Annotated in this window: 210 protein-coding genes, 1 tRNA gene, 1 other RNA gene, 5 pseudogenes and 1 riboswitch; of the genes and pseudogenes, 103 read left to right on the forward strand and 114 right to left on the reverse strand. The window is 72.4% G+C overall.

The annotated features are described in order from the left end of the window. Positions 1–58 precede the first annotated feature (58 nt). Positions 59–1,246, forward strand: coding sequence for a globin domain-containing protein (locus OHB56_RS12385; RefSeq protein WP_406353219.1), 1,188 nt, complete (start codon positions 59–61; stop codon positions 1,244–1,246). A gap of 76 nt (positions 1,247–1,322) precedes the next feature. Here OHB56_RS12385 and OHB56_RS12390 read toward each other — a convergent pair whose 3' ends face one another. Further along, a complete protein-coding gene (locus tag OHB56_RS12390; RefSeq protein WP_406353221.1) occupies positions 1,323–1,784 on the reverse strand; it encodes an RrF2 family transcriptional regulator in 462 nt (153 codons plus the stop codon). Between the two features lie 165 nt (positions 1,785–1,949). On the opposite strand from OHB56_RS12390, the gene OHB56_RS12395 reads away from it, so the two are divergent. Continuing rightward, positions 1,950–3,704 (forward strand): NAD+ synthase, encoded by a 1,755-nt coding sequence (locus tag OHB56_RS12395; protein WP_406353223.1) that lies wholly within the window; start codon positions 1,950–1,952, stop codon positions 3,702–3,704. Positions 3,705–3,773: 69 nt separating this feature from the next. On the opposite strand, the gene OHB56_RS12400 is transcribed toward OHB56_RS12395, so the two are convergent. The 3 genes from OHB56_RS12400 to OHB56_RS12410 form a co-directional block, all read right to left on the reverse strand. Further along, the gene (locus OHB56_RS12400) at positions 3,774–4,829 is read right to left on the reverse strand and encodes an endonuclease/exonuclease/phosphatase family protein (RefSeq protein ID WP_326752313.1); all 1,056 of its coding nucleotides are present in this window, start codon (positions 4,827–4,829) and stop codon (positions 3,774–3,776) included. 194 nt (positions 4,830–5,023) lie between these two features. After that, on the reverse strand, positions 5,024–5,698 hold the full coding sequence (locus OHB56_RS12405) for a TetR/AcrR family transcriptional regulator (RefSeq protein WP_406353226.1): 675 nt from the start codon (positions 5,696–5,698) through the stop codon (positions 5,024–5,026). Between the two features lie 78 nt (positions 5,699–5,776). After that, complete coding sequence (locus tag OHB56_RS12410) at positions 5,777–7,405, reverse strand: DHA2 family efflux MFS transporter permease subunit (protein ID WP_406353228.1); 1,629 nt, start codon at positions 7,403–7,405, stop codon at positions 5,777–5,779. A gap of 191 nt (positions 7,406–7,596) precedes the next feature. On the opposite strand from OHB56_RS12410, the gene panB reads away from it, so the two are divergent. From panB to OHB56_RS12425, 3 genes are all read left to right on the forward strand, one after another. Next, the gene (panB, locus tag OHB56_RS12415; RefSeq protein WP_326752316.1) at positions 7,597–8,472 is read left to right on the forward strand and encodes a 3-methyl-2-oxobutanoate hydroxymethyltransferase; all 876 of its coding nucleotides are present in this window, start codon (positions 7,597–7,599) and stop codon (positions 8,470–8,472) included. Between the two features lie 307 nt (positions 8,473–8,779). Next, positions 8,780–9,805 (forward strand): ATP-binding cassette domain-containing protein, encoded by a 1,026-nt coding sequence (locus tag OHB56_RS12420; RefSeq protein WP_406353231.1) that lies wholly within the window; start codon positions 8,780–8,782, stop codon positions 9,803–9,805. Next, positions 9,802–10,725, forward strand: a complete 924-nt coding sequence (locus OHB56_RS12425; RefSeq protein WP_406353233.1) for an ABC transporter permease — start codon at positions 9,802–9,804, stop codon at positions 10,723–10,725. Before OHB56_RS12420 ends, OHB56_RS12425 begins: the two co-directional genes overlap by 4 nt. A 38-nt stretch (positions 10,726–10,763) precedes the next feature. Here the strand turns inward: OHB56_RS12425 and OHB56_RS12430 are convergent, their stop codons facing one another. Then, entirely contained in the window at positions 10,764–14,201 is a 3,438-nt protein-coding gene (locus OHB56_RS12430; protein WP_406353235.1) for an AfsR/SARP family transcriptional regulator, read from the reverse strand. Positions 14,202–14,485: 284 nt separating this feature from the next. On the opposite strand from OHB56_RS12430, the gene OHB56_RS12435 reads away from it, so the two are divergent. Continuing rightward, entirely contained in the window at positions 14,486–15,286 is an 801-nt protein-coding gene (locus OHB56_RS12435) for a site-2 protease family protein (RefSeq protein WP_406353237.1), read from the forward strand. 67 nt (positions 15,287–15,353) lie between these two features. Here OHB56_RS12435 and OHB56_RS12440 read toward each other — a convergent pair whose 3' ends face one another. Then, positions 15,354–15,632 (reverse strand): hypothetical protein, encoded by a 279-nt coding sequence (locus OHB56_RS12440; RefSeq protein WP_326752321.1) that lies wholly within the window; start codon positions 15,630–15,632, stop codon positions 15,354–15,356. 4 nt (positions 15,633–15,636) lie between these two features. Further along, complete coding sequence (gene npdG, locus OHB56_RS12445; protein ID WP_055591834.1) at positions 15,637–16,371, reverse strand: NADPH-dependent F420 reductase; 735 nt, start codon at positions 16,369–16,371, stop codon at positions 15,637–15,639. A gap of 148 nt (positions 16,372–16,519) precedes the next feature. Here npdG and OHB56_RS12450 point away from each other — a divergent pair, with 148 nt between their 5' ends. Continuing rightward, complete coding sequence (locus tag OHB56_RS12450) at positions 16,520–17,122, forward strand: hypothetical protein (RefSeq protein WP_055591835.1); 603 nt, start codon at positions 16,520–16,522, stop codon at positions 17,120–17,122. A 30-nt stretch (positions 17,123–17,152) separates the two neighbouring features. On the opposite strand, the gene OHB56_RS12455 is transcribed toward OHB56_RS12450, so the two are convergent. Next, complete coding sequence (locus OHB56_RS12455) at positions 17,153–17,395, reverse strand: hypothetical protein (RefSeq protein ID WP_406353240.1); 243 nt, start codon at positions 17,393–17,395, stop codon at positions 17,153–17,155. Between the two features lie 60 nt (positions 17,396–17,455). On the opposite strand from OHB56_RS12455, the gene map reads away from it, so the two are divergent. Together map and OHB56_RS12465 are read left to right on the forward strand one after the other, a co-directional pair. After that, on the forward strand, positions 17,456–18,313 hold the full coding sequence (gene map, locus OHB56_RS12460; RefSeq protein ID WP_326752324.1) for a type I methionyl aminopeptidase: 858 nt from the start codon (positions 17,456–17,458) through the stop codon (positions 18,311–18,313). A gap of 147 nt (positions 18,314–18,460) precedes the next feature. Beyond that, positions 18,461–19,108: a biliverdin-producing heme oxygenase gene (locus OHB56_RS12465; protein WP_326752325.1), complete on the forward strand. Its 648-nt coding sequence runs from the start codon at positions 18,461–18,463 to the stop codon at positions 19,106–19,108. 11 nt (positions 19,109–19,119) lie between these two features. Here OHB56_RS12465 and OHB56_RS12470 read toward each other — a convergent pair whose 3' ends face one another. Continuing rightward, entirely contained in the window at positions 19,120–19,440 is a 321-nt protein-coding gene (locus tag OHB56_RS12470) for an alcohol dehydrogenase catalytic domain-containing protein (protein ID WP_406353242.1), read from the reverse strand. 530 nt (positions 19,441–19,970) lie between these two features. Between OHB56_RS12470 and OHB56_RS12475 the strand changes: the two genes are divergently transcribed. The 6 genes from OHB56_RS12475 to OHB56_RS12500 are packed head-to-tail and all read left to right on the forward strand — an operon-like array spanning position 19,971 to position 28,043. Further along, entirely contained in the window at positions 19,971–20,555 is a 585-nt protein-coding gene (locus OHB56_RS12475) for a hypothetical protein (RefSeq protein ID WP_406359027.1), read from the forward strand. A 30-nt stretch (positions 20,556–20,585) separates the two neighbouring features. Next, the gene (gene pabB, locus OHB56_RS12480) at positions 20,586–22,892 is read left to right on the forward strand and encodes an aminodeoxychorismate synthase component I (protein ID WP_406353244.1); all 2,307 of its coding nucleotides are present in this window, start codon (positions 20,586–20,588) and stop codon (positions 22,890–22,892) included. Next, on the forward strand, positions 22,889–24,412 hold the full coding sequence (locus OHB56_RS12485) for a benzoate-CoA ligase family protein (RefSeq protein WP_406353246.1): 1,524 nt from the start codon (positions 22,889–22,891) through the stop codon (positions 24,410–24,412). Before pabB ends, OHB56_RS12485 begins: the two co-directional genes overlap by 4 nt. 46 nt (positions 24,413–24,458) lie before the next feature. Beyond that, a complete protein-coding gene (locus OHB56_RS12490; protein ID WP_406353248.1) occupies positions 24,459–26,027 on the forward strand; it encodes a class I adenylate-forming enzyme family protein in 1,569 nt (522 codons plus the stop codon). Then, positions 26,024–27,235: an FAD-dependent monooxygenase gene (locus tag OHB56_RS12495; protein WP_406353250.1), complete on the forward strand. Its 1,212-nt coding sequence runs from the start codon at positions 26,024–26,026 to the stop codon at positions 27,233–27,235. The genes OHB56_RS12490 and OHB56_RS12495 overlap by 4 nt, the downstream gene beginning before the upstream one ends. Positions 27,236–27,248: 13 nt before the next feature. Then, on the forward strand, positions 27,249–28,043 hold the full coding sequence (locus OHB56_RS12500; protein ID WP_406353252.1) for an aminotransferase class IV: 795 nt from the start codon (positions 27,249–27,251) through the stop codon (positions 28,041–28,043). Positions 28,044–28,131: 88 nt separating this feature from the next. Here the strand turns inward: OHB56_RS12500 and OHB56_RS12505 are convergent, their stop codons facing one another. Together OHB56_RS12505 and OHB56_RS12510 are read right to left on the reverse strand one after the other, a co-directional pair. Then, positions 28,132–28,617, reverse strand: a complete 486-nt coding sequence (locus OHB56_RS12505; protein ID WP_326752331.1) for a carboxymuconolactone decarboxylase family protein — start codon at positions 28,615–28,617, stop codon at positions 28,132–28,134. Between the two features lie 365 nt (positions 28,618–28,982). Beyond that, on the reverse strand, positions 28,983–30,125 hold the full coding sequence (locus tag OHB56_RS12510) for an ROK family transcriptional regulator (protein ID WP_406353254.1): 1,143 nt from the start codon (positions 30,123–30,125) through the stop codon (positions 28,983–28,985). A gap of 91 nt (positions 30,126–30,216) precedes the next feature. On the opposite strand from OHB56_RS12510, the gene OHB56_RS12515 reads away from it, so the two are divergent. Next, entirely contained in the window at positions 30,217–31,515 is a 1,299-nt protein-coding gene (locus tag OHB56_RS12515) for a DUF1479 domain-containing protein (protein ID WP_406353256.1), read from the forward strand. A 573-nt stretch (positions 31,516–32,088) separates the two neighbouring features. After that, positions 32,089–33,513, forward strand: coding sequence for a sugar porter family MFS transporter (locus OHB56_RS12520; RefSeq protein ID WP_406353258.1), 1,425 nt, complete (start codon positions 32,089–32,091; stop codon positions 33,511–33,513). A gap of 163 nt (positions 33,514–33,676) precedes the next feature. On the opposite strand, the gene OHB56_RS12525 is transcribed toward OHB56_RS12520, so the two are convergent. Genes OHB56_RS12525 through OHB56_RS12535 form a run of 3 tightly spaced genes read right to left on the reverse strand, consistent with a single transcriptional unit; the run spans position 33,677 to position 36,109 of the window. Then, positions 33,677–34,264 (reverse strand): DUF4276 family protein, encoded by a 588-nt coding sequence (locus tag OHB56_RS12525; RefSeq protein ID WP_406353260.1) that lies wholly within the window; start codon positions 34,262–34,264, stop codon positions 33,677–33,679. Next, positions 34,254–35,441 (reverse strand): AAA family ATPase, encoded by a 1,188-nt coding sequence (locus OHB56_RS12530; RefSeq protein ID WP_406353262.1) that lies wholly within the window; start codon positions 35,439–35,441, stop codon positions 34,254–34,256. The genes OHB56_RS12525 and OHB56_RS12530 overlap by 11 nt, the downstream gene beginning before the upstream one ends. A 44-nt stretch (positions 35,442–35,485) precedes the next feature. Further along, entirely contained in the window at positions 35,486–36,109 is a 624-nt protein-coding gene (locus OHB56_RS12535) for an ATP-binding protein (protein WP_406353264.1), read from the reverse strand. A gap of 189 nt (positions 36,110–36,298) precedes the next feature. Between OHB56_RS12535 and OHB56_RS12540 the strand changes: the two genes are divergently transcribed. The 3 genes from OHB56_RS12540 to OHB56_RS12550 are packed head-to-tail and all read left to right on the forward strand — an operon-like array spanning position 36,299 to position 37,612. Then, on the forward strand, positions 36,299–37,183 hold the full coding sequence (locus OHB56_RS12540; RefSeq protein WP_406353266.1) for a helix-turn-helix domain-containing protein: 885 nt from the start codon (positions 36,299–36,301) through the stop codon (positions 37,181–37,183). Further along, entirely contained in the window at positions 37,180–37,383 is a 204-nt protein-coding gene (locus OHB56_RS12545) for a DUF397 domain-containing protein (RefSeq protein ID WP_055591846.1), read from the forward strand. Before OHB56_RS12540 ends, OHB56_RS12545 begins: the two co-directional genes overlap by 4 nt. Positions 37,384–37,414: 31 nt before the next feature. Further along, complete coding sequence (locus OHB56_RS12550) at positions 37,415–37,612, forward strand: DUF397 domain-containing protein (RefSeq protein ID WP_055591856.1); 198 nt, start codon at positions 37,415–37,417, stop codon at positions 37,610–37,612. Positions 37,613–37,614: 2 nt separating this feature from the next. Here OHB56_RS12550 and OHB56_RS12555 read toward each other — a convergent pair whose 3' ends face one another. Next, positions 37,615–38,259, reverse strand: a complete 645-nt coding sequence (locus OHB56_RS12555) for a PhzF family phenazine biosynthesis protein (RefSeq protein WP_406353269.1) — start codon at positions 38,257–38,259, stop codon at positions 37,615–37,617. Between the two features lie 164 nt (positions 38,260–38,423). On the opposite strand from OHB56_RS12555, the gene OHB56_RS12560 reads away from it, so the two are divergent. Beyond that, positions 38,424–39,176 (forward strand): SCO4225 family membrane protein, encoded by a 753-nt coding sequence (locus tag OHB56_RS12560; RefSeq protein WP_406353271.1) that lies wholly within the window; start codon positions 38,424–38,426, stop codon positions 39,174–39,176. A 112-nt stretch (positions 39,177–39,288) separates the two neighbouring features. Next, positions 39,289–39,750 (forward strand): hypothetical protein, encoded by a 462-nt coding sequence (locus tag OHB56_RS12565; RefSeq protein ID WP_406353273.1) that lies wholly within the window; start codon positions 39,289–39,291, stop codon positions 39,748–39,750. 29 nt (positions 39,751–39,779) lie between these two features. Here the strand turns inward: OHB56_RS12565 and OHB56_RS12570 are convergent, their stop codons facing one another. Beyond that, complete coding sequence (locus OHB56_RS12570; protein WP_406353275.1) at positions 39,780–40,259, reverse strand: DNA-binding protein; 480 nt, start codon at positions 40,257–40,259, stop codon at positions 39,780–39,782. Between the two features lie 347 nt (positions 40,260–40,606). Between OHB56_RS12570 and OHB56_RS12575 the strand changes: the two genes are divergently transcribed. Next, positions 40,607–42,370, forward strand: a complete 1,764-nt coding sequence (locus tag OHB56_RS12575) for a hypothetical protein (RefSeq protein WP_406359029.1) — start codon at positions 40,607–40,609, stop codon at positions 42,368–42,370. A 796-nt stretch (positions 42,371–43,166) separates the two neighbouring features. On the opposite strand, the gene OHB56_RS12580 is transcribed toward OHB56_RS12575, so the two are convergent. Continuing rightward, positions 43,167–43,472, reverse strand: coding sequence for a hypothetical protein (locus OHB56_RS12580; protein ID WP_406353277.1), 306 nt, complete (start codon positions 43,470–43,472; stop codon positions 43,167–43,169). Positions 43,473–43,775: 303 nt separating this feature from the next. On the opposite strand from OHB56_RS12580, the gene OHB56_RS12585 reads away from it, so the two are divergent. After that, a complete protein-coding gene (locus OHB56_RS12585) occupies positions 43,776–44,945 on the forward strand; it encodes a serine hydrolase domain-containing protein (RefSeq protein ID WP_406353279.1) in 1,170 nt (389 codons plus the stop codon). A gap of 112 nt (positions 44,946–45,057) precedes the next feature. On the opposite strand, the gene OHB56_RS12590 is transcribed toward OHB56_RS12585, so the two are convergent. After that, complete coding sequence (locus OHB56_RS12590; protein WP_406353281.1) at positions 45,058–46,644, reverse strand: HtaA domain-containing protein; 1,587 nt, start codon at positions 46,642–46,644, stop codon at positions 45,058–45,060. 49 nt (positions 46,645–46,693) lie between these two features. Beyond that, positions 46,694–48,166 (reverse strand): HtaA domain-containing protein, encoded by a 1,473-nt coding sequence (locus OHB56_RS12595; protein WP_406353283.1) that lies wholly within the window; start codon positions 48,164–48,166, stop codon positions 46,694–46,696. Positions 48,167–48,275: 109 nt separating this feature from the next. Here OHB56_RS12595 and OHB56_RS12600 point away from each other — a divergent pair, with 109 nt between their 5' ends. From OHB56_RS12600 to OHB56_RS12620, 5 genes and pseudogenes are all read left to right on the forward strand, one after another. Beyond that, on the forward strand, positions 48,276–49,337 hold the full coding sequence (locus OHB56_RS12600; protein WP_406353285.1) for a hemin ABC transporter substrate-binding protein: 1,062 nt from the start codon (positions 48,276–48,278) through the stop codon (positions 49,335–49,337). 92 nt (positions 49,338–49,429) lie between these two features. Next, positions 49,430–50,473 carry a FecCD family ABC transporter permease gene (locus OHB56_RS12605; RefSeq protein ID WP_406353287.1) on the forward strand — a complete coding sequence of 348 codons (1,044 nt, stop codon included), beginning with the start codon at positions 49,430–49,432 and terminating at the stop codon, positions 50,471–50,473. Next, on the forward strand, positions 50,470–51,291 hold the full coding sequence (locus OHB56_RS12610) for a heme ABC transporter ATP-binding protein (RefSeq protein ID WP_326752353.1): 822 nt from the start codon (positions 50,470–50,472) through the stop codon (positions 51,289–51,291). Before OHB56_RS12605 ends, OHB56_RS12610 begins: the two co-directional genes overlap by 4 nt. A 168-nt stretch (positions 51,292–51,459) precedes the next feature. Further along, positions 51,460–51,591: pseudogene (locus OHB56_RS12615) on the forward strand (iron transporter); the annotation flags it as partial. After that, positions 51,557–52,579, forward strand: coding sequence for a hypothetical protein (locus tag OHB56_RS12620; RefSeq protein ID WP_406353289.1), 1,023 nt, complete (start codon positions 51,557–51,559; stop codon positions 52,577–52,579). The pseudogene OHB56_RS12615 and the gene OHB56_RS12620, both read left to right, overlap by 35 nt. A gap of 100 nt (positions 52,580–52,679) precedes the next feature. On the opposite strand, the gene OHB56_RS12625 is transcribed toward OHB56_RS12620, so the two are convergent. Further along, positions 52,680–53,417, reverse strand: a complete 738-nt coding sequence (locus OHB56_RS12625) for a bifunctional DNA primase/polymerase (protein ID WP_326752355.1) — start codon at positions 53,415–53,417, stop codon at positions 52,680–52,682. 182 nt (positions 53,418–53,599) lie between these two features. Continuing rightward, positions 53,600–54,262, reverse strand: coding sequence for a TetR/AcrR family transcriptional regulator (locus tag OHB56_RS12630; protein ID WP_406353292.1), 663 nt, complete (start codon positions 54,260–54,262; stop codon positions 53,600–53,602). 175 nt (positions 54,263–54,437) lie between these two features. Between OHB56_RS12630 and OHB56_RS12635 the strand changes: the two genes are divergently transcribed. After that, positions 54,438–54,665 carry a DUF6243 family protein gene (locus tag OHB56_RS12635; protein WP_406359031.1) on the forward strand — a complete coding sequence of 76 codons (228 nt, stop codon included), beginning with the start codon at positions 54,438–54,440 and terminating at the stop codon, positions 54,663–54,665. On the opposite strand, the gene OHB56_RS12640 is transcribed toward OHB56_RS12635, so the two are convergent. The 3 genes from OHB56_RS12640 to OHB56_RS12650 form a co-directional block, all read right to left on the reverse strand. Then, entirely contained in the window at positions 54,662–55,690 is a 1,029-nt protein-coding gene (locus tag OHB56_RS12640) for a small ribosomal subunit Rsm22 family protein (RefSeq protein WP_326752358.1), read from the reverse strand. The two genes, OHB56_RS12635 and OHB56_RS12640, sit on opposite strands and share 4 nt — an antisense overlap. A gap of 97 nt (positions 55,691–55,787) precedes the next feature. After that, entirely contained in the window at positions 55,788–56,906 is a 1,119-nt protein-coding gene (locus tag OHB56_RS12645; protein WP_326756972.1) for a serine hydrolase domain-containing protein, read from the reverse strand. Between the two features lie 11 nt (positions 56,907–56,917). Next, the gene (locus OHB56_RS12650; protein WP_406359033.1) at positions 56,918–58,405 is read right to left on the reverse strand and encodes a multidrug effflux MFS transporter; all 1,488 of its coding nucleotides are present in this window, start codon (positions 58,403–58,405) and stop codon (positions 56,918–56,920) included. A gap of 211 nt (positions 58,406–58,616) precedes the next feature. Here OHB56_RS12650 and OHB56_RS12655 point away from each other — a divergent pair, with 211 nt between their 5' ends. Beyond that, the gene (locus tag OHB56_RS12655; protein ID WP_326752359.1) at positions 58,617–59,642 is read left to right on the forward strand and encodes a Gfo/Idh/MocA family oxidoreductase; all 1,026 of its coding nucleotides are present in this window, start codon (positions 58,617–58,619) and stop codon (positions 59,640–59,642) included. Between the two features lie 305 nt (positions 59,643–59,947). On the opposite strand, the gene OHB56_RS12660 is transcribed toward OHB56_RS12655, so the two are convergent. Next, the gene (locus OHB56_RS12660; protein ID WP_326752360.1) at positions 59,948–60,271 is read right to left on the reverse strand and encodes a nuclear transport factor 2 family protein; all 324 of its coding nucleotides are present in this window, start codon (positions 60,269–60,271) and stop codon (positions 59,948–59,950) included. Between the two features lie 127 nt (positions 60,272–60,398). On the opposite strand from OHB56_RS12660, the gene OHB56_RS12665 reads away from it, so the two are divergent. Continuing rightward, entirely contained in the window at positions 60,399–60,941 is a 543-nt protein-coding gene (locus OHB56_RS12665) for a DoxX family protein (protein WP_055630204.1), read from the forward strand. Between the two features lie 131 nt (positions 60,942–61,072). Next, the gene (locus OHB56_RS12670) at positions 61,073–61,534 is read left to right on the forward strand and encodes a MazG-like family protein (RefSeq protein WP_406359035.1); all 462 of its coding nucleotides are present in this window, start codon (positions 61,073–61,075) and stop codon (positions 61,532–61,534) included. Here OHB56_RS12670 and OHB56_RS12675 read toward each other — a convergent pair. The 3 genes and pseudogenes from OHB56_RS12675 to OHB56_RS12685 all read right to left on the reverse strand — a co-directional run. Further along, positions 61,501–61,736, reverse strand: a pseudogene (locus tag OHB56_RS12675) (LuxR C-terminal-related transcriptional regulator); the annotation flags it as partial. The gene OHB56_RS12670 and the pseudogene OHB56_RS12675 sit on opposite strands and share 34 nt — an antisense overlap. A gap of 41 nt (positions 61,737–61,777) precedes the next feature. Further along, positions 61,778–63,316, reverse strand: coding sequence for a peptide MFS transporter (locus OHB56_RS12680; protein ID WP_406353294.1), 1,539 nt, complete (start codon positions 63,314–63,316; stop codon positions 61,778–61,780). A 463-nt stretch (positions 63,317–63,779) separates the two neighbouring features. Further along, positions 63,780–66,014, reverse strand: a complete 2,235-nt coding sequence (locus OHB56_RS12685) for an MMPL family transporter (protein WP_406353296.1) — start codon at positions 66,012–66,014, stop codon at positions 63,780–63,782. A gap of 205 nt (positions 66,015–66,219) precedes the next feature. On the opposite strand from OHB56_RS12685, the gene OHB56_RS12690 reads away from it, so the two are divergent. Then, positions 66,220–68,142, forward strand: coding sequence for an AarF/UbiB family protein (locus OHB56_RS12690; RefSeq protein ID WP_326752364.1), 1,923 nt, complete (start codon positions 66,220–66,222; stop codon positions 68,140–68,142). A gap of 342 nt (positions 68,143–68,484) precedes the next feature. Here OHB56_RS12690 and cydC read toward each other — a convergent pair whose 3' ends face one another. From cydC to asnB, 8 genes are all read right to left on the reverse strand, one after another. Beyond that, positions 68,485–70,275 (reverse strand): thiol reductant ABC exporter subunit CydC, encoded by a 1,791-nt coding sequence (gene cydC, locus OHB56_RS12695; protein WP_406353298.1) that lies wholly within the window; start codon positions 70,273–70,275, stop codon positions 68,485–68,487. Next, entirely contained in the window at positions 70,272–71,948 is a 1,677-nt protein-coding gene (cydD, locus tag OHB56_RS12700) for a thiol reductant ABC exporter subunit CydD (RefSeq protein WP_406353300.1), read from the reverse strand. Before cydD ends, cydC begins: the two co-directional genes overlap by 4 nt. A 323-nt stretch (positions 71,949–72,271) precedes the next feature. Continuing rightward, the gene (locus OHB56_RS12705) at positions 72,272–73,282 is read right to left on the reverse strand and encodes a cytochrome d ubiquinol oxidase subunit II (RefSeq protein ID WP_406353302.1); all 1,011 of its coding nucleotides are present in this window, start codon (positions 73,280–73,282) and stop codon (positions 72,272–72,274) included. A gap of 37 nt (positions 73,283–73,319) precedes the next feature. Further along, complete coding sequence (locus OHB56_RS12710) at positions 73,320–74,636, reverse strand: cytochrome ubiquinol oxidase subunit I (RefSeq protein ID WP_326752367.1); 1,317 nt, start codon at positions 74,634–74,636, stop codon at positions 73,320–73,322. Between the two features lie 354 nt (positions 74,637–74,990). Continuing rightward, on the reverse strand, positions 74,991–75,959 hold the full coding sequence (sbnA, locus tag OHB56_RS12715) for a 2,3-diaminopropionate biosynthesis protein SbnA (protein ID WP_055597312.1): 969 nt from the start codon (positions 75,957–75,959) through the stop codon (positions 74,991–74,993). Next, complete coding sequence (locus tag OHB56_RS12720) at positions 75,956–76,744, reverse strand: GNAT family N-acetyltransferase (RefSeq protein ID WP_079035238.1); 789 nt, start codon at positions 76,742–76,744, stop codon at positions 75,956–75,958. The genes sbnA and OHB56_RS12720 overlap by 4 nt, the downstream gene beginning before the upstream one ends. A gap of 23 nt (positions 76,745–76,767) precedes the next feature. Beyond that, on the reverse strand, positions 76,768–77,709 hold the full coding sequence (locus OHB56_RS12725) for a DUF6410 domain-containing protein (protein ID WP_406353304.1): 942 nt from the start codon (positions 77,707–77,709) through the stop codon (positions 76,768–76,770). Then, positions 77,706–79,562 (reverse strand): asparagine synthase (glutamine-hydrolyzing), encoded by a 1,857-nt coding sequence (gene asnB / locus OHB56_RS12730; RefSeq protein ID WP_406353306.1) that lies wholly within the window; start codon positions 79,560–79,562, stop codon positions 77,706–77,708. The genes OHB56_RS12725 and asnB overlap by 4 nt, the downstream gene beginning before the upstream one ends. 152 nt (positions 79,563–79,714) lie before the next feature. On the opposite strand from asnB, the gene OHB56_RS12735 reads away from it, so the two are divergent. Next, entirely contained in the window at positions 79,715–81,508 is a 1,794-nt protein-coding gene (locus tag OHB56_RS12735; protein ID WP_406353308.1) for an FAD-dependent oxidoreductase, read from the forward strand. 85 nt (positions 81,509–81,593) lie between these two features. Here the strand turns inward: OHB56_RS12735 and OHB56_RS12740 are convergent, their stop codons facing one another. The 3 genes from OHB56_RS12740 to OHB56_RS12750 are packed head-to-tail and all read right to left on the reverse strand — an operon-like array spanning position 81,594 to position 86,261. After that, positions 81,594–83,159 carry a multicopper oxidase domain-containing protein gene (locus tag OHB56_RS12740; protein WP_326752370.1) on the reverse strand — a complete coding sequence of 522 codons (1,566 nt, stop codon included), beginning with the start codon at positions 83,157–83,159 and terminating at the stop codon, positions 81,594–81,596. A 7-nt stretch (positions 83,160–83,166) separates the two neighbouring features. Continuing rightward, on the reverse strand, positions 83,167–84,429 hold the full coding sequence (locus tag OHB56_RS12745) for a M24 family metallopeptidase (RefSeq protein ID WP_406353311.1): 1,263 nt from the start codon (positions 84,427–84,429) through the stop codon (positions 83,167–83,169). Then, positions 84,426–86,261 carry an asparagine synthetase B family protein gene (locus tag OHB56_RS12750; RefSeq protein WP_406353313.1) on the reverse strand — a complete coding sequence of 612 codons (1,836 nt, stop codon included), beginning with the start codon at positions 86,259–86,261 and terminating at the stop codon, positions 84,426–84,428. Before OHB56_RS12750 ends, OHB56_RS12745 begins: the two co-directional genes overlap by 4 nt. Before the next feature lie 222 nt (positions 86,262–86,483). Between OHB56_RS12750 and OHB56_RS12755 the strand changes: the two genes are divergently transcribed. Beyond that, the gene (locus tag OHB56_RS12755; protein ID WP_406353315.1) at positions 86,484–88,019 is read left to right on the forward strand and encodes an MFS transporter; all 1,536 of its coding nucleotides are present in this window, start codon (positions 86,484–86,486) and stop codon (positions 88,017–88,019) included. 169 nt (positions 88,020–88,188) lie between these two features. Here OHB56_RS12755 and OHB56_RS12760 read toward each other — a convergent pair whose 3' ends face one another. From OHB56_RS12760 to OHB56_RS12820, 13 genes and pseudogenes are all read right to left on the reverse strand, one after another. Further along, entirely contained in the window at positions 88,189–88,503 is a 315-nt protein-coding gene (locus tag OHB56_RS12760) for an antibiotic biosynthesis monooxygenase family protein (protein ID WP_326752374.1), read from the reverse strand. Further along, the gene (locus OHB56_RS12765) at positions 88,500–89,084 is read right to left on the reverse strand and encodes a hypothetical protein (RefSeq protein ID WP_326756976.1); all 585 of its coding nucleotides are present in this window, start codon (positions 89,082–89,084) and stop codon (positions 88,500–88,502) included. Before OHB56_RS12765 ends, OHB56_RS12760 begins: the two co-directional genes overlap by 4 nt. Positions 89,085–89,099: 15 nt before the next feature. Further along, positions 89,100–90,203: pseudogene (locus tag OHB56_RS12770) on the reverse strand (FAD-dependent oxidoreductase); the annotation flags it as partial. Between the two features lies 1 nt (position 90,204). Continuing rightward, positions 90,205–91,080 carry an NAD(P)-dependent oxidoreductase gene (locus tag OHB56_RS12775; protein WP_326752375.1) on the reverse strand — a complete coding sequence of 292 codons (876 nt, stop codon included), beginning with the start codon at positions 91,078–91,080 and terminating at the stop codon, positions 90,205–90,207. 109 nt (positions 91,081–91,189) lie between these two features. After that, on the reverse strand, positions 91,190–91,540 hold the full coding sequence (locus tag OHB56_RS12780; protein WP_360042023.1) for an antibiotic biosynthesis monooxygenase family protein: 351 nt from the start codon (positions 91,538–91,540) through the stop codon (positions 91,190–91,192). Next, entirely contained in the window at positions 91,530–91,850 is a 321-nt protein-coding gene (locus tag OHB56_RS12785; protein WP_326752377.1) for an antibiotic biosynthesis monooxygenase family protein, read from the reverse strand. The genes OHB56_RS12780 and OHB56_RS12785 overlap by 11 nt, the downstream gene beginning before the upstream one ends. Further along, complete coding sequence (locus OHB56_RS12790) at positions 91,850–92,605, reverse strand: SDR family NAD(P)-dependent oxidoreductase (RefSeq protein WP_406353318.1); 756 nt, start codon at positions 92,603–92,605, stop codon at positions 91,850–91,852. Before OHB56_RS12790 ends, OHB56_RS12785 begins: the two co-directional genes overlap by 1 nt. Before the next feature lie 78 nt (positions 92,606–92,683). Beyond that, the gene (locus OHB56_RS12795; RefSeq protein WP_326752379.1) at positions 92,684–93,139 is read right to left on the reverse strand and encodes a DUF1772 domain-containing protein; all 456 of its coding nucleotides are present in this window, start codon (positions 93,137–93,139) and stop codon (positions 92,684–92,686) included. Between the two features lie 10 nt (positions 93,140–93,149). After that, entirely contained in the window at positions 93,150–93,614 is a 465-nt protein-coding gene (locus tag OHB56_RS12800) for an SRPBCC family protein (protein ID WP_055631024.1), read from the reverse strand. 75 nt (positions 93,615–93,689) lie between these two features. Then, complete coding sequence (locus OHB56_RS12805) at positions 93,690–94,910, reverse strand: ketosynthase chain-length factor (protein WP_406353320.1); 1,221 nt, start codon at positions 94,908–94,910, stop codon at positions 93,690–93,692. 2 nt (positions 94,911–94,912) lie between these two features. Further along, positions 94,913–96,199, reverse strand: a complete 1,287-nt coding sequence (locus OHB56_RS12810; RefSeq protein WP_406353322.1) for a beta-ketoacyl-[acyl-carrier-protein] synthase family protein — start codon at positions 96,197–96,199, stop codon at positions 94,913–94,915. Continuing rightward, entirely contained in the window at positions 96,196–96,633 is a 438-nt protein-coding gene (locus OHB56_RS12815; protein WP_055593197.1) for a cupin domain-containing protein, read from the reverse strand. The genes OHB56_RS12810 and OHB56_RS12815 overlap by 4 nt, the downstream gene beginning before the upstream one ends. After that, positions 96,630–96,965, reverse strand: coding sequence for a TcmI family type II polyketide cyclase (locus OHB56_RS12820; RefSeq protein WP_055631027.1), 336 nt, complete (start codon positions 96,963–96,965; stop codon positions 96,630–96,632). Before OHB56_RS12820 ends, OHB56_RS12815 begins: the two co-directional genes overlap by 4 nt. Positions 96,966–97,163: 198 nt before the next feature. Between OHB56_RS12820 and OHB56_RS12825 the strand changes: the two genes are divergently transcribed. Beyond that, on the forward strand, positions 97,164–97,544 hold the full coding sequence (locus OHB56_RS12825; protein ID WP_326752382.1) for a SchA/CurD-like domain-containing protein: 381 nt from the start codon (positions 97,164–97,166) through the stop codon (positions 97,542–97,544). Between the two features lie 488 nt (positions 97,545–98,032). On the opposite strand, the gene OHB56_RS12830 is transcribed toward OHB56_RS12825, so the two are convergent. The 9 genes from OHB56_RS12830 to OHB56_RS12870 form a co-directional block, all read right to left on the reverse strand. Further along, positions 98,033–98,485, reverse strand: coding sequence for a DUF1772 domain-containing protein (locus tag OHB56_RS12830; RefSeq protein WP_326752383.1), 453 nt, complete (start codon positions 98,483–98,485; stop codon positions 98,033–98,035). Then, positions 98,482–98,871: a SchA/CurD-like domain-containing protein gene (locus tag OHB56_RS12835; RefSeq protein ID WP_326752384.1), complete on the reverse strand. Its 390-nt coding sequence runs from the start codon at positions 98,869–98,871 to the stop codon at positions 98,482–98,484. Before OHB56_RS12835 ends, OHB56_RS12830 begins: the two co-directional genes overlap by 4 nt. Next, entirely contained in the window at positions 98,871–99,614 is a 744-nt protein-coding gene (locus tag OHB56_RS12840) for an SDR family oxidoreductase (protein ID WP_326752385.1), read from the reverse strand. The genes OHB56_RS12835 and OHB56_RS12840 overlap by 1 nt, the downstream gene beginning before the upstream one ends. Continuing rightward, the gene (locus OHB56_RS12845) at positions 99,611–99,880 is read right to left on the reverse strand and encodes an acyl carrier protein (protein WP_079034700.1); all 270 of its coding nucleotides are present in this window, start codon (positions 99,878–99,880) and stop codon (positions 99,611–99,613) included. Before OHB56_RS12845 ends, OHB56_RS12840 begins: the two co-directional genes overlap by 4 nt. A 27-nt stretch (positions 99,881–99,907) precedes the next feature. Then, the gene (locus tag OHB56_RS12850) at positions 99,908–100,816 is read right to left on the reverse strand and encodes a BTAD domain-containing putative transcriptional regulator (protein WP_406353325.1); all 909 of its coding nucleotides are present in this window, start codon (positions 100,814–100,816) and stop codon (positions 99,908–99,910) included. Between the two features lie 37 nt (positions 100,817–100,853). Further along, the gene (locus OHB56_RS12855; protein WP_406353327.1) at positions 100,854–101,729 is read right to left on the reverse strand and encodes a thioesterase II family protein; all 876 of its coding nucleotides are present in this window, start codon (positions 101,727–101,729) and stop codon (positions 100,854–100,856) included. A 76-nt stretch (positions 101,730–101,805) separates the two neighbouring features. Further along, entirely contained in the window at positions 101,806–102,606 is an 801-nt protein-coding gene (locus OHB56_RS12860) for a 4'-phosphopantetheinyl transferase superfamily protein (RefSeq protein ID WP_326756977.1), read from the reverse strand. A gap of 130 nt (positions 102,607–102,736) precedes the next feature. After that, positions 102,737–104,506, reverse strand: a complete 1,770-nt coding sequence (locus tag OHB56_RS12865; protein WP_406353329.1) for an acyl-CoA dehydrogenase family protein — start codon at positions 104,504–104,506, stop codon at positions 102,737–102,739. 55 nt (positions 104,507–104,561) lie between these two features. Beyond that, positions 104,562–104,801 carry a hypothetical protein gene (locus OHB56_RS12870; RefSeq protein WP_326752389.1) on the reverse strand — a complete coding sequence of 80 codons (240 nt, stop codon included), beginning with the start codon at positions 104,799–104,801 and terminating at the stop codon, positions 104,562–104,564. 172 nt (positions 104,802–104,973) lie between these two features. Here OHB56_RS12870 and OHB56_RS12875 point away from each other — a divergent pair, with 172 nt between their 5' ends. The 4 genes from OHB56_RS12875 (at position 104,974) to OHB56_RS12890 (ending at position 109,487) form a co-directional block, all read left to right on the forward strand. Beyond that, on the forward strand, positions 104,974–105,612 hold the full coding sequence (locus tag OHB56_RS12875; protein WP_326752391.1) for an antibiotic biosynthesis monooxygenase: 639 nt from the start codon (positions 104,974–104,976) through the stop codon (positions 105,610–105,612). Between the two features lie 313 nt (positions 105,613–105,925). Then, the gene (locus OHB56_RS12880; protein WP_406353330.1) at positions 105,926–106,171 is read left to right on the forward strand and encodes an acyl-CoA carboxylase epsilon subunit; all 246 of its coding nucleotides are present in this window, start codon (positions 105,926–105,928) and stop codon (positions 106,169–106,171) included. Between the two features lie 235 nt (positions 106,172–106,406). Continuing rightward, positions 106,407–108,140, forward strand: a complete 1,734-nt coding sequence (locus OHB56_RS12885) for a fatty acyl-AMP ligase (RefSeq protein WP_406353332.1) — start codon at positions 106,407–106,409, stop codon at positions 108,138–108,140. A 111-nt stretch (positions 108,141–108,251) separates the two neighbouring features. Beyond that, positions 108,252–109,487 (forward strand): acyltransferase domain-containing protein, encoded by a 1,236-nt coding sequence (locus OHB56_RS12890; protein ID WP_406353334.1) that lies wholly within the window; start codon positions 108,252–108,254, stop codon positions 109,485–109,487. 17 nt (positions 109,488–109,504) lie between these two features. On the opposite strand, the gene OHB56_RS12895 is transcribed toward OHB56_RS12890, so the two are convergent. The 5 genes from OHB56_RS12895 to OHB56_RS12915 all read right to left on the reverse strand — a co-directional run bounded on the left by OHB56_RS12895 (position 109,505) and on the right by OHB56_RS12915 (position 114,541). Beyond that, positions 109,505–109,672 (reverse strand): hypothetical protein, encoded by a 168-nt coding sequence (locus OHB56_RS12895; RefSeq protein WP_167353877.1) that lies wholly within the window; start codon positions 109,670–109,672, stop codon positions 109,505–109,507. Between the two features lie 93 nt (positions 109,673–109,765). After that, positions 109,766–110,374: a response regulator transcription factor gene (locus tag OHB56_RS12900; RefSeq protein ID WP_326752395.1), complete on the reverse strand. Its 609-nt coding sequence runs from the start codon at positions 110,372–110,374 to the stop codon at positions 109,766–109,768. A 32-nt stretch (positions 110,375–110,406) separates the two neighbouring features. Continuing rightward, positions 110,407–111,765 (reverse strand): sensor histidine kinase, encoded by a 1,359-nt coding sequence (locus OHB56_RS12905; RefSeq protein WP_406353336.1) that lies wholly within the window; start codon positions 111,763–111,765, stop codon positions 110,407–110,409. A 95-nt stretch (positions 111,766–111,860) separates the two neighbouring features. Further along, positions 111,861–114,308 carry a TOMM precursor leader peptide-binding protein gene (locus OHB56_RS12910; protein ID WP_406353338.1) on the reverse strand — a complete coding sequence of 816 codons (2,448 nt, stop codon included), beginning with the start codon at positions 114,306–114,308 and terminating at the stop codon, positions 111,861–111,863. Then, complete coding sequence (locus OHB56_RS12915; protein WP_406353339.1) at positions 114,305–114,541, reverse strand: hypothetical protein; 237 nt, start codon at positions 114,539–114,541, stop codon at positions 114,305–114,307. Before OHB56_RS12915 ends, OHB56_RS12910 begins: the two co-directional genes overlap by 4 nt. Positions 114,542–114,841: 300 nt before the next feature. Between OHB56_RS12915 and OHB56_RS12920 the strand changes: the two genes are divergently transcribed. The 3 genes from OHB56_RS12920 (at position 114,842) to OHB56_RS12930 (ending at position 118,790) form a co-directional block, all read left to right on the forward strand. Beyond that, complete coding sequence (locus OHB56_RS12920) at positions 114,842–115,633, forward strand: AfsR/SARP family transcriptional regulator (protein ID WP_326752400.1); 792 nt, start codon at positions 114,842–114,844, stop codon at positions 115,631–115,633. A 97-nt stretch (positions 115,634–115,730) separates the two neighbouring features. Further along, a complete protein-coding gene (locus tag OHB56_RS12925; RefSeq protein WP_406353341.1) occupies positions 115,731–117,320 on the forward strand; it encodes an acyl-CoA carboxylase subunit beta in 1,590 nt (529 codons plus the stop codon). Positions 117,321–117,836: 516 nt separating this feature from the next. Beyond that, entirely contained in the window at positions 117,837–118,790 is a 954-nt protein-coding gene (locus tag OHB56_RS12930) for a nitroreductase/quinone reductase family protein (protein ID WP_326752402.1), read from the forward strand. A 650-nt stretch (positions 118,791–119,440) separates the two neighbouring features. Here the strand turns inward: OHB56_RS12930 and OHB56_RS12935 are convergent. Beyond that, positions 119,441–120,172 carry a hypothetical protein gene (locus OHB56_RS12935; protein ID WP_055597623.1) on the reverse strand — a complete coding sequence of 244 codons (732 nt, stop codon included), beginning with the start codon at positions 120,170–120,172 and terminating at the stop codon, positions 119,441–119,443. A gap of 137 nt (positions 120,173–120,309) precedes the next feature. Here OHB56_RS12935 and OHB56_RS12940 point away from each other — a divergent pair, with 137 nt between their 5' ends. From OHB56_RS12940 to OHB56_RS12950, 3 genes are all read left to right on the forward strand, one after another. Continuing rightward, complete coding sequence (locus OHB56_RS12940; RefSeq protein ID WP_406353342.1) at positions 120,310–120,477, forward strand: DUF397 domain-containing protein; 168 nt, start codon at positions 120,310–120,312, stop codon at positions 120,475–120,477. 295 nt (positions 120,478–120,772) lie between these two features. After that, complete coding sequence (locus OHB56_RS12945; RefSeq protein WP_326752403.1) at positions 120,773–121,135, forward strand: DUF1304 domain-containing protein; 363 nt, start codon at positions 120,773–120,775, stop codon at positions 121,133–121,135. Then, the gene (locus OHB56_RS12950; RefSeq protein WP_326752404.1) at positions 121,132–121,698 is read left to right on the forward strand and encodes a TetR/AcrR family transcriptional regulator; all 567 of its coding nucleotides are present in this window, start codon (positions 121,132–121,134) and stop codon (positions 121,696–121,698) included. Before OHB56_RS12945 ends, OHB56_RS12950 begins: the two co-directional genes overlap by 4 nt. A gap of 229 nt (positions 121,699–121,927) precedes the next feature. Here the strand turns inward: OHB56_RS12950 and OHB56_RS12955 are convergent, their stop codons facing one another. The 3 genes from OHB56_RS12955 to OHB56_RS12965 form a co-directional block, all read right to left on the reverse strand. Next, a complete protein-coding gene (locus OHB56_RS12955) occupies positions 121,928–123,202 on the reverse strand; it encodes a serine/threonine-protein kinase (RefSeq protein WP_406353345.1) in 1,275 nt (424 codons plus the stop codon). A gap of 390 nt (positions 123,203–123,592) precedes the next feature. Continuing rightward, positions 123,593–123,826 carry a hypothetical protein gene (locus OHB56_RS12960; RefSeq protein WP_406353347.1) on the reverse strand — a complete coding sequence of 78 codons (234 nt, stop codon included), beginning with the start codon at positions 123,824–123,826 and terminating at the stop codon, positions 123,593–123,595. A gap of 55 nt (positions 123,827–123,881) precedes the next feature. After that, positions 123,882–124,277, reverse strand: a complete 396-nt coding sequence (locus tag OHB56_RS12965) for a cupin domain-containing protein (RefSeq protein WP_351122558.1) — start codon at positions 124,275–124,277, stop codon at positions 123,882–123,884. Between the two features lie 52 nt (positions 124,278–124,329). Between OHB56_RS12965 and OHB56_RS12970 the strand changes: the two genes are divergently transcribed. Continuing rightward, positions 124,330–125,322, forward strand: a complete 993-nt coding sequence (locus OHB56_RS12970) for a helix-turn-helix domain-containing protein (RefSeq protein ID WP_406353348.1) — start codon at positions 124,330–124,332, stop codon at positions 125,320–125,322. A gap of 172 nt (positions 125,323–125,494) precedes the next feature. On the opposite strand, the gene OHB56_RS12975 is transcribed toward OHB56_RS12970, so the two are convergent. The 6 genes and pseudogenes from OHB56_RS12975 to OHB56_RS13000 form a co-directional block, all read right to left on the reverse strand. Next, positions 125,495–126,151, reverse strand: coding sequence for an HD family hydrolase (locus OHB56_RS12975; protein ID WP_406353350.1), 657 nt, complete (start codon positions 126,149–126,151; stop codon positions 125,495–125,497). 4 nt (positions 126,152–126,155) lie between these two features. Beyond that, positions 126,156–126,482 (reverse strand): hypothetical protein, encoded by a 327-nt coding sequence (locus tag OHB56_RS12980; protein ID WP_406353352.1) that lies wholly within the window; start codon positions 126,480–126,482, stop codon positions 126,156–126,158. 77 nt (positions 126,483–126,559) lie between these two features. Then, positions 126,560–126,961, reverse strand: an RNA gene (rnpB, locus tag OHB56_RS12985) — RNase P RNA component class A. Positions 126,962–127,028: 67 nt separating this feature from the next. Further along, positions 127,029–127,856, reverse strand: a pseudogene (locus OHB56_RS12990) (DMT family transporter); the annotation flags it as partial. 19 nt (positions 127,857–127,875) lie between these two features. Continuing rightward, the gene (locus tag OHB56_RS12995; RefSeq protein ID WP_406353354.1) at positions 127,876–128,709 is read right to left on the reverse strand and encodes an AraC family transcriptional regulator; all 834 of its coding nucleotides are present in this window, start codon (positions 128,707–128,709) and stop codon (positions 127,876–127,878) included. Between the two features lie 36 nt (positions 128,710–128,745). Further along, entirely contained in the window at positions 128,746–129,324 is a 579-nt protein-coding gene (locus tag OHB56_RS13000; protein WP_350850233.1) for a Uma2 family endonuclease, read from the reverse strand. A gap of 163 nt (positions 129,325–129,487) precedes the next feature. On the opposite strand from OHB56_RS13000, the pseudogene OHB56_RS13005 reads away from it, so the two are divergent. The 10 genes and pseudogenes from OHB56_RS13005 to pqqE form a co-directional block, all read left to right on the forward strand. After that, positions 129,488–129,679, forward strand: a pseudogene (locus tag OHB56_RS13005) (MerR family transcriptional regulator); the annotation flags it as partial. A 419-nt stretch (positions 129,680–130,098) separates the two neighbouring features. Next, positions 130,099–131,493: a LytTR family transcriptional regulator DNA-binding domain-containing protein gene (locus OHB56_RS13010; protein ID WP_406353356.1), complete on the forward strand. Its 1,395-nt coding sequence runs from the start codon at positions 130,099–130,101 to the stop codon at positions 131,491–131,493. 117 nt (positions 131,494–131,610) lie between these two features. Then, positions 131,611–133,755 (forward strand): catalase/peroxidase HPI, encoded by a 2,145-nt coding sequence (gene katG, locus OHB56_RS13015; RefSeq protein ID WP_406359037.1) that lies wholly within the window; start codon positions 131,611–131,613, stop codon positions 133,753–133,755. Between the two features lie 517 nt (positions 133,756–134,272). Continuing rightward, the gene (locus OHB56_RS13020; protein WP_055596505.1) at positions 134,273–134,734 is read left to right on the forward strand and encodes an MSMEG_3727 family PQQ-associated protein; all 462 of its coding nucleotides are present in this window, start codon (positions 134,273–134,275) and stop codon (positions 134,732–134,734) included. 14 nt (positions 134,735–134,748) lie between these two features. Next, complete coding sequence (locus tag OHB56_RS13025; protein WP_406353358.1) at positions 134,749–136,449, forward strand: PQQ-dependent dehydrogenase, methanol/ethanol family; 1,701 nt, start codon at positions 134,749–134,751, stop codon at positions 136,447–136,449. 47 nt (positions 136,450–136,496) lie between these two features. Continuing rightward, positions 136,497–136,595 carry a pyrroloquinoline quinone precursor peptide PqqA gene (pqqA, locus tag OHB56_RS13030; protein ID WP_109382866.1) on the forward strand — a complete coding sequence of 33 codons (99 nt, stop codon included), beginning with the start codon at positions 136,497–136,499 and terminating at the stop codon, positions 136,593–136,595. Between the two features lie 105 nt (positions 136,596–136,700). Next, positions 136,701–137,588, forward strand: coding sequence for a pyrroloquinoline quinone biosynthesis protein PqqB (gene pqqB / locus OHB56_RS13035; RefSeq protein ID WP_326752428.1), 888 nt, complete (start codon positions 136,701–136,703; stop codon positions 137,586–137,588). Positions 137,589–137,592: 4 nt separating this feature from the next. Then, on the forward strand, positions 137,593–138,291 hold the full coding sequence (pqqC, locus tag OHB56_RS13040; RefSeq protein WP_326752429.1) for a pyrroloquinoline-quinone synthase PqqC: 699 nt from the start codon (positions 137,593–137,595) through the stop codon (positions 138,289–138,291). A gap of 5 nt (positions 138,292–138,296) precedes the next feature. Next, positions 138,297–138,626, forward strand: coding sequence for a pyrroloquinoline quinone biosynthesis peptide chaperone PqqD (pqqD, locus tag OHB56_RS13045; protein ID WP_326752430.1), 330 nt, complete (start codon positions 138,297–138,299; stop codon positions 138,624–138,626). Next, a complete protein-coding gene (pqqE, locus tag OHB56_RS13050; RefSeq protein WP_406353361.1) occupies positions 138,619–139,800 on the forward strand; it encodes a pyrroloquinoline quinone biosynthesis protein PqqE in 1,182 nt (393 codons plus the stop codon). The genes pqqD and pqqE overlap by 8 nt, the downstream gene beginning before the upstream one ends. Here the strand turns inward: pqqE and OHB56_RS13055 are convergent. Continuing rightward, complete coding sequence (locus OHB56_RS13055) at positions 139,797–140,336, reverse strand: manganese efflux pump (protein WP_351122633.1); 540 nt, start codon at positions 140,334–140,336, stop codon at positions 139,797–139,799. The two genes, pqqE and OHB56_RS13055, sit on opposite strands and share 4 nt — an antisense overlap. Positions 140,337–140,977: 641 nt before the next feature. Here OHB56_RS13055 and OHB56_RS13060 point away from each other — a divergent pair. Further along, complete coding sequence (locus OHB56_RS13060; RefSeq protein WP_406353363.1) at positions 140,978–141,280, forward strand: hypothetical protein; 303 nt, start codon at positions 140,978–140,980, stop codon at positions 141,278–141,280. Here OHB56_RS13060 and OHB56_RS13065 read toward each other — a convergent pair. Both OHB56_RS13065 and OHB56_RS13070 read right to left on the reverse strand, forming a co-directional pair. After that, positions 141,238–141,786 carry a hypothetical protein gene (locus tag OHB56_RS13065; RefSeq protein WP_406353365.1) on the reverse strand — a complete coding sequence of 183 codons (549 nt, stop codon included), beginning with the start codon at positions 141,784–141,786 and terminating at the stop codon, positions 141,238–141,240. The genes OHB56_RS13060 and OHB56_RS13065 overlap by 43 nt on opposite strands. A gap of 217 nt (positions 141,787–142,003) precedes the next feature. Next, entirely contained in the window at positions 142,004–142,300 is a 297-nt protein-coding gene (locus tag OHB56_RS13070; RefSeq protein ID WP_055598076.1) for an antibiotic biosynthesis monooxygenase, read from the reverse strand. A 212-nt stretch (positions 142,301–142,512) separates the two neighbouring features. Here OHB56_RS13070 and OHB56_RS13075 point away from each other — a divergent pair, with 212 nt between their 5' ends. Beyond that, the gene (locus OHB56_RS13075) at positions 142,513–143,652 is read left to right on the forward strand and encodes a site-2 protease family protein (protein WP_406353367.1); all 1,140 of its coding nucleotides are present in this window, start codon (positions 142,513–142,515) and stop codon (positions 143,650–143,652) included. Positions 143,653–143,779: 127 nt separating this feature from the next. Next, positions 143,780–144,622 (forward strand): hypothetical protein, encoded by an 843-nt coding sequence (locus OHB56_RS13080; protein WP_326752435.1) that lies wholly within the window; start codon positions 143,780–143,782, stop codon positions 144,620–144,622. 136 nt (positions 144,623–144,758) lie between these two features. Here OHB56_RS13080 and OHB56_RS13085 read toward each other — a convergent pair whose 3' ends face one another. After that, complete coding sequence (locus tag OHB56_RS13085; protein ID WP_406353369.1) at positions 144,759–145,232, reverse strand: hypothetical protein; 474 nt, start codon at positions 145,230–145,232, stop codon at positions 144,759–144,761. A 188-nt stretch (positions 145,233–145,420) separates the two neighbouring features. Between OHB56_RS13085 and OHB56_RS13090 the strand changes: the two genes are divergently transcribed. From OHB56_RS13090 to eda, 4 genes are all read left to right on the forward strand, one after another. Continuing rightward, complete coding sequence (locus OHB56_RS13090; RefSeq protein WP_406353370.1) at positions 145,421–146,179, forward strand: MerR family transcriptional regulator; 759 nt, start codon at positions 145,421–145,423, stop codon at positions 146,177–146,179. Continuing rightward, a complete protein-coding gene (locus OHB56_RS13095; RefSeq protein ID WP_406353372.1) occupies positions 146,176–146,775 on the forward strand; it encodes a hypothetical protein in 600 nt (199 codons plus the stop codon). The genes OHB56_RS13090 and OHB56_RS13095 overlap by 4 nt, the downstream gene beginning before the upstream one ends. Before the next feature lie 62 nt (positions 146,776–146,837). Continuing rightward, positions 146,838–147,620, forward strand: a complete 783-nt coding sequence (yaaA, locus tag OHB56_RS13100; RefSeq protein WP_406359039.1) for a peroxide stress protein YaaA — start codon at positions 146,838–146,840, stop codon at positions 147,618–147,620. A gap of 79 nt (positions 147,621–147,699) precedes the next feature. Further along, positions 147,700–148,398 carry a bifunctional 4-hydroxy-2-oxoglutarate aldolase/2-dehydro-3-deoxy-phosphogluconate aldolase gene (gene eda / locus OHB56_RS13105; protein ID WP_326752439.1) on the forward strand — a complete coding sequence of 233 codons (699 nt, stop codon included), beginning with the start codon at positions 147,700–147,702 and terminating at the stop codon, positions 148,396–148,398. On the opposite strand, the gene OHB56_RS13110 is transcribed toward eda, so the two are convergent. The 3 genes from OHB56_RS13110 to OHB56_RS13120 are packed head-to-tail and all read right to left on the reverse strand — an operon-like array spanning position 148,373 to position 151,315. After that, a complete protein-coding gene (locus tag OHB56_RS13110) occupies positions 148,373–149,668 on the reverse strand; it encodes a bifunctional RNase H/acid phosphatase (protein ID WP_406353373.1) in 1,296 nt (431 codons plus the stop codon). The two genes, eda and OHB56_RS13110, sit on opposite strands and share 26 nt — an antisense overlap. Before the next feature lie 40 nt (positions 149,669–149,708). Next, entirely contained in the window at positions 149,709–150,452 is a 744-nt protein-coding gene (locus tag OHB56_RS13115; RefSeq protein ID WP_326756982.1) for a C4-type zinc ribbon domain-containing protein, read from the reverse strand. Further along, positions 150,449–151,315 carry a Nif3-like dinuclear metal center hexameric protein gene (locus OHB56_RS13120; protein WP_326752441.1) on the reverse strand — a complete coding sequence of 289 codons (867 nt, stop codon included), beginning with the start codon at positions 151,313–151,315 and terminating at the stop codon, positions 150,449–150,451. Before OHB56_RS13120 ends, OHB56_RS13115 begins: the two co-directional genes overlap by 4 nt. A 195-nt stretch (positions 151,316–151,510) precedes the next feature. On the opposite strand from OHB56_RS13120, the gene OHB56_RS13125 reads away from it, so the two are divergent. The 3 genes from OHB56_RS13125 (at position 151,511) to OHB56_RS13135 (ending at position 155,151) form a co-directional block, all read left to right on the forward strand. Then, entirely contained in the window at positions 151,511–152,782 is a 1,272-nt protein-coding gene (locus OHB56_RS13125; protein WP_406353375.1) for a hypothetical protein, read from the forward strand. Between the two features lie 154 nt (positions 152,783–152,936). Beyond that, positions 152,937–153,512 (forward strand): IS607 family transposase, encoded by a 576-nt coding sequence (locus OHB56_RS13130; protein WP_326752443.1) that lies wholly within the window; start codon positions 152,937–152,939, stop codon positions 153,510–153,512. Next, a complete protein-coding gene (locus OHB56_RS13135; protein ID WP_406353377.1) occupies positions 153,505–155,151 on the forward strand; it encodes an IS200/IS605 family accessory protein TnpB-related protein in 1,647 nt (548 codons plus the stop codon). Before OHB56_RS13130 ends, OHB56_RS13135 begins: the two co-directional genes overlap by 8 nt. A gap of 359 nt (positions 155,152–155,510) precedes the next feature. Here OHB56_RS13135 and OHB56_RS13140 read toward each other — a convergent pair whose 3' ends face one another. After that, positions 155,511–156,392 (reverse strand): MaoC/PaaZ C-terminal domain-containing protein, encoded by an 882-nt coding sequence (locus tag OHB56_RS13140; RefSeq protein ID WP_406353379.1) that lies wholly within the window; start codon positions 156,390–156,392, stop codon positions 155,511–155,513. Positions 156,393–156,486: 94 nt separating this feature from the next. Here OHB56_RS13140 and OHB56_RS13145 point away from each other — a divergent pair, with 94 nt between their 5' ends. After that, positions 156,487–157,041: a response regulator gene (locus OHB56_RS13145; protein WP_406359042.1), complete on the forward strand. Its 555-nt coding sequence runs from the start codon at positions 156,487–156,489 to the stop codon at positions 157,039–157,041. Here the strand turns inward: OHB56_RS13145 and OHB56_RS13150 are convergent. Both OHB56_RS13150 and OHB56_RS13155 read right to left on the reverse strand, forming a co-directional pair. Beyond that, positions 156,985–157,728, reverse strand: coding sequence for a class I SAM-dependent methyltransferase (locus OHB56_RS13150; protein WP_406353381.1), 744 nt, complete (start codon positions 157,726–157,728; stop codon positions 156,985–156,987). The two genes, OHB56_RS13145 and OHB56_RS13150, sit on opposite strands and share 57 nt — an antisense overlap. Before the next feature lie 262 nt (positions 157,729–157,990). Next, positions 157,991–159,430, reverse strand: coding sequence for an MFS transporter (locus tag OHB56_RS13155; protein WP_406353383.1), 1,440 nt, complete (start codon positions 159,428–159,430; stop codon positions 157,991–157,993). Positions 159,431–159,725: 295 nt separating this feature from the next. Here OHB56_RS13155 and OHB56_RS13160 point away from each other — a divergent pair, with 295 nt between their 5' ends. The 5 genes from OHB56_RS13160 (at position 159,726) to OHB56_RS13180 (ending at position 164,651) form a co-directional block, all read left to right on the forward strand. Further along, positions 159,726–161,234, forward strand: coding sequence for an MFS transporter (locus OHB56_RS13160; protein WP_326752448.1), 1,509 nt, complete (start codon positions 159,726–159,728; stop codon positions 161,232–161,234). 200 nt (positions 161,235–161,434) lie between these two features. Beyond that, a complete protein-coding gene (locus tag OHB56_RS13165) occupies positions 161,435–162,115 on the forward strand; it encodes a class I SAM-dependent methyltransferase (protein WP_326752449.1) in 681 nt (226 codons plus the stop codon). Positions 162,116–162,192: 77 nt separating this feature from the next. Then, positions 162,193–163,200, forward strand: a complete 1,008-nt coding sequence (locus OHB56_RS13170; RefSeq protein ID WP_326752450.1) for an N-acetylmuramoyl-L-alanine amidase — start codon at positions 162,193–162,195, stop codon at positions 163,198–163,200. Positions 163,201–163,355: 155 nt separating this feature from the next. Further along, on the forward strand, positions 163,356–164,180 hold the full coding sequence (locus OHB56_RS13175) for a hypothetical protein (protein WP_326752451.1): 825 nt from the start codon (positions 163,356–163,358) through the stop codon (positions 164,178–164,180). A 177-nt stretch (positions 164,181–164,357) separates the two neighbouring features. Then, positions 164,358–164,651, forward strand: a complete 294-nt coding sequence (locus OHB56_RS13180; protein ID WP_326752452.1) for a hypothetical protein — start codon at positions 164,358–164,360, stop codon at positions 164,649–164,651. A 297-nt stretch (positions 164,652–164,948) separates the two neighbouring features. Here the strand turns inward: OHB56_RS13180 and OHB56_RS13185 are convergent, their stop codons facing one another. From OHB56_RS13185 to OHB56_RS13195, 3 genes are read right to left on the reverse strand one after another with little or no spacing between them, the layout of a single operon-like run. Beyond that, positions 164,949–166,025 (reverse strand): prenyltransferase, encoded by a 1,077-nt coding sequence (locus OHB56_RS13185; RefSeq protein WP_406353387.1) that lies wholly within the window; start codon positions 166,023–166,025, stop codon positions 164,949–164,951. Next, positions 166,022–166,828 (reverse strand): methyltransferase domain-containing protein, encoded by an 807-nt coding sequence (locus OHB56_RS13190; RefSeq protein ID WP_406353388.1) that lies wholly within the window; start codon positions 166,826–166,828, stop codon positions 166,022–166,024. Before OHB56_RS13190 ends, OHB56_RS13185 begins: the two co-directional genes overlap by 4 nt. Next, entirely contained in the window at positions 166,822–168,252 is a 1,431-nt protein-coding gene (locus OHB56_RS13195) for a glycosyltransferase family 4 protein (RefSeq protein ID WP_406353389.1), read from the reverse strand. Before OHB56_RS13195 ends, OHB56_RS13190 begins: the two co-directional genes overlap by 7 nt. 207 nt (positions 168,253–168,459) lie before the next feature. Between OHB56_RS13195 and OHB56_RS13200 the strand changes: the two genes are divergently transcribed. The 8 genes from OHB56_RS13200 (at position 168,460) to OHB56_RS13235 (ending at position 177,825) form a co-directional block, all read left to right on the forward strand. Then, positions 168,460–169,170, forward strand: coding sequence for a TetR family transcriptional regulator (locus OHB56_RS13200; protein WP_406353390.1), 711 nt, complete (start codon positions 168,460–168,462; stop codon positions 169,168–169,170). Between the two features lie 265 nt (positions 169,171–169,435). Then, positions 169,436–170,824: an endo-1,4-beta-xylanase gene (locus tag OHB56_RS13205; protein ID WP_406353392.1), complete on the forward strand. Its 1,389-nt coding sequence runs from the start codon at positions 169,436–169,438 to the stop codon at positions 170,822–170,824. Between the two features lie 236 nt (positions 170,825–171,060). Further along, positions 171,061–171,133, forward strand: a riboswitch (cobalamin riboswitch). Positions 171,134–171,263: 130 nt separating this feature from the next. Further along, on the forward strand, positions 171,264–172,517 hold the full coding sequence (locus OHB56_RS13210) for a prenyltransferase/squalene oxidase repeat-containing protein (protein ID WP_406353393.1): 1,254 nt from the start codon (positions 171,264–171,266) through the stop codon (positions 172,515–172,517). Next, positions 172,514–173,263: an SCO2322 family protein gene (locus tag OHB56_RS13215; RefSeq protein WP_406353395.1), complete on the forward strand. Its 750-nt coding sequence runs from the start codon at positions 172,514–172,516 to the stop codon at positions 173,261–173,263. The genes OHB56_RS13210 and OHB56_RS13215 overlap by 4 nt, the downstream gene beginning before the upstream one ends. Beyond that, positions 173,256–174,401 carry an energy-coupling factor transporter transmembrane component T gene (locus OHB56_RS13220; protein ID WP_406353396.1) on the forward strand — a complete coding sequence of 382 codons (1,146 nt, stop codon included), beginning with the start codon at positions 173,256–173,258 and terminating at the stop codon, positions 174,399–174,401. The genes OHB56_RS13215 and OHB56_RS13220 overlap by 8 nt, the downstream gene beginning before the upstream one ends. After that, positions 174,398–176,176: an ABC transporter ATP-binding protein gene (locus OHB56_RS13225; RefSeq protein WP_406353398.1), complete on the forward strand. Its 1,779-nt coding sequence runs from the start codon at positions 174,398–174,400 to the stop codon at positions 176,174–176,176. The genes OHB56_RS13220 and OHB56_RS13225 overlap by 4 nt, the downstream gene beginning before the upstream one ends. Continuing rightward, positions 176,173–177,045: an ECF transporter S component gene (locus OHB56_RS13230; protein ID WP_406353400.1), complete on the forward strand. Its 873-nt coding sequence runs from the start codon at positions 176,173–176,175 to the stop codon at positions 177,043–177,045. The genes OHB56_RS13225 and OHB56_RS13230 overlap by 4 nt, the downstream gene beginning before the upstream one ends. 363 nt (positions 177,046–177,408) lie before the next feature. Beyond that, positions 177,409–177,825, forward strand: a complete 417-nt coding sequence (locus OHB56_RS13235) for a transglycosylase SLT domain-containing protein (protein ID WP_406353402.1) — start codon at positions 177,409–177,411, stop codon at positions 177,823–177,825. Positions 177,826–178,002: 177 nt separating this feature from the next. Here OHB56_RS13235 and OHB56_RS13240 read toward each other — a convergent pair whose 3' ends face one another. After that, positions 178,003–180,075, reverse strand: coding sequence for a bifunctional glycosyltransferase 87/phosphatase PAP2 family protein (locus OHB56_RS13240; protein ID WP_406353404.1), 2,073 nt, complete (start codon positions 180,073–180,075; stop codon positions 178,003–178,005). Positions 180,076–180,431: 356 nt separating this feature from the next. Here OHB56_RS13240 and OHB56_RS13245 point away from each other — a divergent pair, with 356 nt between their 5' ends. After that, positions 180,432–181,103 (forward strand): O-methyltransferase, encoded by a 672-nt coding sequence (locus OHB56_RS13245; RefSeq protein WP_326752467.1) that lies wholly within the window; start codon positions 180,432–180,434, stop codon positions 181,101–181,103. Between the two features lie 33 nt (positions 181,104–181,136). Here the strand turns inward: OHB56_RS13245 and OHB56_RS13250 are convergent, their stop codons facing one another. Further along, positions 181,137–181,529 (reverse strand): FHA domain-containing protein, encoded by a 393-nt coding sequence (locus OHB56_RS13250; protein WP_406353406.1) that lies wholly within the window; start codon positions 181,527–181,529, stop codon positions 181,137–181,139. 149 nt (positions 181,530–181,678) lie between these two features. On the opposite strand from OHB56_RS13250, the gene OHB56_RS13255 reads away from it, so the two are divergent. Next, the gene (locus tag OHB56_RS13255) at positions 181,679–182,110 is read left to right on the forward strand and encodes a DUF1992 domain-containing protein (protein WP_326752469.1); all 432 of its coding nucleotides are present in this window, start codon (positions 181,679–181,681) and stop codon (positions 182,108–182,110) included. 24 nt (positions 182,111–182,134) lie between these two features. On the opposite strand, the gene OHB56_RS13260 is transcribed toward OHB56_RS13255, so the two are convergent. Both OHB56_RS13260 and OHB56_RS13265 read right to left on the reverse strand, forming a co-directional pair. Beyond that, positions 182,135–182,761, reverse strand: coding sequence for a hypothetical protein (locus tag OHB56_RS13260; protein WP_406353408.1), 627 nt, complete (start codon positions 182,759–182,761; stop codon positions 182,135–182,137). A gap of 5 nt (positions 182,762–182,766) precedes the next feature. Next, positions 182,767–183,441 carry a hypothetical protein gene (locus OHB56_RS13265; protein ID WP_326752471.1) on the reverse strand — a complete coding sequence of 225 codons (675 nt, stop codon included), beginning with the start codon at positions 183,439–183,441 and terminating at the stop codon, positions 182,767–182,769. A gap of 124 nt (positions 183,442–183,565) precedes the next feature. Here OHB56_RS13265 and OHB56_RS13270 point away from each other — a divergent pair, with 124 nt between their 5' ends. After that, the gene (locus OHB56_RS13270; protein WP_406353410.1) at positions 183,566–184,057 is read left to right on the forward strand and encodes a GNAT family N-acetyltransferase; all 492 of its coding nucleotides are present in this window, start codon (positions 183,566–183,568) and stop codon (positions 184,055–184,057) included. A 14-nt stretch (positions 184,058–184,071) separates the two neighbouring features. Here OHB56_RS13270 and OHB56_RS13275 read toward each other — a convergent pair whose 3' ends face one another. Beyond that, on the reverse strand, positions 184,072–186,234 hold the full coding sequence (locus OHB56_RS13275; protein ID WP_406353412.1) for a DHA2 family efflux MFS transporter permease subunit: 2,163 nt from the start codon (positions 186,232–186,234) through the stop codon (positions 184,072–184,074). 159 nt (positions 186,235–186,393) lie between these two features. Between OHB56_RS13275 and OHB56_RS13280 the strand changes: the two genes are divergently transcribed. Continuing rightward, on the forward strand, positions 186,394–187,845 hold the full coding sequence (locus OHB56_RS13280) for a peptidoglycan-binding protein (protein ID WP_406353414.1): 1,452 nt from the start codon (positions 186,394–186,396) through the stop codon (positions 187,843–187,845). Between the two features lie 46 nt (positions 187,846–187,891). Here the strand turns inward: OHB56_RS13280 and OHB56_RS13285 are convergent, their stop codons facing one another. Further along, positions 187,892–188,569, reverse strand: coding sequence for an HAD-IA family hydrolase (locus tag OHB56_RS13285; protein WP_406353416.1), 678 nt, complete (start codon positions 188,567–188,569; stop codon positions 187,892–187,894). A 265-nt stretch (positions 188,570–188,834) separates the two neighbouring features. Then, complete coding sequence (locus OHB56_RS13290) at positions 188,835–189,416, reverse strand: TMEM165/GDT1 family protein (RefSeq protein WP_326752476.1); 582 nt, start codon at positions 189,414–189,416, stop codon at positions 188,835–188,837. A gap of 538 nt (positions 189,417–189,954) precedes the next feature. On the opposite strand from OHB56_RS13290, the gene OHB56_RS13295 reads away from it, so the two are divergent. The 3 genes from OHB56_RS13295 (at position 189,955) to OHB56_RS13305 (ending at position 193,201) form a co-directional block, all read left to right on the forward strand. Continuing rightward, positions 189,955–190,599: an HNH endonuclease family protein gene (locus tag OHB56_RS13295; RefSeq protein ID WP_326752477.1), complete on the forward strand. Its 645-nt coding sequence runs from the start codon at positions 189,955–189,957 to the stop codon at positions 190,597–190,599. Positions 190,600–190,688: 89 nt separating this feature from the next. Beyond that, the gene (locus OHB56_RS13300; protein WP_406353419.1) at positions 190,689–192,425 is read left to right on the forward strand and encodes an alkaline phosphatase D family protein; all 1,737 of its coding nucleotides are present in this window, start codon (positions 190,689–190,691) and stop codon (positions 192,423–192,425) included. A gap of 173 nt (positions 192,426–192,598) precedes the next feature. Beyond that, positions 192,599–193,201 carry a VTT domain-containing protein gene (locus OHB56_RS13305; protein WP_326752479.1) on the forward strand — a complete coding sequence of 201 codons (603 nt, stop codon included), beginning with the start codon at positions 192,599–192,601 and terminating at the stop codon, positions 193,199–193,201. Positions 193,202–193,247: 46 nt separating this feature from the next. Here the strand turns inward: OHB56_RS13305 and OHB56_RS13310 are convergent, their stop codons facing one another. Beyond that, on the reverse strand, positions 193,248–193,544 hold the full coding sequence (locus OHB56_RS13310; protein WP_406353421.1) for a DUF2277 domain-containing protein: 297 nt from the start codon (positions 193,542–193,544) through the stop codon (positions 193,248–193,250). 139 nt (positions 193,545–193,683) lie between these two features. Here OHB56_RS13310 and OHB56_RS13315 point away from each other — a divergent pair, with 139 nt between their 5' ends. After that, positions 193,684–194,040 (forward strand): hypothetical protein, encoded by a 357-nt coding sequence (locus OHB56_RS13315; RefSeq protein ID WP_326752481.1) that lies wholly within the window; start codon positions 193,684–193,686, stop codon positions 194,038–194,040. A gap of 97 nt (positions 194,041–194,137) precedes the next feature. Here OHB56_RS13315 and OHB56_RS13320 read toward each other — a convergent pair. Continuing rightward, a tRNA-Val gene (locus tag OHB56_RS13320) sits at positions 194,138–194,209 on the reverse strand. A 274-nt stretch (positions 194,210–194,483) separates the two neighbouring features. On the opposite strand from OHB56_RS13320, the gene OHB56_RS13325 reads away from it, so the two are divergent. The 4 genes from OHB56_RS13325 (at position 194,484) to OHB56_RS13340 (ending at position 198,092) form a co-directional block, all read left to right on the forward strand. Continuing rightward, the gene (locus OHB56_RS13325; protein ID WP_326752482.1) at positions 194,484–195,320 is read left to right on the forward strand and encodes a DUF4097 family beta strand repeat-containing protein; all 837 of its coding nucleotides are present in this window, start codon (positions 194,484–194,486) and stop codon (positions 195,318–195,320) included. A gap of 75 nt (positions 195,321–195,395) precedes the next feature. Then, complete coding sequence (locus OHB56_RS13330; protein ID WP_406353423.1) at positions 195,396–196,847, forward strand: hypothetical protein; 1,452 nt, start codon at positions 195,396–195,398, stop codon at positions 196,845–196,847. A 162-nt stretch (positions 196,848–197,009) separates the two neighbouring features. Then, a complete protein-coding gene (locus tag OHB56_RS13335; protein WP_406353425.1) occupies positions 197,010–197,231 on the forward strand; it encodes a zinc ribbon domain-containing protein in 222 nt (73 codons plus the stop codon). A 99-nt stretch (positions 197,232–197,330) separates the two neighbouring features. Further along, the gene (locus OHB56_RS13340; protein WP_326752484.1) at positions 197,331–198,092 is read left to right on the forward strand and encodes a DedA family protein; all 762 of its coding nucleotides are present in this window, start codon (positions 197,331–197,333) and stop codon (positions 198,090–198,092) included. A gap of 70 nt (positions 198,093–198,162) precedes the next feature. Here the strand turns inward: OHB56_RS13340 and OHB56_RS13345 are convergent, their stop codons facing one another. Genes OHB56_RS13345 through OHB56_RS13355 form a run of 3 tightly spaced genes read right to left on the reverse strand, consistent with a single transcriptional unit; the run spans position 198,163 to position 202,815 of the window. Continuing rightward, positions 198,163–198,975, reverse strand: a complete 813-nt coding sequence (locus tag OHB56_RS13345) for an HAD family hydrolase (protein WP_326752485.1) — start codon at positions 198,973–198,975, stop codon at positions 198,163–198,165. Beyond that, positions 198,975–201,617 carry a phosphoribosyltransferase gene (locus OHB56_RS13350; protein WP_406353428.1) on the reverse strand — a complete coding sequence of 881 codons (2,643 nt, stop codon included), beginning with the start codon at positions 201,615–201,617 and terminating at the stop codon, positions 198,975–198,977. The genes OHB56_RS13345 and OHB56_RS13350 overlap by 1 nt, the downstream gene beginning before the upstream one ends. 31 nt (positions 201,618–201,648) lie before the next feature. Next, complete coding sequence (locus OHB56_RS13355; RefSeq protein ID WP_326752487.1) at positions 201,649–202,815, reverse strand: HpcH/HpaI aldolase/citrate lyase family protein; 1,167 nt, start codon at positions 202,813–202,815, stop codon at positions 201,649–201,651. A 219-nt stretch (positions 202,816–203,034) separates the two neighbouring features. Here OHB56_RS13355 and OHB56_RS13360 point away from each other — a divergent pair, with 219 nt between their 5' ends. Beyond that, positions 203,035–203,967, forward strand: coding sequence for a TerD family protein (locus OHB56_RS13360; protein ID WP_406353430.1), 933 nt, complete (start codon positions 203,035–203,037; stop codon positions 203,965–203,967). A gap of 19 nt (positions 203,968–203,986) precedes the next feature. Here the strand turns inward: OHB56_RS13360 and OHB56_RS13365 are convergent, their stop codons facing one another. The 6 genes from OHB56_RS13365 to OHB56_RS13390 form a co-directional block, all read right to left on the reverse strand. Next, a complete protein-coding gene (locus tag OHB56_RS13365; RefSeq protein WP_326752489.1) occupies positions 203,987–204,724 on the reverse strand; it encodes a Tellurium resistance in 738 nt (245 codons plus the stop codon). Between the two features lie 207 nt (positions 204,725–204,931). Further along, positions 204,932–206,071 (reverse strand): DUF475 domain-containing protein, encoded by a 1,140-nt coding sequence (locus tag OHB56_RS13370; protein ID WP_326752490.1) that lies wholly within the window; start codon positions 206,069–206,071, stop codon positions 204,932–204,934. Between the two features lie 75 nt (positions 206,072–206,146). Next, the gene (locus tag OHB56_RS13375; protein ID WP_055595443.1) at positions 206,147–206,722 is read right to left on the reverse strand and encodes a TerD family protein; all 576 of its coding nucleotides are present in this window, start codon (positions 206,720–206,722) and stop codon (positions 206,147–206,149) included. A 323-nt stretch (positions 206,723–207,045) separates the two neighbouring features. Then, positions 207,046–207,621, reverse strand: a complete 576-nt coding sequence (locus OHB56_RS13380; RefSeq protein ID WP_326752491.1) for a TerD family protein — start codon at positions 207,619–207,621, stop codon at positions 207,046–207,048. A 133-nt stretch (positions 207,622–207,754) separates the two neighbouring features. After that, positions 207,755–208,213 carry a peroxiredoxin gene (locus OHB56_RS13385; RefSeq protein ID WP_326752492.1) on the reverse strand — a complete coding sequence of 153 codons (459 nt, stop codon included), beginning with the start codon at positions 208,211–208,213 and terminating at the stop codon, positions 207,755–207,757. Positions 208,214–208,372: 159 nt separating this feature from the next. Then, positions 208,373–208,810 carry a DUF3052 domain-containing protein gene (locus tag OHB56_RS13390; RefSeq protein WP_326752493.1) on the reverse strand — a complete coding sequence of 146 codons (438 nt, stop codon included), beginning with the start codon at positions 208,808–208,810 and terminating at the stop codon, positions 208,373–208,375. Positions 208,811–209,219: 409 nt separating this feature from the next. Between OHB56_RS13390 and aceE the strand changes: the two genes are divergently transcribed. After that, positions 209,220–211,967, forward strand: coding sequence for a pyruvate dehydrogenase (acetyl-transferring), homodimeric type (gene aceE, locus OHB56_RS13395; RefSeq protein ID WP_326752494.1), 2,748 nt, complete (start codon positions 209,220–209,222; stop codon positions 211,965–211,967). Positions 211,968–212,112: 145 nt separating this feature from the next. Here the strand turns inward: aceE and OHB56_RS13400 are convergent, their stop codons facing one another. Then, on the reverse strand, positions 212,113–212,421 hold the full coding sequence (locus tag OHB56_RS13400) for a small hydrophobic protein (protein WP_326752495.1): 309 nt from the start codon (positions 212,419–212,421) through the stop codon (positions 212,113–212,115). Between the two features lie 256 nt (positions 212,422–212,677). Further along, complete coding sequence (locus tag OHB56_RS13405) at positions 212,678–214,300, reverse strand: MFS transporter (RefSeq protein WP_326752496.1); 1,623 nt, start codon at positions 214,298–214,300, stop codon at positions 212,678–212,680. Positions 214,301–214,484: 184 nt separating this feature from the next. Here OHB56_RS13405 and OHB56_RS13410 point away from each other — a divergent pair, with 184 nt between their 5' ends. The 3 genes from OHB56_RS13410 to OHB56_RS13420 all read left to right on the forward strand — a co-directional run bounded on the left by OHB56_RS13410 (position 214,485) and on the right by OHB56_RS13420 (position 217,379). Next, positions 214,485–215,159 (forward strand): TetR family transcriptional regulator, encoded by a 675-nt coding sequence (locus tag OHB56_RS13410; protein WP_326752497.1) that lies wholly within the window; start codon positions 214,485–214,487, stop codon positions 215,157–215,159. Between the two features lie 86 nt (positions 215,160–215,245). Beyond that, a complete protein-coding gene (locus OHB56_RS13415) occupies positions 215,246–216,463 on the forward strand; it encodes an alpha/beta hydrolase (RefSeq protein WP_406353435.1) in 1,218 nt (405 codons plus the stop codon). Between the two features lie 67 nt (positions 216,464–216,530). Then, positions 216,531–217,379 carry a DUF4429 domain-containing protein gene (locus OHB56_RS13420; RefSeq protein WP_406353437.1) on the forward strand — a complete coding sequence of 283 codons (849 nt, stop codon included), beginning with the start codon at positions 216,531–216,533 and terminating at the stop codon, positions 217,377–217,379. A 202-nt stretch (positions 217,380–217,581) separates the two neighbouring features. Here OHB56_RS13420 and OHB56_RS13425 read toward each other — a convergent pair whose 3' ends face one another. Continuing rightward, positions 217,582–218,058, reverse strand: a complete 477-nt coding sequence (locus tag OHB56_RS13425) for a MerR family transcriptional regulator (RefSeq protein ID WP_055630157.1) — start codon at positions 218,056–218,058, stop codon at positions 217,582–217,584. Positions 218,059–218,155: 97 nt separating this feature from the next. Here OHB56_RS13425 and OHB56_RS13430 point away from each other — a divergent pair, with 97 nt between their 5' ends. Both OHB56_RS13430 and OHB56_RS13435 read left to right on the forward strand, forming a co-directional pair. Continuing rightward, on the forward strand, positions 218,156–218,629 hold the full coding sequence (locus OHB56_RS13430; protein ID WP_326752500.1) for a GNAT family N-acetyltransferase: 474 nt from the start codon (positions 218,156–218,158) through the stop codon (positions 218,627–218,629). A gap of 18 nt (positions 218,630–218,647) precedes the next feature. Continuing rightward, positions 218,648–219,475, forward strand: a complete 828-nt coding sequence (locus OHB56_RS13435; protein ID WP_326752501.1) for a serine hydrolase domain-containing protein — start codon at positions 218,648–218,650, stop codon at positions 219,473–219,475. Here OHB56_RS13435 and OHB56_RS13440 read toward each other — a convergent pair. Beyond that, entirely contained in the window at positions 219,441–219,884 is a 444-nt protein-coding gene (locus OHB56_RS13440; protein ID WP_326752502.1) for an ATP-binding protein, read from the reverse strand. The genes OHB56_RS13435 and OHB56_RS13440 overlap by 35 nt on opposite strands. 87 nt (positions 219,885–219,971) lie before the next feature. On the opposite strand from OHB56_RS13440, the gene OHB56_RS13445 reads away from it, so the two are divergent. Together OHB56_RS13445 and OHB56_RS13450 are read left to right on the forward strand one after the other, a co-directional pair. Then, positions 219,972–220,811, forward strand: a complete 840-nt coding sequence (locus OHB56_RS13445; RefSeq protein WP_326752503.1) for a helix-turn-helix transcriptional regulator — start codon at positions 219,972–219,974, stop codon at positions 220,809–220,811. Further along, positions 220,780–221,049 (forward strand): DUF397 domain-containing protein, encoded by a 270-nt coding sequence (locus tag OHB56_RS13450; protein WP_326752504.1) that lies wholly within the window; start codon positions 220,780–220,782, stop codon positions 221,047–221,049. Before OHB56_RS13445 ends, OHB56_RS13450 begins: the two co-directional genes overlap by 32 nt. A gap of 84 nt (positions 221,050–221,133) precedes the next feature. Here the strand turns inward: OHB56_RS13450 and OHB56_RS13455 are convergent, their stop codons facing one another. The 3 genes from OHB56_RS13455 to OHB56_RS13465 form a co-directional block, all read right to left on the reverse strand. After that, entirely contained in the window at positions 221,134–221,664 is a 531-nt protein-coding gene (locus tag OHB56_RS13455) for a hypothetical protein (protein WP_406353441.1), read from the reverse strand. A gap of 442 nt (positions 221,665–222,106) precedes the next feature. Continuing rightward, positions 222,107–222,946, reverse strand: a complete 840-nt coding sequence (locus tag OHB56_RS13460) for a nucleotidyl transferase AbiEii/AbiGii toxin family protein (RefSeq protein WP_326752506.1) — start codon at positions 222,944–222,946, stop codon at positions 222,107–222,109. Positions 222,947–223,069: 123 nt separating this feature from the next. After that, positions 223,070–224,224: a type IV toxin-antitoxin system AbiEi family antitoxin domain-containing protein gene (locus tag OHB56_RS13465; protein ID WP_326752507.1), complete on the reverse strand. Its 1,155-nt coding sequence runs from the start codon at positions 224,222–224,224 to the stop codon at positions 223,070–223,072. Positions 224,225–224,294 lie beyond the last annotated feature (70 nt).

A 224,294-nucleotide genomic window follows, 5' to 3' on the forward strand; every position in this document is an offset into this window, starting at 1 on the left:
GCAAGTTTTAATGGGTGGTGCAGACAGTCGAGTAGGCAGTCGAGAACGAGGAGACCCGATGCTGTCCGAGCAGTCCGCCGCCACCGTCCGCGCCACACTTCCCGCCGTCGGCGGGGCCCTCGGCGAGATAACCGAGCGCTTCTACGCCGGGATGTTCGAGGCCCGTCCCGAACTGCTGCGCGACCTGTTCAACCGCGGCAACCAGGCCGCCGGCACCCAGCGCGAGGCCCTCGCCGGGTCCATCGCGGCCTTCGCCACGCACCTGCTGGCGCACCCCGACACCCGGCCCGACGCGATGCTGGGGCGCATCGCCCACAAGCACGCCTCGCTCGGCATCACCCCCGACCAGTACGCGATCGTCCACGAGCATCTGTTCGCCGCGATCGCGGAGGTCCTGGGCGAGGCCGTCACGCCCGAGGTCGCGGCCGCCTGGGAGGAGGTCTACTGGCTGATGGCGAACGCCCTCGTCGCCATCGAGAAGCGGCTCTACGAGGAGCAGGGCGGGCCCGGCTGGCGGGAGTGGGAGGTCGTCGAGCGGGTCACCGAGACCGCCGACGTCGTCTCCTTCCGGCTGCGTCCCGCCGACGGGGGGCCGGTACGGGACTTCCGCCCGGGCCAGTACGTCTCCGTCCGCGTCGCTCTGGACGACGGCGCCCGGCAGATCCGCCAGTACAGCCTCTCCGGCGCGCCCGGCCCCGACGAGCGGCAGTTCAGCGTCAAGCGCGTGCACGACGGCGGAACACCCGAGGGCGAGGTCTCCGGCCACCTGCACGCGCGTGTGCGGGCCGGCGACGTCCTGGAGCTGTCCGAGGCGTACGGCGACCTCGTCCTCGACGCCGCACCCGGCACTCCCCTGCTGCTCGCCTCCGCGGGCATCGGCGTGACCCCGATGACCGCGATGCTGGCCCATCTCGCCGGCCACGGCCACGACGCCCCCGTCACCGTCGTGCACGGCGACCGCTCCCCCGCCGACCACGCCCTGCGCGGGGACCACGAGGCCTACGCGGCGAAGCTGCCGGACGCAGCGGTGCACCTCTTCTACGAGCAGGACGCCCCGGCCGGCGCCTCCACCGGCTACGTCGACCTCACCGGTATACCGGTCGCGGCGGGCACGCGCGCGTACCTGTGCGGTCCGCTGCCGTTCATGCGCAGGGTGCGGGAGCAGCTGCTCGGCAAGGGCGTCGCGCCGGCCGACATCCACTACGAGGTGTTCGGCCCGGACCTCTGGCTGGCCAAGCAGGGCTGAACGGGCCCCGTACGGCCGTGCGCCACGACTGCGGCGCACGCCAGGACTGCGGCGCACGCCACGGCTGCGGCGTGCGCTACGGCTGCGGCGTGCGGGAGATCTCCAGCAGCAGCGGGCCCGTCGGGCCCGTGGCGATGTCCGCCACGGTGAGCGGGTCCAGCGAGGCGAAGAACGCCTCCTGGGCCTGCCGCAGTGCGCCGCGCAGCAGGCAGGCGGAGCGGAGCGGGCAGGGCGTGCCCGTTCCGGACGCGGACGCGCCGTCGCAGTCGACGACGTCGCCCTCGCCCTCGAAGGCGCGGACGAGGGCGCCCACCGAGGCCGTACGGCCCTGTTCCGTGAGGGCGAGGCCGCCGCCGCGGCCGCGTCGGGCCGTGAGCAGCTCCATGTGCTGGAGTTCGGCGACGACCTTCGCGGCATGGGTGTACGGCACGCCCATGCCCTCCGCGACATCACGCGTCGTCGGGTCGGTCTTCTCTCCGGCCACGGCCAGGCGCATCAGGACCCGCAGGGCCAGGTCGGTGGAGCGCAGCAGCCTCATACCGGGCAGCGTAGGTAATACGCATCTCGCGTTCAAATTTCCGGGACACGGCGATCCGGAGCCCGCCCCAGCACGCCCGAGCCCGCGCAAGCCGGCCCGAGCCCGCGCAAGCCGGCCCGAGCCCGCCGACCCCATAGCGTCGAATTGACGATTACACTGGGCCGCGTGCCTCAACTTCGTCTCGCTCTGAATCAGATCGACTCGCGGGTCGGCGACCTCGCCGGCAACGCCGACACGATCGTCCGCCGGACCCGGCACTGCGCCGAGCAGGGGGCCCACCTCGTGGCGTTCCCGGAGATGGCGCTCACCGGGTACCCCGTCGAGGACCTCGCCCTGAGGTCGTCCTTCGTGGAGGCCTCCCGCGAGGCCCTGCGGTCCCTCGCGGCGCGGCTCGCAGAGGAGGGCTTCGGGGAACTGCCCGTGCTCGTCGGCTACCTCGACCGCAGCGCCGCCGCCCAGCCGAAGTACGGCCAGCCCGCCGGCGCGCCGCGCAATGCCGCGGCCGTGCTGTACGGCGGCGAGGTCGTGCTGGGCTTCGCCAAGCACCATCTGCCGAACTACGGCGTCTTCGACGAGTTCCGGTACTTCGTGCCCGGCGAGACGCTGCCCGTCCTGCGGCTGCACGGCGTGGACGTCGCCCTCGCCATCTGCGAGGACCTGTGGCAGGACGGCGGCCGGGTCCCGGCCGCGCGGTCCGCGAAGGCCGGGCTGCTGCTCTCCGTCAACGCCTCGCCGTACGAGCGGGAGAAGGACGACACCCGGCTCGAACTGGTCCGCAGGCGCGCCCGGGAGGCCGGCTGCACGACCGCGTACCTGGCGATGACCGGCGGACAGGACGAGTTGGTCTTCGACGGGGACTCCATCGTCGTCGACCGTGACGGTGAGGTCGTGGCGCGCGCACCGCAGTTCACCGAGGAGTGCGTGGTGCTCGACCTCGACCTCCCGGCGGCCGCCGCGGACGCTCCCCCGGCCTGCGAGGTGGTCGACGACGGGCTGCGGATCGACCGCGTCGTCCTGTCCGAGGAGCCGCTGCCCGTGTACGCCCCGCAGTGGCCCGGGACCCGCGCGCAGCCCCTCGACGACGACGAGGAGGTGTACTCGGCGCTGGTCGTGGGACTGCGGGCGTACGTCGAGAAGAACGGGTTCGAGTCGGTGCTGATCGGCCTGTCCGGCGGGATCGACTCGGCGCTCGTCGCCGCGATCGCCTGCGACGCGGTGGGCGCGGAGAACGTCCACGGCGTGGCCATGCCGTCGAAGTACTCCTCGGACCACTCCAGGGGCGACGCGGCGGAGCTGGCGCGGCGGACCGGGCTGAACTTCCGGACCGTCTCCATCGAGTCGATGTTCGACGCCTACATGGGGGCGTTGAAGCTGTCCGGGCTCGCGGAGGAGAACCTGCAGTCCCGGCTGCGCGGGACGATGCTCATGGCGATCTCCAACCAGGAGGGCCACATCGTCCTGGCTCCGGGCAACAAGTCGGAGCTGGCGGTCGGCTACTCGACGCTGTACGGGGACTCGGTGGGGGCGTACGGGCCCATCAAGGACGTCTACAAGACGTCGGTGTTCCGGCTCGCCCGATGGCGCAACCGCTCGGCGGCGGCGCGGGGCGAGACCCCGCCCATCCCCGAGAACTCGATCACTAAGCCGCCGAGCGCGGAGCTGCGGCCGGGCCAGGTCGACACGGACTCGCTGCCGGACTATCCCGTCCTCGACGCGATCCTCGAGCTGTACGTGGACCGGGACCGGGGCGCGGACGAGATCGTCGCCGCCGGGTTCGACGCGGAACTGGTGAAGAAGACGCTGCGGATGGTCGACCGGGCCGAGTACAAGCGGCGGCAGTACCCGCCGGGGACGAAGATCTCCCCGAAGGGCTTCGGCAAGGACCGCCGGCTGCCGATCACGAGCGGCTGGCGGGAGTAGGGCCTTTCGTGGGGCGCTCAGGGCCCGGGGCGGCCCCGGGGACTCGGTCCCCGGGGCCGCCCCGCCGTTTCAGCCGCCCGGTGTCGCGATCTTCACCCGGGCCGCGACGGGGAGGTGGTCGCTCGCCGTCCGGGGCAGCGTCCACGAGCTCTCCGGTTCCGCGCCCTTGACCATGATCTGGTCGATCCGCGCCATCGGGAACTCCGCCGGCCAGCTGAAGCCGAAGCCGTCGCCCGCCGCGCCCTGGGTCGAACGCATCTGGGAGGTGACGGCGTTCAGGGCACGGTCGTTCATCGTGCCGTTCAGGTCGCCGAGCAGAACGACGTTCTCCAGGTGCTCCCTGGTGATGGCCGCGCCCAGGGCGTCGGCGCTCCTGTCCCGCTGGCGGGCGGTGAACCCGGCCTCCATCTTCACCCGTACGGAGGGCAGATGAGCGACGTACACGGCGACCTGCGCCTCGGGCGTCGCCACCGTGGCCCGCATCGCGCGCTTCCAGCCGAGGCGTATGTCGACGGCCGCCACGTCGCTCAGCGGGTACTTGCTCCACAGCCCGACGGTGCCGACCACCGCGTGGTGCTTGTACGTCGACGCCAGCGCCTCCCGGTACGTCGGGACCGCCGACGCCTTCAGCTCCTCCAGCGCCAGGACGTCCGCTCCCGAGGCCGCGACGTCGCGGGCGGTGCCGGCCGGGTCGGGGTTCTGGGCGTTGACGTTGTGCGTGGCCACCGTGAGGTCGCCGCCGGAGCCGGTCCGGTCGACGAGCAGGCCGCCGAAGAGGTTCAGCCAGACGACCGCGGGCAGCAGCACCGCGATCAGCGCGGTGGCGGACCTGCGGAGGAGGGCCGCCACCAGCAGCACCGGAACGGCCAGCCCCAGCCACGGCAGGAACGTCTCGAGCAGACTGCCCAGGTTGCCGACCACGTTGGGAATCCGGGCGTGGGCGCCCATGACCAGGGCGAGCAGCACCGCGCACACGGCCAGGATCACGCCCCGGCGCCAGATGCGGCGGTCTCCGCGCCAGCCTCTGGTCAGGCGGTCCCACAGGCGCCGAAGCGCGGGGGTCCGGCGTTGCTCGGGCCCCGAGCCGCCGTCGTCCGTCTCCGTCACGTACGCCTGTTGCGCCATACCGTCGCCTCACACCTTGCCGTGCACACCGTCACTCCCCCGTGTGCGTAGACCCTAGGGGATGATCGGCGCCCTTCCCGCCGTCTGTCGACGGCCGTACGGAGGCGAGGACGAACGGAACCGCTCCGGGAGTTCCAGGGGGATCGGGGAAAGCGCCCTCTGTGACGAAACGCGCACCCCGGGGCGGCCGGGAGTCACGGGGCGGGGCGCAGGCCCTGGAGCAGGGTGTCGACGACCTGTTCGGCGAGTCCGTCCGGCAGACCGGCGTCGGGGCGCAGCAGGGTGCGGACGAGCAGGGGGCCGACGACGATGTCGTTCAGCAGCTCGAGGTCGACGTCGGCGCGGAGTTCGCCGTTCTCCCTGCCGCGGCGCAGCACCTCCAGGCCCAGCCTGCGGCGCGGCAGGACGACGCTGTCGTGGTAGGCGGCCCAGATCTTCGGGCTGCTCTTCATCTGGGCGTGGACGTTGTGCAGGATCACCGAGTTCCTGCTGGCGAGGCCGCGCCGGCGCAGGGACTCCAGCAGGGCGACGAGGTCGTCGCGCAGGGAGGTGCCGGGGAGTTCGGGGTCGCCGGGTTCGGCGGCGCGCAGGACGTCGACGAGGAGTTCCTCCTTGCCGCTCCAGCGGCGGTAGATGGTGGCCTTGCCGACGCCGGCGGTGCGGGCGATCCGCTCGATGGACAGTTCCGCGAGGGGCACACCGTCCTCCAGGAGCTTCATCGCGCCCTCGATGATGGCCCGTTCGACGGCCTCGCTGCGGGGGCGGCCGCGTGCGGGGCCGCCCGGCCGGGGGACGGGGCAGGGGGCGGTGGTGCCGGTGCCGGTGTCGGGGACGCCGGTCGCGGTGCTGCCGGTGTCGGCGAGGCTCACGTCGCTGTGTCCTTTCCGTGGACTGGGACGATTCTCCCCGGTGCGCCTCCCTTCCCGGGCCCCGCGTCCTTCTCCCGCTCATCGGTCCCGTTTCTTCGTCGCGTCCGTCGGGTCCTTCGCCCCCGCCGGCACCAACTCCTCCTCCTTCTCGCCCCCTCCGGGCTCCGGACTCCGGCCGGGCAGGAACAGGGCGACGACGATCGCGCCGAGCACCGCGACGCCCGCGCCGCACAACGCCGTGACGTGCATGGCGTGCAGGAACGCGTCGTTGGCCGGACCGGTCAGGGCGTCTCCGCGCGGCCCGAGCCGGGCCGCGGCGCCCAGGGTGGCCTCGATGGACTCGCCGGCGGCGTGCCGGACGCCCGGCGGCAGCAGGACGAGCTTGTCCTCGATGTGCGTGCGGTACGCGGCGGAGAGCACCGAGCCGAGGACGGCGATGCCGAGGGCGCCGCCGACCTGGCGGAAGGTGTTGCTGAGCGCGGAGGCCGAACCCGCCTTCTCCCGCGGCAGCGTCTGCATGATCACGACGCTGACCGGCGTCATGACGTTCGCCATGCCGGCTCCCATCAGGAAGAAGACGACTTCGAGGATCCAGATGGGCGTGTCCGCGTCCAAGGTCGCGAACGCGCCCAGCATCGCCGCCAGGAGCAGCATGCCGCCGGTGGTGGTCGCCCTGTTGCCGAAGCGGTCCACCAGCAGCCGGGCCCGCGGCGCGAAGATCATCTGGGCGGCGGCCAGCGGCAGCATCAGCAGGCCGGTCTCCAGCGGCGAGTATCCGCGCACGCTCTGGGTGTAGAACACGGCGAAGAACGTCACGCCCAACAGTGCGAAGAAGACCAGGGCGATCGCGATGATCGCGGCCGAGAAGACCTTGTTCTTGAAGTAGGCCATGTCGATGGACGGATGGGTGCTGCGCTTCTCGACCACCACGAACGCGGCGAGCACGGCGAGCCCGGCGCCGACGGTCGTCAGCACCGTGGGGTCGGTGAAGTCGGCGAGCTGGCCGCCCTTGATGATGCCGTAGACCAGCAGGACCAGGCCGGTCACGGACAGGACGACGCCGAGGGGGTCGATCCGGCCGGGGTCCGGGTCGCGGGAGTCCGGCACGAGCCACAGCATCAGGGCGAGGGCGGTCAGCACGATCGGCACGTTGACGAGGAAGACCGAGCCCCACCAGAAGTGGGCCAGGAGCAGTCCGCCGGTGACCGGGCCGATGGCGATGGCGAGGCCGACACCGCCCGCCCAGATGCCGATGGCCTTCGGCTGTTCGTCGCGTTCGAAGACGTTCATCAGAACGGCGAGGGTCGCCGGCATGACGAAGGCGGCGCCCAGGCCCATCACCGCGCGGAAGCCGATCAGCTCCGCCGGGGAGCCGGAGAACGCGGCGAGCGCCGAGCCGAGGCCGAACACGGCGAGGCCCCCGAGCAGCATTTTCTTGCGGCCGAGCCGGTCGCCCAGCAGGCCCGCCGTGAACAGCAGGCCCGCGAAGACGAGGGTGTAGGCGTTGATCGCCCACTCCAGCTCGCTCTGGGTGGCGCCCAGGCCGGTGGGGGCGGGTGTGGAGATCGTCTTGATGGCGACGTTCAGGATCGAGTTGTCCAGGACCACGATCAGCAGGCTCAGGATCAGCACGCCGAGGATCACCCAGCGGCGCCGGTGCACGTGTTCCGGTATGCGGCGGTCGGGGGCGGCGGCGGGGAAAGTCATACGGCCACCGTAGGACCGTTTCGAAACGGCACCGTCTCGTATCGGAATTCTTTTGCCGAGACCTTGCCGGGGCGTTGCGCCGCTTTTCGGTGGAGACCGTCCCCTGGCACCGACTCGCGCGAGGTGCCACCATGGTGGGGATCCGGGGACGCCGTCAGGGTGCCTCGAGATGACGTATTGGAGCCGTTGCCATGACGCAGCTTTCGGCTGCCCCGACGGGCAGGCCCGTCCCCTCCGACAGCAACAAGGCGTTGTACGGAGGCAAGAGCACCCGCCGTGTCACCGTCCGCGACATCGCCCTCGCCAAGGAACGCGGCGAGAAGTGGCCCATGCTCACCGCCTACGACGCGATGACCGCGTCCGTCTTCGACGAGGCCGGCATCCCGGTCATGCTCGTCGGCGACTCCGCGGGCAACTGCCACCTCGGGTACGAGACGACCGTCCCCGTCACCCTCGACGAGATGAGCGTGCTGTCCGCGGCCGTGGTCCGCGGCACGAGCCGCGCCCTGATCGTCGCCGACCTGCCCTTCGGCTCGTACCAGGAGGGGCCGGTGCAGGCGCTGCGCTCGGCGACCCGGCTGGTCAAGGAGGCCGGGGTCGGCGCCGTCAAGCTGGAGGGCGGCGAGCGCTCGCACCGGCAGATCGAGCTGCTGGTCGAGTCCGGCATCCCGGTGATGGCGCACATCGGTCTCACCCCGCAGTCCGTGAACGCCATGGGCTACCGCGTCCAGGGGCGCGGCGAGGAGGCCGCGCAGCAGCTGCTGCGGGACGCCAAGGCCGTGCAGGACGCGGGCGCCTTCGCCGTCGTCCTGGAGCTGGTGCCGGCCGAGCTGGCCGCCGAGGTGACCCGGACGCTCCACATCCCCACCGTCGGCATCGGGGCGGGGCCGCAGACGGACGCGCAGGTGCTGGTGTGGACCGACATGCTCGGGCTGACCGGCGGCCGGGTACCGAAGTTCGTGAAGCAGTACGCGAACCTGCGTGAGGTCATGGGCGGCGCGGCGAAGGCGTTCGCCGAGGACGTCGTGGGCGGAACGTTCCCGCAGGAGGAGCACTCCGTCCACTGAGCAACCACCGGAGCAGCGCGCTGGCGCTGCCGCTGAGCCAACACCGCACATGACGGGCCCGCCGACTTCCCCCATCGGCGGGCCCGTCCCCCCTTTGCGCCTAAATCGGCGCCGCTCTCGCGGAAGTGGTGACTCGCCGTCCGGGTTGCTCAATCGGTGGTTGCGGTGGTCGTCGTGGGGGGGGCGAGGGCTCGGCTGCCGGCCGCACCGGCACAGTGCTCCTCCGGCAAAGCCCCGACAGCCTCCCGACAGAGGGCTGTCGGGAGGCTGTCGGGGGTTTGTCGGTGGGGGGTGCGAGAGTCGGGGCATGACGCGAAACGACAACGACTCCGGTGGCGCGGGCAGCGCCGTCACCGTGCGGGGGCTGGTCAAGCACTACGGCGGGACCAGGGCACTGGACGGTGTCGACCTGGAGGTGCGCGAAGGCACCGTGATGGGGGTTCTCGGGCCGAACGGCGCCGGCAAGACCACCCTCGTGCGCATTCTCTCCACCCTGCTCGCCCCGACCGCGGGCGAGGCCAGCGTCGCCGGGTACGACGTGCTCCGCCAGCCCCGGCAGCTGCGCAGGGTGATCGGGCTGACCGGGCAGTACGCCTCCGTGGACGAGAAGCTCGCCGGCTGGGAGAACCTGTACCTGATAGGCAGGCTGCTCGACCTGTCCCGCAAGGAGGCCCGCGGCCGCGCCGACGAGCTGCTGGAGCGGTTCTCGCTCACCGAGGCGGCCCGGCGTCCGGCGGCCACGTACTCCGGCGGTATGCGGCGCCGGCTGGACCTGGCCGCCTCGATGATCGGCCGGCCCGCGGTGCTGTTCCTCGACGAGCCGACCACGGGACTGGACCCGCGCACCCGCAACGAGGTGTGGGTCGAGGTCAAGCGGCTGGTCGGGGACGGGGTGACCGTGCTGCTGACCACCCAGTACATGGAGGAGGCCGAGCAGCTCGCCTCCGAGCTGACCGTCGTGGACCGCGGCAAGGTCATCGCGAACGGCGGCATCGAGGAGCTGAAGGCCAAGGTCGGCGGCCGCACCCTGCGGATCCGCCCGGCCGATCCGCTCCAGCTGCGCCCGCTCGCCGCCGCACTCGACGAACTGGGCATCACCGGGCTCGCCGCCACCACCGTGGACTCCGAGCGGGGGGCCGTCCTGGTCCCGATCCTCAGCGACGAGCAGCTGACCGCGGTGGTCGGCGCCGTCACCGCGCGGGGGCTGACCCTCGCCTCCATCACCACCGAACTGCCCAGCCTGGACGAGGTCTTCCTGTCGCTCACCGGCCACCGCGCCAGTGCCCCGCAGGACACCGAGCCCGCCGAGACCCGTGAGGAGGCCGCCGCATGAGCTCCGCGACGTCCGAGAAGACCACGCCGACGGCTACGACAGCCGCGAAGACTGCGACGACCGCGACGACCGACCCCGCTCCGGCCGGGACGGGCAGGGCGGGCGGGCAGGGCGGGACCTCCCGCGCGAGCGCCGCGGACGGCCGCATTCCGCTGCGTTCCCATCTGCGCCACACCAGCGCCCTGGTCCGCCGCAATCTGCTGTGGATCCGGCAGGACCCGGAGTCGATGTTCGACGCCGTGCTGTTCCCGATCGTGTTCACCCTGCTGTTCGTGTACGTCTTCGGCGGCTCGATCGGGCAGTCGCTGGGCGGCGGGCAGGAGGCGTACGTGCAGTACATCGTGCCCGGCCTGATGGCCATGATGGGCATGAACATGGCCATGGGGGTGGGGACCGGCTTCAACCAGGACTTCAACACGGGTGTCATGGACCGTTTCCGGTCACTGCCCATCGGCCGCGGCTCGGTGCTGTTCGCCAAGATCGCGGTCGAGGTGCTGCGCATGCTGATCGCCACCGCGATCCTCCTGGTCGTCGGTGTCCTGGTCGGCTTCGACATCACCAACTGGCCGGGGCTGTTCGCCGCCGTGGGGCTGGCCGTGCTGTTCGGCTCGGCCCTCATGTGGATCTTCATCACGCTGGGCGTGGCGATGAAGAACGCGCAGTCGGTGCAGGCGATGGGCTTCCTGGTGCTGATGCCGCTGCAGTTCGGTTCGTCGATCTTCGCGCCGACCCAGTCGATGCCGGGCTGGCTGCAGACCTTCACCTCCGTCAACCCGCTGTCCTCGCTGGCCGACGCCGCGCGCGGCCTGATGGTGGGCGGCCCGGTCGCGGACGACCTGTGGCTGACGGTGGCCTGGTCGGTGGGGATCACGGCGGTGATGGCTCCGGTCGCCATCCACAGGTTCCGTACGAAGAGCTGATCCCGCGTCCCCGCGTCCCCGCATCCCCGCGTGACGGGTCAGAGCAGGGTGGCGGCCTCCTCCGGGGAGAGGAGGCCGCCCTCCGCGTACGCGGTCTCGTACGCCGTGTCGCCGAGGGCGTCCCGGGCCCGCCGCTCGGCCAGGTCGCGCACCTCGCGCTCCAGGCGCCCGGCGACATGACCGGGCGGCAGCGAGGCGTCGGCGGCGCCGAGGCAGCGGGCCGCGTCGCGGGCGCGCCGTCCGTGGTCCACGGCGGCCAGGGCCGTGGCGGCCATGTGCAGGTGCCCGGCGCGCATATGGGCGGCGATCGCCAGGGTCAGCGGGTTGTTCGACTGCTCGAGCGCCGCGCGGATCGTGACCAGCGCCCGTTCCTCCTCGCCGTCGACGACGTCGAGCCAGCCCTCTGCGCCGAGGATGAACGCGTCGAAGACGACGTAGTGCGCGATACGGAACTCCTCGCGCAGCGCGCGCAGTTGGTCCCGGGCCTCGGCGGTGCGACCGGTCAGGCCGAGCCAGCCGGTCAGGAAGAGCCGGGCCGCGGGCAACGCCGGCTCGTGCCCGCCGCCGCGCCGGTCGATGACGTCGCGCAGCAGCCGTTCACCGCGCTCCTCCTCGCCCGCCTCCAGCAGCACGCCGCCCAGCCGGGCGGCGAGCACCGCCGCCTGGGCGTGGGCGCCGAGACGGTCGGCGTACCCGATCGCCACCTCGTAGTCGGCGGCGGCGAGCAGGCACTCGCCACGGCGTTCGCGTGCCTCGGCGCGCGCGGAGAGGGCCTCGGCGGTGCCCCAGGCGTCACCGAGACGCCGGTAGATCTCCAGGGCCTCGTCCGCGTCGCGCAGCGCGTCGCCCGCCCAGTCGCTGCGGTTGGCGAGGAAGTTGGCCCTTATCTGCAGATTGGAGGCCAGTTCCCAGTCGAACCCGGGGGTCCGCCGGCAGGTGCTGACGGCGTCGTCGACGACCGCGCGCAGGGTGTTCATCTCACCGATCAGCATCAGGGCGAACGCCCAGAACGTGCCGGGCGGGCGGCAGGTCTGCGGCTGGCCGGGCTCGTAGGTCGCGGCGATGATCCGCAGCCTGTGCTGCGCCTGCGGTGTCATCCAGTCGTCCAGCTCCGTGTCCATGCACGCCATGTGGGACAGGTGCACCCCGCGCCGGGCCTCGGCGAGCACCTCGTCGGTCATCGGCGGCGGGGCGTCGGTGCAGCGCTGCCACAGGGAGGGGACGGGGCGCACCGGTTCGGTGAAGGGGTCCGGGCCCAGCGCCATCACCTCACGGCACCAGTTCCGGGCCTCGATCCGCTGGTCGCGCATCTGCCAGTACCAGGTCAGCGACAGCGCCAGGCACAGTGCCTCCTGCTCGTCGCGGGCGGCGACGGCGTGGCGCAGCGCGGTGCGCAGGTTCTCGTACTCGCGCTCCAGTCTTCCGATGGCTGCCAGTTGGTCCGGTCCGCGCAGCAACGGGTCGGTGGTGCGGGCGAGTTCGCGGTAATAGGTGAGGTGGGCGCGTTCGGCACCGGCCCGCTGTCCGGCCTCGTCGAGCCGTTCGGACGCGTACTCGGCGACCGTCTCCAGCAGCCGGTAGCGCATCTCGTCGCCGACCGCGCCCTCGCCCGGAGGGGCCGCCACCACGAGGGATTTGTCCACCAGTGAGCCGAGCGCGTCCAGGACGGCGGGCCCGCACACGGCCTCGGCGGCGGCCAGGTCGCAGCCGCCCGCGAAGACGGAAAGCCGCCGCAGGACGTCCCGTTCGCCGTCGTCGAGCAGGTCCCAGGACCAGTCGACGACGGCCCGCAGGGTCTGCTGGCGGGGCCGGACGGTGCGGCTGCCGGAGGTGAGCAGCCGGAAGCGGTCGTCGAGCCGGTCGGCGATCTGGCGCGGGGTCAGCATCCGCAGCCGGGCGGCGGCGAGTTCGATGGCGAGGGGCAGCCCGTCGAGCCGGTGGCAGATCTCCGCGCACGCCTCCGGGTCGTCGTCGACGCGGAAGCCGGGGCGGGCGGCGGCCCCGCGGTCGGCGAGCAGCCGCAGCGCGACCGGTTCCGGCAGCGGTTCCACCGGACGCAGCACCTCCCCCGGGACACCGAGGGGTTCACGGCTGGTGGCGAGCACCGTGAGGCCGGGGCAGCGTTCGAGGAGCGTCTCGACCAGTCGGGCGGCGGCGTCCACGACGTGCTCGCAGTTGTCCAGGACGAGCAGCATGCGCCGCCGGCCGCAGTGTTCGGCGAGGCGGTCCACGGGGTCGTCGCCGCGTTCGGTGGCGGCCCGCATGCCTTCGGCACCGGCGCCGTACAGCACGGTCTCGCGGGCGCCGACGGCGGTGACCACCGCCTCGGGGACACCGGCGGGGTCGTCGACCGGGGCGAGTTCGGCGACCCGGACGCCGTCCCGTACCCGGTCCAGGAGTCCGTCCTGCGCGCGGGCCGGGAGTCCGTCCCGGCCCGCCCCTTCACCGTCGCCGTGGTGCGCGGCGGCCGCCCGCAGGAGGGTTTCGGCGGCCTCCTGCGACAGCCGGGTCTTCCCGGCCCCGCCGGGCCCGAGCAGGGTGACCAGGCGGGCCGAGGCGAGATCGCCCCGGACGGCCTCGAGGTCGGCCTCCCGGCCGACGAAGGAGGTGAGCCGGGCCCGCAGGCCGCCGGGCGGGAGCGGGTGCGGGTGCGGGGTGCCGTCGGGTTGGGAGACACCGGTGGACTGCCGTGTTCCGGACGCTCCCGCGTCCTCGGGCCGGGGCACCGATGCGGGCGCCGCCACCGCGTCGGGTCTCAGCAACTCGGCGTGCAGGGAGCGCAGTTCGGCGCCAGGGTCGGAGCCGAGACGGTCGGCGAGCAGCCGGCGTACGTCCTCGTAGGCGGCCAGCGCCTCGGCGGCGCGGCCGGCGTCCCGCAGGGCGCGCAGGCGCAGCACCTGGAGGGGTTCGTCGAGCGGGTGGCCGTCGCACAGGGCGGTCAGCTCGGGCAGCGACTGCTCGGCCTCGCCGAGGGCGAGGGCGGCACCGTGCCGGGCGCGCAGGGCGTCCAGGCGCCGGGCGTCGGCCCGGGCCGCCTCGGCGGTGCGGTGGGGCAGATCGGCGAGGGCGGGGCCCCGCCACAGGGCGAGGGCGTCGTCCAGGACGAGGCCCGCCTTGGCCGGATCCCCGTCGGCCAGCGCGCGCAGGCCCTCGCCGGCCAGCCGCTCGAACCGGTGCAGGTCGATGTCGTCGGCCGTGGCGGTGAGGCGGTAACCACCGTCGTCGGAGGCCACCGCGTCCGCGCCGAGCGCCCGGCGCAGCCGCCCCACCAGCGCCTGCAACGCCCCCGTCGCGTCGGCCGGCGGTTCGCCGTCCCACACCTCGTCGACGAGCAGACGTACCGGCACCGCACGGCCGGCCCGCAGCGCGAGCACGGTCAGCAGCGCGCGCAACCGTGCCCCGCCGACCGGGACGACGGTGCCGTCGGGGCGGAGTGCCTGGGTGGTACCGAGGATGCGATAGCGCACGGGGTCCATTGTCTCCGGTGGGCCGGGGGCGGTCACGGGGTGGGGACGGGTGGGCGGGTCGGCGGCCCGTCCCGCACGCCCTCCCCTTTTTCGCAGTCCCCTTCAGGTACTTCCAGGTTCCTCCGAGGTCCCTTCGGGTTCCCGTCCCCCACCCTCTCCGGAACCGGTGGCCGACGCGAGACGTTTTCCGGGTGCGCCCGGTACGGTCGGGCAGTCCACGCGCGGCGTCCCGCCGTCCGTCCGGCGGCCTCGTACCGACGGGCCGTGGCCCGACAGCCAGCCCAGGGAGCCTCATGACCACCGCCGCCATCCGCCCCAGCGACCGGAGGATCAGCCCGGTGTTCCTGGGCATCCTGGCCGTCACGGCGGTCACGGGATGGGCCACCTGGACCGGGTTCGCGAACCAGCCGGGCGTCGCTGTGTTCCTGTTCGTGACGGCCGCCTGGATCGTCTCGCTGTGCCTGCACGAGTACGCGCACGCCCGCACCGCGCTGCACAGCGGCGACATCTCGATCGGCGCGAAGGGCTACCTCACGCTGAACCCCGCGAAGTACACCCACGCCCTGCTCAGCATCGTGCTCCCCGTGCTGTTCGTGATCATGGGCGGGATCGGTCTGCCGGGCGGGGCGGTGTTCATCGAACGGCACCGGATCCGGGGACGCTGGCGGCACAGCCTGATCTCGGCGGCGGGCCCGCTGACGAACGTCCTGTTCGCGCTCGTGTGCACGGCGCCGTTCTGGCTGGGCGCGCTGGACGGCGTGTCGGCCGACTTCCGGTTCGCGCTGGCGTTCCTGGCGCTGCTCCAGGTGACGGCCGCGATCCTGAACTTCCTTCCGGTGCCGGGCCTGGACGGCTACGGCGTGCTCGAGCCCTGGCTGTCGCGGAGCCTGCGGCGCCAGGTGGAGCCGTTCGCGCCGTTCGGCCTGCTGTTCGTGTTCGCGCTGCTGTGGGTGCCGGCGGTGAACGGCGTGTTCTTCGACGTGATCGACTCGATCCTGTCGGCCCTGGGCATCCACGAGGTGGAGACGTACTGCGGCCTGGAACTGTTCCGCTTCTGGCAGGGGGAGAACGAGTTCTGCTCGGTCGCCGCGTGAGGGAGCCGGCCGACGAGCGGCCGCGGCGCGTGACCGGTCGGCCCTCGACCGGTCGACCCGCGGCCGGTCAGCCCTGGACGGGCCGGTCGCCCTGCGCCGCCTCCGCGCTCTGCGCCGCCGCGGCGGCCTCCCGCTCCATCTTCCCCCGCCGGACGTAGTACCAGGTCATGTTGGACGACAGCCCCGCGAGCAGGATCCAGACGACGCCCAGCCAGCTGCCCTGGACGAAGGACACGACGGCCGCGGCGACGGCGAGAAGGCAGACGGTGAGGGCGTAGAGAGCGAGTCGGGGCATGACGCTGGGCTCCTGTCGGGGGACACTGCTTCGCCGTCCAGTGTCCCCCATGAGGTCATACGTCCGTCACGCGGAGCCCGGCGTGTGCCTTGTAGCGGCGGTTGACGGAGATCAGGTTGGCGACCAGGGCCTCCACCTGGTGGGCGTTGCGCAGCCGCCCGGCGAAGACGCCGCGCATGCCGGGAATGCGTCCGGCGAGGGCCTGCACGATCTCCACGTCGGCGCGGACCTCGCCGAGCACCATCACGTCGGTGTCGATCGTGTCGATCTCCGGGTCCTGGAGTAGGACCGCGGACAGGTGGTGGAAGGCGGCGGTGACCCGGGAGTCCGGGAGGAGGGCGGCGGCCTGCTGGGCGGCGCTGCCCTCTTCGGGCTTGAGCGCGTAGGCGCCCTGCTTGTCGAAGCCGAGCGGGTTGACGCAGTCGACGACGAGCTTGCCGGCCAGCTCCTCGCGCAGGCTCTCGAGCGTCTTGCCGTGGCCGTCCCAGGGCACGGCGACGATCACGATGTCGCTGCGGCGGGCGGTCTCGGCGTTGTCGGCGCCCTCGACTCCGTGGCCGAGTTCCTCGGCGGCGGCCTGCGCGCGTTCGGCGGCGCGCGAGCCGATGATCACCTTCTGGCCGGCCTGGGCGAGCCGGTGGGCAAGGCCCTTGCCCTGCGGCCCGGTTCCGCCGAGCACACCGACGACGAGCCCGGAGACGTCGGGCAGGTCCCAGGGGTCCTTGGCGGGCGCCTTCGCGGGGGCTTTCTCGGGCTGCTGTGCGCTGTCGCTGGGGGTACTGGAGGTCATGGCCCGACTCTACGGGCGCGGCGGGACCCTTTCCGGCTCACCCGGCCCCACGTGAGCGCTGTCACTGCGCCTCCCCACGCCCCCTGGTCGGGTGAAGCAGGGGCGAATCCCAGGCCGCCGGGCCCCGGTTGGGGCAGGGTGCGGCCTCATGGATGCCGTACGGGTCGCGCTACTGCGGGACGTGCTCGCCGGGACCGAGTGGCTGGGGGCCACCCGGCGGTTCGCGGGGGCCCTGCGGGGATCGGTGGTGTCGCACGGGGGCGGGCTGCTGCTCGTGGGCACGCAGGAGTACGAGCCGTGGCATCTGGCGGCGCATCTGGTGGACGAGGCGGCCTGGTCGGGCACGCCGGAGCTGGCCCCGACGCTCGTACGGCACGACGCGCGCCCCTCGGATCCCGCGCATCTGGCCGTGGGGCTCGGTCGGCTGGAGGCGGCGCGGCGGGGCGAGACGCTGCTGGTGGTGGCGCCCGGGGAGCCCACGGCCCCGCTGCTGGAGCGAGTGTCCGACGCCCGCCGGGCCGGCGCGACCCTGCTGGCTCTCGGCCCCGGCGACGGCGAGCTGCCGGCACTGGCCCACGAGACGCTGGCCGTCCCGGCGGGCGCCGAGCTGGACCTGGACACCGTGCAGCATCTGGTCAGCGCGGCGGCCGGCGAGAACGCCCTGCCGCCCCCGCGGGGCCACCGCCGCTTCCGGGACCGCATGTCCCGCCTGGCCGACCTCCTGACGGCCCCGCCCCCGGCCCGCTGGTAGCCGGAGCGGGGACGCCTGGCGCCCGGGAACTCAGCCCCCGCCGCGGCCGCTGTCGCCGTCGTCCGTGGCGGCGTCGTGCCATCTGGGGTCGTTCTCCCACTGGAGATTGCGCTCACGTGCCGTCGCCATGGCGTGCTCGGCCTCGGCGCGACTCGTGTAGGGACCGAAGCGGTCCTTGTTGGGACAGTCCGGCCCCTCCTCGACCTTCTGGTGTTCCAGGCAGTAGTACCACTCGCCCGGCTTTCCGACCGTCCGCTTCTTGAACAGGGGCATGACCGGCTCCTTTCGCCACGGAAGATGGTCCCCCGTATGCACTGAATTAGACTCGCCGCCATGTCTGGCCAGTCGCTGCTCATCCCAGGGGAGCTGTCTCCCACCCGTTCCGTACCCGGAAACATCCGCCGTCCCGAGTACGTGGGGAAGCCCGCTCCCACGCCGTACACCGGGCCGGAGGTGCAGACCCCCGAGACCGTGGAGGCGATGCGGACCGCCGGGCGGATCGCGGCGCGCGCGATGGCGGAGGCCGCTGCGCTCATCGCGCCCGGCGTGACCACCGACGAGCTGGACCGGGTGGCGCACGCGTACATGTGCGACCACGGCGCGTACCCGTCGACGCTCGGTTACCGCGGTTTCCCCAAGTCGCTGTGCGCCTCGGTCAACGAGGTGATCTGTCACGGCATCCCGGACTCGACGGTGCTGCGCGACGGCGACATCGTCAACCTGGACGTGACGGCGTACATCGGCGGGGTGCACGGCGACAACAATGCCACGTACCTGGTGGGCGACGTGGACGAGGAGAGCCGGCTGCTGGTGGAGCGGACCCGGGAGTCACTGAACCGGGCGATCAAGGCCGTCAGGCCGGGCCGGCAGATCAACATCATCGGCCGGGTCATCGAGTCGTACGCCAAGCGCTTCGGCTACGGCGTGGTCCGGGACTTCACCGGCCACGGCATCAACACCTCGTTCCACTCCGGGCTGATCGTCCCGCACTACGACAGCCCGCACGCGACGACGGTCATCCAGCCCGGCATGACGTTCACGATCGAGCCGATGCTGACCCTGGGCACGCACGAGTACGACATGTGGGACGACGGCTGGACGGTCGTGACGAAGGACCGCAAGCGGACGGCCCAGTTCGAGCACACCCTGGTGGTGACGGACACCGGCGCGGACATCCTGACCCTGCCGTAACCGGAACCGTGGGCCCAGGCTCCTGACCTCGAAGCCCGCCCTCCTCGGAGGGCGGGCTTTCGTCGTTCCGCAACGGGGTAGGAGTTACCGACAAGGCGTCGGTAAGCTATTGACTTAGGCAAGCCTAACCATAGAAGATCTGGACTCATGGACTCCTTCTCGACTCTCATCCGCACCGCCTCCCACGAGCAGCACGTGGAGGCGGAGACCTCGACGTTCATGAGCGACCTGCTCGGCGGCCGGTTGGGCATGGACGCGTACGCGCGCTACACCGAGCAGCTGTGGTTCGTGTACGAAGCGCTGGAGTCCAGTGCGGCACGGCTGGCGTCGGACCCGGTGGCCGGCCCCTTCGTCCGCCCGGAGCTGCTGCGCCTGCCCTCCCTGGAGCAGGACCTGGCCCACCTTCGGGGCCCCGAATGGCGCGCGACGCTGACGGCACTGCCCGCCACGCAGGCGTACGCGGACCGGGTCGCGCACTGCGCGAGCGCATGGCCGGCGGGCTACATCGCCCACCACTACACCCGCTACCTCGGCGACCTCTCCGGCGGCCAGATCATCCGCGACAAGGCGGAGCGCACCTGGGGCTTCCCGAAGAAGGGCGACGGCGTCCGCTTCTACGTCTTCGAGGGGATATCGAACCCGGCCGCCTTCAAGCGCGAGTACCGCGAACTGCTCGACGGCATCCAGGCGGACGACCTGGAGAAGCAGCGCGTCATCATCGAGTGCAAGCGCGCCTTCGCCCTGAACACCGACGTCTTCCGCGCCCTGGGCGAGGAGTTCCCCCTGTCGGCGTGACAAGGACGTGTCTATGCCCCACGCGCGTACCGGCCCGTGGGGTCAAGGCACTTCCCGACCTTGACCGGGGTGACGAACGTGCCGCGTTCGCCGCTGTCGGCCACCTTCCGCGCTCGGGTCAGCCGACCCTCGTGGCCGAGGACGACGGGAGGCGGCACCGGATACACCTGGTCGCGCACCACCAGGTCGGTGTGGCACAGGCCGGTGGCCACGATCCGCACCAGCACCTCGTCGTCGCGCGGAGCGTCCAGCAGGGCGGACGCGAGCTCGAACGAACCCTTCTCCCGCACCACGGCGACGCTGATCTCCCGGGCAGTCGCTGAATCGGTCATGGCAGCCGCCCTCACCGGTACTCGCACATCGCCCACGCCACCATCTCGGCGTTGGGCACGGTCGCTTCCTCGAAGCCGTACAGGCGGCCACACTTCGGCCGCAGCGCGTCCGTGGCCATCCTGCGCAATCTCGCCATCGGACTCATGCGTCAAGCAGGCTGGACCAACATCGCCGCCGCATACGAGTGTGTTCCGGCGTGCGTGAGTGAGTGCGACCAGCGCGATGCCGTTGACGAGCCACCGGCTCACCACGCCATGAACATGGCCACGCGTGCCCTGCTGTCCATTCGCTGGTAAATCGCATGGGCAGTCACTTCTTTCCGGGGATCGGCCCGCCCCGGAAAGCGATCGTGCAACTTTCCCGTCACTCCGGCAAGCGCTTCCCCGAGTTCCGAGAGATTTACGCGCGACACGAACCGACAGAAGACATCAAAGAATTGGAAAGTACCACAAACGCCGACGTTCCAGGCAGCCGGAAAAACTTAGTTGAAGTTTTGAACGTGCCGCTCTCCCTTTCCGTATTCGACCCCGTGAGCATTAGTCCCGTCACCGTCACCGTGGCCTATCACGTGGTGCCGGGCCACGAGTCCGACTTCCACTCCTGGGGGTGGGCCATGCTGGCCGCGAGTGCGGCGCAGCCGGGCTTCATGGGGGGTGGTGTCCTCGTCGACCGAGAGGCTGAATGGCATGTGGTCTACCGCTTCGACAGTGAAGGGTCCGCCCTGGCCTGGGAGGACTCGCTCGCCCGGAAGCAGTGGGAGACCCGGACGGAGGGTTTCGCGCGGCAGACGGCCCGCCACACCGTGCGGGGTGCGAAGGAGTGGTTCAACTCCCAGGCCGCCAAACCCGCCGCGTCGGCCCCGCCCCCGCCGTCGAAATGGAAACTGTGGTTCGTGAATATGAGCGCGGTGTTCCCACCGGTGCTCCTGTTCAATATCATCGTGCTCCCCTATCTCGGCAGCGTGAATCCGTTCCTTCGCGCACTGTTCCTTTGCCTGTGCGTGACGGCACTCGTCACCTGGATTCTCATGCCACGTCTCCAGCGTTTCTTCAAGAAATGGCTCTACCCGCCGCTCCGGACACTTCGCGGACGGCACAAGCGACGGACCGCGTAGGCCCGTGAACGACCAGAGGGAGGTGGGCGGGTGAAGACCCTGCTCATCGACAATTACGACTCGTACACGTACAACCTGTTCCAGCTGATCGCCGAGGTCAACGGCGAGGAACCGGTGGTGATCCGCAACGACACCCCCGCCGACGCGATTCCGGATCTCGCGGAATTCGACAACGCGGTGATCTCGCCGGGCCCGGGACACCCGGGCCGGACGCGGGACTTCGGCATCAGCGCCCGGGTGCTCGCGGGGTCCCCGGTGCCGGTGCTCGGCGTGTGTCTGGGGCACCAGGGCATCGCGCTCGGGGAACACGGCCGGGTGCTGTCCGCGCCGGAGCCCCGGCACGGGTACCTGTCCGCGGTCCGGCACGACGGACAAGACCTGTTCCAGGGGCTGCCGCAGAACTTCACCGCGGTCCGCTACCACTCGCTGTCCGTGCACGAGCCGCTGCCCGAGACCCTGGAGGGCACCGCCTGGGCCGAGGACGGCGTACTGATGGGGCTGCGACACCGCAGCCGGCCGCTGTGGGGCGTGCAGTTCCACCCGGAGTCCGTGCTCACCGACTACGGCCACCGCATGCTCGTGAACTTCCGCAACCTCACGGCCGAGCGGGCCCGCAAGACGCGTACGAAGAACACCGCGGTCGCCCCGATCCCGCGCCTCCCGGCCGAACCGTCGGCCGCGGTCATCCCCCGGCCCCGGCGCCCCGGCCGCCCCGGTTACCGCCTGCACACCCGCCGCATCGCCACCGCGGTCGACACGGAGGCCGCCTTCACCCTGATGTACGGCGCCTCCGAGCGGGCGTTCTGGCTGGACAGCTCCCGGGTCGAGCCGGGGCTCGCCCGCTTCTCGTTCTTCGGCGACGACAGCGGCCCGCTCGCGGAGTTCGTGCGGTACGACGTCACCGCCGGCCGCTGCGAGATCGAACGGGCCGGGCGGCCGCCGCGCAAGGTCACGGCGAGCGTCTTCGACTACCTCAAGCGGCAGTTGTCGAACCGCCGGGTGGACGCCACCGGGCTGCCCTTCGACTTCACCGGCGGCTATGTCGGCTACTTCGGCTACGAGACGAAGGCCGACTGCGGGTCGCCGAACCGGCACCGGGCCGAAACTCCGGACGCCTGCTGGCTGTTCGCCGACCGGCTGATCGCGGTGGACCACGAGGAGGGCTTCACCTACGCGGTCTGCCTGGCGGAGGACACTCCGCAGACCGCGCGGGAGGCGGCGGAATGGCTCGAGAGCGCGGTCGCCCGACTGACCTTCGTGTCCCAGGACATGGAGCGGCCCTCGCCGCGGACGCCGGCCGAACCGGACCTCGGTGCCGCCGAGCCGTGGCTGGTCCGCGACCGGGAGACCTACCTCGCGGACATCGAGGCCTGCCGGCGGGAACTGCGGGCGGGCACCAGTTACGAGGTCTGCCTGACCAACGCCGCCCGTTTACCCGCTCCGGCCGACGCGTACGACTTCCACCGGGTGCTGCGCCGCGTCGACCCGGCCCCGTACGCGGCCTTCCTGAGGTTCGGGGACCTCGACGTGGCCGGCTCCTCCCCCGAGCGCTACCTGCGGATCACACGGGAGGGGATCGCCGAGGCCAGACCCATCAAGGGCACCGCGCCCCGCGGCGACACCCCGGAGGAGGACGCCCGGCTCAGGGACGCGCTGGCGGCGGACGCCAAGACCCGTGCCGAGAACCTGATGATCGTCGACCTGCTCCGCAACGACCTGGGTCAGGTCTGCCGAACCGGGACGGTACGGGTCTCGCGGCTCATGGCGACCGAGACGTACACCACCGTCCACCAGCTCGTCTCCACCATCGAGGGGCGACTGCGCGCGGACACGGACGCGGTGGACTGCGTCCGGGCCTGCTTCCCCGCCGGGTCGATGACCGGCGCGCCGAAGCTCCGGACCCTGGAGATCATCGACTCCCTGGAGACCGAGGCCCGCGGTGTCTACTCCGGCGCCCTCGGTTACCTGGGGTGCAGCGGCGGCGCGGACCTGAGCGTCGTCATCCGTACGGCCGTACTCGCCGACGGTCTGCTGCACCTGGGCGCCGGCGGGGCGATCGTCCTCGACTCCGACCCGGTCGCGGAGTACGACGAGATGCTGCTGAAGACCGCGGCCCAGATGCGGGCCCTGCGGGAGCAGGCGGCGGGGGACACCCCGGCGACCGCGGTACCTGCCGGGGCGCCTCGGCGGGCCGGGCCCGCCCCGGGGCGGACGAAGGGCCGCCAGGAGCCCGCTCCGGCAACGGCACGGACCGGCGGCCGCCACGAACCCGCCGCCCTACCGGCGGGTGTGCGGGAGGCCGCCGGGCCGGTCGTCGTGGAGGAGGCCGTCCGATGACGACACCGCAGACCGCCACGGCTCCGCCCGACGCCGGTGCCCCCGGGAACCTCGCGGCTCAGCTCGCCGGACTCGCCGAGCGGCGGGGCTGGGGCGCACGGGTCGCCTTCCACCAGGGGCATCGCGTCTGGACCCACGGCGAGGTGCACTCCCTCGCGGCCCGCGCGGCCGGTGTGCTCGCGGAGCGGGGCGTGCGTTCCGGCGACCGGGTTCTGCTGGCGCTGCCCGACGGCATCACCTGGGTGACGGCCTTCCTCGCCATCGCCCGCCTCGGTGCCGTGGCCGTCCTGGTCAACCCCGAACTCCCGGCGGCCGAGCACGCCTTCATGGCCGAGGACACCGAAGCCGTGCTGTGCGTGACCGGGCCGGGCCTGGAGGACCGGTTCACCGACCGGGCCCGGCTCGGCGCCGACCAGCTGGTCGCGCTCACCCCGACCGCCGAGCCGGCCGACGCCCACCCGACCGACGCGCACACCCCGCTGTACATCCAGTACACCTCCGGCACCACGGGCCGCCCCAAGGGGGTCGTCCACGGTCACGGCGACCCGAAGACGTACCACGAGCTGATCGGCCGGCGGCTGCTGCGGATCACCGAGGACGACGTCACCCTGTCGGTGTCCAAGCTGTACTTCGCGTACGGCTTCGGCAACGCCTTCGTCTTCCCGCTCTTCTCCGGCTCGTCCGCCGTCCTGGTGGACGGGCGCCCGACCCCGGCCGCCGTCGACGGACTGGTCGCCCGGCACCGGGTGACCCTGCTCTACTCCGTGCCGTCCGCGTACGCCGCGCTGGTGGCCGACCGGGGCAGCGGGCACCAGGCCTGCTTCGCCTCGGTGCGCGCCGCGGTGTCGGCCGGCGAGGGCCTGCCCGAGGGGCTCGGGCAGCAGGTCACCGGTCTGCTCGGCGCGCCGGTCCTGGAGCAGATCGGCTCCACCGAGGCCGGGCACGCCTTCTGTGCCAACGGCCTCGACCACAACCACCCGGGCACCGTCGGCCGTCCCGTCCCCGGCTTCGAGGTGGAGCTGCGCGACCGGGCCGGGCGTCCGGTGCCGGACGGCGCGGAGGGGGAGCTGTGGGTGCGCGGGCCGACGGTGACGCCCGGTTATCTGAACCGGCCCGAGGAGACGGTCCGCACCCTGGTCGGCGGCTGGCTGGCCACCCACGACCGGGCGCGCCGCGAGCCGGACGGCGCCTACCGGCACCTGGGCCGCACCGACGACATGGAGATGGTCGGCGGCATCACCGTCTCCCCGCTGGAGGTGGAGGCCGTGCTGCGGACCCATCCGGGGGCGCGGGAGGTCGCGGTCGTGGCCGTCACCGACGGGCGTGGCGTCAGCCGGCTGTGCGCATTCGTCGTACCCGTCACGTCGCCGGGGCCCGGTCTGGCGGAGGACCTGATCCGGCTGGCCCGGGAGCGCCTGGCCGCCTTCAAGGTCCCCAGAAGCGTCAGCTTCGTCCCGTCGCTCCCCCGCACCCCCACCGGCAAGCTCCGCCGCCATCTGGTCCGCCAGGGCGCGTGGTGATCCGGTGACCGACCCGACAGACCTCCCGACAGAAAGGACCGGCCCCATGCGACAGCAGGAGCCCTCGCTCTCCGACCGCGGGTTCTACCTGGGCCCGGTGTTCCGGCGGGCCGCCGACCGGCACGGAGCCGTCTTCGTCACCCTGGACCGCCCGCTGGACGTCCGCCCCGAGCTGGGGGTCGACCTCAGCTACCCGGTGCTGGCCGACGTCGTCGAAGAGCTGTCCGGCCGGCTGTGGGAGGCCGGGGTACGGCCCTCGGAGCAGGTGGTCGTACACAAGACGGACAACGTCGACATCGTGCTGCTGGCCTGCGCCGTCTCCCGCATCGGCGCCGTGCCCGTACTGCTCTCGCCGGGTCTGGCCGGTACGGTCGTCGGCCGGCTGCTCGAACGGCTCCGGCGGCCCTGGCTGATCACCGACAGGGCGAAGCTGGACGGCCCGCTGAAGGAGGTCGACCTCTCCGCGCTGGTGTGGCGGACACTGTCCGTGGACGACGCCCCGGGAGCCGATCCGCTGGAGAAGTACGCCGGCGCCGAACCTCCCGCGCCCGTGCGGCTGCACCCCCGCGAACCCGCGCTGATCACCCACAGTTCCGGCACCACCGGCGTGCCCAAGCTCGCCGTGCACTGCGCGAGCACCATGTGGAACCGGCTCGTGCCGCAGAAGGCGATGGGCTGGCCCACACGCGGTGAGACGGCGGCGCTGCACATGTCCTTCGTGCACTCGCGCTTCTACCATCTGCTCGGCGTCCTGCTGCACTTCGGCAGTCCGCTCGTGCTGATCACCGACCCGGAACCGGCCGCGGTGGGACCGTTGCTGGCCCGGCACCGGCCCGGCATCGTGGAGACCCACCCCAACACGTTCGTGCTGTGGGAGGAGCTGGCGGACGCGCCCGGCGCGCCGCTGTCCCGGGTCCTGTCGTACGGCTCCACGTTCGACGCCATCCATCCGCGCACCGTCCGGCGGCTGCTGGGCGCCTCCAGGCGTCGTACGCCCTGGCTGATCCAGCTGTACGGGCAGAGCGAGACGGGGCCGGTCGCGTTCCAGTGGTTCACCCGGCGCAGCGCCGCCCGGGCGGACGGACGCCGGGTCGGGATCGGGATACCCGGCTTCACCCGCGTCCGCGTCACCGGCCCCGACGGCAGGCGGGTCCCGGCCGGCACGCCGGGCCGGATCGAGGCCCGGACCAGGGGCCGCATCCTCACCTACCTCGGCGCCCGGGAGCAGTACGAGCGCCAACTGGACGGCGAGTGGTGGCAGATGGGCGACATGGGGTACCGGAGCCGCTCGGGCGCGCTGCACCTGATCGACCGCGAGGTCGACCGGATCGACTCCCTGCGCAGCAACCTGGAGGTCGAGGACACGCTGATGTCCCGGCTGGAGGAACTGCGCGAGGTCGTCATCGTGCAGGGCGCGAACCGCGAACCGGTGCCGGTGGTGTGCGTCAGGGACGAACAGCCCCTGGACCCGGAGCGCTGGCGGGAGGCCACCGCCGACCTGCCGGTGATGGCCGAGCCGCGGCAGTGGCGGTTCGAGGAGCTGCCGATGACGGCCACGTGGAAGGTGAAGCGGGTGGAGATCGCCCGCATGCTGGCAGCGGGCGTCCGCGCGTGAGCCCGGACGTCGCCAAAGAGCATCCGGTCGTCGTGGTGGGCGCCGGTCCCGTGGGCCTGTCCGCGGCGCTCGCCCTACGGGCCCACGATCTGCCGGTCGTCCTCCTGGAGGCCGACCCGGAGGGCCGTCGGCGTCCCGGCAGTCGCGCCCTGTTCGTGCACCGGGAGACCCTGCGGCTGCTCGACGGGATGCACCCGGGGCTGGCCGCCGAGATCACCGCGTACGGGCGCACCTGGCACACCCGGCGGACCCTGTACCGGGGCCGTGAAGTGTACTCCCGCACCTTTCCGCCGCCCTCCGGCCTGCCACCCTTCACCAGCCTGCGACAGGTGGACACCGAACGCTTCCTGCTCGCCGCCTGCGAGGCGGCCGGGGTGGAGTTCGTCTGGGACGCGGAGGTGGCGCACGTACGGACCACCCCCGCGGAGGCCGTGCTGACCACCGAGGACGGGCGGGCCTGGAGCGCCCGGCACGTCATCGCCGCGGACGGGGCCCGCTCGGCGGTCCGGGCCGCGCTGGACATCCGGATGGAGGGCACGCACGGGGAGGGCTTCCACGTCGTCGTGGACGTGGCCGACGTACCGGGCGCCGAGCTGCCGCTGGAGCGGGTCTTCCACTACGAGCATCCGGGGCTCGGCGGGCGCAGCGTGATGCGGGTGCCGTTCACCGGTGGCTTCCAGGTCGACCTGCAGTGCCGGGACGACGACGCGCGGGAGGCGTACGGCACTCGGGAGGCCGTACGGGAGTGGCTGCCCGCGGTCGTCGGGGACGGGTACGCCGAGCGGATCCTGTGGGTGTCGACGTACCGCTTCCTGCGGAAGGTCGCGGCCTCCTTCACCGATCCGCACGGGCGGGTGCTGCTCGTCGGCGAGGCGGCACATCTCTTCCCACCGTTCGGCGCGCGGGGCATGAACAGCGGGATCGCCGACGCGGCGGCAGCGGCGGAAGCCGTCGCGGCGGCCCTCGCCTCGGGGTCGGCGGCGGCTGTCGCCGGGTTCGCCGAGGTCCGGCGGGCGGCGGGCCTGTTCAACAGCGCCGCCGCCGGGACCGCGCTCGATCATCTGCGGCCACGACGCCGGATCGTCCGAACCAAGCAGCGGGTGGCCGCGGCCCTCTCGCCCGTACTGCCGTGGTGCGGGTCGTGGCTGGAGCACGCGCCGTACGGCCCCCGGCACGGGGCGCCCGCCGTCGCGGGCCGCAAGTACTGAGGAAGGAACGCCTGTGACACAACCGGTGAGAGCCGAGCGGTTGTCGACGTGGACGCCCCGTCGTGGGCTGACGGCCGGTCCGGCGGTCGGCGGGCGGTTGCTCGTCGCGGACTCCTGGCTGGTGCGGGACGGCCGGGTGCGTTCCCTCGACCGGCACCGGGAGCGGTTCCTGCGGGCCTGCGGCGAGTGCGGCGGACCGCCGCTGCGACAGCTGCTGGACTTCTGGCAGGACATGACCGCCGCGCTGCCACGCACCGGCGAGTGGTTTCCCCGCGTCGAACTGGCGGCCGGCTCCGGGGAGTTGCGGCTGCTGCTGCGGTCCGCGCCGCCGCTCGAATCCGAGGTGTGCCTCTGGGCGGCCGGGCAGCCCGACCGGCGGACCGCCCCCCGGTACAAGGGCCCCGACCTGGACGCCCTGGCCCGGGTCCGGCGGCGGGCGGCCGTCGAGGGCGCCCAGGAAGCGGTACTGACCACACCGTCCGGGGTGGTGCTGGAGGCATCCACCGCGAGCGTGCTGTGGTGGGAGGAGGACACCCTGTGCCTGCCCGCGCCGCAGCTGCCGGTGCTGGCCGGAGTGACCGGGGGCCTCATCCAGGAGCGGGCCCTGCGCTCGGGCATCAGGGTCACCCTCCGCGAGCGGACGGTGGCCGAACTGGACGGCCGTGAGGTGTGGCTGGTCAACGCGCTGCACGGGATCCGGCCCGTGACGGGCTGGGCCGGGGGGCCGATGCGGGCGGCTCCGGCGGTGCGCGCGCCGGAATGGCGGAAATGGCTGGACGAGGTCATGGAGCCACTCCCGGGCGCCTGAGAACCAGACGTCGAAAAGGCGCCGGGTCGAATCGCATTCGACCCGGCGCCATTTCCCGCTGCTCGAATTCAGCACTGCTCCTGGAGTGCTACTTCTGAGCGGGCTGATAAGTCCCCGGAGCCATCCGTGTCGCGATCGCGATCCGGTTGTAGGCGTTGATGACGGTGGCCGCCCAGATGAGTGCCGCGATCTGCTGCTCGTCGAAGACCTCGGCGGCCTCGGCGTAGACCGCGTCGGGCACGTGACCGTCGTGCACCAGGGTGACCGCCTCGGTCAACGCCAGTGCGGCACGCTCGCGTTCGGTGAAGAAGGGGGTCTCCCGCCAGGCGTTGAGGGCGTAGACGCGCTGTTCCGTCTCGCCCTGGGCGCGGGCGTCCTTGGTATGCATGTCGAGGCAGAACGCGCACCCGTTGATCTGCGAGGCGCGGATCCGGACCAGTTCCAGGATTTCCGGTTCGACCTTGGCATCCTGGGCCGCGGAAACGGCGGCTCCGTGCAGGGAACCCATGGCCGCGGAGACGTCGGGGGTGAGTTTTTTCAGGCCCACTCGGGATACGGAATCACCTTTGCTCATGGGGCGACTCTATACGCCCGAATGAACTCCGGAAACAGAAAACGGCCCGGTTATTCGGCCGGCGCCGCACACAATGTCTCCAGCGCGGCGGCGGGCAGGTGGACGGCTGCGCCGTCGGTGCGGGATCCGCGCACCGTCTCGCCGTCGACAGCCAGGGCGACCGGCGTGTCACCGGCTTCGTCAGAAACAGCCGGTGAGTGTGTCATTGCCGCGACTGATCATGCATCTGAGCTTCCCACGCGAGGTGGCCCCGAGTAACGGGGCCACCTCCCCCTGCCAAACGGGCCCCACTTGCCCGCACCTGACGGGGGCTGGGGCCGCCCCCCGGCGTCGCGAGTGGGCGCCGGACGCCCGGATGCTTCGGGTCAGGCGGATGGTTCCGGGCGTGGCGTGGTGATGATGGCGGTGCGCAGTACCTCCACGGCGCGGGCGCGGGCCCCGGCGAGTGCGGGCTCGGCGACCTGCGCCGCCGCGACCGGCACGCTGCGGGGCAGTTCGGCGAAGTGCGCGCGGATCGCCTCGGCGATGCCCGGCTCGGCACCCCAGAGGCCTCCGAGGACGATCAGCCGGGGGTCCGCCAGGGCGACCGCCGCCGCCAGCACCCCGCCCACCGCGCGGGCCAGCGCGCCGCGGGTCCGCCGCGCCGTCGCGGAGTCGCCGAGGGCGGCCCCCAGCAGGGCGTCGACGTCGATGGCGGTGGACGCGGCTCGGCGCAGGCCCAGTTCGGCGAAGACCTCGATGAAGGGCATCGCCCCGCCCCGGGGCCCCGCGGTGTAGAGGTGAGCGATCTCGCCGGCCAGACCGTGGTGTCCACGGCGGACTTCCGCGTCGGTGACCACCGCGCATCCCAGCCCCTCGCCGAGATGGACGTAGACGAAGTCGTCGACGCCGAGGGCGCATCCGGTGGCGCGCTCGGCGCGGGCGGCCCAGTTGATGTCGTTGTCGACGAGCACCGCCCCGTCCACCGGCCCGGCCAGCACCTCGGCCGGATCCAGGTCCCCGACCAGGAACGGGGCGTCCGGCAGATGCACCAGGCGGCCGGTCGCGCGGTCGACCGGATCGGCCGCGCTGACCACGGCCGTACGCAGTCGGCCGTGCACCCGGGGCCGGACGCGCGCGACCGCTTCGGTCAGGGCCCGGGCGGTCGCCTGCGGGCCAGGGGCGCGGCCCAGGCCGACTTCGGCGCGGGCGGTGACGGCACCGAAGGCGTCGACCGCCTCCGCGACGACGCCGTCGGGGCTGATGCTCGCCACCAGGGCCGCCCCGGTGTCCGCGGCCAGCGAGTAGTAGGTACCGACCCGCCCGCGGCCGGTGGTGCGCTCGCCCGTGTCGGCGAGCAGGCCGGCCTCGCTCAGCCGCCGCACGCTGTCGGAGACCGTCGGTTTGGAGATCCCGGTCCGGGCGGCGATCTCCGCGCGGGTCAGGCGCCCTTCCTCCATCAGCGCGCGCAGCACGTTCTCGTCGGTCAGCGCGCGCAGCATTTCGAGTGACGGCTTGGCCAGTGACATGCCGAAGATTTTAGTCAGGACTCTTGCCCAAATGTGGGAGCGCGGCTACGTTGACCATCTAGTAAGGAGTCCTGACCAAAGGAGCCGAGCAATGACGCTCGCAACTGGTACCCAGCAGGCCGGTCTCCCCGCCCTGCCGCACTGGGAGACCGTCCCCGACGACCTCGCCGCTGCCATCCGCGAGATCAAGCCCGCGCTGCGCGCCCGCATCGAGTCCTCCGGACGCACCGTCGAGGAGGTCTTCGCCGTCGTCGAGGAGCGCGTCCGCGCCCGGCTGGCCGAGATCCAGGCGGACAAGGAGCGCGGCGAGAGCGTGTGGCCGGTCATCGACTACGCGGACATCGCGAACGGCACCGTCACCCCGGAGCAGCTCGACAAGCTCCGCCGCCGCGGCTGCCTCATCGTCCGCGGCCACTTCGAGCGCGACCAGGCCCTCGCCTGGGACGCCTCGATCGTGGACTACGTGGAGCGCAACGAGTTCTTCGAGAACTACCGGGGCCCCGGCGACGACTTCTTCGGCAGCGTCGGCTCCAAGCCGGAGATCTACCCCGTCTACTGGTCGCAGGCCCAGATGGAGGCCCGCCAGAGCGACCGGATGGCCACCGTCCAGTCCTTCCTCAACTCCCTGTGGAAGCACGAGTCCGAGGGCGTGCAGTGGTTCGACCCGAACCGCGACGCGCTCTACCCCGACCGCATCCGCCGCCGTCCTCCGGGCGCCGACTCGGGCGGGCTCGGCACCCACCTCGACCCCGGCACCCTCGACCTGTGGCTGACGCGGGCCTACCAGCAGGCGTTCCGCCACCTGTTCGACGGCAGCATCGAGGAGTACGACCCCTGGGACGCCGCACACCGCACGGCCGGACCCCAGTACCCCGGCTCCACCATGTGCTCGGCCTTCCGCACCTTCCAGGGCTGGACCGCCCTGTCGGACATGGACCACGACCAGGGCGTCCTGCACACCGTGCCGATCCCCGAGGCCATGGCGTACCTCATGCTGCGGCCGCTGCTCGCGGACGTCGCGGACGACGACATGTGCGGCGTGACCACCAACCAGGTCTTCCCCGCCAACGAGAAGTGGCACCCGCTCCTCATGGAAGCCCTCACCGGCATCCCCGACGTCAAGGCGGGCGACTCCGTCTGGTGGCACTGCGACATGATCCACAGCGTCGCGCCGATCACCGACCAGAAGGGCTGGGGCAACGTCATGTACATCCCCGCCGCCCCCTGGTGCCCCCGCAACGAGGAGTACGCGGCGAAGGTCCGCGAGGCCTTCCTGACCGGCTCCAGCCCCAGTGACTTCCCCGAGGAGCACTACGAGCGCACCTGGACCGGCCGCTTCGACCTCGACCGGCTGAACGAGACGGGCCGACGCGGCCTGGACCTCGCCTGACGGACCCACCCCCCGTGCACCGGGTCGACACCGAAACCTCTCGGCCGACATCCCCCGGCATGACGCCGCATCACCCGGCGTGACACGGACGGGGAGGGCACCCGGCGCCCCGCAGCGCAGTCCTCACCCGGACGGCGCCGGGGCCGGGCGCCCTCCCCGAGGGCAGCCGTCGCGTCCCGCGCACCACCTCCGCTCCGGTCCGTTCACGGCAGCGCGGAAGACCTTCACGCAGCCGCCGGACAGCCCCGCTCCCCTGAATGACGCGGACACGACCACTCATCCGCCGACCGGCACGGGAACGACCGCTCACCCCCGGTCGACCACCCGACCGGCTTGCCCACGGGCCGAAACGGCCACCCGCCGAGCCGGCTCGCCCCTGCTCGCCCCGTCTCGCCCCGTCTCGGGCAGTGCCCCGCACAGCCTGTCCGGAAGCCGGGCACCAGGCTCCCCCTCCCCCTCTTCTTCCTCCCCGGGCCCCGCCCTCCGCAGTGTGCGTGCACCTGCCGCGGCGCCCGCTGCCCTTGCTCCCCGCCCGAGGCAGACGGCAAGGGCACACACCACAGGAGTTCGCAGGTGACCAGCACAGCACAACAGCCTGCCGCCGGAGGCCTCTCGGCCCGGCCGGACCGGCTGCGTCACGTCGTCTTCATCGCGGCGTCCGCCGCCATGGGCGGCTTCCTCTTCGGCTACGACAGCGCCGTGATCAACGGCGCCGTCGAGGGCATCAGGGGACGGTTCGACGTCGGCGCCGCCACGCTCGGCGCCGTCATCGCCGTCGCCCTGCTCGGCGCGGCCGCCGGCGCCATGCTCGCGGGACGGCTCGCCGACCGCGTCGGCCGCCTCCGGGTGATGCAGCTGGCCGCCCTGCTCTTCCTGGCCAGCAGTGTCGGCTCGATGCTGCCGTTCACGGCGTGGGACCTGTCCTTCTGGCGCATCGTGGGCGGCGCGGCCATCGGCATGGCGTCCGTGATCGGCCCGACGTACATCGCCGAGGTCGCGCCCACCGCGTACCGCGGCCGGCTCGTCTCCTTCCAGCAGGCCGCCGTCGTCCTGGGCATCGCGGTCTCCCAGCTGGTCAACTGGATGGTGCTCACCCTCGCGGACGGGGATCAGCGCGGCAGCCTGCTGGGGCTGGAGGCGTGGCAGGTCATGCTCGGCATCGCGGCCGTTCCCGCCGTGGTCTACGGTCTGCTGGCACTGCGCATCCCGGAGTCGCCGCGCTACCTGATCTCGGTCGGCAGGACCGGCGAGGCCAAGGACGTGCTGCGCCGGCTCGAAGGCGAGCAGGTCGACCTCGATGCCCGGGTGGCCGAGATCGAACGGTCCGTGCGCAGCGACGACGCACCGCGGTTCAGGGACCTCCGCGGCCGCTTCGGCCTGCTGCCGATCGTCTGGGTCGGCATCGGACTGTCGGTCTTCCAGCAGTTCGTCGGCATCAACGTGATCTTCTACTACAGCTCCTCGCTGTGGCAGTCGGTGGGCATCGACCCGTCGAGCTCGTTCTTCTACTCGTTCACCACGTCGGTCATCAACATCGTCGGCACGGTGATCGCGATGGTGCTCATCGACCGGGTCGGCCGCAAGCCGCTGGCCGTGACCGGTTCCGCCGGCATGGCGGTCTCCCTCGCGGCCGTCGCCTGGGCCTTCTCCCACAAGACCGGAACCGGCGACGACATCTCGCTGCCCGACACCCAGGCCGCCGTCGCGCTGGTCGCCGCCCACACCTTCGTCCTCTTCTTCGCCATGTCCCTGGGCGTGGCGGTCTGGGTGCTGCTCGGCGAGATGTTCCCCAGCCGTATCCGCGCGGCCGCACTCGGCGTCGCCGCCTGCGCGCAGTGGATCGCCAACTGGCTGGTCACCGCGACGTTTCCGGCCATGTCGGAGTGGAACCTGTCCGGGTCGTACGTGATCTACGCGATCTTCGCCACCCTGGCGGTCCCGTTCATCCTCAAGTGGGTGCCGGAGACCAAGGGCAGGACGCTGGAGGAGATGGGCTGAGCGTCCCGTGCAGGGATGAGTGCAACCACTCGTCCCTGCACGGAAGTTCCGGAGAACGCCAGAAGTACGCCCGGCCGCTTGAAGGCCTTCGCCGCCCCGAACCCTGATGTCTTCCGCGCCCCCTGGGCAAGGAGTTCCCCCGTCGACATGACTCCTGCCGGAATCACAGGAAGCGCAATCGCTCCATGGCCCTGCGAAGCTCAGCGGTCCAGGCCCGGTACGCGGGAACCTTGCGCAGGGCCTCGAGCGCGACCGCCTGCCCCAGCCGCCCGAAGTCCCGTTCCGCGTCACGCCGCCCACCCAAGGCCGTTCTCAGCACGGCCTTCGGGTCGGCGGCCTTCTCCACGTCGTGCGGCACCTCCCACGCGGTATCACGTGCGGGCGCCGCTTCCTTCAGCGCCGCGGGGTCCGCCAGCATCCACGCCTCGGTCTCCCGTACGGGCACCAGGGCTACGATCCGATGAGCGTCGTCGGGGAAGCGGTCACGGATGGCGTCCACCTTGCCCCGCTCATTGTGGTCGTGGTGGATCATCACGATGTCGTAGTAGCAGAGCAGATCGGTCACTTCGCACACCACCAGGTCCCGGTGTGCCACGGTGAAGCACTCTCCGACGTCCACTCCCGAGTAATCGAAGCCGACCGGCGTTTCAAGGGCGAGTTCGGCGATCTGCCGGTCGATGAGGGGCACAAGGAACCACTGGTCACTGGCCCCCTCGGTGAGGAGAGCAAGACTGAGATACCTACGCCCCACGCGCGTACCGCCCTGTGGGATCGAGGTACTTCCGTACCTCGAGGGGGGTAACGAACGTCCCGCGCTCGCCGCTGTCGGCCACCTTCCGCGCCCGGGTCAGCCGGCGCGGCGGGAGTCCGTCACCGAACCGGGTCACCGTGTCCAGGAACACCACCGAGTCCGGGGCGTCCTCCAGAGCGGCGGCGAGCGCGACCGGCGAGTGTGTGGTGATCACGATCTGCCTTCCGTCACCGGAGGTGAGCGTCGCGGGATCGCTGGTCCTGGCCTTCAGCCGGGACAGCAATTGCGGAACCCGGGTGGGATGGAGACCGTTCTCGGGTTCCTCGATCAAAAGGAGCCCTTCGTGGGCGGGATCGTGAGCGGCGGCGAGCAGAGCCAGGATGCGCAGGGTGCCCGCCGACGCCGCGCCAGGAGGCACGCGGTGCTCGTGCCGGTGCTGAAGCCAGACGTCCCACTGACCCCACTCCGCGTTGGCCGCCACCGCGATGTCCACGAGATCGGGGAGCAACGCCACGGCGTCGGCACGGAAGTCGTACCAGGCCTCGGGACCCCGGGCGATCCGCCCGAGAACGGCGCCAAGATTCTTTCCGTCCTCTGCGAGAGGCGCGGTGTCGTAGGTGGAGGAGACGACGCGCATCGCCTTGGGCGAGGGTTCGAGGATCCGCCAGTTCCCGGAAGTCTCGGCCAGCTCTCTGCGGTACGCGGCGTCCTGTACAGGCACCTCGGTGCAGTGCAGCTGGCCGGTCTCGCCGAGATTCAGGTCCGGAAGCGGGGGCGGGATCCGATCCGGGTCATACCCGTAGTGATCGTGGACGTTCAGGACGTCGGTGTCGACACGCAGGGGATCCGGCGGGTCCGCGTACGTGACCCGCGCTTCGACCCTGAGGTGGCAGTACCCGGCGTAGCCGTGCACGAGTACATGGGCTGCGATCCGCATGGCTCCGACCGGTACACCGTCCGGACCACGCCGGAACAGTTCCTTCGGTCCTCCCCTGCGAGCGTGGTCGACGAGCGTCTGACTCGTCGGCTCTCGGATCAACTGGCCCAGCAGGTCCACCGCCTCCAGCAGATTGGACTTGCCCGAGGCGTTGGCTCCCACCAGAACAGTGAACGGCGGCAGGTCGAGGGCGAAGTCGTCGAACGACTTGTACCCGTCGATCTCGATCCGCGTGATCACGCTGTCACCTCCTCTCGGCACGGCCGCATACACATGGCGCCACATTATCCGGAGCACTCGCCCGTCCGTACGGCCAACGGTTCGGCCGCGTGCACCCGCAGTGACGGGCCGTCGTCCAGTTCCAGCACCACGGCGGGACCGCCGGCCGCGTACTGGTCGCTCCGCACGGCGCGCACGGTCCGCCACTCGCCCCGTACCCGCACCGTCTGCCCGGTCCGAACCATCACCGCCGCCACCTCGCGCATCGCCGGCTCGGCCACGATGTCCGGGGCTTTCAGCTCCGCGAACACCGTCTTCCCGATACCGGCGGCACGCTCCTCACAGCCCCAGCGATGCGCGAGGGCCGCCACGAGCAGCAGCCCCCGCCCGCCGGTTTCGTCCTCACCCGGCTCCCGGACCTCGGGCCGGCCTCCCCCGGCGTCGCTCACCTCCAGCCGCAGTAAGCCTTCGGCGGCGGAGCGCGCAATCCGCACCCCGATCTGCCGATCACTCGGCACCGGCACGCGCAGCGCGTTGGTCACCAGCTCGGAGAGCACCAACTCGGCGTCGTCCAAAACCTCTTGGGCGACACCCCACCCGCCGAGCACCGCATGGAGCAGCGCCCTCGCACGGGGCACGCTGCTGCGACTGCGGGAGAGGCGGAAGGTGATGTCGTTCGATGAGGTCATGGGGGCTCCTCAGGACTCGGCGTCAGCGGCGAAATCCGCGTGGCGCAAGTTCCGCTGGGACTGTGCGCACCGACAGCCTGAAGGCGCACCACGTGGACTAGCAACGTTTCCAGTAGAGATGCACTCAATGTTCCGCCTTTCGAGTTAAGTCCCGCACATCCCAGCCATCCCGCTGCTAGAGCTGTTGCCATGTCTGCAAACGCCACTGCCTCCAGCCCCTCGACTGTCCTCGGACGCCAACTCGGCGATGAACTACGTCGACTGCGTGAGGCCGCCGCACTCACCACCACGCAAGCGGCCGAGGCGCTCGACTGCACCAAGGGGAAAATCAGCCGTATCGAGAACGGCCGGGTGACTGTTCGCATCCCCGACCTGACCGCGATGCTGCTCGCGTACGGGGCTGCGGACGCCGAACTGCGCGACAGGCTCAGCCTGCTCGCCCGCAAAGCCAATCGCCGTCGCAGGCAGGGGTGGTGGAACCAGTACGGATCAGTGCTGGCCGACACCTACCGCGACTACATCGCGCTGGAAGCCATGGCCGGAACCATCCGCACCTTCCAAGCGCAACTGGTGCCGGGCCTGTTGCAGACCCCTGAATACATCCGCGCGGTGACCGTCGCCTCGCATCAGTGGCAAACGGCGGACGAGATCGAACAGTTCGTCCAGGTGCGTCTCGCCCGTCAGGAACGCCTCATCAGTGACTCGCCGCTCCAGCTCTGGGCGGTGCTGTCCGAAGCCGTACTTCTTCAGCAGGTTGGGGGGCCAAAGGTGATGTCCGCACAGTTGGAACAGCTCCTGATCGCATCCGAGCGGCCCAATGTAACCATCCAGGTCCTGCCGTTCTCCCGCGGAGCCCATGCGAGTATGTTCGGGCCATACGTAGTACTGGGCTTCCCCGAGGAAGCTGCGCTGGACGTGGTGCTGGCGGACAATCCCACCGGCTCGATGTGGCTGGAGCGAGAGGCCGAAGTCGGCCGCTATCAGGAGTTGTTCGACGCAGCCCGTACTTCTGCGCTCTCCCCCGTGGAATCCCGCACGGTCATCCGACGCAGAGCCAAGGAGCACAGGGCATGAACACCGCACGCCATGGCACGCCGGATCTGTCAGGCGCGAAGTGGCGTAGCAGCAGCTACAGCGGCGGCAACAACGAATGCCTTGAACTCGCCCACGGTGTCCCCACCCTCGCCCCTGTCCGCGACAGCAAGAACCTCAGTGGCCCGATCATTCCCTTCAGCCGTGCCGCCTGGCAGGCCTTCGTCACACACCTGGGCTGAATCCGCCCGGGCAAGGAGTGGAATGCAGGCCATGAGTCATCCGGTCACCGTCACCGCCGACGCAGCGATATGGCGCAGGAGCAGCCACAGCGGTGGGCAGGGTGACTGCCTTGAACTCGCCCACGGCGTCCCCGCTCTCGCCCCCGTGCGCGACAGCAAGGACCCGGCCGGGCCGGTGATCGTGTTCGGGCGCGACGCCTGGCGTGTCTTTCTCACGCACCTGGGCTGACGTCAGCGTTCCAGGACCACCCGGCCCCCGATCTCGGTCCATCCGTACGGCTGGGGTGCCGTGAGGATCTGGGAGCCGGTGCCCTGGGTGATGTTGAGGGCGCGTCCCAGCCGGTCGGTGAGAAGCAGGGCGGCGGCGCCGGTCGCCTCGTCCTCGTCGATGCCGTCGTCGCGGCCGGGGAAGGCGCGGGCGCGGACCCGTCCGGCGGGCTCGTCCTCCCAGGCCCAGGCGTAGATCCACTCCCCCTTCGCCGGGATGGCCAGGTCGTCGACCTCGGCGGCGGTGGCGTACTGGCGCAGAGTGCGCGGCGGCACCCACTCCGCGCGCGCCTCGATCCAGCAGAACTCCCCGTCCTGCCGGGCGCCCACCGTCCCGGCGGGCGTGACCAGCTCGGGGACGTCGAGCAGCCAGGCCGCGCCGACGCAGGGGTGGCCGGCGAAGGGCAGGCGCAGGGTGGGGGTGTAGATGTCGATCACCCCGCGCTCGGGGTCGTCGACGAACACGGTCTCGCTGAAGCCGAGCTTCTCCGCGAACAGCTGCCGCTCGCTCCGCTCGGGCATGAAGGAACCCTCACGGACGACGCCGAGTTCGTTGCCGTACCCGCCCCGGGGGCCGCAGAAGACGCGCACCACGTCGTAATCACTCACGGGGGCATTCAAGCAGCCCACACGTCACTTCGGGACGAAGAGGCCGCTCTGTCAGGGGGTGCCGATACTCCCCAGCGGGGATGAGTACGTGTACTCATCCCCGCACGGGCTTCCCGGTCCACCGTTGAGAACGACAGTCTTGGACCGACCTCAAGGAACCCGCGATGCCGAACAACTCCCGCCCGCGCAGACTCCCGCACCGGCTCCTCGCACTCGCCACGGGCAACTGGCTCGCCAGGGGCTATCTGGCCGTCTTCGCCCTCTCCGTCGTGGCCATTCTCCTCTTCCCGGAGAGCGGCTTCGCCCCTGATCCCATGCTGCTCACGGCACCTCTCTCCTACCTGGCCACGTTCCTGCCCCTCGCTCCGGGCCTCGAAATCGACGGGGCGGCCGAGGTGTCGGCCCTCGGCTTCTGGGTGGTGTGGCTCCTTCTGTGCGCCTTCGTGAACGCCGCCGTACTCGGCGCCCTCCTCACGAGATCCGCGAACGCCGCCTCGCCCGGCTCCCGTGCGCCCCTTTCCCGTGTTCCGGGCTCCTCGGAACGAGGAGCCCGGAACACGGCGCGTTCCGCGAGCCCTCGTTCGCGCAGGATCCGGGCTCTGCTGGCGCCCGCGGTGGACAACTGGCTCGCGCGTGGGTATCTCGCCGTGGTCGCGGCGTCGCTGGTGTTCTTCCTCGTGGCCGCGTATCTGCTGCCGGACCCGGGGTTCGCCGGGATCTGGCCGATCATGACCACGGCGCCGCTCAGCATCGTCGTCCTCCTGGTGACGTCCCCCGCCGAGTGGGCCTTCTCCCTCCCCTGGCTGAGCCCGCTGCTCTTCTCCGCCGGCGCGGCCCTGTCCGGAGTGTTCAACGCCGTACTGCTCGGCCGGCTCACCCGCGCGCTGCGGATGCGAGAAGCGCGCCCGGCTGCCTGATGTCTCCGCTTACTTGGCATCGCGGGCTCCGGGCAGGTCGGCCTGGAGCCCTCCGACGGCAGGGCGGGTGATGCGGTAGGTCTTCGGGGTGAATGCGCTAACGTCCGGCGCCATGAAGAGAATTGGGGCGGGAACCCTTGCAACTGCCGTCGTGGCCGTTGCAGGACTGCTGCTGGTGGGGTTGCCCGCGGTGTACTTCCTGACCGTCTACGGCTGTGGTGAGGAAGAGGACCGGCTCGCCGAGGCGATGGCCGGCGAGGCGATACTGGGCACAGCGCCGGAAGGGGCCGACCGGGCGAGCCGCTACCAGGGGTGCGACGACGACGATCTCTTCGTGACCGCGGGGACGCAGTACCGGTACGCCGGTTCACCGAAGACGGCCCTGCGGCACTACCGGGAGGCAGCTCGGGCCGACAGTTGGCGGCCTCGCACCACGGCCGACGGCGAGAAGGTGCCGAAGTGCTTCACCAAGCCGGTGGACGGAACGACCGCATACCTCTATCTGGAGAGCCCGGCCAAGGGCGTTCTCCATGTGGAGATCGTCGCGGACCGCGCGCAGTCGGAATGGTGCTGAGTGCACGATGACCGCCTGACCGGACTCCTTTACTCCGGACCCTCCTCGGCGACTGTGGTGCGGTCGGACAGGCGTTCGTAGCGTTGTCTGGCGGCTTGCGGGGTGCCCAGGCCGAGGCCGAAGGCGATGTCCTGCCAGGTCATGCCGCGGCCACGGGCCATCTGGAGAAGCCCGGTCTCCAGTTCGTCCATCTCTCCGCGCACCAGCGGGACGAGACTCAACGCGGCGGTGATGTCGGCCCGGTCCACCTCCGGTTCGCCGTCCTCACGCTGCGCGGCCCCGCTGAGCAGGAACGACACCAACCGGACGGCCTCGTGCGGGCCCAGGACCGCAGGGTGGACCTGCCGGCGGCGCTGCTCGTCGGTGGCCGCGTGCCGCTCGGCGATACGGAACAGGGACGCGTGGACGCGCTGCGCCCGCGCCTGCTCCGGCCGCGGAGGCGCGAAGGGGTCTGGGGCGAGGGCGGAGTCGGGGTGGGGGGCGGGGTGCTGTTCGGGAGTCGGCGTCATGGGACAAGGCTGCGACATCAACAGTTACACGTCAACCAATTGTTTTGAACAACTCGTTCAATACAGTCGCGCACCCGAGGTCTCCCCGCCCCACGTGCACGGCGACAACGCACACCGGGAGAGACGCATGATCCGCCGGGCGGGTCCCAACCGTCCGGACATCGCGCGTGGTTGGCCATAATGCGCGGGTGACCAGACAGCCTGTGCCATTGCCCGCCGAACACATACCGCCCGGCACCGCCGACTGGCGGACTCCCGACGCCCAGCGCTGGCTCGCCGCCGCGTCCGCCCGGTGGGCACACCCTCTGTGGGCGCTGCTGGCGTTGGTCGCCTCGCTGATCTGGGACATGGAGGCGGCTCCCGTCGCCCCCTGCACGTCCGCCGACCCGTGCGCCGCCGACTGGCTGGGCCTCGGGACAGCCGTCGTGCTGGTGCTGACCCTGTACTGGGTGTGGCGGCAGCCGCGGCTCGCGCTCGCGGGGCTCGCGGCCACGCTGGCGGGGTTCGCCGTGGACGGCGGCTTCACGGCGGCGCTCGGCGAACCGTCCGCGCTCGCGTTCCTCATGGCCGCCGCGTTCACCGCCGCCGGGCTCGTCCACCGGCTGGCCGTCTCCGTGCGGCAGCGGGCGCTGGCCCTGGAGGCGGCCGGGCCGGCCGCACAACCGCTGCCCGCCGCCGCGCGGACGTTCCGCCGGGGCCGGTTCTCCTTCGCCCTGGCCGCGCTGCTGCTGGCCGTCGCCGGGTTCGGCTACTGGCAGACCCAGCAGGTCGTCGACGCGTACGAGGAACGGGCCGCGGGCGCCACACACCTGTCCGGACGGGTCACGGCCCTGAAAGAGGACGACGACGGCATCGGCATCCTCAAGGTGGAGGCCGACGGGCGTACCTATCGCTTCGAGACGGCCTTCCCCGAGGACTTCCCCGTGGACAGCCGGGTCGACATCGTCGTGGACGGCGACTGGGCGGCGCTGGTCGCGGAGCCGTACGACGCCTTCGGCTGGGAACTGCTGGTGCTGGTCGGCTCCGTCGCGGGGCTGGCGTTCCTCGCGAACGGCGTGGACGGGCGGACACGTTCGCAGCGGCTGCGGCGCGGACCGCTACCGGTGCTGCACGTGCTGGTGCGCGAGGGTCAGGACGACGGCCGCACCTGGGTGTTCGCGGCCGACGATCCGGAGGGCCTTCGGCCGATCCTGCACTTTCACTCTCTGTACGCCTTCGAGGACGGGGACGAGGACGGGGACGAGGACGGGGACGAGGACGAGGACGGGGACGAGGACGGGGACGGCCTCGACGCAGGCGACGGTCCCGCAGCCGTCGTCGAACTCGGCAAGGTCACGGAGATTCTCCGGGGCGAGGACCCTCCCCAGCCACTGCGGGAGGCCGTCCTGTACGGCGTCCCCCACATCGGTGCCGAAGTCGCCTTCGTCGCGCGCGACGACGCGGACGACGCCGAGGTGTCGGTGGAGTGCAGCGTCACCGCGGTGAAGCCGGCCGTCCCGCGGTTGGTGGAGCTCGGGCCGCAGCGCCGTAAGCGGATGAACCCGCGGCGGTCCGTCGACGAGATCACCGCCGGCATGACGCCCACGGCGGGCCCGCGGGTGTGGACGGCGCACGGCTTCTCGCGTGCGGTGGGCCTCGGCCTGCTGCTGGTGCAGGGCGGCGGCATCTGGGTCACGCTCGACGAGGGGCCGTCGTGGACCTGGTTGTGGCTGGCCGTGGGTCTGCCGTGGCTGGTGACGGCCGTGGCGACGGCGCTCACCTGGCGGATCACCGCCGACCGTGACGGGCTGTGGGTGACCGGGGCGTGGCGCGTGCGGCGGGTCCCGTGGAACGTGATCACGTCCGTGCGGCACTCCGATGACGGCATCCGCGTCGGCCGGGCCAAGGACTCCCCCGTCGAGCTCTCCCCCACCGGCTGGGCGTGGCTGGAGCACCGCTTGGGCCGCGAGCCGCATGCGGGGCGCGCCGTCAAGGAGTTGCAGGTGCTGCTGCTCCGCCCGGAGCTGCGGCCGCTGGAGGAGGCGCCGACGGGGCGGCAGGGCGTGCCGGTCGGGCCGCCGCTGGTGGCCCTGTCGGTGCTGTGGGGCGTGGCGGTGCTGCTTCTGCTCTGACCGGGCCGCAGGCCGGTGACCGGGCGTCAGCTCTCGCCCCTGCACGCCGGTCCGCACCCGGTGGAGAACCCCGTTGATCAGCCGACGGCGGTCGCTCCACCGGCCACCACACGCACCACGCGCACCACCACGAGGCAAGAACGACTCAAGTCGGTTTCACTCCGTACTCGTCGGACCCCCACGGCCCATGGAGTCGGCCCGACCCCGACATCCCCCTCACGTCAGGAGACGGGAGAGTCCGCGCTAATCAGGGACCCCCGGCATGCCCCATTGGGCTTTCCTACCGTTGACATAGGCTCTCGGACACGTCTCCCGCCACGTCGTGAGCACCGGGGTGCGACACGGACGCCCGAAGAAGAGCCGCTTCCCCCGCAAGCGCAGACGAAGTTTCGCCGAGTCGTCGACGTTGTCGTAGACGATGAGGACCCGGGCCACTTGGTGGGGGTTGGTAGCTGCTCGCCGGGGAGTGCGCACGAGGCCGCGTTAGCTCGATCGTGTGATGGTTCGTTCGCGAGCCTGTGATGCCCTGGGCCGGCCGGGCTAGCGTGAGCGTGCGATCTGGGACGCCGGGTATGGCGCCGGCGTGCGGGGCCCCCACTCCACCGGTGTGATGGTTCGGGGCCTCCCCGTCGCCCCTGGCCACACCCACTATGGCCAGGTCGTGAGGGAACCGGCCTCCCGAGACCGGACCACGCACCGGATGCGTGTCGCCGACTCGGGGCTGAGTACGCCGGGGACCAGTGCGCCCAAGACCGTTCGAGGCGTACGGCTGAGAGGGCCCACTTCTGCTCAGTCCTCAGGAACGGTCGTGTTCCGTGATCCGTCCTCCGGCATGCCGGAGGCGGAGCCTGGCACGACCGCCGGCCTCGCCGACGACGATCCGTGCCTCGACCAGGCGCCCCCGGTCCCACGACCAGTGCGCGATCTCCACGAGTACGTAGGCCGCAGGCGCACAAACCGCCCACCTGACGTCGGACTCCCCCCACAGCAGCAGACCGAAAAAGCCGAGACAGCCGGCCGTCACCGCCGTGCGCCGTAGCCGCGGAACAATCCGTATGTCCTTGTCCGTCGCGTCCCAGAGCAGGTCCTCGCTGACAGCCACCCCGCCATCATGGGCCTCGGTCGTCATCCTGAGAAGTCCCAACCTGGCCCCGAACAGACTCAGTTCGCGGGGCATCGACGAATGCGACACGACCACCGGCACTCGCCGGGCTCCACGACCGGCCGCGCGGCCGACCGCCTCGTGACGGAGGCCGCCGCCGGACACGACCTAAGGGTCACCCCGATAACTGGCCCCAAAATATGGGGGGTTGGACTCCTCTGTGTGCAGGATCTGGAGGGCGTGCGTGATCACCAGGATGGGGTCCATCCGAAGCGCCACCTTCTGGAAAGACGGAGTCCGCCCATGACTGCCCGTACTCGTGCCCGCACCGCTGTCGCCTCCGCCCTGTTGGCCGCTCTGGTTCTCGGCCCGCTCGCCGGAGCGGCCGGCGCCGCCCAGCCCGTCGGTGCGGCGCCCGGCGCCGTGCCGGTGGCCGGGGACGCCCCGGCCGACGACGGTCCCGACACCGCCGCCCTGGAGAAGGCCCTCACCGGACTCCCTGACGGGGACGTCTCGGCCGCCCTCGTCCGGGTCGGCGGCAAGGGCAGGTGGACGGGGACCGCCGGGGTGCGGGACCTGCGGACCGGGGCCCCGGCTCTGGAGAACGCGCGGTTCCGGGCCGGGTCGACGACCAAGGTGGTCACCGCGGCGCTGGTGCTCCAACTCGTCGCGGAGGGAAAGGTCGAGCTCAACGCGCCCCTCACCCGGTATCTGCCCGGCCTGCTGCCGGACTCCTTCACCGAGCCGCCGACCGTACGGCACCTACTCACGTTCACCAGCGGCCTGCAGCCCGGCGCGAACCTCGGCTCGACCACCGAGGAGATGTACCCGAACCGGTTCCGGACCCTCAGCCCGGAGCGGGTGGTGGCCACGGCGGTCGCGAAGGGGCCGGCGTCCGCGCCCGGGGAGCGGCAGAAGTACCAGAACATCGACTACACCGTGCTCGGCCTGCTGATCGAGAAGGTGACGGGCGACCGGTACGAACACCAGGCGGACATAAGGATCTTCCGCCCGCTGGGCATGCGGCACACCGGCTTCCCCGCAGGGGCGGACCCGCGTGTCCACGGCCCGCACCACCGGGCCTACACGGACATCGGCGGCCGGACCACCGATGTGACGGAGTGGAACATGTCCGACCGCTGGGCCGCCGGGAACATGATCTCCACCACCGCCGACCTGGAGAGGTTCCTGGTGGCCCTGTTCCGGGGCCGGGTGGTGCCGCAGCCGCTGCTGGACCAGATGTTCGTCGTCCCGGACGTCGAGGGCGCGTCCTACGGCATGGCCTTGGAGCGCTTCGTGCACAACGGAACGGAGATCTGGGGCAAGACGGGGTCCCGGCCCGGCTACCACACGGTGCTGGCCGCGACCCGGGACCTGTCCCGGACGGTGGTGTACTCGGTGAACGCCAAGAGTGCCCGGGAGGACGGCTTCCCGCTCATCGCCCGGTTCGCCCTGCCCGCCTTCAACCGCTAGTGGCCTGAGGCAGAGATTCGCCGGGCCACGTCCGCGGCTCCACGCACGAAGGGTGCCCCCTCTGCCGAAGGGAGCACCCTTCCTGATCACGCTGTCACGTCCCTGGCTCAGGTCACTCCGTCGTCGAGCTGCGTCGGCGGAGGGCGAAGACCACGGCCGCGCCCGCGGCGATCGCCGCTGCCGCCGCGCCGCCGACGGCCGCGACCGGGGTGTCCGAACCGGTGCTGGCCAGGGCGCCGTTCAGGCCGCCCGTGGTGGAACCGGTCGTCGAGCCGATGACGCCGCCCGTGCCCCCCGTGGTGCCACCGGTACCGCCCGTGCCGCCGGAGGTGCCCGTGCCGCCGGTACCGCCGCCGCCCGTGCCTCCCGTACCGCCCGGGAGGTCGGCGTCGTCGCTCAGGGCGACCGACAGGTCGACGGGGTCGAGGGCGGTGCCGGCGGTGTAGAAGTCGCCGAAGGCCTTCGCGCCGGCCTCGGTGAGGGTCGCGGCGACGTCGTCGACGGTGATGACGTCGTCCTTGGCTGTCAGCGCGGACGACTTCGCCTTGAGGGTGGCCAGGACCACGTCCTCGGACTTCTCACCGAGGCTGTCGACGTCGGCGGACAGCTTGCCCGTGCCGCCGTCGAGGGTCGCCTTCAGGTCGGTCAGGGTGAGGTCGAGGCCGTACTCGCCGGCGCTCTCCTCATGGCCCTTGAAGTTCACCGCGCCCTCGAAGGAGGCGTTGAGGGTGCCGGCGTCCGTGTCGTAGGTGCCGGACGCGTCGGTGAAGGTGAAGGCGCCGTTGCCGGAAGCCTGGGACGCGCCGGCGGACGCGGTGACCTTGCCCTTGGCGACCGGGCCCACCACGTACGAACGGAAGGATTCCTTCACGCCCCAACCGAGGGTGCCGTCGGCTATCTCGCCCTTGGCGGGCGCGGGAGCGGGGGCGTCGGAGGTGGTGGACGCCGACGGGGACGGGGACGACGAGGAGGGTGACGACTGCGACGGGGACGGGGACGGGGACTGCGACGGGGACGACGGCCCGTCCGTCGGCTCCTTCGTCGGCTCCTTCGTGGGCTCCGGCGAGGTGGGCTCGTCCGTGGGCCCCGGGTCGGTCGGCTCGGGTTCGGTGGGCTCCGGCTCCGTAGGGGTCGGCTTGGTCTTCTGGACGACCGTGAGCGGGTCGCCGGCCGCGCCCGCGTAGCTCGCGCTGCCGAAGACCTCGCCGGCCTTCTCGGTCAGCTCGGTGGCCATGTCCGTCATCGAGCGGGACACGGTGACGGTCGCGAGCGGGACGTCGTCCTCGGTCGTGCCGCCCCGGGTCACGTCCGCGGTGATCTCGGCGGCCGAGCTGTCGAACTTGACGTCGGAGAGGGTGAGGGCGAAACCGTGGGCCTTGGACTCGATCGCCAGGCTGCCCTCGAAGCCGATCTCCATCCGGTGCGAGGTGGAGTCGTAGCTGCCGGTGCCGTTGACGAAGGTGAAGGCACCGTTGCCGGCCGCCTGGCTCGCGCCGTCCGCGGGGGTGAAGGTGCCCCTCGCGTAGGTGGCGACGTAGGTGCGGTACGACTCCTTGATGCCCCAGGTCAACTCGTAGCCGGTGAGGGGGATTTCGGCCGCGGCGGCGGAGGTCGCGCCGGTGAGGGCGGTGGCGCCGAGGGCGGCGGCCGTGGCCACGGCGGCGGCGATGGCGGTGGAGCGGCGTCGTCTTGCGGGCATGGTCGGGCTTCTCCTTGCTGTGGGTTCGGCGGTGGTCCTGCGAAGTGCCCTACGGGGTGTCCTGCGGGGTTTCCTGCGAGGTGCTCCGAGAAGGCCCCTGCGGGGTGGTGTCCGTGGCCGGTCGTGCACGGCGCCTGCGGACGAGGAACGCGGCGGCTGCGGCGAACGCCGCCAGGAGTCCGGCCGCGAGGGGGAAGGTGGGGAGGTCGCCGCCGTTGTCGTCCTTCGCCGCGCTCGCGACGGGCTCGGCGGACGGGCCGGTCGCGGCCTCGGACGGTGCGGCCTCGGGCGTCGGGGTGCTGCCGAGGTCGGGGAGTGCGGGGAGTGCGGCGTCGTCGGTGAGGGCGACGGCCAGGGAGACGGGGTCCATCGCGGTGCCCTCGGGGTACATCCCGCCGAACGCCTCGGCGCCGTCGGCGGTGAGCTTCGCGGGTGCCTCGGCCAGGAGGGCCAGGCCGTCCTTCGCCTCGAGGTCCTTCGCCGTGAAGGTGACCAGCGGCACCTTCTTCCCTCTGTGGTCCGGGCTCTTCACATCGGCGTAGAGGGTGCCCTTGTCGTCCTCGACGGTGACGCGTACGGCGCTCAGTCGCAGATCGAGGCCGTTCTCGCCGGTGAAGCGGACCGTGCCGTCGAAGGCGGCGGTCAGGTCCCCGTCCTCGAACGTGCCCTCGCCGCCGGGGAAGCGGTAGAGGGCACCGCCGTCGAGGGCGCCCGAGGAGAGGGTCCACCTGCCCTTGGCGATGTCGCCGGTGACGTACTCGCGGAAGGTGCGGCGCACACCCCAGTCCACGGCCCCGTCGGCCAGTTCGGCCCCGTCCTTCGCGGCCGGCTTCTTCTTCGACGTCTCCTTGGGCTCGGGCGACTTCGACTTCGGCTCCGGCGTGCTCGACGGCCGGGCCGCCGCCTGCTGTACGTCCGCCGAGAGGCTGACCGGGTCCAGCGCGGTGCCGGCGGTGTAGTAGCCGGCGAAGGACCGGGCGCCCTGGGAGGTGAGGGTGGCGGGCAGGTTGTTGAGCACGACGGAGGTGCCGCCGCCGCGCATGTCGATGCCACCCAGGGAGAGGGAGGCGAAGGGCACCTGACGGGACGTCGTGACCGCCCCGGTGCCCCTCGCCTTGCTCACGACGTCCACGTAGAGCGTGCCGGAGGAGCCGGAGACGCTCACGGTGGGCGAGCTGATGGTGAGGTCGAGCTGGTGGCCCCCTGATTCCGTGGCGTGTCCGAGGAAGCGCACTCCGCCGGAGAAGGAGGCGCGGAAGCCGCCCGTCTCCCCGTCGTAGCCGCCCGTCGCCGAGTGGAAGCGGAAGCCGCTGCCGCCGACGGTGGCCGCGCCGCCGGTGAGGGAGAAACTCCCCTTCGCCACGGGCCCGGTGATGTAGCTCTGGAAGGACGACTTGATGCCCCAGTCGAGCCGTCCGCCCTGGACGGTGCGGCTCTCGGCGTGCGCGGTGGCGGCCGGGAGGAGGGCTCCCAGAACGGCCGCGCACAGCACGGTCACGAGAGCACGCAGGCGGGTGGGCATGGCAGATCCTCCGGGGCGACGGCCAGTAGAAAGTCAGGTAAGGCTAACCTAAGCTTCACCGCAGGCAACATCCGCAGTGACGAAAGGAACGGACGGAACCGTGCGACCCTTGCGCACCCGACTGGCGGGAGCACTGCTGTCCGTGCTCGCCCTCACCCTCACCACGACCGCCTGCGGAGGGCCCTCCGGCACGGGCTCCGGCACGACGGCGGACGGCGCGGACGGCTCCTCGCGGAGCTCCCGGAGCAGTGCCCCGGTCTCCGACCGCCTGGAGCCCCTCGCCGGCACCCCGAGCCCCGAACTCCCGGTCACCGTCCGCTCCGCCGACGGCCGGAAGGTGACCGTCGAGCGGGCCGACCGGCTCGTCCCGCTCTCCGGCAGCCTCAGCGAGATCGTGTTCACCCTCGGCCTCGGGGACCGGGTCGTGGCCCGCGACGTCACCGCCACCTTCGAGGAGGCCTCCGAACTCCCCGTCGTCACCAGGGGACACGACGTCTCCGCGGAGAGCGTGCTGTCGCTGCGCCCCGACCTGGTGATCGCCGAGGCCACGGCCGGACCGGCCGAGGCGATGGACCAGATCCGCGCCGCCGGCATACGGATCCTGGTCGTCGGTCCGGCGGCCGGCCTCGACGACGTGGGCCCGCGCATCCGGGCCGTCGCCGACGCGCTCGGCGTACCGGACGCGGGCGGGGAACTGGCCACCCGCTCCGAGCAGCGGATCGACGCCGTCGGCGACTCGGTCCCGGACGAGGACCCCCGGCCCCGGGTCGCCTTCCTCTATCTGCGCGGCTCCGCCTCCGTGTACCTCATCGGCGGCAGGGGCTCGGGCGCGACCTCGCTGATCGAGGCCGCCGGCGCGGTCGACGCCGGTGCCGAGTCCGGGCTGGAGAAGGACTTCACCGCCATCACCAGTGAGGCGCTCGTGAAGGCGGCGCCCGACGCGATCCTCGTCATGGCCAAGGGACTCGAGTCCGTCGGCGGCGTGGACGGGCTGGTCGAGATCCCCGGTGTGGCGCAGACCCCGGCCGGGATGGACCGGCGCATCGTCTCCGTCGAGGACGGGGTGCTCCTCAACTACGGTCCCCGCACCGACCAGGTGCTCACCTCGGTCGTCGAGCAGTTGTACGGCACGGACACGGAACCGGGCACGGACACGGACGGTGCCGCGTGACGCTCCTGGAGAAGCCCGCACGACCGGGACCGGGACCGGAGCCGACTTCCGCACCCCTGCCCGCCGTCACGCCCTCCCCCACCCCCTCCCCCGTGAAGCCCCGGCAACGGCGCACCGCTGCATGGCTGTTGACCGCCGGACTCCTCGCCGGCCTGCTGGTCCTGATCCCCGTGGCCGCCGCGACCGGCGCCTACCACGTGCCCGTCGGTGACGTCCTGGCCTCGATCCAGCACCGCATCGGGCTCGGCGGCGCCCCGTCGGACCGGGTCGCCGAGTCGGTGCTGTGGAACGTGCGGTTCCCGCGAATCGTGCTCGCGCTGCTCGTCGGCGCCTCCCTGGGCTGCGCGGGCGCCCTGATGCAGGGCGTGTTCGGCAACCCGCTCGCCGAACCGGGCGTCATCGGCGTCTCCTCCGGCGCGGCGGTGGGCGCGGTCGGCGCGATCGCGCTCGGGCTGCACTTCGCCGGCAACTGGACGGTGTCGATCCTGGCGTTCGTCGCCGGCCTCGTCACCGTGCTGCTCGTGTACGTGATGTCCCGCTCGGGCGGCCGTACCGAGGTGGTGACGCTGATCCTCACCGGCATCGCCGTGAACGCCTTCGCGGGCGCGCTGATCGGACTGTTCCTCTTCTTCGCCGACACCGCGGCCGTCAACCAGATCACCTTCTGGCAGCTGGGCTCGCTGTCCCAGGCGACCTGGCCGAAGGTCCTCGCCGTCCTGCCGTGCGCGGTACTGGGCCTGGCCGTGGCCCCGCTGTACGCCCGCCGGCTGGACCTGCTGGCGCTCGGCGAGCGGCCCGCCCGGCATCTGGGCGTGGACGTGGAGCGGCTGCGGATCGTCCTCGTGCTGGTCATCGCGTTGCTGACGGCGGCGGCCGTGAGCGTCTCCGGGGTCGTCGGGTTCGTCGGTCTCGTCGTCCCGCATCTGCTGCGGATGGCGGCCGGGCCCGGGCACCGGTTCCTGCTGCCGGGCAGCACTCTGCTCGGCGCGCTGGTGCTGCTCGCCGCCGACCTGACGGCCCGTACGATCGCCGAGCCCGCCGAACTCCCCCTCGGTGTCCTCACGGCGCTGATCGGCAGCCCGTTCTTCTTCTGGCTGCTGCGCCGCACCCGCCGCAAGCAAGGAGGCTGGGCGTGATCCGCCTGCGTCGTCGTCCCGTCCCGCCGCCCGCACCGGAGCCCGGTGACGTCCTCGCCGAGACGGCGGGGCTGTCCGTCCGGCTCGGCGCCCGTGAGGTGCTCTCCGGGGTGGACGTCGCCGTCCGGGCCGGCGAGCTGCTGGCCCTGGTCGGACCCAACGGGGCCGGGAAGTCGACCCTGTTGAGCGTCCTCGCCGCCGATCTCCCGCCCACTTCGGGGGCGGTGCGGATTCACGGGCGTCCGGCGTCGGCCTGGTCCGCGCCCGAACTCGCGCTGCGCCGCTCGGTGCTGCCCCAGTCGGCGTCGCTGTCCTTCCCGTTCACGGTGGAGGAGGTGGTCCGTATGGGCCGGGCGCCCTGGTCCTCGGCCCGTCCCGAGGACGACGACGCGGCCGTGGCCGAGGCGATGGCCGCGACCGAGGTGACCGGCTTCGCCGCACGCCCGTTCTCCGCCCTCAGCGGCGGCGAGCGGGCCCGGGTCGCCCTCGCCCGGGTGCTCGCCCAGCGCGCTCCCCTGCTGATGCTCGACGAACCGACCGCCGCCCTCGACCTCCGGCACCAGGAGCTGGTGCTGCGGCTGTGCCGTGAACGGGCGCTCGCCGGGGACGCGGTGGTCGTCGTCCTGCACGATCTGGGACTCGCGGCGGCCTACGCGACCCGGGTGGCGGTCCTGCGCGCCGGCGGGGTCGCGGCCGACGGGCCGCCGGACGAGGTCTTCTCCGAGCGGTTGCTGTCGGAGGTGTACGACCAGCCCGTCGAGGTGCTTCCGCATCCCCGGACGGGCGCGGTCCTGGTCCTCCCGAACCGGGACGGCTGACCCTCGCGTCCCACGGTTCGCTCCGGCCCGGGACGGCCGATGTCCGTACCGGGCCCGGCCGGCCGCCCCCGACCGGCCGCCCCGCCCCCGCGATCCCTCCGGTCCCTCCGGCCCTTTCCCTCCGGTCCCTCCCCGCCCTCCGACCCCTCGCCCGGGCGGGTTCCGCGCCGGGTCACGGTGTGGCCGCTGTATCCGGTCCCGGCGTTCCCGCGGCACCTCGCCCCGGTAGGGTTCGCCTCCGGGAAGGGGAAGGTGAAGGAACCGGATGAGCAGGTATCTCGGCCTTCGAAGGCTCCACGAGGTCCGCGGGTTCGGCGGGTTCGGCCGGAGCGCGCTGATCGCGGCCTCGGTGACCGCTCTGTCGTTGACGGCGAGCGGCTGCGTGGTGGTGCACGGTGAGCGGGAGGTGCTTCCGACCACCACCCGCGCCGAAGCGGCCACGGCGCTCCAGGAGTTCACGGCCGCCTACAACAAGGCCGACAAGGCGTACGACAGTTCCCTGGACTCCGAGTACACCACCGGCGCGCTCGCCGACATCGACTCGGCGCGGCTGACGGCGGGGAAGGCCAACAGCCCGGACGGCAATGCCCGGCACGCGCCGCTGAAGCTGACGGACGCGAAGTTCACCATTCCCAAGAAGGCCGGCTGGCCCCGCTGGTTCCTCGCGGACGCAGCCGGCAACAAGGGCGGCGACTCCCGCTGGCTGCTGGTGTTCACGCGCAGTGGTCAGGACGAGACCTGGGAGGCGGCGTATCTGACGCTGGTCGCCCCGGACGCCCTGCCGAAGTTCGCGGTGGACAAGGACGGCTGGGCCGAGGCGGTACCCGCGAACGCGGCCGATCCTGCCGTACCGCCCGGGGAGTTGAGCGCGGCCTACGCGACGTACCTGAAGAAGGGCGAGGACGGTGGCGGAGCCGCCTTCGCCGAGGGGCCGCACACCAGCGCGTGGCGGGAGCTGCGGACGAAGAAGTCGACCCGGCCGGGCCTGGCCACGCAGTACATCGACGAGCCGATGACGAACGGCGACTACGCGCCGCTGGCGCTGCGCACCGAGGACGGCGGAGCGCTGGTCTTCTTCACCACGCGCCACTTCGAGAAGCAGACCGCCGCTGCCGGGGCGTCCGTGCCGACGCCGAACAAGGACGTGCTGGCGCTGACCACCGGCGAGATCCGGCAGACCCTGACGATGGAGTTCGTGTCCAACCAGGTGGCTCTGGACCCGGGCGACGCCGGCAAGGTGGAGATCCTGGGGCGGATCCAGGGACTGACGTCGGCGAAGGGCGAGTAACGCGTAACGCGGTCACTGCCGTACGGCCGGGACGCGACGACCTGACCGGACCGAACCGGACCGCAGTGAAGTGAGCCGGGGCGGACCGGGACGACAGGCCCTAGCGGCGCAGGGGCCAGGCCGCGGCGGCCGCCTGCTCGGGGTTTTCGCCGGCGTGGCGGGCGCAGGCGTCGGTGAGGTATTCCAGCAGGCTCAGCGGGTCGGGCAGCGGATGCTCCGGGCCGCGGACCCAGTGCACCGACCGGTTGTCGTCACCGGGCAGTCGCGCGGGCGGTACCAGGACGTACGAACCGCGGCAGTGCCAGCGCAGGCCGGGATGCTCGTCCATCGTCTCGGGGTGGCAGTCCAGCTCGCACGGCCACCACTCGTCCTCGTCCTCGGGGGTGCCCCGGGTGAGGGTGAAGACCAGCATGCGGCCGTCGTCGCTCTCCGCGACGGGACCGACCTCGACCCCGTCCTCCGACAGGCGCTCCAACGCCTCGCGACCGGCTTCGAGGGGCACGTCGAGTACGTCGTGCACCATGCCGGTCGCGGTGATGAAGTTGGCCTGCGGCTGGTGGCGGGCCCAGCGCTCGATCTGGGCGCGGTCGGTGGTGGACTGCGTCTGCCAGGCGAACGACACGGGGTGCCGGGCGGGAGTGGGACAGCCGACGCGGTCGCAGGAACAGCCGTATCCGGCCGGGTGGGCGGCGGGCGCGAGGGGGAGTCCCGCATCGGCGGCGGCGAGCAGCAGAGCCTCACGGTCGCCTTCGTCGACGGCCGGCTCCGGGCGGCGTCCGCGCAGCCACCGGGAGATTTTGCCCTGCCTGCCGGTCCTACCGCCGAACTCCGCGCTCATCTAGCTCCTCGCCTCGCCGTCGTGCCCCCAGCATGCCCTATCGTCCCACCATCCTGCGCCTCGGGGGGCCGGGGCACATAATCGGCGCAGCCGGGACAAGCGGGCCCTGACGTGACGAGGGGCGCCCCGCGGGGCGAAAGGTATGTCCGCAGGGCGCGGTCGCCCCTCGACATCGGGCCTGGTCAGCGCGGGGCGAGGCCGTTGAGGGCGTAGTCGACGAGGGTGTCGGTGTACTCGTAGGTGATCGGCCCCGTGTACTGGAGCCAGCGCTGGGCGAGTGGCGAGACGAACAGTTCCAGGGCGATGCGCGGGTCGATGTCGGGGCGCACCTGACCGGCTTCCTGCGCGGAACGCAGCCGGTCGACATAGAGCTGGAGCTGCGGTTCCAGCAGCTGGGCGACGAACCTCCGGCCCAGCTCCTCGTTGACGACGCCCTCGGCGGCCAGCGCGCGGGACGGCGCCTCGAACCCGGGGTCGCGCAGCTCGTCGACCGTGGCGCGCAGGACGAGCTTGAGGTCGGCGGCGAGGTCCCCGGTGTCGGGGATCCCCTGGCTCTCGTGGCCTGCTCGGCCCTCCTGCCCCTCATGGCTTTCGTGTTCCTGCGCGGCGGTGCGGGCGGCCTGCTCGCTCAGGTCGAGGAAGGCCTCCAGCAGGACGTCCGCCTTCGACCCCCACCACCGGTAGATCGTCTGCTTGCCGACGCCGGCGCGGGCGGCGATGCCCTCGATCGTGGTCTTCGGGTAGCCGACCTCCACGACCAGGGCGATGGCCGCGTCGTAGATGGCACGGCGGGAGCGCTCGCTGCGGCGGGTGGAGTCGGGGGGTGCGGGGTTGTTCGGGGCCATGGGCCGAATTTATCAGGTTGACAAGACGCTGCGTCTCGCCTGAGAGTGATGAGCATGAACGAGACGGTGCGTCTCGTCAATGATTCGGTGGCCGTCAGTGGCCGTCAGTGGCCGTCAATGGCCGTCAATGGCCGGAAGAACGGAGATCACCATGTCCCGAGGCGGATCCGGAAACATGCTGGGCGTCGGCGGCGCCCGACAGCACCTCGGCCGCAAGGCCCTGCGCGGCGGCGGACGCGACGGCCGCATCGGCGGCGGGTTCGACGCCCGGGCCCAGAAGCGCGAACTGCTCCGCACACTCCAGGAGCGACGGGCGCAGGAAGGAAGGGGAAGTGAAGGAAGGGGAAGTGAAGGAAGGGGAAGTGAGGGAGGCCGGGAGAAAGGGTCCGGGAAGCGGGCCTAGTGCCCCTCGTGCCCCTCGTCATCGGCCGACTGCGGCGGCCAGGCGTCGCCCCAGTCGGTGTCCCGGGCCGCCCGGTACAGGTCGCCGTGGCGCTTGGTGACGGTGGTGCGGCGCAGGGCCGGGTCCGTCTCGCACAGGTCGAGGAGGACCTGGCCCTTGCGGATCTGCGGCTTGCGGACGACGCGGGCGGGTGCGGGGCTCACCGGGAGGCGGGTGGCGGCGACGTAGCTGAACTTCTCGTCCTCGTAGGCGAGGGACCCTCCCTTGACCTGGCGGTGCAGCGAGGATCGGCTGACCCGGGCCGAGAAGTGGCACCAGTCCGTGCCGGGGACGATGGGGCAGGCGGCGCTGTGCGGGCAGGGGGCGGCGACCCGGAAGCCGGCGGAGACGAGCCGGTCGCGGGCCTCGATGACGCGGGCGTAGCCGTCGGGGGTGCCGGGTTCGACGATCACGACGGCCCGCGCGGCCCCGGCGGCGGCGTCGACGAGGGCGGCGCGGTCCCTGTCGGTCAGTTCGTTGAGGACGTACGAGACGGTGACGAGGTCGGCGCTGTCGAGGGTGAGGGCGGTGCCGATCCGGGAGCCCTGCCAGCGGGTGTCCGCGAGGGCGGGGTGGGCGGCGGCGAGCTCTCGGCCGAGGGCGAGGGCGGGTTCGGCCCAGTCGAGGACGGTCACCGGCCGCTTCCCCTCCCATGTGGCGCTCACCGCCCAGGCGGCGGCGCCGGTTCCGCCGCCGATGTCGAGGTGGTCGCCGGGTGTCCACCCGGGCACCGCGTCGGCGAACGCCGCCAGCGCGGACCGTACGGCCTCGAACGTGGCGGGCATCCGGTACGCGGCGTACGCGGCGACGTCCGCGCGGTCGCGCAGGATGGGCGCCGCGGTCGGGGTGACGCCCCGGTAGGTGGCGATCAGCCGCTCGACGGCCTGCGCGGCCTGCCGCGGCGGGAGTCCGTCGAGCAGCCCGGCGAGCGCGCTGCGCAGGGTGTCGGCGGGAGAGACGGAAGAGGCCGGAGCGGGGACGTTCACCTTGCGATTCTATGGCGCGGGGCGGCGGCGCTTCACCGGCGAGCGGTCCCGGCCGGGGCGCCGGCCCCGCCCCTCGCCGCTTCCCCGTCCGCGGCTCTCACCTTCCCCGTACCGCCCGCGCCACCCGCGTCGCCGCCTGCGCGCGCGGGGTGTTGTCCGGGGTGCGGGGGCGGCGGGGGTGGACGGTGTTGGCGAGCAGGACGAGATAGGTGTCGGTGGCGCGGTCCAGGACCAGGGAGGTGCCGGTGAAGCCGGTGTGACCGGCCGCGCCCCGGCCCGCCAGCTCCCCCATGAACCACGGCTGGTCCAGGGCGAAGCCCAGGCCCGGCGGGGTGAGGAGCAGGTCCACGAAGTCGGGGCCGAGGATGCGGGCGGGACCGTACGAGCCGCCCGCGAGGAGCGTGCGGCAGAAGACCGCCAGGTCGGGGCCGGTGGAGAAGAGGCCGGCGTGGCCCGCGACGCCGCCGAGCGCCCAGGCGTTCTCGTCGTGCACCTCGCCGCGCAGCATGCCGCGGTCCGCCTTGGCCCGGGGTCGCCGCTGGTCCTCGGTGGCCGCCGCGCCCGGACATGGGCCGAAGCCGGTCGCGGTCATGTCGAGCGGCCGGGTGATGCCGTCGCGGACGAGCGTGTCGAAGGTACGGCCGGTGAGACGCTCCAGGAGGTGCTGGAGCAGCAGCATGTTCAGGTCGGAGTAGCAGTACGTGCCGGGCACCCCGACCGGCTGCTCCGCGCGGAGCCGGGCCAGGCGCTCGGCGTCGTCGGCGCAGTCGTACAGCGGGAGTTCGGGGCGCAGCCCGGAGGTGTGGGTGAGCAGGTGCCGGACGGTGATGCCGTGCCGTACGGCCGCGGGGAAGTCCGGCAGATACGCGCCCACGAGGGCGTCGATGCCCAGGGTGCCGCGCTCGATCTGCTGCACGGCGGCCACCGAGGTGAACAGTTTGGTCAGGGACGCCAGGTCGAAGGGGGTGTCCACGGTCATCGGCACGCGGTCGCCGGGCGGCAGTTCCACCGCGGTGCCGGTCCGTTCGTCGTACGCCGCGTACCGTACGGCCCAGCCCGCCGCCTCCTGCACGGCGAGCACCGGCCCGCGGCCGGCGACGACCACAGCGCCCGCGGCCCAGGGGTGCTCCCCGGTGGTACGGGCGCGGACCTCCCGGACGAGAGCGGCGAGTTCGCGGGGGTCGAGCCCGGCCCGTTCCGGTGTGCCGTGGCGCAGTCTCGGCGCGCTCAGCTGTCCGCCCCCGCTCTCTCGGTTCCTCCGGTTCCACCGGTCCGGCCGGTCCCGCCGGGTCCGGCCACTGCGTCAGGTCCGGCCGCTGCGTCGGGTCCGCCCGCCGCACCGGCTGCGCGCCGGCGGAAGGTGATTCCGTCGTCCGTGTCCGTGCGTCCGCCCCAGGGACGGCACATTCCCACGAAACAGGCCAGGGCCACCAGAGCGGCGGTCAGTTGGACGATGCCCATCGGGACGGCGGTGTCCTCCCCCGCGATGCCGACCAGCGGGGAGGCGATGGCGCCGATGAGGAAGGACGCCGTGCCGAGCAGGGCGGACGCGGAGCCCGCGGAGTGCTTGGTGCGCATCAGGGCGAGCGCCTGGGTGTTGGGCATGGTGATGCCCATGGCGGACATCAGCACGAACAGCGCGACGGCCATCGGCCCCAGCCCGACGTCCCCGAACACGCCCAGCGCCATCAGCAGGATCGCGGTCGCGGCGGTCACGACGACGACGAGGCCGAGGCCGAGCACCCGGTCCAGCCGGACCCGCCCGACCAGCACCTTGCCGTTGATCTGGCCCATGACCATCAGCCCCACCGAGTTGATCCCGAACAGCAGGCTGAACGTCTGCGGGGAGGCGCCGTAGATCTCCTGGATGACGAACGGGGAGGCGGCGACGTAGGCGAAGAGGCAGGCGAAGGCGAAGCCGCCGGTGAGGACGTAGCCGCTGAAGGCCCGGTCGGCGAGCAGCCGCCGCATCGAGCCCAGCGCCTCGCCGGCCCCACCGCGGTGACGGTCCGCGGGCTCCAGCGTCTCCGGCAGCTTCCGCCACACCACGGCCGCCATCAGGATGCCGAGGACGGTGAGGACGGCGAAGACTCCCCGCCAGTCGGTCACCCGCAGCAGTTGCCCGCCGATCAGCGGGGCCACGATCGGGGCGACGCCGGAGATCAGCATGAGGGTGGAGAAGAAGCGGGCCATGGCCACGCCGTCGTACAGGTCACGGGCGACCGCCCGCGCGATGACGATGCCGGCCGCGCCGGCGAGTCCCTGGGCCAGCCGGAAGGCGATGAGGAGTTCCACGGTGGGCGCGATCGCGCACAGCGCGGTGGCCACGATGTAGACGGCGAGACCGATGAGCAGCGGACGGCGGCGCCCCCACCGGTCGCTCATCGGGCCCACCACCAGCTGCCCGAGCGCCATGCCCGCCAGGCAGGTGGTGAGGGTGAGCTGGACGGTGGACGCGGTGGACCCCAGCGCCCGGGTGACCTCGGGGAGCGCGGGGAGGTACATGTCCATCGCCAGCGGGGCGGTGGCGGTGAGGCCGCCCAGGATGAGCGTGACCAGGAGGGTCGCCCGTCCGGGGGCCCCGGGCTCCCCGCTCCGGCTCCCCTTGCCCGCGACGGGTGCCGAAGCGGCCGTCGCCGGCGCCGTGCTCGACGCCGGCCCGGATGCCGTTGCCGCTACCCGTCCGGATGCCGGCCCGGATGCCGGTCCGGACATGGACGCCTCGCCCTCGGACATGTGGCCCCTCCCTTTTAGAGTCATGCGCTCCTTATGCTCTCAGCCCTTACGGGGTGCTCGTCAGGGACGGCGTTCTCGGGTGAGGATGTTCGCCAAGACGTCATGGGAGCGCTTCCACGGAAAGGCGCGGGCGCTCGCACGAGATCACGGACAACGAAACAACGAACCACGAACGAGCGGGGTGGGGCGGATGACAGGGCAGAACGTGCGCTGGGGGATTCTGGCGACGGGCGGGATGGCCGCGACGTTCACGGCGGATCTGGTGGCTGCGGCAAACAGCGGCTCCGCCGCGGGGCCGGGCGCGGAGATCGTGGCGGTGGCCTCGCGGTCGCCCGAGCCGGCGAAGGCGTTCGCCGAGCGGTTCGGGATACCGCGGGCGTACGGCGACTGGGAGTCGCTCGCGCGGGACGAGGAGATCGACATCGTCTACGTCGCCACTCCGCACTCGGCGCACCGGGCCGCGGCCGGGCTGTGCCTGGAGGCCGGGCGGAACGTGCTGTGCGAGAAGCCGTTCACCCTCAACACGCGCGAGGCGGCGGAACTGGTCGGTCTGGCGCGCGACGGGGGGCGCTTCCTGATGGAGGCGATGTGGATGTACTGCCACCCCATGGTGCGGCGGCTGAAGGCGCTGATCGACGACGGCGCGATCGGTGAAGTACGGACGGTGCAGGCCGACTTCGGACTGGCGGGAGACTTCCCGGCGTCGCACCGGCTGCGGGACCCGGCGCTGGGCGGCGGCGCGCTGCTGGATCTCGGCGTGTATCCGGTGTCGTTCACCCAGTTGCTGCTCGGGGAGCCGTCGGACGTCGTGGCGAAGGCCACGCTCTCGGAGGAGGGGGTCGACCTCCAGACGGGTGCGCTGCTCTCCTGGGAGGACGGGGCCATCGCGTCGGTGCACTGCTCCATCGTCGGCGGTACGTCGACGTCCGCGTCGGTCACCGGTTCCGCGGGCCGGATCGACATCCCGTACGGCTTCTTCTTCCCCGACCGGTTCGTGCTGCACCGGGACGGCAAGGAGGCCGAGGAGTTCGTCGCCGACCCGGCGGACGGGTCCCGCAACACCCTCAAGCACGAGGCGGCCGAGGCGATGCGCGCCCTGCGGGCGGGTGAGACCGAGTCCCCGCTCGTCCCGCTGGACGGCACGCTCGCGGTGATGCGGACGCTCGACGCGATCCGGGAGCGCGTCGGGGTCCGCTACCCGGGGGAAACCCGCTGAGCGATGCAGGCGCCAAGGAGCCGAAGCGCCGCCTCAGGTGACCGTCGGCTCCACGAACTCCATCATCGGAATGCAACAGTCCGCAGCATTGCGGCCGGTGGCGGACATGTGCTCAACCCTCCTGCACCAAAGCTTCACATGTGAAGCGGAATGCTTCCGCGGACTCCGCAGGCCACATCCGGGGGGAGGAGACGGCAGTCGTTCCACCGTGCCGGCAGGGGCGGACCCGCGCGGGACCGCGGGGCACGCGCCGGTGGATGGGACGACTGCCGTGTCGAACCGTGCTGTCGGGCCGGGTCGGCGTGTCACGCCTGTCCGGTCTCGAAGTGGCTGATCCTGCCGTCGTCGACGGTGAAGCTCCAGCGGGTGCGCATCTCGCCCCAGACGTCGTTGCTGTAGCGGACGACGAGGGCACGGCCGCCGTCGGACTCCCGGTCGACGTCCATGTGACCGTGGGAGGAGAAGATCTCCCGGTCGGTCCAGTCCGCGAGGTCCCGCTCGGCACCGTCGTCCGCCATGGTCGCGTCGGGCGCGAGAAGGGCCATGAAGCCCTCGCGGTCGTGGTTGTTGACGGCACTGACGAAGGCGCGGACGGTGGGGTCGCTGAGGCGGGCGGTCTGAATCGTCATGTCCGCCAGCGTCCTCCCGGTCACCGCACGGCGCCAGCCGCACCACCCGAACGGCGGACGGCCGCAGGCCGGGCCGGGGGCCGGAGTGCGACGGTGGTCACGCCAAGCGACTGCTCCGGGAGACGACGTGACCTGTTACGACCGACATGATCTGGGCCTGCTGCTGCTCCGGCTGGGAGCGGGCGGGGCACTGGCGGCACACGGCGCACAGAAGCTGTTCGGCTGGTTCGGCGGGGGCGGGATCGAGGGCACCGGCCAGTTCATGGAAACCATCGGCTACGCACCGGGCAAGGCCAGCGCCACGGCGGCGGGCCTCGCGGAGGCGGGCGGCGGCGCGCTCCTCGCGCTCGGCCTCGCCACCCCGGCGGCGGGCGCGGCGGCGGCCGGTGCGATGGCGGGCGCGGCGGCCGTGCACGCGCCCAACGGCTTCTTCAACCAGGAGGGCGGCTACGAGCACGCCGCGATCCTCGGCCTGACGGCGGCCGGCCTCGCCGTCACGGGCCCCGGCCGGTTCTCCCTGGACCACGTCCTCGGCCACACGGTCAACCGGGGCTGGATGGTCCCGGCGGCCTTCGCGGCGACCGCGGCGGCCACGGCGGTGACGGTGGGGGCGCGCAGTCGGCGCCTGCGCAAGGCGCGGGAGGGCGAGCAGGAGGCTCTGTTCGACTGACGGCCGACACGCCCGCGGCGGTCGGACGCGGCCAGGAGGGCCGGGGCCGGGCGTGGTCGGCGCCCTGTGCCAGGGTCTGCGACATGAGCGATCCGAGCCCGATGCCGAGCCCGAGCCCGAGCCCGATGCCGATGCCGATGCCGATGCCGAGTCCGCCCGGGGCCCTCCCCTCCCTCTCCCCTTCTGCCCCTTCCTCGTCTCCCTCGTCTCCCTCGTCTTCCTCGTCGTCCGGCGGTCTCTGGGATTCCGTCGACGGACTGCACGCCTGGCTGGACGCCCACGGCGCGGTCGACGGCCGGGAAGCCCTGCTGCTGCGCATCCTGAAGCTGTCCGAGGAGGTCGGCGAGGTCGCCCAGGCGGTGATCGGCGCGACCGGCCAGAACCCGCGCAAGGGGGGCATCACGCATTCCTGGGACGACGTGGGTGCGGAGTTGTGCGATGTCGCTCTCACGGCGCTCGTCGCCCTGCGCTCCCTCACTCCCGACGCCGGTGAGGTCTTCACGCGGCACGTGGCGAAGGTCGCCGCGCGCTCGCTCGGCGGGGACGCCGGCGCCGCTGGTCAGGAACGCCGGGCGGCGCCGCCCTCCAGGTAGTGGAGGACGGCGGCGACCCTGCGGTCGGTGCGGTCGGTGGGGGCCAGGTCGAGCTTGGCGAAGATGCTGCGGATGTGCTTGTGCACGGCGCCGTCGGAGACGACGAGGCGTTCGGCGATGGCGGCGTTGCCGAGCCCTTCGGCCATGAGGGCCAGGACCTCGCGTTCCCGGGGGTGAGCCGCCGCAGGCGGTCGTCCGGACGTCTGATCCCGACCGGAGCCGCGGGCCGCGGGCCGCGCGGGATCAGACGCCCAGACGGTGGGTCAGGGGGCGGTGGCAGAGGTACAGGACGGTGCCGGTGACGAGGGCCACGGCGCCCAGGACCAGGAAGTAGGCGGAGCCCGGTACCTGGTCGCCGGATGCCTTCAGGGCGTTGCCGCCGATGCCGCCGCCGAGGGCGCCGGACAGCCAGAACAGGGCGACCATCTGGCTGACGAAGGTGGCGGGGGCGATCGCCGTGGTGGCGCTCATCCCGATCGGGGCGAAGGCCACCTCGCCCCCGGCCAGCAGCAGGAAGGACAGCAGCAGCCACAGCGGCGACACCCGGCCGCCGTCCGCCACGAGGGTCGCGGCCACGGCCATCACCAGGTAGGCCGCCGCCACCGCGCCCATGCCGACCGCGTACTTGGCCGCCGTCGGGACGCGGTCACCCGCGCGGGTCCACAGCCAGGCGAACAGCGGCGCCAGGACGAGGACGAACAGCGGGATCGCCGCCTGGAACCAACTGGCGGGCACCGTACGGCCGAACACCTCGCGGTCGGTGGCGTGCTTCGCGAACAGCGCGAACGCCGAACCGCTCTGGAGGAACAGCGCCCAGAAGACGGCCGAGGCGAGGAACAGCCAGATGTACGTGCGCACCCGGACCCGTTCGGCGGCGGTCAGCAGCGGGTTGCGCAGCAGCCGCCAGAAGCAGACCACCGGCAGCACCACGCAGAGCAGGCCGATCAGCGCCATCAGGTGAACCATCCGGAACGTGCCCGCCGCGGCGTCGATGCCGTAGACGAGGACCACGAGTGCGGTGGCGGCGCAGCCCACGCGGAACACGCGCGTGCGCTGCGCGGGAGTGGCGGACCGTTCCGGCGCCTGGCCCGTGGTGCCGAAGTGGCGTGCGCCGCGGACGTACTGGAACAGGCCCAGGCCCATGCCGAGCGCGGCGGCGCCGAAGCCCAGGTGCCAGTTGACGCCCTCGCCGAGCACGCCCACGACGACCGGCGCCAGCAGGGCGCTGACCTGGACGCTCATGTAGAAGACGGCGAAGCCCGCGTCCCGGCCCGCCCGGTCCTCGCGGTCGTAGAAGGCGCTCAGCAGACTCGCCATGTTGGGCTTGAGCAGGCCGGTGCCGCAGGCGATCAGCAGCAGGCCGGGGTAGAGGGACCAGGCGACGGGCACGGCCATCGACAGGTGCCCGAGGCCGATCAGGATGCCGCCGTACAGGACGGCGCGGTGCGCGCCCAGGACGCGGTCGCCGATCCAGCCGCCGGGGACGGAGGCCAGGAACACCGCGGCCATGTAGGCGCCGTACAGCATCGAGGCGTCGCCGGCGGACATGCCGAGGCCGCCGCCGTCGGTGTCCTCCGTCGCGTACAGGACGAGGATCGCGGTCATGCCGTAGAAGCTGAAGCGTTCCCAGATGTCCGTGCCGAACAGCGTGGTGAACCAGCGGGGGCGGCCCAGGAGGCCCGGGCCGGCCGCGGCGCGCGAGTTCTTGGCGGCGGGGACGGGAGACGGGGCCGAAGTCGGTGCCGGGGTCGGGGTGGTGGGTGGCTGGGGCGGGGCGGCCATGGGGGTCCTCCGGGAGACGTCGGGCGGGCGCGGCGCACCCGAGCGTCACCGGGCGGGTTCGACGACGGCTCGAGTTCCGCTCGGGAGGGAGGGGGGAGGGAGGGGGCGTGCGGGATGCGCGGCGCCCGGCCGGGGGAGTGCCGGGCGCCGCGGCTCGGAGGGCGGGCCGCGTCGCGGGCGGGCGCGGTGAACGGGGGACGGTCACCGCCCGGCCCGGAGGGCCCACGGCTCCCGGCGCCGCCCATCGCGCCGGGAGCCGTTTCCTCACCCCTTCAGAGAACCGCCTGCTCCTCGGGACGTACTCGCGCCCGGCTCGTGACCCGGCCCGTGCCCAGCCAGGCGATCCGGCGGGCGATCCGGCGGGCGATCATCCGGCGGGCGATCCGGAGAGGGCCCGGAGGACACACGGACGGGCAGGCGGGTCGCAGGTGGGGCGGCCCGTCCTCGGCCCGCCCGCGGTGGGTCAGTCGTGCTTCTCGATGTCCAGTCTCGGCATCCGGCGGTCCAGTCCCGCCGGGATCCACCAGGCGTGCCGCCCCATCAGCTGGAGCGCGGCGGGCACGATCAGACAGCGGATGACGACCGCGTCGACGAAGACCGCGACCACCATCCCGAACCCGAACTGCTGGAGCATCCGGTCACCGCCGAGCATGAACGCGCCGAAGACGGCGATCATGATGGCGCCGGCCGCGGTGACGACCGAACCGGTGTGCGCGAGGCCCTCGCGGATGGCGGCGCCCGCGTCGCCGCCGCGCAGCCACTCCTCACGGATGCGGGAGATCAGGAAGATCTCGTAGTCCATGGAGAGCCCGAACACGATCGCGAAGATCATGACCGGCAGGTACGCCTCGATCGGCCCCGGCTCCACGCCGAACAGGCCCTTCTGGAAGACCAGCGTCATGGCGCCCAGCGCGGCCCCGATGCTCAGCAGGTTGAGCAGGGCGGCCTTCAGCGGCACCAGCAGGGAACGGAACAACGCGACCAGGATCAGCAGCGACAGACCCACCACGATGGCGACGAACAGCGGCATGCGGTCCGCGACCGTGTCGGAGTAGTCGATGACCGCGGTGGTGGCACCGCCCACCAGGTAGCGGGTGCCGGTCTCCTCGCGCAGGTCCGCCAGGACGTCGTCGCGCAGGGTGTGCACCAGCTCGCCGGTGCGTTCGTCCTGCGGGGAGGTCTCCGGGAAGGCGATGACGGTGAACGCCTTGCCGTCCTCGGCCGGGATCGGGTCCGTGGCGGCGGCGATGCCGGGGGTGTCGTCGAGGGTCCGGGTGAGCTCCGCACCGGCCTCCCCCGGGTCCTCGCCGGCGGTCTTCGTCTCGGCGACCACGACGAGGGGGCCGTTGAAGCCGGGGCCGAAGCCGTCGGCGAGCAGGTCGTAGGCCTTGCGGCTGGTGCTCGCCGGCGGCTCGTTGCCCGCGTCGCCGAGGCCGAGCCGCAGGTCGAGCGCGGGGGCGGCCAGCGCGCCGAGCGCGGCCACGGCCAGCACCAGGGCGGCCAGCGGGCGGCGCTGCACCAGGTCCGACCAGCGGCGCCAGCCGGCCCCGCTCTCCGCCGCCCCGCCCTTCGCGGCACGCTTCTCGGCCCTCGCCCGGAACTGCCGGGCGAAGCGCTTGCCGAACAGGGCGAGCAGCGCGGGCAGCAGGGTGAGCGAGGCGAGCATGGTCACCAGGACGGTGAGCGCGACCGCGACGGCCATGCCCTGCAGCGAGCCGAGTCCGAGGGCGACCAGTCCGAGCAGCGCCACGATCACGGTGCACCCGGCGAAGACCACCGTGCGGCCCGCGAGGTCCAGGGCCCGCCGGTTCGCCTCCTCGGGGCTCGCGCCGCGGACGAGTTCGGTCCGGTAGCGGGCGAAGATCAGCAGCGCGTAGTCGATACCGACGCCGAGGCCGACGAGCATCATGATGTACGGCGTGTAGCTGGCGATCGTGAAGACGTGCGAGAGCAGGATGATCGCGCCGAGGGTGCTGCCGACCGCGAACACGGCGGTGACGACGGGCAGTCCGGCCGCGATGACGGTGCCGAACATGAAACCGAGGATGACCAGTGCGGCGAGCATGCCGACGCCTTCGGCGCCGCCGCCCTCCGATTCGGCGAGGACCCGTGCGGCCTCGCCGCCGAGTTCGACCGTGAGGCCGCCGGACCCGTCCGACGCGGACGCGTCGGAGGAGGCGGACGACTGGGCCGACCGGGCCGTGTCGAGGATGCGCCGGGTGTCCTCGGTGGTCATGTCCTCGGACCTGACGTCGAGGACGACGGTGGCGTAGCCGACGGTGCCGTCCCGCGAGACGGCCTGCCGGTCCTCGTACGGGCTGCGCACCTGGGCGACCCTGGGCAGGCCGGCCACCTCGTCGAGCATGGCCGTGACCCGCTCGCGGGTGTCGGTGCCGGTCACGCCCCGCTCGTCGTGCAGCACGATGTCGAGGGTGTCGCCGGCCTGCGCGGAGCCGTGTTTCTTCATGGTCTCCAGCGCCTGCTGGGTCTCGGTGCCGGGCAGCGAGAAGTCGTCCCGGTAGGCGTCGCCGGTGACGGTCGCGCCGCCCCAGACGGCGAACAGGACGACGACCCACAGCAGCAGGGCCGTCCACCGGTGCCGTTGGGCGAATCCGGCGGCGCGTTCCAGGAGGGAACGGCGGGGTGGGGGTGGCGGCGGGGTGGGGGTGTCGCCCCGGACCGGAGTTGTGGTCACCATGCTCTCCTTGCTGAGACAGTGCGACCAGTGGTGCCACACCGTCATCGAGGGCGACTTGAGCCACTGTCGACCGTGACGGCGGCGGGACGACGACGGGACGTCAGCGGCCCCGTCCGAGCGGACTCGAGCCGGATTCGAGCCGGACTCCAGGCGCCCTCGAGCGCAACTCCCTTTCCTATGAAGTGAGTTCACTACCATGGGTGGTATGTGGCTTATAGGGGTTCTGGGGGCTTTCACCGTCGTCGTCCTTCCGGCGCTGATCGCCCGGAGGCTGCTCGGCATGGAGACTGGCGGGCTGCGGCTGGTGGCCGCCGCGCTGGTCGGTGCCACGGTGTCCGGAACGCTGGTCGGCACCCAGCTGCAGAACCCGGAGCGCGGTCCGGCCCTGCTGCCGCTGATGCTCGGCATCGGGCTGCTCAGCGCCATGGTGTGCCTCGTCCTGCTCGATCTGCTGGCGCCGGAGCGCCGCGTCCGGCTGCTCGCCCGGATCCGGGCGGTACGGGGGCGGCTGGCCCGCACCCGCCGCTACTCCGAGATCCTCGCCGTCGTCGGCCGGCACGGCCTCGGCCCGTACCTCACCGGCCGGGCCAGGAACGGCGGCGGCACCCGGCACGAGCACCTGGCCGCCGAACTGCGCGAGGCGCTGCAGGCCGGCGGCACCACGTTCGTGAAGCTGGGTCAGCTGATGTCCACCCGGCGCGATCTGCTGCCCGAGCCGTACGTCGTCGAGCTCAGCCGGCTCCAGGACCGGGTCCCGCCCGCCCCGTGGCCGAAGGTGGAGGCCGTCCTGCTGGAGAGCCTCGGCGCGCCCCCGCAGGAGGTGTTCGCCGAGTTCGACCGCGAACCGCTCGCCGCGGCCTCGGTCGCCCAGGTGCACGCGGCGGTGCTGCACGACGGCACCCGCGTCATCGTGAAGGTGCGGCGGCCCGGTATCGACGCGGCCGTGGACCGCGACCTGGACATCGTGGGGCGGCTGGCCCGCACCCTGGAGCAGCGCACCGACTGGGGCCGTTCGCTGGGCCTCACCGCGCTCGCCGACGGCTTCGCGGTGGCGCTGCGCGAGGAGCTGGACTTCCGGGTGGAGGCCCGCAACCTCACCGTGGTCCGCCGGGCCGCCGAGGCCCGCCACGACGGCGGCGTCACGCTTCCCGTCACCTGCGACGAGCTGAGCGGCGAACGGGTTCTGGTGATGACCCGGATCGACGGCGTGCCGCTCGGACAGGCGCGGCCGGACAGCCCCGAGCACGGCGCGAAGCTGGCGCGGACGCTGCTCACCGCGCTCCTGGACCAGATCATGTACGACGGTGTCTTCCACGCCGATCCGCACCCCGGCAACATCCTGCTGATGCCCGACGGGAGCCCGGCACTGCTCGACTTCGGCTCGGTGGGGCGACTGGACGGCGGGCTGCGCTCGGCGATGGTCGGGCTGTTCCTCGCCGTGGACCGCGGCGACCCGGCCGCGCTGCGCGATGCCCTGCTGGAGGTGACCGAGCGGCCGGAGGACGTGGACGAGCAGCGGCTCCAGCGGGCGCTCGGCCAGTTCAGCGGGCGGCACCTGGGGCGGGGGTCGACGCCCGACGTGCGGATGTTCACCGACCTGTTCCGGCTGGTCGCCGACTTCCGGCTGGCCGTTCCGCCGGAGATCGCGGCGGTGTTCCGGGCACTGGCCACCCTGGAGGGCACCCTGGGGCGGGTGTCGGCGGGCTTCGACCTCCTGGCCGCCTCACGGTCGTACGCGCAGGCCCGGTTCACCCGGCAACTGGAGCCCGAGACCGTACGGGACGCCGCGCGCGACGAGTTGCTGGCGCTGCTGCCGGTGCTGCGCCGGCTCCCCCGCCGCCTCGACCGGATCACCGGCGCGCTGGAGGAGGGCCGGCTCGGTGTGAACGTACGCCTGCTCGCGGACGCGCGGGACCGCCGGGTGATCGGCGAACTGCTGAGCCGGGTGCTGCTGGCCGGCCTGGGGATCTTCTTCGGGGTGCTCGGGGTGCAGCTGCTGGGCACGGAGGGCGGCCCGGAGGTCACGGCCGACCTGAGCCTGTACGCGGTGATCGGCTCCCATCTGCTGGTCCTGTCCGCCGCGGTGGTGCTCCGCACGGTGTACGCCCTGACGCGGCCGCTGTCCTGACGGGCCCGGCGGAGGCCGGGCGCGAGGACCGGCCGGGGGCGCCGGCGGGGCTGCTCCGGTGGACCCCGCCGGTCCCCCGATGAGCAGCACCCCTGTGCCACCACGAGCACCGACGTGCGGCGTGCCTTCGTACGGTGCCGGGGGTCACGGCCCGGCACGTACCGCGTGCCGGGCCCCGGAGCAACGGAACGGCGGAGGAAGTCCGCCGCCGGGACGGCGGAGGCGGCCTCATGCCCCCGCGACCGGGGACCGGGGCGCCTCCGCGTCCGGCACCGTCCCGGCGACGGCCCGGGGCACGGCACCCGGTCGGCCGGGGCATGTGCGGGAAGTCCGCCTGCCGCGTCAGCCCGGGCGGGGTCCGGGGGCGGTGAGCGCGTCGCGGGTGTCCGGGGCCGGGGTGAGGACGGCGCGGGGAGCGCCGCGGCGGACGACGCGGCCGGCGTCCATGACGAGGATCTCGTCGACGGCCTCCAGGCCTTCGGTGCGGTGGGTGACCAGGATCAGGGACGTGCCGCGGGTGGCGGTGAGGACATCGGCCAGGACGGCGTCGGCGGACGCGGGGTCCAGGCCCTCGGTCGGTTCGTCGAGCAGCAGCACGGGCGGCGCGGCCAGGAGTGCCCTGGCCAGGACCAGCCGGCGGCGCTGACCGCCCGACAGCCTGCCCCCGTCCGAGCCGACGACGGTGTCCAGCTGCCGGGGCAGGGAGAGCACCCAGGAGAGCAGGCCGACCCGGCGCAGCGCCTCGTGCAGTTCGGCGTCGGCGGCGCCGGGGCGGGCGGGCAGCAGGTTGTGGCGTACGGAGGTGTGGAAGACGTGCGCGTCCTGGAGGGCTCCGCTGACCGTCCGGCGCAGGGCCGCTTCGGGGAAGCGGGTCAGGTCCTCGCCGTCGAGGAGGAGGTGGCCCCGGTGCGGCAGGGCGAAGCGGGCGATCGCCGCGAGCAGCGTCGACTTCCCGGCGCCGCTCGGGCCGACGACGGCCACTCGCCGTCCGGGCGGGAGTTCCAGGTTCACCCCTCGCACCGCGAACGGCCCGTCGGGGCGGTGGCGTACGTACAGGTTCCGTACGGACAGATGGGGGCAGGCTCCGTCACCGCCGGCAGCGGCGGAGGCGTTCGCACCGTCCGCACCATCCGCGCTGTCCGTGCCGTCCGTGCCGTCCGCACCGTCCGTTGCGACGGCCTCGGCTGCCGGACGTGCGGGCGGGTGCAGCAGGGCGTGGACGCGGCGGGCGCTCTCCGGGAGGGCGGTGAGGTGCTGGGCGGCGGCCGGGAGCGGGGTCAGCGGCTCGAAGGCGGCGAGTGCCAGCAGGGGAAGGGTCACCGTCCAGACGCCGGAGGCGGAGTGCGCGCAGACCAGGGCGACCGCGACGGCCGTGCCGCCCTGGACGACCGTCAGGGCCGCCGCGGCCAGCGCGGACCGCAGGGCCGCGCCCCGGTCGTGGGCGCGCAGCCGGCGGGCGGTGGCGACGGCCCGCGCGGTCGCCCGGTCCGCCGCGCCGAAGATCCGCAGGTCCGCGGCGCCGTCCATCAAGTCGACGGCCTGCTGGGCCAGGTGGGCGCGGAGCGCGGCCACCCGTCGGGCCGCGCGGGCCGAGGCGGCGGCGGTGAGCGCGGGCAGCAACAGTCCCCCGGCCGCCAGGCCGACGGCCAGGACCAGCGCGGCCTGCGGGGAGACCAGGGCCGCGCAGACCACCGCCGCGCCCGACACGGCCGCCGCGGACAGCACGGGCAGCGCCACCCGCAGCAGCGCGTCCTGGACCAGGTCGACATCGGCCACCAGCCGGGAGGCGGCGTCCGCGTCCCGTACGGTGCGGGCGTCCTCGCCGGCCGGCCGGCGGGCCAGCGCGCCGAAGACCCGGCCGCGCAGTCCCGCCACCGCCCGCAGGGCCGCGTCGTGCCCGGCCAGCCGCTCCCCGTACCGGAAGAGCCCGCGGGTCACGGCCAGCGCCCGCACCGCGACGATGGCCACGGACAGCACGCCCATCGGGGGCTGCTCGGCGGCGCGGGCGATGAGCCAGGCGGCCAGCGTCAGCAGGGCCACGCCGGCCAGGTCGGCGGCGAGCGCGAGAAGGGCGGCGGGGAGCAGCCCGCGGTGCGCCCCCGCCGTACGCAGTACCGAGAACAGCGCTCTCACCGGACCGTCGCCTCGCCCGCGCGTACCGCCCCGTCGCGCACGTCCAGCCTGCGGTCGGCGCCGTCGAGGAGCCTGACCCGGTGGGCGACGACCAGGACGGTACGGCCGGCCATCAGCCGTTCGCTGCCGGCCAGGACCGCCCGCTCGCTGCCGGCGTCGAGACCGGCCGTGGGTTCGTCGAGCAGGACGAGGGGCGCCTCACGCAGGAACGCCCGTGCGAGCGCGACGCGTTGCCGCTGCCCGGCGGAGATCCCGGTGCCGCGGGCGCCGAGCCGGGTCGCGTAGCCGTCGGGCAGCGCGGTGACGAAGTCGTGGGCGGCCGCGGCGCGGGCGGCGCGCACGACGTCCTCGTCGGCGGCGTCCGGGGCTCCGAGCCGGATGTTGTCGGCGACGCTGCCGTCGAAGAGGTACGGCCGCTGGGGCACCCAGGCGACGGTCCGCCGCCATGCCTCCGGGTCGAGGGAGCCGAGGTCGCGTCCGCCGACCAGGATCCGCCCCCCGTCCGGCCGGACCAGCCCGAGCAGCAGGGCGAGCAGCGTGGACTTCCCCGCGCCGCTGGGTCCGGTCAGGGCGACCCGCTCCCCCGGTTCGACGGTGAACGACACGTCGTGGAGCACGGGTTCGGGGCGGCCGGGCAGGCGGACGGTGACGTTCTCGAAGCGGATGCGCGGGGGGCGGCCGGGGGCGGGGCCCGAGACGCTTTCGGGCGCGGCGGGCACGGTGCCCGTGCCCGCCGCCGCGTCCAGCAGCCCGAACGCCTCCCGTGCCGTCGTCGTGCCCTCCGTACCGGCGTGGAACTGGCTGCCCAGCGCACGCAGCGGCAGATAGGCCTCCGGGGCGAGCAGCAGCACCGTCAGCGCGGTCGTCAGGTCGAGGGAGCCGTGGAGCAGGCGCAGGCCCACCGGGACGGCGATGAGGGCGAGGGACAGGGTGGCCACGGTGTCCAGCACCAGGGTGGACAGGAAGGTGATGCGCAGGGTGCGCAGGGTGGCCCTGCGGTGGGTGTCCGCGACCTCGGCGACGATGCCCTCCTGGGCGTCGGCGCGGCCGAAGGTGCGCAGGGTCGGCAGCCCGCGCAGGGCGTCCAGGAAGTGGCCGCCGAGGTGGGCGAGCGCCGCCCACTGGCGGGCGGTGGCGTCCCGGGTGTGCAGGCCGACCAGGGCGCCGAAGACCGGGATGAGGGGCAGCGTGACCAGCAGGATCGTCGCGGCGAGCGGATCGTGCAGCAGCATCGCCACGAGCACGGCGGGAGGTACGAGCGCGGCCACCAGCATCTGCGGCAGATAGCCGACGAGGTACGGGTCGAGGGCGTCCAGGCCGCGGGTGAGCAGGGTGCTGATCTCCCCGGTGCGGCGGTCCTGGGCGTCGTAGGCGCTGCGGCGGGCGGCGGCTCCGAGCAGACCGGTGCGCAGTTCCAGCTTGATCCCGGACGCGGCCCGCTGCGCGGCGGCGGCCCGCACCCACCCGGCGAGGCCCCGCGCGACGACCGCGGCCGCGACCCAGGTGACGGCGGTGGCGGTGGGACCGCGCCCGGTGAACACCTCGCCGAGCAGCCGGGCCAGGGCGAGGGCCTGCCCCACGGTGCCCGCCGCGCCGAGCAGAACGGCGACCGTCACCAGGACCGCCGTCGTCCGGGTCCGCGGGGTCAGCGCGAGCAGCCGCCGCCGCACCACCCGGTCGGACCGGGCCCCTCCGCCGGCCGGGGGCCGGCGGTCCGCCGAGAACTCGCGGTCATCCGACGAGCCCTGGCCACCCGGTCCCGAGACACCCCGATCACCCGACGAACCCTGGCCACCCGGCCCCGAGGCACCCCGATCACCCGAAGAGCCGTGGCCACCCGAGCCGGAGGCACCCCGGTCGTCCGGGCCCGAGGCACCCCGGTCTCCGGAGGTGCCCCGGCCGCCCGGACCCGTGGGCCGGTCGTCAGGTGACCGGTCCTTCGGTGCGGGCGGCCGGGTGCCGGGCGTCCCGTCGGCCGCGCCCTGCCGGCGGGACATCAGAAGTACGCCGGGGATCGGTCGTCCGCCTTGGCGCGGTGGGCCCACCACTGCATCGCCTGGAAGGCCAGCAGCACCGGCAGGACCAGCAGCACCACGGGTCCGACGACGGCGAGGGTCGACGGGTCGGCGGCGGCCTCGGCGACCGAGACGTCCTCCCCGGCGCCGGCGCTGCTCACCAGGGCCTGCGGGAAGTGCGCGGCGCCCAGCAGCAGCACCGGCGACAGCGCGGCGAAGCCGCTGACGAGCAGGGCCTTCCAGCCGGCGGACGCGATGATCCTGGGCGCCAGGAGCAGGGCGGCCAGGGCGGCCAGGAACAGCAGGGCGGTGGGCAGGGGGTTGAGCAGGCCGTCGCGTACGGTGCCGTCGGCGACGGCCACCAGCGCCGTCAGGACGGCGAGTCCGGCCGCGGCCGGCGCCAGCCGGCGGGCGAGGTCGGCGGCCCGTCCGGCGACGCTCCCCTCGGTGCGCACCGCGAGAAACACGGCCGCGTGCAGGGCGAAGACGGCGACGGCGGTCAGCGCGGACAGGATCGTCACCGGCTGCAGCAGCACCGCGGCGTCGATGGGGAGGTGGCCGTCCTTCACCGGGATCGCGCCGATCAGCACGCCGCCGAGGAGCCCCCACATCAGGGCGAGCGTCAGGCAGGCGAACCGGACCAGGCCGTCCCAGCGGCGCAGGGAGCGCTCGCCGGAGCCCCGGCGGCGGAACTGCGTCGCGGCCTCCCGCACCAGCAGCGCGGCGACGGCGCACACGATCACCGGGTACACCCCGCTGATCACGCCGGACTCCAGGCCGGGGAAGCCGCCGAGGGTGATGCCGGCCGCGGCGACCAGCCAGACCTCGTTGCCGAGGAAGAACGGTCCGGTGGCCGCGGCGACCGTGCGCCGTTCGGCGTCGTCGCGGGCGAGCCGCCTGCCGATGATCCCGGTGCCGAGGGTGATGCCGTCCAGGGCGAGGTAGCCCGCCAGGAAAAGCCCCAGCAGCGCGTACCAGATGTTGTGCCACACGTTGAACTCCCGGTGTGTAGGGCGCTGTGGAGAGCCGTCAGAAGGTCGGGACGGAGGGCGGGGGCGAGGAGGCGGCCGGGGCCGGGTCGCCGGCCTGCCGGGGCAGGTCCGCGCGGGTGTCCTCGGACTTCTCGCCGGGGGCGCGGCCGAGGTGCGAGCCGTCCGGGCCGCGCCGGGCGAACCGCAGGAGCAGGGCCCAGTCCACGATCAGCAGGCCGACGACGAGGGTGCCGAAGACGAGCAGCGAGGTCAGCACGGTGCCGAAGCCGAGCCCCGGGGTGACGGCGTCCTCCGTCTTCAGCACGCCGTAGACCGCCCAGGGCTGGCGTCCCACCTCGCGGAAGATCCAGCCGGAGACGTTCGAGACGTACGGCAGGACGAGGGCGGCGGTGAGCAGCCACAGCAGCGCCTTGCGGCGGATCAGGTTGCGCTTGATCATGAACAGTCCGCCGATCACGGCGATCAGCATCATGAACAGCGCCGGGATGATCATGACGAATTCGGCGGTCTGGCTGAACCCCGGCGGGAAGTAGTTCCCGGGCCCGAACTTCTCCGTGAAGGTCTCCACCAGGGCCTGGGCCCGGTCGGACCGTTCGCCGTACTTGGTGGGGGTCTGCCGCACGGAGTGGCCGATCTGCCAGCCGCCCAGCGCGGCCGTGGCCAGGATGAACACCGGGGCCAGTGGCAGGGCCAGCTTCATCGAGGACCAGAAGAACTCGTCGTGGCCGGTGCGGCGGCGCAGGTGCCAGGCGCTGACGGCGATGATGAAGAAGGACCCGGTGACCACCGCGGCGGCGAGGATGTGGGCGGACGCGGACAGCGCGTTGGGGTTGGTGAGCAGGGCGGTGAAGTCGGTGAGGCGGACCGTGCCGTCCTTCGTCTCGTAGCCCACCGGGTGGTTGAGGAAGCCGTTGGCGGTGAGGACGAAGAAGACCGAGGCGTACGCGGTGAGCGCCACCAGCCACAGCAGGACGGTGTGCAGGGTGCGGCCCATCCGGTTCCAGCCGAAGATCCACAGGCCGAGCAGGGTGGATTCGGCGAAGAACGCCACGAGGGTCTCGATGGCCAGCGGCGCGCCGAAGACGTTGCCGACGAAGTGGGTCAGCCCGCTCCAGGTGAGGCCGAACTGGAACTCCATCACGATGCCGGTGCCGATGCCCATGGCGTAGTTGATGACGTAGAGCTGGCCCCAGAAGCGGGTCTGCCGGCGGTGGGTTTCCTTTCCGGTGACCGCCCAGCGCGTCTGCATCACCACCAGGTAGGTGACGAGCCCGAGCGTCAGCGCGACGAACAGGTAGTGGGCGATGGCGGTGATGGCGAACTGGAGCCGTGCGAGTACGAGCACGTCGTCCACGATGGTTCCCCTCGGTCGGCTGTGAAGCCGTCGGTCGTGTGATGGCTTGCGTGGTGATGCGGGTGGATGGACGGCCTTCCCACTTCAGCCGGAGCCGGTGGAGTGCGGCTCGCGGCGTGGTGGAGTCGTGGTGGAATCCGGCTCGAGCGGGCAGGCCGGGGGCCCCGGCTCACGGCTCACGGCTCACGGCTCGCGGTCCGCGGTCCGCGGTCCGCGGTCCGCGGTCCGCGGTTCGCGGTTCGCGGGAGTTTTCCGGCTCCCCCGCGGCCGCCCTCTACGTCGGGGCGGCCGGGGGGGGCGTCGGGCGCCCCTGTGCGGGGCCGACCGTTCCTGAGTGGTGGTCAGGAACGGCTGTCAGGAGTGGCTGGAGTAGGCGAGTTCGTCGTGCTCGATCGCCATCTCGTCGGTGTAGACGAGGTCGAGGTAGCGCTCCCCCCGGTCGGCCAGCAGCGTCAGTACGCGGCTGGGGCGCGGGAGTTCGGGCAGCAGGGTGTCGATGGCGGCGACCACCGAGCCGGAGGAGCCCCCGGCGAAGATGGCCTCCTGGCGCAGCAGCCGGTGGCAGCCGCGCACGGCGGCGGCGTCGTCGATGTGCACCACCCGGTCGATCTCGGCCGGGGTGAGCAGTTCGGGTACCCGGCTCGAACCGACGCCGGGCAGCATCCGCGGGCCCGGCGGCGTACCGAAGATGACCGAGCCGACGGCGTCGACCGCGACCACCTGCAGCGCCGGCCAGACGCGGCGCAGTCCGCGGGCGAGGCCGTGCAGGGTGCCGGTGGTGCTGACGGCGGCGACCAGGACGTCGACGGGGTCGGGGCAGTCCGCGATGACCTCGCGGGCGGTGGTGACCGCGTGGGTCTCCCAGTTGAGGTGGTTGGCGTACTGGTTGATCCAGACGGCGTCCGGGTCCTCGGTCAGCAGGTCCTGCACCCGGGCCAGCCGGGTGTGCAGATAGCCGCCCGCGGAGTCGGGTTCGCGGACCATCTCGATCTCGGCGCCGAACTGGCGCAGGATCCGCAGGTTGGTCCGGGAGGCGTTGGGGTCGACGACGGCGGTGAACCGCAGTCCGTGCCGTACGGCCACCATGGCGAGCGCCACCCCGAAGTTGCCGGAGGTGCTCTCGACGATGTGGGTTCCGGGACGGATCATGCCGTCGCCGATGCCGCGCTCCACGATGTAGCGGGCGGAGCGGTCCTTGACGCTGCCGCCGGGGTTGAGCATCTCGAGTTTGGCGAGGACCTCGATGTCCCGCTGCGGGAAGAGCCGGTCGAGCCGGACGAGCGGGGTGTTGCCGACGCAGTCGGTGATGGAGTCGTGGATCACGCCGGCTCCCGTCGCGCGGTGGGGGTGTCGTGCGGGCGGGCGCCGAACAGGGCGCGGCACCCGTCGAGTCCGTGGAGGGTGGTGGGTACGTCGGCGGCGGGGCCCAGCTCCCACTGGGCGCGGGTCATCCGCCAGCGGGTGAGGACCACCGGTTCGCCCTTGCGGGGGTGGATCTCGATGCCGTCCGGCTGGTAGCCGAGCTTCTTGTTGACGGCGAGGGCGGCGGCGCCGTCCTCGAACACGGCGGAGGTGGCGTACCGGGCGCCCAGCCCCTCGAAGGCGAGGCGGAGCGCCGCGGCGCGCATCTCGGTGCCGATGCCCCGGCCCTGGTGGCCGCGGGCCAGCCAGCTCTCGGTGGCGATCTCGCCCAGGACGGGGAATCCCCTGGCCTGCAGGCCCTGGACGCCGACGGGCCGGCCGTCGAGGAACACGGCGAGGCCGAGGTTCCAGTAGTCGGGACGGCTCAGTGCGAGCCCTTTCCACAGGTACTGCAGGACGCGGCCGGCGACGACCTGGGGCAGTGCGTTGCTCCAGCCGCCCTGGAACGGGGTCGCGTCGGGGGCGTGGATGCCCTGGTCGGCGACGAGTTCCGCGAGGGCGCGCAGGTCGCTCTCGTCCGGGACGCGCAGCTCCAGCCCGGGGGTGGTGAGCCGGAGCCGGAACTGCGGCGCCCAGACCGCGAGTGCGGCACGGCCGCCGCGGGGGGCCGTCGCCGGGCCGGGGCCCGGTGCCTGGTTCGGTGCGCCCGGTGTGGTCCGGGTGCTTTCAGCGGTGTTCTCTGCCATGGGGGAATGCTCCGCAGACGGTCTCAACGGGTGGTGGAAGACGTCTCGACGTGCGGACGGGCGGTGACCGGAGGCTCCGGCACGGCGGCCCCGGAGGCCGGGGCCCCGGTGGCGGGGACGCGCGCGTCCCGGTGGCCGCCCGAGGTGAGCCGGAGGGTCCCGATCACCAGGCCGGTCAGGATGACGACCGGCCACAGCACGTCGGGCAGGGCGCCGACGGCGCCGCCCAGGCCGAGCAGCACGAACGCGCCCGCCCGCAGCCGGCGCGGCCGCGCCGGTCCGGGCGCCGGCACGGCGAGCAGCACACCGGCGATCACCAGTGCCCCGCAGGCCGCCGGGTCGAGCACGCCGAGCGCGTCGAAGGCGTCGCCGAAGGCTCCGCGTACGGCGGCCAGCGGCGGGACCACCCAGAACCAGGCGAGACCGGCCGCGGCGAGCCACCCGGCCGTCCGCTCCGGGGTGGCGTGCCACGGGCGCCGCATACCGCGTTCGGCGAGGTCGACGGCGTTGAACGGGCCGTACAGCACGGGGCGCCGGCCGAGCACCAGCGCGGGCAGGGCGGCCAGTTCGATGCCTCCGTATCCGGTGATCCCGGCGGTGAGGACGGAGAACTCGACGTAGAGGGCGACGCCCAGGGCCGGTGCGTCCGGCAGCACGCCGATCGGGTAGAGCAGCATCGGCAGCAGGAACAGGGCGCCGCCGGGCCACCCGGCCAGGCCGTGACCGGCGCCCCGGGTGAGCAGCGGACGGAGCAGGAGCAGCAGACCGGTGTAGCCGGCGGTCAGGACGACGGCCGTGGCGGCCGCCGTGAGGAGTGCGCCGCCGCCGTGGTCGGGGGCCTTGGTGGTCAGCAGGTGGGTCAGGGCCGCGGCTCCGGCCGCCACGCGCACCGCCCGTCCGACGGGCCCGGCGTCCCGCCCGAGGACGGGAGCCCGGCGCGCGCCCGGGGTGCGGGCCGGGCTCACAGCTCGACCTTCACGCCGTAGCGGCGCAGCCAGTCGTTCAGGCCGAGCAGCATCTCGACGTTGGCCCGTGCCACCCAGGCCCGCATGCCGCTGTCCAGGACGGACGGGTCGTCGATGAGGGCGCGGACACCGGCGGTGTCGGCGAGCGGGGCGGCCGGTGCGGACGGGTCGGCGAGCAGGGCCGCCATGCCGTCGCACAGGGCGTGGCCGTAGGCGGGGTCCTGGGTGACCGGGTAGGGGCTCTTGGCGCGGTTGACGACGTCGTCGGGAAGCAGGTCGGCGACGGCGGCGCGCAGCAGGGACTTCTCCCGGCCGTCGAAGCTCTTCATCGACCACGGCACGTTGTAGGCGTAGGTGACCAGGCGCCAGTCGCAGAACGGCATGCGGGTGCCGAGTCCGGCCGCGGCGCCGAGCGACTCGTCGTGGGAGAGCAGGGTCTCCAGCCAGCGGGTGAGGTGGAAGTAGGTGATCTCCCGCATCCGCAGGTCCTGGCCGCTCTCGCCGTCCAGGCGGGGCACCTGGGCCATGCTGGTGGCGTAGGCGTCGGCGCAGTAGCCGCCCAGGTCGAGCTTGCCGAGCAGGTCGGGGGCGAGCAGGTCGCCGCCCAGGCCGTGCTTGCCGCCGCCGAAGCGGGCCATGGCCACCCAGGGCAGGGTGGGGGCCTCGACGAGTTCCTTGTTGTGCACCCAGGCGAAGCCGCCGAAGACGGCGTCCGCGATCTCGCCGAGCAGGACGGAGCCGACGTGCTCGCGCACCGCCCGGCACAGCAGGTGCAGCGAGGTGTTCATGTTGCCGAGCGGGCTGGGCACGTCCTTGGCGCGCAGGACGGCGGCCCGCACCGCCGGGTCGATGATGTCGGAGGTGTCCAGCACCAGGTCGGTGTGCTCGGTGCCCAGGTGCCGGACGACGGACTGCACGAACGGGGCGTCGGGGCTGCCCCAGATCTCGTCCTGCTTGAACTCCTCGGCGGAGTCGAAGGAGACGGTGAAGGTGCGGACGGTGCCGCCGCCGCGCTGGGCGAGCGCCTGGTGGGCGAGGGCGGTGACGGCGCTGGAGTCGATGCCGCCGGAGAGCAGGATGCCGGGGACGGCGCCGGTGCCGAGGCTGCGGCGCACCGAGTTGCCGAGCAGGTCCCGGACCCGGGCGATGGTCTGCTCCTGGTCGTCGGTGTGTTCCTGGGCGGTCAGCTCCCAGTAGCGGTACGCCGTCCTGCGGCCGCCGCGCGCCAGGCGCAGGACGTGGCCGGGCTCGACCTGGGCGAAGCCCTTGAGGATGCCGTGTCCGGAGGTGCCGGCGTAGGAGAACAGCTCGCGCAGGCCGTCGGCGTCGATGACCGGTTCCACGGCGGGGTGGGCGAGGATCGCCTTGCGTTCGGAGCCGAACAGCACGCCGGAGGGCAGCGGGTAGTAGTAGAGGGGCTGGTTGCCGAGCCGGTCGCGGGCGAGCACCAGTTCCTGGTCGCGCTCGGACCAGATGGCGACGGCGAAGGCGCCGTCGAGGTGTTCGGCGAACCGCTCGCCCCAGCGCAGGTAGGCGCGGCCGACGAGTTCCGCCTGGGTGGTGGGGCGGCCGGTGACGCCGAGGTCCGAGCGCAGCGCGTCCGTGTCGTACAGCACACCGGTGACGGCGGCGGCCAGGACCGTACGCCCGGCCTCCTCGAACACCCAGGGCTGGCGGGGGGCTCCGGTGCCGTCCTCGTCGGACCACCGGGTGCCGACGGTGGCGTGCTCGGCGAGCCACAGCCGCTCGCCGTCGGGGCCGCGCTGAGCGAGCGCGGCGGTCATGGCGAGCAGCGTGGGCCGCTCGCGTCGCAGATCCCGCTCGTGATCGATCCATCCTGTGATTCCGGACACGGCGTGGGCTCCTCTCGATGGGGAGCCACAGGCTGGCCGGGGCACCTCGAGTTTCCCTGGACGGCCTCTCCAGCGGCCCTGCGGACGATGCCGCGCGGACCGGATCCGCGGACAACGGGGTCCGGGCACCGGTACCGGAAGGGAGAGTGGCCGTGGGCAAGGAGCCCGAGGAACTTCAGGAGCGGCCCGGGAGGCCGACGGACGGACGGACGGACGCGGCGGACGCGGCGGACGCGGCGGACGCGGCGGACGCGGGCGACGCGGCGGACGCGGCGGACGCGGGCGACGCGGCGGATGCGAGCGACGCGACCGACGTGCTGATCGTGGGCGGCGGGATCACCGGACTGAGCTGTGCGCTGTTCCTGCGCCACCACGGGGTGCGCTGCGTGCTGGTGGAGCGGCACGCGTCGACCTCGGTGCATCCCCGGGCGTGGGGGTGGTATCCGCGGACGCTGGAGCTGCTGCGGTCCGTCGGGGTGGAGGGGGCGGTCCTGGAGGCCGCCGCCGGGTACGCGGAGCACCGGCGTCAGGCGACCGTGGAGTCGCTGACGGGACGGGAGGTGAAGGCGGTCATGCTGCCCGCGCCCGGCGACCTGGGCGCCGTCACGCCGTCCCGGCAGATCTCGCTGGGCCAGGACCGGATGGAGCCGATCGTCCGCGAGGCGGCGGACCGCGCCGGGGCGGTGCTGCGCTTCGGCAGTGAACTGACCTCCTTCGAACGGCCCGAGGGACCCGCCGGGCCGGTCGTCGCGACGGTCAAGGACCGGGACACCGGCGCCGAGCGGCGGGTGCGGGCCCGCTGGCTGGTCGCGGCGGACGGCGGGCGCAGCCCCGTACGGGAGACGCTGGGGATCCGGCGCGTGGGCCGGGGCACGCTCCAGCACCAGGTGAGCATCCTGTTCCGCGCGGATCTCACGGGCCCGCTGGCCGGCCGCCGGTTCTCCATCTGCCAGATCGAGAACGACGAGTTGAAGGGCGCCGTCCTGGGCCACGACGACACGCTGCGGCGCGGCACCCTCATCCTCCAGTACCGCCCCGAACGGGGCGAGACGCCCGAGGACTTCACGACCGGGCGGTCCGTGGCACTGGTGCGCTCGGCCGTCGGCGACCCGGACCTCGACGTGGACGTCATCGGCGTCCTGCCGTGGGAGTTGGCCGCCCTGTCCGCCGAGCGGTTCCGGGACGGGTCGGTGTTCCTGATCGGGGACGCCGCGCATGTCGTGCCGCCGATCGGCGGCTACGGCGCCAACACCGGCGTCCACGACGCGCACAACCTGGCCTGGAAGCTGGCGTCGGTGCTGCGCGGCGAGGCGGGCGAGGCACTGCTCGACAGCTACGACGCGGAGCGCAGGCCGGTCGCGGAGGCGACCCTCGAACAGGCCTGGCTGCGGCTGCTGGTGCGGTCCGGACGGGCCGACGAGGAACAGCGCCGGGCCACCGCGGACGTGCTCGCGGTGATGCTCGGGCACACCTACCCGTCGGCCGCGGAGCCGGGGGCGCGGCTGCCCCGGTTCAGGGACCCGGCGGAGCTGGCCGGCGAGCCCGGGACCCGCGCCCCGCACGTACCGGTGCTGCTGCGCGACGGCGGCCGGGAGGTTCCCGGTTCGCTGCTGGACGTGTACGGCGGCGACCCGGCGCCGGTGCTGGTGCACGGCGGCGGGGCCGGCGAACACGGCGGCGACGACGAGCCGGTGTGGGCCCGCGCCGCCGCCGAGGCCGCGCGGCGGGCCGGGGTGCGGCTGCGTACCGCCGGGTTCGGGGCGGGGCTGCGGGATCGGTCGGAGCGGGGCTGGCACGAGCGGTACGGGGTGCGGGCGGACGGTGCCGTGCTGGTGCGCCCCGACGGCTTCGTCGCCTGGCGGTCGGCCGGTGTCCCCGCGGACGCGGCCGGCGCCCTGACCGGTGCCCTGCGCCGCGCCCTGGCGCGGGAGGAGGGGCCTGCCTGACCGCGCGCGGGCAGGGGAAAGGGCCGCCGTCCTCGTGGACGGCGGCCCTTTCGCCGGTACGGGCCACGGGGTACGGGTGCGGGTCCTACGTCACGGTGAAGTTGGCCATCATCGCCATGTCCTCGTGCTCGAGGTTGTGGCAGTGGAAGACGAACTTGCCGGTGTGGTCGTCGAAGCGGACGAGGAGGCTGAGCTTCTCGTTGGGCGCCATGCGCGCGGTGTCCTTGAGCCCGACGTCCTCGGGGTTGACGTCGGTGGAGCCGCCGCGCTTGTACACCTGGAACGGTGACAGGTGCAGATGGATGGGGTGGTGGGTGGTGGAGGTGAACTCCCAGATCTCGACCTCGCCGCGTTTGACGTCGGCCCAGCTGCGGTCGGTGCTGAACGGATGGCCGTTGATCTTGTAGATCCAGTGGCCGTCCTCGCGGTCGCGGCCGAGGGTGAAGGAGCGGGTGCGCACCGCCTTGGCCGGGTCGAGCCGTTCGACGGTGGAGAGGCGGGACGGTACGGAGGTACTGTCGGTGATCTTCTCCCCCACGACGAACTGCATGATCTCCGAGGTGGAGCCGTCGCCGAGGCTGTTCTTCATGGTGATCTTCGTGCCGGGCCTGTACTTCCCGAAGTCGACCACGACGTCGAAGCGTTCGCCGGGGACCAGGTAGAGGGAGTCCGTCTCCTGCGGTCCGGCGAGGAGTCCGCCGTCGCTGCCGATCAGGGTGAAGGGCTCGCCGGAGTCCGGCTCGGGGTCCAGTTTGACGCGGTAGCGGCGGGCGTTGGAGGCGTTCACCAGCCGCAGCCGGTAGCGGGCGCCCTTGACCGCGAGGCGCGGCCAGGGCACGCCGTTGACGAGGAGGACGTCGCCCTCCATGCCGTTGTGCGCGTCGCCGGTGACTCCGGGCGTGGTCTTCAGGGTGGGGTCGATCGACGGGTAGGCCAGGGAGCCGTCGGACTCGAAGGCCCGGTCCATGATCATCACGGGGAGGTCGCGGTCGTCCTTGGGCAGCGGCAGCGCGTCCTCCTCCTCGTCGTGCACGAGGTAGAGGCCGGCCAGGCCGCGCCAGACCTGCGGGCCGGTGAAGTCCATCCGGTGGTCGTGGTACCAGAGCGTGGCGGCCCGCTGGGCGTTCGGGTACGTGTAGGACCGGGTGCCCTCGGCGGTCACGCCCTCCATCGCCAGGCCCGAGTGGTGCTGGTGCGCGGCGGCCTTCCAGCCCGAGGTGGGCAGGACGAGGTCGGTGGGGTAGCCGTCGCTCGTGGCGGGCGTCTTGCCGCCGTGCAGGTGGGTGACGATCGGCACGGGCAGGTCGTTGGTGGTCCTGACGACGGCCGTGCGGCCCTTGCGGACGCGGAAGGTGGGGCCGGGGAAGGTGCCGTTGTAGCCGAATATCTCGGTCCGCACCCCGGGCAGGATCTCCACGGTGGCGGTGTGCGCCCGCACGTCGAAGTAGTCCGTCGTGCCCTCCGAGGAGGTCGGCCGGATGACCGGGGGCACCTTGAAGGGGAGGCTGAAGCGCTCGGGCAACGGTACGTCCCCGGACTGGACGGCCCCGTCCCCGCCACCGGCGCTGTCGCAGCCGGTGGCGAGGGGCAGGAGCAGCCCGGCGGAGGTGACGCCGGCGGCACCCAGGAAATGGCGTCGGGAAAGAGTCATGGGTTTCCTAGTCGATGACGATGAGGGAACGGTCCAGCGTGGTCAGGAGCCGGTTGCCGTCGGAGGTGACGACGAAGGGGTCCTCCACATGGACGCCGCCCAGCCCGAACTCGTAGTACGGGGTTTCGGAATTGACCACAGTTCCGTCTTCGATGACGTCTTTGTTGCCAGGTGTGATCAGTACGGGTTCGTAAATCTCCGCGCCGATGCCGTGCCCGACGTGGTGCCGGCGGTAGTGCGGCACCCCGGCGGCCCGGACCGCCTCGACCGTGCGGTCGAAGAGCTCGCCGCCCGTCATCCCGGGTTTGGCGCTCTCCAGCGCGGCCTGTTCGCCGGCCAGCATCGCCGCGTACACCGCGGCCAGCCGGGGCGCGGGAGCGCCGAAGCTGGCGGTGCGCGCGATGTCGGACCAGTAGCCCCGCCAGGTGCAGCCCGCGTCGAACCAGATGGAGTCGCCGCGGCGCAGCGGAGTGTCGCCCGGCCGGGTCTGGCCCAGGACCCCCTCCCGGCCGAACTTGATCAGCGTGAACCGGGACCGGCCGCCCTCCCGGGCGACGGCGGTCTCGAACTCCCGCACCATGTCCCGCTCGGTGACGCCCTCGGCGGCGATGCCGAGGGCGGCCAGGACCCCGGCCTCGGCGATCGCCGCGGACCGGGCGATCCGGTCCAGCTCCGCCTCGCCCTTGACCTTGCGGACCTGCTGGAGCAGCGCGGCGGCGGGGCGCACCTCGGCGCCCGGCAGCGCCTCCCGGAGCCGGTCGAGGAAGCCGAGGGGCGCGGCGTTCTCGTCCACGCCGATCCGGGCCTTCGCGAGCCCGGCGCCGGTGAGGATCCGCACCAGCGCGGCCAGGGCGTCCGCGGAGGGCGGGGCGTCCACGCCGATCTCCTTGAACCGCTCCTCGCGGGCGGTGAGTTCCAGGTCCTCGGGCAGCACCCGGTGGAAGGTGCCGTAGGCGACGACGCCGCTGAGCGCCGTGGTGGCGTCCAGGAACTGGTCCACGTCGCCGCGCGAGCTGGCGAAGTACGGGGCGTCGGGGCGCTCCCGGGTCACCACGGCCAGGGCCCGGCTGCTGTAGGGGTGGTTCTGGCCGCCGATGCTGGAGATCCCGGTCAGGTACAGGACGTTCTCCGCCGAGGTGGCGACCAGGGCGTCGAGCCCCGCCTCGTCGAGGTGCCGGGCCAGGCGCCGGGAACGCGGGCCGGCGCCGGACGCCTCACCGGCGATCGCGTCACCGGTCGCGCCGCGGGGGGCCGCGTCGCCGGCCGTCACAGCGCGAGCCTGACGCGGTAGTGGTCCAGCCACATGTTCAGCTGGAGCATCAGTTCCACGTCGGCGCGGGCCATACGGTCCTTGGTGAGCCGTTCCAGGCTCGCGGCGACCGCGCCGGCCGCCTCCAGGTCCATGATCTGCCGCACCGGCGCGGCCGGGTCCGCCAGCACGGCCTTCATCGCCCGCTGCAGGCCCGCCGGGTAGTCGGGGTGGTGGGAGACCGGGGAGGCGCTGCGGTGCCGGTTCAGGACCGACTCGGGCAGCAGGTCGGCGACGGCCGCGCGCAGGATGCCCTTCTCGATTCCGCGCCGGTTGTGCATCTCGTTGGGGATGTTGTACGCGTACTGCACCAGCTCGGGGTGGTTGATCGGGGTGCGCAGCTGGAGTCCGGCCGCCGAGTAGGAGCCGGCGTCGATGCCGAACCGGGTGTTCATGAGGTAGGCGACGCGCCGCATGTGGCGCTGCCACTCGTCCTCCTCGGGCAGGTACTCCACCTCGGCGACCCCGGTCGCGTACACGTCGCGGTAGTACGTCGGGAAGTCGAGGGCCGCGAGCGCGTCGGCGTTGAAGAGGCCGGTGCCGAAGCCGTTGGCCGCGCCGTGCTTCTGCGCGAGCGCCACCCACGGGAAGGTGCCGGACAGCACCAGGTCGCGGTGGGTGAACCAGGTGGCGCCCTGGAAGTACTTGTCGCCGCCGTACCCGGCGAAGACCACCTTGCAGCCCTCCTGCGCGGCGCGCTGCACCGTCAGGTACTGGGCGGTGTCCATGTCGTACTGGCGGGTGGGGAAGTCCTTCGACTTCAGCATGCCGACCCGGACCAGCGGGTCGAGGATGTCGCCGGTCTCCAGCTCGACCGTGGTGTGGTCGGCGCCGATGTGCGCGGCGACCTCTTCGGCGAAGGGCGTGTCGTGCGTGCTGCGCATGACGTCGGCGCGGAACTCGCTGCTGCGGAACTCGATGGTGAAGGAGCGCAGGCTGCCGCTCTGCGAGCGGGCCAGCGCGTCGGCGGCCAGGCCCGCCACGGCGGAGGAGTCGGCGCCGCCGGAGAGCATCACCAGCAGTTGGGAGGGGTCCTCGGTCAGGTTGTCCTCGACGCTGCGGGTCAGGATGTCGCGGACCTTCGCGACGGTCGTGTCGTAGTCGTCGGTGTGCGGCTGGGTGCTGATGCCCCAGTACTTGGTGCGCTTGAGGCCGTCGCGGCCCCAGCGGGCGATCTCGGCGGCGCCGACGCGGTCGAAGCCGGAGAAGATGCCGCCGTGCGGCAGCGCCTGGGACACGGCCTCGCGCAGACCGGCCGCGTCGACCACCGGGTCCACCTCGGGGTGGGCGAGCAGCACCTTGCGTTCGGAGCCGAACACCATGCCGGTGGCGGTGCGGGTCCAGTACAGCGGCTGGCCGCCGAGGTGGTCGCGGGCGAGGACCATCTCCTCGGTGCGCCCGTCCCAGACGGCGACCGCCCACGCGCCGCCGAGGCGCGGCAGGAAGTCGGCGCCCCACTCGCGGTAGGCGTGCGCCACCAGCGCGGTGGGCCCGTCCGCCGCGGCCACCCGCACGCCGGCGGCGGCGAGTTCGGAGCGCACCCGATCGGTGCCGGTGGGCCAGCCGGTAACGCAGGCCACGATGTCGTGCCCGCCCGCCGGCAGTACGTACGGCTGCGCGTCCCGCACGCCGTCGAGGTGCAGCAGCCGGGCGCCGAGCGCGGCGTGCTCACCGGTCCACACCGCTTCCCCGTCCGGCCCGCGCTGCGCCAGTGTCGAAGCCATCGCCGTGACGACCGGCCGATGCCTGCGCAGGTCCCTCTCGAAGTCGATCCAGCCAACCAGCCCGGACACGCCGTCACCTCACGTCCTACGTCTCACTGCGCCTGAAGGGTCGCGGGCAGCATCCGGCGCGGCGGTCGCGCGCGGGACGCACGGCGCTGGAGCGGCGGTCGACACCGCAGGCCGGGGACGGTGCGAGGGGCGGGCGGCGGTGGGCCGCGGGGGCGGGCGGGCGACGGTTCTCGAGCGGTCCTCCGGGCGTCCTCCGCAGGTACTCCGCAGGTCCGGCGGAGGGTGGCGGCGACGTCGTCGCCGACGTCGTCGCCGGACTCCGAGGAGGCGTACGTGACCACCCATCCGACCGTGCCGCGCAGCTCATGGCTGGCGCTCGGCGCGGTGCTGCTCGCAGGATTCCTGCACACCTTCGACGTGACGGTCGTGAGCATCGCGGCGCCGTCGATCCAGGACGGGCTCGGCGCGTCCGACGCGTCCGTGCAGTGGCTGCTCGCCGGTTACAGTCTGGCGTTCGCGCTGCTGCTGGTCACCGCGGGACGCCTCGGCGACGCCTACGGGCGGCGGCCGCTGGTGCTGTGGGGCATCATCGCGTTCACGCTGGCCTCCGCGCTGTGCGCCGCCGCCCCGAACGCGGGGGTGCTGGTCGCCGCGCGGGTGCTCCAGGGCCTGTCGGCGGCGCTGCTCGCCCCGCAGATCGCGCCGGTGATCATCCTGCTGTTCCCCAAGGAGCGCCGGGGGGCCGCGTTCGGCGTCCAGGCCGCCGTGATCGCCGCCGCCACGTGCAGCGGGCCGGTGCTCGGCGGACTGCTCGCGCACGCCGACCTGTTCGGGCTCGGCTGGCGTGCCGTGTTCCTCGTCAACCTGCCCGTCGGCGCGCTCGCGCTGCTGCTCGCCGCGTACGGGCTGCCCGCCGAGCGGAGCGCCCGGGGCGCGCGGGCGCCGCGGCTGGACCTGGCCGGTGTGGCCGTGGCGACCGCGGGTCTGCTGCTGCTCCTGGTCCCGCTGGTCCAGGGCCGGGAGAGCGGGCGTCCGCTGCTGGTGATGCCGCTGGCCGTGGCGGGGGTCGTGGTGCTCGCCCTGCTCGTCCCGCTGCAACGGCGGGCCGAACGCGCCGGGCGCATCCCGCTGCTCGCGCCCGGCCTGTTCCGCGACCGCGCCTTCCCCGCGGGCGCCGCGGTGAACTTCCTGGTCATGGGCGCGGTGGCGTCGTTCTTCCTCGTCTACGTCGTCCACCTCCAGGAGGGGCTCGGCTTCACCGCGAAGGAGACGGGTTTCGCCCTGCTGCCGTTCGCCCTGTCCGCGGCCTTCGCCTCCGCCGCCTCGGTGCCGCTGACCGGACGGCTGGGCCGGCCCATGCTGGAGTGCGGCGCGCTGCTGATGGCTCTCGGCACCGGCGTCCTGCTGTGGCTGACCGTCGCGCAGGGCGACGGGCTGCGCCCGGTGCACATCCTGCCGGGGCTCGTCCTGTGCGGCGCGGGCATGGGGCTGCTGAGCCCGCCGCTGTACAACATCACGCTCTCCGCGATGTCCCGCGGCGGCATCGGTTCGGCGAGCGGGGTGTTCTCCACCTTCGGCCAGATCGGCAACGCCGTCGGCGTGGCCGTCGTCGGCACGGTGTTCTACGGTCTCGCCGGCGGTGCGAGCGGATCGGTCACGGCCGTCGGCTGGGCCCTCGGCTGCCAGCTCACCCTGTACGTCCTGGCCCTGGCCCTGCTCCGGCTGGGTCTCCCCCGCCCCGCGGCCGTCGCCGGGTCCGCCGGGTCCGCCCCGCCCGCCGGCCGGCGGCCGCCGGTCCGCGAGCGCCTTCCCCGCTGACGCCGGGCGGGGGCCCGGCCGGGCCCCCGCCCCGTGTGCGGGTGCGTGCGGGTGCCTGCGGTGCGTGCCGGGACGTTCGGGTACGGCGAAGGGCGCCGGCCGCGAGGGGGTTCCTCCCCCTCGCGGCCGGCGCCCTTCGGCGCGTCGCGGCCGGCGTCCTCCGTACCGGTCAGGCGGTGGGGGGCGCCGGGTGGATGTGCCGGACCAGTTCGGTGACGTTCATCGAACCGCCCCTGCGGTACGGCCGCAGCCGCTGCCGGTGTTCCACGTGGGCGGGGCTCGTCTCGAAGGCGCGGAAGCGGGGTTCGTCCGTCCAGTCGGTCAGGACCCAGTACACACCCTGCTCCTCGGTGTCCCGTACCAGCGTCTGCCCGAGGTTGTGCGGCTCCCGGGAGATCGCCTCGCCCACCTCCCCCCAGGTCCGCTCGAAGTCCCCGGCCAGCTCCGGGAAGACCTCCATCCGCAGGATCACCCTGTGCGTCACCGCTCCCCACTCCCCTCTCGTCGTGTCGTCCCCGCCGCTCCTCCCGCGGCGTCCCGGCCGAGCAGCCGGGCCAGTACCGTGCGCAGGGTCCTGCCGGCGAAGACCGGTGCGTCCGCGCAGCGCCAGGCCACCACGCCGTCCGGACGGACCAGGACCGCGCCCTGCGCCGTCACCCCGTACCGCTCGGGCCAGCGGTCCTCGATGTCGGTCACCTCCGTCCCGATGCCGTACAGCGCGAGCGGCACGTCCAGGTCATGCGAGACCGCGCGCGCCGCCTCCCGCCAGGCCCGGTCGTCGGGGCCGGTGAGCAGCACCGGCCGGGAACCGAACAGGTCCAGCGCGGACAGTTCGGCGCCGCCCCTGCGCAGCCGCAGGTGCGGGGCACGGCTGCCGGGCCGGCCGTCGTTCTCGGCGGACCAGACGCCGTGTCCGGGCAGCACGCTCTCGTCCCAGGCGGTGACGGCCGACGAGCGGTACCGCCAGGACAGCCACACCAGGGCGTCCTCGACGATGCCCGGATCGGCGGGGCGGCGCCCGCCCGGTTCGTCGAGCAGCCGCAGCCGGTCGCGGGAGCGGAGCACGGCCTGCTCGACGGTGGCCTCGCTGATCGGCCGGCGCTCCTCGTCGTAGCTGGTCAGCAGCGCGGGACCGGCCCAGCCGTCGAGTACGGCGGCGAGCTTCCAGGCCAGGTTGTGCGCGTCCTGGATGCCGGTGCTGGAGCCGAAACCGCCGCTGGGCGGCATCACATGGGCCGCGTCGCCGACCAGGAACACCCGCTCGTCGTGGAACCGGTCGGCGGTGCGGGCGGCGCCCTCCCAGCGGGAGACGGACAGGATGCGCGGATCGAGGTCCGGGACGCCGGCGGCGGTCCGCACCAGCTCCGCGCACCGCTCCTCGGTGAACGAGCCGGCGTCCGTGCCGGCGGCGTCGTAGGAGATGTGCAGGAGCCAGTCGGTGCTGTTGTCGAGCGGCATCAGGGCGCCGCGTACCTGCTCGTTGAAGGTGTAGCACATCAGGAACCGGCGGCCGGCGAGCTGTTCGGTGAGGTCGGCGCGGAAGTGCACGTTGACGTAGTGGCCGAAGACCTCGCCGTCGAAGGGGATGCCGAGCGCGTCCCGGACGCCGCTGTGGGCGCCGTCGGCGGCGACCAGGTAACGGGACTTGAGGGTGCGTTCGGCGCCGGTGGCGTGGTCCCTGACGCGGGCCGTGATCTCCTCGCCCTCGGGACCGTCCTGCTCGAAGGAGAGCAGCTCCGTGTGGAACCGCAGGGCCACGCCGAGACGTTCGGCGCGGTCCCGCAGCACGTCCTCCAGCTCGCCCTGGTGGCACAGGCACCAGGGCGTCGGGGACAGCGAGGCCACGTCGGCGCCGATGTCCATGACGTACTTGTCGTCCAGCGAGCCCAGTTCGGGCCCGGCCAGGGAACGGGCGGCGATCACACCGGAGTTGTGCGCGAGCCGGCGGGCGGAGGGCATCGCGCGGATCTCGTCCTCGATGCCGGCGGCCCGCATCAGTTCCATGGCCCGCGGATGGACCCCGCGGGCGCGCGGGTGGCCGGAGAGCTCGGGCTGCCGCTCGACGAGCAGGCAGTCCACGCCCTGCTGGGCCAGGAAGACGGCGGTCGACAGCCCTGCGAGTCCCCCGCCGACCACCAGGACATCGGTGTTCCTCAGCGTGCTCCGGGTGGTGCTCAGCACAGTGTCACCCTCCTTGCTTCGGTTGGTGTTCGACCAGGACGGATGCGTCCTTGTCCCCGTCGCCGGCGGCCAGCACCTGCGCGAACCGCTCCCGCACCGTGCCCAGTACGGGCATGGCGGTTCCCAGTTCGGCGGCCGCCTCCATCGCGATCCGGATGTCCTTCTCCATCAGTTCGGAGCGGAAGAAGGCCGGTTCGTAGGTGCGCTTGAGCATCAGGTCGGCACGGAACCGCATCACCATGGAGCTGAAGCCGCTCGCCGCGACCACGCCGATCAGCTGGTCGCGGTCCAGCCCGGCCGCGGTGCCGTAGTCGACGGCCTCGGCGAGGGCGGCGACCTGGGCGCCGAGCAGCAGGTTGAGGATGAGCTTCATGCTCGCGGCGGTGCCGGGCGCGCCGACGTGGACGACCTCGTTGCCGATGGCCTCCAGGACCGGGCGGATCTCGTACAGGTCCTCGGCCGCTCCGGAGACGAACACGCGCAGTTCGCCCTTGCGGGCCTGGAGCGGGTTGCCGACGACGCAGGCCTCGACCCGGCGCAGGCCCTTCTCCGCCAGCCGGGCGGCGGCCTCGCGGGCGTAGCCCGGGGAGACGGTGGAGGTGTCCACGACGAGGGCGCCCGGCGCCAGCACCGGCACCACCCGGTCGAACAGGATCTCCTCGACGGCCTTCTCGTCGCTCAGGCTGAGCAGGACGACGTCGTGGCCGGCCGCCGCGCGCTCCGGGGCGTCGGCGAGGTGGGCGCCCGCCTCGACGAGGGGGGCGGCCTTGCGCGCGGTGCGGTTGAAGACGGTCAGGGTGTGCCCGGTCTCCAGCAGGCGCCGGGCCATGCCGCCGCCCATGCTGCCGAGGCCGATGAACGCCAACTGGCGGTTCGCCATGGTGAGTTCTCTTCTCTGTGATCTCGGACGTGCTTCTTCGGGCGTGCTCGTCAAAGGTGCGGGACGAAGGGCGGTACGGGCGACGGGCGCCCCGTCGGGGCGCCCGTGCTCAGTAGGTGGCGTCGACCTCGTAGACGGCGAAGGGGGCGGCGGTGCGGGTGTCGCGGAAGGGCCGCAGGGGTGCCGTGTCCTGGCGGTGGTCGGCGCCGGCCTCCCAGGCCAGGAAGGCCTCCATCGACTCCCAGCGGCTCAGCACGGCGAGCGCGCTCGGGTCCTGGGGGCTGCGCAGCAGCTCGTTGCCGAGCATGCCGGGCACCTTTGCGAGGCGTTCGCTCACCCGGTGGTAGGCGGCGCGGACCGCGGCGAGCTCCTTCTCGTCGTACGCGGCCTGGTAGACCACGACCCGCACCCCGCCGCCCGGCCCCCCGCCCACGGCACCGGCGCCTCCCTCACCGGGCATCGGCGGCCGCCCTTCCCTCGACGCGGTGCAGCACCTCCATGACGTGGAAGGTGCCGCCCTTGCGGAACGGGTGGAGCGTGGCCCGGTGTTCGAGGTGGGCCGGGCTCTCCTCGAACTCGCGGAACCGCGGCTCGTCCACCCAGTCGCTGACGATGACGTAGGTGCTGCCGGGGCCGTCCTCCCGGGACAGGGTCTGGCCCAGGTTGGCCGGGTGGCCGGTGACCGCGCCGGTCCCCGCCAGCCACGCCTGCTCGAAGGCGGACTCCTTGCCGGGCTCGATCTCCATGCGCAGCATCACGCGGAAGGCCATCAGGAGATCCCCCCGTCGACGCCGATGGTGTTGCCGGTGACGTAGCGGGACAGGTCGCTGGCCAGCCACATGATCGCGCCGGCCACCTCGTCGGGGGTGCCGAGCCGGCCGAGGGCGGTCTTGGCGCCGTAGCGCTCGGCCATGACCTTGCGCTGCTCCTCGGGCATGGCGTGGAAGTTCTCGGTCTCGATGACGCCGAGCGCGACGACGTTGAAGCGGATGCCGCGCGGGCCGAACTCCTTGGCGAGCGAGCGGTTGAGGCCGACCAGGGCGGCCTTGGTGGTGGTGTAGTGGGCGCGCAGCGGTATGCCGGCGTCGACGGCGCGGGAGCCGATGGAGACCACCGAGGAGCCCTCGCCCAGCAGCGGCAGGGCGTGCTGGATGACGAGGTGGGCGCCGGTGACGTTGGTGTTGAGGATGCGCAGCCACTCCTCGAGCGGCAGCTCGGCGTACGGGACGTGGCTGATCGCGCCGGCGTTGTTGACCAGCAGGTCGAGGCGGTCGCCGTGCAGTTCGCGGACCCGGGTCAGCAGGGCGGCGATCTCCTCCGGCCGGGACAGGTCGGCGCGCAGCACGTGGTGGTCGCCGCCGGTCTCCTTCAGCTCGCGTTCCAGGGAGGTGACGTACTCGCTCTCCTTCTGGTAGCAGGTGACGACGTCGACGCCGGCGCGGGCGAGCGCCAGCACCACGCCCCGGCCGACACCTCGGGTGCCGCCGGTGACCAGGGCCTTCTTGCCCTTGAGGCCGAGATCCATGGGTGTTCCTCCGTAATCGTCGTACGCGACGTTCTCGCTGCGTGGGGCGGGTCGGACGGTGGGTCGGAGCAGGGTGGGTCAGAGCAGGAAGCCGAGCGCGGCGCAGTTCACGACGAGCGCGGTGATGGTGAGCAGGCTGCGCCGGTGGTTCCAGGCGCCCCACTCGCGGCGCGGGTCGCGGAAGTCCTCCGGGAGGTGCTCCGGGTCGATGGTCCGCATCCACCGGTTGACCGGGGCGTTCTTGGTGACCGAGATGAGGGCGGTGGCCGCGGCGAGCACCCCGGCCGCGGCGAACAGGGTGCGCGCCGCGGTGTCCGCGGTGCCCACGGCCAGGACGGCGTCCAGGGCGACCGTGCCGACCAGGCAGAACGGCATGGCCGGGTCGTAGCGCTGCCCGAAGAAGGCGTGGGCGTGCACGTAGCGGTCGGTGGGCAGCGAGGCGAGGTAGGGGAAGCCTCCGAGCTGGGTGCCGAGAAGGACGCCGGCGGCGAGACCGTTGAGCAGCAGCAGCGCGGGGGCGAGGACATTCAGCACGGGGTGCTCCTCAGCGGGTGAGGACGCGGGCCGCGGCCTCGACGCGCTCCTTGATGAGCGCCATCTGCACCTTGGTGTTGATGTTGAGGTGCTCGGTCATCGCGTCGTCGGTCGCGGGGGCCTGGGGCTTCATGTGGAAGTCCTGGATCCACCGCATGCGGACCCCGCCGCCGGGCTCCTCGGAGTACTCCCAGTGGATGTTCATGTAGGCGAAGGGCCCGGTCTCCACACGCTCGGCGCGCACGGTGCGGGTGACGGGGTCGCCGGTCCGCCTCGAGACCCAGCTCCACACGTTGCCCTCGTCGTCGGGGTGCATGGTGAGCCGGAAGACGACGGTGTCCCCGTCGCGCTCCAGGACCTCGGCGGAGGCGTACTCGCTGAACAGGTGGGGCCAGTTGGGGACGTCGTTGGTCATCTCCCAGACGATGTCCATGGGTGCGTCGATGACGATGTGGTTGTCGGTGTGGCCGGCCATCACAACTCCTCGATGACGGTAGGGGCGGGGGAGGTCGGTACAGCGGTGTCGGTGGATTCAGCGGTGTCGGTGGATTCAGCGGCCCAGCACCAGGGCGGAGGTGAAGCCGCCGTGGCCGCGGGCCAGGACCAGGGCGTGCCGCAGCGGCAGTTCCCGCGGGGCGCCGGTGACCAGGTCGACGGTGAGTCCGGGGGCCGGTTCGCTCACGTGGGCGGTGTGCGGGATCACGCCCTCGCGCAGGGCGAGCAGCGCGGTGGCCACGTCCAGCGGGGCGCCGCCGCCGTACAGCCGGCCGGTGAGCGTCTTCGGCGCGGTGACCGGGACGCCGTGCGGGCCGAAGACGGCGGTGACGGCCTCGGCCTCGTCGCGGTCGTCGGCCGGTACGCCGGAGGCGTCGGCGAAGACGACGTCGATGTCGGACGGTGCCAGCCCGGCGTCGGCGAGGGCCTGTTCGGCCGTGCGGCGCAGGGCGCGCGGCCGGCCGGAGCCGGGTGCCGGGTCGAATCCGGCGGCGTAGCCGAGGACCCGGCCGTAGCCGGTGTCCGCGCCGCGCCCGGCGGCGGCCTCGGCGCTCTCCAGGACGAGGATCGCCCCGCCCTCGCCGGGCAGGTGGCCCGAGGCCTCCGCGGCGAAGGGCAGGTAGGCCCGCTCCGGGTCCGGGACGGTGGACAGCCGGCCGGTGGAGAGCTGCGCGGTCAGGCCGTACGGGCACAGCGAGGCGTCGGTGCCGCCGGTGAGGACGAGCCGGGAGCCGCGCCGCACCAGCCGCCTGGCCTGGCCGATGGCGTCGAGCCCGCCGGCCTGCTCGCAGGCGAGCACCCCGCACGGGCCGCGCATGCGGTGGCGGATGGACAGCTGGCCGGTGGTGGCGGCGTAGAACCAGGCGATGGACTGGTAGGCGCCGACCCAGCCGGGGTCGTGCTGGTAGAGCGCGGTCATCTCCTTCTGCCCGAACTCCGTGCCGCCGGAGGACGAGGAGGTCACCACGGCCATCTCGTACTCGGGGACGGCCGTGAGGTCGGCGCCGGAGTCGGCCAGGGCGGCCTCGCCGGCGCCCAGCGCTAGGTGCGTCCAGTGGTCGGTCTGCGCGATCAGCCGGCTGGGTACGTGTCCGGCGGTGTCGAAGCCGGGCACCTGGCCCGCGTACCGCACGGGGTAGGAGGACGGGTCGAAGCGGCCGATGCGGCCGATGCCGGACTTGCCGGCCAGCACCGACGCCCAGTGCGCCTCGACGCCGATGCCGGTGGGCGCGAAGATGCCGAGTCCCGTGACGACGGGTGCGGCCTGCGCGGTCATGCTCACTCCCCTCTGCCCGCGGCGGCCGCGGCGGTGCCGGGCCGGGCGAGCACCATCGCGCTCTGGAAGCCGCCGAACCCGCTGCCGACGGAGAGCACGGCGTCCATGGCGTGCTCTCGTGCGGTGACGGGCACGTAGTCCAGGTCGCAGAGCGGGTCCCGGGTCTTCAGGTTGGCCGTGGGCGGCACGACCTGGCGGTCCAGCGCCAGGGCGCAGGCGGCCACCTCGATGGAGCCGATCGCGCCCAGGGAGTGCCCGACCATCGACTTGATGGAGCTGACCGGGATGTCGTAGGCGTGCTGTCCGAGGCTGCGCTTGAACGCGGCGGTCTCGTGGCGGTCGTTCTGCTTGGTGCCGGAGCCGTGCGCGTTGATGTAGTCGAGCGCGGTCGGGTCCAGCCTCGCCTGGTCCAGGGCGACGGTGATGGCCTCGGCCATCTCCCGGCCGTCCGGCTTGAGTCCGGTCATGTGGTACGCGTTGCTGCGGCCGGCGAACCCGGCGATCTCGGCGTAGATCCGGGCTCCCCGGGCGAGGGCCGCCTCGCGTTCCTCGACGACCATGACGGCGGAGCCCTCGCCGAGCACGAAGCCGTCGCGTTCCCCGTCGAAGGGGCGGGAGGCGTGCTCCGGGTCGGCGTTGTTCGGGGTGGTCGCCTTGATGGCGTCGAAGCAGGCGGAGGTGATGGGCGAGATGGGCGCGTCGGTGGCACCGGCGATCACCACGTCGGCCGAGCCCTCCTCGATGAGCTGCACCGCGTGCCCGATCGAGTCCAGGCCCGAGGTGCAGCCCGTGGAGACGAGGGCCACCGGCCCTTCCGCGCCGGTCTCCCAGGCGACCTCGACGGCCAGCGTGGACGGCACCATGTAGCCGTACAGGTGCGGTACGCCGTACTCGTGGTCGACGAGCCACTTGCGGCCGCTGTCGGAGAGGGTGACGTACTCCTCCTCCAGGCCCATGGTGCAGCCGACGGCGCTGCCGAGGCTGACCGCGATGCGCTCCGGGTCGACGGCGGCCGGCGTGAGACCGCTGTCGGCCACCGCCTCCCGCGCGGAGACCACGGCGAACTGCGCGGCCCGGTCCATCCGCCGGATCTGACGCGGGGTCAGTCCGGCGGCGGCCGGGTCGAAGTCGACCTCGGCGGCGACCTGCGAGCGGAACGCCGCCGGGTCGAACAGGGTGATCCGGCGGGTCGCCGTACGCCCCTCGGACAGCGTCCGCCAGAAGGCCTCACGGCCGACCCCGCCCGGCACGACCGCGCCGATGCCGGTGATGACGGCGCGTCGGGTCACCGGGCACCGCCCACGTCCGGATTGGCCTGCTCGGGGCGCTGCGCCTGCTCGGTGTCGACGTGGCCCAGCTCGGGGCGGGGCGCGAGCGGGGAGAGGTGGAAGGCGCAGCGGGCGGTGACGTCGCCGGTGCTGACGAGGCGGTGGCGGACGCCGATCGGCACCAGCAGGGAGTCGCCGGGGCCGAGCGTCACGACCTCCCGCCCGTCCATCGTCATCTCCAGCCGGCCGTCGATGACGTGCAGGAACTCCTCGGAGTACGGGTGGAAGTGCTCGGTGACGAAGTCGCCCGGCTCGAGCGTCATGACGCCGCCGAAGCCGGAGCCGCAGCCGACCGTCTTGGGGCTGAGGGTGACGCGGATGTCGCCGCCGCGCTTGGTGTTGGCCTCGACCTCGTCGGCGGCCACCTTCACGGTGCGGGTGATGGCGGTGGTCACTGGATCCGCCCTCCGTCCTTGGTCCAGATGTAGAAGGGGTCGGCCATCGCGTCCTTGGGCTCTTTCCAGTCCGGGTCGTAGGGCTCCACGCACTCGGCGAGCCGGGTGTTGATGTCGTCGTAGAGCGGGTGGCTGCGGGCCCGGTAGAGGTGGGGGCCGATGTCCTCGTCGGCCTCGACGAGGTGGAAGTACAGGCCGTGGAACTTGAAGAGCGTGCGGCGGCTGACGCCGATCATGTGCGGCAGGTCGGTCGAGTCGGAGTCCTCGAAGATCTTCGCGATGTCGTCCGTCTTGTCCGGCCGCAGCTTGGCGACGATCAGGGTGCGGTGCACGGTGTCCCTCCCAACGGGTCGGTGGTCGCCAGGGAACGTCGCACCGCCGTCTGGAGAGCCGCTCGAAATCCCCTCCAGCGAGGGGAGTTCGAGCCGGGCCCGAGGCGGCGCGGCTGTGCTGGAGGGGGACCGGCCGCCCGCCGGCCCCCGACGTGCGGGCAACGACGCACCGGAACCCGGAGAGAAGGGGCGACAGCCATGCCGTTCGCGGCCATCACGTACGACATCAAGCCGGGCTACGAGAAGGAGCTCACGGAGATCTTCGGCAACTTCAGGCGGGTGCCGAGCAGCAGGGTCGAGGACGCCTCGGGCGGGCAGGCCGGCACGATCGTGGCCACCGCGGTGTTCCTGCGCGACGACACCCTGGTCCGGGTCATCGAGTACACCGGCGACCTGGAGGCCGTCGCCCGGCACATGGCGGCGCAGCCGGGCGTCCAGGAGGTGGAGCGCAAGCTGAAGCCGTACCTGACCCGTCCGCGGGAGACGGACACGGTCGAGGGCTTCGTGGCCACCTTCCGGCGCAGCCTGCTCACCACCGTCGCCCAGATCTCGGCCCGGGACGTCCCGGCATCGGCCTGAAGCCCGGACCGGCACCGGCCCGGGAGCTCCGGCCGGCCGGGTGTGCGGGGCGGGGGGCGGATGGGGCGCGGGGGGCTCACGGCATCCGCGGGACCCGCGCCCCGCACCTCGCGTCCCACGGCAGCCTGCCGGGGCCGGCGCTTCCGGCCGGCCGGCGCACCTCGCGGCGCCACGAACCCCCGGGCCCGCCCATGGTGGCCCTCGACCGTCCGCGCCGCCGAGAACCGCCGGGCGGTCCGGCCCCGGCAGGCTCCGGCCCGTCCGGCCCCGGCAGGCTCCAATCCGTCCGGCCCCGGCAGGCTCCAATCCGTCCGGCTCGGCCGTACCGGGCACGCCATCGGCCGGGTGGGGGCGGGCCGATGGCGTGCCCCCACCCGGCCGTGAGGCACGGCCTTCGCCCTCCCCGCGCCGCGCCCTGCCGGCCGGACGCACACGCCGAGGCCGCACCCCCGGAGGATCCGGGGGTGCGGCCTCGGCATGATGTGGCGTCACATTGCGTTCAGAGCAGCCGCGTTGACCGTCAGAGCCAGTAAGGCCAGGGCGGTGCGCAGGTAGTGGTACCGGCGCCACAGGGGGCGCGGGTCCTCCCAGTCCGGCGGGAGGACCGCCGGGTCGGTGATCGCCTTGACGCGGCGGTTGATCGGCACGTTGCACAGGTGGGACACCCCGGACACGCCGAGCAGCAGGACCGCGCCGGCCGCGAAGAGCGGCCGTGCGGTGCCGGTGACGGCCACCGCCAGTACGCCGTCGGCCAGGGTGCTGGACAGCACGATGACGGGCATCGTGGGGTCCCAGTTCCGGCCCAGCAGCCGGTGTGCGTACACGTAGGTGCCGGTCTCCATCGCGAAGAGCGCGGGCAGCACGCTCAGCGCGACGGCGAAGAGCACTCCGGCGGTGAGGCCGCTGCCGATCAGGGCCGCGACTCCCAGCACCTCGGTCATGACGCCGCGGCCCCGGCGGGGTGGGTGTCGACGGTGAACTGGGCGACCGTGCGCATGGTGGCCTTGCGGAAGTACTCCGCGAACGCGGCCGGCGAGCTGGTGTCGCGCGGTTCGAGGAGGAGCGGCTGCAGGGCGGCCTCGGCCGTGTGCACCCCCTGCTGGGAGGCCATGTGGCGGCCGAGCGCGGCGAAGTCGCCCTCGTAGTGGATGACCCGGACGACGACGTCCTCCAGGACGAACACGGCGGTGCCCAGCAGCCGGCCCGCCGCCGAACCGTCCTGGGCCGTGAAGTCGGGGGTGTCGACGCGCCGGAAGTGGGTGAAGATGTCGGCGATCTCGTCCTCGTGGCCGGGCTCGACCCGGTACATGATGGCTGCGTAGGGCATCAGATTCCTCCGTCGACTTCGATGGTTGTGCCGGTGACGTACGCGGCCGAGTCCCCGGCGAGGAACAGCACCGCGCCCGTCACGTCCTCGGGCCGGCCCAGCCGGCCCAGTGCGGTGAGCGCCGCGAGTTTCTCCGCGACGGGGGGCGGCGGTCCGTCCCCAAGGCCGGTTCGGGTCACGCCGGGGGCGACCAGGTTGACCCGGATGCCGCGCGGCCCGAGTTCCTTGGCGAGGGCGCGGGTGAACCCGATCAGGGCGGCCTTGGAGGCGCTGTAGTGGACGCCGAAGGGGCGGCCGCGGAGCGCCACCGAGGCGCCGACGCCGACCACCGACGCGCCGTCGGCGAGCGCCGGCAGCAGCGCCTGGGTGACCAGGTAGGCGGACGTGGTGTTGTGGTCGGTGACGCGGTGCCATTCGGCGTCGGTGAGCCGCTCGAAGGGCATGTGCCCGTCGACGCCGAGGTTGTTGACGAGGACGTCGAGGCCGCCCTCGCCGAACCGGCCCACGACCGTCCGGGCCAGCGTCTCGGCGCCCTCTCGGGTGGTCAGGTCGGCCCGGACGGTCTCGGCGTCGGCGCCCAGCGCGTCCAGCTCGGCGGCCAGTTCCTTCGCCGCCGCGTCGTCGTGCCCGTACGAGACGACGAGCCGGGCGCCGGCCCGGGCGAAGGCGAGTGCCGTCGCCCGGCCGATGCCCTTGGTCCCGCCGGTGACCACCACACGGCGTGCCGCTGCCCCAGCGGTCACCGGACCGCCCCGGCGTGCGGCGCGACGCCGATCATCCGCAGGAGCATCCGCGGGGTCTCGGCCTCCGCGACGGCGTCGTCGTCGAGGACGATGCCGTACTTGCGGTTGATCACGCTGGTGACCTGGAGCAGGGCGAGGGAGTCGTAGCCGAACTCCAGGAACGGGGTGTCGAGGGCCTGCTCGCCCTCGAGCGCCATGCCCTCCTCCGGGGCACCGACGCATTCCAGCAGCAGGTCGCCGAGTTCGGACAGGGTCATATCGCTCACGATGCTTCCTCTCGCTTGCTTGAGGGGTCAGTTGGCCCTCGCCAGTTGCGGGCCCGCGGCGTGCGTCGCCGCGGATACCGCGTGTGCTGCGTGTGCTGTGTGTGTTTCGGGTGCTGCGTGTGCCGCGCGTGCCGCCGTGTCCAGGTCGAGCCGCGGCGAGGAATCGAGCACCGCGCGGTGCAGTTGCTCGACGCTGGGTGAGGGGTCGAGTCCGAGGCTCTGGTTCAGGCAGCGGCGCAGCTGCCGGTAGACGGTCAGGGCGTCGCTGCGGCGCCCCACCCGGTACAGCGCGAGCATCAGCTGCTCGTGCATCGCCTCGTGCAGCGGATGCCGGGCGGCGAGCCCGGAGAGTTCGCCGACGAGTTCATGGTGGCGGCCCAGCCTCAGGTCTGCCTCGATCCGGCGCTGAAGAACGCTCATCCGCGACTCGTCCAGCCGGGTGGCCTCCACTTCGAGCAGCGGCCCGCACTGGACGTCGGCGAGCGCGCGGCCGTGCCACAGCGACAGCGCCCGGCCGAAGTACGAGGACGCGTCGGGCCATTCGCCCCGGTCCAGGGCACGGTGGCCGGCCGAGGCGAGGGCGTCGAACTCGTGGGCGTCCAGGAGTCCCCCGTGGACGTCGAGCTGGTAGCCGCCGGGCTCGGTGACCAGGACGCTCTTGGCGCCGTTGGGGAGGAAGGCGCCCTCCCCGGTGGCGTCGTCGCCGAGTACGGCGGCGATGGCGTTGCGTATCTGCAGGATGTACGTCTGCAGGGTGGTCTGGACGCTGCGGGGCGGGCTCTCGCCCCACACCTCCTCCACCAGTGAGGCCACCGAGACGACCTGGCCCGCCTGGAGGGCGAGCAGCGCGAAGACCTTGCGCGGCTTCACGGCGGTGAGGTGGACGGGCACCCCGGACAGGGTGGCCCGGAACGGGCCGAGCACACTGATTTCCATGCGCGGATCTCCTTCGCGTTGCGTGGGGCGGCCGGGATCAGCCGTGAGCCGGCCGGGGGCCGGCCCGGTGCGGTGCCGCGTCGTGGCGGGTGGTGTCCTGGCGCGCGAGGTCCGCTCGCGCGGTGTCCGGCCGCGGGGTCTCCGTCGGCACGGCGGCGGCCCCTGTCGCCGGGTCCCCGGCGGACCGCAGGGCCTCCCCCACCGCGCGGGGCACGTCACGACCCCGTACGAAGAAGTGCGTGCCGCGGACGGGGCGGAGCCGGAAGCGGTGCGTGGTGCAGTGCTTCCACGCCCGCACCTCCGTGGCCGGGACCAGGGGGTCGGCCTCTCCGGCGTAGGCGTCGAGGGGGCAGGGCAGTCCGGTGACGGGTGCCTGCCGCAGGTCCTGCGCGAGGGTCAGGTCGGCCCGCAGGGTGGCGAGGGTGGCGGTGAGCCAGCCGATCCGGTTCCGCAGCGGCGCCGGAATGCTGTCATGGCCGCCGAGGGAGAGGATCAGTTCCTCGTCGGGGAGTTCGGGGCGGAGCAGGGTCTGCAGCAGCGGTGCGGGCAGCTGCGGTGCGGAGCAGGCGCCGACGGACAGCAGCCGGGGCGGCCGCTGTCCGGTGCGCACGCGGTGCTGGGCGAAGCGGTAGGCGACCAGCGCCCCCATGCTGTGCCCGTAGAACGCGTGCGGCTCGTCCAGCAGGGGGCCGAGGTCGTTCTGCAGTTCCTCGACCAACCGGGCGCCGTCGGTGATCCGGTCCTCCCGGCGCCGGGTCTCCCGGCCGGGCAGCCGTACCGGCAGGACGGACACGCCGGGGCCGACCCTGCGCTGCCAGCCGGCGAAGGCCAGGGCTCCGGCTCCCGCGTGGTGGAAGCAGAACAGCCGGATGCCCGTGCCGGGCACCGGCCGGACCGCGAGATAGCGCTGCACCCGGATCCCCCTTCGTTCCGCACCTTTTCGGTCAGATGCGCGAACCGAAGCGTCACCGCAGGTCCTCGGTCACCGCTCAACTGACGCTGGAGCGCGGGTCCACGAGCACGGGCAGCAGGGGCAGGTCGGCGCCGGACTGGGGGCGGTCGCCGAAGCCCGGGTCGTGGACGGCGGCGCTGACGGTGTAGGCGTCCTCGACCAGCCAACTGTGGAACGACCACTCCCGCCCGGTTCCGGGTGTGCCGTCGGGCCGCAGCACGCTCAGCCGCTCGCCCTGCGGCCCGAAGCCGAACTCGGTGAAGCGGAACCGCAGTCCCTGGCCGATCGCCTTGCTGTAGGCCTCCTTCAGCGTCCACAGCCGTACCAGTTCGCGGTTGCGCCGCTCGGCGGGAACCCGCTCGAGGGCCTCCAGTTCGAACGGGGTGCAGGCCTTGAGCTCGGTGCCGAGTTCCAGCATCCGGCGGTCGGCCGGTTCGGTGTCCACGCCGATCCGGCCGAACCGGGTCAGGCCCACGACGAGCAGCCCGTCGGTGTGGCTGAGCCCGACGTCGAGCTGGTCGATGCCGCGCAGGTACGGGCGCCCGCCGGGTTTGTACGCCAGTTCCAGCTCGCGGGGCAGGGCGCCGAGGACGGCACTCGCCGCGGACTTGAGCAGCAGCCGGGAGGCGACGAACCGGTCCCGGTTGCGCGAGGCGGGCATCCGCGCGTACCGCTCGTGGTCCGCCCCGAGGTCGGCGGCCAGCGCACGGGGGTCCCGCCCCTCGGAGGGCAGCCAGTCGTCGACCAGCGCGTGCACCACACAGGTCCCCTGCTCCACCACGGCCCGGCACACGGCTCCCCAGGACTCCCCCGGACCCCGCTGCCGCACGGACCGCATCACGCCACCGTCCTCTGGGCACAGGGGATTTCAGCGAGACATCGCATGACGGGGTCGTCCCTCCTCTGGGCGCGGACGCCGGGCACCCGGGGCCGGTGGAACGCCGGCCGGGGGATGGGTCGGACAGCCCCTAACGGCCGATCGCGGTGGAGTACAGGTCGTAGCTGCGGGCGTCGTCGAAGCGGTGCAGGAGTTCGGTGAGCATGTGGTCGGCGGCGGACGCGGGCGGGCGGACCGCCCGGGTGCCGAGGCGGCCGGCGATGCGGGTGAGCGTCATGGCGGCCCAGACCGGATCGGCCAGGAAGCCGCCGGGCGGGCGGTGGCGCCAGACGCCGAGGCAGGCGGCGCCGGCGACGATCAGGGCGTACCGGTCGGCCAGCGCGTAGGCGCGGGGGCTGACCGGGTGGCCGGCGGGCCGGGCGGCGAGTTCGGCGCAGTCCGCGCGCAGCGCGCGCAGGTGGGCCACGAGGACCGCGGCGGCCTCCGCCGGCGCGCCCCCGTACGCGTCGCGGTACGTACTCCGCCCGCCGGACGCCGTGCCGTCCGCGTCCCGCGCCCAGGCCTCGATGCTGTCGAGCAACGAGTCCCGGTCGGAGGTGAGTTCGAGGTCCTCGGGGCGGCAGGGCGGCAGGCCGGCGTCGAACGGACGGAACAGCACGGCCGGCGCGTCGGTGGCGGCGGCCGCGGTGAGCGAGGGCAGCCGCAGCAGCTGGGCGACGAGCACCGCTCTGCTCGCCGAGGCGCCCGCGCTGCCGAGGCCGATCATCGGCAGGTCGCGGGCGGTCCTGCGGAAGACGCCGTAGCTCCCGTCCGGGGCGTAGGACTCGGCGCCGAGCACGATCGACAGGTCGTCCATCGTCTCGTTGAGGACCGTCGGCAGCAGGTACTTGGCGACGGCGGCCAGCGTCCGGCTCTCGCGGGGCAGCACATGGGCCGCCCGGGTCGCGACGAGTGAGAGGCAGTCGCAGACGAGCAGGTCCGTGAAGGCGTCGACCAGTGCGGTCCGGGTGCGGGCCGAGTGCAGGGAGGCGCGGCTGCGGGAGCGGTGCGCGCGGGCGAACGCGACCGTGGTGCGCAGCGCCGTGTCGGCGCAGCCCAGCGCCATCGACAGGCCGGCGCCCCGGGTGAGCGGGAAGGCCCGCTCGGCGAGGCGGGCCCCGTCCCCGGCCGCTCCGAGGAGGTGTCCGGCGGGCAGCGGGTGCCGGTCGAAGGCGAGCCCTTCGATGACGCAGCCTCGTACTCCGGCCGTCGGCCGGCGGGGCAGCAGTCCCACCTCCCGGCCCCGGCCCGCGGCGTCCGCCGGGCCCGGCGCGAGGAAGGCGCTCAGCCCGTCCGGGGTGTGCGCGAACAGCACGAGTGCGTCGGCGCGGCCCGCGTTGTTGACGGCCTCCTTGCGGCCGCTGAGGCGGTGGCCGGTGCCGTCCGGGAGCGCGGTGAGCCGGTTGCGCAGGAAGTCGTTGCCCTGGGGCGGCTCGGGGTAGGCGCAGGCCATCCGGCCGCCGTCGAGCAGCAGCCCGGCGGTGTCCCGGCGCTGGCGCGCGGATCCGCCCGCCCAGACGACGACGGCGGCCAGGTACGAGGTCAGCCCGTGGCCGAGGCCGAGGGCCGCGTCGCGCCGGAACACGACGCGCAGCACCCGCGCCAGTGCGTCCAGCCGGTCGAGTCGGCCGCCCAGCTCCCCGGGCACGAACTCGGCGTTCAGTCCGAAGGCGTCGAGCAGCCGTTCGGCGGCGGGCAGCAGACGCCGGCCCGCGTCCGCGGCGAGGAACTGCTGGACGCCGAGCGGGTTGCCCGGGTCGTCGAGGTCTCCGAAGTCGTGCTCGAGCCGGGCGATGCGTTCCTGGACGGCGGCTTCCGAGGAGTCCGCCCGGTCCACCGTCGTGGTCACCGCCGTGGTCATGGCGTTCCTCCGTCCTCGTCGTGGCCCGTGCGGGCCCCTGGGCGACCGGCACGGCTCAAGACGCGCTCAAGGTCGTCCGGCCAGACTCGGTCCTGTCGTTCCCGCCGGGAACGGGCTCCGGGGTCACCGGGCGCTGCTCCGGTACGGCCTCGTACCGGTACTGCTGCCAGAACGGGTTCTGATCGGGGGGAAGCCAGATCGCTCCGTAAGCCACCAGGGAGTTCCAGATCGGCCGCAGCAGCCGCTCGCGTACGACTCGGGTGACGGTGCTGCCGTGGGTCTTGGACGCGGTCATGCGTGCCGTCCCTTCTGTGCGTCGGGGAAGGCCACGGTCGCGCGTGCGGCTCGGTGGATCCTCGAGGAACTCTCGGGTGCGGGGCGCTCCGTCCGTGCTCGAGCGGGACTCGAGCGGGGTGTGGTCGGATGCGCCCAGGGGTGCACGCACACGGGGCCAGGAGGGGGTGGGGATGGTGTCCCAGCGCGAGGGCGACCGGGAACTGACCGTCGTGGAACGCTTCACGACCAAGGCGGCGAGGACGGTGTTCGAGCCTGAACTCCTCGGGTACGCCCGCCACCGCGAGTCCCGCAAGGGGTTCGTCTCCCGGGTGACGGTGGCCCTGACGGACCGGCCCGGCGCGTACGTGCACCTCGAGCGGTGGACCGGCCTGGACCGGCTGCTGCGGGTGGTGCACCAGGACCCGGCGGCGCCGGCCGGCCCGCGCGGTCTCGCGACCACCCTCCGTACGGAGGCGGAACTGCTGGTCAGCGTGGGCCGGATGGCCGTGAACGGCTCTCCGTCCGACGCCGAACGGCTGGTGCTGGTCCGCGCTCTGGTGACGGGCGACGCGGAGCGGTTCGAACTGGCCTTCGGTTCACTGGTCGGTCAGTGCGTGTCGGACGAGGCCTTCGGCGGCAGCGACCTGCTGCGCTCGGTGGCCGATCCGCGGCTGTACACGGGCCTGTTGTGGTGGCGGAAGGCCGCCGCCTGCGAACACGCCCGCACGAGCGAGGGGTACAGGGTCCACCGCGCCAAGCTGGCCGCCACGGCCCACATCACGGTCGAACAGGCCCACCCCGTCGACCGGATCACCCCGCCGGCCTCCTGAACCGGCCTCGGCGCCTCCCCCGGCACACCTCCGCCCTCGGTGCTTCTCCGCCCTCGGTGCTTCTCCACCCTCGGTGCTTCTCCACCCTCGGTGCTTCTCCGCCCTCGGTACATCTCCACCCTCGGTACATCTCCGTCCTCGGAGCATCTCCGTCCTCGGAGCATCTCTGCCCTCGCGCCTCTCCGCCCTCGGCGCCCCCTGCGCGCCTCCCCTCCCTCCGCGCTCCCTCTCGTCTCTCCGGCCTGTCCCGCCCCTCCTTTCCGCCGCCCGGCCCCGAGTGCTTCTCGAGGGTCCGGCGGCACCATCCGGCGGCATGGACGAGCCCATCGCACCCACCGCGCCCGCCCCGCCGACGGCCGACGGATCTCCCGTCCTCCGTGTCGTCCGCGGGCGTCCCGACGCCGTCGAACTCGCCGCCCTGACCGCCGTACTCCTCGCCCGGCTGCGCGCACTGGAGGCACAGGAGCAGCAGGCCGGCGCCCCGGACAAGGCCCCGCGGGCCCTCTGGGGCGCCCCCGCCCGCAGCCGCCCGCGCGTCGGCTGGACGGCGCCCCGCTGACCGCCCGCCGGCGCTCCACCGGTCCGCGGCGCCCCCGCCCGGCCGGCCGCCTCCCGCTTCCCTTCCGACCGCGCTCCGAGCGCGTTCCGGCCGCCCGCCGCCCGCCCCGGGAGCCCGGCGGCCCAGCAGCGGTCGAGTGCCCTTCGAGACGGCGCGCATACGGTCACGGAGCGGGTGGCACGGGCGCCGATGACGGGGAGCGCCCGCACCCGTACGACACGCATGGGGGTCCCGAATGACCGGCTATCGCACCTTCACCGAAGTGTTCACCGAAAGAGCCGGGCAGACGCCCGATCGCGTCGCCCTGCTCCTGCTGCCGGACAGCGACGAACGCGGCCGTCCGGCCACGGTCACCTACCGCACGCTCGACGCCTCGGCCCGCCGTCTCGCCGGCCGGCTGCTGGCCGACGGCGCGGCCGGGGAGCCGGTGCTCCTGCTGCACGCCTCACCACGTCAGTTCGCCGTGTCGTTCCTGGCCTGTCTGTACGCGGGTGCGGTCGCCGTGCCCGTCCCTCCCTCGGGGGGCCACAGCCATCACGAGGAGCGGGTCGCGGGCATCGTGCGGCTGACGTCGCCCCGGGTCGCGCTGACCGACGCCGCGCTGGCCCCCGACGTGTCCCGGCTGCTGGCGCGGCACGGCCACGGCTCGGTGCCGTGCCTCGCCGCCGACGCGGTGTCCGGGGGCACCGGCCTGCCGCTGCCCGTGCTCGACCGGGACGCGGTGGCGTACCTGCAGTTCACCTCCGGCTCGACGGGCAGCCCGCACGGGGTGGTCGTCACCCACGGCAACCTCCTCGCCAACCAGGAGGCGCTGGCGGAGCTGCTCGGCGCGGGCCCCGGGTCGCGGATCGGCGGCTGGCTGCCGTTCCACCACGACATGGGGCTGGTGGGGCAGCTGCTGCACCCGCTGTGGCTCGGCGCGACCTCGGTGGCCCTGTCCCCCGAGGCGTTCGTACGGCGTCCCGTGCGGTGGCTGGAGGCCATCGGGCGGTACGGCATCGAGGTCAGCGGCGCCCCCGACTTCGCGTACGACCTGTGCGCGCGGCGGGTCACCGACGAGCAGCTCGACGGGCTGGACCTGTCCGGCTGGCGGGTGGCGGTCTCCGGCGGGGAGCCGGTGCGGGCCGAGACCCGGCAGGCGTTCGTGGAACGGTTCGCGGGGGCGGGTCTGCGCCCGGAGGCGATGCGTACCGCCTACGGGCTGGCGGAGGCGACGCTGCTGATCTCCGGGGGCCCGGCTGCCGACGGTGAACTGACCGTCGACGCCAAGGCGTTGGAGAACGGCCGGCTCGACGCGCCCCGCGCGGGACGGCCGGCGCACACCCTGGCGTCCTGCGGCACCGCGGCCGGCGCGGCCGGGCAGGTGCTGATCGTGGACCCGGACACGCACGCGGTGCTGCCGGACGGGGAGGTGGGCGAGATCTGGGTGCGCGGCCCGGGGGTGGCCCGCGGCTACTGGCGCGATCCCGCGGCCACCGCGGAACGCTTCGGGGCCGCGACGGCCGACGGAACCGGCGGCCTGCTGCGCACCGGTGACCTGGGCGCGCTGGCCGGCGGCCACCTCCATGTCACCGGCCGGCTGAAGGACGTGATCGTGGTCGCCGGGCGGAACCTGTATCCGCAGGACCTGGAGCGCACCGTCCAGCGGGTCAGCACCCTGTTCGGCGCGGGCAGCGCGTTCTCGGTACCCGGCGAGCGCGAACGCGTGGTGTTCGTCCAGGAGTTGCGCACCCACCGGCGGTACGCGCTGGATCTGGAGGAACTCGCGTCGGACGTACGGCGGTGCCTGACCGAGGAGTTCGAGGTGTCCGTGGCGGGCGTGCTGCTGGTACGGCCCGGCACCGTCCGCCGGACCACCAGCGGCAAGGTCGAGCGGTCGGCGATGCGCCGGCTGTTCCTGAACGGCGGGCTGCGGCCCGTGTACCAGTACCTGGACGAGGACCTCCCGGTCCCGTCGGGCCGGAGGTAGCGGCCCGCGCGCCGCCCTCTCGCGGGCGGCGCGCCGGGTCGCCGGCCGAGGAGGCACACGCACGCGCCGGCGTGTACGGGCACGTCGTCGACGGCAGGGAAGGGGCAGGACGTGAGCGCAACGGCACCGGACGATCCCGACGAGGGGGACTTCGCCGCCTGGCTCGCCGAACGGATCGGCGGGTACGCGCGAAGGGTGGTCGGCGAGGACGAGGAACTGTCCGCGTGGGGGCTCGACTCGGTCGCTCTGCTCGGTCTGTTCGGCGACATCGAGGAGGAGTTCGGCTCCCTGCTCGACCCGGCGGACATCTGGGCCCATCCGACCGTCCGCGACCTCGCCCGCTATCTGGCGATGCGGCACGGCATGGGACGCGAACCGGGCCGGGTCAGGGCGGTGTTCGTGTTCACCGGCCAGGGCTGCCAGCATCCGCGGATGGCGGCCGGCCTGCACGAGGCCCTGAGCGCCTACCGCCGTCACCTCGCGGCGGCCGACGAGGCGATCGCCCCGTACCTGGGCCGCTCCGTGCGGGAGTTGATCCTCTGCGGTGATCCGCGGGTGCATCAGACGGCGCTGACCCAGCCCGCGCTGTTCGCCGTCCAGTACGCCCTGGCGATGACCCTCCTCGAGGAGGAGGAGGTGCGTCCGGCGGCCGTCCTGGGGCACGGCACCGGCGAGGTCGCGGCGGCCGTGGTCGCCGGGGCGCTGTCCCTGGAGGAGGCCGCCCGGCTGGTGTGCTTCCGGGGCGCCTCCATGCAGTACCTGCCGTCCGGCGGCGGGATGATGGCGACCTGCGCCAGCCCGTTCGAGGCCGCGGAGGCGGCCGCGGGCGAGCCGGAGGTGTCGATCGGCGCGTTCAACGCGGCGCGCGCCACGGTGCTCTCCGGTGCGGTCGACGCTCTGGAGCGGGTCCGGGAACGGCTGGCGGCGGTCGGTATCGCCGGCACCTTCCTCCAGGTGACGCACGCCTTCCACTCGCCGCTGATGGAGCCGGTGACGTCCCGGTTCGCGGACGCGGCCCGGCATGTGACGGCCGGCCGGCCGACCGTGCCGTACTACTCCACGGTGTACGGGCGGCGCTACGACGAGCCCCTGGCCGGCGGGTACTGGACGGAGCAGATCACGGCGCCGGTGCGGTTCGCCGACGCCGCCCGCCGGATGCTGGCCGAGCAGGCGCCCAGCCACGTCGTGGAGATCGGCCCCAGGGCGGTGCTCACACCGTTCCTGCGGCGGATGGCCGGCACGCGCGGCCCCGCCTGCCTGGCGGTGTGCCGCGGTCCGGGGAGCAACGCGGTGGATCTGGCGGGGGTCCTGTCCCAACTCGACGCGGGCCCGCTGGCGGGCATATGAGCGGGGGCCCTCTCGGCCTACTTCTTTCCCGCCCGGGCCAGGACGGCCGTGCCGGTCACCCCGGCCGCCAGTCCGCCGATCGTCCACGGCGTGCTGGGAGACCCGTCGTTGAGGCGGTAGCCGACATAGCTGAAGGCCAGGGTGACGAGGAGCACGGTCATGCCCCAGTACTGCCTCTTGAGCATGTGACCTCCTTACCGGTCGAGCGGGACAGCAGCCGGTCGCACCCTAGGCCGGGACCGGAGCCGGAACTTCCCCGGGGTGCGTCCTCCGCGCTCCTACGGGATCCAGCCCGCCTCCTCCGCGATACGGATGGCGTCGATCCGGTTGCGGGCTTTGAGCTTGTCGACGATGGCGGTGAGGTAGTTCCGTACCGTTCCCTGGGTCAGATAGAGCTGGTCGGCGATCTCCGCCGCGTCGGCGCCGCGGGCCGCCAGCCGGAGCACCTGGGTCTCCCGGGGGGAGAGCGGGTTGTCCGGCGCCTCCCAGGCGGTGAGGGCGAGTTCGGGATCGATGACGCGCCGGCCCGCGGCGACCGAGCGGACCGCCTGGGCCAGCCGGGAGGGCGGGGAGTCCTTGAGTAGGAAGCCGGAGACGCGCGCGGCCATCGCCCGGCGCAGCGTGCCGGGCCGGCCCAGGCTGGTGAGCATCAGGGTGCGGCACTCCGGCACCTTCTGGTGCAGGTCCGCGGCGGCGGTGAGGCCGTCGGTGCCGGGCAGGTCGATGTCGATGACGGCGACATCGGGACGGGTTTCGAGCGCGGACGGCACGATGAGGTCGCCGCGGTCCACCGACGCGACGACCTGAAGATCATGTTCCAGTTCCAGCAGGGCGACCAGCGCGCCGCGGACCATGTGCACGTCTTCGGCGAGAAGGATTCTCACCATCCCCATTGTTTCCCCCGATTCGTTCACGGCATTCAGACGGCGGGTCTGTCCACCTCTCCGATCCGGTCGGCCGCGCCGTCGGCGGCCTCGTCCACGCGCGGGCACGGGCTCGTGTCCGCGCCGGTCGGCGGCCTGACGGGGGCCACCGCCGTCAGCCGGTACCGGCCGCCCTCGACGACACCCGCCGTCAGCTCGCCGCCGATCGCGCCGAGCCGGGCGCTCAGGTTCCCGAGGCCGCTGCCGCGGTCCTGGGCGAGGGAGCGGTCCGGGGCGGCGACCCCGTCGTTGACGAGGTCGAGGCGTACGGTGTCGCCGGTGACCACGGCCGTGACCGTACAGGACTCCACTTTGCTGTGACGGAGAATATTGGTGACGCCCTCGCGCAGGGCGGTCGCCAGCACGGTGTCCACCAGGGGGTGGAGCCGTCCGCACCGGATGTCCACCTCGACGTCGACGTCCGCCGCCGCCATCACCTCGGCCACCGACGCGGCTTCCGCCTCCAGCGACATGTCCCGGTAGCCGCTGGCCACCAGCCGTACGTCGGCGAGTGCCTGGCGGGCGACCCCGAGCACCGAGGCGACCTCGTCGCGGGCCCGCTCGGGGTTGACCGGCACCAGCCGGTGGATCAGCTCGCTCTTGAGGGTGATCGCGGAGAGGCTGTAGCCGAGCAGGTCGTGCAGGTCCCGGGCGAAGCGCAGCCGCTCCTGCGTGACGGCCATCCTGGCCATCTCGGCGCGGGCGTCGTGGACTTCGCGGACCAGGTCGGTGAGGCGGGTGAGGCCGTAGATGACCAGCCCGGTCAGCGCGGTGGAGATGGTGTAGTAGCCCGCCTCCAGAGCGGTCACGCCCTCCGCGAGCGACCAGGTGAGCATCGTCAGCGGGACGAGGGCGTAGCAGGGCCAGGCGATCCGCCCGGGCAGCAGGAGGAGAATCGATCCGGCGAGGGGTCCCGCCATACTGCCCCAGACGCCGCCGACCCACAGGACGGGCACGAGGGTCAGGGCCGCCTGCACGCCGAGGGTGGCCGTTTTACGGCGTGCGGACCACTTGAGGGTGCCGGGCGAGATGAGCAGCAACTGCACCGCGTAGAGCACGACGACCGCGCCCGTGCAGACGATCCGGGCCCTGGTGCCCGGCACCTCGTTCTGGACGTTGAGGAGGGTGACGATGCCGTAGCCCGCGAAGACCACCGCGCTGATTCCCTGGGCGAGCCGGGGCGCCAGCAGGTCCCGTGCCCCGGTCCGGTGCCACCCCGGTCCCGGCCCCGGCGCCCGCCCCGCCACCGCGGCGACGGCCGGCGGCTGCCCGCCCTCCGGGTCCGGACGCGTCCCTTCCGCCGACTCCTCGTCTCGACGGAGGTCGTTGTCCGAGGTCCGGAAACGGCCCGCCATGTGTCGACTCCTCGCATGGACGTCGGGACTATGCGTGACCGAACTATATGCCGACGCATGCCGGGTCCGGGACCCGTACAACACCTTCACGCGATCTACAACAACAGGGGCACCGGGTTGAGTTGCTCGTAGGCGAGGGGCCGTGCGAGGTGGCCGAGACTCACCGGTACGTCGTAGAGCCGCCCCGGCGCGAACCGGGCGTAGAACGGGCGCAGTCCCGGCACCAGCACTTTCACCGCCGGAATCCCCACGTCCGGCCGGGTCTGGTCGAGCACCAGCAACTCCATGCCGTGCGCGGCGACCAGGGCGCGCATCTCCTCCACGTCGGTGAGCAGGTCGTCGTTGCGTCCGGACCACCGCCACGCGCCGGGAGCACGGGCCGAATGCGCGGCGTCGGGCAGCAGGTGGGGCTGCTCGTCGGTCCGGGGGGTACGGGGTCCGGTGACGGCTCCGGGGGCGGCACCCGCCGGCCGGCCGGTGGGGGTGGTCGCCGCCGGGCCGGCGGCGGGCAGCATCTGGACCATCTCGGTGAGGGCGCGGCGCAGGGCGAGCCGCGGGTCGGGGTGCGCCCCGAACCCGTACAGGACGGGCGCGGCCGTGTCCGTGTCCCCGGCGCCCCGGGAGACCGCCGCCATCACGGGGATGCCGAGGTCGGAGGTGAGGTCGAGGGCCCACACCTGGCGCCCGGCCCGGCCGAGGGCGTCGCGCAGGCCGCTCAGCCACGGCTCGTCGAAGGCGTCCAGGTCGACACCGGGCAGCCGCAGGCGGTTGTACCACCACAGGGCCACCGCGTCCCGTTCGACCAGTTCCAGGAACCCCTGCACCAGGGCGTCCTCCGGGCTGCTGCCGGCCGCGTTGCCGTTGGAGTCGGCCCACAGTCCGTCCCGGGTGCCACCGGACGAGGTGTCGAAGTACAGGGTGGCGGTGGGCAGCAGCCGCTGGGTGCCGGCGGTGAGGGACCACACCGGCGTCCACTCGGTGGGCGCCCCGGGGTCGAACGGCGCGCACACGTGGTGGAACGGCGTGTGGGAGGCGTTCCAGCGGTCGCGTTCGGCGTGCTGGCGCTCGTGGAACAACTGGTAGGCGTTGGGGTGGACGGCGGCCGGGCCGAGGCCGGTGAGCGAGTCGGTGATCGTCAGCTCGTCGCCCTGGCGGGCGGCGGAGTAACGTTCCACCGCCTCGCCCAGGGCGCTGGCCCGCGCCTCGACGGCGGTCGCCCCCTTGCCGGAGCTGCGGGACCTGAGCACCCGGCTCACCGCGGCGGGCGAGTGGCCGCCGAGGGCGAGGTTGTGCCCGGAGTCGTAGGCGTGCAGCCCTTCGGGCAGGCCGGCCATGGGGCGTACGTCCGTCACGATGCCGGTGACCGGTCCGACCAGGTGGCGGTGGCGGGCGAGCAGCTGCTCGGCGGAGAGCGCCCGGTCGTTGCTGCCGGACCCGCCGGCCTTGGGACGGGACACCGGCACCACCGGGCGGCGGGTCCGCTCGGCGACGAGCGCGGGGTCGCCGCAGGACGGGCACTGCGGACGTCTTCGTACCGGATGGTGGCCGGTGCGCAGGGTGAGGCCGTCCAGCACGCACACCGCCCGCTGTTCCGGACTCCGCAGCCCCGCCAGCCACTTGGCCGTCTCCAGCACGGCGCTGTGCAGTCCCAGGGCCCGCACGGCGGCCGGGGAGGGCGCGGGGCGGGGGGCGGAAACGGGGGCGCGGGCGGGGCGCGGGGCCGTGCCGGGGCCGCCGGCCCCCCGGAGGTCGTCGAGGCCGAGGGTGCGGCGCGCCGTCAGTTCGCCCCGGCGGTGTTCGCGCAGCCGGTGGGCGAGGCAGTTCCAGCAGGCGGCGTCGTCGTCACCCGGTTCGAAGACCGGCCCGGTCCACGGCTCGGCCGCGAACGGCCTGGCCAGCAGCCAGGGCCGGCCCTGCGCGCGCAACCGGGCTTCGACCGCGCGCAGTTCGGGTGCCAGGTAGTCCTCGCAGAGGACGAGCGCGAAGGGCGCGTCCGCGCCTTCCTCGTCGTCGACCGCGGTGATCGAGGAGGCACGGCAGGCGGCGCGCACCTCGTCGCGGTCCACGTCCCCCACGGCGATGAGCGCCACGGGCGTGCCGCGCACGGTGTCCTCGGCGACGAAGCCGTCCAGTCCGGCGCGGTCCCAGTAGGCCTCGGCGGGCTCGCGGTCGGAGCGCGGGGACGCGCAGCCGAGGGCGGAAGCGGGATCGGTGCCGGTGCGGCCGGTGCGGCCGGTGAGGCCGGCCGGGCCGGCCGGGCACGGCGCGGTGTGGCGGTAGCCCACCAGATTGGCCTCGGCCAGGCGCCGTACGACCCGGCCCGCCTCCTCGGCGGGCATGGCGGCAGCGGCGTCCCGGAGCAGTTCGGGCAGGGTACGGCTGCCGTCGAGGAGCGACACCAGGGCCTTCGCGCCCGCTCCCCGCACCGCCGTCACGTCCGTGTCGGACCACATGAACACGGCCTCCCCCGGAGCGGGCACGGCCCGCACATGGCGCTTGAGCGCCACGAACGGGCCGTGCCCCGGGGCCTGTACCTCGGTCACGCAGCGGTCGGCGCGTCGAGGAGCACGGAGATGCACATGCACCACTCCGCCCCCGCCGGCTCGGCGAAGTTCAGGCTCTCGACGCTGACGGACTCCCCGCCCGCGCCGACGGGTTCACCCGACGCCGCACCGAACGCGCCGCGCGCGGTGGCGGGTCCGGATGCGAAAACGTCCTCGAGCCCGATGCGAGAGACCAGTTCCGCGAAGCCCGCAAGCTTTTCGGTAACGTTCATGACAACCCCCTGTGGATGAACAAACCGGTGGACCGACGAAGCGGCGCACGCGCCGGCGACGTCCTCGATGGGAACAGGCTGTGCCGAACCGCATGTGCGGTCGGCGCCTGGTTCGGAAGTCTGCGGCCGGAATTCGCCCGTCCGTCAGTGTGCGGATCATCGGCCACCCATGAGATTTTCATGCCCGGGTTCGTGCACCGCTCACTGGGCCGGGCACGGTCCGCGGTGCGACGCTCATGAGCCGGAAACCATAGGGTCGCCACGCGTCACCGGCGGCCGTGGCCCAAGGGGGAGACACATATGGAGATCCAGGTCCTGGGCTCGCTCGCCGCGCAGGAACGCGGCGTCTCAGTGGTGCCGAGCGCGGCGAAACCCCGCCAGCTGCTGGCCCTGCTCGCCCTGCACGCCGACCGGGTGGTGTCGGTGCCCACGCTGATGGAGGAGATCTGGGGCGAGCGCATCCCCCGCAGCGCCTCCACCACCCTGCAGACGTACGTCCTCCAGCTGCGCCGCCGGATCACCACCGCCCTCGACGGCGATCCGCGGCGGGCGAAGGACGTCCTGGTGACGCGCTTCGGCGGCTATCTGCTCCAGGTGGAGCCGGGCAGGGTCGACGCCCACGAGTTCGAGCGGCTCGCCGTGAGCGGCGGTACCGCCTTCGAGATCGGCGACTACCGGGCGGCCTCCGCCACCCTGCGCCGCGCACTCGCGCTGTGGCAGGGGCCGGCCCTGGTCGACGTACCGGCCGGCCCGGCGCTGGAGCTGGAGGTGCTGCGGCTGAACGAGGAGCGCACCACCGCCCTGGAGCGGCGCATCGAGGCGGACCTGCGGCTCGGCCGCTACGCCGAAGTGGTCCCCGAACTGCGGGTACTGGCCGCACGCCACCCTCTCCACGAGGGTTTCTGCGGCCAGTTGATGCGTGCCCTGCACCGAACCGGTGGCAGCTGGCGGGCGTTGGAGGCCTACCAGCGGCTGCGCGGCAGCCTCGTCCGCGAGCTGGGCCTGGAACCGTCCGGCCCGCTCCGGGAACTCCACCAGGCGGTTCTCTCCGGCGACCCGGACCACGCCCTGCACCCGGCCGCGGCGGACTGAGGGACCGAGGACGGGGGGCCGACCGCTCCACCCGGGCTCCACCCCCGCTCCACACAACATGCCGGAGGCTTTGAGGCGGCGTCCCTACGGTGCCGCAATGACGACCTTCGACGAGCTCCTCGCTCTGGCGCCCGCTCCCGATCTGCGCCGTTCCACCGACGAGTTGACACGCCTGAAGGAGGAGCTGAGCCGGGGCCCCGACCCCGCGGCGACCCGGCGCCAGCACGCCAAGGGCAAGCTCACCGCGCCCGAGCGGCTGCGCCTCCTCTTCGACGACGGGACGTTCACCGAGATCGAGCCGCTGCGCCGGCACCGCGCCACCGGCTTCGGCCTGGAGGACCGCAAGCCGCACGGCGACGGAGTCGTCATCGGCTGGGGCCTGGTGCACGGCCGTACGGTCTTCGCCTACGCCCACGACTTCCGGGTCTTCGGCGGCGCCCTGGGCGAGGCCCACGCCGAGAAGATCCACAAGGTGATGGACCTGGCCGAGGCGGCGGGCGCCCCGATCGTCGGGCTCAGCGACGGCGCCGGCGCCCGCATCCAGGAGGGCGTCACGGCGCTCGCCGGATACGGCGGCATCTTCCGCCGCAACACCCGCTCCTCCGGGGTGATCCCGCAGATCAGCGTCGTCCTCGGCCCGTGCGCGGGCGGCGCCGCCTACTCCCCCGCGCTGACCGACTTCGTGTTCATGGTGCGCGGCACCTCCCAGATGTTCATCACGGGCCCGGACGTCGTCCAGGCCGTCACCGGCGAGCAGATCACCCACGACGGCCTCGGCGGCGCCGACGTGCACTCCTCCCTCTCCGGCGTCTCCGGCTTCGCCTACGACGACGAGGCCGAATGCCTGGCCGACGTCCGCCACCTGCTCTCGCTGCTCCCCCAGAACAACCGCGAACTTCCCCCCGCCGTCCGGTCCGACGACCCCGCCGACCGCCGCACCGAGGCACTGACGACGCTGGTCCCGGCCGACCCCCAGCAGGCCTACGACATGCGCGGGGTGATCGAGGAGATCGTCGACGACGGCGACTGCTTCGAGGTCCACGAGGCCTGGGCCCGCAACGTGGTGTGCGCACTGGCCCGGCTGGACGGCCAGGTCGTGGGCCTGATCGCCAACCAGCCCGCCGCCCTCGCCGGCGTCCTCGACATCCACGGCTCCGAGAAGGCCGCACGCTTCGTGCAGACCTGCGACGCCTTCAACATCCCCCTGGTCACCCTGGTCGACGTCCCCGGCTTCCTGCCCGGCGTCGACCAGGAGCACGGCGGCATCATCCGCCACGGCGCCAAGCTCTTGTACGCCTACTGCAACGCGACCGTCCCCCGCATCTCCCTGGTCGTCCGCAAGGCCTACGGCGGCGCCTACATCGTCATGGACTCCCGCTCCATCGGCGCCGACCTGTCCTTCGCCTGGCCGACCAACGAGATCGCGGTGATGGGCGCGGAGGGAGCCGCCAACGTCGTCTTCCGCCGCGAGATCGCCGCCTCCGACGACCCGGACGCCACCCGGGCCCGCCTGATCAAGGAGTACAAGGCCGAGCTGATGCACCCGTACTACGCGGCCGAACGCGGCCTGGTCGACGACGTCATCGACCCGGCGGAGACCCGCACGGTCCTCATCCGCTCCCTGGCCATGCTCCGCACCAAGAACGCCCGCCTCCCGGAGCGCAAGCACGGCAACCCGCCGATGTGATCCGGCGTCGGACGAAGCACCGCGGGACACGGCCCGGGCGACGGCCCGGCCCGGCCGCAGCGAGCGGGCTCCGGACACCTGTGCCGACCTGCGGTCCGAACGGCACTCCAGCCGGACACACGGGTACATCGGCCGGGACCCTCGCAACCAACGGCTCGGCGGAGCCTGGCGGTCCCCGTGCCGACGGCCGCGGTGCTTCCTCCACGCTCACTAAGGGATGACTCGAGATCGGGCCCAACTCCGGTTCATCGGATCCCGGTTGCGCCAGCCAAGGTGACGTTGCTCGGTCAGCGGGGACGGTGTTACGGTCTCACCGAGCCCCGTATGGGCCTATGCATGGAGGTAGCGGCTACTCAGCCATTGCAGAGATCGGCACGTTCCGTCTCTCGCAGCTTGTCAATCCCTGTCCTGGGGTTGCTGCGCCCATCTTCACTGTGTAGGCATGCGGGGTATTTCTGTGTCGATTTCCGGTGGCGTGGCCCTCCTTCGCGATCGATCGACACGGAAAGGCAGTGCATGAGCAAGGAACAGGCCGAGACCTGGGAGGCACAGGCCGAGACCTGGGCGGGCTTCGACGTCAATGACTTCCAGCGTCAGGTCATCGCCGAGTTCCGGGCGAACGACGGGAAGATGAGCGGCATGTTCGAGGGCTGGACATTGGCCGTGCTGACGACCGTCGGAGCCAAGAGCGGCCTACGCCGGGAGAGCATCCTGGGGTATCTCGAATTCGACGGAAAAGGGATCGTCGTCGCATCCTCGAACGGCGCCGACAAGCACCCCGGGTGGTACCACAACATCCGCAAGAACCCGATCGTGACGGTCGAGACGGGTACCGACACCTATCAGGCGATCGCCGCCATCCCGCCGGCCCAGGAGCGTGACAAGCTCTTCGACCGCGTGATCACCGAGGCGCCGGGGTACGCCGACCACCAGGCCAAGACGGCCCGGGAGATCCCGGTCGTCGTACTGCACCGGATCGGCCCCAAGCCCGGCGAGGAGCGGGTCAAGGGCATGGGCGACTGGATCGTCGAGGTACACGACTGGCTGCGCAAGGAACTCGAGACGCTCCGCGCCCAGGTGGACCAGGTGATCGAGGGTGGCGCGGACACGATCGAGCGGACGCGGCCGGACCTCGCCCAGCAGATGCGCACTCACTGCCTCAACTTCTGCGGGGCACTGAAGAAGCATCACGGTGGCGAGGACATGGCCATGTTCCCGATGCTGGCCAAGCAGTTCCCCGCACTCGCTCCGGCGCTGGCACAGCTCGTCGAGGAGCACAAGGTGGTGGCGCGGCTGCAGGACGACATCCAGCGGCTCGTCGACAGCTTCGTACCCGGTGAGACCGACCCCGTGCGGCTGCGCGCCGACCTGGAGCGGCTGGCGAACCAGCTGGAGTCCCACTTCAGGTACGAAGAGGAGACCATCGTGACGGCGCTCAACGCCACGGCCCCGGCTCCCAACTTCGGCTGATCATCCACCAGCACCCCCGGGCCGACCCCTTCTTCGGCCCGGGGGTGTCCGCTGCGCGCCAGGCCCCGGCAGGAGCATGCCGCGGCCCGGAATCCCGGTTCCGGTCGCCCTCGACAGTAAGCGTTGAGTTTTCCTCGAGCGGGGTTGCCCAACCGCGAAGAGGGGGCAGAATCCGAAGATCTAGATCCCCACCAGGAACAGGCCCTAGTACTGCAATCCACGAAACGCTCTGGTCAGGAGGTGCAACCATGGTCCCCGGACGTGACGGAGCCCGGGAGTCGTATCCAGCTCCCGGGCCCCTGGGGATGCCACCTCATTGCGCACGCCGGCGCGTTTAAGAGGGAGGATCAGTCATCAAGCCGTCGTGTTCTTCCTTTGAACTACCGCACCAGGCAGAGGTGCAGGCGAGAATTGAACTCGCATCCGACGGCAATCGTCCTTCCTCGGTCGTTCCGGCGATCGGCAGCGATGCTGAGACTGGAGCGAGAGTCTGAGATTGACCGCGGCCTCCGCTCGGAGGGCCGCTTCTTCAGGCTGAACGTCAGTTTCAGCTTGCGCTCGTCGCGCGAACCGGCCCTCAGTCCGGCCCGCGCCGTCGCGCACCCCCGCGCTCGCACGCGGGGGCGATCATGGAGGCTACCGGCCCGGCGTCAGCCGAACAGGTAGCCGAACACCGCCTCGCCGGCCCGCTGGTCGGTGATCTCGGTGGCGTTGGCCTCCTCGCGGGCGAACTTGACCGCCTGCTGGAGCTTCTCGACCCGCTCCACCAGCTCGTTCACCCGCCGCGCCGGAAGCGCGCCGGAGAACTTCACGGTCGTCCAGTACCCGATGGGCACGTCCTCGTAGTACACCTCGACCTGCGCCGGGTGCTTCTCGGTCGCCTCGGCCTTGACGTGGTTGCGGGGGACCTTCTTGGTACGGATCGTGCGGACCGGGTCCGTCTTCCACCAGTCCGTGGACGGGTCGTGGGACCAGGACTCGGCGGCGTCGAGCGTGGGAAGCTTCCGGACGAAGGCGTGCAGATCGGTGAGCTGCTTCTCCAGGAAGAGGAGGTAGCTGACCGGCACGTCGGCGAGAATGGTCCGCCCCTCGACGGTGACGTCCGCGCGGGCCGTGCAGTTCGCCCAGTCCTTGGTCGCCGTCACGTCGAACAGCCGGGTCAGCGAGGCCGCCATCTCGCGCAGCACGTCCTCGCCCTGCACCTGCACCCGCGTGGACTCGGGCGGCAACTGCTCGCCCTCCTCGTCCTTGGGCTGGTACGTACGCGAGATACCGGCGAGCAGCGCGGGCTTCTGCACCTTCTGGTGCGCCCCGTTGACGTCCTGAACCGCCTTGCTCTTGACGCCCTTTTCGACAGCGATGATCTGGTTCAGCTTGGTCATGTGATCCCCCTGAGAACACTCAGGAACCTAACCGGTCGACCCCGCTCCCGTCGCCGCATTTTCCGGCGGCTCGGGCTCGGAAGGAACCGGCTCTCTGCGAACCGCCCCGGAGCGAGGGATTCCGGCCGCCGCCCGTTATGGGATCACCCGGTCCCAGGCTCTCGGTCCGCGTGGAGGTCGCGGCTGCCACGGCCGCGGTGCACGTCCGGGACTCCAAGACCACTGCCGGGCCCGTCCTCACGGTGTCGCGTGACGCGTGGACGGGGTTCGTCGGATCGTCGGCCTTGCCGGAGCGGAGCGTCTGACACACGCACAGCTGTGAGAGCCCCGCCGGCCCCTTCAGGCCGGCGGGGCTCTCACGTGCGCGGGATACCCGATCAGCTTCAGGCGTCGCCCGGAGGGCCGGTGTCACCGGGCCCCCGGCCGACTGCGCGCAGGCATCGGGCGAACTCCTTGCAGACGACCCGCATTTCCATCTTGCGGTGGACACGATGCAGCGGACGCGGATGCGGCGACGGCTGTCGCCCCACTCAGACATCATAGACAAGTGTCCATGTATGGTGGACACTTGTCTATGATGTCTGAGGATGGGGGTACCCGGTGGAGACGACTGCGAACGTGCTGGTGGGGCTGGTGGCCGCGCTGCACGCATATTTCCTGGTTCTGGAGATGTTCCTGTGGGAGAGGAGGCCGGGCCGCAAGCTCTCCGGCTTTGATGCGGCCATGGCCCGCGCCACTGCCCCGCTCGCCGCGAACCAGGGCCTCTACAACGGGTTCCTGGCCGCCGGGCTGATCTGGGCGCTGATCGCAGATGATCCGACCGGGTTCCGGGTCCAGGTCTTCTTCCTCATCTGCGTGCTCATCGCCGGGCTGTACGGCGGACTCACCACCAACCGACGGATCCTCATGGCCCAGGCAGCACCCGGGGCCCTGGCCCTCACCGCCGTTCTGCTTGCCCGGTGACCGCCGGGCATGCGGATCCCCGCACGACACGGACGCGGGCCAAGCTGGGCCGGGCACTGCTCGAGGAGTGTGCCCACCGCCCGTTGGCGGAGGTCAGCGTCGCCGCCCTGGTGCGCCGGGCGGGAGTCGGCCGCGCCACCTTCTACCTCCACTACGCCGACTTGGAGGCGCTCGCCGTCGACGTGTGCGCCGATATCGTCCGCGAAGCCGTGGACGCCCTGCACGCATGGCGCGGCACACCCGACCCCGAGACCCCTCCGCCCGCCCTGTTCGCCTTCTTCGACCGTCTCGCCCCGCACGCCGGGCTCTACCGGGAACTGCTGCGCCCGGGCGGCAGCGGCCCTCTCGGCCATGTACTCCACCAGGATCTGCGCGCCCGTAGCCACACCGAGCGCGCCCTGGCCGGTGCTCCGGAGCCGGACCTGGTCGCCTCGGCCGTGGCCGCGACCTTCGCCGGAGTTCTCGCCGACTGGCTGCACGGCTTCATCGAGGCCACACCCGCCGAGATCGCGCAGCGGGTCTGGCGTCTGCTCATCAACCTGCACCGCACCCCCCTGCCCTGACCGGCCGCCTGCCCGCCAGCCTTCCTTCGCGGTGTTCACCCGCCATCGGCGAGTCACCCTGGACGGCCGCCCGCGGACGTCCCACGCGCACATCGCCCGTGTGACCCGTGTGCTGGGGCTACTCGTCGACACCGTGCGCCGTCGGCGGGGCCAGTGCGGTCGGTGTCCTTGATGAGGTCGATGAGAGACCCGGGGCGGTGTCCCCTCCGGCTCTGCCGGGCTCACCGGGTCACCGGGCCGTCGGGGCCTTCCCGGTCGGCGAGGGCAGGAAGGGGTGGCCGACGGCGGGTCCGGCGTTCGACCGGTGCTCGGAGGCGGGCAGCGGGATGGTCGGTGCCGTGCCGTCGTCCAGGAGCGTGAGCGGGTGGCCGCTGTGGCTGTCCGCCCACCCTCCGGCCCACTCGATCTCCTCCGCGGTCACAATGCCGTAGAAGCCCGGGTCGCCCTCCGCCCAGGGCGCGTCCGGCGCCTCGCCCTCGTCGACCGCCTTCTGCGCCAGCTCCCGTACGACAGGGTCGGCGCGGCCGACGAGCGCTTCGGGCGGCAGTACCGGCGTCAGGCCGACGGCGGCGACCCGCTCCCGGAGCTGCGCCGCCGCCTGTTCCAGGGTCAGACCGGCATCGGTGAGCAGGGCGGAGAGGCCCTCCCGCAAACCAGCGAGATCCGGACGCCGGAGCGGTTCGGCGACGATCACCCGCCCCAGCAGCGGCAGAAAGGCCGGATCGACGCCTTCCCACATCGGGGGCACCATCAACGGCATGTAGGGATACGGCGCCCGGCCCGTCAGCGCGAAGAAGAGGGTGGCGCCGAAGGCGTACACGTCGGCGGGCGCCCCGACGTGCTTGGAGTCCCGCAACTGCTCGACGGGCATGTAGGGGCGCGTGCCCAGGCGGTCGCCGGTCCGGGTGAGCGCCTGACTGGACTGGCGCTCGACCACGACCGCCAGGCCGAAGTCCAGCACCACCGGCCCGTCCGGGCCCAGCACGACGTTGCTCGGCTTGAGGTCGCGGTGCAGCAGCCTCGTACCGTGGATGGCGGCCAACGCGTCCACGAGGGCCAGCCCGAGCGCCGCGCACGGCCCGACGGGAAGGGGGCCGGACTCCGTCACCATGGTCTGCAGCGACGGTCCGGCGATGTAGTCCATGGCGAACCACGGCTCACCCGCCTCCGGGTCCGCCGCGCGCAGCGCCGGAACCCGGTCGCTGACCACCGCGCGGACGGCGTCGATCTCCCGCGCGAACCGCTCGCGGGCCTGCGACTGGTCCAGCAGGTTCGGCTGGATCATCTTCACCACGACGAGCCGCGACGGATCGACCGCCTCGCCACGGCCGTGATCATGGTCGGGTTCGACCAGCCGGTAGGCCGCGACCATCTCGTCGGAGAGACCGTCCAACGGGATCTCGCGCGCCAGATAGGCGACGCCCATGCCGCCCGCGCCGAGCCGGGCGAGCAGTTCGAACGGCCCCACCACACGCGGGTCCGCATTGGTGTCCAGCGGCTTCATCGGCGCTCTCGTATCCCCACACTCTCGTCGCGGTCCTCCCCCGGCCCCCCTGCCGCCTCGCACTCTACGGTCTGTGGTCGGACGAACACGGAAGGCTTCAGCCGGTCACCCGGGGCTGGAAGCGGCGGTACTCCGAGAGCTGTTCGAACGTGCTGCCGTGAGGTCGCGGCACGCGGGACCACCCGGCCACAGGAGCCGTGTGCCCGTGGCCGTCCCGGTACGCAGGTGACTCGGCATCGGGCTCCACCACCGCGGCCCGACCGGGGAACCGTCGACGAGCCCCGTTCGAGGCGTTCCTCGTCGTTCGGGCCGCGCCGTGACCCGCACTCCCTTCGGGTGACCGCTCCCAGGGCACGGGGCTGACGGGCGGGAGCGGCCGGCGGGACCCCGTCACGGGCCGGGGGTGACCTCCACGGACACGGTCAGCTCGCCCTCGTTGTCGTGGAGGCAGCCTTCGTCGTCGTTGATGCGCAGTTCCACCACTCCGTCGCCGGCCGCCCGGAAGGTGACGGCGTCCCCGACGACGAGGACCGGCGCGACCGCCCTCGGCGACGGCGCTGTCGGAGTGAACTCGGCGAAGAAGATCCTGCTCGACGACGCCGACGGTGCCGTTCCCTGCCACAACCCGCGTGGAAGGAGGCGGACCCGACCGACTCCGGTGCCGCCTCCGTCGACCCACTCAGGTGTTGAGCGGGTGCCCGGTCGTTACCTCCACATGGTCCGGGACCTCGTCGTGACGATCGCCCACGGTCGGCGTCCCGGCGGGCTCGAACATCAGGATCGCGGCGCCGGCCGGAGCGTACGGCTTGTGCTCCGTGCCTCGGGGGACGGTGAAGACCGCTCCCTGCGGGAGCCGGACCGTGCGCTCCCCATCGGTCTCGCGCAAGGAGATGTGCAGTTCTCCGTCGAGTACGAGGAAGAACTCGTCGGTGTCGTCGTGGACGTGCCAGACATGTTCGCCCTCGACCTTGGCGATGCGGACGTCATAGTCGTTGACGCGCGTGACGATGCGAGGGCTCCACAGGGCATCGAAGGAGGCCAGAGCCTTGCCGAGGGGGATGGGGTCGTTACTCATGGGATCATCCTGAGCCGTTCCGCACGGCCGACGTGAGTGCTAGGAATCGCGCATGGCGAAAGAATCCTCGCACGCACTGCGCTCGGCGGACGTACACCGCGTCGTCGTGATCGTCGACGAGAACTCGAACCCCTTCGAGCTCGGCTGCGCGACCGAGGTCTTCGGTCTGCGCAGACCGGAGATCGGCCGTGCCCTCTACGACTTCAGGCTCTGCTCCCCCGAGCCCCGCACCCTGATGCGGGACGGATTCTTCACGCTCACGGGAGTCTCCGATCTAGCGGCGGCCGACACGGCGGACACCTTGATCGTCCCCAACCGCCCCGACGTCGAGGTGCCCCGCCGTCCCGCCGTGCTCGATGCCGTCCGACGGGCGCACGCGCGCGGCGCGCGTCTGGTCGGCTTCTGCAGCGGCGCCTTCACCCTGGCCGAGGCCGGAGTGCTCGACGGGCGCCGGGCCACCGCGCACTGGCAGTGGGCGGATTCCTTCCGGGCCCGCTTCCCTTCCGTCCGCCTCCAGTCGGACGTGCTGTTCGTGGACGACGGTGACATCCTCACCGCTGCGGGGAGCGCGGCCGCGCTCGATCTCGGGCTGCATGTGGTCCGCCGCGACCACGGCGCGGAGGTCGCCAACTCCGTGAGCCGGCGGCTGGTCTTCGCGGCGCACCGGGACGGCGGGCAGCGGCAGTTCGTGGAGCGCCCCATGCCCGACCTGCCCGACGAGTCCCTGGCGCCTGTCCTGGCCTGGGCCCAGGAACGGCTGGACTCACCGCTCACGGTCTCTGCCCTGGCGACGCGCGCGGCGGTCAGTCCGGCGACGCTGCATCGCCGCTTCCGGGCACAGCTGGGAACGACGCCGTGGACGTGGCTCACGGGGGAACGGCTTGCCCTGGCATGCCGGTTGATCGAGCAGGGTGAGTCCCGCTTCGAGAGGGTCGCACGGCTCAGCGGGCTGGGCACCGCCGCCAATCTGCGCATACTGATGCGCCGTGAGGCTGGCATCACTCCGTCGGCGTACATGCGTCGGTTCGGACCGGAGACGAAGTGAGGGCGGGGCCTTCCCCTCCGGTGCGGCACGGGAAGGTGCCTCAGCGCCGGATGCCGCCCGGCGCCAGGAGACCGGTGAGGCCGACACCCCGGATCCGCCGGACGGCGGGCCGCCTGTCAGGGCGGTCGGCCGTCGCGCATGCACGAAAGTTCGACGCCGTCATGCTCACACGTCACGCCTTGGGTTCCGCGCTCCTCGACCAGCCGCGCGTCTCGCCCTCGTCGATGAGGCGTCGCCCGGCCTCCCACAGCGAGGAGGACGCGTCCCCGATCACTGCCTTGCGGGCTCGGACATCGTCGGCGGTGACGCCCGGGGTACGCCACGTGCCACCGCGTGCCATCCAGTTGAGAAGCAGTGGCTGTAGCCGGTCCATGGCCTTGGCGAATCCGGCCTCGGGGGTGCGGCGTTCCTCGAATTCGTCCCAGAGAGCCCGCATGCGCTGAGCTTGGTCCGTCGGAAGCAGGTGGAAGAGTTCGTCGGCCGCGGCGGCTTCCCGCTCCTGCTGGTCGATACCCGCGGCACTGTCGTACAGCGGGGTGTCGCCGGCGTAGATCTCCACGAGATCGTGCAGCAGGACGAGCTGAATGGTGTGCCCTACGTCGATGGGCTGGTCGGAGTGTTCGGCGAGAACCGCCACCATCATCGCCAGGTGCCATGAGTGCTCTGCGTCGTTCTCGCGGCGGTCCGTTGCGGCGAGAGGCGACTGGCGGAGGACGGTCTTGAGCTGGTCCACCTCTACGAGGAAGATGAGTTGGGCGCGCAGTCGTTCGTCGAGATCGTCGGGGAAGGGCGTCTTCTCTGCGAGTAGGCTCCGGCGTTCATCGCTCATGCGTTCATCGTGACACGCACGGCCCCGGCTCCCAGGCAACCACCCGCACCCCGTCGGACCCCTCCGCACAGGCGTTGCCGATGTCCTGCCTGTCCAGGAAAAGCAGAGGGAGACAGCCCCACAGGTACAGGGCGAGCGCGGCGGCGGAGCACAGTGCCGCAAGGTCCCTGCAGACTTCGGCGGGCGTACGAAGGGCGAGGGAGCGCAGCCATCCCGGTGTGAGGCGTGACACCAGGTAGGCGGCAAGGCCGAGCAGCCCCGGTAATCCGGCGAGGAGAGCCGTGAGGAGAGCCGTGAAGTCGTGCACCTGGTACGGGTCGGAGACGGGCACGCCGGATCCGGTCTCAAGGATCTTCGTAAGTCCCGCCTTCAGGACGGGACCCTTCCGGGCCGAGCCGTAGGAGGCGGCAGACGAGTCGGGCTGTACGCCGGGTTCTGTCGCCCGGTCGCCTCGCGGCGGCCGGGGAGACGGCCATCCATCTAGGACCGGCGTTGCCGCCGGCCTCGTGCGGTCTACCCGCGGACTCGGGCGGGCAGCCCTCGAACGTCCGCGCAGAAACACCGGAGTGTTTCCTTTTGACCTTGCTCCGGGTGGGGTTTACCTAGCCGTCTGAGTCGCCTCAGGCGCTGGTGGTCTCTTACACCACCGTTTCACCCTTACCCGGCGCCGGAGCGCCGGGCGGTCTGTTTTCTGTGGCACTGTCCCGCGGGTCACCCCGGGTGGCCGTTAGCCATCACCCTGCCCTGTGGAGCCCGGACGTTCCTCGGGAAGTCCCGCAAGGGACTCCACGCGGCCGTCCGCCCGGCTCGTCTGCCGTGTCGACCATGGTACCGGGCGTGGGCGGGGCTTCGGCGCCGCCGCGGTCGCCAGGACCGAGCCGGTGAGGATCAGGGCGAACGCGGCCAGGACCGTCGCGGTCAGGGACTCGCCGAGGAGGAGCACCCCGGCCGTCACGGCGACCGCCGGGTTGACGTACGTGATGACGGTCGCCCGGGTCGGGCCCGCTTCCTTGATCAGTTCCAGGAAGGCGACGAACGCGACCGCCGTGCAGACGGCGCCCAGGCCCGCGAGGGCGGTCAGGGCCCCGGCCGAGGGCATCTCGGCCGGCCGCGTGAGCACGGCGGCCGGGGCGTACACCAGCGCCGCCAGGGTCAGGCAGACAGCGGTGAGCTGGAGGGACGGGACCTGCTTCAGATGGCGGGCGGCGATCAGCGGGGCGATGGCGTAGCCCAGGACCGTCACCAGCACCTCGGCGAGCGAACGGGCGTTGCCGCCGGTCAGGTGCGGGACGGTGAGGACGCCCACGCCCACCAGGCCGAGCCCCAGGCCGGTGAGGCGGCGTGCGCCGAGGCGCTCCGTGTCGCCGAAGAACCGGGCGAGCGTCACGCCGACGATGGGAACGCCCGCGATCAGCAGGCCGGCGGTGGAGCTGGAGAGGTGGCGTTCCGCGGAGGTCAGGGTGTACCAGGGGCCGATGATCTCGATGACCGCGAAGGCGAGCAGGGGGCGCCAGTGGGCGCGGACGGTCCCGGTGAGACCTCCTTGCCGTAGGGCGAAGGGCAGCAGGAGCAGGGCGCCGAGGGCGCAGCGGGCGAAGACGACCCCGGACGGGGACACCTCCTCCACCGCCACCTTGATCATCAGATAGGGGATGCCCCAGACGACTCCCATCAGGGAGAACAGGAACCAGCCGCGTGCAGTCATGCGGCGAGTCTCGGCCGGGTCAGCGTCCGGCGTCTTGAACGCTGTTGCGGTACGCCGCCGGGGTCACCCCGAGGACGCGGCGGAACCAGCGGGTCAGGTGGGCCTGGTCGGCGAAGCCCACGAGCCCGGCCACTTCGGCGGGGCGCAGCCCGGCCTCCAGCAGGCCTCGGGCCTTGGTGACCCGGTGCTGGGCGAGCCAGGCGTACGGCGGTATCCCCATCGTCGTGCGGAAGGCGCGCAGGAGCTGGTAGCGGGACAGGCCCAGGTCGGTGGCGAGGGAGGCGAGGGAGGGCGGGGCGAGCAACTCGTCGGCCAGACGGTCGCGGACGGCCAGGGCGATGTGCCCGGCGCCGGGGACCGGGCAGGTGTCCGCCCGGGCGGTGGAGTGGCGGTGCGTGAGGGCGGTGAGCAGCCAGGGCAGCCGGGACTCCGCCTCCAGGGGGTCGGGGCAGGCGCTGACCTCGGTGTGCGCGCGGCGCAGGGCGCCGGCCAGTTCGGGGTCGTCGAGGACCGGCTCGCGGAAGTGCGGGAGGCCGGTGCCGTGGATGCCGTCGGTGAGCAGGGCGGGAGTGGCGTACAGGGCGCGGTAGGAATAGCCGTGGGAAGCGGCCGGACCTCCGGTGTGCATCTCGCCGGGTTCGAGGACGACGATGGTGCCGGGGCCGGAGACGATGCGTCCCCCGCGGTACGCGATGGCCTCCAGGCCGCCGACGGTGACACCGACCGTGAACTCGTCGTGGGCGTGCGGGGCGTACTCGTGCCGGTCGAAGCACGCGGTGAGCAGGTCGACCGGCGGCCCGCAGCGCCCGAGCCGCGCCCTGGTCCAGCTGGCCTGTTCCCGTACGTTCGTCACCTCGCACCCCCTCCCGATCCCAGGAGATCAAGGGGATCAGAGGAAGTCGGCGGTGTCCAGGTCGATGTCGAAGGGTGCGGGGAGGGGCAGGGGTTTGCCCAGAGGGCGGGTGCAGACCTCGCGGTAGTCGTCCCGCTCGGGGGCGCTGAACAGCGTGATCGAGGAGGCCTCGCGGTCGACGAGGAGGTAGAGGGGGATGCCGCCTCGGGCGTAGCAGCGGCGTTTGGTCTCGCGGTCGGCCCGGGGCTTGGTGGACGTCACTTCCAGCACCATGGCCACGCCCTCGCAGGGCATCCATGAGTCGGCTTCCAGGTAGAGCTTCAGTTCCGCGGGAGCGAAGGTGCCGTCCGGGATCACACGGTCCTTCGGGCAGGCACCGCCGCTCTTCAGTTGGAGGCCCTTGTTCCCGGAGTAGTCCATGTCGGTTCGGGAGTTCCTGATCACCTGCTTCATCAGCAGGTTGATGTAGTGCTCGTGCTCCCCGTCCGGCGGCGGTGTCACGACGATCTCTCCCTCGATCAGCTCCGCCCGGAAGCCTTCCGGGGTGTCCAGGGCGAGAAAGCCCTCCAGCAGGACGTCTTCCTGCGTGAGCGGCTCGTGGGCCATGGCAGTCATGTCACGCCCCTCCTTCTGTCGCCCGTCAGACTGGGACATCGGCTGATCACCTGTCCGTGATATCGGGAGTCGTTCCCTCGATCGTGGCACAGGATCGAGACCCTCGTCAGATGCCACGGCCACTGGCTTGCCCCTGCCGCGACGTCGACGTCTCTACCGGGGCATGCGGATCGGAGAACTCTCCGCGGCCGTCGGTGTCACCACGCGGACCGTGCGGCACTACCACCATCCGGGGCTGCTGCCGGAGCCGGAGCGGCGGGCCGACGGGTACCGGGACTGCACGCTGCGGCACGCCGTCGTGCCGGCGCGGATCAGGCGGCTGACCGAGCCGGGGCTCGGTCCGGCGCTGCTCCGAGTACCGGTCCACCGGGTGGACCGACCGCTGCGGGCCGCGCGCCTTGCCCGCAGCCCGCGGCCCGCGGGTGCGCCGGCCGAGGCCGGCCAGGAAGCGATGTTTCGCACACGCGGCCCGGAGCGGGACGTGCGCGGCCCGGAGCGGGACGTGCGCGGCCCGGAGCGGGACGTGCGCGGCCCGGAGCGGGACGTGCGCGGCCCGGAGCGGGACGTGCGCGGCCCGACAACGGTACCTAGGGTGGGGTGCGGGAGTGCAGGTCTGTGACACGGCCTGGAACGAGTGACGAAGAAGGAAGACCGAGAAGGAAGACGCGCGACGCAGTGCCCGGTCCGCTGCGGGCCCGGCCGCGACGGACGGCGACCGGCGCGGACCGCGTACGCCGTCGGGTGTCGGGGAGGGACCAAGGGCGGTTCTGAACCATGAGGGATGCACATCGGCTCGAGCCCGTCTCGGCGAACCTGGGCGGCGGCACCGTGCTCGCGGCGTGGGAACGGTTCGTGCAGGGCGAGGACCAGGTCCCGGGTGTCCGGCCCCTGGTGGCGATCTCCTGGCATCGCTGCCGGGAGCAGTACCGGGTCGATCCTCACCTCACAGAGGCTCCGGTGGCCGTCGCGGCGCCCGACCGTACGCCCGAGCACGATGTCGTATTCGCCGAGCTGGGTTTTCGTGCCGCCTCCGTGGCACACGAGGTGGGCAACCTCGGTGGCGTCGTCACCGTCGCCGACGCCACGGGCCGGATCCTGGCCGAGTGGGGGGACCAGGCCACGCTCGCCAGAGCCGGCGACTCCCATCTGGCGCCCTGGTTCTGCTGGTCCGAGCGTGCGGTCGGCACGAACGGCACGGGCACGGCGCTCGAGGCGCACGGCCCGGTACCGATCAGGGGCGCGGAGCACTGGTGCCAGGCGTTCCACGACTGGGTCTGCGCGGGCATCGCGGTGCGTGACGTGGTGACCAGGGAACCGATCGCGGTCCTGAACATCTGCTGCTGGCGCAGCCCGCTTCCCGCGTCCGCGGAAAGCTGGCTGGCGAACGCGGTCACCATGACCCAGCACCCGCTGAAGAGGCGCGCCCGGGACAGCGGCGCCGAGTTGGTGGCGGCCTACACCCGGGCCAGGTCACGCTCCGGTGCGGCGCTCGCCGCGGTGGACACCGCGGGCAAGGTGGTGATAGCCGACGACACGGCAAGCATGCTCCTGGGCGTCCCGGCATCGACCCCGGCGGTCGATCCCACGCTGCGATGGAACGCCGGACTGCCGGAACTGATCGCGGCCGCCCGGTATGCGACCAGTCAGGCGGCCCGCGACCCCGACTGGGTCGGCTCGACGCAGATCTTCGCCCGCCTCACGGACGAGCCGACGTCGATCAGCATCCGCCCCGTCTTCTCGTCAGGACACCTGATCGGGAACCTGGTCTCGTTCGGCGCCTCCGACGGGGCGCAGTTGCCCCCGGCGGAGGGGCCCGCGCACCCCCGGGTGCAGCCCCGCCGACTGGTCGCGATGCGCGACAACCGGATGGTGCTGCTGCGGCTGCCGGAAGTCTCCTTCGCGAAATCGCAGGGAAACGACGTGTGGCTCTCCACCGATCAGGGGCGATTGCGAGCCGCTTCTCCGGGCCTGGACAAGCTCGACGGTGAGCTGGCGGATGTCGGCTTCCTGCGGGTGCACCGCCGGTATGTGGTCAACCTCAGCCGCATCCGGGAGATCGAGCGCGGACCCAAGGGCGAGCTGTCCCTGGTCATGGATGACCGGACGAACGAGATGGTGCCCGTTTCCCGGCGAAACGCGCCGGCCGTGCGCCGCGCGCTGGACCTCTGAGTCTCCCGGAAGGAAATCGCCGTGTCTGACAGTCCGGACGCCGTTGCCGGCGAGGCGAACGGGGAAAGCGCGGGCGGCCTCGGCCTCTCTGCCCCGGCCGGGCACCGCGGTCGCCCGATCGGGGGCGCGAGCAACCGCGACTGGTGGCCGAACCGGCTCGATCTGAGGATCCTGCGGAAACACCCCGCCATGGCCGACCCCATGGGCGAGGACTTCGACTACGCCGCGGAGTTCCGGACGCTCGACCTCGACGCCCTGGCGCGGGACGTCGACGAGGTGCTCACGACGTCGCAGGAGTGGTGGCCGGCCGACTTCGGCCACTACGGGCCGCTCATGATCCGGATGGTGTGGCATTGCGCCGGGACGTACCGCATCGACGACGGCCGCGGTGGCGCGGGCGCCGGCATGCAGCGTTTCGCGCCGCTGAACAGCTGGCCGGACAATCGCAACCTCGACAAGGCGCGCCGGCTGCTCTGGCCGGTGAAGAAGAAGTACGGCCGCAAGATCTCCTGGGCCGACCTGATGGTCTTCGCGGGCAACCGCGCCCTGGAGACGATGGGCTTCACGACCTTCGGCTTCGCCGGCGGCCGGGCGGACGTCTGGGAGCCCGACGAGGACGTGTACTGGGGTCCCGAGCACGCCTGGCTCGGCGACGAACGCCACAGCGGCGTCCGGAAGCTGGAGAGTCCCCTGGCCGCCGATCAGATGGGCCTCATCTACGTCAACCCGGAGGGACCGAACACCGTCCCGGACCCGCTCACCGCGGCCCGGGACATCCGCGAGACGCACCGGCGCATGGGGATGAACGACGAGGAGACCGTCGCGCTGATCGCGGGCGGCCACACGTTCGGCAAGACCCACGGCGCGGCCGACCCGGACGCCCACCTCGGCCCCGAACCCGAGGGCGCTCCCCTCGAGGAGCAGGGCCTGGGCTGGAAGAGCGGCTACGGCACCGGAAAGGGAACGGACGCCATCTCCAGCGGGCTCGAGGGTACGTGGACCCCCACCCCGACGAGATGGGACAACAGTTTCCTCGAGACGCTGTTCGGCTACGAGTGGGACCTGGAGCTGAGCCCCGCCGGTCTGTGGCAGTGGATCCCGAGGGACGGCGGCGGGGCCGGCACCGTGCCGGACGCCCACGATCCGTCGACGAGACACGCCCCGACGATTCTGACGACGGACCTCGCGCTGCGGTTGGACCCGGTCTACGAGCCGATCTCGCGGCGCTTCCTGGAGAACCCGGACCAGCTCGCGGATGCGTTCGCCCGGGCCTGGTTCAAGCTGACGCACCTCGACATGGGCCCCATCCAGCGCTACCTCGGGCCGCTGGTCCCCCGGGAGACGCTGCGCTGGCAGGACCCGGTCCCCGCCGTGGACCACGAGCTCGTCGGGGCGGCGGAGATCGCCGCGCTCAAGAGCCGGATCCTCGCCTCCGGGCTGTCGGTCTCCCAGCTCGTCTCGACCGCGTGGGCGTCGGCCTCGACGTTCCGCATGAGCGACAGGCGCGGCGGGGCGAACGGCGCACGCATCCGCCTCGATCCGCAGCGGGGCTGGGAGGTCAACGACCCCGGCACGCTGGCACAGGTGCTGCGCGCCCTGGAGGGGATCCAGGAGTCCCTAGACAGCTCCCGGAGCGGGGACAAGAAGATCTCGCTGGCCGACCTCATCGTGCTCGGCGGAGCCGCCGCCGTCGAGCAGGCCGCCAGGACAGCGGGCCACGACGTCCGGGTCCCCTTCGCTCCGGGGCGCACGGACGCCACGCAGGAGTGGACCGATGCGGAGTCCTTCGCCCCGCTCGAGCCGACCGCGGACGGATTCCGCAACTACCGCGGTACGGGCAACCGGCTGCCGCCGGAGCACCTGCTGGTCGACCGCGCGAACCTGCTGAACCTGAGCGCGCCCGAGATGACCGTCCTCGTGGGCGGCCTGCGGGTGCTGGGCGCCAACCACCGGCAGTCGCCGCTGGGCGTCTTCACCTCGGCGCCCGGGTCGCTGACCAACGACTTCTTCGTGAACCTGCTCGACACGGGCACGGAATGGAAGCCGACATCCACGGCCGCGGAAACCTTCGAGGGGCGCGACCGTGCCACCGGCGAGGTCAAGTGGACCGGTAGCCGCGTCGACCTCGTCTTCGGCTCGAACTCCGAACTGCGTGCCGTCGCGGAGGTCTACGCGAGCGACGACGCACGGGAGAAGTTCGTGCAGGACTTCGTCGCCGCGTGGGACAAGGTCATGAACCTCGATCGGTACGACCTCGCTTGATCCTCCGTCGGAGCCCGGAGCCCGGAGCCCGGAAGTCGGAGCCCTGAAGTCGGAGGTCGGAGGTCGGAGGTCTGGAGAGGCGTCGTGACCGGTCAGCCGGTGTCGATCGGCGACGATCGACCGGAGCTGCCGCCGGCCCCGGCGCGACGCGGTGCGGTGCGGTGCGGTGCGGCCCCGCTCCTCCCAACGGTGGCACATCCGGTACGAACGGTAGCCGGTCGCGGACGAACGGCATGAGCCGGTCCGAACCGGCGCTCACCCTTGTTGCTGTGATTCGCCCGGCGTAGCGTGTTTCTTGAATGCCGATTCTTCGCCCTTTCCGGTGTGATTCATCTGAGGTAGCGCACTCTTTGACCACCGATTACAACCGGACAGCGAAGGACGCGAAAGAAGCAATTTCGAGGTCAATTCGGAGAACATTTTCCGGGCAGATGTGGAACCGGCCGCGGCGTTCCGCCGTCGGCGCGCCCGATGCGAAGTGGACACAGAGATTCGGGACGAGGGGAGTGAAGCCCCTATGACGACCGCGCAGGAGCGAGTCGACCTGCTGAACAAGATCGGGTTGGCCGCACAGAACAAAGCAACACTGGGCCAAGTACTGGGAACCGGAAGCATTGGGCAGGCCACCGAGGGATCGGACGGCCGCATGCAGGCCACCATTCGCATCAACCCGGATGAGCTGACCTGGGATCCCTCCATTCTGGTCATGCCCCATGGAGGCGATATCGAGCTCGAGCTCGTCAATGACGACCTGAACACGCACTGCGCGCTCCTGCCGAGCAATGGCGACCGGAAGTTCATCTGGTTGGTGAACCATTCACGAGGACGGGCGACCCTCAACCTCGACGGGCCCGGCTACTACTGGTTCGGCTCGCCCACGGGCAACGACGAGGGCCGAGGGCTGACCGGAGCCATCGTCGTCATGGGGGACGCTCCGCCGGAGGCTCGCCTCGACCGTCCCGAACAGCCTCGGCCGTAGAAAAGGAGGAGGCAATGACCGTCGCATACGTGGACGCGGGTGAGGCTGTCGACCAGGGAAACCTGAGCGGCAAGGTCGCGGGCGGGGAGGTCGCGCCGCCGGTAGTGGCCGGCGTCGACTACGAGCGCATACTCCATGCCCGCGAGGAACCCCAGAACTGGCTCACCTACTACGGCGCCTACAACGGGCAGCGGTACAGCCCGCTGGACCAGATCAACACGGAGAACGTCAAGCGCCTCGGCCCCGCGTGGATCTTCCAGGCCGGCACGACCGGCCTGATCGCGGGCGCGTCGACCTACTCGTTCGAGGCCGCCCCGATCGTCGTCGACGGGGTCATGTTCCTCTCCGGCTGGGACGGCTGGGTCTGGGCCCTCGACGCGAAGACGGGTGTGGAGATCTGGCGGTACAAGCATGCGGTCCCCTTCGACGTGTCCTTGTGCTGCGGGAACGTGAACCGTGGGGTCGCCGTGGCTCAGGGGAAGGTCTTCTTCGTCACGGCGAACGCCCGTGTGCTCGCGCTCGACGCCACCACCGGCAAGCGGGTCTGGGACAGGACCTACGGAGACGTCCGGGCCGCGGAGAGCGCCACGGTCGCCCCGCTGGTCGTGAAGAACATGGTCATCGTCGGGAGTTCCGGCGGCGAGTTCGGCGTACGCGGCCACCTCGACGCGTTCGACCTCGAGACCGGCGAGCACCAGTGGCGCTGCTACACGGTGCCGAAGCCCGGGGAGCCCGGCTCGGAGACCTGGCCCGCCGAGGGCGAGGCCTGGGCACGGGGCGGGGCGAACTGCTGGGTCACCGGCACCTTCGACCCGGAGACGAACCTGCTGTACGTCGGCACCGGCAACCCGGCGCCCGACTTCGACGGAGGCGTCCGCGAGGGCGACAACCTCTTCACCGACAGCGTCATCGCCGTCGACGTGGACAGCGGCCAGATCCGCTGGCACTACCAGTGCACCCCGCACGACCTGTGGGACTACGACAGCATCGCCGAGTGCATCCTGTTCGAGCAGGACGGGCGCAAACTGCTCGGGCACTTCGACAAGAACGGCTACTTCTTCGTCCTCGATCGCACGAACGGCGAGAGGGTCCGGATCACCCCCTTCGTGGACCGCATCACCTGGGGGGCGATCACGAGGGACGGCCAGGTGACGGCCAAGGTGTACCCGGACAAGGAGGGAGAACCGGTCCACTTCTACCCGGGTCCGGCCGGCGCCAAGGAATGGACCCACGCGGCCTACAGCCCGAAGACCGAGCTCTTCTACGTCCCGGTCCAGGACACCGGCGCCACGGCCACCCGGCGGCGCCGGGAGTTCAAGGAGAGCATTCCGTACTGGGGCGCAGGCGTTCAGGTGGACATCGAGGACATGGCGGGGTCCATCAGCGCGTTCGACGCCGACGGCGAGGAGAAGTGGCGCTGGCGCAACGAACTCCCGATGTGCGCCTCGGTGCTGGCCACCGGCGGTGACCTGGTGTTCGCCGGTGAACCCTCCGGGGAGTTCAACGCGCTCGACGCCCGCACCGGGGAGCTGCTGTGGCAGTTCCAGTGCGGAAGCGGCCACCACAGCAACCCGACCACCTACATGGTCGACGACAGGCAGTACGTCGCCGTGCCGGTCGGTTGGGGCGGATGGGCCGAGGGGTTCCTCCCCGGCATGCTCGGCGCGGGGCACGGAAGCGCCCTGATGGTCTTCGCCCTCCCGGAGTCGTCGTAGTGCGTGACCGGAGCCTGCCGCAATGCGGACCGTGAGGAGGTGAATCCATGGAGTCCCAGCTCGCTGTGTGGGAGACACCCGAGTTCGACGAGATCGGAGTCGCGGCCGAGGTGACCATGTACGTCGCTCGGTTGGAGGACGAGTGACGTGGAGCGGCGCCGGACCTGGTCCGGCGCCGCTCGAGAAATCGGGACGGCAACGGACGGCCGGGCCGGTGACGGACCCGGATCTTCGATGAACGGAGTGCCGAGGTGTTGCTGCGGGTGCTGGGCTCGGCGGCGGGGGGCGGCTCCCCCCAGTGGAACTGCGGCTGCCCGGTGTGCGCCGCGGTCCGCTCCCGGCCCGGCCGCGCGCGCACCCAGTCGTCGGTCGCGGTCAGCGCCGACCGCCGCCGGTGGTTCCTCATCAACGCCTCGCCCGACGTCCGTACCCAGATCGAGGCCTTCCCCGGCCTCCACCCGCACGACGACCGGACGACGCCGCTGGAGGCGGTGCTGCTCACCGACGCCGAACTGGACCACACGCTGGGCCTGCTTCTGTTGCGCGAGGCCCGCGCCCTGCGGCTGTACGCCACGCCGGCGGTGCGCGAGACCCTGTGTACCGGCTCGGGGATTCTGCGCACGCTCGAGCGCTACTGCCCGGTCGAGTGGCGGGCGGTGAGCCCCGGCACCGACCTCGCCCTGGCGGACGGGCTGTCCTGCCGGGTGTTCGACGTGCCCACCGTCAAGCGCGATCGGTTCGGAGCCGGGGTGGACCACGGCCGCGTCGTGGGCTACCGGCTGACCGACGAGCGCAGCGGGGGGACGCTGGTGTACCTGCCAGGGGTGCAATCGCTGACGCCGGCGCTGCGCGTGGAGATCAAGGGCTGCGCATGCCTGCTGATCGACGGGACCTGCTGGCGCGACGACGAACTCGTACGGCTCGGCCTGGCGGGCAAGACGTCTCGGGAGATGGGCCACCTGCCCATCGACGGCCCGGACGGCAGCCTGGCGCAACTCCCGTCGCTGGACGTGGGGCGGACGGTCTTCGTGCACATGAACAACACCAACCCGGTCCTCCTGGAGGACGCGCCCGAGCGGCGTATTTTGGAGGAGAGCGGCATGGAAGTGGCCATGGACGGCCTCGAGGTCCAGGTGTAGAGCCGTGACGACGACAACCACGGGAACCGGCGCCGACGCCTTCGTCGAGACGTTGCGGGCCCACTCGCGCCAGTACCACGACCAGCACCCGTTCCACGTCCGGATGAACGCCGGCCGGCTGAGCCGCCGGCAGATCCGGGGCTGGGTGGCCAACCGCTTCTACTACCAGGAGAACATCCCCCGCAAGGACGCCGCGATCCTTTCCAACTGCCCCGACCTCGAGGTCCGCCGCCGCTGGACCCGACGGATCGTCGACCACGACGGCGCCGCCGCCGGCGAGGGCGGTATCGAGGCGTGGCTGCGCCTCGGCGAGGCCGCCGGGCTGACCCGCGAGGAGGTCCGGGACCACCGGCACCTGGTGCCCGGGGTGCGGTTCGCCGTCGACGCCTACGTGACCTTCGCCCGGACCCGCCCGTGGGTGGAGGCGGTGGCGTCCTCGCTCACCGAGCTGTTCGCGCCCGACCTGATGGCGGCGCGGCTGGCCGCGTTCGAGCGGTGGTACCCGTGGATCGACCCCGAGGGCCTCGCCTACTTCCGCACACGCCTGGAGCAGGCCCCCCGCGACTGCGAGCACGCCCTCGAGGTGGTCACCGCGCACTGCCTCTCCGCCGAGTCCCAGGCGCGCGCCGTCGACGCGCTGTCGTTCAAGTGCGACGTCCTGTGGAGCCTGATGGACGCCGTCGACCAGGCCTACCCGGAGTGACCGTCATGGACCCGACCCAGACCGGAACGACCCGGACCGGAACCGGCCCCCGACCCGGTGTCGGGGTGTCCGGCTCGGACCGGCCCCGGTTGGCGCGCCATGTCCGACTGACCTTCTGCCGGACCAGGCAGCGTCAGACCCTGCAGCTCCCCGAGACGGTGGTGGTTCTGAACGGCAGCGGCGCGGACATCCTCGAGCTGTGCGACGGGCGGCACACCGTGGCCGAGATCGTGGCCGAGCTGGGCGCCCGCTACCGGACCGTCCCCGACGACGAGGTGCGGCAGTTCCTGACCCGGCTCGTCGCCCGGCGCTACGTGGAGATCTCCGATGGATAGCCCGTTCGGATTGCTCGCCGAGCTCACCTACCGCTGCCCGCTGGCCTGCCCGTACTGCTCCAACCCGCTGAACCTGGCCGGCTACCAGGACGAGCTGACCACCGACGAGTGGCGGCGGGTGCTGGTCGAGGCCGGTGAGCTGGGGGTTCTGCAGTGCCACCTGTCCGGCGGGGAACCGCTGCTGCGGCGCGACCTGGTGGAGCTCGTGGCGGCCGCCCACGACCTGGGCCTCTACACCAACCTCATCACCAGTGCCCTCGGGCTCTCGCGTCCGAGGGCCGAGCAGCTGCGGGACGCCGGCCTGGACCACGTACAGATCAGCATCCAGTCCGACGATCCGACCGTGTCCGACCGGATCGCCGGAACCCCGTCCTTCCAACGCAAGATCGAGGCGATGGGCGTGGTCAAGGAGCTGGGCTGGCCGCTCACCGTGAACGTGGTGCTGCACCGGCTCAACATCGACCGCGTCGCCGACGTGCTCGAACTGGCCGAGGAGGTGGGCGCCGACCGGGTGGAGCTGGCCAACACCCAGTACTACGGCTGGGCCTGGCGAAACCGTGACGCGCTGCTGCCGAGCCGGGCCCAGCTCGAGGCGGCCGAGGTCGTCGTGCGGGCCGCCCGCGAGCGGTTGCGGGACCGCATGGACGTCATCTACGTCCTCCCCGACTACTACAGCCGCTACCCGAAGCCCTGCATGGGAGGCTGGGCCTCCCGGCAGCTGACCGTGACGCCGAACGGCGACGTCCTGCCCTGCCCGGCCGCCCAGTCCCTGCCGTTGCCGCGGGCCAGCGTGCGGGAGGACTCGCTGGAGCGGATCTGGGCCGAGTCCCCGGTGATGACCGCGTTCCGGGGGACGGACTGGATGCCGGAACCCTGCCGGAGCTGTCCCCGGCGGGAGCTGGACTTCGGCGGGTGCCGCTGCCAGGCGTTCCTGCTCACCGGCGACGCCGCCCGCACCGACCCGGTCTGCCACCTGTCGCCCGACCACGACCTGGTCGCCCAGGCGGTCGAGGCCGCCAACGCCGAATCGCGGGCCGACGGTCTTCCGCTGGTCCCCCGCCCGCACCGGGTTCGCCGGCCGGCCCGCCACCCGGGCGGAGCGGACCGGCCTGCTCCCGGGGTCGAGCAAGCGGGCCAGGGCTTCTCCGGCGTGATCACGCCGGAGAAGCCCTAGCCGCCGAACACGAACGGCAGCGCCACAGCGGCGATGATCAAGGTGACCCCACTCAGCAGGTCCGAGCGGACCCGGATGAAGCGCGCCGCGGCCCGCCCGAGCCGCAGCCCGATCAGCGACATCACCGCCGTCATGACGCCGAAGACGGCGGCCGAGAACCATGGCGAGAGCCCGAGGACCCCCAGGCTCGCTCCGGCGACCAGGTTGTCCAGGCTCAGCGTCAACGGGATGCCGAACAGCGCCCACGGGTGGTCCAGCTCGTCCGGCTCGGGGTTCCGGAGGGCCGAGATGACAAGGTAGAGACCGTACCCGCCGAGCGCGGCCGCACCCACCAGATCGGCGACGCCCCCGACGAACTCACCGATCTGGCGACCGATCAACAGCCCGACCAGGGGCATGATCGCGTCCCACAACCCGAAGGTCAGCGCGACCTGCACCGCACGCTTCAGACCGAAGGGGACGGTGCCGAGCGCGATCGATACCCGGAAATTGTCCAGACTGAGTACAAAACCCAGGACCAGTATTTCCCAGATCATGGCGACGTCGCTGCCCGGTGACGCCCGACGAGGGCAGGAACGACTCTGCCTCGGCTAGCACTCGCCATGGTAGAGACGATATCTCAGACGGTCCGCTAAATAAACCCGGTCAGCCGATTTCCGGAAGTTTCTCGACACCACTCGCCCGATGGTGGCCGCAGGCTTGCCAGGGCACCTGACGAGCGCATTCGCGGCGGTCCGTCCGCTGCAGCGCACGGGGCTCGCCGCCTCACGATGGTCTACTCCCTGAAGCACTCCCGCATCGACGGAAATACGCCGGAGCCAGGAGCCGCCTCCGGACGAGCCGACGGCCCGGACAATTGAATCGAGGACCAATGCCATTTACTTAAACCGAGGCGCTCCTCCAGGCGAAAGCTTGCGATTAATCAGCTGAGGCGCTGGCTCCGGGAAACGCCCATCCGGCGTACGAATCAACGGATGATCGGTAGGCGGATTGAACCTGTACTGCGACAGAAGAGGGGGAACCTGTTCCCGGGCATCCTTCGCCTTGAGCCCTTCGACACTTACCGAGTACGCCGTCCACACCACCTCTTCGATGGTCGGCATCGGGATTACCTCGAGGGCAGCGGGACGCCGCCCTCGACGACCGGCTGTGCGGGCTCTGGCCGACCGCGCTGACGGTGACTCCTCGCGCGGCCGGCCCCACCGACGCCACCAAGGAGCGCGCCGCCCTCAACCGGCCGGCACTCGGCGTCGAGTTGATCGCCTTCGGCCGCGGCTTCCTCACCAACCCCGACTTCGTCGAACGCCCGCGGACCGACATCCGCCTCAGCCCTCCGCAGGAGATCGGCCTGTACGCCGGCGACCACCGCGGCTACACCGACTACCCGACCCTCGACGAACCCGACGAACCCGACGAACAGACTGTCGCCGCACCCCCTTACCGCCCATGGACCGGGCGGCGGTCCGCGGCGCGCACCTGAAGGGATTCCGGGGCGTGGCCACGCCTCGCTGTCGGCGCCGGCCGCGGCCGTCTCCGTCGTCGGCGTGGCTCCCTGGTCAGCGCCCTCCAGGAATTCTCCGTCTCCTCGGCGGCCGGAAGGGGCTGCCGCCAAGGGGTGGAGGTGTCGTTGTCCGGCGTGCAACGCCGCAGCCGTTCCGCCATGACCTCTGCGTCGTCCCGTGCCGAAACGGCCAGGAGGCTGAAGGGGGCCGTGGGCCGAAGTTCGACGCACACCACGGGCCTGCCGGGCCGTACTGCCACAAAGTCCTGCCCACCGGGGTGGCCCCGCGTGCCGACGCACAGCACGCCGGGAATCCAGACGCCGTGCAGAACCACTCCGCGCAGAGCCCGCCACCAGGCGGGCTCCACCGTCACCCGGCGTACGGCCGCCAGCGGCGTGCGCACATTTCCGCGGCGCGCGGCGGCCTTCTCCCACCACGGCAGGCGCACCACGAGGTCGTCGCCCTGCACGAGGATCCGTGCCATGTTCACTCCCTCCCTTCCATCCTCGCCCCATGCCGGGGGAGCGGCACGAAGGACGAGACCGGCCGTGGCCGCCGTCGTCTCTCGCGGACGGCTCGCCTGATCCACTGCCGCGTCATGACGCCTGCCGCGGACAACAGAGGCATCGATCCGCGCGGCACTACGCGTCGGGGGCGCGGAGGCCCGCTGCGTCATGCCGTCAGGACGGCTCGGCACAGTGCTACCGCTGGGGGACACCGAGTTCGCGTCCGCGGTAGAAGCCCTCCCGTTCCTCGGCGACGTACGGGGTCATGGCCGCACGCCGCTGTGCCTCCGCCTCGGAGGACCGCCACGCGTCGCAGGCCTCCTGGGAGTCCCAGAACGACACCCCGGTGATCTCCTGTCCGTCCTCGGACCAGTAGGCGTAGGCGCGGCGAAGCCCCTGCGGAGCGGGTTCCGGCCGCCACGCCCTCTCGAAGTCCTCCAGGGTGTCCGGCCGAATGCGCCGCGTCGTCACCCAGACGAAGTGCTCTTCCATCGCAGCCTCCTCCGCAACACCGGTCGGCTCACCGAACTCTTCGACCACCGTAGGCCCGCGGCACGACCTCCGCCTGCCTGGGACGCCGGCGCCACCGATCCCGGCTCGCAGGCCAGGTCGCACGGACCGTTTCCGGTTACGGGGCCGACGGCAGACCATGGAAAGGGAGAAGGCAGTGCAGTCGGGGGCGGAAGTCGTCGGCGGTGAGGACGATGAAGGGTTCGATCCGGCTCGGGAGTGTCCGGGGCCTGGCGCTGCGGGCGCACTGGAGCGTGCCGTTGCTCATGTTGCTCCTCGCGTACGGCCTGGCGGCCCGGACACTGCCCGAGTACGTGCCGGGCCTGGCGCCGGTGGTGTACGCGGTCGCCGGAGTGGCCGGAGCCGTGCTGCTGCTGGCGAGTCTGGTGGTGCACGAGGCCGCGCACGCGCTGACGGCTCGCAGAGCGGGGATATCCGTGCAGGACATGACACTGTGGGCGCTGGGCGGGGTCACTCGGATGGACCAGCCGACGACACCACGGACGGCCTTCCTGGTCGCCGTCAGCGGGCCGCTCGCCAGCCTGCTGCTCGGCGCCGTCGGCATCGGCGCGGCTGCCGCGGTCCCGGCGACGCCGGGCTGGCGGATCCCGGTCGCCGTACTGGGCTGGCTCGGCGGCACGAACCTGTTGCTGGGCGTCTTCAACCTGCTGCCCGCCGCGCCCCTGGACGGAGGCCGGCTGACGCAGGCCCTGCTGTGGTGGCGTACGGGAGATCGCGAGCGGGCTCAGCGGGCGGCAGGACGCGGCGGCCAGGTCGTCGGCATGGCGCTTGCCGTCCTGGGCTGGGTGACGTTCGCGCGAGGACTGCCGGCGGGATTGTGGCTGATCGTCGTCGGCCTGTTCGTGGCGGGCGCCGCGGCGACCGAACGCCGGTGGGCCGAGATGGTCACAGCCCTACGGGGCGTACGGGTCGGGCAGGCGATGACCACTCCGGTGGTCACCGGCCCCGACTGGCTGACCGTGGACCGCTTCCTTTCCGAGGTGATCGCGCAGGCGGGGCACTCGGTGCTGCCGCTGCTCGACTTCGAGGGTCACCCCAGCGGCGTCGTACAACTGCGCCGACTGGCCGGCCTGCCGTCCGAGAGGCGGGCGTCACTGCGGATACGCGACCTCGCGACCCCGCTGTCCCGATGCACGCTCGCCGCACCGGACGAGCTGCTGAACTCCGTCCTGGAGCGCCTCGGCACCACCGGGGCCCTCCTGCCGATCCTCGTGATGGACGACGGCCGGCTGAGCGGAATCATCACCGCGCACGACATCGACCGGTTCCGCCGACACTCACGGCTTCCGCCGGCGCCCCCCGGGCCGCCGTGAGAACGTTCGGCTTCCGCGTCCGGAGCGATCGGGCATCCTCGCGAGCCCCGTGCGCGGCAGACGTCCTGGGCCGTCGGAAGCGGGACATGATGGGAGTGCAGACGTGTTCCGTGAGGAGGAGTACAGCATGGCCGGGTCAGGCTCTGGTGGCACCGAGGGCGCGGGGGACGGCAAGTCGCGGTTCGACGACATCTACGACCGGCCGGATCCGCGCGCGTACTTCGGACGGCTGGCCCCGCTGGAGTACGAGATCCCGCACCACGCCCAGCCGGTCTTCCGGCAGGTCGCCGCCGAACGGGCCGCGCTCGACGACGGCCGACCGCACAGGCCGGCGGTGCTGGACGTGTGCTGCTCGTACGGGATCAATGCCGCGCTGCTCAACCACGACGTGACGCTGGCGGAGATGTACGAGCGGTACACCTCCCCTGCTTGCCGGACGATGTCGACGGCGGAACTGGCGGCACGGGACAAGGAGTTCTACGCCGAGCGGCGCCGACCGGACGCAGTGCCGGCCTTCGGCCTGGACGTCTCGGCACCCGCCGTGCACTACGCGCTCGAGGTCGGGCTCCTGGACGCCGCCTTCACCGACGACCTCGAACAGGGCTCGCCCGGCCCCGGGCTGAACCGCGCGCTCGCCGAGGTCGGCCTCATCACGCTGACCGGCGGCGGCAGCTACGTCACCGCCCGAACGTTCACGGCGCTGCTGGACGGCGTCCGGAGACCGGTGTGGATCAGTGCGTTCGTGCTGCGAACGGTGTCGTACCAACCGATCGTCCGGGCCTTGGCCGCACACGGCCTGAGCACCACCGTCGATGCCTCCCGCACCTATCCGCAGCGCCTCTTCACCGACCAGCAGGAACGGCAGTACGCGATCGCGGCGGTACGGGCGCTGGGCGGCGACCCCGCAGGGCGCGAGGAAGCCGGTCGTTTCCACACCCTGCACTACGAGTCCCGACCCGACACACCATGACAGGCGAGCGGGAAGCACCCCGCGAGCCGTTGGCGCCGCCCGCGGGTGAAGCAGCCGAAGGGCGGGACCGGAGCCGCCCGACCGATCCCGGGCCGCACAGTGCGCAGCCGCCTGGAAGGGGCGGAGTTCTCGGTCATCACACAGCGACCACGTGCACGTCCGTCGGTGCGAGGGCCATCAGGTAGGCCTCGATGTCCCCCGGGTCGCTGGTGAAGACGACCGCGCTGCCGTGCCGGGCCGCTGCCAGTGCCACCCAGGCGTCCACCGCGTCCGGACGTTTCTTCGCCGCCAGGGCAGTTCTCCCCAGAGCGGTGCCGATACGCCGCCGGTCCGCGAGGTCCGGGCCCGTCGCCCGGGCCAGACACTCCGGACGGCCCGCCTTCGTCTCGCGCAGGGGCGGCTCGGACGTACGGGCCTGAGGGACGGTGCAGTCCTTCAGCACCCCGGACAGGGCGTGCACCAGTGCCGGCAGGGGGCGCCACACCTGGGCGAGGACCGGGCCGAGCACCAGCGCCCGGTGCGGGACCGTGCCCAGTCCCTCGTGGAGAGCCACCGCTTTCGCCTTGCGGTCGGCGAGTGCGATGAGCATGCCGGTGTCGTAAACCGGCACCCGTGCGCTCACTCGACGTGTCCCGGACGGCATCGGAGACCGAGTCATAGGCGATCACGGTGATGTGCCTCGCTTTCTGTCGCTCGCCAGGCCGGCGTACGGGTGGATCGCTTCGGCGCCTGCCAGGTCCCGTTCACCCGACCGCGCTCGCTTGACCCTGCCGCGACGTCAACGTCTCTACTGGGGGCATGCGGATCGGAGAACTCGCCACGGCCGTCGGTGTCACCACGCGGACCGTGCGGCACTACCACCATCTGGGGCTGCTGCCGGAGCCGGAGCGGCGGGCCAACGGGTACCGGGACTACACGCTGCGGCACGCCGTCGTGCTGGCGCGGATCAGGCGGCTGACCGAGCTGGGGCTCGGGCTGGCCGAGGTGCGGGACGTGCTCGCGGACGATGCCGGGAAGGACCTCGTCGAGGTGCTGACCGAGCTGGACGAGGACCTGGCCCGGCAGGAAGCGGCGGTCCGGGACCGCCGGGCGCGGCTGCGGACCCTGCTGGAGACGGAGGGCGGGCTGACCGCCGAGGGGCCGGTCTCCCCCGAACTGGCCGCGCTCTTCCGGGGGATGCCGGACGTGTCCGGCTCACCCATGGCCGCCAAGGACCGGGAGATGCTCGCGCTGATCGAGACGACGGCTAATCCGGAGGAACGGGAGCGGTTCACGGGTCTGTTCAGCGGTGTGATGGGCGCGCCGGGCGGGATGGAGCGGGCGCTCGACGCGTACGCGCTGCTCGACGCGCTCGTCGACGCCGCGCCGGACGATCCCCGGGTGGACGAGGCCGCCCATGCCCTAGCCGCGTGTCTGCCGGCCGACCTGCTGCCGGACGACGTCGCCGTCGACCAGGACCACAGCTTCCTGCGGGCCTTCTACGCCGACTTCGCCCCCGCCCAGGCGGAGGCGATCCGCCGGATGATGCGGATCGTCGTTGAGGGCGGGCGGTCATGAAGGCCGTCAGGGGCGTCGAGGTTCTCGTCCGGCACGAGCTGCGGCTGATGGTGAGCCTGGTGCTGTGGCTGGCGCGGCGGACGCACGGCGTCGCAGGCGGGTCGGCCTTCGGGTACGCGCGGGGGCACGGCGCGGTGATGTTCGGGTTCGCGTTCGTGTGCGTGGTCGAGACGGTGCTGATGTCCGTGCTGCTGCTCGACTGGCCGACGGTCCACGCGGTGGTGCTGTTCCTGGACGTGTACACCATCGTCATCGTCGTGGCGCTGCATGCCGCCAACGTCGTACGCCCTCACGTACTGGACCCGGACTCCGGCACGCTGCGGATCCGCAGGGCCGTCCACGTCGACCTGCGGATACCGCTGGAGCGGATCGCCTCCGTCCGGCGTGAGCTGCGGTTGAGCCACGAGCGGGCCGACGGGGAGCTGAACGTCGAGGTCGGCTCGCAGACCACGGTCACGCTGGAACTCACGGAGCCGGTCACCCACGTCACGTTCTTCGGGCGGTCCCGGGAGGTGCGCGTCGTACGGTTCCACGCCGACGAGCCCGACGCCCTGGTCCGGGCGCTGGCAATGGGGCGGCCTGCTGCTCAGGCGTAGGGAAGGGGGCGGGCGTGGGGCACCGTACCCTGGCGGCTGAGTTCTACCGTGAGGAGCAACGCGTGCTTGTCCTGCTGCCGCCGTCCGAAGGCAAGGCCGCTTCCGGCCGCGGCGCCCCGCTGAAGCCTCAGTCCCTGTCACTGCCGGGGCTGGCCGGTGCCCGGGAGGCCGTTCTCGCCGAGCTGGTGGACCTGTGCGCCGCCGACGAGGACAAGGCGCGCGAGGTGCTGGGGCTGAGCGAGGGGCTGCGGGGCGAGGTCGCGAAGAACGTGGAGCTGCGGACCGCCGGGGCCCGGCCCGCCGGGGAGATCTACACCGGGGTGCTGTACGACGCCCTGGACCTGGCCTCCCTCGATCCGGCCGCCCGGCGCAGGGCCGCCCGCTCGCTGCTGGTGTTCTCCGGGCTGTGGGGTGCGGTCGCGGTCACCGACCGGATTCCCTCCTACCGCTGCTCGATGGGCGTACGGCTGCCGGGGCTCGGGGCGCTGGGCGCGTACTGGCGTACGCCGATGGCCTCGGTCATGCCGGAGGCGGCGGGCAGCGGTCTGGTGCTGGACCTGCGGTCGGCCGCGTACGCGGCGGCGTGGAAGCCGAAGGGGGAGGTGGCCGCCCGTACGGCGACCGTGCGGGTGCTGCACGCGCCGACCCGGAAGGTGGTCAGCCACTTCAACAAGGCGACCAAGGGGCGGATCGTCCGCGCTCTGCTGACGGACGGGGCCGCGCCGGAGGATCCCGCCGCTCTGGTCGAGGCGCTGCGGGATCTCGGGTACGTGGTGGAGGCGCGGGCGCCGGGCCGTGCGGGGACGCCGTGGGCGCTGGACGTGCTGGTGGACGAGGTGCACTGACGACCACCGGAAACCCCACGCGTTGCATGGTCCACAACGCCCTTTGCGCAGGATGCTTCGCCGCGGGCAGGATGACGCCATGAGCTCATCCCTGCCCTCCGCTCCCCCGCCCCCGTCGGCCCCCGCCCCCGCTGCCACCGCAGCCGCCTCCTCCGTCCTGGATCTCGCGCCCGTCCTACCGGTCGTCGTGGTCGAGGACGCCGCCGACGCCGTGCCGCTGGCGCGGGCGCTGGTCGCCGGTGGGCTGCCCGCGATCGAGGTGACCCTGCGGACGCCCGCCGCGCTGGACGCCCTCCGCGCGATCGCCGCCGAGGTGCCGGACGCGGTCGTGGGAGCGGGCACGGTGATCACGCCGGGGCAGGTGCACGAGGTGGTGGCTGCCGGGGCGCGGTTCCTGGTCAGTCCGGGCTGGACGGACGTCCTGCTGGAGTCGATGCGGGCGTCCGGGGTGCCGTTCCTGCCGGGGGTGTCGACGGTCTCGGAGGTCGTGGCGCTGCTGGAGCGCGGGGTGCGGGAGATGAAGTTCTTCCCGGCGCGGGCCGCGGGCGGCACGACGTACCTCAAGGCGATCGCCGGGCCGCTTCCGCAGGCCCGCTTCTGTCCGACCGGAGGGATCGGCCCGGACTCCGCGCCGGACTATCTCGCGCTGGAGAACGTCGCCTGTGTCGGCGGGAGCTGGATGCTCCCGGCGGACGCGGTGGCGGCGCGCGACTGGGCGCGGATCGAGCGGCTGGCCCGCGCGGCGGCGGGGCTCAGCGCAGGTGGGACGTCTCGTTGAACAGCCGGACGCTGGCGTTGCCGTCGGCGTAGTACGCCACCGCCGAGAGCGAGGCCGCCGACAGTTCCATCCGGAACAGGGCCTCGGGCGGGGCGCCCAGGGCGAGCCGTATCAAGGTCTTGATCGGTGTCACGTGGGTGACGAGCAGGACCGTGCGGCCGGCGTACGCGGCGGTGAGCTTGTCCCGGGTGGCGGCGACCCTGGTCGCGGTGTCCGCGAAGCTCTCGCCGCCGCCGGTGGGCTCGGCGTCCGGTGAGGAGAGCCAGGCGTTCAGGTCGTCGGGGTGGCGTTCGCGCACCTCGGCGAAGGTGAGGCCCTCCCACGCGCCGAAGTCGGTCTCGCGCAGCCCCTCCTCCACGCTCACCTCCAGGCCGAGCCGGGTGGCGACGATGCCGGCGGTCTCGCGGGTGCGGGCGAGGGGGGAGGCGACGACGGCCTGGACGGTGCCGCGCCGGGCGAGCGCCGCGGCGGTCCTCTCGGCCTGCTCGCGGCCGGCGTCGGAGAGGGAGGGGTCGCTGCCGCCGCTGCCGGAGAACCGCTTCTGCGGGGTGAGCGGCGTCTCGCCGTGCCGGAGGAGTACGAAGGTGGCCGGCGGCCCCATGTCGGCGGGCGCCCAGCCCGAGGAGGGAGTGGTGGCCGACGCCGGACCGCGAACGGCGGCCGTCGCGGTGCCGGGAGTGGCCACGGCCTGCGCGGCCCGCACGTCGTCGGCGGCCTTTCCGGCGGGGATGCTGCCGGCCTCGGCACGGGAGACCATGGCGTCGGCGCCCCCCGCGGACGGCCCGGATGGCTCAGGTGTCACGGGCCGGGCGGCCGGGGTGTCCAGCGCGGCGCGCGAAGCCGACGCGCTCCACGGCTCACCCCGCCGCCCCGCGTCCATCGCCTCGTTCGCCAGGCGGTCCGCGTGCTTGTTCCGCTCGCGCGGAATCCACTCGTACGTGACCCGGCCCGGCGGGAAGACGCGTGCCGCCTCGGCCGCCAGCGGCTTCATGGCGGGGTGCTTGATCTTCCAGCGGCCCGACATCTGCTCGACGACGAGTTTGGAGTCCATCCGGACATGGACCGTGGCCTGCGGGTCCAGTTCGCGGGCGGCCCGCAGGCCGGCCAGCAGGCCCGAGTACTCGGCGACGTTGTTCGTGGTGGTGCCGAGGTACTCGGCCGCCTCCGCCAGCGTCTCCCCCGTCGCCGCGTCACTGACCACGGCCCCGTAGCCGGCGGGCCCCGGGTTGCCCCGCGATCCGCCGTCCGCCTCGACGATGAACTCCCGCACCGGAAAATCTCCTCGGATCCCCTTGGATCTCCTTGGCTTCCTACAGCCCCGAATCCGACGTGCGGACCAGGATGCGGCGGCAGTTCTCGCAGCGCACCACGGTGTCGGGCGCGGCGTGGCGGATCTCGTTCAGCTCGGTGATGGCGAGTTCCTGGCGGCAGCCCTGACAGCTACGGGCGTACAGCTTCGCCGCGCCGATGCCGCCCTGCTGCTCGCGCAGCTTCTCGTACAGTTTGAGCAGGTCCGCGGGGACGGATGCGGCGACGACTCCGCGCTCCTTGGTGATCGTGGCCGTCTCGCCGTCGATCTCCGCGCAGGCCGCGTCCCGGCGGGCGGTCGCGTCGTCGATCCGCGACTGGACGGAGGTGACCCGCTCAGCCAGTTCACCGGCCCGCTCCTGCGCGGACTCACGGCGCTCCATGACCTCCAGGACGACGTCCTCGAGGTTGCCCTGGCGCTTGGCGAGGGAGGCGATCTCGCGCTGGAGGCTCTCCAGGTCCTTGGGCGAGGAGACGGCGCCGGAGTCGAGGCGCTTCTGGTCGCGGGCGGCGCGCTGACGCACCTGGTCCACGTCCTGCTCGGCCTTGGTCTGCTCGCGGGCGCAGTCGCTCTCCTCGGTCTGCGCGGCCACGTGCAGGTCGCGCAGCTGGGTGAGGTCCCGGGTCAACGACTCGATCTCGGCGTGCTCGGGGAGCGACTTCCGCTTGTGCGCGAGCTGCTGGAGGCGGACGTCGAGATCCTGGAGGTCGAGAAGTCGGATCTGGTCGGCGGGCTCGGCGTTCAGTTGGGGGCTCCAGAGGTATCGGTGTCGAAGGACGGCGCGTGGGCGGTCCAGGGGTCGGTGACCGTGGCGGAGACATGGACCCGCAGGCCCCATCCGTGGCGGTCGGAGATCGTGTCGAGCTGGGCCGCGGCCAGTTCGCACCAGGGCCACTCGGTGGCCCAGTGTGCCGCGTCGAGCAGCGCGGGGGGCCGGCCGGCGGCATGCTCCGCCGCGAACTCCGACGCCGGGTGGTGACGCAGGTCCGCGGTGAGGTAGGCCTCCACGCCGGCCGCCCGGACGTGGGCGAAGAGGCTGTCGCCGGAGCCGCCGCTGACCGCGACCGTGCGCACGAGCGCCTCGGGGTCGCCGGCGACGCGGATGCCCTGCGCGGTGCGGGGCAGACGCTCGGCGGCGCGGGCGGCGAGCTCGCGGACGGTCAGCGGGTGGTCCAGTTCGCAGACGCGGCCGAGCCCGCGGCGGCCCTCGGGGTCCGTGGTGTCCGGCACCAGCGGCCGGACGACGCGCAGGTCCAGGGCGCCGGCCAGGGCGTCGCTCACACCGGGGTCGGCCCTGTCGGCGTTGGTGTGGGCGACGTGCAGCGCGATGCCGTTCCTGATGAGCGTGTGCACCACGCGGCCCTTGGAGGTCGTGGCCGCGACGGTGGTCGTGCCGCGCAGATAGAGCGGGTGGTGGGTGACGAGCAGGTCGGCGCCCAGCTGCACCGCCTCGTCGACGATCTCCTGGACGGGGTCCACCGCGAACAGGACCCGGCCGACCTCCTGGTCGGGGTCGCCCGTGACGGTACCGACCGCGTCCCAGGACTCGGCCCGCTCGGCGGGCCACAGGGTCTCCAGCGCGGTGATGACTTCAGACAGACGGGGCACATCGCAAGGCTACCTGCCCGTATGGCGCGGTAGTACCGGAGCGGGTACGGGAACCGCGCCCGCACCGGCCAGCACATACGCCTCCGCTTCCTCGGACGAATCGTTCCTGGAACACCCTTATGTGTGAAGCGGGGCCCGGTGGGTCTCCCGCCCGCGCGTACGAAAACTACGTTCGTCGCCGGAGGTGACCGAACGATGACGATGTGTGCGATCGAGCCTTCCACGGGCCGGGAGGTTCCGGATCCCGAGGTCTCGGGTCACGGGGTCTCGGGTCACGGGGACACCGGGCACGAGGAGAGGACGGCGGTTGCGGGGGCGCCGCCCCCGGGCTGCGTCCTCAGCGCCGACGGTTCCTACGGCGCGCGCCTCGCCCGCGAGGGCGACTCCCTGTTCCCGGAGCGCTGGACCCTGGACGGCCCCGAGCCCTACGCGGTGCCGCTGCGCACCGGCCGGCCCGAGGAGCCCGGCACCGAGGTGCAGCCCATGAGCGACGGGCGGGTCCTCATCCGCCGGCCGGTGGACGGGAGGCACGCGTTCTCCCTGCTGTACCCGACCGGTCCCGGCACCGGCGAGGTGCCGCTCGGCGCGGTCGCGTGCCCGGACGGGGTGACCCGGCTGCGGCTCCTGCCGCCCGCACCGTGCGGGCGGCGGGCGTACGCCGTCGCCGTGGGCCCGCGGTCGACGGCCCTGTGGCTGGTGGCGGGCGGCGCCTTCGGGCCCGAGCACGTCGCCGAGATCCCGGGCCGCTGTTCGGGCGGGGCGTGGCTGGACCGCACCGGCCGGATGCTCTCCCTGGACCGGGAGGCCGGCGGGCGCACCAAGGCGGTCGTCGTGGACCTGGAGCGCGGGGGCGAGGTGTCGCCGTTGCTGCAGATCGCCGAGGAGAGCGACGACCGGGTCCTGCTCGCCGACCCGGACAGCGGCCTGCTGCTGATCCGCTCGGACGCGCCTTCGCCGGGACAGGGCCGGCTGGGCTGGGGGGTGCTGGGCAGCACGCTGCCGGTGCGCTTCCCCACGTGCCTGCGACTGTCGGACTGCGCGGTCACGCCGTTCGCGATCCAGCCCGGCCAGGCGCTGACGCCGGAGGGGTGCGCGGTGGCGCTGCGCGTGGACGGGCCGCTCGGCAGCTGGGTCGGGGTATGGCGGCCGGCCCAGCGGCAGCTGCACCACCTCCCGGCACCCGAAGGGTGGTTGGCCGGCACCGGGCTGTGGACGGCGGACGGGGTGCTGCGCCTGCCGTGCGCCACCCCGGCGATGCCGTGCGGGATGGCCGTGCTGAACCCGCCGGGGCCGGAACGGCGGTCGGAGCGAGACCTGAGGGAGGACCGGAAGGAGAACCGGAAGGACTCCTCCGCGAGGCCCGAACGGCCTTCTCCGGAAGGGGAGTCCACGACTCCGGCCGAATCGGCGGCACCCCGCCCCGTCCCCCTGCAACAGGCGCCCCTGGGACGGCTTGTAACGAAGTAGTGGCGGTCGGCGTGGCCGCCTGGATTCGCCCCTGTTCCCCCGGTTAAACTCGCCCGGCTGTAGGAAAGATCATGTTTACGGGGTTCTCAACTGCTGCTCCATAAAGTCGAGTGAGTGAGCGTAACCCTGCACGGGTGAGTGTCGTTGTCCGGTTGTGAATCTGACGGAGTGGGCCAAGGCGCAGGGCGTGCACCCGCAGACGGCGTACCGGTGGTTTCGTGAGGGGACGTTGCCGGTGCCTGCTCAGCGGGTGGGTCCGCGCACGATCCTGGTGAACGTCGACGCCTCCGCCGTGCCCGCGACCGTGGGCGGGCTGGGTTTGTATGCCCGGGTGTCGTCGCATGATCAGAAGGCGGATCTGGAGCGTCAGGTGGCCCGTCTGTCGGGGTGGGCGGCGAAGGCCGGTCATCGTGTGGTGCGGGTTGAGTCGGAGGTCGGCTCGGGGGTGAACGGCCGCCGGTCGAAGGCCGGGCGTCTGCTCGCCGACCCCGGGGTGACCACGGTCGTGGTCGAGCACAGGGACCGGCTGGGCCGGATGAACACCGAACTCGTCGAGGCCGCCCTGTCCGCGACGGGCCGCCGTCTGGTCGTGCTCGATGACGGCGAGGTCGAAGATGATCTGGTGCGGGACATGACGGAGGTCCTGACGTCGTTCTGTGCCCGCCTGTATGGGCGCAGGTCGGCGAGGAACCGGGCCCGGGCCGCACTGGAAGCTGCCGGGCATGGCTGAGAAGAAGCCGCTCAGGTCCATCGCCCGCCCGTTCGTCGCCGACGGACCCACCGGTGTCAGCATCCGTACCCGCCTCAAGGGGCTCACGCCCCGGGACGAGGAGGTGCTGCGGCTGGTCGGTGAGCACATGGGCCGCCTGGCCGGGCGGGATCTGGCCCGACGCTGCCAGGACGGCCTGGAGCACTCCACCGCCACCTGGGCCAGCCGCAAGCGGGACCTGAGTGCCGAGTCCTCCTCCCGCTGGGCGGGATCCGTCACGGCGAACACCCACGACCAGTGGGCTCTGTCACGCCGGGCCCAGCATGCTCACCTGCAGTCCCTGGACGCCGGAATCCGCATGCTCCGTCACCGGCTGTCCCTGCCTCTGGGGGAGAAAGGCAGCCGGGGCAGGCCCGGCGGATACCGCAGCAGACACGAGTGGTTTCACAAGTCCCGCCGCCTGGCCGTCCTGGAGCGCCGGTCGAAGGAGGTCCGCGCCGAGCGGGAAGCCGGGAAAGTCTCCGTGGTGCGGGGCGGGCGACGCCTGCTGCACCAGCGCCACCACCTCACCGACGCGCACAGGACCGAAGAGCAGTGGCGTCGGGAGTGGGAGGCGGCACGCCGGTTTTTGACCGCCGACGGTGAATCCGGCAAGCGGCACGGCAACGAGACGATCCGCGTCACCCCCAACGGCGAGGTCGCCATCAAGCTGCCCAGGCCCCTGGAACATCTCGCCAACGCGCCCCGGGGCCGGTACGCCCTCACCAGCACCGTCGCCTTCCCCCACCGGGGCGAGGAATGGGCGGACCGGGTCACCGGCAACCGCGCCGTCGCCTACCGGATCCACCACGACGTGTCCCGTGACCGCTGGTACCTGGACGCGTCCTGGACCCGCAAGGATCTCCCCGTCGCGCCCCTGAGCACCCTGCGCACCGGCGGCCTGGTCGGCGTCGACATGAACACCGACCACCTCGCCGCCCACCGCCTCGACGAGCACGGCAACCCGGTCGGCGAACCACGGCAGTTTTCCTACGACCTGTCCGGCCATGCCGGCCACCGTGACGCCCAGTTGCGACATGCCCTCACCCGCCTCATGCACTGGGCCGAGCGGACCGGCGTGCAGGCCATCGCGATCGAGGACCTGGACTTCTCCGACCAAAAGACCAGGGAGAAGCACGGCCGCAAGAAGCGGTTCAGGCAGCTCGTCTGCGGCATCCCGACGGGAAAACTCCGCGCACGCCTTGTCTCCATGTGCGCCGAAGCCGGACTCGGCGTGATCGCCGTCGACCCCGCCTACACCAGCAGGTGGGGCGCCCAGCACTGGCAAAAGCCCCTCACGACCGGCAAGCGCAAGACCACTCGCCACCAGGCAGCAGCCGTGGCGATCGGACGACGCGCCCTGGGACACCCGATCCGGCGACGGACGGCACCGCCCCCGCACGACCAGAGCGATCGTGCGGGGCATCGGACCGTCCAGGCCCGACCGGGCATCCCGGGGCGTGAGGAAACCCGCCCCCATGTACCCGGACCACGGACACGATCCGCGCAGCCGGACACGGAGCGAAAGCGGGCGACCAGGACACCCAACACCGTTCGGGATGTCCGCAGCGAGCAGGAATGGCTCCAAGACTCACTCCTGCTCACTGACCAGGAACGGTGAGTTCCTTCCGATGAACGATGCGAGCACTAACCAGCCACAGACCGTCGACGGCGGGCAGACCGCTGTCGGGCACAGCAAGCACCGCAGCCCGGTATCCCGGCAGGACTCCACGGCGGCCCCCCACGGCCGCCACCGGAGGCCTGCCAACGAGAATGAGCACGCGGAGACAGCTGCCTGACGTCACGTCAGGTATGTGCGCACGTACGCACCAAGTGGACAGCTGAGCGGCCCCGTTCGTCATGGACGAGCGGGGCCGTTCCGTGTCCGCGTCCGTGCCGCCGTGCACGACGAGCAGTTGTCCGTCGATGCCCGCGCCAACGCGCACGGCCGGGCTCCCCTCGCCTTTTGGGCCGGCTGGTTCAGGAGTGTGCGACGACCGTGTCGGCGAGGACGGGCGCGTCGTCCCTCTCGACGGCGCTCACGGCCACCCGCACTTCGCCGCCGTCGGCACCACCGTCGCCGCTGCCGTCGCGCCACATGCGGATGCGGAGCGTCTCGCCCGGGTACACGATCCCGTCGAACCGGGTGGCGTAGCCGCGGACGCGGGTGACGTCCCCGTCGAGCAGCGTGTCGACGACCGCCTTGAGCGTCATGCCGTAGGTGCACAGCCCGTGCAGGATCGGCCGCTCGAACCCGGCGAGCTTCGCGAACCCGGGGTCGGCGTGCAGCGGGTTCCAGTCGCCGGAGAGGCGGTAGAGCAGGGCCTGGTCCTCCCGGATCGTCCGCTCGACGGTCCGGTCCGGCGGCCCGGCGGGGGTCTCCCGCCGGGCCGCCGGTCCGCGGTCGCCGCCCCAGCCGCCCTCGCCGCGTACGTAGATCTGCGCGTCGTCGGTCCACAGCGGGCCGTCGGCGTCGGCGACGTCGGTGCGCATCACGAGGACGGCCGCCTTGCCCTTGTCGTGGACCGCCGCGATACGGCCGGCGGTGGTGGCGGTGCCCTCGGCGGGCAGGGGGCGGTACAGGGTGAGCGACTGGCCGCCGTGCAGGACGCGGGCGAGGTCGACGTCGACGCCGGGCATCGACAGTCCGCCGATCACCCCGGGGGATCCGGCTCCCGCAACGGTGGCGAAACTCGGCAGGACGTGCAGCCCGGACTCCAGGGTGTAGCGCAGTTCGTCGGGGTCGGTGGCGGGGATGCCCGCGCCGATGCCGAGGTGGTAGAGCTGGACGTCCTTGTGCCCCCAGGTGATCTCGCCGGTCCGGGGTTCGGCGGCCAGCGCCTTGGCTGCGTCGATGGGCATGGGATCTCCCGGTTCTGGAATGCGTACAGGTGAAGACGCGGGACGTGAAGCGGCGCATTCCGCCCGTTCGTCCTACGCTTCGTCCGTGAACGAGATGCCCCGGGACCACCGGCCCGCCACCTCCGTCCGGGTCCTGCTCGCGGAGGACCCCGGTACGCGGCACGGGGCGCTCGCCTTACTGCTCCGGATGGAGCCGGGCATCGAGGTCGTGGCCCAGGTGGCGGCGGGGCAATCGGTCGTGGAGACGGCGCTCACCCACCGCCCCGACGTCGCCCTCCTCGACCTCGGGTCGGCCGGCCCGAACGGTCTGGACACCGCCGCCGCACTGCGCGACCAGGTGCCCGACTGCCGGGTGCTGATCCTCACCACGGTCGGCGGGCCCGACTGGCTGCGGCGGGCCATGGCGGCGGGGGCCGCCGGTTTCCTCGTCAAGGACGGGTCGGTGCGGGAGTTGGCCTCCGCGATCCGCCGGGTGCTGGCCGGGGAGACGGTGATCGACCCCGCGCTCGCCGCCGTGGTGGCGGCCGACACCGCCGCCACCACCGTCTCGCCGCCACCGCTCACGGCCCACGGCTCCGCCCCGGGCCTGCCGTCATGCGTCCCGCTGGAACAGTGCCGCCCAGAGGAAGTCCTCCCCGAAGAGCGGTGAGTCCTCCGGCTCCTTCCGCATGCGGCGCAGTTCGATCCCGGTCAGGTCCGAGAAGATCCGGCGCAGCGACTCGTCCGTGTAGGCGAGCCCGCCCCGGAGGCTGCCCTGCCCCCGGTAGAACTCCGCGTCGGACAGCTCCGAGCCCATCGCGCCCGCCGCGAAGCAGGTGAGCGCGAACCGGCCGCCCGGGGCGAGGACCCGGTCGAGCAGCGCGAGGTAACTGATCCGGCGGTGCGGGGGCAGGTGGTGGAAGCAGCCGGAGTAGTACACCAGGTCGTACAGTCCGGCGAGTTCCCTGCCGTCGCGGGTGAGGGTGAAGGCGTCGCCGCAGTGGAACCGGACGCCGCGCGCATCCGTCTCGCGGGCCCGCTCCCGTGCCCAGCCGACGGCGGCCGGGGAGAGGTCGACCGCGTCGACCTCGAAGCCGTGTGCGGCCAGATACAGCGCGTTGCGCCCGGGGCCGCAGCCCACGTCGAGCGCCCGGCTCCCGGTGAGCAGACCCCGCTCGATGTACGACACCAGGCTCTCGTCCGGCTTCGCCACGAAGAACGGCACCGGCCGGGAGCGGTCGGCGTAGAAGCCGTCCCACCAGTCGGCGCCCTGCTGCGTCCACCGGTCGGCCTCCGGTGCGAACAGGCCGTCCAGCAGGTCGAGTACGTCGTCCACGGTGCGTGTGCTCCGGTCCATCCGGGCCCCCTTCCGTATGCGGCGACCGTATCCGCAGGGGGCGTGAAGTCCCAGGTCAGCAGGGCTGGTTGGGGCTGCATCTGAGGCTTCGGCGCCCCCTGGGAGGGGCCGGCGCGACCGGCGCCGAGGGACCGTTCGGGGGCGGGGAGGAAGACCCGTGTCGTCCCCTGCCGCGGGCCGTCATGGCACCTCTCCGACCGGCCCGACGCCCACTTTCTCCACTGCCTTTCCCCGCTGCCCCCAGGGCGCTCTCAGTGCGCTTTCAGTGCGCCGCCGGGGCTCTCCGGGGCAGCCAGAGCCACATCAGCACCATGCCGACGGCCAGCACCACCGCCCCCGTGCGGAACGACAGGGCGTATCCCTCGGTCAGGGCCTCCGACGTCCCGCTGCCCGCCGTACGGGCCGCCGCGATCGTCGACAGGACCGCCAGGCCCAGCGAACCGCCCATCGTGCGCGAGGTGTTGATCAGCCCGGAGACCAGGCCGGCCTCCTCGGGGGCCGCGCCGGAGGTCGCGAGCGCGGCGAGCGGGGTCCCGGCGAGGCCCCCGCCCAGCATCATCAGGATGCCGGGAATCATGATCGCCGTCAGATACGTGCCGTCGGCCGTCATCGTCGACTGCCAGGCGAAGCCGGCCAGCGCGACGAGCGTGCCGAGCACGGCCACGGCCCGTGCCCCGGCGGCGCGCATCAGCCGGGGCGCGGCCTTGGAGCCGACGACCACGGCGAGCGAGCTGGGCACCAGGGCGAATCCGGCCTCGAGCGGGGTGTAGCCGAGCACGTTCTGGGCGTAGAGGGTCATGAAGAACCACATGCAGAACATGGCGGCGCCGCTCAGGAACATCGCCGCGTTCGCCGACGAGACCGATCGCACCCGGAACAGTCCCAGCGGCATCAGCGGGGCCTTGGTCCGTGCCTCGACGAGGAGGAACAGGGCGATGAGGGCGAGTCCGGCGCACAGCGGCACCAGGGTGGGCGGCGCCGTCCATCCCTCGGCCTCGGTCTGGGAGATGCCGAAGGCCAGGGTGGCGAGGCCGGCCGTCACCAGCATCGCGCCGGGCAGGTCGAGCCGCCGTCCGTCCCCGGCCTGGCCCTCCGCCAGCCACCAGGCCGCCCCGGCCAGCACCAGCACCCCGATCGGCACGTTGATCAGCAGCACCCACCGCCACGACAGGGTGTCCACCAGTACTCCGCCGACGAAACCGCCGGCCGCGCCGCCGCCCGCGCCGACGGCGGTCCAGGTCGCGATGGCACGGGCCCGCGCGGGGCCCTCCGGGACCGCCGAGGTGACGATGGTGAGGGTGGACGGCGCCAGGACCGCGGCCCCGAGCCCCTGCACCGCCCGCGCCAGCAGCAGGTGCCAGCCCTCCTGGGCCAGCCCGCCCGCCAGGCTGGCCAGTGTGAACAGGCCGAGGCCGACGAGGAACATCCGCTTGCGCCCGTAGAGGTCACCGGCGCGTCCGCCGAGCAGCATGAACCCGGCGAAGGCGATGGCGTACGCGTTCACCACCCACTGCAGGCCCTGCTCGCTGAGCCCGAGACCGGTACGCATCGACGGCAGCGCGACGTTGACCACGGAGATGTCGAGCACGACGAGGAACTGCCCCAGGCACGCGAGTGCCACCGCCAGCCACGGGGGCGGCGTGCGGCGGCGGGGAGCGCGGGCGGTGAGGGCGGCGTCCGGGGCTTCGAGCATGGGCGTCATGGTCTCAATCGTCCGGTGCCCCCTGCATCGGGATTTCGCCGGGCGGGTCCTCGGTCTTCCGGCCTAGGGCCGTCAGGAAGGAGCTCCTCCCCGCCGGCATCCCGCAGGATGGTCCGGTGGCCCGGTGGCCCGGTGGCCCGAGGCGGCCCAAGGGTTGGTCAAGAAATCGTTAGTGTGCCAAAGCATTGGAATAGTTGCCCCGGCACACAGGTTCCGTACGCACGTATCCGGCACCCCCTTCCCCGTACCGACTGTCCCGTACCGACCTCACGCTTCGACCTGGAGGCCCTCTTCCATGACCCAGTCGACGCACGACCGTCCTGCGGGCGGAGCGGACGGAGCAGACGGAGCGGGCAGAGCCGTGGTCCCGGTGCTCGCCTTCGCGGGCATCGTCGTCGCGGTGATGCAGACCCTGATCGTCCCGGTGATCAAGGACCTGCCCCGCCTGCTGGACACCACGCCCGGCGACGCCACGTGGGTCCTGACGTCGACGCTGCTGTCCGGTGCCGTCGCCACCCCCATCATGGGCCGCCTCGGCGACCTCTACGGCAAGCGGCGCATGCTGGTCGCCAGCCTCTCGGTCATGGTGGCCGGCGCCCTCGTCAGCGCGCTCACCAGCGACCTGCTGCTGATGATCGCCGGCCGTACGCTCCAGGGCGTCGCGATGGGCGCGATCCCGCTCGGCATCGGTCTGATGCGCGACCTGCTGCCCCCGAAGCGGCTGGGGTCCGCGATGGCGCTGATGAGTTCCTCGATAGGCGTCGGTGGCGGTCTCGCGCTGCCCGCCGCCGCGCTGGTGGCCCAGAGCTCCGACTGGCACGCCCTCTACTTCGGCGCCGCCGGCCTCGGCGTCCTCGCCATCGCCCTCACCCTGGCCCTCGTACCGGAGTCACCGGCACGGGCGCCCGGCACCTTCGACCTGCCGGGCGCGCTGGGGCTGTCCGCCGGGCTGCTCCTCTTCCTCCTGCCCCTCACCAAGGGCAGCGCCTGGGGCTGGACGTCCGGGACCACGCTCGGCCTGCTCGGAGCCGCGGTCGTGGTGCTCCTGCTCTGGGGCCTGATGGAACTGCGGGTGCCCGCACCCCTGGTGGACCTGCGCACCACCGCCCGCCGCGAGGTCCTCCTCACCAACCTCGCGTCGATCATGATCGGCGTCTCCTTCTTCGTCATCTCCCTGGTGCTGCCCCAACTGCTCCAGCTCCCCGCCTCCACCGGGTACGGCCTCGGCCAGTCGATGGTGGTGGCGGGTCTGTGCGTGGCGCCGCTGGGCGTGACGATGATGTTCACGGCGCCCGTCTACGCCCGTCTGTCCGCCCGCTACGGTCCCAAGGTCACCCTCGTTCTGGGCCTGTTGGTCATCGGGGCCGGTTACGCCGGCGGTCTGGGCCTGCTGGACGTCCTCTGGGGACCCGTCGTCATCTCGGTCGTCGTCGGCGCGGGCATCGGCCTGGCCTACGCCTCCCTGCCCGCCCTGATCATCGACGCGGTCCCGGCCTCGGAGACGGGCGCGGCCAACGGCCTCAACACCCTGATGCGCTCGATCGGTACGTCGATGTCGAGCGCGGTCGTCGGGATGGTGCTGGCCAGCACGGCGAACACGGTGGGCGGGGTGGAGATCCCGAGCATGCACGGCTTCCGCCTCTCCTTCATGATCGCGACGGCGGCGGTGACCGTGGGCCTGGTCCTGGCCCTGTTCATCCCCGGCCGACGCCCGTCGAACACCCTGCGGCTGCGCGCGAGCAGCGAGGAGGACGCCCACCTGGAGCGCGCGGAGCAGGCCCTGCGCGGGCCGGTCTCGGCCTGACCGCCGGACCGGCGCCGCTCCTCCGCTCCTCCGCTCCTTCGCGTACTCCTCCCGGTACTTCTCGCCGGCACCCCTGCCGCACCGCACGACAGGCGGTACGGCAGCATGGGCACCCCGAGCCATGCGCTCACCCCATGCGTCCCCGCCATGCGCCCCGGGCCATGCTTCCAGGACACACGACCGAGAGGACGCCGGAACCGATGCCGACCCCGACTGCGACGCCGACGCCGAACCCCCCGGCGCCGGGGCCCGAGATCCTGGCCGCGTTCGAGGCGGCGAAGGGCTTCATGCCCGTCGGCGAGGGGCTGGCCCTGTACGCGGCCGCGGTCGAAGCGGGACGGCTGGGCCTCCCTCTTCTGGAGGTCGGCACCTACTGCGGCCGCTCCGCGATCCTGCTCGCCGGCGCCGCCCGTGAGGCCGGGGTCACCGCGCTCACCGTGGACCACCACCGGGGCAGCGAGGAGCAGCAGCCGGGCTGGGAGTACCACGACCCGGAGACGGTCGACCCCGAGCTGGGCGTGATGGACACGCTCCCCACCTTCCGCCGCACGCTCCACCGGGCGGGCCTGGAGGACCATGTGGTCGCCCTGGTCGGCCGCTCCCCCAAGGTCGCGGCCCTGTGGAACTCCCCCCTCGCCCTGGTCTTCATCGACGGCGGCCACACGGACGAGCACGCCACGGCCGACTACGAGGGCTGGGCCCCGCACGTCGCCGAGGGCGGTCTCCTCGTCATCCACGACGTCTTCCCCGACCCCGTCGACGAGTTCACCGGCCAGGCCCCGTACCGCGTCTACCTCCGCGCCCTGGCCTCCGGCGCCTTCACGGAACTCTCCGCGACGGACTCGCTGCGCGTCCTGCGCCGCACGGGAGACGGGATCTGAGACGGGTGCGTGCCGCCCGACGGTGAACGCCGCCCGATCGGACGATGGAGGGTGCGGGCGGCCGTTAGGGTGGCTGCGTGTCGTACACAGGGCCCGACTTCGATCCGCCAGAGTCCCGCCGTTTCCGGCGTGGACCGCTGACCGTGGCGCTCGCCGCGCTCGTGCCGGGCGCGCTGCTCGGCTGGGCCGTCTACGCGGCCGTGGGCGGGTCGGGGGACGACGGGGGCGAAGCGAGCACCTCCGCCGGAGCGTCCGCCTCGGCCTCCTCCCCGGCACCGTCCGCCACCGGCGCCTCGCCCTCGGGCGGGGCGGGCGAGTCCGACGGCAAGAAGCCGAGCGCCTCTCCCGACTCCGGCTCCGCATCCGCATCCGCTTCCTCCTCCCCCTCCGCGTCCGCGCCTGCCGGGACCGGGCCGCTCAAGGGGAAGGTCGTGGTCATCGACCCCGGACACAATCCCGGCAATTTCCAGCACACCTCCGAGATCAACCGCCAGGTGAACATCGGGACGAACTCCAAGGAGTGCGACACCACCGGTACGTCCACCAACGACGGTTTCAGCGAGGCGAAGTTCACCCTGGACGTCGCCCACCGAATGCGTGCGCTCCTCGAGGAGCAGGGCGCCACGGTGAAGCTGACACAGGACGACGACCGGCCGTTCGGGCCGTGCATCGACGAACGGGCACGCATCGGCAACAAGGCGAAGGCGGATGCCGTCGTGTCGATCCACGCGGACGGTTCGGGTACCGGGAACCGCGGTTTCCACGTGATCCTGCCCGGCCCCGTGAACTCCGGCGCCGCCGACACCCGGGCCATCGTCGAGCCGTCCCGCGAACTCGGTGAGCGCATCGCGGGCAATTTCGTACGCGCCACCGGCAACGGGCCGTCCAACTACGTGGGCGGCGGTACCGGACTCGTCACGCGTAAGGACCTGGGCGGTCTCAATCTGTCAACGGTTCCCAAGGTGTTCATCGAGTGCGGCAACATGCGCGATAGCAAGGACGCGGCACTTCTGACCAGCGGTGCCTGGCGGCAGAAGGCGGCGCAGGGAATCTCCGAGGGAATTGTGAGTTTCCTGCGCGGGTAGGGGTAGGTGGGCCGATCCGGGCGGACATCTCGCTTGTGCGGACGATAGTGTCGTCCCCACGATGAGGGGTCACCCCGCGCTTCACACCGGCCCCGAGGGCGACGTGGTGACAGCGACGCCTCTGCCGACGACGAGACGACCGAGAAGGACCTGAAGTGAATATCCGCTCCCTCACTCGAGGCGACGGCGTGGTGATCGGAGCAGCGGTATTGCTGTTCATCGCGTCGTTCCTCGACCTCTACTCGATCGACGGCGCGCCCGACGACGTCATCCCCAACCTGTGGGGGAGCGGCCCGGTCGTGTTCGGTGTCGTGCTGGCGGGCATCATCGGCGCGGCGCTCGTCGTCGTGTCCCGCGGGCTGCCGCAGCCGCCGAAGGTCGCGGGGCTCGACCTCGGCCCGTTCGGCGTCGCGTTCACCGTCTTCGCGGCCTGGAGCGCACTCGGCAACATCTTCGACCCGGCCGGTGGCGTCGACAACCTCACCAGCGGTACCCCCTCCTCGGACGGGATCGACTCCGGTCTCGGCCTGGTCCTGGCCCTCGTCGCCACGCTGATCATGGCTGCCGCCGCCATCGCCACCCCGCTGGTTCCGGCTCTCAAGGGCTCGCTCGTACCGGCGGCCCGTCCCGCCGCCCCGCAGCCCTACGGCGCCCAGCCGCCCGGCGGTTACGGCTACCCGGGTGCGCAGCAGGCCGGCTTCGGCGGTCAGCCGCAGCAGGGCCAGCCCGGTCAGTCGTTCGCCGGCCAGCAGCCCGGTCAGCCGGCCGCGCCGCCCGCCGGCGGCTTCTCGCCGTTCTGGTTCGCCGTGCCGGTGCCCCGGCCGCTGTTCCCGGAGGACGGTTCGCAGACGCCGATCGCCGAACTGGCCCCCGGCACCTGGTACCTGGCCGTCGAGCAGCGCGGCCCGGCCCTCGTCGCCCAGACGCAGGACGGCCGTCGCGGTGTCCTTCAGGACACCTCGGGCATCCAGCGCGGCTGACCCGCTCCGCAGCACGCGGCCCCTCGCCCTGTCGGGTGGGGGGCCGTTGTCGTACGGCCGGCGCCCACGCATCCGACCCACCGGCCGACTGCCCCGCCGACCGGCCGATCCGACGACCCGCCGGTGCCCGTCCGGCCGTCCGGGTTTCAATCGCGGTTTCGGGGCCAGACGGACACCATGTCCCCACGAACTCGCAGTGGTTCCAGCTCCGCAGGGACGGCCGTCGCGGTGATCGCGGACATCATGGCCGGCCTTCTCGGACTCTGGATTCTGATGTACCTGTTGGACGCCAACCGGGCCAATGACCTGGTCCAGTTCGTCCATGACGCGGCCAACTGGCTGGCCGGCTGGTCGCGTGACCTGTTCACCTTCGACGAGGACTGGGCCCGGGTGGTCGCCGGATACGGCCTGGCCGCGGTGGTCTACCTCTTCATCGGCCACGGCATCGCCAACAGCCTCCACCGGCGCTGACCCGCACCCCGCACGGCCCCCGCCCCTCCCGCCCACACCCGACCGAGCGGCTGGTCGCATGACCAGGGGGTCCAGGGGTGTCCCCCCAGAAAACACAGCACCTTCGACGAGGACTGGGCCCGGGTGGCCGCCGGACACGGCCCGGCCGCGGTGGTCCACCTCTTCATCGGCCACGGCACCGCCAACAGCCTCCACCGGCGCTGAGGTCGAGGCCCTTCGCCCGCGTCCGCCGGGGCGGGGCCGCCGGACCGAGGGCGGCCGCGCCCCGGCGGCCGTGTCCCCGGTCGGACTCCGGTGTCAGACCTCGGCGCAGCAGTCGGGGTCGAGGCCCCTCGGGAGGCGGTCGCCGCCGAAGACCGCGCAGGTGGCCTCGTGGCCGCCGAGCGCGGAGACGGCCAGCAGCAGTGAACCGGCCGTCCAGGCGGTCAGCTCGACCGGCCAGATCGCCTCGTCGTCGAAGACGTACCCCGTCCAGTACAGGCCGGTCTCCGGATCGCGCAGGTGCTGGATGGACTGGAGCACCTCCAGCGCGCGGTCGGACTCGCCCATCACCCAGAGGGCCAGCGCGAGTTCGGCCGACTCACCGCCGGTCACCCACGGGTTGGGGGCCACGCAGCGCACCCCGAGCCCGGGAACGACGAAGCGGTCCCAGCCCTCCTCGATGCGCTCCTTGGCCTCGGCGTCGGTGAGGGCGCCGCCCAGCACGGGGTAGTACCAGTCCATGGAGTAGCGGTCCTTGTCGAGGAACCGCTCCGGGTGGTGCCGGATCGCATGGCGGAGCGCACCGGCCGCCAACTCCCAGTCCGGCTGCGGCTCTTCCCGCTGCTCGGCGATGGCGAGGGCGCAGCGCAGCGCGTGGTGGACGGAGGAGCAGCCGGTGAGCAGCGCGTCCGCGGTGGGCGTGCCGTCGTCGTCGCGCCGCCAGCCGATCTGCCCGCCGGGCTGCTGGAGCCGCAGCACCCACTCCACGGCCGCGTACACGGTGGGCCACAGGCGGTCCAGGAAGGTGTCGTCACCGGTGGAGAGGTAGTGGTGCCAGACGCCGACGGCGACGTAGGCGACGAAGTTGGTCTCCCGCCCCCGGTCGGTGACGTCGTCGGGGTCGCCGTCGGCATACGCCGCGTACCAGGATCCGTCCGCCAACTGGTGCCTGGCCAGCCACAGATAGGCCTGCTCGGCGGCCTCGTGGGCGCCTGAGGCGTCCAGGGCCATCGCGGCCTCGACGTGGTCCCACGGGTCGAGGTGGTGGCCCCTGAACCACGGGATCGCCCCGTCCTCGCGCTGCACGCCGAGGATGCCGGCGACGGTCTCGGCGGCCTGCTCGGCGGTGAGCACTCCGGGCAGGACGAGGTGTTCCGTCCGGGAGGTCGTCACGGGGTGGCCGTCCCGACCTCGGCAGCCGTCGCGGTCTCCGTACCCGCCCCGGCCCCGGCTTCCGCCCCGGCCCCGGCTTCGGCGCGCGGCAGGTGCGGCTTGGTCGCGTACGCCACGAAGCTCTTGCCCATCACCGGGTTCAGGGTCCGCTCCGCGAGGCGGGTGGCCAGCGGCTTCTTCATGATGTCCCAGACCAGCAGCTTGTGGTACGCCCGTACCGGCAGCGCCTTGTCGTTGTCCACGCCGAAGGCGCACTTCAGCCACCAGTACGGCGAGTGCAGCGCGTGCGCGTGGTGGGTGCCGTAGGGGCGCAGGCCGGCCTCGCGCATCCTGGCCAGCAACTGGTCGGCCTTGTAGATGCGGATGTGGCCGCCCTCGACCTCGTGGTAGGCGTCGGACAGGGTCCAGCACACCTTCTCGGGGCCGTAGCGCGGCACGGTGACCGCGATGCGGCCGCCGGGCCTGAGCACGCGGACCATCTCGGCGAGGACGCCCTTGTCGTCGGGGATGTGCTCCATGACCTCGGAGATGATCACGACGTCGAAGGACTCGTCGGGGAAGGGCAGGGCGAGGGCGTCGCCCTCCATCGCCGTGGCGGTGGCCCCGGCGGGCGCCTCCCCGGCCTCCTTCATCGCGGCGAACCACTGGGCGACCTCGCGGATCTCCTCGGCGTTCCGGTCCAGCGCCACGACCTGCGCCCCGCGCCGGTAGCACTCGAACGCGTGCCGGCCGGCACCGCACCCGAGGTCCAGGACACGGTCGCCCGGGGCGAGCGGGAACCGGGAGAAGTCGACGGTCAGCACGTGGCCCTGCTTTCACGGTGGGAGGTGACGGGTTCTTCTGCGGCAGGCGTCCGGACCGCCCCGGGCGCCGGGCCGGCCACGGGAGCGGGCGCGACGGCGACGGGATCGGCCGCCGCGGCCCCGTCGGCACGGGCCATCGCCTCGCGGTAGCGGGCGACCGTGCCCTCGGCCGCGCGGGCCCAGGTGAAGTGCCGCAGCACCCGTTCCCGTCCGGCGGCGCCGAGCCGTGCGCGCAGCTCCGGGTCGCCGAGCAGCCGGTTCAGCCCGGCGGCCAGCGCCCCCGCGTCGCCGGGCGGGACGGCCAGGCAGGTCTCGCCGTCGCGGCCGGCGACCTCCGGGATCGCGCCGCCGGTCGTGGCGAGCAGCGGGGTGCCGGTGGCCATGGCCTCGGCGGCGGGCAGCGAGAAGCCCTCGTACAGCGACGGTACGCAGGCGACCTGGGCGGAGCGCACGAGATCGACCAGTTCCGCGTCCGAGATGCCCTTGACGAACTCGACGGCGTCGCCGAGCCCGTACCGCTCCATCGCCTGCGCGACGGGCCCCTTGGCGGGGCGCGTGCCGACGACGACGAGGTGCGCCTCGGGCTGTTCGACACGGACCTTGGCCAGCGCCTCGACGAGGAAGACCAGACCCTTGAGCGGCACGTCCGCGCTGGACGTCGTCACGATCCGGCCCGGTACGACGGGCACCGACGGGTCCGGTGAGAACAGGTCGGTGTCGGCGCCGATGTGGACGACGTGGATGCGCTCCTGGCGTACGCCCAGATGGCTGATGATCTCGTCGCGGGAGGTGCCGGAGACGGTGAGCACGGAGGGCAGGCGTCGGGCGACCCGCTTCTGCATCCTGGTGAACGCGTACCAGCGGCGCACCGAGGCGCGCCTGCGCCTGCTCTCCGCCGCGTCCAGGTCCAGCCGCCGGTCGACGGTGATGGGGTGGTGGATCGTGGTCACCAGGGGCGCGCCGACGTCGCCGAGCAGACCGTAGCCGAGCGTCTGGTTGTCGTGGACGACGTCGAAGTCACCGCGCCGGGCCCGCAGATGACGGCGGGCGCGCAGCGAGAAGGTCAGCGGTTCGGGGAAGCCGCCGGTCCACATGGTGCCGACCTCGAGCGCGTCGATCCAGTCGCGGTACTCGCCGCGGCCCGGGGTGCGGAAGGGGTCCGGCTGGCGGTAGAGGTCGAGGCTGGGCAGCTCGGTCAGGCTCAGCCCGTCGTAGCCCTCGTCGAGGACGGGGTAGGGCTGGGCGCCGATGACCTCGACCTGGTGGCCGAGGCGGGCGAGCTCGCGGGAGAGGTGGCGGACGTAGACACCCTGTCCGCCGCAGAACGGGTTCCCCTTGTAGGTGAGGAGCGCTATGCGGAGCGGTCGCAAGCCATCGGAGGACGGACCCTGTGAGAGCCCGGCCTGACTGGCCTCAGCGGTCACTCTGGGCCCCCTTCTCCCTGCACGGTCCCGCGACTCTACGTCGGGACGCTAACCTAGAACAAGTTTCAGAGTTGATCGTTCGGAGGCTCCGAATCTACCGGCAGGTAGGGACGTGGCGGACAGTGGATCAGGTGATTCACGCCACGACGGGATGCGTGCCATGCTGTCCGATCATCAACCCTCACCGACGGTCACGGAATGGGGCCCATGTCCGCGGAAGCCCACAGGGACAAGGCGGCCGAGGCGGCGAAGCCGGATGAGCCGGCCAAGGCGGACAAGGCGGCGAAGATGGAAGCCGGCACCACTCGAACCTCCCCTGCCTCACCCCTGACCGAGCGGCAGGAGGCGCGCAGGCGGCGCATCCTGCGCGCGAGCGCCCAGCTGGCCGGCCGGGGCGGCTTCGACGCGGTGCAGATGCGCGAGGTGGCGGAGTCCTCCCAGGTGGCACTGGGCACGCTGTACCGGTACTTCCCGTCCAAGATCCACCTGCTGGTGGCCACCATGCAGGACCAGCTGGAGCACATGCGCGGCACCCTGCGGAAGAAGCCGCCGACGGGCGAGACGGCCGCCGAGCGGGTCACGGAGACCCTGATGTGGGCCTTCCGCGCGCTCCAGCGCGAGCCGCAGCTGGCCGACGCGATGGTGCGCGCCCTGACGTTCGCGGACCGCAGCGTGAGCCCGGAGGTCGACCAGGTCTCCCGCCAGACGACGGCGATCATCCTGGACGCCACGGGCCTCGAGAACCCCACGCCGGACCAGCTCTCGGCGGTCCGCGTCATCGAGCACACCTGGCACTCGGCGCTCATCACCTGGCTGTCGGGGCGTGCCTCCATCGCCCAGGTCAAGATCGACATAGAAACGGTGTGCCGCCTGATCGACCTGACGACACCTTCGTCGACATCGAAGGATTCCAACTGAAGAAGTCGAAACTTTCGACCCCTTCCCCTCGGTCGCCCACCTCCCCCGCGCCTGCCACCCTTCGGCCATACGTGACCCGGTCGCGCGCGAACGGTTGACCACCCCTCCGTTCGTCCATATCGTCTGCGCTGCCATTCGGAATGAGTTCCGAAACATTCGAACCCGCAGGGCGCGCTTCGAGCACCTCGGCGCAGAGCGCGGCAGCAGACGATCCCCGCCATCCGCACCACCACGGCACCCCCACCGGAGAAGTGATGACATGCGCATGATCAAATTAGGAATCCGAGAGGCAGGCGCCAAGGCCGCCCGAGGCCCCCTGGCCGTCGCCGCGACCGCGCTGCTCACCGTGACCGCGCTCGTGGCGCTCCCCCAGAGCACCGCGCACGCCGCCGACACCCTGGGCGCGGCGGCGGCCGAGAAGGGCCGCTACTTCGGCGCCGCGGTCGCCGCGAACCACCTGGGCGAGGCGCAGTACGCCGCCACGCTCAACACCGAGTTCAACTCGGTGACGCCCGAGAACGAGATGAAGTGGGACGCCCTCGAGCCCAGCCGCGGCTCGTTCAGCTTCGGCAACGCCGACCGGATCGTGAACCACGCCCGGGGCCGGGGCATGGCGGTCCGCGGACACACCCTGGTGTGGCACTCCCAACTGCCCGGCTGGGTCTCCGGCCTCGGCGCCTCCGACCTGCGGTCGGCGATGAACAACCACATCACCCAGGTCATGACGCACTACCGGGGCCAGATCCACTCCTGGGACGTGGTCAACGAGGCCTTCCAGGACGGAAGCAGCGGCGCCCGGCGCAGCTCGCCCTTCCAGGACAGGCTCGGCAACGGCTTCATCGAGGAGGCCTTCCGCACGGCCCGCGCGGCCGACCCGAACGCCAAGCTCTGCTACAACGACTACAACACCGACGGCGTCAACGCGAAGAGCAACGCCGTCTACGCCATGGTCCGCGACTTCAAGTCCCGCGGCGTGCCCATCGACTGCGTCGGCTTCCAGTCCCACTTCAACAGCGCGTCCCCCGTCCCGTCCGACTACCGGGCCAACCTCCAGCGCTTCGCCGACCTCGGCGTGGACGTGCAGATCACCGAGCTGGACATCGAGGGCTCGGGCACGGCCCAGGCGACCCACTACGGCAATGTCGTCACGGCCTGCCTCGCGGTCTCGCGGTGCACCGGCATCACGGTGTGGGGCATCCCGGACAAGTACTCGTGGCGGTCGAGCGGAACGCCGCTGCTGTTCGACGACAACTACACCAAGAAGCCCGCCTACCACGCGGTCCTGAGCGCGCTCGGCGGCTCCGACGGCGGTGGCGGCGACCCGGGCGGCCCCGGCGACCCCGACGCCGCCTGCACCGCCGCCTACACCACGGCGGAGGACTGGGGCGGCGGCTACAACGGCAAGGTGACCATCACGGCGGGCCGTTCGCCGATCAGCGCGTGGGCCGTGAACGTCACGATGACACCCCCGCAGAAGGTCTCCACCGTCTGGAACGGCTCACCCACCTGGGACGGCAGCGGCAACGTCATGACGGTGCGGTCCAGTTGGAACGGCACGCTCGCGGCCGGAGCCTCGACGACCTTCGGCTTCACGGTGACGAGGAACGGCGGCTCGACGACACCCCCACAGCTCGGCCCCTGCACGGCCTCCTGACCGAAGCCCCCGCTTCCGGCGGAGCAGAGCAGGTCGGGCCCGCACCCGCCGACGGGTGCGGGCCCGACCACACGGGCGGACGCGGGCCCGACCACACGGGCGGATGCGGGACGACCCGTCGTCGCGGGCACGCCCCGACCGGCGGCCACGTGACCTCGACCACCCGCTTCAAGCCACTTCTGACCGCTTTCCTACGGGCGGGTACAGTGGCGGACGTCGTCATCACACCCGTACGGGGGGAAGCCGGTGCAATTCCGGCGCTGACCCGCAACCGTGAGCCGTCCGCCAGGACGGCGAGCCGGAATGCCCCGGACGGAACGTGACCGGCTCACGCGTCCGGCGGTCCGCCGGTGCGCGGCACCGTCGAGGTATACGGAGCCGAGCCGCCGGGGTGTCCCGTGCCGCCCGGCTCCCTCACAGGGAGAGGCCCCCGCCGATCATGAACGTCCGCAGCAGCGCAGCGGTCCTGGCCGCCATAGCCGTGATCGGCGCCGCCGCACCGGCCGCCGCCGACTCGTCCCCGTCCCCCTCACCGTCCCAGCAGGCCCTACCCTCCGCCCTGTACGGCGAGAGCGACCCCCAGTACGACGGCGTGTGGCGCCAGTCGCTGGCCCTGCTCGCCCAGCACACGGTGGGTGTCGAGCCGCCGAAGGAGGCCGTCGACTGGCTGGCCGGCCAGCAGTGCGCCGACGGCTCCTTCGCCCCGTTCCGCGCCGACACCGGCACGGCGTGCGACGCGAAGACCATGGTCGACACCAACCAGACCGCCGCCGCCGTGCAGGCCCTCGCCGCGCTCGGCGGGCACGACGCCGTCACCGGCAAGGCCCTCGACTGGCTGAAGTCCGTACAGAACAAGGACGGCGGCTGGGGCTACATGGCGGGCGGGGCCAGTGACGCCAACTCCACGTCCGTCGTCGTCGGCGCGCTCGCCGCCGCGGGCGAGAAGCCGGCCGAGGTGGTCAAGGGCGGCAAGTCCCCCTACGACGCCCTGCTGAAGCTGGCGCTGCCGTGCGACACCAAGGGCGATGGGGCGGGCGCCTTCGCCTTCCAGCCGGACAAGAAGGGCGAACTGGTCGCCAACGCCGACGCCACCGCGGCCGGCGTGGCCGGCTCCCTCGGCGCGGGCCTGGTGGTCGAGCCGGGCAAGGGCAAGAACGGGGCGGCGGACGCCGCGTGCGAGAAGGCCGGGACGCCCGAGCAGGCCGCCGCCAACGGCGCCGCCCACCTCACGGACGCGCTCGCCGCCGACGGTCACCTCGTCTCCGCGCTCCCCGGCGCCGAGGACCAGCCCGACTACGGCAACACCGCCGACGCGGTGGTCGCGCTCGCGGCGCAGGGCGCCACCGGGCCGGCCGCGAAGTCCGTGGCCTGGCTGGAGAAGAACGCCGCCGACTGGGCCGCCCAGAGCGGTCCCGCCGCCTACGCCCAGCTGATCTTCGCCGCCCACGCCACGGGCGCCGACCCGCGCGCCTTCGGCGGCGCCGACCTGGTGAAGCAGCTGACCGCCACCGGGCCCGCCGCGCCGGCGGCCGACGCGGCCGGCACGAAGAACGGGCAGGAGGAGAAGGACGAGAAGGAGAAGGACGACTCGGGCTCCGGTTCGGTCGTCTGGTGGGCCCTCGGACTCTGCCTGGCCGCCGGCGCCGGCGTCGGCATCCTGGTGAGCAGCCGGAAGAAGAGGCAGCAGCCGTGATCCGCCGGGCCGGCCGGGTCGGCGGATCCGGCCGGGCCGTCGTCCTGTTCCTGGCCGCGCTCCTGCCCCTGCTGGCGGGTGCGGGCCAGGCGCAGGCCGCCGGCTACCGGTACTGGTCGTTCTGGGACCTCGACGGCGACAGGTGGACGTACGCCACCCAGGGCCCGTCCGTCGCCCGCCCCGCCGACGGCGACGTCCAGGGCTTCCGCTTCGCCGTCAGCGAGGAGTCCGACGACTCGGCACAGCCCCGGGGCGCCGCCGACTTCGCCGGCATCTGCGCGAAGACCCCCGCGAAGGACGGCAGCAAGCGGGTCGCCCTCGTCATCGACTTCGGTACGGCCGAGGACGCCCCGTCCGGCGAGACCCCACTCGCGAACCGCACCGCCTGCGCCCGGGTCGCCCCGGACGCCAGCACCGCCGAGGCCCTGGCCTCCGTCGCCGGACCCCTGCGCTACGACAACAGCGCCCTGCTGTGCGCCATCGCCGGATACCCGGAACGCGGGTGCGGGGAACAGGTGTCGGGGACGGGCACGGAATCCGGCACGGGTGCCTCGGCGCCCGGGAAGGAGACCGAGGGCGGGTCCGAGGACGGGTCCGAGAAGACCGGTTCCCCGGACTCCTCGGCGTCCGGGGAGTCCGGGGAGTCCGGGGACGACGGTGGTCCGTCCCTCGGTCTCTTCGCCGGGGTCGCCGTGGTGGCGCTGCTCGGGGTGGCGGCCTTCTGGCAGGTACGCCGTCGTGGCTGAGCCCGGCGGCAGCCGGCCACGGGAACGCACCGCCCCCGCGTCCCGTCGCCGGCGGGGCTCCCCCCTGCACCCCGGCGCCTGGTGGCTGTGGGCGCCGGCTCTCGGCGTCGCCGCCACCCGCACCACCAACCCCCTGCTGCTCGCCCTCCTCGTCATGGTCTCCGCGTACGTCGTGGCCACCCGCCGGCCGAACGCCCCCTGGGCCCGCTCGTACGGCGCGTTCGTCAAGCTGGCGCTGGCCGTGATCGTCGTCCGGCTGCTCTTCGCGATCGTCCTGGGCTCCCCCATCCCCGGTACGCACGTCCTTCTCGACCTGCCCGAAGTCCCGCTCCCCGACTGGGCGCAGGGCATCCGCCTGGGCGGCCGGGTCACGGCCGAGGCGCTCACGTTCGCCCTGTACGACGGCATGAAGCTGGCCACGCTGCTCATCTGCGTCGGCGCCGCGAACGCCCTCGCCAACCCGTCCCGCCTGCTGAAGTCCCTGCCCGGCGCGCTGTACGAGATGGGTGTGGCCGTGGTCGTGGCGCTGACCTTCGCACCGAGTCTGATCACGGACGTCCAGCGGCTGCGCGCCGCCCGTCGGCTGCGGGGCCGCCCCGACCGCGGGGTCCGGGGTCTGCTCCAGGTCGGACTCCCGGTGCTGGAGGGCGCGCTGGAGCGTTCGGTCGCGCTCGCCGCCGCGATGGACGCCCGCGGGTACGGTCGTACGGCACAGGTCCCGGCAGGGGTCCGGCGCACCACCGCCGCCCTCACCCTCGGCGGGCTGCTCGGGGTCTGCGCGGGCACCTACGGGCTGCTCACCGCCGAAGGCGCCGCGTACAGCGTCCCCGTGCTCCTGGCCGGTCTGGCCGCCGCGCTCGCGGGGCTGTGGCTGGGCGGACGGCGTTCCCTGCGCACCCGTTACCGGCCCGACCGCTGGGACGCCCGCGCCTGGCTGGTCGCCGGCTCCGGTGCGGCGGTCGCGGCGCTGCTGGCCGTCGCCGCCGCACGCGACCCGGTGGCCCTGCACCCCGGCGTGGTGCCGCTGGTCGCGCCCACGCTGCCCCTGTGGCCGGCGGCGGCCGTACTCATCGGCCTGCTCCCCGCCTTCGTCACCCCCGCCCCCACCCCCGAGGACACCGGCAAGGAGCCGTCGTGATCCGCTTCGAGAACGTCTCCGTGACGTACGACGGCTCCCCCGAACCCTCCGTGCGAGACGTCGACTTCGAGGTCCCGGAGGGCGAACTCGTCCTGCTCGCCGGGCCGTCCGGGGTCGGCAAGTCCACGGTGCTGGGCGCGGTCAGCGGCCTCGTCCCGCACTTCACGGGCGGCACCCTGCGCGGCAGGGTCACGGTGGCCGGCCGCGACACCCGTACCCACAAGCCACGCGAACTGGCCGACGTGGTGGGGACGGTGGGCCAGGACCCGCTGTCGCACTTCGTGACGGACCTCGTCGAGGACGAACTCGCCTACGGCATGGAGTCGTTGGGCCTGCCCCCGGACGTGATGCGCCGTCGCGTCGAGGAGACGCTGGACCTGCTGGGTCTGGCCGACCTGCGGGACCGCCCCATCTCCACGCTCTCCGGCGGCCAGCAGCAGCGCGTCGCCATCGGCTCGGTCCTCACCCCGCACCCCCGGGTGCTGGTCCTCGACGAGCCGACGTCCGCACTGGACCCCGCGGCGGCCGAGGAGGTCCTCGCGGTGCTCCAGCGTCTCGTCCACGATCTCGGCACCACCGTCCTCCTGGCCGAGCACCGCCTGGAACGCGTCGTCCAGTACGCCGACCGGGTGGCGCTGCTGCCGGGACCGGGCGAACCCCCGCTGCTCGGGACCCCGGCGGAGGTGATGGCGGTGTCCCCGGTGTTCCCGCCGGTGGTGGCCCTGGGCCGGCTCGCCGGCTGGTCCCCGCTCCCGCTGACCGTACGCGACGCCCGCCGCCGCGCGACCCCCCTGCGCGAGCGCCTCGCGGAGGCGGAGGAAAAGGCGAGGACGGAGGCGAGGACGGAGACCGTGTCCGTCACGGAGAGGCCAGCGGCAACGACCGCACCGGACCCCGCCCGGACAGCCCCGGCCGCCCCCACCACTCCCGCCACTCCCGCCACCCGCAGGACCCCCCTCTCCCTGTTCACCCGCAAGCGGCCGGGCACAGCCACGGCTTCTCCCGCCCCCGCACCCGCACCCGCCCATGTGGCCGAGGTCCGCGCCCTGGCCGTCCGTCGCGGCGGTGTCCGGGCGCTGCGCCACGTCGACCTGACGGTCGCCCCCGGCGAGACGATCGCGCTCATGGGCCGCAACGGCGCCGGCAAGTCCACGCTGCTCGGCGCACTGGTCGGGCTCGTGGAACCGTCCGCCGGTTCGGTCCGCACCGGTGGCGCCGTGCCGCACCGCACCCGCCCCCGCGACCTGGTCCGCCGGGTGGGGCTCGTCCCGCAGGAACCGCGGGACCTGCTGTACGCGGACACGGTCGCCGCGGAGTGCGCCGCCGCCGACCGGGACGCGGAGGCGGAGCCGGGCGCCTGCCGCGCCCTGCTGTCGGAGCTGCTGCCCGGCATCGCGGACGACGCCCATCCGCGCGACCTGTCCGAGGGCCAGCGCCTGACCCTCGCCCTGGCCGTCGTCCTCACCGCCCGCCCGCCGCTGCTCCTCCTCGACGAGCCGACCCGCGGCCTGGACTACGCGGCGAAGGCCCGCCTGGTGACCGTGCTGCGCGGGCTGGCCGCCGGGGGCCACGCGATTCTCCTGGCCACGCACGACGTGGAGCTGGCGGCGGAACTCGCCCACCGGGTCGTCCTCCTCGCCGAGGGCGAGGTCATCGCCGACGGCCCGGCGGCCGACGTGGTCGTCGCCTCGCCGTCCTTCGCCCCGCAGGTGGCCAAGATCCTGGCCCCGCAGCACTGGCTCACGGTCTCCCAGGTCCGGGAGGCCCTGTCATGACGCCCACCCCCGCCCCCACTCCGGCCACGGACAAGGCCGCCCCAGCCACCGGCGTCCAGCGCCAGGCGCGGGCCGTCCGCCTGGGCCCGCGTTCGCTGGTGGCGCTGGCCCTGGTGAGCGCGGTGGGCGTGGCCGCGTTCGGCTGGCCCTTCCTGGCCCCGCCCGCCTCCACCCTCAACGCCCACGCGCAGGACGCGCCGTGGCTGTTCGCGGGACTCCTCGTGCTGCTGGTCGGGGTGGTGGCGGCGACGATCTCGGAGTCGGGCCTGGGCCCGAAGGCGGTCGCGATGCTGGGCGTGCTGGCGGCGGCGGGGGCGGCGCTGCGCCCCATCGGCGCGGGGACGGCCGGTCTGGAACCCATGTTCTTCCTGATGGTCCTCAGCGGACGGGTCCTCGGGCCGGGATTCGGTTTCGTGCTCGGCTCGGTGACGATGTTCGCGTCCGCGCTGCTCACGGGCGGGGTGGGCCCGTGGCTCCCGTTCCAGATGCTGTCGATGGGCTGGTTCACGATGGGCGCGGGCCTGCTCCCGGGCCAGGACGGGCTGCGGGGCCGGGCGGAGCTGTGCCTGCTCGCCGCCTACGGCTTCCTGGCGGCCTTCGCCTACGGCACGATGATGAACATGGCGGGCTGGCCCTTCATGGCCGCCCTGGCCTCGAACATCTCCTTCGACCCGGACGCGTCGGTCCCCGCCAACCTGGCCCGTTTCCTGGCGTACTGCCTGGCCACGTCCCTCGGCTGGGACCTGGGCCGGGCCCTGCTGACCGTCGTCCTGGCCCTGACCCTGGGCCCCCCGGTGCTCCGCGCCCTGCGCCGCGCCACCCGCAGGGCGGCCTTCGAGACCCCGGTCACATTCACCGGCCACCCCTGAGTGGTCCCGCGTACGCCGACGGTGACGGAACTGACGGCCCGTCGTGAGGCGCCCCACATGACCCGGCTCACATACGAAGCGGGGTCGTAGCCCCGCGGGCCTCCCCCGCCCCCGCGTCCGCCCACTCCGGCCTGCGCGGATGACCGTCGGCCACGGACCGACACCCCCGCCGAATGCGGCCACGGATAGTAAAAGGGACCTTTGCGGACAAACACCGAAAACTGCTTCTGTGGAGCAGTCGCCAGGCGCCGACGTGCCCACCCGGGCCGCGGCGCCGACGTACGCCCCATCCCCCACGCACCACCAGGTGTTCCGGGGCCGGAGCTACGACGACCGCCCTGCAGTCGAAGAAAAGGTTTCTACATGTCCGCCGTTTCCATCCTCCGCAGCGTCGCCACCCCGAAGAAGGCCCTCGCCGGTGCCGCCGTCGCCGCCGCGGCCTGCGGCTCGCTGATCGCCGCCGCCCCCGCACAGGCCGCCACCACGGCCACGGGCTCGGCCCAGGCGACCGCGCAGTCGATGATCGGCGACTCCGCCCAGTACCAGTGCTTCTCGAACATCGTCCAGCACGAGAGCGGTTGGAACCACACCGCCACCAACGCCTCCAGCGGCGCCTACGGCCTGGTCCAGGCCCTGCCCGCCTCGAAGATGGCCTCGGCCGGCTCGGACTGGAAGACCAACCCCGCCACCCAGATCTCCTGGGGCATCGACTACATGAACGAGCGCTACGGCAGCCCGTGCGCCGCCTGGGACTTCTGGCAGGCCAACAACTGGTACTGACCGACCCGGCACCAGCCCTCGCACCACCCCGGCACCACCCGCATCACCCCGCAGACCGAAAGCGGCGGCCCCCAGATCCCCGGGGCCGCCGCTTTCGCCGTGCCCGGCGAAGCCTTCACTGCTGGACCTTCAGCGCCGAGTCCTCGCGAACCCCTGCGGCAAGGACCGTGCAGGCACCTACTTCCGGGCCGGTTCCTCCTGTGCGGGGGCGGGGTCCGGCGGCCTCGCCCCCGGGACCCGGGGCCCTGGCACCGGGCCGGTGACGGCGGCGGCCGTCACCAACCCCGCCCGTGGCCCCTGGAAGAGGTACGTCAGGCCGAAACCGGCCACGACGACGAGGGCTCCGCCGACCGCGTCCAGCACCCAGTGGTTGCCGGTGGCCACGATCGCGGCGACGGTGAACAGGGGGTGGAGCAGACCGAGCGCCTTCATCCACGTCCTGGGCGCGATGATCGCGATGGCCAGGCCGCACCACAGGGACCAGCCGAAGTGCAGGGACGGCATCGCCGCGTACTGGTTGGTGAGGGCGGTGAGGGTGCCGTAGTCCGGCTTGGAGAAGTCCTGCACGCCGTGCACGGTGTCGATGATCCCGAGGTTCGGCATCAGGCGCGGCGGGGCCAGCGGGTAGAGCCAGAAGCCGACCAGGGCCAGCAGCGTGGTGAAGCCGAGGCTCGCGCGCGCCCAGCGGTAGTCGACGGGGCGCCGCCAGTACAGCAGGCCGAGGACCGTGAGCGGGACGGCGAAGTGGAACGACGTGTAGTAGAAGTCGAAGAAGTTCCGCAGCCGGCTGATCCCCACGACCGCGTGGTTGACCGCGTGCTCGATGTCCAGGTGCAGCAGGCGCTCGAGGTCGAGGATCTGGTGGGCGTGCTCCTCCGCGCGCTCCCGGCCGCCGGTCGCCGCGAGCCGCACCTTGGAGTACGCGGCGTAGGTGACGCGGATCAGCAGCAGTTCCAGCAGCAGGTTGGGGCGGGTCACGACCCGGCGCAGGAACGGCAGCAGCGGTACGTGCCGGAAGCGGGTGGGGACGGGTTCGGCGTACCGGGTCGGGACGGGCGTGCGGAAGTACGGCGAGGTGCGCGACAGGAACGGGATCACCGTGGCGGCGGCGAGGGCGGCGAGCAGGACGGCGTTGTCCCGGACGGGGTACAGGAACGGCATCTCCGGCAGGATCATCTGGGCCGGCAGCGTCATCACCAGGACGACGGCGACGGGCCACACCAGCCGGTCGGAGGCGCGTCTGCCGGCCGCGCCGACGACGGTGAGCAGCACCCACAGCAGCTGGTGCTGCCATGCGGCCGGGGAGACGACGATGGCGGCGCAGCCGGTGATCGCGACGGCGAGCAGCAGCTGGCCGTCGTGGGCGTAGCGCACCGCGCGGCGCAGGCCGAGGGTGACGACGGCCGCGCCGATCAGCAGGAAGAGACCGATCTCCAGGGGACCCTCGGCTCCCAGGCGGAGCAGGGCACCGTGCAGGGACTGGTTGGCGAGGTCGTCGGCCCGGCCGCCGAGTCCGGCGCCCCCCATGTGGTGCACCCAGTAGGTGTGCGAGTCCTGGGGCATCGCGGCCCAGGCGAGCGCGGTGCCCGTGGCGAAGGTGACACCGGACGCGGCGGCGGCCCGGCGGCGGCCGGTGAACCAGAGCAGGGGGGCGAAGAGCAGCAGGGCCGGCTGGAGGGCGGCGGCGACGCCGATCAGGATGCCGCCGGCCCGCTGTCCGCGGGCGACGAAGCAGCCCAGCAGGACGAGGAGGACCGGGATGATGCTGGTCTGCCCGAGCCACAGGGTGTTGCGCACGGGCAGGGACAGCATGAGCAGGCTGATCGCGACCGGCGCGGCCAGCGACGCGGTGCGGCGGCCGACCGGCTGGGGCAGGGCGCGGGCGGCGGTCAGGCCGAGCGCGACGACCAGCAGCAGCGTGCCGAAGGTCCAGCCCCAGCCGAGCGCTTGTTCAGCCGATCGGGTGAGGGGTTTGAGGACGAGCCCGCCGAACGGCGTGCCGGTGAAGCGGGTCGATGCGTAGAGCGAGCCACTGACCTGTAGCACGCCGTCGTGTCCGAACCAGGTCTCGAGGTCCGTGAGCCGTTCCCCGCGCGGGGTGGTCAGGACGGCCGCGACCTGGCGTACGGCGAGGACGGCGGCGAGCAGCCACAGCCCGAGCCGCGCCGTGTGCAGGCGTGATCCGGTGTCTCCGACGGCCGCGGCCTGGAAAGCCTCCGCCGGTCGCCCCCTGTGTTCCGCGTTCGCCACGCCTCGTCGGCCTCCCGCCCCGTTGCTCCCCCGCGTCCCGCGCGTGGGAGTCCCTCCGCGAACCCTATGAGGCTCGCGCCGCCCCCGGAAGAGACGCAGGAAACCCCCGGTTCACCTGATGTCCGTCCCGCTTTGGTCCGGCTTTGGTCCGGCTTCGGTCGGGATGACCATAGACGGAAGGGAACGGGTCGTTCGCCGGGCAGACGAAAGGGATCACGGGGAAGGCCGGAGGCGCGTACCTTCGCCGGCGCGACCGGATGGGCCGGACCGGTGGGGCCGCCCGGTTCGGCGACCGGGCGAACGAGACGAATGAAAGACCGGATGAAGGACGAGATGAAGAACGAAGGTGTGCGCACATGAGCGGGTCACAGCTCTGGCATCAGGTGGACGAGCACTTCGCCGCCCTCCTCTCCCCCGACGACGAAGCCCTGACGGCCGCCCTGCGGGACAGTGAGGCCGCCGGTCTCCCGCCCATCGCCGTCACCCCCGCCCTGGGCAAGTTCCTCCACCTGCTGGCCCAGGTGCAGGGCGCCCGGAACATCCTGGAGATCGGCACCCTCGGCGGCTACAGCACCATCTGCATGGCCCGCGCCCTCCCTGCCGACGGGCGGCTGATCTCCCTGGAGTACTCCCCGCGGCACGCCGAGGTCGCCACCGGCAACATCGCGCGCGCGGGCCTGGACAAGCTCGTCGAGATACGCGTCGGTCCGGCGCTGGAGTCGCTGCCCCGGCTGGCCGACGAGCACCCGCCCCCGTTCGACCTGGTCTTCATCGACGCCGACAAGGTCAACAACCCGCACTACCTGGAGTGGGCCCTGAAGCTCACCCGCGCGGGCAGCCTGATCGTCCTGGACAACGTCGTCCGGGGCGGCCGGGTGATCGACCGGGACAGCACCGACCCGGACGTGGTGGGCACCCGCGCCGCCCTCGAACTGATCGCCGGCCACCCCCGGCTGAGCGGGACGGCGATCCAGACGGTCGGCGCCAAGGGGTACGACGGCTTCGCCCTGGCGCGGGTGCTGGAGTGAGCCGGTGCGCCCCGGCGGCAACGGCTTCCCGCCTCACACCTCGTGGTAGAAGCCCACGTTGACGCTGCGCGGGGCCGAGCGGTCCAGGATGACGACCTCGCCGTTGCCGCCCCGGGGCAGGGCGACGCTGCCGCCGTAGGCGACCGGGTGGACCTGGTCCCCGATGGTCAGCCGGACCTCGGAGGACGGCTCGGGGAGCGAACCGCGCAGCCAGCTCAGGTACCAGGTGCCGTCCTGGGCGCACTGGAACTCCAGGTGGACCCTGGACACGAACAGCCAGTCGTCCGGCGTGGAGAGCCGGCACACCGACCTGTCCCGGCCCACCCGCAGCACGGCTCCCGGCTCGGTCGGCGCGTCGGCCATGAGCATGCCGGCCGTGGCCCCCGATTCCGCCGACGACACGGTGGCCATGGTGAGTTCGAGCACGTGCGCTCCTCCTGGGACGTTCTGGCGGACCGGCTGTACCGGCCCGACGGCGGCCGGAACGGCCTGGTGCGGCGGCCGGAACGGCTCGCTGTCGCCGCATGATAAAACGCCCGGCTCCGTCCCGTCCGTCCGGCGGGCACAATGGCTCCATGACCGAGCGAAAGCCGCCGGGCGTCGATTTCGAATCGTGGGTGGACCGGCAGATCCGTGATGCCGAGGCGCGCGAGGACTTCGCGCGGCTGCCGGGAGCGGGCAAACCCCTCCCGCACGACATGGAGGCCCCGTACGACGAGATGTGGTGGGTCAAGCGGAAGCTGGCCCGCGAGGGCTACTCGGTGCTGCCGCCGACGCTGGCCCTGCGCAAGGAGGCCGAGGACGCCCTGGAGGCGGCCTACGCGGCCCCCTCGGAGCGGGTCGTCCGGAGGATCCTCACGGAGATCAACGTCAAGATCCGCGACATGATGTACAAGCCGCCGCCCGGCCCCCCGCTGGGCAAGAAGCCGTACGACGTCGAGGACGTCGTACGGCAGTGGCGGGAGCGCCGGGCGGCGGCGGACGGGCCGGAGCCCGGGGATGCCTGAGGGCGGCCCCGGGCGCGGGGCCGGTCAGGCGCGCAGGAGCCGTTCCGCCAGTTCGCGGTAGTCCCGCAGGGCCAGGCGCAGTTGCTCGGTGCCGGTCTCGGCGGCGTTCGGGCCCTCGCCGACGTCCTCGGTCTGCCAGGACCGGCGCAGGGTACGGCGCCGCTCGGTCACCGCGTCGGTGAAGCGGGCGGCGAGTTCCTCCAGCACGCGATCGGCCTCCGCGACGGAGTCCCGCGGGGTGTCCACGAAACCTGCCACGGCGTGCTGCAACTGCGCGGAGAGCTTGTCGCAGTCGTCGTGCGGGAGCAGACGGGGGCCGTGCGCCTCCTCGAGGGCGCGGTCGCCTCCGTGGCGGTCGCGGCGCTCGTCCAGGGAGGTGTGCGTGTCCGGCGTGCCACCGGTCCGCGAGCGGCCAGCCGCCGAAGAGCCCACGCCGCCGGGGGCGGGCGTCACCGTGCCGGTGTCCTCGCGGAGGTCCGGGGCACCGGACCGGGCGCCCTTCTCGTAGGCGTCACGGCGGGGGTCGCCGTGGAGGTCCCGGTGGACGTCCTCGCCGACGCCGTCACGGGTCCCGGGGGCAGTCGTGCGGCTGGTGGTGCGGGGCGCCCCGGTCAGCGGTTCGTCGCCGGGGCGTCGGGTCGTGTCGGTCATCTCGGTCAGCTCTCCTTCGCCTGTCGCCGGTGGAGCAATGAGGGCGTGTGGGGGCGGCCGCGTTCGGCCGTCCTCGCGCGGTGGCCGTCCGGCTCGCCGCGGTGGTCTCCGCCGTCGTGGCGGGACGGCCGCATCAGGTCGTCGAAGAGGGCGCGGGCCTCGACCATGGCCTCGCGCATCTCCTCGGTGCCGGCGCCGCCTTCGTGCCCGCCGTTCACGCGGGCCTGCGCGACCCGGTGCACCCGGCGGTAGCCGTCGACGTGGTGGGCGTGGTGCACGGACAGTGCGGCGAGCTGCTCCTCGTACTGTCCGCCGTCGGGGTAGCCCCGGGCGGCGGCGAGGTCGGCGAGCAGCCGGTCCGCCTCGGCGACGGCCTCCCGCGGCGAGTCGACGAACCGCTCCTGCGCGGCCGTCCAGCCCGCCTCGTACCTCTCCCGCTCGGCGGCCTCCAGCGGTCGTGCCCGCAGGTCGCCGTGGAGCTTCACGCGCTGGGCCAGTTCACGTTCGGCGGCCTCCGCGTCCCCGTCGTGCCGGGCGACGGCCCGGTCGTACTCGGGTCCGAAACGCCGCTTCAGGTGCGCGCCGTGGCGTGGACCACGGGCGCGCAGGGTCAGTACGGCCGCCGCAACGACAACGACCGCCACGATCACGATCAAGGCAATGATCAGGCCAGTGGACATGGATGCCTTCCGGTTCGTCGGCCAACCGGCGCTCCTCGCGCGCCGGTTCTCCGTTCGGGTTGCCCGAAGACCGGCCCGCAAACAGAGTTGCGGGCCCGGGGGCAGGCATACGCAGAATGCGGGCATGACGTGGACCATCCGCCCCGAGCTCCCCGACTCCCCCGTCGCCGCCGCGCTCTGGCGGGCGTACTACACGGAAGTCAGCGACCGCTGGTACCTGCTGCACGAGGGGCGCCGGACCGAACCGGAGGAGCTGGAGCGCGAGATCGCCGCGGAGTCGGGCGCCGACCTCGTGCCGCCGCGCGGGCATCTGCTGGTCGCGCGGTACGGGGACGAGGCGGCGGGCAGTGCGGGGATCCGGCTGCTGGACGGTACGACCGCAGAGCTCACCCGGGTCTTCCTGCACCCGGGGATGCGGGGCCGGGGCGGGGCGGCGCTCCTGGTGCGCGCCGCCGAGGACGCGGCCCGCGCGTCGGGCACCACCCGGCTGATCCTGGACACCCGCGGCGACCTGGTGGAGGCCCGCGCCCTGTACGCGCGGCTCGGCTTCACCGAGACGGAACCGCACAACGGCGGACCGTTCGCCGAGCACTGGTTCACCAAGCGGCTCGGCTGAACCCCCGTGCGGGCTCAGCCGACCTGCGTACCCGGCCGCCCGCCGCGCGCACCCTCCGGACGCTCGCCGGTGGCGTGCGGGCGTTCCTCGCGCGATCCGCTCAGTTCCGCCGACAGTTCGTGCACCAGGCGCACCAGATCGGTGGGCCGGTCCGGCCCCCACCAGTCACCGAGCAGCTCGGCCAGGGACTCCTCCCGGGCCCGCGCCAGCCGCTCGGCGGCCTCGAACCCGTCGTCGGTCAGGAGGAGGCCGAGGCCCTCGCGCCGGGCGAGGTGCCGTACCTCGGCCTGGCGGGCGGCCTCCATGACGACATCGAGCGGGACGGTGCTGCGCTCGGCGAGCAGGGCCGGTTCCACCGAGCCGTGCCTCCTGATCCGCAGCAGCAGCCAGCTCGTGGCGGGCAGCAGGTCGTAGCCCGCGCGGGCGGTGGTCTTCCGGTAGATGTCGCGCCGGCCCTCGCGGGTGCCGAGCAGGGACAGCGCGCGGCACACCTCGTCGTACGAGGACCGCTCCACCGGGTTGCTGGCCAGTATCTCGGTGCCGTCGGGCGCGGTGACCGAGGCCCGCAGCTTGTCCTCCTTGAGGAACCAGGCGAGGACGAACCCGACGAGGGCGAGGGGAACGGCGTACAGGAAGACGTCGGTGATGGCGGAGGCGTACGCGTGGACGACCTCCGGGCGCAGGGCGGCCGGCAGGTCTCCGATGCCGCGCGGGTCGGACTCCAGCGCGTCGGCGGAGACGCCGGGTGGGAGCTGGACACCGCGGAAGGCGGCGGTGAGTTTGTCGTCGAGGCCGTTCGTGAAGATCATGCCGAAGACGGCGACGCCGAAGGAGGCTCCGATGGACCGGAAGAAGGTCACGCCGGAGGTGGCGACGCCGAGGTCCCGGTAGGAGACGGCATTCTGCACGATCAGCACCAGGACCTGGATCACCAGGCCGAGCCCCAGGCCGAAGACGAAGAAGAAGGCGCTCATCACGGGGGTGGGGCTGTTCTCGTCGAGCTGGTGGAGCAGCAGCAGGCCGATGGTGATGAGACCGGTGCCCGCGATCGGGAACACCTTCCAGCGGCCGGTACGGCTGACGATCTGTCCGGAGGCGGTCGAGGCCAGCAGTGTTCCGGCCACCATCGGCAGCATGTGCACACCTGACATGGTCGGGCTGGTGCCTTGGACCACTTGGAGGAACGTCGGCAGATAGACGTTCGTGCCGAACATGGCGAAGCCGACGATGAAACTGATCACGACGGTGAGCATGAAGGTGCGGATCCGAAACAGTCCCAGCGGCAGCACCGGTTCGACGGCCCGGCGTTCCACGGCCACGAACGCGACGGCGAGGACGGCGCCCAGCACCGCGAGGCCGATGATCTGCCGCGAGCCCCAGGCCCAGGTGGTGCCGCCGAGGGAGGCGACCAGGACGAGGCAGGTCGCGACGGAGGCGATGAGGAAGGTGCCGAGGTAGTCGATGACGTGCCGGGTCGACCTGCGCGGGATGTGCAGCACCGCCGCGATGACGGCGAGGGCGACCACCCCGAGGGGCAGGTTGATGTAGAACACCCAGCGCCAGCTCAGATGCTCGGTGAACAGTCCGCCGAGCAGCGGCCCGAGGACGCTCGTCGTCCCGAAGACCGCGCCGAACATGCCCTGGTACTTGCCCCGTTCACGGGGCGGCACGAGATCGCCGACGATCGCCATGGACAGCACGATCAGTCCACCGCCGCCCAGCCCCTGGAGCGCGCGGAAACCGATCAGCTGGGCCATGTCCTGCGCCACGCCGCACAGCGCGGACCCCACCAGGAAGATGACGATCGCGGTCTGGAACAACCGCTTGCGGCCGTACTGGTCGCCGAGCTTGCCCCACAGCGGGGTCGCGGCGGTCGAGGCCAGCAGGTACGCGGTGACCACCCAGGACAGGTGCTCCAGGCCCCCCAGGTCACTGACGATGGTGGGCAGGGCGGTGGCCACGATGGTCTGGTCGAGGGCGGCGAGCAACAGGCCGAGAAGCAGCGCGCCCATCGAGACGACGACGTTGCGGGACACCTGCTCACGGGGATCGCCCGGACCACCCGGGCCACCTGGACCGCCCGGACCCGTGCCGGGGGCCGGCGGTCCGGAACCGGCACCGGGCGAGGGCCGCGCGCTGCCCGCCCTCTCCGCCCTGCCGTGCGCGTCCCCGGACATGACCACCTCCACAGGTTCTCGTTTCACGGTCCATCGTGATCGGTGTGACCGGTTATGGCCTGTTGAGTCCACCCGGAGGACCGCATTCCGGGGGCGCGTGCGTCGACGTGTGGAGAAGATCTGCATAATCTCTGGAGATCGCGAGGGGAGGGACTCCACGTGGATGATTCGACGGGCACCCCGTGCCCGGAATGCGGTGCGCCCAGGAACAGGGACAACACCCCTTCCTGCGCCTGCACCCTGCGTGCGTCCGACGCCCTCCGCGAGGCCCGTACGGCGCAGGCGGCGGAGGCCGAGGGCTTCACCCCGCCCCGCATCCGCCCGTACGTCGAACTCGACGACGGCACGACGGCCGCACCGGGTACGCCGAACAGCGGTGGTACGCCGGGCGGCGGCCGCACACCGGAGCCGGAAGCCGGACGAGGAACCGGCCGGATCGAACAGACGGGCCGGGCGGGGCAGACCGGCCAGGCGGGACGGGCGGGACGGGCGGGACGGCCCGAGCAAAAGGCGGAAGAGTCCCCCGCCCCCTCCGGCACCGACCAGCAGGACGCACCAGCGGCTCATGGCGGGCTCGCGGCGCGGAACGAGCAGACCCCGCAGGGCGGGGAGCAGGTCGGGGAGACGACGCCCGGCGCACCGCAGTCGGCCGACGCGACCATGCAACTGCGCGCCCTCACCCCGGACGCACTCGCCGCGCCCGAGACCCCGGGCCCTCCCGTCGCGTCCGGAACCCCGGGGGCCCCCGGAGACCCGGACGCGACGTCCGTACTCCCCCCGGCCACCCCGGTGACGGCTCCTCAGCCCTCACCCCTCGCCGCACCCCTCGCTCCGCCCACCACGGAGCCGAGCGCCACCGACCTGAACCTGTTCGACTCCACCCGCCCCCTCCGAGTGGTGTCCGCCGCGGCAGGGCCGCACGCGGGTCCGGGGCCGGGCCCGGCCCCGGACGCCGGCGAACCCTCTCCCCCCGGTGGCCGCCGTCGCACCACGCTGCTCGTGGCCGCCGGAGCCGTCGTGGCGGTGATCGGGGCCGCCGGGTGGGCGAGCGGGCTGTTCGCCCACGAGACGCCGTCGCGGGACGGCGCACTGCCGGAGAACGTACGCGCGAGCGTGCTGAACGCGCCGTCCGACGCGCCCTCGGCGGCACCGGCCACGAGCGTGTCCGGCTCGCCGGAGGCGTCCGCCCCGGCGTCGGCCTCGGCCCCGCCGTCCGGGAGCGCGAGCCCGTCGGCGTCGCCGTCGGCCTCGGAGTCGGAGGCGGAGGCGGAGGCGGGCGCTTCGGCGACCCCGTCGGATGCGGCGGAGCCCTCCGCGACCCCGACGGCCACCGCCCCCGCCGACGTCCCGGAGGAGGCGGAGGAACTGGACGAGGGCGCCGTCACCGGGCCCACGCTGAGGCGCGGCGACCGGGGTCCGGAGGTCGTCGACCTCCAGCAGCGCCTGAGCAAGGTGTACCTGTACAACAAACCCGCCAACGGCCGGTTCAACGGCCGCACGGAGGACGCCGTCCGCAACTACCAGTGGTCCCGGGGCATCCGCGGCGACGAGCTGGGCGTGTACGGACCGGAGACCCGGGCCCGCCTGGAGGCGGAGACCGGCAACCGCTGAGGCGACGGACCGGGCCGCACCGGCCCCGCCGCGGCGGCGGGCGACGTCAGCCCGTGTGCCCGGCGTCCGTGATGTGCAGCAGGATCGTCCCGTCCTCGCCGCGCTCCACCCGTACCTGGGTCAGGTCGCGCACGACCACGTCCGGGTCGTGGAATCCGGCGCGCGGGCCGATGCCGACGACGCGCATGCCGGCCGCGCGTCCCGCGGCGATCCCCGCACCGGAGTCCTCGAAGACCACGCAGTCGGCCGGTGCGACGCCCAGCTCCGCCGCGCCCTTGAGGAAGCCCTCGGGGTCGGGCTTGCTCGCGCCGACCGATTCGGCGGTCACCCGCACCTCGGGCCGCTCCAGCCCCGCGGCGGCCATCCGCGCCGCGGACAGGGCTACGTCGGCGGAGGTCACCAGGGCGTGCGGGAGGCCGTGGAGCGAGGCGAGGAACGCGCGGGCGCCCGGTATCTCGACGACGCCCTCGGTGTCCGAGGTCTCCTCGGCGAGCATGCGCGCGTTGTCGGCGTGGTTCTGCTCCATCGGCCGGTCCGGCAGCAGCAGCGCCATCGAGGCGTAGCCCTGGCGGCCGTGCACGACCTTCACGACCTCGTCGCCGTCGAGCCCGTGCCGCTCGGCCCAGCGCCGCCAGACGCGCTCGACCGAGGCGTCCGAGTTGACGAGGGTGCCGTCCATGTCCAGCAGGAGGGCGCGGGCGGTGAGTACGGCGGTGGCCGTCATCGGCAACTCCAAAGCGCGGGGGCGGGGCCCGGGTGCGGTTCCCGGTCAGGGGAAACAAGGCGGCCCCGCCCGCCGGTCAGGGGAAACGGGCGGGAGCCACTTTGTTCATCCACGATACAAAACAAGTCCGGCATCCCGCCAGCACCCCCGTCAACCGTTCACGGATCGTTGGCCGCGTCGTCGTCCCCGCAGCCGCCGGCGGAACCGGCCGACCGGCCGACCAGCCCGCCCTCCCCGGCCCGCCCGCCTACCCGGCCCGCCCCGCTCAGCCGGTCACCGCCTCCCACAGGCTCCACACCCCGAGCCCCAGCATCAGCAGCGCCGCGATGCGGGTGATCAGCTTGAGCGGCACCCGCTTCATCAGGGCCTTGCCGCCGACGATGCCGAGCCCGGCCACCGCCCACAGCGCCAGCACCGCGCCCAGGCCGACGGAGAGCGGGTCGTCGTAACGGGCGGCGAGGTTGGCCGTCATGATCTGGGTGAGATCGCCGAACTCGGCGACCAGGATGAGCATGAAGCCCGCCCCGGACACCTTCCAGAAGGACTGGTTCTCCGGCTTGCGGACCTCCTCGTCGTCCTCGTCCTTCTTGAACAGCAGCATCGCCGCGCCGCCCAGGAAGAGCACGCCCGTGATCGCGTGCACGAGCTGCTGCGGCAGCAGGGTGAGCACGCTGCCCGCCGCCACCGCGAGCGCGACGTGCACGGCGAAGGCGGCGGCGACACCGGCGAAGACGTAGGAGGCCCGGTAGCGGGTGCCGAGGACGAGGCCGGCGAGCGCGGTCTTGTCCGGCAGCTCGGCGAGGAAGACGACGCCGAACACGACGGCCGTCACGGTCAGGTTGATCAAGGTTCCTCGATCGGTCGGGGCTGCCCCACCGAGAGTCTGTGCTTGTCCACGGGACGCCTCGGCACGGCAGCACACATGGCACCCGCGCCGAGGGGCGCGGGCGTGCACTGCTTGCCGAAGGTCTCGCCGGCCGACCCCCGTACGGGGCCTGCCTCCGGGCGCCGGCTCAGACGGGCTGAGCAGTATGTCGACGGTCCGGCGAAGGGCTACTCCCCCTCTGCGCCACCCATCGTACGCGAGGCCGGTCCGAACACCCGCCCGAGCTCCCGCCCGAGCGCTCGCCGGACCGTCGTACACGCACCTCCGCGCATCCCTCCGCGCGCACCCGCGCACCCCTCCGACCCCTTCCGTGGAAGCGGGGATCCCGCGGAAACGTCACGCCCGCACGGCATCCGCACCGCATCGGCACCGCCGCACGTCTAGACACGCCATGCACACGTCATTAACTTCTCACCGGACCCACCCCTCCCCGTAACACGCCGAGGCGAGCATTCCCCTTGCTCGCACTCCAACGGCCTCACCCCACAAGGGAGTTCGCATGCCGAAGTTCTACGCGCGTCGACGTCTGGGCACCGTCGCGGCGCTCACCGCGCTCATAGCCTCCGCCGGGATACTCAACGGCCCGAGCGCCTCCGCAGCCCTCCCCACCCCGGTGAGCGCCTCCACCGCCCGCACCTACCTCGCCTCGCTCCCCGTGTCCACCGAGAGCCGCACCGGCTACAACCGCGACCTCTTCCCCCACTGGATCACCGTCAGCGGCACCTGCAACACCCGCGAGACGGTCCTCAAGCGCGACGGCACGAACGTCGTCACCGACTCCGCCTGCGCCTCCACCAGCGGCAGCTGGTACTCCCCGTTCGACGGCGCCACCTGGACCGCCGCCTCCGACGTGGACATCGACCACCTCGTCCCGCTCGCCGAGGCCTGGGACTCCGGCGCCGGCTCCTGGACCACGTCCCGGCGCCAGGCCTTCGCCAACGACCTGACCCGCCCGCAGCTCCTCGCGGTCACCGACAACGTCAACCAGTCCAAGGGGGACAAGGACCCCGCCGAGTGGATGCCGTCCCGCACGGCCTACCGCTGCACCTACGTCCGCGCCTGGGTTCAGGTGAAGTACTACTACGGCCTGTCGGTCGACTCGGCCGAGAAGTCCGCCCTGCAGGGCTACCTCGCGAGCTGCTGACCGCGCGGTACACCGCAACGGGCGCGAGATGCCCCGCTCTCCTCCGTCGTTCCGTACCGTACGGGGCGACGGAGGAAGGGGGCACCACCATGACCGGACTGCGCCTCGGGCCGCTGCTGAGGTACGTCGACGGTTCGTCCGCGACCGTCTGGATCGAGACGAGCCGCCCGTGCGCCGCCGAGGTGCGCTGCGCCGACGGATCCGGCGGAACGGCCCGCACCTTCCAGGTCGCGGGGCACCACTACGCGCTCGTCGAGGTGACCGGCCTGACCCCGGGCACGACGACGCCCTACGAGGTGTTCCTCGACCGCACCCGCGCGTGGCCGCCCGCCGAGGACGAGGCCTCCGCGTCGCTGCCGCCCTCCGTCATCGCCGCTCCCGGCGCGGAGGCCGACGCCGGTGTGCGGGTCGCCTTCGGCTCCTGCCGCTGGGCGTCCCCGCCGGCCGGCGAGCCCGATCCCGTCGGCCCCGACGCGCTGCACGGCCTGGCCGCGCGCATCGCCGCCGACCCGGGCGGCGAGCGGCCCGACGTGCTGCTCCTGCTGGGCGACCAGGTGTACGCGGACGAGGTCTCCGACGCCACGCGCGCCTATCTCGCCGCCCGCCGCAGCCTCGAGGACCCGCCGGGCGACCAGGTGGCGGACTACGAGGAGTACACCCACCTCTACTACGAGTCCTGGCTCGACCCGCTGGTGCGCTGGCTGCTGTCGACCGTCCCCACGTGCATGGTCTTCGACGACCACGACGTGATCGACGACTGGAACACCTCCGCCTCCTGGGTCGCCGACATGCGGGCCGCGTCCTGGTGGGGCGAGCGGGTGCACAGCGGTCTGATGTCGTACTGGGTGTACCAGCATCTCGGCAACCTCTCCCCGCGCGAACTGGAGGCGGACCCGCTGTACGCGTCCGTGCGGGAACGCCCCGACGGTACGGACGTGTTGCGGGCCTTCACCGCGAAGGCCGAGGCCGACGCGGCCTCGGTGCGCTGGAGTTACCGGCGCGACTTCGGCCGGGTGCGGCTGCTGATGGTGGACACCCGGGCGGCCCGGGTCCTGGCGGAGGGCGAGCGCGCGATGCTCGACCCGTCCGAGGCGGCCTGGCTGCGCGAGCAGGCGCTGGACGAGCGCGGCGCGTACGACCATCTCCTCATCGGCACGTCCCTGCCCTGGCTGCTGCCGCATCTGGTGCACGACGTCGAGGGGTGGAGCTCCGTGCTGACCCGGGGCGACAAGGGGCCCCGCTGGGCGCGGTTCGGGGAGTGGCTGCGGCGCGCGGCGGATCTGGAGCACTGGGCGGCGTTCCCGGAGTCCTTCGGGGAGCTGGCGGAGGTGATCGCCGAGGCCGGTACGGGGCCGGACGCGCCGGCGACGGTGTGTGTTCTCTCCGGTGACGTCCATCACGCGTACGTGGCGGAGCCGAGCTGGGGCGCGGAGGGGCGGGGACCCGGGTCCGGGGGCCGGCGGGGACGGGTGCGCGGACCGGACGCCCGGGTGGTGCAGCTGACCTGTTCCCCCGTGCACAACTCCATTCCCCTGTCGATCCGGCTCGGGTTCCGCTTCGGCTGGAGCACCGTCGCCCGCGGCCTCGGCCGGGTCTTCGCCCGGCACGGGCGCTCGGGACGGCCGCCGGTCAAGTGGCGCAGGACCGGCGGGCCTTGGTTCGGCAACCAGCTCATGACGCTGACCATGCGCGGACGCTCGTCGGTGCTGCGGCTGGAGCACGCGCACACGGCGAAGCGCCCGGCCCCGGGGACGGGCGCGGGGCAGCCGGGCCCGGGACCGGAGGTCCGGCTGAGGAGGGTGACGGAGACCGAACTGAGCGGGTGACATCCGGGGAGAACGCGAGGCGACACGAACGCACGGCGCCGTGCGCACGAACTCTTCGTGACCTTTCCGTCACCTGCCCGGCGTACTCTCAGTGACTGTCAACGGTCGTTCCTGCCGCTCCTCCGCGTTACCGCGGCAGGGTCTGGCCGACGGGGGAGCCACGGGGAGTTCGGGTGGAGAGTTTCGGGTCGCTGATCGGCAGCCCATGGGTGTACGCGGTGGTGGCTCTCTCGGTCCTGCTTGACGTGTTCCTGCCGGTGCTGCCGAGCGGGGTCCTCGTGATCGCGGCGGCCACGGCCGCCGCCGCGGGCACCGCGACCGACGTGCCCGACATCCTGGTCCTGACACTCTGCGTCGCCACCGCCTCCGTCCTGGGCGACCTGGTCGCCTACCGTCTCGCCTGGCGCGGCGGCGACCGTCTGGACCGGGCGATCGCCCGGTCCCGCCGTCTGACCGGCGCGCAGGAACGTCTCGGCGCCGCGCTGGCCCGCGGCGGCGGCGGTCTGGTCGTCCTCGCCCGTTTCGCCCCGGCCGGCCGCTCGCTGGTCTCGCTCGGCGCGGGCGCCGCCCGCCGCCGGGCCCGCGACTTCCTGCCCTGGTCGGCGCTGGCCGGCCTGTCCTGGGCCTCCTACAGCGTGACCCTCGGCTACCTCGGCGCCCACTGGCTGGGCGCGACCTGGGTCGCCACCGCGGTGTCGGTCGGCGCGCTGTTCGGGGCGGGCGCGGGGGCGGCATACCTGATGCGCAGGCGGCCGGTACCAGTGGAGGCTTCGTAACGGGGCGACGGGGGCCCACCCCGCTCCTCTTCACCCGCCACGTCGTTCACCTCGCCCGTCCCGCTCGCCCCGCCTTTCCGCCTTCCCGCCACCTCGTCCACCCCGCCTGCCGCGCCGCGGCCGTGCCCGCACCGGCGCCGCGCACCTCCAGGCCGTCCAGCAGGCCGGCCGTGACCTCGGCGATCGCATCCACGGCCCGGTCGAAGACCTCGCGGTTGTGGGCGGCCGGCGCCCGGAAGCCGGACACCTTCCTCACGTACTGCAGGGCGGCGGCCCGGATCTCGTCTTCGGTGGCCTCCTCGGGCAACGCGGGCGGACGCAGGGTCTTGATACTCCGGCACATGCCCCCAGTCTCCCCCCGGCGCGCTCCTGAGGACCATGCCGGACGACCGCGTACCCGGGCTTACCCGATCGGGTGAACCGGGCGAGGAGACCCCCCAGTTGACTCGCTCCCCAAAATCGAACAGGCGTATCATTAGCGCGTGGCTGCGACCTATGACTTCCCGAGTGACCTCCTCGCCGGTCAGGAGGAGTTGCGTCAGGTCCAGGCCGAGCTGTCGACCCTGCTGAAGCGGCTTCCCTGGTCGGTGGAACCGCTCGACGGGTTCAGCGACGACACCGGCTGGCGCCTGGTCGAGCGTCCCGCCTCCCCCGGCTGGACGGACGACGAGCAGGCCGAGGTGGAGAAGCTCCGGCGCCGGGAGCACGAGCTGGTGGTGTTCGTCAGCACCCATCGGTACTGGGCGGAGCTGGCCGGCGTCGACCGCGTCCACGCCCGCTCCCGGCTGAAGCACGCGCACGGGGCACCGCCGCCGGGCGGGACGGAGCCGTCCCCGTAGGGACCCCCGGTACGAACGGCGTCACGAACGGCACAGGGCCCTCCGGAGCAGCTCCGAAAGGCCCTTGTTCCCGCCAGGCGGCGGGATCGCGACGCGGTGGGCGCGGACGGTTTCGAACCGCCGACATCCTGCTTGTAAGGCAGGCGCTCTACCCCTGAGCTACGCACCCGGGACCCGGGCGCACCGCCCAGGCCGAGTCGACAGCCTACATGGCCCGGGCTCGATCCCGGCTCCCGGGTCCTTCCGCATCCGTCCGGGCGGGGTTCCTTCCAGGTCCCCTCGCAGGCCCCCTCGCAGGTCCCCTCGGGGTTACCCCCCGGACGGAATCCGGGGGGTAACCCCACCTTGATTCCGGTAGCGGCCCGGATCCCCCGGCGGGGCCCGGCTCCGTACGGTCGAAGAGCGCCGGAAAGCGCGATCGTCCGTCCCAGGGGGAGACCGTCATGACCCGCACGACCCGCACGTCCGGCACCACCGGCACGACCCGCCCCGCCCGCACCACCGCCGGCTCCTCCCGTGGCGTGCGCCTGCGCGCGGCCGCCCTCGGCGGGGCCGCCGTGGTGCTGGTCGGCGGACTGACGGCCTGCGGGGCGTCCGCCGCGGACGACACCGACCCCGACCGCCGGTCCTTCGACCTGCCGGGCAGCACCCTCACCGTCGACTCCGACGACTCCGCGCTCGAGATCGTCGCCGTGGACCGCACCCCGTCGGGGAAGGTCGAGGTCACCCGGTGGTTCCAGGGCACCGTCGCCCTCGGCACGGACCCGGAGGCCACCTGGTCGCTGGAGGGCGACCGGCTGAAGCTGCGGATCAAATGCTCCGGCATCGTCGCCGACTGTTCCGCCGAGCACCGTGTCGAGGTGCCCCGCGGGGTCGCCGTGAAGGTCGAGGAGGGCGACGGCAGCGTGCGCGCCCGGGGCTTCCGCGACGCGCTGGACATCCGTACCGGGGACGGCTCCATACACGTCACCGACACCACCGGCCCCCTGAACCTGCGGACCGGCGACGGATCGGTGCGGGCCGAGGTCGCGTCCCGCACGGTGCGCGCCCGGACCGGCGACGGCTCGATCCGCCTGGAACTGAGCGCCGTACCCGACCTGGTGGAGTCCCGCAGCGGCGACGGTTCCGCCACCGTCGAACTCCCCCGGGCCACCTACCGGGTGACGTCCGGGACCGGTGACGGCGCCGAGAAGGTGTCGGTGCCCCGCGACGACACCAGTTCCCACGTGGTGGACGTCCGCACCGGCGACGGGAGCCTCACGGTCCGTACGGCGGACTGACCGACCCGTGTGTTCGCCCTCCACCGGTGGGACAATGGCCATCGGGAAGGGCGAACGACAGTACGGGAGAGGGATGTGACGGCGATACCAGAGCAGCCGTACTCGCCGTCGAGACCACGCGTGGGCCGCACGCGTGGTCTTCTGTCCGGGGGTCCGGTCCTCCGGGGCCCCCTCTCCCCGGGCGTCTCCCGGGGCCGGGCCGCCGGTCCGCTCCGTGACGCGCTCGCGCTGACGGTCCTGCCGCTGGTGGCGGCGCTGGCCCTGCCCGCAGCGTTCGCCGGCGGCGGCACCCGGCGCTGGTTCGGCGGGCGGGCCGAGAACCAGCGGGCCGAGGCGCAGGCCGCCAAGGACGCGGCGGCGGCCGCGTTCTACGAGCTGGACACCGCCCAGCGGGACCTGCGGATCTCCATCGAGACGATCACCGCCGTCGACAGCTCCCCCGCCGCCCGCCGCGCCGTCGCCGACTTCGAGGCGCTCGGCCGCCGGATCGACGAGGCCAGCCACACGTACATCGAGGCCGTCGACGCCCATGACCTCGACCGCCACGACCTGGAGGCCTCCGCCGCCTCCCGGGCCCGGACCGAACTGACCGCCGCCAAGGGCGAACTGGACCGGGTCAAGCGGGAACTGGACCGCTTCACCGACGGGCTCGGCCCCCTCCTCGGCAAGGCCGAGACCCAGCTGGCCCGGCTCGCCCCCGCCGTCGAGCGGGCCCGTCAGGCGCTGCTCGCCGCGTCGAACGCGCTGGACGCCGCCCGTGCGGCGGGGCTGCGGGCCGATGACCTCGCCGCCCGGCTCGCCGCGCTCTCCCCGGAGCTGACCAAGCTGAACCAGGGCGCCGGGCAGCACGGCGTGCCGCAGACCCTGGAGCGGGCCGAACGGGTCATCCGCCAGGCCGAGGCCATCCGCGCGGAGGCCGACCGGCTGCCGGAACAGGCCGCCGAGACCGGCCGCCGGCTGGTTTCCCTGCGCACCCGCGCGCAGGCCCTCACCACCCGTTCCGAGCAGGTGGAGCCGGTGCTCAGCGAGCTGCGCCGGCGCTTCAGCGCCGCCTGCTGGCAGGACCTCCAGGGCGTCCCCGACGTGGCCGCGGAGAACGTGCGGCAGGCCGAGAGCAAGCTCGACGAGGCGAGTGCCGCGCGCGACGAGCAGCGCTGGGCGGACGCCACCGCCCTGCTGTCGACCGTACGGGCGCTGCTGAACACGACCGACGAGGCCGTGTCCGCGGCCGGAGACCGGCTGCGGCAGCTGAACGCCGTGCAGAAGGACCCGGAACAGGAGATCGAGCGCACCCGCTTCGCCATCCGGGACGCCCAGCGCCTGGCCATGGCCGGCCGCCACACCCCGGACCCGCGCCACGCGCACCCGCTGGACGGCGCCGTGGCCCGGCTGGAGCGGGCCGTCGCCGGGCTGGAGGGCCGCCACCCCGACTACTGGCACTTCCTGACGGAGACGGAAGCGGTCCGCCAGTCGGTGGCGCGGGTGGTGGCCCTGATCCGCGAGGACCGGGGCGGCTCCGCCGGCTGACCGGTACGGACCCGGCCGCCTCCCGCTTCCCCGCCACGACCCGCAGCCCGCAGCCCGCAGCCCGCAGCCCGCAGCCCGCAGCCCGCAGCCCGCAGCCCGCAAGGCTCGACCGGCGGCAACCGCCGCAGGCCGCAACCGCCGTCCGCCGGTTAGCCTGTGCACATGCCTCGCTACGAGTACCGCTGCCGGACCTGCGGCGACACCTTCGAACTGAGCCGTCCCATGGCCGAATCCGCTGCTCCGGCCGCCTGCCCGGCAGGACACGACGACACCGTGAAGCTCCTGTCCACGGTCGCCGTGGGCGGTGCCGCCCTGGCACCGGCCGCCGCTCCCCGCGCGGGCGGCGGAGGGGGTGGCTGCTGCGGCGGAGGCTGCTGTGGCTGACGGCTCGCGCCCCGGCTCCCGGGCGCCGGGGCGCGACCGCGGGGCTGCCGTGGATCTTCCTCAGGTTCTCTTCAGCCACGGCTTCGTACGGTTTCCTGCATGACAGCCATCGCAGCGCACACCCTGTCCGTCGCAGCGGGCGGTGAAGCCGGACCCCAGTGGGTCAACGACCTCATGGACGCTTTGGGTGCGCCGGGGGCGGGGCTCGCCATCGCGCTGGAGAACCTCTTTCCGCCGCTGCCGAGCGAGGTGATCCTGCCGATGGCCGGGTTCGCCGCGAGCGGCGGGCGGATGAGCCTGCTCGCCGTGCTGCTGTGCACGACGGCCGGTTCGGTGATCGGCGCGCTCGCGCTGTACGGCGTGGGCGCGCTGCTCGGCCGGGAGCGGACGGTGGCGATCGCGGGGCGGCTGCCGCTGGTGAAGGTCTCGGACATCGAGAAGACCGAGGCGTGGTTCCTGCGGCACGGGACCAAGGCGGTGTTCTTCGGCCGGATGATCCCGATCTTCCGCTCGCTGATCTCGGTGCCGGCCGGTGTGGAGCGCATGCGGCTGTCCGTGTTCCTGGGCCTGACCACACTGGGCAGTGCCCTCTGGAACACCGTCTTCGTCCTCGCGGGCTACGCGCTGGGCGAGAACTGGCAGCAGGTCACGACCGTCGTGTCGGGCTACTCGAAGGTGGTCCTCGGCCTGGCCGTGCTGGCGGTGCTCGCCTTCTTCGTCCTGCGGATGCTGCGGCCGGGTGCCGGCCGCAGGCGGCGCGACCAACAGTCGGGCACGGAAGAGGTACGGCCGTCGGGCTCCTCCGAGGAGGACGACCCCGCCGACCGGTACGACCTGGCCGGCCGGGGACGCCACGGCTGACCCCGCTCACAGCTCCCCGGCGGCCTCGCCGAGGCCGTCGCCCCACTGAGGCCGCCTCACAGGACCCGCCTCACCCCGGCGGGTTCGCCGCCTTCAGGAACTCCCGCAGGATCTCCTCCCCGGCCACGACCCCGCGCTCGGGGAGCGCGGTGACCCCGGGAGCCGTCCAGTCGGCGTCGGCCAGTTCACCGTGGCCGGGGCGCCAGCCCCGGTCGGCGGCGAGCAGCAGGTCGGCGTCGAGGAGCGAGTCGCCGGCGGCGAGGGTGAGGTCGGCGCCGGTGCGGCGGGCGACCTCGCGCATGGCCGCGCTCTTGGTGAGCGGCTTGGGTACGGCGTAGATCTTGCGGCCCTGCAGGGAGACCGTCCAGCCGCGGTTCTCCGCCCAGACGGCGAGTTCCTTCACCCACTCCTCGGGCAGCAGCTCCCGCTCGACGACGAGGTAGGCGAAGAGGTCCTCGGCGACGCGGTGCTTGCGCGTCCAGACCGGGTCGGCGGTCCGCTCCAGGTGCGCCCGCACCTCGGAGAGCGGGGCGCACTCGGCGGCGAGGCGGGCGGTCACCGAGGCGTGCCAGTCGTGGTCGGTCTCGCCGTCGACCAGGAGGTGGCCGCCGTTGGCGCAGATCGCGTACGCCGGGGCGGGGCCGGGGAGGCTGATGCGCCGGTACTGCTCGCGGGTGCGCGTGGTGGTCGGTACGAACACGGCGGCGTCGCCGAGTTCGGTGAGGAGCCGGGCCGCCGTCTCCGTCAGGTAGGACAGCGGGCGGCTCTCGTAGACCTCCACGCACAGCAGCCGCGGGGCCTCGGCGTCGGGCCCGGCCAGGGCGAGGGCGTTGGCGGAGTAGATGAGGGTGCGGTCGAGGTCGCTGGCGACGAGGACGGTCATCAGGCCGTCACCGCCTTGCCGTCGGCGCCGGTCGCGCCGCGCGTGTACCGGGGGTGGATCAGACCGACGCAGGTGTACGGCAGTTCGGCGACCTCCTCGACGGGGACGCCCCGCTGGTCGGCCAGCAGCCTTACGTGGTCCAGGTCGTGGCCGGCTCCGGCGCGCGCGAGGATCTTCCACGGCACCCGGCGCAGCAGGACACGGGTGGTCTCGCCGACACCGGGCTTGACGAGGTTCACATCGTGGATCCCGTACTCCTCACTGATGCGTTCGACCGCGGCCCAGCCCTCCCAGGTGGGGGTGCGGTCGGTGGCGAGCAGTTCCTTGGCCTGGGCGCAGGCGGCGTCCGTGACCTCGGGGAAGCGGGCGGAGACGGCGTCCAGGAAGGCCACCGAGGCGTCCGCGCCGGCGAGTTCGCGGTAGAACTTGGCGCCGTGGAAGTCGTCCGGACCGACCAGGTCGGCGCGGAGCACGGTGCGCGAAATGAGGCCGGAGACGGTCGAGTTGAGGCAGGCGGACGGGATCAGGTAGTCCTCGCGGGTGCCGTACGTCCGCACGCAGGAGCCGGGGTCGGCCAGTACCGCGATCTCCGGGTCGAAGCCGGTGACGCCGTGGGTCTTCTCGAACTCCTCCACGGCCTGGGCGAGTTCGCGGGTGATGGCGCCCTTGCCGGTCCAGCCGTCGACGAAGACGACGTCCCGGGGGTCGTGGTGGGCGGCCAGCCAGCGCAGCGCGTTGGCGTCGATGCCCCGGCCGCGGACGATGGAGACGGCGTAGTGCGGGAGGTCGAGCCGGTGGCGGTGCTGGGCCCAGCGGCGCATCAGGATGCCGACGGGGGTGCCGGCCCGGGCCAGCGAGACGATTACCGGGCGCGGGGATCTCTCGGCGAGCACGGTCTCGGTGACCACGCCGACCGCGTGGGCGAGGCGGGCCGCCGAGGTGTGCAGGGCCGCGCGGAACAACTCCTGGTAGTGCGCGCTCGGCTGGTACTCGACGGGCAGTGACTCGGCGTAGTGCGCGCCGCCGCTCTGGATGGCCTCCTCGCGCTCCTCGGTCGGCGCCTCCAGGGTGACGTCGGAGAGGTCCTGGAGCAGCCAGCCGACCTCCTCGGGCGCGTACGAGGAGAAGGCGGGGCCGCGAAGGGGCTCGGGCAGCATGGGGGCGGGCCTTTCGGGGACGGCCGGGGAAGCAGGGGCGTCCGGCCCGGCCGGCACGTCGTCAGAGGGTGCGGGTACGTACGACGGTACGACCGCGAGGAGGACCTGCGGGGTGTGTGCGGCGAGTTCGGCCAGCAGCCCGCCGGGCGCGTGCAGCGCGGGGGTGTCGGCGGCCGAGTCGACGACGGCGACGACGGCGTCGAAGCCCGCGCCGGCGACGTTGTAGGCGTAGCGCTCGCCGGGACCGTCGGCGGGGTCGTCGTGGGCGGGGAAGACCAGCCGGGTGCGTATCGCGTAACCGGGGTCGTCCACGGCGAGGACGGGCGAGCGGGTGGTGGTCGAGAAGCGGACCTCGGCGCCGGCCTCCCGGGCGGCCGGTGTCCGCGCCGGCCTCTGCGCCAGCTTTTGTTCCAGGGCGTGGGCGAGGCGGAGCGGGGCGTACATCAGTTCCTCGAAACCGAGGACGAGGACGCGGCGGGCGCCGTCGGGCAGCGCGTCGGCGATCCGGCCGGCCATGGCGGGCAGGGCGTCGTCCAGGCGGGCGCGGTGCGCGGGCGCGAACCCGTGCCGCCCGCCGTCGGGCAGTCCGTCCGGCCAGCCCAGTTCGACGCGCGCGACCCGGCCGGTCCGCGCCTTCGTCCCGGCCGCCGCCTGCGACGCCGCCTCCGCCTCCTGGCGGGCCACGAGCTCCCGGCCCTTCTCCAGTACGCCCTCCGGGAGCCGTACCGTGCCCGAGAGGGTCGTCACCAGGTCGACCCGGGCGCCGATCCCTCGGGCGAAGTCGTCCAGCCGGCCGGTGTCGGCGGGTGAGCGCATGTCGACCAGGGCGACCACCACGTACCGCCGCCGGGGGTGGCGTGCGTGCAGGTCGCGGATGGTGTTCAGGATCGTGTTGCCGGTGGAGAACTCGTCGTCGACCAGGACCAGCGGCCCGTCCCCGGCCAGCAGCCCGGGGTCCTCGGGGAGCAGCAGGTGCGAGGTCGCGTGGGAGTGGGACTCCTCGAAGCCGCCCGCCGTGGCGACCCCGGGGACCGGGCGGCGGGTGGAGTGCAGGCAGGGGGCGACGCCCAGGCCGTCGGCGACCGAGTGGCCGAGGCCGGTGGCGGTCTCGGCGTACCCGAGGACCACCGCCCGGTGCGCCTGCTCGCCGAGCAGTTCGCGGACCCGGCGGCCCAGGGCGAGGCCGTGGCCGTACACGACGGCGGGCGACTGCGGGACGTGCTTGCCGAGGACGTGGGACACCAGCAGATGCGCCCGCTTGGGGTTGCGGCGCAGCGCCAGCCCGAGCAGCCCGGTCAGCCGGTCGTCGCCCGCCAGCTCGACGCCCAGCCGCTCGGCGACCCAGCTTCCGGACCAGACGCCCCCGGCGGGCACGCCCCCGGCGGGCACGTCCCCGGCCGGTATGTCCCCGGCCGGCACGTCCCCGCCGGTCGGCGATCCGTCGCGCGCCTCGCGGCGCACTCCCTCGTTCACTGCCTTCTCCATGAATTCCTTGCCGTCGGTCGGGGCGGTCGGGTCACTTGGCCAGGCCGGCCGCGAGCAGCTCCACGAACCCGATGTCCTCGTTCGCGACGCCGAACACCTCGGCGCGCAGCACGGTCCGCTCGGCCCAGGCGCGGTGCGGCTTCACCTCGTTCATCTTGTTCGTGTACGCCGACCTCATGACACCGCCGCCGCCGCGTTCCGGCCGCAGGATGTCCTGGGCGTCGCTGTACTCCTCGTGGCTGACGACGGACAGCGCGTGCACGGGCAGGACGTGGGAGGGGTGGATGCAGGTCTTGCCCTGCAGTCCGTTGGCCCGGTCCAGGGAGATCTCCCGCAGCAGGCCGTCCATGGCGTGCTCGATCAGTGACTGGCGCAGCTCCACGGCCTGTACCTCGAGGAACGGGCTCTGCCGCAGCTGCGGCTTGAACATGCGCTCCTGGACCCGGAAGTACTCCCAGACCGGCCCGGTCACGGTGAATCCGGTGCCGTCGACCCGGGCCAGCATGTTCACCACGTCGGCGATCACGGAGGCGACGATCTGGAGGTCGTAGGCCGTCATGTCGGGCCCGCGGCGCAGCCCGTACGGGGAGCAGAAGTCGGTCACGCCGAGGCGCAGGGCGAGGACCCGGTCGCGGTACTTGTCGACCGCGCGGAGGATGCCTTCGAGGGTCTCCACACGGCTCTCGCGGTAGAGCAGCTCCGGCGACTCCAGCACCGGCATCGCGAAGAGGCGGTGGCCGGCGGTGGCCTCGGCCACGGTGAGGGCCTCGAGGAAGGGCATGCCGCGTTCCTCGGTGAACTTCGGCAGGACGAACCCGGACAGCAGCCCGATGGCGGGGCCGAGGCGCCGGACGAGGTCGGGTATCTGCTCGGGGGTGCGGACCCGGATGAACAGCAGCGGCAGATCGGCCCCCGGCCGGCCGGCCAGGTCGGCGAACTGGGCCACGAGGTTCTCCTCGCCGGCGGCCACGTCGCCGTCGCCTATGGAGTCCTCGAGGCACAGCACCATCGAGACCACGCCGTTCCCGGCCTGCTTGACGATGTCGTCGGCGAGGCGGGGGCGGGTCGCGGGGCTGTACAGCGTGGCGCCGAGGGCCATGGAGAGCAGACGGGCGGGCGACTCGGCCGTGAACAGGCCCGGCTCCCGGTGGAAGAGACGTTTCCGCACCGCAGGGGTGATCTGTCCGAAATGATGCATTGAACTCCCCCGGGACCGTTGGGCATGCTGAGGAACGACTGGCTGAGGAATGACTGTGGAATGTCGGAAGGTGGCCGGTAATAGTACGTACGTATCGATGTCGGCGGTTCCCGCCAGGCGTGAACTTCGGGTGACCCGGTCATGTCGGTGCCGGGCGGCGTCGGTGCGCACCGGCACCCCGCATTGTCGTGACCAGGACGGAGAGGGCAGGATGACCGCATGACGCACGCCATGCTGAAAGGGTCGAACGTCCCGCTCCGGACCACCACGGTACGCGCAGTCCTGCGCTGGTCGCCCGGCCAGGGGGTACCCGACGTGGACGCGTCCGCTCTGCTCCTCGGGCTCGACGACCGGGTCCGGTCGGACGAGGACTTCGTCTTCTACAACCAGCCCCGGCACCCCTCCGGCAAGGTGTGGCGGCTGGGCAAGAAGCGCGTCGCCGAGAGCCTGACCGACACGATCCAGACAGATCTCGGCGGGGTCGAGGAGGGTGTCGGACGGATTCTGCTGGTGGCGTCGGCGGACGGCGTCGCCTTCGACACCGTGGACACGCTGCGCATCCTGCTGTACGACGCGCAGGCCCCGGACGCGGAGGCGCTGGCGTACTTCGACGTCACGCCGGAGACGGGCCGGGAGACCGCGCTGATCTGCGGTGAGCTGTACCGGCGCGGGGACGGCTGGAAGTTCCGGGCGCTCGGCGAGGGCTATTCGAACGGGCTGAAGGGCCTGGCGACGGACTTCGGGATCTCGGTGGACGAGTCGGAGGCCGCACAGGAGCCTGTGGCCGCCGGCACCGACGCCGCCCTGCCCGTGCCCCCGGTCCCTCCCGCTCCCCCGGTCCCCTCCGAGGCGCCGACCCAGGCGCACGCCCCCGTCACGGCCGATCTGTCCGGCCCGCTGCCTCCCGAGCAGTCGCCGGGGGTTCCGGCGCAGCCCGCGTACGGCTACCCGCCCCAGCAGCCGCCGGCCACACAGCCGGCCTACGGCTACCCGCAGCCGGCCGGCCGGCCCGCCTACGGGTACCCGCAGGCGTCCCCCGCGCCCGCCACCGCGGCGGCCCCGTCCGGCTACGGCTATCCGCCCCCGGCCGCCCACGCCCCCGACCCCGACTTCCGCCTGCCCCCGCAGGGGCCGCAGTTCATCGGACGGTAGGGCTTCTCAGGGAGCCCGGTCACCGCCCGGTCTTCGACTTGAAGCCCCGCCCCCACTGCAGGCCCCAGCCGTAGAGGCGGTCCAGCTCTCCCTGGAAGCCGTAGACGAACTTCACCTCGCGGTGAACGATGATCTCCTCCTTGACGTTCTCGATCATCACCACCGCGCAGGAGCGGGCCTGCGGGTGGCGTTCGTCCAGGCTTATCTCGATCCGCGGACCGTTGCCGGGGTAGAGCGTGACCATGGCCTGGGTCCGGTCGAAGGCGGGCGTCTGGTCGTAGATGTACACGAAGACCAGCAGGCGTTTGATGTTCTCGCGCTGGTCCAGGTTGACGTAGAGCGTCTCCCCGGAACCGGAACCGAACCGGTCGTCGCCGCTGAGCTTGACGTACGGCGGCCCGTTGACGTCGCCGAGGAAGCCGCCGAGCGGCTGGACCACGCCCTTGGTGCCGTCCTGGAGCTCGTACAGGCAGCCGAGGTCCAGGTCGACGTTGACCATGCTCTGGCTGTGGGCGATGACCTCCGGGGGCTTGAGCGCCCTGAAGGGGTGGCGCAGCAGGCTCTCCCGCTGGGAGCCGCCCAGGTCGGAGGTCCGCATCCGCCAGCTCAGATTGACCCGCAGGTTTCCGGTGGCCGCGCCCTGTTTGGTCAGGGACACCTGCGCATACCGTTTCGTCAGCTCGATGGCGTTGGTCGCCGCGTTGCCCGAGTCGAAGGCGCTGTCGTTTCCGCGCCGCAGTCCGTCCAGGAAGCCCATTCCCGCCCCAAGTCCACTCGTAGAACCCCGCTGCCCCGCTGTCCCGCTGCTCCTGCTGTCCTGCGCCCTGTGGGCGCCCCCGCCGTCCCCGCCCGCCCCCACGGGCTCGTCCGGTGCCCGTGCGGGCTCCGGACGGCCGTCGGGGCGGCCCCGAGGACTGGTCCTCGACGGCCGCCCCGAACAGAGCGTTCCTCACCCGGAGGGCTGTCACACCCCGGAGGAGACCTCGGTCTTCTCTCCCGTGCCGCCCTCGGCCGCCGCGTGGGCCTTGTTACGGCGCACGGAGGACCAGAAGGACAGGCCGATCAGGAAGACACCGATGAGACCGGTGATGATCTCGTTGACCTCGTACTGGATCGTGATGAGCAGGAGCGCGGCGAGGGCGCCGATCGCGTAGTGCGCGCCGTGCTCCAGGAAGACGTACTCGTCGAGGGTGCCCTGGCGGACCAGGTAGACCGTCAGCGAACGGACGTACATGGCGCCGATACCGAGGCCCAGGGCCATCAGCACGATGTCGTTGGTGATGGCGAAGGCGCCGATCACGCCGTCGAAGGAGAAGGACGCGTCCAGGACCTCGAGGTAGAGGAACATGAAGAACGCGGCCTTGCCGCCGATGGCGAGGGCCGTCTTGGGCTTGCCGGCCCGCGCGGCCTTCTCCTCCTCCTCGTGCTCGTGTTCCTCCTGCTCCTCGAGCCGGTTCTCGAAGTAGCCGGAGAGCCCGCCCACGATCATGTAGGTGATCAGACCGCCGATACCGGCGAGGAGGACGGTTTCCGCCTTGTCCACGTGCAGGCCGCCGTGCTGATGGGCGTTGGCCCCGACCGTGAGGGAGGCGATCAGCAGGACGATCAGCGCGATGCAGGCCGACAGCATGTCGACCTTGCCGAGCTTGGACAGCGGGCGCTCGATCCAGGTCAGCCACTTGATGTCCCGGTCCTCGAAGATGAAGTCCAGGAAGATCATCAGCAGGAACATGCCACCGAAGGCGGCGATCGACGGGTGGGCGTCGGTGACCAGTTCCTGGTAGCGGTCCTTGTCGGTGAGGGCGAGATCGACCGCCTCGATGGGTCCGAGCGAGGCGCTGATGGCGACGATCACGACGGGGAAGACCAGTCGCATACCGAAGACGGCGATCAGGATGCCGATGGTGAGGAAGATCTTCTGCCAGAAGGCATTCATCTTCTTCAGGATTCCGGCGTTGACCACCGCGTTGTCGAAAGACAGCGAGATTTCGAGGATCGAGAGGATCGCCACGATGCCGAAGGCGGTCCACCCCCCGAAGAGGATCGCTGCGACCAGACCGAGCGCGGTGACCGCGAACGACCAGCCGAAGGTTTTCAGAACCACTGGCTACCCCATCGTGTGTTGGGGGCTCCTCCGGACGCTCTCCGGAGGAGACTCTCCCCGCTGCCGTAGTCGGCTTTACGAAACGTTGACTCCGAAGTCTAGAGCGATGCCCCGCAGCCCGGACGCGTACCCCTGCCCCACCGCCCTGAACTTCCACTCGCCCTGATAGCGGTAGAGCTCACCGAAGATCATCGCGGTTTCCGTGGAGGCGTCCTCCGAGAGGTCGTAGCGGGCGAGTTCCTGTCCGTCCGCTTGATTGACGACCCGGATAAAAGCATTGCTGACCTGGCCGAAAGCCTGACCGCGGTCGTCGGCCAGGTGGATGGAGACCGGAAAAATAATCTTGTCGCACCGGTCCGGCACCTTGGAGAGGTCGACCAGCAGGGACTCGTCGTCGCCGTCGCCCTCACCCGTGAGGTTGTCGCCGGTGTGCTCCACCGAGCCGTCCGGGCTGTGGAGCTGGTTGTAGAAGATGAACCACTCGTCCCCCATGACCCGGCCGCCGCTGCACATCAGTGCGCTGGCGTCGAGGTCGAAGGGGGCTCCGGTGGTGGAGCGCGCGTCCCAGCCGAGCCCGATCAACACCTGCGTGAGGTTCGGTGCGGCCTTGGACAGGGAGACGTTTCCTCCCTTGGCGAGCGTGACGCCCATGATGCTGGTCCCTCCCCTTGGGGCCTGTCTTTCGGTTCCTCCCGGGGACGCGAGGCCCGGCACGCACATCTGCCGCGTTGTCGTCGGTCGCCACGGCTCCGCCATGACTCCCTCCTCCGCCGTGCAGCTGCACGCACCAGCCCCCGCTCACCGGAGCTTTGTCAGGTGCCGTCTCCTGGAGCCGGGACGAACCCGGAGACAGGCCCGTGATGTTCCTCAGATGGTCCTGCGCGTCCGGCGCCGCACGTAAACCGTGCGGCGCCGGACGGAACAGCCGTGCGAGACGGCCGGACCCGGGCGTCGGCGCCCGGAGCACGAACGTCTCAGACGTTCACGCCGAAGTCCTGGGCGATGCCGCGCAGACCGGAGGCGTAGCCCTGGCCGATGGCCCGGAACTTCCACTCGGCGCCGTGCCGGTACAGCTCACCGAAAACCATGGCGGTCTCGGTGGAGGCGTCCTCGGACAGGTCGTAGCGGGCGATCTCGGCGCCGCCGGCCTGGTTGATGACGCGGATGAACGCGTTGCGCACCTGGCCGAAGGACTGCTGGCGGTTCTCGGCGTCGTAGATCGACACCGGGAAGACGATCTTCTCGATCTCGGCGGGGACGCCCACCAGGTTGACCTTGATCTGCTCGTCGTCGCCCTCGCCCTCACCGGTGAGGTTGTCGCCGGTGTGCTCGACCGAGCCGTCGGGGCTCTTGAGGTTGTTGAAGAAGACGAAGTTGGCGTCGCTGCTGACCTTGCCCGTGTTGTTCGCCAGCAGCGCACTGGCGTCCAGGTCGAAGTCGGTGCCGGTCGTGGTGCGGACGTCCCACCCCAGTCCGACGATGACCGCGGTCAGGCCCGGCGCCTCCTTGGTCAGCGATACGTTGCCGCCCTTGCTGAGGCTGACTCCCACGAGTCCTCCCTTGATGTCCGGGGGCGGGAAGCCCCTGTCGTGCGTCGGATGTCGGATCAACGATTCGATCCTAGTGACGGGTTCCCGGCCACCGCAGGTCCCGGGACCGAAGAATCACCGCCGTCGGGCGTGCTCACAGCATGTCGAGCGCCTCGACGTAGTCGTTCAGATCGCGTGCGTCGGGCAGCGCGTTGACGACAGTCCACCGTACGAGGCCCTCCCGGTCGATGACGAAGGTCCCCCGTACGGCGCAGCCCTTGTTCTCGTCGAAGACGCCGTAGGCGCGCGCGACGTCCCCGTGCGGCCAGAAGTCGGACAGCAGGGGGTACTCCAGGCGCTCCTGCTCGGCGAAGACGCGCAGGGTGTGGATGGAGTCGGTGGAGACGGCGATCAGCCGCGTGTCGCGGTCGGCGAGGCGGGCCGGGCCGTCGCGCAGGGCGCGCAGCTCGTCGCTGCACACGCTGGTAAAGGCAAAGGGGTAGAAGACGAGCACCACGTTCTGACGGCCGCGGTGGTCGGACAGCCGGACGGGCGCGCCGTGGTTGTCCCTGAGTTCGAAGTCGGGGGCGTGTTCGCCGACCTGGATCGCCATCGCCTGAATCGTCCCTTCGGGGGGTGCTGTGCCCGGTCTGTTCCCTGGGAACACCCTACGCAAGAGGTACGACGATGGTCCGGACGGGCTGAACTGGTCAGCCCGTCCGGTACACAGCGGGAAACGGCCGGCCGCGGGAGCGGGCCGCCGCCGTGGTGGTTACCTCCGGGACTTGGCTGCCTTGGGCGTGGCCAGTCGGCTGCCGCTCCAGTCCTTGCCGACGCTGACGCCCTTGGCGGCGGTCAGGCCGGCTGTGGTGGCGGCTTCCGAGATGTCACTCGGCTCGACGTATCCCGAACGGCCGGTCTTGGGCGTGAGGAGCAGAATCGCCCCGCCTTCCTCGATGTACGTGCCGGCGTCCACCAGCGCATCCGTCAGGTCGCCGTCGTCGTCGCGGAACCACAGCACAACGGCGTCAGCCACGTCGTCGTAGTCCTCGTCGACAAGGTCGCTCTCGATGACGCCCTCGATGGCCTCGCGGAGCTCCTGGTCGACGTCGTCGTCGTAGCCGATCTCCTGGACCACCTGCCCGGGCTGGAACCCCAGCCTGGCGGCAGGGTTCGTCCGCTCCTCCGCGTGGTCCGCGGTCGCGCTCACGGGTTGCCTCCTGATCATGGTTTGGGAATATCTCAGCCACGCGCAGGCGCGCGGCGTTGGCCGTAGTCCACACGGGCGGGGCGGATCGCGCAAGTACCCGGCCGCCCGGACCGCCTAAACGGTGACGATCCTGGCCGGGACACCGCAACTCCAGGCACATCATCCTGGTCCACAGTGACTCACACCACACCCTTGTGCCCCGAATGGGCGTTTGGGAACTGTATACGGGTACGAGACTCGCATGAATCCGAGATTCGCTCCGTACGCCACCGTACCGGTGTCGGGTGCGGGTTACCTATTGGTAGAGATGACGTGTGCGGCCCCGGGGTGGACGATGGGGATCACGCAGACCCGGCTGCATCAGTGAAGCAGCGGCCTCCTCACGGCCCTTCGACAGGTAAGGAACAGCGTGGCTTCCGCATCCGATCGCAACCCGATCATCATTGGTGGCCTTCCGAGTCAGGTTCCTGACTTCGACCCCGAGGAAACCAAGGAGTGGCTCGACTCCCTCGACGCCGCCGTCGACGAACGCGGCCGGGACCGGGCCCGCTACCTGATGCTGCGCCTGATCGAGCGGGCCCGCGAACGGCGCGTGGCCGTGCCCGAGATGCGCAGCACGGACTACGTGAACACGATCCCCACCCGCGCGGAGCCGTTCTTCCCGGGCAACGAGGAGATCGAACGCAAGATCCTCAACGCGACCCGCTGGAACGCGGCGGTGATGGTCTCGCGCGCCCAGCGGCCCGGGATCGGCGTCGGCGGCCACATCGCCACCTTCGCCTCCTCGGCGTCGCTCTACGACGTGGGCTTCAACCACTTCTTCCGCGGCAAGGACGAGGGCGACGGCGGCGACCAGGTCTTCTTCCAGGGCCACGCCTCGCCGGGCATCTACGCGCGGGCGTACCTGCTGGACCGGCTGAGCGAGCGGCAGCTGGACGGTTTCCGGCAGGAGAAGTCGAAGGCGCCCGAAGCGCTGTCGTCGTACCCGCACCCGCGGTCGATGCCGGACTTCTGGGAGTTCCCGACCGTGTCGATGGGCCTGGGCCCGATCAGCGCGATCTACCAGGCCCGGATGAACCGCTACATGCAGGCGCGCGGCATCGCCGACACCTCGAAGTCGCACGTGTGGGCGTTCCTCGGCGACGGCGAGATGGACGAGCCGGAGTCGCTGGGCCAGCTGACGCTCGCGGCCCGCGAGAACCTCGACAACCTGACCTTCGTCGTCAACTGCAACCTGCAGCGCCTGGACGGGCCGGTGCGCGGCAACGGCAAGATCATCCAGGAGCTGGAGTCGGTCTTCCGGGGCGCCGGCTGGAACGTGATCAAGCTGGTCTGGGACCGCTCCTGGGACCCGCTGCTCGCCCAGGACCGGGACGGCGTCCTGGTCAACCGGATGAACACCACGCCGGACGGCCAGTACCAGACGTACGCCACCGAGTCCGGGGCGTACATCCGCGACCACTTCTTCGGCGACGACCACCGGCTGCGCGCCATGGTCGAGGGCATGACCGACGACCAGATCCTGTACCTGGGCCGCGGCGGTCACGACCACCGGAAGATCTATGCGGCGTACAAAGCAGCCCTGGACCACAAGGGCCAGCCGACGGTGATCCTCGCCAAGACGGTCAAGGGCTGGACGCTCGGCCCGAACTTCGAGGGCCGCAACGCCACGCACCAGATGAAGAAGCTGACGGTCGACGACCTCAAGGGCTTCCGCGACCGGCTGCACCTGCCGATCTCCGACAAGGAGCTGGAGTCCGGCCTGCCGCCGTACTACCACCCGGGCCGGGACTCGGAGGAGATCCAGTACATGCACGACCGCCGCAAGTCCTGCGGCGGATACGTACCGACCCGCGTCGTGCGCTCCGAGCCGCTCGTGCTGCCCGGCGACAAGACGTACGCGAACGTGAAGAAGGGTTCGGGTCAGCAGTCCATCGCGACGACCATGGCCTTTGTCCGCCTCCTCAAGGATCTCTTGCGGGACAAGGAGATCGGCAAGCGGTTCGTGCTGATCGCGCCGGACGAGTACCGCACGTTCGGCATGGACTCCTTCTTCCCGAGCGCGAAGATCTACAACCCGCTCGGGCAGCAGTACGAGTCCGTGGACCGCGAGCTGCTGCTCGCGTACAAGGAGGCGCCGAACGGGCAGATGCTGCACGACGGCATCTCCGAGGCCGGCTGCACGGCCTCGCTGATCGCGGCCGGCTCGGCGTACGCCACGCACGGCGAGCCGTTGATCCCGGTGTACGTCTTCTACTCGATGTTCGGTTTCCAGCGCACCGGCGACCAGTTCTGGCAGATGGGCGACCAGCTGGCGCGCGGTTTCGTCCTCGGCGCGACCGCGGGGCGTACGACGCTGACCGGTGAGGGCCTCCAGCACGCGGACGGCCACTCGCAGCTGCTGGCGTCCACGAACCCGGCGTGCGTGGCCTACGACCCGGCCTTCGGGTTCGAGATCGCGCACATCGTGCAGGACGGTCTGCGCCGGATGTACGGCAGCGACGAGCAGCACCCGCACGGCGAGGACGTCTTCTACTACCTGACCGTCTACAACGAGCCCATCCGGCACCCGGCCGAGCCGGAGAACGTGGACGTGGAGGGCATCCTCAAGGGCCTGTACCGCTTCAGCGAGGGCACCGCGGGCTCGCTGCCGGCCCAGATCCTCGCGTCCGGTGTCGCGGTGCCCTGGGCCCTCGAGGCGCAGCGGATCCTCGCCGAGGAGTGGGACGTCCGGGCCGACGTCTGGTCGGCGACCTCCTGGAACGAGCTGCGGCGCGAGGCCGTGGAGTGCGAGCGGCACAACCTGCTGGGTCCGGAGGAGGAGCAGCGGGTGCCGTACGTCACCCGGAAGCTGTCCTCGGCACGGGGGCCGGTCCTGGCGGTGTCGGACTGGATGCGGTCGGTGCCGGACCAGATCGCGCGCTGGGTGCCGGGGACGTACCAGTCGCTGGGCGCGGACGGCTTCGGCTTCGCCGACACGCGCGGGGCGGCCCGGCGGTTCTTCCACATCGACGCGCAGTCGATCGTGGTGGGAGTGCTGACGGAGCTGGCCCGCGAGGGGCACGTCGACCGGTCCGTGCTGAAGCAGGCCATCGACCGCTACCAGCTGCTCGACGTGGCCGCGGCCGAGCCGGGCCCGGCGGGCGGCGACGCCTGACGCGGGCGCACGACACAGGAAGAAGGGCCTCCGGCGTTCGCCGGAGGCCCTTCTTCCGTTCCGTTCCGGAGACTTCTGTCCGCTTTCCGGGTCCTCGTCCGTCCGGAACCGGGGTCTTCCGTCCGGTCCCGGACCGCCCGGGTGGTCAGAACACTCCGTAGCCCGAGCCGGTGGCTCCGGCCAGCCAGATGACCGCCAGCAGCGTGTCGATGGCGCCCAGCACCACGGCGACCAGCGCCGGGATCGAGCGGGACCCGCCCCAACTGCGGCCCATGGCGAGCCAGCCGCAGACGATCGCCGCCGGGCCGAGGACGATCCCCAGCACGAGGAATCCGGCGATCGCGCAGATGGCTCCGATGATTCCGAGCGTCGCGCGATCCGGCCCGGTCCGTAGCCCCGTCCGGCCACGTGAGCGGGGGTGCCTGCGCGTGCTGCCTCCGAAGCTCGCCATCATCAACTCCCTGAACCCCGGGGTTGGTTGGAGTTGCAGTGGGGTTCGACATGCGGGTACCCCCACTCGGGGCGTGAATGCCCCCGAAGCGGCGGCGGACGAGCCGCTGCCTGCGCGCCGCCCCCCTCCGGCAGCGCGCCGCAGCCGCACCCCCCAGGCCCTGCGGAGGACCTGACCCACTGTGACCTGCGGCCCCCTCCCAACGGGAGGGATCACCGCATCGGTTCACCCTGATGAGCGAACCCGGTCACCGGATCGGTCAGATGTGACCGACGCCCGCGCCGGCCTTCGCGTTCTCACCGCGCTTGGTGAGGAGGGCGACGCCCACCGCCACTACGGCGACTCCGGTGGCGACCAGGGAAGCCGTGCTCATGCCGGAGATGAAGGTGTCGTGGGCCACGTCGGTGACCGTCGCGACCATCTCCGGGGGCATCTGCTCGCTCACCGGGGGCACACCGATCTGGACGGCCTCGGCGGCCTGCTCGGCCTGTTCGGGAGTGAGCGGCGGGAGTCCCGCGTCCGCCCAGTTGTCCGCGAGGCCGCTGTCGACCGTGGAGGCCATCACCGCGCCCAGCACGGCCGTACCGAGGCTGCCGCCGACCTGCATGGCGGACTGCTGCAGACCGCCGGCGACACCGGAGAGCTCCAGCGGCGCGTTGCCCACGATCACCTCGGTGGCGCCGACCATGACGGGGGCCAGGCCGAGGCCCAGCAGCGCGAACCAGAGCGACATCAAGGCGCTGCCGGTGTCCTTCTGGAGCGTGGAGATGCCGAACATGGCGAGCGCGGTGAAGGCCATGCCGCCGGCCAGCGGGATGCGCGGACCGACCTTGGTGATCACCGCGCCGGCCAGCGGGGAGCCGACGATCATCATGCCGGTGAGCGGCAGCAGGTGCAGACCGGCGTCGACCGGGCTCAGGCCGTGCACGTTCTGCAGGTAGAAGGTGACGAAGAACAGGCCGCCCATGAAGGAGATGGCCATGAGGACCATCAGCACGACACCCGCGGACAGCGGGACGGAGCGGAACATCGCCAGCGGGATCAGCGGCTCCTCGACCCCCCTCTCCCAGAACGCGAAGACCACGAAGAGCACCACCGAGACGGCGATGAACCCCCAGGTCTTGAGGTCTCCCCAGCCCCACTCGGGGGCCTTGATCAGCGCCCAGACGAGGCAGAACATCGCGCCGGACAGCAGAGCGATGCCGGGGATGTCGAAGGAGTGCGGGCGGTTCTCCGCGCGGTGGTCGAGCAGGATCCACACGCCGAGGACGACCGCGAGGACACCGACCGGGACGTTGATCCAGAAGACCGACTGCCAGCTGACGTGCTCGACGAGGACACCGCCGAGGATCGGGCCGCCGGCGGTGGAGGCGCCGATGACCATGCCCCAGATCCCTATGGCCATGTTGAGCTTCTCGGCCGGGAAGGTCGCGCGCAGCAGACCCAGCGCGGCCGGCATCAGCAGCGCGCCGAACAGACCTTGCAGGACACGGAAGACGATGACCGACGCGATGCTGTCGGACAGGCCGATCGCGCCCGAGGCGGCGGCGAAGCCGACCACGCCGATGAGGAAGGTCTGCCGGTGGCCGAACCGGTCACCGAGCTTGCCCGCGGTGATCAGGGAGACCGCGAGGGCGAGGAAGTACGCGTTGGTGATCCACTGGACGTCGGCGAAACTGGCGCCGAGGTCGCTGGCGATGGCGGGGTTGGCGATGGCGACGATGGTGCCGTCGAGGGCCACCATCATGACGCCGACGGCGACGGTGAAGAGGGTGAGCCAGGGATGGCCGCGCAGCCCTCTGCCGCGTGCCGCGTCCGACGAGGCGTCCGGAGGTGTCCTGTCCCCGGGTCCCGTCGCGTCGATGGTGGTCTGACCAGTCATGCGCTCGAGGTTAGTGACAGTCACTGACAGTTGACAAACCAATTCATCGATCAGCAACTCGGTCGACATGCCCGTATAGCCTGAACTGGGAGAACGGTTCCGGAAGCGCCCCAGGGAACCGCGGGAACCACAGGGAACCCGGGGAACCGCGGGGGAATCGATCCGGAGAGCCACGGGAGGAACCATGGAGACGGTCGGGACCGTCGTCGGCGCGGCGCCGGCGCCGGGTCTGCGGGAACGCAGGAAGCGGCTCACCCGCGACGCGCTGGTCCGGTCCTCCCTGGAGCTGTTCGCGACCCGCGGCTACGAGGGGACGACGGTCGACGACATCGCGGCGGCCGTCCACGTCTCGCAGCGCACCTTCTTCCGCTACTTCGCCAGCAAGGAGGAGGTCGCGTTCCACGTCCCGCGCCTCGCGGAGTCCCTCGTCGTCGACGCCGTACGGGGGCGCCCTCCCGGCGAGCCGCCGCTGGACGTGCTGCGCGGGGCCCTGCGGGAGAGCTGGGACGGCATCAACGAGGTCGTCGAGCAGGTCGTGCCGCTGGAGCTGCACCTGCGGGTGTACCGGGTGATCGAGTCGACGCCCGCGCTGCTCGCCGCGCATCTGCGGCGCTCCAGTGAACTGGAGGAGCGGCTGGCCCGCGTGATCGCCGGCCGTGAGGGCGTCGACCTGGACACCGATCCCCGGCCGCGCATCCTGGTGGCCGCGGTCTGCGGCGTGGTCCGGGTGGCGGAACGGTCCTGGTCCGCCGGGGACTCCGGCCTCGCCGCCCTGCGCGAGCTGGTGACGGCCCACCTGGACCAGTTGGGGCCCGCCCTGGCGGGGCCCTGGAACGACGCCCGACGCGCCTCCGGGTGACTACTGCTCACCATCGACGTATCGAAACGTGATACCCGTCACTTGATCGACGCGAGACCCTCCCGTTCTCCTAGTGTGTCCTGTCAGTGACTTCCTTCGACACCACCCCGCAACTGAACGTGTGGCGTGCGCTCCTCGCACTGGCCGTCGTCTTCGTGATGCTGGCGACCACCGGCTGGACGGCACTGCGCCACCAGCGGGACAAGGCGCCGCTCCCGGCCTCGCTCACCGCCTGGGAGCAGGGGCACATAGGAGGCCACCGGCTGCCCGACCCCGATTCCGCGCCCGCCGCGCTGGCCCGGTTCTTCGCCTCTCTCACCAAGGCGCAGCGGGTGGGTCTCGCCCACCGCTTCCCGCTCGCGGTCGGCAACATGAACGGCGCCCCGGTCAAGCTGCGTTACCGCGCCAACCGCATCGCGTTGGGTCAGGCCCGCGAGGTCGAGCGGGAACGGATGCGCGACAAACGGCTCACCCCCGCCGGGCAGCATCAGGCGGGCCGCCGGATGAACCGCTTCACGGCCCTGATGCGCCCGGGCCGCCAGATCCTCGCCTTCGACCCGTCGGGTCCCGGCCGGGCCGCCGAGGTGTTCGGCGACCTGCGCGAGGCCGAGCGGGTCTCGGTCGTCGTCCCCGGCGTCGACACCGATCTGCTCACCTTCCAGCGCACCCACCGCCGCTACACGGCGCCCGTCGGCATGGCCCAGTCGCTCTACGCGGCCGAGCACACGGCGGCCCCCTCGACGCCTACCGCCGTGATCGCCTGGGCCGACTACACCGCGCCCAGCGGGCTCGGCATGGAGTCGGCGATGGCGGCGCGTGCCGCGGACGGCGCGGCGCGCCTCGGCGCGCTGCTGCGCGCCCTGCCCGGCGAGGCCCGCGTCTCCCTGTTCTGCCACAGCTACGGCTCCGTGGTGTGCGGGCTCGCCGCGCCCACGCTGCCCGGCCGGGTGACCGACATAGCGGTGGCCGGCAGTCCCGGCATGCGGGCCGAGTCGGTCACCGACCTGCGCACCCACGCACGGGTGTGGGCGATGCGGGACGCGGACGACTGGATCCAGGACGTGCCCTACCTGGAGGTCGGCGGGCTGGGGCACGGGGCCGATCCGGTGTCCCCGGATTTCGGGGCGCGCGTGCTGTCGGCGCGTGAGGCCCGGGGCCACAGCGGGTACTTCGTGCCGGGCACCGACAGTCTGCGCAACTTCGCCGAGATCGGTGTTGGCGCATACCGCGCGGTGGACTGCGCACACGGCAACGGACTGTGCCGGGCGGGTTTGTCCGGCGCCGCCGCATCGGGACGCGCGTAGAGAACGGAGGAACTGCGGTATGCCCGGGGAGGGGACGAAAAGGCTCGTGCCGCATACGATGAGCCGCATGGGTGACGTACTGGCCGGATTTCACGCTGCCTGGGAGTTCGAGTCCGACTCCGTGCTCATCCGGTACGAAAGGGGGATCAGAACACCCAAGTTGTTTCAGGCACTCGGGGAACGCCGCATCCCCCTGGAGGCCATCGCCGGAGTGACGCTGACCCCCGGCAGACGCGGCACCGTCGTGCTGCGCATCGAGCCGCGGCCCGGCGCCGACCCGTTGATGGAGGCGGCGGCCGGGCAGCTGAAGGACAGTTGCGACCCCTACCGGCTCGTGCTGCCCGCCGAACGCGAGACGCTCGCCGAGTACTACGCCGACGAACTCCTCGCCCTGCTCACCGAGTCGGGTCCCGCCGAGCGCCATCTGGTGGCCGCCCCGGACACTCCCCTGCACTTCAAGGCGTACGACGGCAGGGCCTCCTTCGACGGGAAGGCGGTCTCCTTCCGCTGGTCCTGGACGGGGGCCTCGTCCGCGAAGTGGAAGGCTGGCGACCAGCGCTTCCCCGTCGGGGAGTTGTGCGGCGTGGAGTGGCGCTCCCCGGAGGTCTTCGAAGGGCATCTGCGGCTGCTGCGCCGCGACGAGCCCGCCCGGCCCCCGCAGGCCGACCAGGACCCGGCGGCCGTGGTGTTCGGGCTGGGCTACGGCCCGGTGCACGAGTCGCTGCCGTTCGCCGCGGCCGTACTGGCGGCGGCGCGGACGACCGCGCCGGTGCCCGCGGGGGCCGTGGCCGCCGTGCGCCGCGACCCCGCGGACATCGCCGACCGCATACGCCACCTCGGGGAACTGCACCAGGCGGGACTGGTGACGGACGAGGAGTTCTCCGTGAAGAAGGCGGAGTTGCTGGCGGAGCTGTAGGGTTCCGCCGACCGCGGTGATCCGCCGGATCCACGACGGGGACGGCTCGCGGGCGCCGCCGCGTCCCGGCCGCCCGGCAGGCACGTCGTCGGCGAAACCGTGAGCACCGCGCGGCGCGGCGCTCACCGCCTTCACGGAGGGGCGTCGGCCGAGCAGAACGGCCGACGGCGTCCGCCGCCCAGCCCCTCGATACCGCCGTCGCTCAACGGGACCTCTCCGACGCCAGGGCGCGCCCGGCGTCCGCGTAGAAGCCGATCTTCCGGTCGAGCACGGCGAGGGTGCCCTGGAGCTCCGCGATCCGGGCCACCACGTCCTCGCGGGTCGCCTTGAGGAGCTCGAAGCGGTCGGCGTAGGTGTGGTCGCCCTCCCGCACCATCTCCGCGTACCGCACCATGTCCGCGACCGGCATCCCGGTCAGGCGGAGCTTGCCGACGAGGGCGAGCCAGTCGAGGTCGCGGTTGCTGTAGCGGCGCTGGCCGGTGTGCGACCGGTCGATGTGCGGCATCAGCCCGATGCGCTCGTACCAGCGCAGGGTGTGTGCGCTCAGCCCGGTGAGGGCGGCCACCTCGCTGATCGTGTACTTGTCCGCGCCGTCCGGCCGCCGGTCGCCCTGCGGCGGCCCGGCGCAGGTGTCGGTCCTGGCACCCGTGTCCTCACCCGTGGTCTCCGTCACCGTCATACCCTCCACGCTAGGACCCTGGAGTGCACTCCAGGCAAGCACGGCAGGCGGGAAAACGGCGGGAAGGCGGGAGACCTGGCCGATTAGCATGCCGACCATGAATCGTGTGCGTGTACGCCGTGCGGTGCCCGGGGACGCGGAGGAAGTACTGCGCCTGCGCCAGGTGATGGTCGACTCGATGCCCCGTTCCTCCCCCGCCACGGACTGGCACGCCGACGCCCTGCCGGTGCTGCGCGCGAAGCTCGCCGAGCCGGACGGCCCGTTCGCGGCGTTCGTCGTGGACCGGCCGGAGCGGGGCGGGCTGGCGGCACTGGTGGCCGGCTCGATCGAGTACCGCATCGGCGGCGCGCACGACCCGCACGGCACCGACGGCTATGCCTTCAGCGTCGCCACCGACCCGGACGCCCGCCGCCAGGGGTGTGCGCGGGCGTGCATGGAGGCGCTGCTGGAGTGGTTCCGGGAGCGCGGCGCCCGCCGTATCCGCCTCACCGCGACCGCGCAGGCCGAGCCCCTGTACACCTCCCTGGGCTTCGCCCGCAGGCCGGACCCGTTGCTCGAGCTGCGGCTGTGAGCGCATACCCTCGAAGGCATGTCGCTCAAGAGCCTCGCGCTGATCGAGAACTGGCCGGTTCCCACCGCGGCGGCGGGAGTCGTCCGGGCGGACGGCACCGTCCTGGGCACCCACGGCCCCACCGGCCACCGTTTCCCGCTCGCCTCGGTCACCAAGCCGCTCGCGGCGTACGCGGCGCTCGTGGCGTACGAGGAGGGCGCGATCGAGCTGGACGAGCCGGCCGGCCCCGAGGGCTCGACGGTCCGCCACCTCCTCGCCCACACCTCCGGCCTCGCCTTCGACGAGCACCGGGTGACCTCCGCCCCCGGTGAGCGCCGCCTGTACTCCAACGCCGGGTTCGAGCAGCTCGGGGACCACATCGCGAAGGCGACGGACATCCCGTTCGCCGAGTACCTGCGGCAGGCGGTGCTGGAGCCGCTGGGGATGACGTCGACGTCCCTGGAGGGCACCGCCTCCCCGGCGAAGGACGGCACGTCCACGGTGGACGACCTGCTGCGCTTCGCCGCCGAGGTGCAAGCTCCGCGCCTGCTGGACCCGCGGACCGTCGCCGAGGCGATGACGGTCCAGTACCGGGGCACGAAGGGCGTCCTGCCGGGCTACGGCCACCAGAACCCCAACGACTGGGGCCTCGGCTTCGAGATCCGCGACTCCAAGTCCCCGCACTGGACGGGCGGCTCCTCCTCGCCCCGCGCCTTCGGCCACTTCGGCCAGTCGGGCACGTTCCTGTGGATCGACCCGGCGGCGGATCTCGCCTGCGTGGCCCTGGCCGACCGCGCCTTCGGCCCCTGGGCGGTCGAGGCCTGGCCGCCCTTCACCGACGCGGTGCTGGCGGAGCTCCGGGGCTGAGGGCACACTCGAACCACACGGTCTTGCCACCACCGGTGGGACACGGTGCAACGCCCCACCGGTCGGTCACCGCCTCGACGAGAAGCAGCCCACGCCCGCCCTCGGCCAGCACGTCCCGGCCCGCCGGCACCGGCAGGCGCGGGCACCTGTCGGAGACCTCCACCCGTACTACTCCCGGCAGCAGCAGGAAGCAGATCCCGCACCGGCGGCCGGGCACGTGCCGGATGACGTTGGCGAGCAGTTCCGACACCGCGAGTTCGGCCGCGTCGGCGACCTCCAGCAGGCCGGAACCCTTGAGGTAGAGCCACAGGATGCGCCGCAGGTGCCGGACCGAGTGCTCACCCAGGGCGAACTCGGCCCGGTACCGCGTCTCGACGTCCGCCGCACGCGGACCGGTTGCATGATTCACGCCACCAGGGTGCGACGCTCTGCGTACGCTCGACTACACAAAGAAACCAACATCGCGAGACGTCAAGACCGGGCCGGAGGCACCACCGTGGCCAACATCCAGACGCTCGACCCCAGCGCGTCCCCCCTCGACTACTACGGCTGGGAGTTACGCCGCCAGCGCGAGGCCCACGGCCTCAAGCAGGGACAGCTCGGCGAGATCATCTTCTGCACGGGCTCGCTGATCTGTCAGATCGAGACCACGAAGAAGGTCCCCACCCGCGACTTCTCCGAACGCGTCGACGCGGCCCTCGGCACCGACGGCACCTTCTCCCGCCTGATCGGCCTGGTCCTGCGAAGCCAACTGCCCACCTGGTTCCAGCCATACGCGGAGATGGAGGCGAAGGCGTCGTACATCTCCACGTACCAAGCGCAGGTGGTGTACGGGCTGTTGCAGACGGAGGAGTACGCACGGGCGGTGCTCGGCGTGGAAGACCGCAGCAAGGTGGACGAGATGGCGGCGGCCCGGATGGAGCGCCAGCGCATCCTCAAGCGTGACCAGCCACCCGCACTCTGGGTCATCCTGGACGAAGCCGCTCTACTCCGAGACATCGGTGGGCGTGACGTCATGCGCTGGCAACTCGCCCACTTGTTGTCCTTCCAGGACAATCCGTGGGTCCAGGTCCAGGTCCTTCCCTTCCGCACAGGCCAACACGCCGGGATGATGGGGTCGTTCAACCTGCTGAGGTTCGATGACGACCCCGACCTGTTCTACATGGATGGTTACGACCAGGGTCATATGACGGCCAATCCGGACGTGATCAAGGAGCGCTCGGTCGGTTACGCTCGGCTCCAAGCCTCAGCCCTCTCACCCGAGGACTCGGCAAAACTGATCACCCGCGTGATGGAGGAACGCTATGCGACCCAGCACCGCACTGAGGAATGTTGAGTGGCGTAAGTCCAGCTACAGCGGAAGCAACGGCGGGGACTGTGTGGAATGCACAGTCAACAACGGCGCCACCTGGCGCACGGCCTCGTACAGCGGAAGCAACGGCGGCGAATGCGTCGAGGTGGCCGACGGGTGCCCGACCGGCGCCGTCCCGGTGCGTGACAGCAAGAAACCGGCCGGCCCCGTCCTCACCGTCGGCGCCCCCGCCTGGCAGACCTTCGTCAACGGCCTGCGCTGACCGCTCTGCCCGATAGCCGCGTCAACCGCCCCGACACGACAGCGTGGTCTCGTCGACGTCCGATGCGACGGGACCCGCCGCCCTCTACCTCGACGGCGCGACGCCACGATCCGCGCGGCGCAGCTCACCGGCCGCCAGGACCGCGCATGCGGCCCCGACGAGGACCACGCCGGGGATCGTGAGCATGCTGCGCTGATCGACCTCCAGGACAACCTGATATTGCTCCCAGGAGAGTTCGACCGTACCGCGTGCAGTGGTGTCGAAAGCGAAGTACTTCCCGTCCCTCACCTCGGCGGACTGCAGGTTCCCCTCCCGCCCCATGTTGAGGAACATCATCGCCATACCCGACAGGAACAGCATCGCGAGCCCTGCCTGAACCTTGCCGGGAAGACACCTCGAGGCCTGCCAGAACTGGGCTTTGTCCGTCCGCGCCAGCACGAGACGGGCCAGGGCGGCCGTGACGGTCGGGAAGACCACTACGAAGTTCAGCGGCAGCAGCCATCGCTCATCGAGCAACGGCAAGGCCCCGGGCAGCCGAGTGAGCCAGGCCAGTGCCAGGAAGACAGCGCCCAGCCCGGCCGCGACACCACCGTGCACCTTGAACGACCATCCCATGGCCCGCAGCCTGCCACAGGCATCACACCAGGTCAGCGCCGGGTCCCAGCAGCGATCACGGACCGGAACGGAGCGTTCCGGCCTACGCGGGCTGCGTCGGGGCTCTGGGCGGGGCGACAGCCGCTCCGGCGTCCTCCGCGCCCTCCGCCGTGAAGCGAAGACTCCACTGACGACCTGAGCCTTGTCGATCCAGGTGGAGGTGGCCGTCAGCGGGAACCGCTCGCCGGGCTGACCGCTGCTGGTATTCGCCCACTCACATCGCCTTCACCGTCGGAGGTTGTCCCGACGGCAGAGCCAGGCGCTGACAACTTGACAGGAGTGGGATCAGCCAAAAATCCAACAATGAGACCGTACTGCCACAGGAAGGAACGAGCCCTCGGGCGCAGTCTGCAGGGGCATCACCAGCGAGTGAGCGCCGTGGATCGCCTGGTCTGTGGATCAATCAGGTCCATGACCTCTGGTGCGGGATCCACGTGCCTTGCGCTGCCTCGCTGAGTATGGGGTTGAGGAAGGCTTCGGCTGCCGTGGCCGCTTCGGCGAAGCTGCTGCAGCCTTGCAGGCCGAGCACAATGGCGGCTTGCTGGGGATATCCGTCGTGCCAGTCGGGGCCGGGGGCCTCGAATGCGGCGGGAAGTACGACATGGAGGCCCAGGCTGCGCCGGCGGTCTGCTTCACGCTGGAGGGCCTGGCAGACGGCTGGTCCGGACAAGGTCTCCTGCTGGCTGATCAGGAGGAGGTCGGCCAGGTCACGGTAGCGGTTGGATCCGTGCTCGCCGTTTTGGCCGTGACGCTCGTACATGGCGCAGATCTTGTCCGCGATGTGGTCGATGACGGGGTAGAGGCGGACGTCAGGCCAGTCGACGGGCCATTCGATGTCGACGGCGGATTTCAGGGGGCGGATCTCCGGGGTGCCGGCCAAGGTGCGGCCGACGACGAGGTCGACCTTGATGGTGGCGACGTTGGCCGGTCCGAGGAAGACCTGGAAGTACTGTGCGCCGCCGCGGCCCTCGTCGCTGTGTCCGAGGAACTTGCCGGGGACGTAGCGCAGGTAGTCGCCAAGGTCGAGGGAGGCTGCCTCGATGACGAGTTCCCTGGCTTCTTCGGCGCTGCGGTCCGGGTGGGCGCACTGCAGGTCGATGTCCTGGCTGAGGCGGGCGGCTCCGCGGTAGCGGACGAGCAGTGCCTGGCCGCCCTTGATGAGCCAGCTGTCGGGTTCCTTGGTGAATACGCGGGCGGCGAGGCGGTTGAAGTAGAAGATCTTCATGAGATCGGGAACGCTCATGCCGGTCTTCTTCGACATGTTCCTGGCGGCCTGCGTCAGCGCTGCCCGGAACGCTGTTGGACTCGCATAGCTCTTGGCCACGTGCAGCTCGCTCCCCCACCCGATCCCCTGGCATCGCCGACTCTAGTCAGGAACCTGCTTGTCCTCCAGCTCCTTTGGCTCTCCGTCAGGCGTGGCAGCGTCTTCTTCGTCAGGCTTCTCCACGCTGCCGGGCGATACCGCTTCCAGCTGCTGCAGCGCGCGGACAGCCCGGTCCATCGCGGTGCCAGACACCGTCGCCCCCCACAGCGCCCGCTGCGTTTCGGGTGAGAGGACCGCAGGCGTCCTCAAGGCTGGCGAAACACTGTCAGGCAACGCTGCCCGTTGGAACGCCTCCCCGAGCCCGGAGGCAGGCATGGCGTCCTTGAGCGCTCTGGCAAAGGGCGACGGCGTCTCCTGCTGGAGTGCGCGCAGCACAGGAAGGAACCGGGGCATAGCGCCCTCGAGTGCCGTCCGGTTCTCGAGCTGCTGCGCGGCAATGGCCCGGAACAGGGAAGCGTACGCCTCTCCCGCCAGGGCCTCCCGGAAGGGCTTCCCAGCATCGAGATACCGCGTGAGCACGCCGAGCTGCGCACCGATGGCGATGCCTTCTTCGCCGGCGCGGGCTACTTCCTGGAAGTGCAGGGTCCGTCCGGCCTGGCCTACCAGGTGCTCGATGAGTTCGTGACCTGTGGCCGCTGCGGGAAGGCCGTACTTGCGGGCGTGTGGCTGGACGGCATCTGCCAGCGCGTCGATGTCCACGAGGTCGCGGCGTTCCGCGTCGGCGATCACGCCGCCGACATGGCCACCGTCAGCCTTGGTATGCAGGAGGTCGACGATGGTGCGCGCCGCGGTGGTCACCGGCAGCCCGTCGACGACGGTGATGTCCGCAGCGCCCAGGCAAGCAGTGCGCAGCCGGACGAACGGCTCAGTGGTCGTGCGGCGGCGGGGGACGCTGATCTCCACGTCCGGGGCGGGAATGTCGCCGAGGTCGTGCAGCTGGCAGGCGGAGGTGTGGGAGACGACACCCGAGTCCCGGCTACCCAGGGGACGATCCCACGCGGGCACCCTGGCCTGCAAACGCAGCCAGGCCACCTTGATCTCCAGATGTCGAGGCAAGCCGACGGCCGGCAGGGCGTAGACGCCCCGGCCGACGCTCTCCAGCAAGCCGGCCTCGGTCAGCCGCATGAGCTGCACGCCGCTCACACCCAGGCCCCTGGCCTGCGCTGCGGTCACCAGCCCCCACTGGTCCACGGCCATACCCGACAGAGTCGCCAACTGCTCAGCACGGTCCACACAGAGAAGATTACCCAATCTCGCAGAGTTTTTT

This window comes from Streptomyces sp. NBC_01635 (assembly GCF_045209715.1).
Taxonomy (GTDB): domain Bacteria; phylum Actinomycetota; class Actinomycetes; order Streptomycetales; family Streptomycetaceae; genus Streptomyces; species Streptomyces hirsutus.

Bases quoted from the DNA above. Each gene is read 5' to 3' on its own strand.
- OHB56_RS12830 (WP_326752383.1), bottom strand. From the start codon at position 98,485: ATGACCGAGGTGCTGGGAGTCGCGGCCCTGATCGGCAGCGGCCTCACC.
- OHB56_RS13310 (WP_406353421.1), bottom strand. From the start codon at position 193,544: ATGTGCCGGAGTATCAAGACCCTGCGTCCGCCCGCGTTGCCCGAGGAG.
- OHB56_RS12400 (WP_326752313.1), bottom strand. From the start codon at position 4,829: ATGGCGCAACAGGCGTACGTGACGGAGACGGACGACGGCGGCTCGGGG.
- OHB56_RS13340 (WP_326752484.1), top strand. From the start codon at position 197,331: ATGACAGCCATCGCAGCGCACACCCTGTCCGTCGCAGCGGGCGGTGAA.
- pqqA (WP_109382866.1), top strand. From the start codon at position 136,497: ATGGAGTCCCAGCTCGCTGTGTGGGAGACACCCGAGTTCGACGAGATC.
- OHB56_RS12825 (WP_326752382.1), top strand. From the start codon at position 97,164: ATGCCGTTCGCGGCCATCACGTACGACATCAAGCCGGGCTACGAGAAG.
- OHB56_RS13255 (WP_326752469.1), top strand. From the start codon at position 181,679: ATGACCGAGCGAAAGCCGCCGGGCGTCGATTTCGAATCGTGGGTGGAC.
- OHB56_RS12390 (WP_406353221.1), bottom strand. From the start codon at position 1,784: ATGAGGCTGCTGCGCTCCACCGACCTGGCCCTGCGGGTCCTGATGCGC.
- OHB56_RS12545 (WP_055591846.1), top strand. From the start codon at position 37,180: ATGAACACCGCACGCCATGGCACGCCGGATCTGTCAGGCGCGAAGTGG.
- OHB56_RS12550 (WP_055591856.1), top strand. From the start codon at position 37,415: ATGAGTCATCCGGTCACCGTCACCGCCGACGCAGCGATATGGCGCAGG.
- OHB56_RS13020 (WP_055596505.1), top strand. From the start codon at position 134,273: ATGACGACCGCGCAGGAGCGAGTCGACCTGCTGAACAAGATCGGGTTG.
- OHB56_RS13355 (WP_326752487.1), bottom strand. From the start codon at position 202,815: ATGCATCATTTCGGACAGATCACCCCTGCGGTGCGGAAACGTCTCTTC.
- OHB56_RS12895 (WP_167353877.1), bottom strand. From the start codon at position 109,672: ATGCTCAAGAGGCAGTACTGGGGCATGACCGTGCTCCTCGTCACCCTG.
- OHB56_RS13425 (WP_055630157.1), bottom strand. From the start codon at position 218,058: ATGACGGTGACGGAGACCACGGGTGAGGACACGGGTGCCAGGACCGAC.
- OHB56_RS12430 (WP_406353235.1), bottom strand. From the start codon at position 14,201: ATGGACCCCGTGCGCTATCGCATCCTCGGTACCACCCAGGCACTCCGC.
- OHB56_RS12650 (WP_406359033.1), bottom strand. From the start codon at position 58,405: ATGTCCGGACCGGCATCCGGGCCGGCATCCGGACGGGTAGCGGCAACG.
- OHB56_RS13000 (WP_350850233.1), bottom strand. From the start codon at position 129,324: ATGACTGCCATGGCCCACGAGCCGCTCACGCAGGAAGACGTCCTGCTG.
- OHB56_RS13400 (WP_326752495.1), bottom strand. From the start codon at position 212,421: ATGATGGCGAGCTTCGGAGGCAGCACGCGCAGGCACCCCCGCTCACGT.
- OHB56_RS12470 (WP_406353242.1), bottom strand. From the start codon at position 19,440: ATGACCGATTCAGCGACTGCCCGGGAGATCAGCGTCGCCGTGGTGCGG.
- OHB56_RS13365 (WP_326752489.1), bottom strand. From the start codon at position 204,724: ATGGGCTTCCTGGACGGACTGCGGCGCGGAAACGACAGCGCCTTCGAC.
- OHB56_RS13125 (WP_406353375.1), top strand. From the start codon at position 151,511: ATGACGATGTGTGCGATCGAGCCTTCCACGGGCCGGGAGGTTCCGGAT.
- OHB56_RS12510 (WP_406353254.1), bottom strand. From the start codon at position 30,125: ATGTCACTGGCCAAGCCGTCACTCGAAATGCTGCGCGCGCTGACCGAC.
- OHB56_RS12570 (WP_406353275.1), bottom strand. From the start codon at position 40,259: ATGACGCCGACTCCCGAACAGCACCCCGCCCCCCACCCCGACTCCGCC.
- OHB56_RS12870 (WP_326752389.1), bottom strand. From the start codon at position 104,801: ATGACCGCGTCCAAGACCCACGGCAGCACCGTCACCCGAGTCGTACGC.
- OHB56_RS12585 (WP_406353279.1), top strand. From the start codon at position 43,776: ATGACTGCCCGTACTCGTGCCCGCACCGCTGTCGCCTCCGCCCTGTTG.
- OHB56_RS13140 (WP_406353379.1), bottom strand. From the start codon at position 156,392: ATGCCCATCGACGCAGCCAAGGCGCTGGCCGCCGAACCCCGGACCGGC.
- OHB56_RS13345 (WP_326752485.1), bottom strand. From the start codon at position 198,975: ATGACCGTCCTCGTCGCCAGCGACCTCGACCGCACCCTCATCTACTCC.
- OHB56_RS12880 (WP_406353330.1), top strand. From the start codon at position 105,926: ATGGACGAGCCCATCGCACCCACCGCGCCCGCCCCGCCGACGGCCGAC.
- eda (WP_326752439.1), top strand. From the start codon at position 147,700: ATGAGCTCATCCCTGCCCTCCGCTCCCCCGCCCCCGTCGGCCCCCGCC.
- panB (WP_326752316.1), top strand. From the start codon at position 7,597: ATGACGCAGCTTTCGGCTGCCCCGACGGGCAGGCCCGTCCCCTCCGAC.
- OHB56_RS12680 (WP_406353294.1), bottom strand. From the start codon at position 63,316: ATGGCCGCCCCGCCCCAGCCACCCACCACCCCGACCCCGGCACCGACT.
- OHB56_RS12800 (WP_055631024.1), bottom strand. From the start codon at position 93,614: ATGGCCGGCCACACCGACAACCACATCGTCATCGACGCACCCATGGAC.
- OHB56_RS13150 (WP_406353381.1), bottom strand. From the start codon at position 157,728: ATGGACCGGAGCACACGCACCGTGGACGACGTACTCGACCTGCTGGAC.
- OHB56_RS12835 (WP_326752384.1), bottom strand. From the start codon at position 98,871: ATGCCCTACGCAGCCATCATGTACCGGGTCGAGCCCGGCCACGAGGAC.
- OHB56_RS13375 (WP_055595443.1), bottom strand. From the start codon at position 206,722: ATGGGCGTCACGCTCGCCAAGGGAGGAAACGTCTCCCTGTCCAAGGCC.
- OHB56_RS12385 (WP_406353219.1), top strand. From the start codon at position 59: ATGCTGTCCGAGCAGTCCGCCGCCACCGTCCGCGCCACACTTCCCGCC.
- OHB56_RS13080 (WP_326752435.1), top strand. From the start codon at position 143,780: ATGGCCGGGTCAGGCTCTGGTGGCACCGAGGGCGCGGGGGACGGCAAG.
- OHB56_RS13405 (WP_326752496.1), bottom strand. From the start codon at position 214,300: ATGACTGGTCAGACCACCATCGACGCGACGGGACCCGGGGACAGGACA.
- OHB56_RS13235 (WP_406353402.1), top strand. From the start codon at position 177,409: ATGTCCGCCGTTTCCATCCTCCGCAGCGTCGCCACCCCGAAGAAGGCC.
- OHB56_RS13265 (WP_326752471.1), bottom strand. From the start codon at position 183,441: ATGTCCACTGGCCTGATCATTGCCTTGATCGTGATCGTGGCGGTCGTT.
- OHB56_RS12655 (WP_326752359.1), top strand. From the start codon at position 58,617: ATGACAGGGCAGAACGTGCGCTGGGGGATTCTGGCGACGGGCGGGATG.
- OHB56_RS13200 (WP_406353390.1), top strand. From the start codon at position 168,460: ATGTCCGCGGAAGCCCACAGGGACAAGGCGGCCGAGGCGGCGAAGCCG.
- OHB56_RS12865 (WP_406353329.1), bottom strand. From the start codon at position 104,506: ATGACCACGGCGGTGACCACGACGGTGGACCGGGCGGACTCCTCGGAA.
- OHB56_RS13135 (WP_406353377.1), top strand. From the start codon at position 153,505: ATGGCTGAGAAGAAGCCGCTCAGGTCCATCGCCCGCCCGTTCGTCGCC.
- OHB56_RS12590 (WP_406353281.1), bottom strand. From the start codon at position 46,644: ATGCCCGCAAGACGACGCCGCTCCACCGCCATCGCCGCCGCCGTGGCC.
- OHB56_RS13420 (WP_406353437.1), top strand. From the start codon at position 216,531: ATGGGTGACGTACTGGCCGGATTTCACGCTGCCTGGGAGTTCGAGTCC.
- OHB56_RS12560 (WP_406353271.1), top strand. From the start codon at position 38,424: ATGCCGAACAACTCCCGCCCGCGCAGACTCCCGCACCGGCTCCTCGCA.
- OHB56_RS13335 (WP_406353425.1), top strand. From the start codon at position 197,010: ATGCCTCGCTACGAGTACCGCTGCCGGACCTGCGGCGACACCTTCGAA.
- OHB56_RS12930 (WP_326752402.1), top strand. From the start codon at position 117,837: ATGAGCAAGGAACAGGCCGAGACCTGGGAGGCACAGGCCGAGACCTGG.
- pqqE (WP_406353361.1), top strand. From the start codon at position 138,619: ATGGATAGCCCGTTCGGATTGCTCGCCGAGCTCACCTACCGCTGCCCG.
- OHB56_RS12805 (WP_406353320.1), bottom strand. From the start codon at position 94,910: ATGACCGCGCAGGCCGCACCCGTCGTCACGGGACTCGGCATCTTCGCG.
- OHB56_RS12635 (WP_406359031.1), top strand. From the start codon at position 54,438: ATGCTGGGCGTCGGCGGCGCCCGACAGCACCTCGGCCGCAAGGCCCTG.
- OHB56_RS13145 (WP_406359042.1), top strand. From the start codon at position 156,487: ATGCCCCGGGACCACCGGCCCGCCACCTCCGTCCGGGTCCTGCTCGCG.
- OHB56_RS13385 (WP_326752492.1), bottom strand. From the start codon at position 208,213: ATGGCGATCCAGGTCGGCGAACACGCCCCCGACTTCGAACTCAGGGAC.
- OHB56_RS12450 (WP_055591835.1), top strand. From the start codon at position 16,520: ATGGATGCCGTACGGGTCGCGCTACTGCGGGACGTGCTCGCCGGGACC.
- OHB56_RS12685 (WP_406353296.1), bottom strand. From the start codon at position 66,014: ATGGTGACCACAACTCCGGTCCGGGGCGACACCCCCACCCCGCCGCCA.
- OHB56_RS12535 (WP_406353264.1), bottom strand. From the start codon at position 36,109: ATGACCTCATCGAACGACATCACCTTCCGCCTCTCCCGCAGTCGCAGC.
- OHB56_RS13065 (WP_406353365.1), bottom strand. From the start codon at position 141,786: ATGGCACGGATCCTCGTGCAGGGCGACGACCTCGTGGTGCGCCTGCCG.
- OHB56_RS12780 (WP_360042023.1), bottom strand. From the start codon at position 91,540: ATGCCCGGTGAGGGAGGCGCCGGTGCCGTGGGCGGGGGGCCGGGCGGC.
- OHB56_RS12915 (WP_406353339.1), bottom strand. From the start codon at position 114,541: ATGAACGTTACCGAAAAGCTTGCGGGCTTCGCGGAACTGGTCTCTCGC.
- OHB56_RS13160 (WP_326752448.1), top strand. From the start codon at position 159,726: ATGACCCAGTCGACGCACGACCGTCCTGCGGGCGGAGCGGACGGAGCA.
- OHB56_RS13430 (WP_326752500.1), top strand. From the start codon at position 218,156: ATGAATCGTGTGCGTGTACGCCGTGCGGTGCCCGGGGACGCGGAGGAA.
- OHB56_RS12940 (WP_406353342.1), top strand. From the start codon at position 120,310: ATGGGATCACCCGGTCCCAGGCTCTCGGTCCGCGTGGAGGTCGCGGCT.
- OHB56_RS13180 (WP_326752452.1), top strand. From the start codon at position 164,358: ATGTCCCCACGAACTCGCAGTGGTTCCAGCTCCGCAGGGACGGCCGTC.
- OHB56_RS12965 (WP_351122558.1), bottom strand. From the start codon at position 124,277: ATGAGTAACGACCCCATCCCCCTCGGCAAGGCTCTGGCCTCCTTCGAT.
- OHB56_RS12860 (WP_326756977.1), bottom strand. From the start codon at position 102,606: ATGCGGTCCGTGCGGCAGCGGGGTCCGGGGGAGTCCTGGGGAGCCGTG.
- OHB56_RS13245 (WP_326752467.1), top strand. From the start codon at position 180,432: ATGAGCGGGTCACAGCTCTGGCATCAGGTGGACGAGCACTTCGCCGCC.
- OHB56_RS12565 (WP_406353273.1), top strand. From the start codon at position 39,289: ATGAAGAGAATTGGGGCGGGAACCCTTGCAACTGCCGTCGTGGCCGTT.
- OHB56_RS12660 (WP_326752360.1), bottom strand. From the start codon at position 60,271: ATGACGATTCAGACCGCCCGCCTCAGCGACCCCACCGTCCGCGCCTTC.
- OHB56_RS13260 (WP_406353408.1), bottom strand. From the start codon at position 182,761: ATGACCGACACGACCCGACGCCCCGGCGACGAACCGCTGACCGGGGCG.
- OHB56_RS12455 (WP_406353240.1), bottom strand. From the start codon at position 17,395: ATGCCCCTGTTCAAGAAGCGGACGGTCGGAAAGCCGGGCGAGTGGTAC.
- OHB56_RS12410 (WP_406353228.1), bottom strand. From the start codon at position 7,405: ATGACTTTCCCCGCCGCCGCCCCCGACCGCCGCATACCGGAACACGTG.
- OHB56_RS12440 (WP_326752321.1), bottom strand. From the start codon at position 15,632: ATGGGGGACACTGGACGGCGAAGCAGTGTCCCCCGACAGGAGCCCAGC.
- OHB56_RS13455 (WP_406353441.1), bottom strand. From the start codon at position 221,664: ATGGGATGGTCGTTCAAGGTGCACGGTGGTGTCGCGGCCGGGCTGGGC.
- OHB56_RS12515 (WP_406353256.1), top strand. From the start codon at position 30,217: ATGACGCTCGCAACTGGTACCCAGCAGGCCGGTCTCCCCGCCCTGCCG.
- OHB56_RS12900 (WP_326752395.1), bottom strand. From the start codon at position 110,374: ATGGTGAGAATCCTTCTCGCCGAAGACGTGCACATGGTCCGCGGCGCG.
- OHB56_RS12775 (WP_326752375.1), bottom strand. From the start codon at position 91,080: ATGGCGAACCGCCAGTTGGCGTTCATCGGCCTCGGCAGCATGGGCGGC.
- OHB56_RS12970 (WP_406353348.1), top strand. From the start codon at position 124,330: ATGGCGAAAGAATCCTCGCACGCACTGCGCTCGGCGGACGTACACCGC.
- OHB56_RS12620 (WP_406353289.1), top strand. From the start codon at position 51,557: ATGAGCAGGTATCTCGGCCTTCGAAGGCTCCACGAGGTCCGCGGGTTC.
- OHB56_RS13360 (WP_406353430.1), top strand. From the start codon at position 203,035: ATGACGCACGCCATGCTGAAAGGGTCGAACGTCCCGCTCCGGACCACC.
- OHB56_RS13465 (WP_326752507.1), bottom strand. From the start codon at position 224,224: ATGGCCGTGGACCAGTGGGGGCTGGTGACCGCAGCGCAGGCCAGGGGC.
- OHB56_RS13295 (WP_326752477.1), top strand. From the start codon at position 189,955: ATGCCGAAGTTCTACGCGCGTCGACGTCTGGGCACCGTCGCGGCGCTC.
- OHB56_RS12935 (WP_055597623.1), bottom strand. From the start codon at position 120,172: ATGACCAAGCTGAACCAGATCATCGCTGTCGAAAAGGGCGTCAAGAGC.
- npdG (WP_055591834.1), bottom strand. From the start codon at position 16,371: ATGACCTCCAGTACCCCCAGCGACAGCGCACAGCAGCCCGAGAAAGCC.
- OHB56_RS12720 (WP_079035238.1), bottom strand. From the start codon at position 76,744: ATGGCAGAGAACACCGCTGAAAGCACCCGGACCACACCGGGCGCACCG.
- OHB56_RS13325 (WP_326752482.1), top strand. From the start codon at position 194,484: ATGACCCGCACGACCCGCACGTCCGGCACCACCGGCACGACCCGCCCC.
- map (WP_326752324.1), top strand. From the start codon at position 17,456: ATGTCTGGCCAGTCGCTGCTCATCCCAGGGGAGCTGTCTCCCACCCGT.
- OHB56_RS12630 (WP_406353292.1), bottom strand. From the start codon at position 54,262: ATGGCCCCGAACAACCCCGCACCCCCCGACTCCACCCGCCGCAGCGAG.
- OHB56_RS12625 (WP_326752355.1), bottom strand. From the start codon at position 53,417: ATGAGCGCGGAGTTCGGCGGTAGGACCGGCAGGCAGGGCAAAATCTCC.
- OHB56_RS13095 (WP_406353372.1), top strand. From the start codon at position 146,176: ATGAAGGCCGTCAGGGGCGTCGAGGTTCTCGTCCGGCACGAGCTGCGG.
- OHB56_RS12790 (WP_406353318.1), bottom strand. From the start codon at position 92,605: ATGGATCTCGGCCTCAAGGGCAAGAAGGCCCTGGTCACCGGCGGCACC.
- OHB56_RS12740 (WP_326752370.1), bottom strand. From the start codon at position 83,159: ATGACTCTTTCCCGACGCCATTTCCTGGGTGCCGCCGGCGTCACCTCC.
- OHB56_RS12670 (WP_406359035.1), top strand. From the start codon at position 61,073: ATGCCGATGCCGATGCCGAGTCCGCCCGGGGCCCTCCCCTCCCTCTCC.
- OHB56_RS13010 (WP_406353356.1), top strand. From the start codon at position 130,099: ATGAGGGATGCACATCGGCTCGAGCCCGTCTCGGCGAACCTGGGCGGC.
- OHB56_RS13450 (WP_326752504.1), top strand. From the start codon at position 220,780: ATGCGACCCAGCACCGCACTGAGGAATGTTGAGTGGCGTAAGTCCAGC.
- OHB56_RS13435 (WP_326752501.1), top strand. From the start codon at position 218,648: ATGTCGCTCAAGAGCCTCGCGCTGATCGAGAACTGGCCGGTTCCCACC.
- OHB56_RS12785 (WP_326752377.1), bottom strand. From the start codon at position 91,850: ATGGCCTTCCGCGTGATGCTGCGCATGGAGATCGAGCCCGGCAAGGAG.
- OHB56_RS12490 (WP_406353248.1), top strand. From the start codon at position 24,459: ATGCGACAGCAGGAGCCCTCGCTCTCCGACCGCGGGTTCTACCTGGGC.
- OHB56_RS12435 (WP_406353237.1), top strand. From the start codon at position 14,486: ATGACCACCGCCGCCATCCGCCCCAGCGACCGGAGGATCAGCCCGGTG.
- OHB56_RS12485 (WP_406353246.1), top strand. From the start codon at position 22,889: ATGACGACACCGCAGACCGCCACGGCTCCGCCCGACGCCGGTGCCCCC.
- OHB56_RS12465 (WP_326752325.1), top strand. From the start codon at position 18,461: ATGGACTCCTTCTCGACTCTCATCCGCACCGCCTCCCACGAGCAGCAC.
- OHB56_RS12505 (WP_326752331.1), bottom strand. From the start codon at position 28,617: ATGAGCAAAGGTGATTCCGTATCCCGAGTGGGCCTGAAAAAACTCACC.
- OHB56_RS12885 (WP_406353332.1), top strand. From the start codon at position 106,407: ATGACCGGCTATCGCACCTTCACCGAAGTGTTCACCGAAAGAGCCGGG.
- OHB56_RS13230 (WP_406353400.1), top strand. From the start codon at position 176,173: ATGACGCCCACCCCCGCCCCCACTCCGGCCACGGACAAGGCCGCCCCA.
- OHB56_RS12975 (WP_406353350.1), bottom strand. From the start codon at position 126,151: ATGAGCGATGAACGCCGGAGCCTACTCGCAGAGAAGACGCCCTTCCCC.
- OHB56_RS12595 (WP_406353283.1), bottom strand. From the start codon at position 48,166: ATGCCCACCCGCCTGCGTGCTCTCGTGACCGTGCTGTGCGCGGCCGTT.
- OHB56_RS12850 (WP_406353325.1), bottom strand. From the start codon at position 100,816: ATGGAAATCAGTGTGCTCGGCCCGTTCCGGGCCACCCTGTCCGGGGTG.
- OHB56_RS12925 (WP_406353341.1), top strand. From the start codon at position 115,731: ATGACGACCTTCGACGAGCTCCTCGCTCTGGCGCCCGCTCCCGATCTG.
- OHB56_RS12425 (WP_406353233.1), top strand. From the start codon at position 9,802: ATGAGCTCCGCGACGTCCGAGAAGACCACGCCGACGGCTACGACAGCC.
- OHB56_RS13165 (WP_326752449.1), top strand. From the start codon at position 161,435: ATGCCGACCCCGACTGCGACGCCGACGCCGAACCCCCCGGCGCCGGGG.
- OHB56_RS13350 (WP_406353428.1), bottom strand. From the start codon at position 201,617: ATGGAGAAGGCAGTGAACGAGGGAGTGCGCCGCGAGGCGCGCGACGGA.
- OHB56_RS12955 (WP_406353345.1), bottom strand. From the start codon at position 123,202: ATGAAGCCGCTGGACACCAATGCGGACCCGCGTGTGGTGGGGCCGTTC.
- OHB56_RS13460 (WP_326752506.1), bottom strand. From the start codon at position 222,946: ATGAGCGTTCCCGATCTCATGAAGATCTTCTACTTCAACCGCCTCGCC.
- OHB56_RS12920 (WP_326752400.1), top strand. From the start codon at position 114,842: ATGGAGATCCAGGTCCTGGGCTCGCTCGCCGCGCAGGAACGCGGCGTC.
- OHB56_RS13410 (WP_326752497.1), top strand. From the start codon at position 214,485: ATGGAGACGGTCGGGACCGTCGTCGGCGCGGCGCCGGCGCCGGGTCTG.
- OHB56_RS13070 (WP_055598076.1), bottom strand. From the start codon at position 142,300: ATGGAAGAGCACTTCGTCTGGGTGACGACGCGGCGCATTCGGCCGGAC.
- OHB56_RS13285 (WP_406353416.1), bottom strand. From the start codon at position 188,569: ATGACGGCCACCGCCGTACTCACCGCCCGCGCCCTCCTGCTGGACATG.
- OHB56_RS12420 (WP_406353231.1), top strand. From the start codon at position 8,780: ATGACGCGAAACGACAACGACTCCGGTGGCGCGGGCAGCGCCGTCACC.
- OHB56_RS12905 (WP_406353336.1), bottom strand. From the start codon at position 111,765: ATGGCGGGCCGTTTCCGGACCTCGGACAACGACCTCCGTCGAGACGAG.
- OHB56_RS13055 (WP_351122633.1), bottom strand. From the start codon at position 140,336: ATGATCTGGGAAATACTGGTCCTGGGTTTTGTACTCAGTCTGGACAAT.
- pqqD (WP_326752430.1), top strand. From the start codon at position 138,297: ATGGACCCGACCCAGACCGGAACGACCCGGACCGGAACCGGCCCCCGA.
- OHB56_RS13270 (WP_406353410.1), top strand. From the start codon at position 183,566: ATGACGTGGACCATCCGCCCCGAGCTCCCCGACTCCCCCGTCGCCGCC.
- OHB56_RS13300 (WP_406353419.1), top strand. From the start codon at position 190,689: ATGACCGGACTGCGCCTCGGGCCGCTGCTGAGGTACGTCGACGGTTCG.
- OHB56_RS12540 (WP_406353266.1), top strand. From the start codon at position 36,299: ATGTCTGCAAACGCCACTGCCTCCAGCCCCTCGACTGTCCTCGGACGC.
- OHB56_RS13210 (WP_406353393.1), top strand. From the start codon at position 171,264: ATGAACGTCCGCAGCAGCGCAGCGGTCCTGGCCGCCATAGCCGTGATC.
- OHB56_RS12690 (WP_326752364.1), top strand. From the start codon at position 66,220: ATGTGGCTTATAGGGGTTCTGGGGGCTTTCACCGTCGTCGTCCTTCCG.
- OHB56_RS12575 (WP_406359029.1), top strand. From the start codon at position 40,607: ATGGAGGCGGCTCCCGTCGCCCCCTGCACGTCCGCCGACCCGTGCGCC.
- OHB56_RS13275 (WP_406353412.1), bottom strand. From the start codon at position 186,234: ATGTCCGGGGACGCGCACGGCAGGGCGGAGAGGGCGGGCAGCGCGCGG.
- OHB56_RS13090 (WP_406353370.1), top strand. From the start codon at position 145,421: ATGCGGATCGGAGAACTCGCCACGGCCGTCGGTGTCACCACGCGGACC.
- OHB56_RS13025 (WP_406353358.1), top strand. From the start codon at position 134,749: ATGACCGTCGCATACGTGGACGCGGGTGAGGCTGTCGACCAGGGAAAC.
- OHB56_RS12875 (WP_326752391.1), top strand. From the start codon at position 104,974: ATGGTGTCCCAGCGCGAGGGCGACCGGGAACTGACCGTCGTGGAACGC.
- OHB56_RS13075 (WP_406353367.1), top strand. From the start codon at position 142,513: ATGAAGGGTTCGATCCGGCTCGGGAGTGTCCGGGGCCTGGCGCTGCGG.
- OHB56_RS13155 (WP_406353383.1), bottom strand. From the start codon at position 159,430: ATGACGCCCATGCTCGAAGCCCCGGACGCCGCCCTCACCGCCCGCGCT.
- OHB56_RS13205 (WP_406353392.1), top strand. From the start codon at position 169,436: ATGATCAAATTAGGAATCCGAGAGGCAGGCGCCAAGGCCGCCCGAGGC.